Annotated in this window: 195 protein-coding genes, 5 tRNA genes, 1 other RNA gene, 4 pseudogenes and 1 riboswitch (2 of these 206 cut by a window edge); of the genes and pseudogenes, 75 read left to right on the top strand and 130 right to left on the bottom strand. The window is 65.4% G+C overall.

The window, feature by feature from the left end; all coding sequences use genetic code 11:
* The 3 genes from murA to leuC form a co-directional block, all read right to left on the bottom strand.
* Positions 1-1,037 carry the 5' portion of a UDP-N-acetylglucosamine 1-carboxyvinyltransferase gene (gene murA / locus QF031_RS07440; protein WP_307426072.1) on the bottom strand. Its footprint begins 289 nt before the window's first position, so 1,037 of the gene's 1,326 nt are visible here — the first part of the coding sequence; its start codon is at positions 1,035-1,037; the stop codon falls past the left edge of the window.
* A 148-nt stretch (positions 1,038-1,185) separates the two neighbouring features.
* Entirely contained in the window at positions 1,186-1,788 is a 603-nt protein-coding gene (gene leuD, locus QF031_RS07435) for a 3-isopropylmalate dehydratase small subunit (protein WP_307426070.1), read from the bottom strand.
* Positions 1,789-1,797: 9 nt separating this feature from the next.
* Positions 1,798-3,252, bottom strand: a complete 1,455-nt coding sequence (leuC, locus tag QF031_RS07430; protein WP_307426067.1) for a 3-isopropylmalate dehydratase large subunit — start codon at positions 3,250-3,252, stop codon at positions 1,798-1,800.
* Positions 3,253-3,365: 113 nt separating this feature from the next.
* Between leuC and QF031_RS07425 the strand changes: the two genes are divergently transcribed.
* Together QF031_RS07425 and QF031_RS07420 are read left to right on the top strand one after the other, a co-directional pair.
* Positions 3,366-4,085, top strand: coding sequence for an IclR family transcriptional regulator (locus tag QF031_RS07425; protein WP_013601431.1), 720 nt, complete (start codon positions 3,366-3,368; stop codon positions 4,083-4,085).
* A gap of 61 nt (positions 4,086-4,146) precedes the next feature.
* Positions 4,147-4,677, top strand: a pseudogene (locus QF031_RS07420) (DUF1697 domain-containing protein); the annotation flags it as partial.
* A 33-nt stretch (positions 4,678-4,710) separates the two neighbouring features.
* Here the strand turns inward: QF031_RS07420 and QF031_RS07415 are convergent.
* The 4 genes from QF031_RS07415 to QF031_RS07400 all read right to left on the bottom strand — a co-directional run bounded on the left by QF031_RS07415 (position 4,711) and on the right by QF031_RS07400 (position 8,556).
* Positions 4,711-6,327: a GTPase gene (locus QF031_RS07415; RefSeq protein ID WP_307426064.1), complete on the bottom strand. Its 1,617-nt coding sequence runs from the start codon at positions 6,325-6,327 to the stop codon at positions 4,711-4,713.
* Positions 6,324-8,090, bottom strand: coding sequence for a dynamin family protein (locus tag QF031_RS07410; RefSeq protein ID WP_307426062.1), 1,767 nt, complete (start codon positions 8,088-8,090; stop codon positions 6,324-6,326). Before QF031_RS07410 ends, QF031_RS07415 begins: the two co-directional genes overlap by 4 nt.
* 190 nt (positions 8,091-8,280) lie before the next feature.
* Positions 8,281-8,356 (bottom strand) — tRNA-Glu (locus tag QF031_RS07405).
* A 128-nt stretch (positions 8,357-8,484) separates the two neighbouring features.
* Positions 8,485-8,556: transfer RNA gene (locus tag QF031_RS07400), tRNA-Gln, on the bottom strand.
* A gap of 301 nt (positions 8,557-8,857) precedes the next feature.
* On the opposite strand from QF031_RS07400, the gene QF031_RS07395 reads away from it, so the two are divergent.
* On the top strand, positions 8,858-10,423 hold the full coding sequence (locus QF031_RS07395) for a hypothetical protein (RefSeq protein ID WP_307426060.1): 1,566 nt from the start codon (positions 8,858-8,860) through the stop codon (positions 10,421-10,423).
* Between the two features lie 60 nt (positions 10,424-10,483).
* On the opposite strand, the gene QF031_RS07390 is transcribed toward QF031_RS07395, so the two are convergent.
* The 4 genes from QF031_RS07390 to QF031_RS07375 are packed head-to-tail and all read right to left on the bottom strand — an operon-like array spanning position 10,484 to position 14,402.
* The gene (locus QF031_RS07390; RefSeq protein ID WP_307426058.1) at positions 10,484-11,221 is read right to left on the bottom strand and encodes an HAD family hydrolase; all 738 of its coding nucleotides are present in this window, start codon (positions 11,219-11,221) and stop codon (positions 10,484-10,486) included.
* Entirely contained in the window at positions 11,221-12,735 is a 1,515-nt protein-coding gene (gene gltX / locus QF031_RS07385) for a glutamate--tRNA ligase (protein WP_307426056.1), read from the bottom strand. Before gltX ends, QF031_RS07390 begins: the two co-directional genes overlap by 1 nt.
* 57 nt (positions 12,736-12,792) lie before the next feature.
* Positions 12,793-13,569, bottom strand: a complete 777-nt coding sequence (locus tag QF031_RS07380) for a fumarylacetoacetate hydrolase family protein (protein ID WP_142133497.1) — start codon at positions 13,567-13,569, stop codon at positions 12,793-12,795.
* A 5-nt stretch (positions 13,570-13,574) separates the two neighbouring features.
* Positions 13,575-14,402 carry an MBL fold metallo-hydrolase gene (locus QF031_RS07375; RefSeq protein ID WP_307426051.1) on the bottom strand — a complete coding sequence of 276 codons (828 nt, stop codon included), beginning with the start codon at positions 14,400-14,402 and terminating at the stop codon, positions 13,575-13,577.
* Between the two features lie 158 nt (positions 14,403-14,560).
* On the opposite strand from QF031_RS07375, the gene QF031_RS07370 reads away from it, so the two are divergent.
* On the top strand, positions 14,561-15,154 hold the full coding sequence (locus tag QF031_RS07370) for a hypothetical protein (protein ID WP_307426048.1): 594 nt from the start codon (positions 14,561-14,563) through the stop codon (positions 15,152-15,154).
* Positions 15,155-15,328: 174 nt separating this feature from the next.
* Here the strand turns inward: QF031_RS07370 and QF031_RS07365 are convergent, their stop codons facing one another.
* The 10 genes and pseudogenes from QF031_RS07365 to ilvD all read right to left on the bottom strand — a co-directional run bounded on the left by QF031_RS07365 (position 15,329) and on the right by ilvD (position 30,407).
* Positions 15,329-16,441, bottom strand: a complete 1,113-nt coding sequence (locus tag QF031_RS07365; RefSeq protein ID WP_307426045.1) for a branched-chain amino acid aminotransferase — start codon at positions 16,439-16,441, stop codon at positions 15,329-15,331.
* A 113-nt stretch (positions 16,442-16,554) separates the two neighbouring features.
* On the bottom strand, positions 16,555-17,607 hold the full coding sequence (locus QF031_RS07360) for a 3-isopropylmalate dehydrogenase (RefSeq protein ID WP_307426042.1): 1,053 nt from the start codon (positions 17,605-17,607) through the stop codon (positions 16,555-16,557).
* Positions 17,608-17,697: 90 nt separating this feature from the next.
* A complete protein-coding gene (metG, locus tag QF031_RS07355; RefSeq protein WP_307426040.1) occupies positions 17,698-19,254 on the bottom strand; it encodes a methionine--tRNA ligase in 1,557 nt (518 codons plus the stop codon).
* A gap of 35 nt (positions 19,255-19,289) precedes the next feature.
* On the bottom strand, positions 19,290-20,045 hold the full coding sequence (locus tag QF031_RS07350; protein ID WP_043453267.1) for an ABC transporter ATP-binding protein: 756 nt from the start codon (positions 20,043-20,045) through the stop codon (positions 19,290-19,292).
* Positions 20,042-22,841: pseudogene (locus QF031_RS07345) on the bottom strand (ABC transporter permease). Before QF031_RS07345 ends, QF031_RS07350 begins: the two are co-directional and overlap by 4 nt.
* Positions 22,842-23,058: 217 nt before the next feature.
* Entirely contained in the window at positions 23,059-24,648 is a 1,590-nt protein-coding gene (serA, locus tag QF031_RS07340) for a phosphoglycerate dehydrogenase (RefSeq protein ID WP_307426036.1), read from the bottom strand.
* Between the two features lie 123 nt (positions 24,649-24,771).
* Positions 24,772-25,797: a ketol-acid reductoisomerase gene (gene ilvC, locus QF031_RS07335; protein WP_307426032.1), complete on the bottom strand. Its 1,026-nt coding sequence runs from the start codon at positions 25,795-25,797 to the stop codon at positions 24,772-24,774.
* 87 nt (positions 25,798-25,884) lie between these two features.
* Positions 25,885-26,397, bottom strand: a complete 513-nt coding sequence (gene ilvN / locus QF031_RS07330; protein ID WP_018768340.1) for an acetolactate synthase small subunit — start codon at positions 26,395-26,397, stop codon at positions 25,885-25,887.
* 2 nt (positions 26,398-26,399) lie between these two features.
* Positions 26,400-28,307: an acetolactate synthase large subunit gene (locus QF031_RS07325; protein WP_307426028.1), complete on the bottom strand. Its 1,908-nt coding sequence runs from the start codon at positions 28,305-28,307 to the stop codon at positions 26,400-26,402.
* A 378-nt stretch (positions 28,308-28,685) separates the two neighbouring features.
* Positions 28,686-30,407 carry a dihydroxy-acid dehydratase gene (ilvD, locus tag QF031_RS07320; RefSeq protein ID WP_307426026.1) on the bottom strand — a complete coding sequence of 574 codons (1,722 nt, stop codon included), beginning with the start codon at positions 30,405-30,407 and terminating at the stop codon, positions 28,686-28,688.
* Between the two features lie 261 nt (positions 30,408-30,668).
* Between ilvD and QF031_RS07315 the strand changes: the two genes are divergently transcribed.
* The 3 genes and pseudogenes from QF031_RS07315 to QF031_RS07305 all read left to right on the top strand — a co-directional run bounded on the left by QF031_RS07315 (position 30,669) and on the right by QF031_RS07305 (position 33,235).
* Positions 30,669-31,880, top strand: coding sequence for a sunset domain-containing protein (locus tag QF031_RS07315; protein WP_307426025.1), 1,212 nt, complete (start codon positions 30,669-30,671; stop codon positions 31,878-31,880).
* Positions 31,792-33,046, top strand: a pseudogene (locus QF031_RS07310) (PQQ-dependent sugar dehydrogenase). The gene QF031_RS07315 and the pseudogene QF031_RS07310 overlap by 89 nt, the downstream one beginning before the upstream one ends.
* Positions 33,047-33,159: 113 nt before the next feature.
* Positions 33,160-33,235: transfer RNA gene (locus tag QF031_RS07305), tRNA-Lys, on the top strand.
* A 215-nt stretch (positions 33,236-33,450) separates the two neighbouring features.
* Here the strand turns inward: QF031_RS07305 and QF031_RS07300 are convergent.
* Complete coding sequence (locus QF031_RS07300; RefSeq protein WP_236802884.1) at positions 33,451-33,909, bottom strand: MarR family winged helix-turn-helix transcriptional regulator; 459 nt, start codon at positions 33,907-33,909, stop codon at positions 33,451-33,453.
* 96 nt (positions 33,910-34,005) lie between these two features.
* Between QF031_RS07300 and bcp the strand changes: the two genes are divergently transcribed.
* From bcp to QF031_RS07260, 8 genes are all read left to right on the top strand, one after another.
* Positions 34,006-34,479 (top strand): thioredoxin-dependent thiol peroxidase, encoded by a 474-nt coding sequence (gene bcp / locus QF031_RS07295; RefSeq protein ID WP_307426023.1) that lies wholly within the window; start codon positions 34,006-34,008, stop codon positions 34,477-34,479.
* Positions 34,480-34,568: 89 nt separating this feature from the next.
* Positions 34,569-34,650, top strand: a tRNA-Leu gene (locus QF031_RS07290).
* A 231-nt stretch (positions 34,651-34,881) separates the two neighbouring features.
* Positions 34,882-35,586 (top strand): fasciclin domain-containing protein, encoded by a 705-nt coding sequence (locus QF031_RS07285; RefSeq protein ID WP_307426020.1) that lies wholly within the window; start codon positions 34,882-34,884, stop codon positions 35,584-35,586.
* A 217-nt stretch (positions 35,587-35,803) separates the two neighbouring features.
* A complete protein-coding gene (locus QF031_RS07280; RefSeq protein WP_307433213.1) occupies positions 35,804-37,420 on the top strand; it encodes an ABC transporter substrate-binding protein in 1,617 nt (538 codons plus the stop codon).
* A gap of 79 nt (positions 37,421-37,499) precedes the next feature.
* On the top strand, positions 37,500-39,002 hold the full coding sequence (locus QF031_RS07275) for a malate:quinone oxidoreductase (RefSeq protein WP_307426018.1): 1,503 nt from the start codon (positions 37,500-37,502) through the stop codon (positions 39,000-39,002).
* Positions 39,003-39,070: 68 nt separating this feature from the next.
* A complete protein-coding gene (locus tag QF031_RS07270) occupies positions 39,071-42,310 on the top strand; it encodes an efflux RND transporter permease subunit (RefSeq protein ID WP_307426015.1) in 3,240 nt (1,079 codons plus the stop codon).
* Between the two features lie 192 nt (positions 42,311-42,502).
* Positions 42,503-43,636 carry an LLM class flavin-dependent oxidoreductase gene (locus QF031_RS07265; RefSeq protein ID WP_307426012.1) on the top strand — a complete coding sequence of 378 codons (1,134 nt, stop codon included), beginning with the start codon at positions 42,503-42,505 and terminating at the stop codon, positions 43,634-43,636.
* On the top strand, positions 43,636-44,097 hold the full coding sequence (locus QF031_RS07260) for a MarR family winged helix-turn-helix transcriptional regulator (RefSeq protein WP_307426008.1): 462 nt from the start codon (positions 43,636-43,638) through the stop codon (positions 44,095-44,097). Before QF031_RS07265 ends, QF031_RS07260 begins: the two co-directional genes overlap by 1 nt.
* On the opposite strand, the gene QF031_RS07255 is transcribed toward QF031_RS07260, so the two are convergent.
* On the bottom strand, positions 44,094-44,900 hold the full coding sequence (locus QF031_RS07255; protein ID WP_307426006.1) for a transglutaminase-like domain-containing protein: 807 nt from the start codon (positions 44,898-44,900) through the stop codon (positions 44,094-44,096). The two genes, QF031_RS07260 and QF031_RS07255, sit on opposite strands and share 4 nt — an antisense overlap.
* Positions 44,901-45,154: 254 nt before the next feature.
* Complete coding sequence (locus tag QF031_RS07250; protein ID WP_307426003.1) at positions 45,155-45,283, bottom strand: hypothetical protein; 129 nt, start codon at positions 45,281-45,283, stop codon at positions 45,155-45,157.
* 106 nt (positions 45,284-45,389) lie between these two features.
* On the opposite strand from QF031_RS07250, the gene QF031_RS07245 reads away from it, so the two are divergent.
* Together QF031_RS07245 and QF031_RS07240 are read left to right on the top strand one after the other, a co-directional pair.
* A complete protein-coding gene (locus tag QF031_RS07245) occupies positions 45,390-46,082 on the top strand; it encodes a DUF1684 domain-containing protein (protein ID WP_307426001.1) in 693 nt (230 codons plus the stop codon).
* A 25-nt stretch (positions 46,083-46,107) separates the two neighbouring features.
* A complete protein-coding gene (locus tag QF031_RS07240; protein ID WP_307425998.1) occupies positions 46,108-46,596 on the top strand; it encodes a GtrA family protein in 489 nt (162 codons plus the stop codon).
* A gap of 17 nt (positions 46,597-46,613) precedes the next feature.
* Here the strand turns inward: QF031_RS07240 and QF031_RS07235 are convergent, their stop codons facing one another.
* From QF031_RS07235 to QF031_RS07215, 5 genes are read right to left on the bottom strand one after another with little or no spacing between them, the layout of a single operon-like run.
* Positions 46,614-47,780, bottom strand: coding sequence for a cysteine desulfurase family protein (locus tag QF031_RS07235; protein ID WP_307425996.1), 1,167 nt, complete (start codon positions 47,778-47,780; stop codon positions 46,614-46,616).
* A 7-nt stretch (positions 47,781-47,787) separates the two neighbouring features.
* Positions 47,788-48,705: a carboxylating nicotinate-nucleotide diphosphorylase gene (gene nadC, locus QF031_RS07230; RefSeq protein ID WP_307425993.1), complete on the bottom strand. Its 918-nt coding sequence runs from the start codon at positions 48,703-48,705 to the stop codon at positions 47,788-47,790.
* A complete protein-coding gene (locus tag QF031_RS07225; RefSeq protein ID WP_307425991.1) occupies positions 48,698-50,503 on the bottom strand; it encodes an L-aspartate oxidase in 1,806 nt (601 codons plus the stop codon). Before QF031_RS07225 ends, nadC begins: the two co-directional genes overlap by 8 nt.
* On the bottom strand, positions 50,503-51,807 hold the full coding sequence (gene nadA / locus QF031_RS07220; protein ID WP_307425989.1) for a quinolinate synthase NadA: 1,305 nt from the start codon (positions 51,805-51,807) through the stop codon (positions 50,503-50,505). The genes QF031_RS07225 and nadA overlap by 1 nt, the downstream gene beginning before the upstream one ends.
* Positions 51,804-52,514, bottom strand: coding sequence for an NUDIX hydrolase (locus QF031_RS07215; RefSeq protein WP_307433210.1), 711 nt, complete (start codon positions 52,512-52,514; stop codon positions 51,804-51,806). Before QF031_RS07215 ends, nadA begins: the two co-directional genes overlap by 4 nt.
* Positions 52,515-52,860: 346 nt before the next feature.
* On the opposite strand from QF031_RS07215, the gene QF031_RS07210 reads away from it, so the two are divergent.
* The 3 genes from QF031_RS07210 to QF031_RS07200 all read left to right on the top strand — a co-directional run bounded on the left by QF031_RS07210 (position 52,861) and on the right by QF031_RS07200 (position 55,909).
* Entirely contained in the window at positions 52,861-54,255 is a 1,395-nt protein-coding gene (locus QF031_RS07210) for an amino acid permease (RefSeq protein ID WP_307425986.1), read from the top strand.
* An 80-nt stretch (positions 54,256-54,335) separates the two neighbouring features.
* On the top strand, positions 54,336-55,163 hold the full coding sequence (locus QF031_RS07205) for an alpha/beta fold hydrolase (protein WP_307425982.1): 828 nt from the start codon (positions 54,336-54,338) through the stop codon (positions 55,161-55,163).
* Positions 55,164-55,261: 98 nt separating this feature from the next.
* Positions 55,262-55,909 carry a phosphoribosyltransferase gene (locus tag QF031_RS07200; protein ID WP_307425978.1) on the top strand — a complete coding sequence of 216 codons (648 nt, stop codon included), beginning with the start codon at positions 55,262-55,264 and terminating at the stop codon, positions 55,907-55,909.
* A 55-nt stretch (positions 55,910-55,964) separates the two neighbouring features.
* Here the strand turns inward: QF031_RS07200 and QF031_RS07195 are convergent, their stop codons facing one another.
* Entirely contained in the window at positions 55,965-57,299 is a 1,335-nt protein-coding gene (locus tag QF031_RS07195; RefSeq protein ID WP_307425975.1) for an MFS transporter, read from the bottom strand.
* 254 nt (positions 57,300-57,553) lie between these two features.
* On the opposite strand from QF031_RS07195, the gene QF031_RS07190 reads away from it, so the two are divergent.
* Positions 57,554-58,288 carry an IclR family transcriptional regulator gene (locus QF031_RS07190; protein WP_307425973.1) on the top strand — a complete coding sequence of 245 codons (735 nt, stop codon included), beginning with the start codon at positions 57,554-57,556 and terminating at the stop codon, positions 58,286-58,288.
* 34 nt (positions 58,289-58,322) lie between these two features.
* Here the strand turns inward: QF031_RS07190 and QF031_RS07185 are convergent, their stop codons facing one another.
* The 4 genes and pseudogenes from QF031_RS07185 to QF031_RS07170 all read right to left on the bottom strand — a co-directional run bounded on the left by QF031_RS07185 (position 58,323) and on the right by QF031_RS07170 (position 65,089).
* Positions 58,323-59,642, bottom strand: coding sequence for an MFS transporter (locus QF031_RS07185; RefSeq protein ID WP_370874497.1), 1,320 nt, complete (start codon positions 59,640-59,642; stop codon positions 58,323-58,325).
* Positions 59,643-59,725: 83 nt separating this feature from the next.
* Positions 59,726-62,851, bottom strand: coding sequence for an AAA family ATPase (locus QF031_RS07180; protein WP_307425970.1), 3,126 nt, complete (start codon positions 62,849-62,851; stop codon positions 59,726-59,728).
* Positions 62,848-64,027: pseudogene (locus QF031_RS07175) on the bottom strand (exonuclease SbcCD subunit D). Before QF031_RS07175 ends, QF031_RS07180 begins: the two are co-directional and overlap by 4 nt.
* A 54-nt stretch (positions 64,028-64,081) precedes the next feature.
* Complete coding sequence (locus tag QF031_RS07170) at positions 64,082-65,089, bottom strand: aquaporin (RefSeq protein WP_307425968.1); 1,008 nt, start codon at positions 65,087-65,089, stop codon at positions 64,082-64,084.
* A 168-nt stretch (positions 65,090-65,257) separates the two neighbouring features.
* On the opposite strand from QF031_RS07170, the gene QF031_RS07165 reads away from it, so the two are divergent.
* Complete coding sequence (locus QF031_RS07165; protein WP_307425965.1) at positions 65,258-66,343, top strand: ADP-ribosylglycohydrolase family protein; 1,086 nt, start codon at positions 65,258-65,260, stop codon at positions 66,341-66,343.
* Here the strand turns inward: QF031_RS07165 and QF031_RS07160 are convergent.
* Both QF031_RS07160 and QF031_RS07155 read right to left on the bottom strand, forming a co-directional pair.
* Positions 66,324-66,803, bottom strand: a complete 480-nt coding sequence (locus tag QF031_RS07160) for a DUF4395 domain-containing protein (protein ID WP_307425962.1) — start codon at positions 66,801-66,803, stop codon at positions 66,324-66,326. The genes QF031_RS07165 and QF031_RS07160 overlap by 20 nt on opposite strands.
* A gap of 79 nt (positions 66,804-66,882) precedes the next feature.
* Positions 66,883-67,944 (bottom strand): exonuclease domain-containing protein, encoded by a 1,062-nt coding sequence (locus QF031_RS07155; RefSeq protein ID WP_307425961.1) that lies wholly within the window; start codon positions 67,942-67,944, stop codon positions 66,883-66,885.
* An 83-nt stretch (positions 67,945-68,027) separates the two neighbouring features.
* Between QF031_RS07155 and QF031_RS07150 the strand changes: the two genes are divergently transcribed.
* Complete coding sequence (locus QF031_RS07150) at positions 68,028-68,822, top strand: DedA family protein (RefSeq protein WP_307433204.1); 795 nt, start codon at positions 68,028-68,030, stop codon at positions 68,820-68,822.
* A gap of 72 nt (positions 68,823-68,894) precedes the next feature.
* Here QF031_RS07150 and rdgB read toward each other — a convergent pair whose 3' ends face one another.
* From rdgB to clpS, 6 genes are all read right to left on the bottom strand, one after another.
* Complete coding sequence (rdgB, locus tag QF031_RS07145) at positions 68,895-69,542, bottom strand: RdgB/HAM1 family non-canonical purine NTP pyrophosphatase (RefSeq protein WP_307425958.1); 648 nt, start codon at positions 69,540-69,542, stop codon at positions 68,895-68,897.
* Positions 69,539-70,297: a ribonuclease PH gene (rph, locus tag QF031_RS07140; RefSeq protein ID WP_307425955.1), complete on the bottom strand. Its 759-nt coding sequence runs from the start codon at positions 70,295-70,297 to the stop codon at positions 69,539-69,541. Before rph ends, rdgB begins: the two co-directional genes overlap by 4 nt.
* 67 nt (positions 70,298-70,364) lie before the next feature.
* Positions 70,365-71,162, bottom strand: a complete 798-nt coding sequence (locus QF031_RS07135; protein ID WP_307425952.1) for an MBL fold metallo-hydrolase — start codon at positions 71,160-71,162, stop codon at positions 70,365-70,367.
* Positions 71,159-72,190 carry a glutamate racemase gene (gene murI / locus QF031_RS07130; protein WP_370874496.1) on the bottom strand — a complete coding sequence of 344 codons (1,032 nt, stop codon included), beginning with the start codon at positions 72,188-72,190 and terminating at the stop codon, positions 71,159-71,161. The genes QF031_RS07135 and murI overlap by 4 nt, the downstream gene beginning before the upstream one ends.
* Before the next feature lie 105 nt (positions 72,191-72,295).
* The gene (locus tag QF031_RS07125; RefSeq protein WP_307425948.1) at positions 72,296-72,862 is read right to left on the bottom strand and encodes a DUF2017 domain-containing protein; all 567 of its coding nucleotides are present in this window, start codon (positions 72,860-72,862) and stop codon (positions 72,296-72,298) included.
* Complete coding sequence (gene clpS, locus QF031_RS07120) at positions 72,855-73,238, bottom strand: ATP-dependent Clp protease adapter ClpS (RefSeq protein ID WP_286397741.1); 384 nt, start codon at positions 73,236-73,238, stop codon at positions 72,855-72,857. Before clpS ends, QF031_RS07125 begins: the two co-directional genes overlap by 8 nt.
* 38 nt (positions 73,239-73,276) lie before the next feature.
* Between clpS and QF031_RS07115 the strand changes: the two genes are divergently transcribed.
* Together QF031_RS07115 and QF031_RS07110 are read left to right on the top strand one after the other, a co-directional pair.
* Positions 73,277-74,605, top strand: a complete 1,329-nt coding sequence (locus QF031_RS07115) for a nicotinate phosphoribosyltransferase (RefSeq protein WP_307425941.1) — start codon at positions 73,277-73,279, stop codon at positions 74,603-74,605.
* Between the two features lie 9 nt (positions 74,606-74,614).
* The gene (locus tag QF031_RS07110) at positions 74,615-75,244 is read left to right on the top strand and encodes an isochorismatase family protein (RefSeq protein ID WP_307425939.1); all 630 of its coding nucleotides are present in this window, start codon (positions 74,615-74,617) and stop codon (positions 75,242-75,244) included.
* Positions 75,245-75,248: 4 nt separating this feature from the next.
* On the opposite strand, the gene QF031_RS07105 is transcribed toward QF031_RS07110, so the two are convergent.
* From QF031_RS07105 to QF031_RS07085, 5 genes are all read right to left on the bottom strand, one after another.
* Positions 75,249-77,033, bottom strand: coding sequence for a DEAD/DEAH box helicase (locus QF031_RS07105; protein WP_307425938.1), 1,785 nt, complete (start codon positions 77,031-77,033; stop codon positions 75,249-75,251).
* Positions 77,033-77,371, bottom strand: a complete 339-nt coding sequence (locus QF031_RS07100; protein ID WP_159631664.1) for a DUF3039 domain-containing protein — start codon at positions 77,369-77,371, stop codon at positions 77,033-77,035. Before QF031_RS07100 ends, QF031_RS07105 begins: the two co-directional genes overlap by 1 nt.
* A gap of 109 nt (positions 77,372-77,480) precedes the next feature.
* Positions 77,481-78,260, bottom strand: coding sequence for a glucosamine-6-phosphate deaminase (gene nagB, locus QF031_RS07095; protein ID WP_307425931.1), 780 nt, complete (start codon positions 78,258-78,260; stop codon positions 77,481-77,483).
* Positions 78,261-78,281: 21 nt separating this feature from the next.
* The gene (locus QF031_RS07090) at positions 78,282-79,853 is read right to left on the bottom strand and encodes a transporter (RefSeq protein WP_307425929.1); all 1,572 of its coding nucleotides are present in this window, start codon (positions 79,851-79,853) and stop codon (positions 78,282-78,284) included.
* On the bottom strand, positions 79,835-80,629 hold the full coding sequence (locus QF031_RS07085; protein WP_307425926.1) for an ABC transporter ATP-binding protein: 795 nt from the start codon (positions 80,627-80,629) through the stop codon (positions 79,835-79,837). The genes QF031_RS07090 and QF031_RS07085 overlap by 19 nt, the downstream gene beginning before the upstream one ends.
* A 51-nt stretch (positions 80,630-80,680) precedes the next feature.
* Between QF031_RS07085 and QF031_RS07080 the strand changes: the two genes are divergently transcribed.
* Entirely contained in the window at positions 80,681-82,558 is a 1,878-nt protein-coding gene (locus QF031_RS07080; protein ID WP_307425923.1) for a Na+/H+ antiporter, read from the top strand.
* 11 nt (positions 82,559-82,569) lie between these two features.
* Here QF031_RS07080 and QF031_RS07075 read toward each other — a convergent pair whose 3' ends face one another.
* Genes QF031_RS07075 through QF031_RS07060 form a run of 4 tightly spaced genes read right to left on the bottom strand, consistent with a single transcriptional unit; the run spans position 82,570 to position 86,728 of the window.
* Positions 82,570-82,845: a DUF3253 domain-containing protein gene (locus QF031_RS07075; protein WP_307425920.1), complete on the bottom strand. Its 276-nt coding sequence runs from the start codon at positions 82,843-82,845 to the stop codon at positions 82,570-82,572.
* 29 nt (positions 82,846-82,874) lie between these two features.
* Positions 82,875-83,972 (bottom strand): NADH:flavin oxidoreductase/NADH oxidase, encoded by a 1,098-nt coding sequence (locus QF031_RS07070; RefSeq protein ID WP_307425918.1) that lies wholly within the window; start codon positions 83,970-83,972, stop codon positions 82,875-82,877.
* The gene (locus tag QF031_RS07065) at positions 83,972-84,973 is read right to left on the bottom strand and encodes a tetratricopeptide repeat protein (protein ID WP_307425915.1); all 1,002 of its coding nucleotides are present in this window, start codon (positions 84,971-84,973) and stop codon (positions 83,972-83,974) included. The genes QF031_RS07070 and QF031_RS07065 overlap by 1 nt, the downstream gene beginning before the upstream one ends.
* Before the next feature lie 51 nt (positions 84,974-85,024).
* Complete coding sequence (locus QF031_RS07060) at positions 85,025-86,728, bottom strand: hypothetical protein (RefSeq protein WP_307433202.1); 1,704 nt, start codon at positions 86,726-86,728, stop codon at positions 85,025-85,027.
* A gap of 234 nt (positions 86,729-86,962) precedes the next feature.
* Between QF031_RS07060 and QF031_RS07055 the strand changes: the two genes are divergently transcribed.
* Positions 86,963-88,282 (top strand): AI-2E family transporter, encoded by a 1,320-nt coding sequence (locus tag QF031_RS07055; RefSeq protein ID WP_307425913.1) that lies wholly within the window; start codon positions 86,963-86,965, stop codon positions 88,280-88,282.
* Between the two features lie 13 nt (positions 88,283-88,295).
* Here QF031_RS07055 and QF031_RS07050 read toward each other — a convergent pair whose 3' ends face one another.
* Entirely contained in the window at positions 88,296-89,093 is a 798-nt protein-coding gene (locus QF031_RS07050; protein ID WP_307425910.1) for an alpha/beta hydrolase, read from the bottom strand.
* Between the two features lie 66 nt (positions 89,094-89,159).
* On the bottom strand, positions 89,160-89,513 hold the full coding sequence (locus tag QF031_RS07045) for an ATP/GTP-binding protein (RefSeq protein WP_307425907.1): 354 nt from the start codon (positions 89,511-89,513) through the stop codon (positions 89,160-89,162).
* 116 nt (positions 89,514-89,629) lie between these two features.
* Between QF031_RS07045 and nucS the strand changes: the two genes are divergently transcribed.
* Both nucS and QF031_RS07035 read left to right on the top strand, forming a co-directional pair.
* Positions 89,630-90,325 (top strand): endonuclease NucS, encoded by a 696-nt coding sequence (gene nucS / locus QF031_RS07040; RefSeq protein WP_307425905.1) that lies wholly within the window; start codon positions 89,630-89,632, stop codon positions 90,323-90,325.
* Positions 90,326-90,634: 309 nt separating this feature from the next.
* Entirely contained in the window at positions 90,635-90,838 is a 204-nt protein-coding gene (locus tag QF031_RS07035) for a cold-shock protein (protein WP_003804766.1), read from the top strand.
* 154 nt (positions 90,839-90,992) lie between these two features.
* On the opposite strand, the gene QF031_RS07030 is transcribed toward QF031_RS07035, so the two are convergent.
* The 14 genes from QF031_RS07030 to QF031_RS06965 form a co-directional block, all read right to left on the bottom strand.
* The gene (locus QF031_RS07030) at positions 90,993-93,554 is read right to left on the bottom strand and encodes a bifunctional lysylphosphatidylglycerol flippase/synthetase MprF (protein WP_307433199.1); all 2,562 of its coding nucleotides are present in this window, start codon (positions 93,552-93,554) and stop codon (positions 90,993-90,995) included.
* A gap of 32 nt (positions 93,555-93,586) precedes the next feature.
* Complete coding sequence (locus QF031_RS07025; RefSeq protein WP_307425901.1) at positions 93,587-94,915, bottom strand: alpha/beta hydrolase; 1,329 nt, start codon at positions 94,913-94,915, stop codon at positions 93,587-93,589.
* Between the two features lie 5 nt (positions 94,916-94,920).
* Positions 94,921-95,352, bottom strand: coding sequence for a DUF2550 domain-containing protein (locus tag QF031_RS07020; protein WP_307425898.1), 432 nt, complete (start codon positions 95,350-95,352; stop codon positions 94,921-94,923).
* 10 nt (positions 95,353-95,362) lie between these two features.
* Positions 95,363-95,647: a F0F1 ATP synthase subunit epsilon gene (locus tag QF031_RS07015; RefSeq protein WP_018760117.1), complete on the bottom strand. Its 285-nt coding sequence runs from the start codon at positions 95,645-95,647 to the stop codon at positions 95,363-95,365.
* Position 95,648: 1 nt separating this feature from the next.
* Entirely contained in the window at positions 95,649-97,103 is a 1,455-nt protein-coding gene (gene atpD, locus QF031_RS07010; RefSeq protein WP_307425895.1) for a F0F1 ATP synthase subunit beta, read from the bottom strand.
* An 82-nt stretch (positions 97,104-97,185) separates the two neighbouring features.
* Positions 97,186-98,076, bottom strand: coding sequence for a F0F1 ATP synthase subunit gamma (locus QF031_RS07005; protein WP_307425892.1), 891 nt, complete (start codon positions 98,074-98,076; stop codon positions 97,186-97,188).
* 72 nt (positions 98,077-98,148) lie between these two features.
* Complete coding sequence (atpA, locus tag QF031_RS07000) at positions 98,149-99,786, bottom strand: F0F1 ATP synthase subunit alpha (RefSeq protein WP_307425889.1); 1,638 nt, start codon at positions 99,784-99,786, stop codon at positions 98,149-98,151.
* Between the two features lie 78 nt (positions 99,787-99,864).
* A complete protein-coding gene (locus tag QF031_RS06995) occupies positions 99,865-100,692 on the bottom strand; it encodes a F0F1 ATP synthase subunit delta (protein ID WP_307425886.1) in 828 nt (275 codons plus the stop codon).
* Positions 100,692-101,243 (bottom strand): F0F1 ATP synthase subunit B, encoded by a 552-nt coding sequence (locus tag QF031_RS06990; RefSeq protein ID WP_214943794.1) that lies wholly within the window; start codon positions 101,241-101,243, stop codon positions 100,692-100,694. Before QF031_RS06990 ends, QF031_RS06995 begins: the two co-directional genes overlap by 1 nt.
* Before the next feature lie 54 nt (positions 101,244-101,297).
* Complete coding sequence (gene atpE, locus QF031_RS06985) at positions 101,298-101,516, bottom strand: ATP synthase F0 subunit C (protein WP_003804776.1); 219 nt, start codon at positions 101,514-101,516, stop codon at positions 101,298-101,300.
* A 104-nt stretch (positions 101,517-101,620) separates the two neighbouring features.
* Complete coding sequence (gene atpB, locus QF031_RS06980; RefSeq protein ID WP_307425880.1) at positions 101,621-102,421, bottom strand: F0F1 ATP synthase subunit A; 801 nt, start codon at positions 102,419-102,421, stop codon at positions 101,621-101,623.
* 81 nt (positions 102,422-102,502) lie between these two features.
* The gene (locus tag QF031_RS06975; protein WP_307425876.1) at positions 102,503-102,841 is read right to left on the bottom strand and encodes an AtpZ/AtpI family protein; all 339 of its coding nucleotides are present in this window, start codon (positions 102,839-102,841) and stop codon (positions 102,503-102,505) included.
* Positions 102,834-103,316, bottom strand: a complete 483-nt coding sequence (locus tag QF031_RS06970) for a hypothetical protein (protein WP_307425873.1) — start codon at positions 103,314-103,316, stop codon at positions 102,834-102,836. Before QF031_RS06970 ends, QF031_RS06975 begins: the two co-directional genes overlap by 8 nt.
* A 111-nt stretch (positions 103,317-103,427) precedes the next feature.
* Complete coding sequence (locus tag QF031_RS06965) at positions 103,428-104,540, bottom strand: MraY family glycosyltransferase (RefSeq protein ID WP_307425871.1); 1,113 nt, start codon at positions 104,538-104,540, stop codon at positions 103,428-103,430.
* A 285-nt stretch (positions 104,541-104,825) separates the two neighbouring features.
* Here QF031_RS06965 and QF031_RS06960 point away from each other — a divergent pair, with 285 nt between their 5' ends.
* Positions 104,826-105,722, top strand: a complete 897-nt coding sequence (locus tag QF031_RS06960; protein ID WP_307425869.1) for a glycosyltransferase — start codon at positions 104,826-104,828, stop codon at positions 105,720-105,722.
* A gap of 54 nt (positions 105,723-105,776) precedes the next feature.
* Here the strand turns inward: QF031_RS06960 and QF031_RS06955 are convergent, their stop codons facing one another.
* From QF031_RS06955 to argS, 10 genes are all read right to left on the bottom strand, one after another.
* Positions 105,777-106,544 carry a WecB/TagA/CpsF family glycosyltransferase gene (locus QF031_RS06955; RefSeq protein WP_307425866.1) on the bottom strand — a complete coding sequence of 256 codons (768 nt, stop codon included), beginning with the start codon at positions 106,542-106,544 and terminating at the stop codon, positions 105,777-105,779.
* Entirely contained in the window at positions 106,544-107,356 is an 813-nt protein-coding gene (locus QF031_RS06950) for an L-threonylcarbamoyladenylate synthase (protein ID WP_307425863.1), read from the bottom strand. The genes QF031_RS06955 and QF031_RS06950 overlap by 1 nt, the downstream gene beginning before the upstream one ends.
* Positions 107,353-108,252: a peptide chain release factor N(5)-glutamine methyltransferase gene (gene prmC, locus QF031_RS06945; protein ID WP_307425861.1), complete on the bottom strand. Its 900-nt coding sequence runs from the start codon at positions 108,250-108,252 to the stop codon at positions 107,353-107,355. The genes QF031_RS06950 and prmC overlap by 4 nt, the downstream gene beginning before the upstream one ends.
* A 15-nt stretch (positions 108,253-108,267) precedes the next feature.
* Positions 108,268-109,341: a peptide chain release factor 1 gene (gene prfA / locus QF031_RS06940; RefSeq protein WP_307425858.1), complete on the bottom strand. Its 1,074-nt coding sequence runs from the start codon at positions 109,339-109,341 to the stop codon at positions 108,268-108,270.
* Between the two features lie 256 nt (positions 109,342-109,597).
* A complete protein-coding gene (rho, locus tag QF031_RS06935; RefSeq protein ID WP_307425855.1) occupies positions 109,598-111,751 on the bottom strand; it encodes a transcription termination factor Rho in 2,154 nt (717 codons plus the stop codon).
* A 295-nt stretch (positions 111,752-112,046) separates the two neighbouring features.
* Positions 112,047-113,021, bottom strand: a complete 975-nt coding sequence (thrB, locus tag QF031_RS06930) for a homoserine kinase (RefSeq protein WP_307425852.1) — start codon at positions 113,019-113,021, stop codon at positions 112,047-112,049.
* Between the two features lie 2 nt (positions 113,022-113,023).
* Positions 113,024-114,130, bottom strand: coding sequence for a threonine synthase (thrC, locus tag QF031_RS06925; protein ID WP_307425849.1), 1,107 nt, complete (start codon positions 114,128-114,130; stop codon positions 113,024-113,026).
* Positions 114,131-115,447 carry a homoserine dehydrogenase gene (locus QF031_RS06920; RefSeq protein WP_307425847.1) on the bottom strand — a complete coding sequence of 439 codons (1,317 nt, stop codon included), beginning with the start codon at positions 115,445-115,447 and terminating at the stop codon, positions 114,131-114,133. It lies immediately after the preceding gene.
* Positions 115,448-116,920: a diaminopimelate decarboxylase gene (gene lysA, locus QF031_RS06915; protein ID WP_307425843.1), complete on the bottom strand. Its 1,473-nt coding sequence runs from the start codon at positions 116,918-116,920 to the stop codon at positions 115,448-115,450. It lies immediately after the preceding gene.
* A 5-nt stretch (positions 116,921-116,925) separates the two neighbouring features.
* A complete protein-coding gene (gene argS / locus QF031_RS06910) occupies positions 116,926-118,590 on the bottom strand; it encodes an arginine--tRNA ligase (protein ID WP_307425840.1) in 1,665 nt (554 codons plus the stop codon).
* Between the two features lie 184 nt (positions 118,591-118,774).
* Between argS and QF031_RS06905 the strand changes: the two genes are divergently transcribed.
* The 4 genes from QF031_RS06905 to QF031_RS06890 all read left to right on the top strand — a co-directional run bounded on the left by QF031_RS06905 (position 118,775) and on the right by QF031_RS06890 (position 121,900).
* A complete protein-coding gene (locus tag QF031_RS06905) occupies positions 118,775-119,254 on the top strand; it encodes an FMN-binding protein (protein ID WP_307425836.1) in 480 nt (159 codons plus the stop codon).
* Between the two features lie 8 nt (positions 119,255-119,262).
* Entirely contained in the window at positions 119,263-120,129 is an 867-nt protein-coding gene (locus QF031_RS06900) for an FAD:protein FMN transferase (RefSeq protein ID WP_307425833.1), read from the top strand.
* Complete coding sequence (locus QF031_RS06895; protein ID WP_307425830.1) at positions 120,126-121,718, top strand: ferredoxin--NADP reductase; 1,593 nt, start codon at positions 120,126-120,128, stop codon at positions 121,716-121,718. Before QF031_RS06900 ends, QF031_RS06895 begins: the two co-directional genes overlap by 4 nt.
* 109 nt (positions 121,719-121,827) lie before the next feature.
* A tRNA-Arg gene (locus QF031_RS06890) sits at positions 121,828-121,900 on the top strand.
* 96 nt (positions 121,901-121,996) lie between these two features.
* On the opposite strand, the gene QF031_RS06885 is transcribed toward QF031_RS06890, so the two are convergent.
* Positions 121,997-122,947 (bottom strand): cation diffusion facilitator family transporter, encoded by a 951-nt coding sequence (locus QF031_RS06885; protein WP_307425827.1) that lies wholly within the window; start codon positions 122,945-122,947, stop codon positions 121,997-121,999.
* Between the two features lie 126 nt (positions 122,948-123,073).
* Between QF031_RS06885 and QF031_RS06880 the strand changes: the two genes are divergently transcribed.
* The 4 genes from QF031_RS06880 (at position 123,074) to QF031_RS06865 (ending at position 129,580) form a co-directional block, all read left to right on the top strand.
* Entirely contained in the window at positions 123,074-124,126 is a 1,053-nt protein-coding gene (locus tag QF031_RS06880) for a M4 family metallopeptidase (RefSeq protein ID WP_307425824.1), read from the top strand.
* 61 nt (positions 124,127-124,187) lie between these two features.
* Positions 124,188-124,496: a protealysin inhibitor emfourin gene (locus tag QF031_RS06875; RefSeq protein ID WP_307425823.1), complete on the top strand. Its 309-nt coding sequence runs from the start codon at positions 124,188-124,190 to the stop codon at positions 124,494-124,496.
* Positions 124,497-124,561: 65 nt separating this feature from the next.
* Entirely contained in the window at positions 124,562-128,542 is a 3,981-nt protein-coding gene (gene hrpA / locus QF031_RS06870; RefSeq protein WP_307425820.1) for an ATP-dependent RNA helicase HrpA, read from the top strand.
* A gap of 27 nt (positions 128,543-128,569) precedes the next feature.
* Positions 128,570-129,580: a beta-ketoacyl-ACP synthase III gene (locus QF031_RS06865; protein WP_307425818.1), complete on the top strand. Its 1,011-nt coding sequence runs from the start codon at positions 128,570-128,572 to the stop codon at positions 129,578-129,580.
* Here the strand turns inward: QF031_RS06865 and QF031_RS06860 are convergent.
* From QF031_RS06860 to QF031_RS06850, 3 genes are read right to left on the bottom strand one after another with little or no spacing between them, the layout of a single operon-like run.
* A complete protein-coding gene (locus QF031_RS06860) occupies positions 129,553-129,981 on the bottom strand; it encodes an HIT family protein (protein ID WP_307425815.1) in 429 nt (142 codons plus the stop codon). The genes QF031_RS06865 and QF031_RS06860 overlap by 28 nt on opposite strands.
* Complete coding sequence (locus tag QF031_RS06855) at positions 129,978-131,153, bottom strand: NAD(P)-dependent alcohol dehydrogenase (protein WP_307425812.1); 1,176 nt, start codon at positions 131,151-131,153, stop codon at positions 129,978-129,980. Before QF031_RS06855 ends, QF031_RS06860 begins: the two co-directional genes overlap by 4 nt.
* Positions 131,150-132,064 (bottom strand): sulfurtransferase, encoded by a 915-nt coding sequence (locus QF031_RS06850; protein WP_307425809.1) that lies wholly within the window; start codon positions 132,062-132,064, stop codon positions 131,150-131,152. Before QF031_RS06850 ends, QF031_RS06855 begins: the two co-directional genes overlap by 4 nt.
* 78 nt (positions 132,065-132,142) lie before the next feature.
* On the opposite strand from QF031_RS06850, the gene QF031_RS06845 reads away from it, so the two are divergent.
* Positions 132,143-133,255 carry a PLP-dependent cysteine synthase family protein gene (locus QF031_RS06845; RefSeq protein WP_307425806.1) on the top strand — a complete coding sequence of 371 codons (1,113 nt, stop codon included), beginning with the start codon at positions 132,143-132,145 and terminating at the stop codon, positions 133,253-133,255.
* On the opposite strand, the gene QF031_RS06840 is transcribed toward QF031_RS06845, so the two are convergent.
* Positions 133,252-133,908, bottom strand: coding sequence for an MBL fold metallo-hydrolase (locus QF031_RS06840; RefSeq protein WP_307425803.1), 657 nt, complete (start codon positions 133,906-133,908; stop codon positions 133,252-133,254). The genes QF031_RS06845 and QF031_RS06840 overlap by 4 nt on opposite strands.
* Positions 133,909-134,033: 125 nt before the next feature.
* On the opposite strand from QF031_RS06840, the gene QF031_RS06835 reads away from it, so the two are divergent.
* Entirely contained in the window at positions 134,034-134,504 is a 471-nt protein-coding gene (locus QF031_RS06835) for a Fur family transcriptional regulator (protein WP_307425800.1), read from the top strand.
* Here the strand turns inward: QF031_RS06835 and QF031_RS06830 are convergent.
* The 5 genes from QF031_RS06830 to QF031_RS06810 all read right to left on the bottom strand — a co-directional run bounded on the left by QF031_RS06830 (position 134,482) and on the right by QF031_RS06810 (position 139,704).
* The gene (locus QF031_RS06830) at positions 134,482-135,366 is read right to left on the bottom strand and encodes a metal ABC transporter permease (RefSeq protein WP_307425797.1); all 885 of its coding nucleotides are present in this window, start codon (positions 135,364-135,366) and stop codon (positions 134,482-134,484) included. The genes QF031_RS06835 and QF031_RS06830 overlap by 23 nt on opposite strands.
* A complete protein-coding gene (locus QF031_RS06825; protein ID WP_307425793.1) occupies positions 135,366-136,181 on the bottom strand; it encodes a metal ABC transporter ATP-binding protein in 816 nt (271 codons plus the stop codon). Before QF031_RS06825 ends, QF031_RS06830 begins: the two co-directional genes overlap by 1 nt.
* Complete coding sequence (locus QF031_RS06820) at positions 136,182-137,156, bottom strand: metal ABC transporter solute-binding protein, Zn/Mn family (protein ID WP_307425790.1); 975 nt, start codon at positions 137,154-137,156, stop codon at positions 136,182-136,184.
* A 146-nt stretch (positions 137,157-137,302) separates the two neighbouring features.
* Positions 137,303-138,373 carry a hemolysin family protein gene (locus QF031_RS06815; protein WP_307425786.1) on the bottom strand — a complete coding sequence of 357 codons (1,071 nt, stop codon included), beginning with the start codon at positions 138,371-138,373 and terminating at the stop codon, positions 137,303-137,305.
* Positions 138,370-139,704 carry a hemolysin family protein gene (locus QF031_RS06810; protein WP_307425783.1) on the bottom strand — a complete coding sequence of 445 codons (1,335 nt, stop codon included), beginning with the start codon at positions 139,702-139,704 and terminating at the stop codon, positions 138,370-138,372. The genes QF031_RS06815 and QF031_RS06810 overlap by 4 nt, the downstream gene beginning before the upstream one ends.
* A 557-nt stretch (positions 139,705-140,261) precedes the next feature.
* Here QF031_RS06810 and QF031_RS06805 point away from each other — a divergent pair.
* The 5 genes from QF031_RS06805 to QF031_RS21445 all read left to right on the top strand — a co-directional run bounded on the left by QF031_RS06805 (position 140,262) and on the right by QF031_RS21445 (position 146,406).
* Complete coding sequence (locus tag QF031_RS06805) at positions 140,262-144,083, top strand: multifunctional oxoglutarate decarboxylase/oxoglutarate dehydrogenase thiamine pyrophosphate-binding subunit/dihydrolipoyllysine-residue succinyltransferase subunit (protein WP_307425780.1); 3,822 nt, start codon at positions 140,262-140,264, stop codon at positions 144,081-144,083.
* 155 nt (positions 144,084-144,238) lie between these two features.
* Positions 144,239-144,838 (top strand): GDSL-type esterase/lipase family protein, encoded by a 600-nt coding sequence (locus QF031_RS06800; RefSeq protein WP_307425777.1) that lies wholly within the window; start codon positions 144,239-144,241, stop codon positions 144,836-144,838.
* A gap of 82 nt (positions 144,839-144,920) precedes the next feature.
* Positions 144,921-145,751 (top strand): DUF4097 family beta strand repeat-containing protein, encoded by an 831-nt coding sequence (locus tag QF031_RS06795; RefSeq protein WP_307425776.1) that lies wholly within the window; start codon positions 144,921-144,923, stop codon positions 145,749-145,751.
* On the top strand, positions 145,751-146,212 hold the full coding sequence (locus QF031_RS06790) for a PadR family transcriptional regulator (protein ID WP_307425773.1): 462 nt from the start codon (positions 145,751-145,753) through the stop codon (positions 146,210-146,212). Before QF031_RS06795 ends, QF031_RS06790 begins: the two co-directional genes overlap by 1 nt.
* A gap of 119 nt (positions 146,213-146,331) precedes the next feature.
* Entirely contained in the window at positions 146,332-146,406 is a 75-nt protein-coding gene (locus tag QF031_RS21445; RefSeq protein ID WP_369299106.1) for a 50S ribosomal protein bL37, read from the top strand.
* A gap of 103 nt (positions 146,407-146,509) precedes the next feature.
* On the opposite strand, the gene rsrA is transcribed toward QF031_RS21445, so the two are convergent.
* Positions 146,510-146,770 carry a mycothiol system anti-sigma-R factor gene (gene rsrA / locus QF031_RS06785; RefSeq protein ID WP_307425770.1) on the bottom strand — a complete coding sequence of 87 codons (261 nt, stop codon included), beginning with the start codon at positions 146,768-146,770 and terminating at the stop codon, positions 146,510-146,512.
* Positions 146,767-147,543, bottom strand: coding sequence for a sigma-70 family RNA polymerase sigma factor (locus tag QF031_RS06780; protein WP_307425768.1), 777 nt, complete (start codon positions 147,541-147,543; stop codon positions 146,767-146,769). The genes rsrA and QF031_RS06780 overlap by 4 nt, the downstream gene beginning before the upstream one ends.
* Positions 147,544-147,819: 276 nt before the next feature.
* On the opposite strand from QF031_RS06780, the gene QF031_RS06775 reads away from it, so the two are divergent.
* The 10 genes from QF031_RS06775 to QF031_RS06730 all read left to right on the top strand — a co-directional run bounded on the left by QF031_RS06775 (position 147,820) and on the right by QF031_RS06730 (position 156,281).
* Positions 147,820-148,365, top strand: coding sequence for a DoxX family protein (locus tag QF031_RS06775; RefSeq protein WP_307425765.1), 546 nt, complete (start codon positions 147,820-147,822; stop codon positions 148,363-148,365).
* Between the two features lie 6 nt (positions 148,366-148,371).
* Positions 148,372-149,760, top strand: a complete 1,389-nt coding sequence (gene aroA / locus QF031_RS06770; RefSeq protein ID WP_307425762.1) for a 3-phosphoshikimate 1-carboxyvinyltransferase — start codon at positions 148,372-148,374, stop codon at positions 149,758-149,760.
* Positions 149,744-150,859 carry a ribosome small subunit-dependent GTPase A gene (rsgA, locus tag QF031_RS06765; RefSeq protein ID WP_307425759.1) on the top strand — a complete coding sequence of 372 codons (1,116 nt, stop codon included), beginning with the start codon at positions 149,744-149,746 and terminating at the stop codon, positions 150,857-150,859. Before aroA ends, rsgA begins: the two co-directional genes overlap by 17 nt.
* A gap of 44 nt (positions 150,860-150,903) precedes the next feature.
* Positions 150,904-151,716, top strand: a complete 813-nt coding sequence (gene hisN, locus QF031_RS06760) for a histidinol-phosphatase (protein ID WP_307425755.1) — start codon at positions 150,904-150,906, stop codon at positions 151,714-151,716.
* Positions 151,717-151,868: 152 nt separating this feature from the next.
* A riboswitch (SAM riboswitch) is annotated at positions 151,869-151,982 on the top strand.
* Positions 151,983-152,019: 37 nt separating this feature from the next.
* Positions 152,020-153,429, top strand: coding sequence for an aminotransferase class V-fold PLP-dependent enzyme (locus QF031_RS06755; RefSeq protein WP_307425752.1), 1,410 nt, complete (start codon positions 152,020-152,022; stop codon positions 153,427-153,429).
* A gap of 91 nt (positions 153,430-153,520) precedes the next feature.
* A complete protein-coding gene (locus QF031_RS06750; protein WP_307425750.1) occupies positions 153,521-154,279 on the top strand; it encodes a class I SAM-dependent methyltransferase in 759 nt (252 codons plus the stop codon).
* Between the two features lie 46 nt (positions 154,280-154,325).
* Positions 154,326-155,039 (top strand): metal-dependent transcriptional regulator, encoded by a 714-nt coding sequence (locus QF031_RS06745; protein WP_307425748.1) that lies wholly within the window; start codon positions 154,326-154,328, stop codon positions 155,037-155,039.
* Positions 155,040-155,046: 7 nt separating this feature from the next.
* The gene (locus QF031_RS06740) at positions 155,047-155,451 is read left to right on the top strand and encodes a fluoride efflux transporter FluC (RefSeq protein ID WP_307433196.1); all 405 of its coding nucleotides are present in this window, start codon (positions 155,047-155,049) and stop codon (positions 155,449-155,451) included.
* On the top strand, positions 155,448-155,846 hold the full coding sequence (locus QF031_RS06735; RefSeq protein ID WP_307425746.1) for a fluoride efflux transporter FluC: 399 nt from the start codon (positions 155,448-155,450) through the stop codon (positions 155,844-155,846). The genes QF031_RS06740 and QF031_RS06735 overlap by 4 nt, the downstream gene beginning before the upstream one ends.
* Before the next feature lie 57 nt (positions 155,847-155,903).
* Entirely contained in the window at positions 155,904-156,281 is a 378-nt protein-coding gene (locus QF031_RS06730) for a hypothetical protein (RefSeq protein ID WP_307425744.1), read from the top strand.
* Between the two features lie 44 nt (positions 156,282-156,325).
* Here the strand turns inward: QF031_RS06730 and QF031_RS06725 are convergent, their stop codons facing one another.
* Entirely contained in the window at positions 156,326-157,309 is a 984-nt protein-coding gene (locus QF031_RS06725) for a S1C family serine protease (protein ID WP_307425741.1), read from the bottom strand.
* 200 nt (positions 157,310-157,509) lie between these two features.
* Between QF031_RS06725 and QF031_RS06720 the strand changes: the two genes are divergently transcribed.
* Entirely contained in the window at positions 157,510-158,619 is a 1,110-nt protein-coding gene (locus tag QF031_RS06720; RefSeq protein ID WP_307425738.1) for an acyltransferase family protein, read from the top strand.
* Between the two features lie 14 nt (positions 158,620-158,633).
* Positions 158,634-159,095, top strand: coding sequence for a pyridoxamine 5'-phosphate oxidase family protein (locus tag QF031_RS06715; RefSeq protein ID WP_307433193.1), 462 nt, complete (start codon positions 158,634-158,636; stop codon positions 159,093-159,095).
* Positions 159,096-159,133: 38 nt separating this feature from the next.
* On the opposite strand, the gene QF031_RS06710 is transcribed toward QF031_RS06715, so the two are convergent.
* Entirely contained in the window at positions 159,134-160,189 is a 1,056-nt protein-coding gene (locus QF031_RS06710) for a zinc-dependent alcohol dehydrogenase family protein (RefSeq protein ID WP_307425735.1), read from the bottom strand.
* A 184-nt stretch (positions 160,190-160,373) separates the two neighbouring features.
* Between QF031_RS06710 and QF031_RS06705 the strand changes: the two genes are divergently transcribed.
* Entirely contained in the window at positions 160,374-160,844 is a 471-nt protein-coding gene (locus tag QF031_RS06705; protein ID WP_307425733.1) for a pyridoxamine 5'-phosphate oxidase family protein, read from the top strand.
* 48 nt (positions 160,845-160,892) lie between these two features.
* Positions 160,893-161,912, top strand: coding sequence for a zinc-dependent alcohol dehydrogenase family protein (locus QF031_RS06700; RefSeq protein WP_307425730.1), 1,020 nt, complete (start codon positions 160,893-160,895; stop codon positions 161,910-161,912).
* Positions 161,913-161,980: 68 nt separating this feature from the next.
* Here the strand turns inward: QF031_RS06700 and QF031_RS06695 are convergent, their stop codons facing one another.
* From QF031_RS06695 to QF031_RS06685, 3 genes are read right to left on the bottom strand one after another with little or no spacing between them, the layout of a single operon-like run.
* Positions 161,981-163,006 (bottom strand): ATP-dependent 6-phosphofructokinase, encoded by a 1,026-nt coding sequence (locus QF031_RS06695; RefSeq protein WP_307425728.1) that lies wholly within the window; start codon positions 163,004-163,006, stop codon positions 161,981-161,983.
* On the bottom strand, positions 163,003-166,188 hold the full coding sequence (locus tag QF031_RS06690) for an HAD-IA family hydrolase (RefSeq protein ID WP_307425725.1): 3,186 nt from the start codon (positions 166,186-166,188) through the stop codon (positions 163,003-163,005). The genes QF031_RS06695 and QF031_RS06690 overlap by 4 nt, the downstream gene beginning before the upstream one ends.
* A 58-nt stretch (positions 166,189-166,246) precedes the next feature.
* Positions 166,247-166,711, bottom strand: a complete 465-nt coding sequence (locus QF031_RS06685) for a pyridoxamine 5'-phosphate oxidase family protein (protein ID WP_307425723.1) — start codon at positions 166,709-166,711, stop codon at positions 166,247-166,249.
* A 408-nt stretch (positions 166,712-167,119) separates the two neighbouring features.
* Here QF031_RS06685 and QF031_RS06680 point away from each other — a divergent pair, with 408 nt between their 5' ends.
* Positions 167,120-169,270, top strand: a complete 2,151-nt coding sequence (locus QF031_RS06680; RefSeq protein WP_307425719.1) for an acyltransferase family protein — start codon at positions 167,120-167,122, stop codon at positions 169,268-169,270.
* Positions 169,271-169,393: 123 nt separating this feature from the next.
* Here QF031_RS06680 and ssrA read toward each other — a convergent pair.
* From ssrA to ftsE, 5 genes are all read right to left on the bottom strand, one after another.
* Positions 169,394-169,762: a transfer-messenger RNA gene (ssrA, locus tag QF031_RS06675) on the bottom strand.
* A 73-nt stretch (positions 169,763-169,835) separates the two neighbouring features.
* On the bottom strand, positions 169,836-170,309 hold the full coding sequence (gene smpB, locus QF031_RS06670) for an SsrA-binding protein SmpB (protein ID WP_043453530.1): 474 nt from the start codon (positions 170,307-170,309) through the stop codon (positions 169,836-169,838).
* Positions 170,310-170,392: 83 nt separating this feature from the next.
* A complete protein-coding gene (locus QF031_RS06665) occupies positions 170,393-171,838 on the bottom strand; it encodes a M23 family metallopeptidase (protein ID WP_307425717.1) in 1,446 nt (481 codons plus the stop codon).
* 21 nt (positions 171,839-171,859) lie between these two features.
* On the bottom strand, positions 171,860-172,774 hold the full coding sequence (gene ftsX, locus QF031_RS06660) for a permease-like cell division protein FtsX (RefSeq protein WP_043453535.1): 915 nt from the start codon (positions 172,772-172,774) through the stop codon (positions 171,860-171,862).
* A complete protein-coding gene (ftsE, locus tag QF031_RS06655; protein WP_307425714.1) occupies positions 172,771-173,559 on the bottom strand; it encodes a cell division ATP-binding protein FtsE in 789 nt (262 codons plus the stop codon). The genes ftsX and ftsE overlap by 4 nt, the downstream gene beginning before the upstream one ends.
* 287 nt (positions 173,560-173,846) lie before the next feature.
* Here ftsE and QF031_RS06650 point away from each other — a divergent pair, with 287 nt between their 5' ends.
* The gene (locus tag QF031_RS06650; protein ID WP_307425711.1) at positions 173,847-174,590 is read left to right on the top strand and encodes a polyprenol monophosphomannose synthase; all 744 of its coding nucleotides are present in this window, start codon (positions 173,847-173,849) and stop codon (positions 174,588-174,590) included.
* Positions 174,591-174,700: 110 nt separating this feature from the next.
* On the opposite strand, the gene prfB is transcribed toward QF031_RS06650, so the two are convergent.
* From prfB to QF031_RS06610, 8 genes are all read right to left on the bottom strand, one after another.
* Complete coding sequence (gene prfB / locus QF031_RS06645) at positions 174,701-175,822, bottom strand: peptide chain release factor 2 (protein WP_307425707.1); 1,122 nt, start codon at positions 175,820-175,822, stop codon at positions 174,701-174,703.
* Between the two features lie 54 nt (positions 175,823-175,876).
* The gene (locus QF031_RS06640) at positions 175,877-176,287 is read right to left on the bottom strand and encodes a pilus assembly protein TadG-related protein (RefSeq protein WP_307425704.1); all 411 of its coding nucleotides are present in this window, start codon (positions 176,285-176,287) and stop codon (positions 175,877-175,879) included.
* 29 nt (positions 176,288-176,316) lie between these two features.
* Positions 176,317-176,742 carry a hypothetical protein gene (locus QF031_RS06635; protein WP_307425701.1) on the bottom strand — a complete coding sequence of 142 codons (426 nt, stop codon included), beginning with the start codon at positions 176,740-176,742 and terminating at the stop codon, positions 176,317-176,319.
* Between the two features lie 142 nt (positions 176,743-176,884).
* The gene (locus QF031_RS06630) at positions 176,885-177,301 is read right to left on the bottom strand and encodes a TadE family protein (RefSeq protein WP_307425698.1); all 417 of its coding nucleotides are present in this window, start codon (positions 177,299-177,301) and stop codon (positions 176,885-176,887) included.
* 3 nt (positions 177,302-177,304) lie between these two features.
* A complete protein-coding gene (locus tag QF031_RS06625) occupies positions 177,305-177,601 on the bottom strand; it encodes a hypothetical protein (RefSeq protein ID WP_307433582.1) in 297 nt (98 codons plus the stop codon).
* A gap of 70 nt (positions 177,602-177,671) precedes the next feature.
* The gene (locus QF031_RS06620) at positions 177,672-178,613 is read right to left on the bottom strand and encodes a type II secretion system F family protein (protein WP_307425695.1); all 942 of its coding nucleotides are present in this window, start codon (positions 178,611-178,613) and stop codon (positions 177,672-177,674) included.
* Positions 178,610-179,467 (bottom strand): type II secretion system F family protein, encoded by an 858-nt coding sequence (locus QF031_RS06615; protein ID WP_307425692.1) that lies wholly within the window; start codon positions 179,465-179,467, stop codon positions 178,610-178,612. Before QF031_RS06615 ends, QF031_RS06620 begins: the two co-directional genes overlap by 4 nt.
* Positions 179,464-180,687: a CpaF family protein gene (locus tag QF031_RS06610; RefSeq protein WP_307425688.1), complete on the bottom strand. Its 1,224-nt coding sequence runs from the start codon at positions 180,685-180,687 to the stop codon at positions 179,464-179,466. Before QF031_RS06610 ends, QF031_RS06615 begins: the two co-directional genes overlap by 4 nt.
* A 718-nt stretch (positions 180,688-181,405) precedes the next feature.
* On the opposite strand from QF031_RS06610, the gene QF031_RS06605 reads away from it, so the two are divergent.
* Positions 181,406-183,466, top strand: a complete 2,061-nt coding sequence (locus QF031_RS06605) for a lysozyme (RefSeq protein WP_307425685.1) — start codon at positions 181,406-181,408, stop codon at positions 183,464-183,466.
* A gap of 59 nt (positions 183,467-183,525) precedes the next feature.
* Here the strand turns inward: QF031_RS06605 and rfbA are convergent, their stop codons facing one another.
* The gene (gene rfbA / locus QF031_RS06600) at positions 183,526-184,392 is read right to left on the bottom strand and encodes a glucose-1-phosphate thymidylyltransferase RfbA (RefSeq protein ID WP_307425682.1); all 867 of its coding nucleotides are present in this window, start codon (positions 184,390-184,392) and stop codon (positions 183,526-183,528) included.
* Between the two features lie 56 nt (positions 184,393-184,448).
* Here rfbA and rfbB point away from each other — a divergent pair, with 56 nt between their 5' ends.
* The 4 genes from rfbB to QF031_RS06580 are packed head-to-tail and all read left to right on the top strand — an operon-like array spanning position 184,449 to position 188,010.
* On the top strand, positions 184,449-185,447 hold the full coding sequence (rfbB, locus tag QF031_RS06595) for a dTDP-glucose 4,6-dehydratase (RefSeq protein ID WP_307425679.1): 999 nt from the start codon (positions 184,449-184,451) through the stop codon (positions 185,445-185,447).
* A 3-nt stretch (positions 185,448-185,450) separates the two neighbouring features.
* On the top strand, positions 185,451-186,875 hold the full coding sequence (locus tag QF031_RS06590; RefSeq protein ID WP_307425675.1) for a bifunctional dTDP-4-dehydrorhamnose 3,5-epimerase family protein/NAD(P)-dependent oxidoreductase: 1,425 nt from the start codon (positions 185,451-185,453) through the stop codon (positions 186,873-186,875).
* A complete protein-coding gene (locus tag QF031_RS06585) occupies positions 186,872-187,603 on the top strand; it encodes a glycosyltransferase family 2 protein (protein WP_307425672.1) in 732 nt (243 codons plus the stop codon). Before QF031_RS06590 ends, QF031_RS06585 begins: the two co-directional genes overlap by 4 nt.
* Before the next feature lie 8 nt (positions 187,604-187,611).
* Positions 187,612-188,010, top strand: coding sequence for a DUF2304 domain-containing protein (locus tag QF031_RS06580; RefSeq protein ID WP_307425669.1), 399 nt, complete (start codon positions 187,612-187,614; stop codon positions 188,008-188,010).
* A gap of 65 nt (positions 188,011-188,075) precedes the next feature.
* Here the strand turns inward: QF031_RS06580 and QF031_RS06575 are convergent, their stop codons facing one another.
* Complete coding sequence (locus QF031_RS06575; RefSeq protein WP_307425666.1) at positions 188,076-188,957, bottom strand: glycosyltransferase family 2 protein; 882 nt, start codon at positions 188,955-188,957, stop codon at positions 188,076-188,078.
* A gap of 240 nt (positions 188,958-189,197) precedes the next feature.
* Here QF031_RS06575 and QF031_RS06570 point away from each other — a divergent pair, with 240 nt between their 5' ends.
* From QF031_RS06570 to QF031_RS06560, 3 genes are read left to right on the top strand one after another with little or no spacing between them, the layout of a single operon-like run.
* Complete coding sequence (locus QF031_RS06570) at positions 189,198-190,127, top strand: glycosyltransferase (RefSeq protein ID WP_307425663.1); 930 nt, start codon at positions 189,198-189,200, stop codon at positions 190,125-190,127.
* Between the two features lie 32 nt (positions 190,128-190,159).
* Positions 190,160-190,867: a glycosyltransferase gene (locus tag QF031_RS06565; protein WP_370874495.1), complete on the top strand. Its 708-nt coding sequence runs from the start codon at positions 190,160-190,162 to the stop codon at positions 190,865-190,867.
* Positions 190,864-191,901 (top strand): glycosyltransferase, encoded by a 1,038-nt coding sequence (locus tag QF031_RS06560; RefSeq protein WP_307425657.1) that lies wholly within the window; start codon positions 190,864-190,866, stop codon positions 191,899-191,901. The genes QF031_RS06565 and QF031_RS06560 overlap by 4 nt, the downstream gene beginning before the upstream one ends.
* Here the strand turns inward: QF031_RS06560 and QF031_RS06555 are convergent.
* Entirely contained in the window at positions 191,898-192,821 is a 924-nt protein-coding gene (locus QF031_RS06555; protein ID WP_307425654.1) for a glycosyltransferase family 2 protein, read from the bottom strand. The genes QF031_RS06560 and QF031_RS06555 overlap by 4 nt on opposite strands.
* Before the next feature lie 143 nt (positions 192,822-192,964).
* Between QF031_RS06555 and QF031_RS06550 the strand changes: the two genes are divergently transcribed.
* On the top strand, positions 192,965-194,188 hold the full coding sequence (locus QF031_RS06550; RefSeq protein WP_307425651.1) for a lipopolysaccharide biosynthesis protein: 1,224 nt from the start codon (positions 192,965-192,967) through the stop codon (positions 194,186-194,188).
* A gap of 451 nt (positions 194,189-194,639) precedes the next feature.
* Here the strand turns inward: QF031_RS06550 and QF031_RS06545 are convergent, their stop codons facing one another.
* The 7 genes from QF031_RS06545 to QF031_RS06515 form a co-directional block, all read right to left on the bottom strand.
* Positions 194,640-195,956, bottom strand: coding sequence for a hypothetical protein (locus tag QF031_RS06545; RefSeq protein ID WP_307425647.1), 1,317 nt, complete (start codon positions 195,954-195,956; stop codon positions 194,640-194,642).
* 216 nt (positions 195,957-196,172) lie between these two features.
* Complete coding sequence (locus QF031_RS06540) at positions 196,173-198,200, bottom strand: DUF6541 family protein (protein ID WP_370874494.1); 2,028 nt, start codon at positions 198,198-198,200, stop codon at positions 196,173-196,175.
* 112 nt (positions 198,201-198,312) lie between these two features.
* Complete coding sequence (locus tag QF031_RS06535) at positions 198,313-199,038, bottom strand: ABC transporter ATP-binding protein (protein ID WP_307425644.1); 726 nt, start codon at positions 199,036-199,038, stop codon at positions 198,313-198,315.
* Positions 199,039-199,920, bottom strand: a complete 882-nt coding sequence (locus QF031_RS06530; protein ID WP_307425642.1) for an ABC transporter permease — start codon at positions 199,918-199,920, stop codon at positions 199,039-199,041.
* Complete coding sequence (locus tag QF031_RS06525; protein ID WP_307425639.1) at positions 199,917-201,941, bottom strand: glycosyltransferase; 2,025 nt, start codon at positions 201,939-201,941, stop codon at positions 199,917-199,919. Before QF031_RS06525 ends, QF031_RS06530 begins: the two co-directional genes overlap by 4 nt.
* Positions 201,938-203,125 (bottom strand): UDP-galactopyranose mutase, encoded by a 1,188-nt coding sequence (gene glf, locus QF031_RS06520; protein WP_307425637.1) that lies wholly within the window; start codon positions 203,123-203,125, stop codon positions 201,938-201,940. Before glf ends, QF031_RS06525 begins: the two co-directional genes overlap by 4 nt.
* A gap of 124 nt (positions 203,126-203,249) precedes the next feature.
* Entirely contained in the window at positions 203,250-203,834 is a 585-nt protein-coding gene (locus QF031_RS06515; RefSeq protein WP_307425634.1) for an acyltransferase, read from the bottom strand.
* 180 nt (positions 203,835-204,014) lie between these two features.
* On the opposite strand from QF031_RS06515, the gene QF031_RS06510 reads away from it, so the two are divergent.
* Positions 204,015-208,115: an FtsK/SpoIIIE domain-containing protein gene (locus QF031_RS06510; protein ID WP_307425631.1), complete on the top strand. Its 4,101-nt coding sequence runs from the start codon at positions 204,015-204,017 to the stop codon at positions 208,113-208,115.
* A 49-nt stretch (positions 208,116-208,164) separates the two neighbouring features.
* Here the strand turns inward: QF031_RS06510 and QF031_RS06505 are convergent, their stop codons facing one another.
* Positions 208,165-208,638 (bottom strand): hypothetical protein, encoded by a 474-nt coding sequence (locus tag QF031_RS06505; protein ID WP_307425628.1) that lies wholly within the window; start codon positions 208,636-208,638, stop codon positions 208,165-208,167.
* Positions 208,639-208,867: 229 nt separating this feature from the next.
* Between QF031_RS06505 and QF031_RS06500 the strand changes: the two genes are divergently transcribed.
* Positions 208,868-209,116 (top strand): WhiB family transcriptional regulator, encoded by a 249-nt coding sequence (locus QF031_RS06500; RefSeq protein ID WP_003804966.1) that lies wholly within the window; start codon positions 208,868-208,870, stop codon positions 209,114-209,116.
* A 140-nt stretch (positions 209,117-209,256) separates the two neighbouring features.
* Here QF031_RS06500 and QF031_RS06495 read toward each other — a convergent pair whose 3' ends face one another.
* Genes QF031_RS06495 through QF031_RS06480 form a run of 4 tightly spaced genes read right to left on the bottom strand, consistent with a single transcriptional unit; the run spans position 209,257 to position 217,602 of the window.
* Positions 209,257-210,723 carry a sensor histidine kinase gene (locus QF031_RS06495; protein ID WP_307425625.1) on the bottom strand — a complete coding sequence of 489 codons (1,467 nt, stop codon included), beginning with the start codon at positions 210,721-210,723 and terminating at the stop codon, positions 209,257-209,259.
* 27 nt (positions 210,724-210,750) lie between these two features.
* On the bottom strand, positions 210,751-215,604 hold the full coding sequence (locus QF031_RS06490; protein WP_307425621.1) for an NAD-glutamate dehydrogenase: 4,854 nt from the start codon (positions 215,602-215,604) through the stop codon (positions 210,751-210,753).
* A gap of 55 nt (positions 215,605-215,659) precedes the next feature.
* Positions 215,660-216,964, bottom strand: a complete 1,305-nt coding sequence (locus QF031_RS06485; RefSeq protein ID WP_307425618.1) for an AAA family ATPase — start codon at positions 216,962-216,964, stop codon at positions 215,660-215,662.
* Positions 216,961-217,602: a hypothetical protein gene (locus QF031_RS06480; protein WP_307425615.1), complete on the bottom strand. Its 642-nt coding sequence runs from the start codon at positions 217,600-217,602 to the stop codon at positions 216,961-216,963. Before QF031_RS06480 ends, QF031_RS06485 begins: the two co-directional genes overlap by 4 nt.
* A gap of 152 nt (positions 217,603-217,754) precedes the next feature.
* Between QF031_RS06480 and QF031_RS06475 the strand changes: the two genes are divergently transcribed.
* On the top strand, positions 217,755-217,970 hold the full coding sequence (locus QF031_RS06475; protein ID WP_018768505.1) for a helix-turn-helix domain-containing protein: 216 nt from the start codon (positions 217,755-217,757) through the stop codon (positions 217,968-217,970).
* 41 nt (positions 217,971-218,011) lie between these two features.
* Here QF031_RS06475 and QF031_RS06470 read toward each other — a convergent pair whose 3' ends face one another.
* A complete protein-coding gene (locus QF031_RS06470) occupies positions 218,012-218,575 on the bottom strand; it encodes a hypothetical protein (RefSeq protein ID WP_307425609.1) in 564 nt (187 codons plus the stop codon).
* Positions 218,576-218,713: 138 nt separating this feature from the next.
* On the opposite strand from QF031_RS06470, the gene QF031_RS06465 reads away from it, so the two are divergent.
* Positions 218,714-219,586, top strand: coding sequence for a LysM peptidoglycan-binding domain-containing protein (locus tag QF031_RS06465; protein ID WP_307425606.1), 873 nt, complete (start codon positions 218,714-218,716; stop codon positions 219,584-219,586).
* A gap of 99 nt (positions 219,587-219,685) precedes the next feature.
* Positions 219,686-220,198 (top strand): Rv3235 family protein, encoded by a 513-nt coding sequence (locus QF031_RS06460; RefSeq protein ID WP_307425602.1) that lies wholly within the window; start codon positions 219,686-219,688, stop codon positions 220,196-220,198.
* Positions 220,199-220,304: 106 nt separating this feature from the next.
* On the opposite strand, the gene secA is transcribed toward QF031_RS06460, so the two are convergent.
* The 7 genes from secA to mtrA form a co-directional block, all read right to left on the bottom strand.
* Positions 220,305-223,046 carry a preprotein translocase subunit SecA gene (secA, locus tag QF031_RS06455; protein WP_307425599.1) on the bottom strand — a complete coding sequence of 914 codons (2,742 nt, stop codon included), beginning with the start codon at positions 223,044-223,046 and terminating at the stop codon, positions 220,305-220,307.
* Positions 223,047-223,145: 99 nt separating this feature from the next.
* Positions 223,146-224,357, bottom strand: a complete 1,212-nt coding sequence (locus tag QF031_RS06450) for a winged helix-turn-helix domain-containing protein (protein WP_307425597.1) — start codon at positions 224,355-224,357, stop codon at positions 223,146-223,148.
* A 32-nt stretch (positions 224,358-224,389) separates the two neighbouring features.
* Positions 224,390-225,115, bottom strand: coding sequence for a ribosome hibernation-promoting factor, HPF/YfiA family (gene hpf / locus QF031_RS06445; protein ID WP_307425595.1), 726 nt, complete (start codon positions 225,113-225,115; stop codon positions 224,390-224,392).
* Between the two features lie 144 nt (positions 225,116-225,259).
* A complete protein-coding gene (locus QF031_RS06440; protein WP_307425592.1) occupies positions 225,260-226,168 on the bottom strand; it encodes a ComF family protein in 909 nt (302 codons plus the stop codon).
* 187 nt (positions 226,169-226,355) lie between these two features.
* Positions 226,356-228,071, bottom strand: a complete 1,716-nt coding sequence (locus QF031_RS06435) for an LpqB family beta-propeller domain-containing protein (RefSeq protein WP_307425588.1) — start codon at positions 228,069-228,071, stop codon at positions 226,356-226,358.
* A complete protein-coding gene (gene mtrB, locus QF031_RS06430; RefSeq protein ID WP_307433189.1) occupies positions 228,068-229,861 on the bottom strand; it encodes an MtrAB system histidine kinase MtrB in 1,794 nt (597 codons plus the stop codon). The genes QF031_RS06435 and mtrB overlap by 4 nt, the downstream gene beginning before the upstream one ends.
* A gap of 169 nt (positions 229,862-230,030) precedes the next feature.
* Positions 230,031-230,686, bottom strand: partial view of an MtrAB system response regulator MtrA gene (mtrA, locus tag QF031_RS06425; RefSeq protein ID WP_307425586.1) — the 3' portion only. Its footprint extends 19 nt past the window's final position; the window shows 656 of its 675 coding nt (coding positions 20-675); its start codon lies beyond the right edge, outside the window — the gene reads right to left on this strand; the stop codon is at positions 230,031-230,033.

The following is a 230,686-nucleotide window of genomic DNA, read 5'->3' as shown; positions in this document are numbered from 1 at the left end:
CGGATCAGGGCGTCGGTGAAGCCAAAGCGGTTCTCGTACACCGTTTCGTGGACGATCGAGACACCCTCTGCCTGGGTGAGCGCCACCACCAGCGGCTGCTGCCAGTCGGTCATGAAGCCGGGGTGGACGTCGGTTTCGAGGACCAGCGGGTTCAGCTTTCCGCCCTTGTGGTAGAACCGGATGCCGTCCTCGCCGATGTCCATTCCGCCGCCCACTTTGCGGTAGGTGTTCAGGAAGGTCATCATGTCGCGCTGTGAGGCACCCTCGACGAAGATGTCGCCCCGGGTCACCAGCGCAGCCGACGCCCAGGAGGCCGATTCGTTGCGGTCCGAGAGGGCGCGGTGGTTGTAGCCGCCGAGGTCGCGGACGCCCTCGATGCGGATGGTGCGGTCCGTCTGGACGCTGATGATGGCGCCCATCTTCTGCAGCACGGCGATGAGGTCGATGATTTCCGGTTCCGTGGCGGCGCCGGAAAGCTCGGTGATGCCCTCGGCGCGGGTGGCGCTCAGCAGAACCTGCTCCGTGGCTCCGACGGACGGGTACGGCAGCGAGATCTTGGCGCCGTGCAGCCCCTTGGGCGCGGAGATGTGGATGCCGCCGGGGCGTTTCTCCACCACGGCACCGAACTGGCGCAGGACGTCCAGGTGGTAATCGATGGGGCGGTCGCCGATCTTGCAGCCGCCCAGGTCCGGGATGAAGGCCTCGCCGATCGCATGGATCAACGGCCCGCACAGCAGGATGGGAATGCGGGAGTCGCCCGCGTGGGCGTCGATGGCAGTGCTGGACGCCGTCTTTGCAGCCTTGGGGTCGAGGGTGAGGTCACCGTTAACCGGGTCTTTCTCCACGGTCACGCCATGCAGCTGAAGCAGGGAGGTAACGACCTCCACGTCCTTGATTTCCGGCACGTTCCGCAATACCGAGGGTTCGTTGCCCAGCAACGCCGCCACCATTGCCTTTGGAACAAGATTCTTTGCCCCACGGACGCTGACGCGGCCTGTAAGCGGGACACCGCCGCGGATTGTCAGAACACTACTCATATACCGGTTTCCTCACGATCACTAGCCCCCAAACCCTTGCAAAGGCTCCAACCAAGCATAGGAGGTCGCGTTACCGAACCGAAATAAGGGGGCACCGGCGGCGGGGCGTGGCGGGCACGCCGCGCCCCACCGGGATGGTGCGCAGCGGCTAGGAAAGCTTTGCCGGCAGGGTCTTGGGCTTGAACGCGGGGCGGGTCGCCTCGTAGGCCGTGATGTCGGCCTCGTGCTGGAGGGTCAGCCCGATGTCATCCAGGCCTTCCAGCAGGCGCCAGCGGGTGTAGTCGTCGATCTCGAAGGGGGCCACGATGTTGCCGCACACCACGGTCTTGGATTCGAGGTCCACGGTGACCTGGGTTCCCGGCGCGTTTTCGAGTTCCTTCCAGATGAGCTCGATATCGTCCTGTGCCACCTGCGCGGCCAGGAGCCCCTGCTTGCCGGAGTTGCCGCGGAAGATATCGGCGAACCGGGAGGACAGGACGGCCTTGAAGCCGTAGTCCTTCAGCGCCCAGACGGCGTGTTCGCGGGAGGATCCGGTACCAAAGTCGGGGCCGGCCACCAGCACCGAACCCGTGCTGTACGGCTCCTGGTTGAGGATGAAGGAGGGGTCCTTGCGCCAGGCGGAGAACAGGGCGTCCTCGAAGCCTGTCCGGGTGATGCGCTTGAGGTACACCGCAGGGATGATTTGATCGGTGTCGACGTTGCTCTGGCGCAGCGGGACGCCGATGCCGGTGTGCTTGGTGAACTTTTCCATGGTGTTGTCCTAGGCTGCGTCGATGCGGATGGCGGCGGGTTCGGGAGCCGGTTCGAGGTCCGACGGCGAGCTGAGCGTGCCGCGCACAGCCGTGGCTGCGGCCACCACCGGGGAAACCAGGTGGGTGCGGCCGCCCTTGCCCTGGCGTCCTTCGAAGTTGCGGTTGGACGTGGAGGCGCACCGCTCCCCCGGTTCAAGCTGGTCCGGGTTCATGCCCAGACACATGGAGCAGCCGGCGAACCGCCATTCCGCGCCGAAGTCCTTGAACACGCGGTCCAGTCCTTCGGCTTCGGCTTCGAGCCGGACGCGGGCCGAGCCGGGCACCACAAGCATCCGGACCTTCGGGTCCTTCTCGCGGCCTCGGATGATGTCCGCGGCGGCGCGCAGGTCCTCGATGCGGGAGTTGGTGCAGGAGCCCAGGAAGACCGTGTCCACACGGATGTCCTTCATCGGCGTGCCGGCCTCCAGGCCCATGTACTGCAGGGCACGTTCGGCGGCCGCCTTGGCGTTCTCGTCACCGAAGTCTGCCGGGTTCGGCACGGACTGGGACAGGGACACGCCCTGGCCGGGGTTGGTGCCCCAGGTGACGAACGGCTCCAGCGTGTCGGCATCCAGGTCCACCTCGACGTCGAAGACAGCGTCGTCGTCGGTCTTCAGCGTGTTCCAGTACTCGACGGCGGCGTCCCAGTCTGCGCCTTCAGGCGCATGCGGGCGGCCCAACATATAGGCGTACGTGGTTTCGTCCGGAGCCACCATGCCGGCGCGGGCACCGGCTTCAATGGACATGTTGCAGATGGTCATGCGGGCTTCCATGGACAGGGCCCGGATGGCGGAGCCGCGGTACTCCAGCACGTAGCCCTGCCCGCCGCCGGTGCCGATCTTGGCGATCACAGCGAGGATAATGTCCTTGGCGGTGACACCGGGGCGCAGCGTGCCCTCGACGTTGATGGCCATCGTCTTGAACGGCTTCAGCGACAGGGTCTGGGTGGCCATGACGTGCTCCACCTCGGAGGTGCCGATGCCCATGGCCAGGGCCCCGAAGGCGCCGTGGGTTGAAGTGTGCGAGTCGCCGCAGACCACCGTCATGCCGGGCTGGGTGAGGCCCAGCTGGGGACCCACCACGTGGACAATGCCCTGCTCGGCGTCGCCCAGGCTGTGCAGCCGGACGCCGAATTCGGCACAGTTGTTCCGCAGGGTCTGGATCTGGGTCCGGCTGGTGAGATCGGCAATGGGCTTGTCGATGTCCAGGGTGGGAGTGTTGTGGTCCTCGGTGGCAATGGTCAGGTCCGGGCGGCGCAGCTTGCGGCCGGCCAGCCGCAGGCCTTCAAACGCCTGCGGGGACGTGACTTCATGGACCAGGTGGAGGTCGATGAACAGAAGGTCGGGCTGGGCGTTGGCACCATCGCCGTCACCTTTGCGCACCACGTGTGCGTCCCAGACTTTCTCGGCCAATGTCTTTGCCATGGCCATCTCCCTTCACTGCTGTTTGGCTGATTAGTCCAACTGAATCAGGAGCGCTCAGTACTGCGCCACCCGAAAGATTTGCATCTCAGATAATGAGACGGCAATATCATTACATGGACAATTCTAGTGGCGTCGGCGTCATTGATAAAGCGGCCCAGGTGCTCGATGCCCTGGAGGCAGGACCCACCACCCTGGCGCAGCTGGTAGCCGCCACCGGCCTGGCGCGGCCCACCGTCCACCGCCTCGCTTTGGCGCTGGTCCACCACCGCCTGGTCAGCCGCGACATCCAGGGCCGCTTCGTCCTGGGCAGCCGGCTCGTCGAGCTCGCGTCGGCCGCCGGCGAGGACCGCCTCATCGCTTCCGCAGGGCCCGTGCTGATGCAGCTGCGCGACGCCACGGGCGAGAGCGCCCAGATCTTCCGGCGGCAGGGCGACTGGCGCGTCTGCGTTGCCTCCGCCGAGCGCCCCATCGGCCTGCGCGACACCATCCCGGTCGGCACCCAATTGTCCATGAAAGCCGGCTCCGCCGCCCAGGTCCTGCTCGCCTGGGAAGACCACGACCGGCTCCTCGAGGGCCTGCAGTCGGCCCGCTTCACCCCCACCGTGCTGGCAGGAGTACGACGGCGGGGCTGGGGACAGAGCCTCGGCGAGCGTGAGCCGGGGGTCGCCTCCGTCTCGGCACCGGTGCGGGGTCCCTCCGGCCGGGTGATCGCCGCCGTCTCCATTTCCGGCCCCATCGAACGGCTGACCCGCCAGCCCGGACGCCTGCACGCGGAAGTGGTATGCAACGCGGGACGGGTCCTGACCGAGGCACTGCGTAAGAACAACGACTGAGGCAGGAACAACGACCAGCAGCTTCCGCTCCCCCGGCCGCTCCCGCCGCTAGGCTGTGGCCATGGGCAGCTATGCAGTGTTCCTCCGCGGCATCAACGTGGGCGGAATCAACATCAAAATGGCGGATCTACGGGATGCTCTGAAGAACTGCGGGTTCCCGGACGCTACAACCCTGCTGGCCAGCGGCAACGTAGTGCTCTCCAGCACGCTGGACGCCGCCGCCGTCAAGCAGGAATGCGAACAGTGCCTGCGTGCGGCATTTGGCTACGAGGCGTGGGTGGTGGTCCTGGACGCCGGGAGGGTGGCCGAGCTGGTGGAAACCTGCCCCTATCCCGAGGATGACAAGACCACCCACACCTACATCACCATTTCATCGGACACCGGCGTCCTGGATGAGCTGGAAGCCGCCGGATCCGCCCTGGAGAACCATGACCAGCAGCGTCTGGGGCCGGAAGCCCTTGCCTGGTTTGCCCCCGTCGGCGGAACCCTGGACAGTCCCTTCAGCAAGGTCAGTGCCAAGCCGAAGTTCAAGGCCGCCACCACCACCCGCAACCTGCGCACCTTCATCAAGGTCCGTGACACTGCGGCCGCCGCCGGCCGGGGCGACAGGCCACGCGACAGATTCCTAGGCCTGCGCGGCTTTCTTCAGCGCCTTGTTGAAGGCCGCCAGCCGGGCAATCTCCCCCTCCACCGGTGCCACCACCAGCTCCTGCGCCGCACCTGCAACGGCACTGTTGAGCCGGCGTCGTGCCTTCGCAGCCCTGGCGCGGGCAGCACCTGCGGCAATAAAATGGCCGGTGATGGCCAGGAAGATCCCCAGCACCACCCCGAACGCGATCATCAGGGTGGGCACGGGCCACCCCTCCACCCGCGGCGCCTCCGGCACCGGCAACTGCAGGTAGCCCAGCCCTGCCAGCACCCCAAGCCAGCCCAGGCCGCCCAGGACAGTGAGCAGCGCCAGCCACTGGATGACGTTGAACACCCCCCACCACCAGGCTTTCCGGTTGGCTCCAAGGTCGGTTCCTGCGATGGCCTGGTCCAGGGCATCGGGCAGCCGGTCCCGTCCGGCCCTGGCGGTCCCCCGGATCGCGGCCCGCCAGGGCCCAGGGGCTCCCGCACCGGCGGAATCGGCGAATTCCCTGACCGCCGCGTCCGTCCTGGCCCGTTCCGGGGCGCCGGCGGCCGGCAGCGAGGTTCTGTTCACGGCGGCAGGAGCATCCCTTCGCAGGTTGAGCCGGCGCAACGGGTCCGGCCGGAAGCGGGAGAGCCAGCGTGTTGCGGGCCAACCCGTCCTGCGGACCGACTCCAGCCGGTACGATTGGCCCACTGCGCGCACCACGGCGGGGACGTTGGCTGCCACCGCCAACTCCTCGGCAAGCCGCGACTTTGCTGCAGAGCGCACCCCTGAAGCATCCCCCTCGCCGGAAGCGTGCCGCAGGACATCCGCGGCTTTTGTCACATCGGCCTCCAGCCGCCGGGACTGGGCCTGGCGCTGGACAGCCACTTTCCGGATCGCCGCACGCACTTCCGCGATTCCCGCTCCGGTCACTGCCGATGAGGCGAGTACGCGCACCTGTCCCAGCCCTTCCCCTGCAAGGATCGCGTGCAGCGAGTCGAGCACCGGCTGCACGTCATGCACCGGCAGCCGGTCCACCTGGTTCAGGACCACAAGTGTGACGGCCCCATGGGACGCCAGTGGCGCCAGGAATCCGTTGTGGACGGCGTCATCGGCATACTTCTGCGGGTCGAGCACCCAGACCAGGACGTCAACCATGCCCACCATGCGCTGCACGATCTCGCGGTTGGCCGCCCGGGTGGAGTCGAAATCAGGCAGATCCAGCAGGATCAGCCCGGTCTCTTCGCCGGCGAAGCCGTCCACCGGCGAGGCGTGGTGCCGGTTTCCCACCTCCAGCCAGTCAAGGAGCGCTTCGCTGCCCGCTGCTCCCCAGACCCCTGCCAGCGGTTCCGAGGTGGTTGGACGGCGGGCAGCCGCCGTCGCAATTTCCGCGCCGCTGACGGCGTTGAAAAGGGAGGATTTTCCGCTTCCTGTTGCACCGAAGAAGCCCACCACGGTGTGCCCGGCGGACAACGACCGGCGGGAACTCGCCCGTTCGAGGACGTCGAATGCTTCCTGCAGCACCTCGTCCGGGAGCACCCCCTCCCCCAGTTCCCGGGCGTCCTCAAGCGCCTGGAGCCTGCTGTCCAACCGTGAGGACGTGCGCCCCCCGCTGTGCCGGCTCACGGCCGCTCCGCCAAGCGGGACAGATTCGCAGCCTGCGCAGCAAGCCGCTGCGCGAGGTCCGGGTTTTCCTTCGGCAGGCGCTGCAGGAACTTCTGCGGTTCGTCCGCCAGCAGTTGCCGGCAGCGCACCGCAAGGTCTTCCCGGGCTTTGTCTGCCATGCGGCGCACCGCGTCCTCGCCGAACACCGCCTCCAGCAGGCGCTGGCCCACCACCGCGGTGCCCCCGGCCACGCCGATTTCCAGACCGGTTAGTCCGGCCGTCATCGAGAAAACCACGATCATCAGTGCGGCACCGAGCCCGTTAATGCCGAAGGACAACCACCGGGCCTGGGTGCGCTTGCCCTGCCCTTCCGTGCGGATCAGTTCCATCAATGCTTCCTGCCAGGCCCGGATCTCGGCCGCCGCCCGTTCGGGGAAGCCTGGCGAGGTGCCGGACAAATCGTCCCCGCCCAGCAGCTGACGGCCTGCGGGATCCGACCGCCACCGCTGGTCGGTGTCCTCCGCGGCATTGGCTGCTTCGTCCACGATCACGGCCTGAAGTCCGGTCTCAATGGCCGCCTCAACCCGGACCGCGGGGGCCGGTTCACCGCGGAAGAAGGCGCCCACGCGGTCCCTGAACCGGCCCACGTTCTGTTCGAGGGTCCGGAAGAACTCCCCGGTGCCCACAAAATCCTGCCAGCGTGCCAGCACCTCGCCCCGCAGGAGCGCTCCGTCCCTCGTTGCCTCGAGGATCCGGGTGGCCGCATCGCCATATGCCGCCACTGCGTCAGCTTCAAGGCGTGCAGCTGCCCGTTCCTGTTCACGGACAGCCTCAGCAATGCCCTCGATGCGCTGGGCCAGGGCCCGGACCGTCCCGTTCAGGGTCCGGCGAGCGACGTCGGCCCGGCCTGCAGCGTCAGCCGCCAGCGATGAGAGCCACTCCCGCAGCTCGTCCACGGTTCCCGCGGGCAGCATGCCGCCCGGATCCAGGACGGTTTCCGGGATGATGAAGAGGCGGCTTCCGGAGAGTCCTTCGCGGTCGAGGAGTCCGCGGAGGTCCTGGCTCACCTCGGCCTCAGCGCCCTCCGGCACCCGGTCCAGCACCACTGCCACGGTGATGTCCCGGGTGGCGGCGTCCAGGAGGAGCTTCCACGGGACCGCGTCGGCGTACCGGCTGGCCGTGGTGACAAACACCCAGAGGTCGGCGGCCGCGAGCAGCTGCCCGGCAAGCATGCGGTTCTGGTCCGAGATGGAGTCGACGTCGGGTGCGTCAAGGAGGGCGATACCTGCAGGCACCGCCGGGTCGGCGAGCAGTACCAGCGAGTCCACGGAGGCGCCGGGCGCGCCGGTTTGGTCCGTGCGCCCGGGCCCCGCCGCCAGGGTCCCGCGGATCCGGCCCAGCCCCGGCAGGACGCGCTGGCCTTCGAACCACGTTGCCTCGGCGGGGTTGTGCAACAGGATGGGCTGGCGGGTGGTGGGGCGGATGGCGCCTGCACGGGTGACAGGGTGTCCCACGAGGCCATTCACCAGGGTGGACTTTCCGGCACCCGTGGAACCGCCGACGACGGCAAGCAGCGGGGCGTCCAGGCTGCGGTACCGAGGAAGGATGTAGTCATCCAGCTGAGCCCGTGCCGCTGACGTTTCCCGCCGGGCCAGGTCCGCGCCCGGAAGGGCCAGTGGCAGCGGAAGGTCGTCCAGGCCGGCACGGATGTCCTCAAGCAGCGCGATCGCCGAAGTACTCTGCGGCGGCTGGGAGGCCTGGCCGTGCTCGTTGTGGGAGGTCACAGCAACATCATGCCAGTTGAGCTGCCCCGGAACGCTGGCGCGGCGCGTCGTCTCCAGCAGGACACTCCCCGGCTAAAGGACAACTCCCCGCGAAACGACGAGGGGTCTTGTCCACGTGGAGGGGAGATTCCTTTACGAGCTTCGGCAGAAACAAAAATGGCCCCGGACTGATGTCCGGGACCATTTCCAATGGTGACCCCAGCGGGATTCGAACCCGCGTTACCGCCGTGAGAGGGCGGCGTACTAGGCCGCTATACGATGGGGCCGTGTACTTCCGGCAGCGTTTCCGCTGCTCAAGCTCAGTGAGTATTTCACACACTTTGCTTCGGTTTCAAATCGGCGAACCGAGTGGAAACCTTCTGTTTAGCGGCTGAAATCAGCCCTCAAACCAGAGCTGGGATACCAGGACTCGAACCTAGAATGACGGTACCAGAAACCGTAGTGTTGCCAATTACACCATATCCCAATGGTACTTTCGGGCCGGTTTTCAGGGCGTTTTCCCTGCTCCGTGCGCCTCAGCACGAGAAATTACTTTACCTGAGACTTTCGGCTCGCACAAATCGACGCGTCATCGCGCAACCGGGAGCCAGCCAGGGCAATCGCGCCAAACCCTTGCCCACCTTCCCGGCGTGTGGTTACCCTCGAGTAAGTTACCCATCAGTAACAAGACTCCCGCCCCGTTTTTCGGGCACCCACAAGGAAACGGGAACGCCTTACCAACCACGGTCCACACCGCCGGGCAGCGTCGTCCGGCGGAGAGTTAGGAAGTGTCAGCGTTGACAACCCGCACAGCAAGCCTCGCCTCAGCCAAACCCAGACTTCGCTCCCAATCCGTAGCGATCATCGCCCTCTCCCTCCTGCTGGCCCTCTTCCTTGCCTTCTACACCTACCTCACAGGCCAGATCTCCAACGGCGCCGCGCAACTCATGGACGGCGCGGAGCAAGCTTCGGCGGGAGCCGCCCAGCTCAAGGAAGGGTCGGGGCAGCTTGCCACCGGCGCCGGCGCAGCGAACAAGGGAGCTGCGCAGGTGAAGGACGGCGCGGTCAAGGTCAAGGACGGCAGCACCGCATTGAACGCCGGCGCGGGGGAACTGCAGACAGGCGCCGGAAAGATCTACACCGGAGTCCGCGATCAGCTCGCGCCGGGGGTCGACAAGCTGCATGCCGGTACCACCAAGCTGCAGAATGACGTCCTGAACAAACTTGTCCCGGGTGTCTACCAGGTGGACGACGGCGCCAGGAAGCTCAAGGCCGGCGCTGTTGCCCTTTCCGCTGCGCTGACGCCCACGGCTGCCGGAAACGCACCGAACAACCTCGCCGACGGTGCGGGCCAACTGGCAGCAGGCACGGAGCAGCTCGCGGTGGGAGCCGGGCAACTGGATGCCGGGGCCACCAGCCTCAGCGCCGGTACCGCGGCGCTCAAAAACGGAACAGCCCAGCTGAAGGGTTACCCCGGTGCGGGGAACGATCCCACCAAGGGTGACGGGCTCGCTGCGCTCAGCCAGGGGCTGGACCAGCTAGAAGCCGCGGCAAACGGGCCCCAGGGCCTGGTTCCCCTGGCAGTGATCAAGGACCAGATCGCCAAACTGGCCGACGGCGGCCGGCGGGCTTATGCGGGGGCGGGACAGCTGGATGCGGGGGCAGCAAAGCTGAACGACGGCGCCGGCCAGCTGAAGTCCGGGACCGCCAGGCTGAGCACCGGAGCCACCCAGCTGAACGACGGCGCGGGGCGGCTGAAGGCAGGTTTCGCCACCTTGGGGGAAAAGCTCAACGCGACGGACCCACAGAATCCCGGCGTAGTGCTGGGCACGTCCATGCTGGCCGACGGCACGGCCAAAATCCGGGTGGGCATGGACGGTGTCCCCGGAAACCCGGACAGCCCGGGCCTGATTTACGCTGCCAACAACCTCCACGACGGCACCGCCAAACTCAGCGCGGGAATCAACGGCGACGGCGACCCGGCAAACCCCGGCCTGCTGGCCGGGACCCAGGCGCTCTCCGACGGCACCGCAACACTAAGCCAAGGAACAGGCCGGCTGCAGTCCGGCTCCGCCCAGCTCGCCGATGGTACGGGTCAACTGGCCGAGGGCAACGGCAAACTCGACGACGGGTCGGGCAAACTCGCCGAAGGTGCCGGCAAGCTGGCGGACGGTAACTCCCGCATTGCCGCTGGGACCCAGGAGCTGCATACGAAGGTGGCGGCTGTGTCGCCGTCGTCGTGGCTCAACAGCCCCGCGATCGCCCTGCTGCTCGTGGTCGTTCTGGTGGCTACCGCCGTCGCAGCCTATCTCGTCCTTCGCAGGCGTGCCCTGCGTTTCAAGGCAGCCGGCTGACGGCACGAGTCAGCCCCGTGGTGGCCGCGGTCCTTGGGAAAGGGCCGCGGCCGCTGCGCATCATCGGAGCAGCTGGTCCAGGGACGCGACCATGCCGCCGTCGAAGTCCTCCACGATCTCCCCCACGCGGTTGAGCCACACACCCACGAGCCCGGCCGCGGTGGAACCTTCCGCGTCCAGCAGCCGGTTATCGCCCACGTAGAGTGTCTCCGCGGGGGTGGTCCCCAGCAGCCTGACGCCTTCCAGGTACATCGCCGGGTGCGGCTTGGCGACGCCAAGGGTGTCGGTACCCACCAGGTGGGTGACCCGTTCCAGTCCGGCGCCGTCCAGCTTGGCCCGCTGGTAGTCGTGCACGTTGTTGCTCACGGCACCGTAGGGGATGCCGGCATCGTCCAGGACGTCCAGCAGGGGCAGCACATCGGGAAACGGCTTAACGTACGCGGGCTGCTTCTCCATGTAGGCGCTCAGCCACCGGTGCGATTCCACGCGGTCGGCCAGCTCCACGCCGAAGTGCCCCAAGGCGGCCCGTCCCCGGAGCAGGCGCTGTTCGTTGAACGTCAGCTCCCCGGCCAGGTAGCGGTCGTAGTAATGCGTGGTCTCGTGGGTGAAGATGCGCCCGAACCGCTCCCAGCCGGCCTGGTCCAGGCCGGGCAGGAGGTGTTCGCTGACCTCGCGCAGGGCGGTGGTCATGGAGTATTCGAGGTCCACCAGGGTGTCGTCAATATCGAACAGGACGCCCCGGACAGCGCCGAAGGGGGTCTTCAGGACGCCGGCGGGTGCCTGGCTGGGGGCTGTCATCAGCCGCGGAAGGCGCGGAGCCGGCGCAGGGAGGACTCCTTGCCCAGGATCACCATGGACTCGAACAGCGGCGGCGAGACGCGGCGGCCGGAAACCGCCGTGCGGACCGGGCCGAAGGCGAGCCGCGGCTTGATGCCCATGTCCTCCACGAGAGCCTGCTTGAGGGCGGCCTGGATGTTCTCCGCAGTCCAGTCGTCCACCGGTTCCAGGGCGGCGATGGCGGCGTCCAGCACCTCGGTCAGGTTGGCAGGAAGGCCCTTGCGCGCGTCATCGGCGACATCGACGGCGTCGTCCGCCTTGAACAGGAACGCCAGCATCTCGGGTGCTTCACCCAGCAGCGTGATGCGCTCCTGGACCAGGGGTGCGGCCTCGGTGAGGATCTCCTCCTCGCGGTCGGTCAGGATCTCCCCCACCAGCCCCGCCTCGCGCAGGTAGTGCGCCACGCGGTCGCGGAACACCTTGGGCTCGAGCATCCGTACGTGGGTGCCGTTGATGGCCTCCGCCTTTTTCAGGTCGAAGCGGGCGGGGTTGCCCAGGACGTCGTGGATGTCGAAGTGCTCCACGAGCTGCTCCACGGTGAAGATGTCCTCGTCGGCGCTGAGGGACCAGCCCAGGAGGGACAGGTAGTTCAGCAGCCCTTCCGGAATGAAGCCCCGCTCGCGGTGCAGGAAGAGGCTGGACTCGGGGTCGCGCTTGGAGAGCTTTTTGTTGCCCTGGCCCATGACGTAGGGCAGGTGGCCGAACTCGGGCATGTATTCGGCAACGCCGATGGCGTAGAGGGCCCGGTACAGGGCAACCTGGCGGGGCGTGGAGCTCAGCAGGTCCTCGCCGCGCAGCACGTGGGTGATGCCCATGAGGGCGTCATCCACCGGGTTGACCAGGGTGTACAGCGGAGCGCCGTTGGCGCGCACCACGGCGAAGTCGGGGACGGATCCTGCCTTGAAGGTGATCTCGCCCCGGACTAGGTCCGTAAACGTGATGTCCTCGTCCGGCATCCGCAGGCGAAGGACAGCCTGCCGGCCCTCCGCCCGGTACTGTGCCAGCTGCTCATCGGTCAGGTGGCGGTCAAAGCCGTCGTAGCCAAGCTTCGGGTCGCGGCCGGCAGCGCGGTGGCGGGCCTCGATCTCTTCCGGGGTGGAGAAGGACTCATAGATGAACCCGCCCTCGTGCAGCCGCTTGATGACGTCCTGGTAAATGTCGCCGCGCTGGGACTGCCGGTACGGCTCGTGGGGGCCGCCCACCTCCACGCCCTCGTCCCAGTCGATGCCCAGCCACTTGAGCGCGTCCAGCAGCTGGTGGTAGCTTTCCTCGCTGTCGCGTGCCGCATCCGTGTCCTCGATCCGGAAGACCAGGGTGCCCTTGGTGTGGCGCGCGTAGGCCCAGTTGAACAGGGCCGTCCGGATCAGGCCGACGTGCGGCGTGCCCGTGGGCGAGGGGCAGAAACGCACCCGGACGGGCGTTTCGGCGGTGACGGGCGGAATGGAGGCGGCAGGTGACGAAGAAGCGATACTCATAGTGGCTTCAACTTTACCCGTCTGGCCGGGCCCGGACTTCCGCCCGGACGGACAGTGCTAGCGGCGCACGATGGGGTTGGAGAGCCGGCCGATGCCCTCGATTTCCACCTCGAAGCGGTCGCCCTCCTTGACCAGCCCCACGCCGGCCGGCGTGCCCGTCATGATCACGTCACCGGGCAGCAGGGTGAATGCCTGCGACACCAGCGACACCAGTTCCCGCACGCCGCGGATCATTTGGCTGGTACTGCCGTCCTGGCGCACCTCGCCGTTGAGCCGGCCCTGGATTTGAAGGTCCTCGGTGTCCAGGTCGGTCTCGATCCAGGGTCCCAGCGGTGCCGAGGTGTCGAAGCCCTTGGCGCGGGTCCACTGGAGGTCGGTCTTTTGGACGTCGCGGGCCGTGAGGTCGTTGCCGCAGGTGTACCCGAAGATGACGTCATCCACGCGCTCTTCGGGCACGTCCTTGCAGATGCGGCCGATGACTACGCACAGTTCGGCTTCGAAGGAGACCTCTTCGGAGAATTCCGGCAGGACCACGGGGTCATTGGGGCCTACGACGGCGGTGTTTGGCTTCAGGAACAGCAGCGGCTGGGCGGGCACCTCGTTGCCCAGTTCCTTGGCGTGCTCCACGAAGTTCCGGCCCACGCCGATCACCTTGCTGCGGGGAATGATGGGCGCCAGCAGCCGGACGTCTTCCAGCTTGTGGCGCACGGACGTGCGCTCCACGCCGTTGAAGAACGGGTCGCCGTGGATGACAGTGATTTCCTCACTGCCCGGTTCACCTTCCACAACGCCGTACAGGGGATCGGAATCGACTACAAACCTGGCAATACGCATGGCTCCTACCCTACCGTTCCCGCCGTCGCCGCCTGTCCGTCCCCGCCATCACCGCGCAGGTAGGAAAGCTGCGCCGCGACCGACCGTTCGGCAGCGCGCCGGACGGAAGGGCCGACGTCGGCATAGACGGCGTCAGCCACCTCCCCGACGGTTGCGTCCCGGCCCAGCCGGCCGAGCACCGCGCGGATCTGCGCCAGCCGTTCCTCCCGGTGCGTTCGGTAGTCGCGGACGATGGCTTCCAGGGACGGCAGCACTGGGCCATGGGCCGGCAGGACGGTTGCAGCGCCCAGTGCCTCCAGACTGTCCAGGGATGCGAGGTAGTCGCCCAGGGCGCCGTCCGGGTAGTCCAGGACCGTGGTCCCCCGGCCAAGGACAGTGTCGCCCGTGAGCACCGACCCGTTTTGGCCGTCGGCCGGGAGGTGGAAGCAGGCGGAGTCCGAGGTGTGGCCCGGCGTGGCCAGCACGGTGATGTCCAGCCCTGCCGCCCGGATGGCTTCCCCGTGGGCCAGCGGCGCTCCCCCGCCGTGGCAGTGGGCGAAATCCATGGCGCGGACCGGCGCCCCGGTGAGCCCGTGCAGGCGGCCGGAACCGGCCGTGTGGTCCGCGTGCCGGTGGGTGACCAGAATCAGTTCGACGGCTCCTGCCGCGGCCAGTGCCGCCAGGTGCGTTTCGTCCTGGGGACCCGGGTCCACCACCACGACGGAGGAATGGCCCGGGGCACGCAGGAGATAGGAGTTGGTGCCGTCCAGGCTCATGGGCCCGGGGTTGGGGGCCAGGATGAACTGGGTAAGGCGGGAGCTGCGCTGCAGCGTGGGCCCGGAAGCAAAGGTCACCGCCCCATCCTTGCATCTGCAATGGCGCCTCTCCAGCCCGTCCCGGGCATGGACCTGCGGAAGGGAACAGGCGCCCCCGCGGAATAGAACACGCGCAGCCCAGGGTTGGCACCAGGTGACAGCACGACGATCTCCACCAGGAAGCCGGATACCCTCCCATGAGCACAGCAACACTCGCAGACCTTCTCGCACAGGCGGACGCGGACGGTCACGACCACGCGGCGACCGAGAAGGCCACCGGCCTCCTGCATGTCCACAACCACGCGACGGGCGGCATCGTGTGGTTTCCCACCTGGCAGAAGTTCCGTGAAACGGCTGACTGGACCGAAGCGGTGGCCGGCGTCACCGCCGAACTGGATGCCGCCCCTGCCCCGGCAGACCAGGCCGGCGCCGCGATCCTGGCCGCAGACCTGGAATCCCTGCTGGACCAGGCATCACGGTCCAGCGACGCCGGCGTCTTCGTGCAGGAAAACCTCACCCGCCACCTGACCCGGACCTGGGCGGTCGGTGACGCCGTGGCGAAGACAAACGGCACGGACCTGTTCACCGGCGGCCCCACCCCCTCCGTCTACGCCGGCTACCCCTACGATGTCCATGCCCAGGACGGGGGCGTGTTTGCCACCACGCTGTGGAACGACATCATCGACGCCCGCCGCAACCGGGCCCTGGCGGAGGAGGCTGCCCGCAAGGCACTCAAGCCGGTCTCCCGAAAGGCCATGAAGAACGCCGCCCGGAAGGCCGCGCGGCGCTGACCACCCGCCGTCGGCCACTTTCGGGCCAATCGGGCGGATCCTAAGCCTGTCCGCAGAACCCTGCCTTCAAGGCTCTGATCTGCGGACCAGGCCAGGGACTGGCACCCGGCTGGAACGCAGAACGGCGCCTGCCGGACCAAAGTCCGGCAGACGCCGTCGTACGTAAGCTTGGGCTTATGCCAGGCGGGTCAGCCAGCCGTGGGTGTCCGGCTCGGTGCCGGTCTGGATGCCCAGGAGCTTTTCGCGGATGGCCATGGTGACCTCGCCGGCCTTGGCGTCCTCGGAGCCGATGAACTCGGTGGCGTCCTTGAGGACCCCGATGGGGGTGATGACAGCGGCCGTGCCACAGGCGAACACCTCGGTGATGTCGCCCGAGGCTACGCCGTCGCGCCATTCGTCCAGGGTGATCTTGCGCTCGGAAACTTCGCGGCCCATGTCCTTGGCCACCTGGATCACGGACATCCTGGTGACGCCTTCCAGGATGGTGCCGGTGAGCGCGGGCGTGGCCAGTGAGCCGTCCTTCATGACGAAGAAGACGTTCATGCCGCCCAGTTCTTCCACGGCGTTGTCGTTGGCCTGGTCAAGGAACAGCACCTGCTTGCAGCCGTTGGCTTCCGCCTCCTGCTGGGCAATCAGCGAGGCTGCGTAGTTGCCGCCGCACTTCGCATCACCGGTGCCGCCGCGTCCGGCACGGGCATACTGGCGTGAGATCCAGATGGAGACGGGCTTGAGCTCGCCGCCGAAGTAGTTGCCGGCGGGCGAGGCGATGACCCGGAAGGAGACTTCACGGGCAGCCCGGACGCCGAGAAAGGCCTCGGTGGCGATCATGAAGGGCCGCAGGTACAGTGCTTCGCCGTCGCCGGAGGGCACCCATTCCTTGTCCACGGCCACCAGCTCGCGGATGGCGCTGAGGAAGTATTCGGCCGGCAGTTCGGGCAGGGCCAGCCGGCGGGCGGATTTGTTCAAGCGTGCCGCGTTGGCGTCGGGGCGGAAGGTCCAGACGGAGCCGTCCGCATGCCGGTAAGCCTTGAGGCCTTCGAAGATCTCCTGGCCGTAGTGGAAGACTGCGGCAGAGGGGTCCAGGACGATCGGACCGTAGGGTTCGATCCGGGCGTCGTGCCAGCCGCCGTTGCCGTCCGCGTCCACGCTGTAGTCGACGATGGCGGTGTGGTCGGTGAAGTAGTTGCCGAATCCCGGGTTCGCCAGGATGGCTGCACGCTCTTCGGCGGACTTCGGGTTCTCCGAGGGCTGCCGGGTGAATTCGACGCCATGGGCGGTCTGAGTCATGGTTCCTCCACGATCGGCCGCCCCTGGTTCAGCGCTGAACGGCGGGGCGGCATTTGGTGATTCGAGACAAGCTTACGCCCGCGGCCGGCGGCAACCCGCCGCGGCCAGTGCAGCTAGAGGCCGGCGGCGATGGCGTCGCCCACGGCGCTGGTGCTGCGTGCGGTCCCGTCGCGCTTTTCCACGTCGGCGGCCACTGCCGTTTCGATCCGGCGGGCGGCTTCGGTGTAGCCCAGGTGGTCCAGCAGGAGGGCGGCGGAGAGGATGGCCGCAGTGGGGTCCGCCTTGCCCTGGCCGGCGATGTCCGGCGCGGAACCGTGCACCGGCTCGAACATGGACGGCGCGGTGCGGTCCATGTTGATGTTGCCCGATGCGGCCAGGCCGATGCCGCCCGTGATGGCCGCGGCAAGGTCGGTGAGAATGTCGCCAAACAGGTTGTCGGTGACGATCACGTCGAAGCGGGACGGGTCGGTGACCATGAAGATGGTGGCGGCGTCCACGTGGAGGTAGTCGTGGGTGACCTCCGGGAATTCCTGGGCCACGGCTTCGACGGTGCGCTTCCACAGGTGGCCGGCGTAGACCAGGACGTTATGCTTGTGCACCAGGGTGACGTGCTTGCGCTCGCGCAGGCTGGCACGGCGGAAAGCGTCGCGGACCACGCGCTCAACTCCGTGCGCGGTGTTGAGCGAAACTTCGGTGGCAACCTCATGCGGCGTGCCCGCGCGCAGGGTGCCGCCGTTGCCGACGTAGGGCCCCTCGGTCCCTTCGCGGACCACGATGAAGTCGATGGTGCCGGGGTTGGCCAGGGGGCTGCCCACCGTTCCGTAGAGCCGCGAGGGCCGCAGGTTGACGTAGTGGTCCAGGCTGAAGCGCAGCTTGAGCAGCATCTCGCGCTCGATGATCCCTGACGGGATGCGGGTATCCCCGGGAGCAGCGCCCACGGCACCGAAGAGGATGGCGTCGCGCTTCTTCAGATCTTCCAGGACGTGGTCCGGGAGCGTCTCGCCCGTTGCAAGCCAGTGCTCTGCGCCGAGCTTGTAATGGGTCTGCTGGAGCTCCACACCCTCCGCGGCCACTGCCTTTTCGAGGACTTTGAGGGCCTCGGCGATGACCTCGGGGCCGATGCCGTCGCCGGGGATTACTGCAAGATCGATGGAGGATGCGCTCATGTTTTCAGCGTAGCCAAGACATCCATATGCTGGTCAAGCCGTCTCAGCACGTGGACAAGAGCGCCCCTCCCCCGACGATCTGCACGGTTCCTACTCCGCAGGTTCCTCAAACTTCGGGAACACGGGGGTGGGAGCGGGCAGTTCAGTGCCCGGAACGATCGGGGTGGCGATCGCCGTGAACTGCCGTGCCTCGCCTTGCGGCTGGCCGAGCGCATCCAGGAGCTTGGCCGAGGCGTTGGGCATCACCGGCTGGGCCAGGACGGCCACGATCCGCAGCACCTCCAGCGTCACGTACAGCACGGTGTTCATGCGTTCGACGTCGGTCTTCCGCAGGACCCAGGGCGCCTGTTCGGCGAAGTAGGCGTTGGTGTGGTGCAGTACGCCCCAGATGGCCTCGAGGGCGCGGCTGAACTCCTGCTTGTCGAAGGCGGCGCGGGAAGCCTCCAGCAGACCGTTGGCCTGGGCCAGGATGGCGTTGTCCTCAGCGGTAAAAGCGCCGGGCGTTGGCACTGCCGCGCCGCAGTTCTTGGCCACCATGGACAGGGAGCGCTGGGCAAGGTTGCCGAAGTTGTTGGCCAGGTCCGCGTTCATGCGGCCCACGATGGCCTCGTGGTTGTAGCTTCCGTCCGCACCGAACGGAACCTCGCGCAGGAAGAAGAACCGCACCTGGTCCAGGCCGTAGCGGGCCACGAAGTCCGCCGGGGCAACCACGTTGCCCAGGGACTTGGACATCTTGACCCCGTTGTTGTGCAGGAAGCCGTGGATCATGACCCGCTTGGGCAGCTCAAGCCCTGCGCTCATCAGGAAGGCAGGCCAGTAGATGGCGTGGAACCGGGAGATGTCCTTGCCGATGATGTGCACGTCGGCAGGCCAGAACTTCCGGAACTTCTCCGACTCGGTGTCGGGATAGCCCACGCCGGTGAGGTAGTTGGTGAGCGCGTCCACCCAGACGTACATGACGTGCTTGTCGTTGCCGGGGACCGGGACGCCCCAGTCGAAGGTCGTGCGGCTGATGGACAGGTCCTCCAGGCCGCGCTTGACGAAGCTGATGACCTCGTTGAACCGGTACTGCGGGGCGCCGAACTCCGGGTGGGACTCGTAGAGGGCCAGCAGTTTGTCCTGGTAGGCGGACAGCCGGAAGAAGTAGCTCTCCTCCGCCGTCCACGTCACCTCGGTGTCCGTCTCTTTCGAGTAGCGCACGCCGTCGTCCTTCACCACCGTCTCATCCTCGGCGTAGAAGGCCTCGTCACGGACGGAGTACCAGCCCTCGTACTTGTCGAGGTAAATGTCGCCGTTGGCTTCCATCTTCTTCCAGATGGCCTGCGACGCCGCGTAGTGGTCGGCGTCGGTGGTGCGGATGAAGCGGTCGTAGCTGATGCCCAGGGCGGCGTGCGCCGCCTGGTAGATCCCGGCGTTCCGGTCCACCAGCTCCTTGGGCGTGATGCCTTCCTTCTCCGCCGTCTGGGCAATCTTCATGCCGTGCTCGTCGGTGCCGGTCAGGAACATCACGTCATAGCCGTCCAGCCGCTTGAAGCGGGCCATGGCGTCGGTGGCAATGTACTCGTAGGCGTGTCCAATGTGCGGCACGCCGTTGGGGTAGGTGATGGCCGTGGTGATGTAGAACGGCGTTTTCTCTGGAGCAGTCACGGTGCGGACGTTTACCTTCGGTGCGGTGGAGTGGGCTAGATCAGTTCTGTCAGGGTATCGCTCAGCCGGACCAGTTCGTGGTCGTGCGAGGCCACCAGTACGGCGATGCCGTCGTTGGTGGTGTCCTTCAGGATGCTGATGATGCGGTTGGCGGAGGCACGGTCCAGGGAGGCAGTGGGCTCGTCCACCACCAGGACCCTGGTGCCCAGGATCAGTGCGCGGGCGATGGCCACGCGCTGCCGTTCACCGCCGGACAGCTGGGCGGGGCGGTGCCGCATGCGCCGGCCCAGGCCCACCAGGTCCAGCAGGTCCTTGGCCATGTCGCGCCGCTGGTCCACCTCGCCGTCGGGGACGGCGGGCAGGAGCACGTTCTCCAGGGCGCTCATGCCGTCAATCAGGGCACCGCCCTGGTCAACGTAGCCGATGAGCGCCCGACGGCGGTCGGCGATTTCGTCGTCACCCATGCTTTCGAGCGAATCGCCTTCCCAGAAGACGCGGCCCGACGTCGGCAGGGTCAGCCCCGCGCCGACGGTCAGGATGCTCGTTTTGCCGGAGCCGCTTCGCCCGGCAACGCAGTGCATCTCGCCGGCGTGCAGGGTCAGGTCGAAGCCTTCCACCACGCTCACGGCCTCGGCGCCGCCCTTGCCGCCGCCGTAACGGATGGTGATGTCACGCATTTCCAGGGGGGTGGCGTGGTCGGCCGACTTGACGATGGTGTTGGCCCGGGTCTGCAGGGGCACCTCGTTGGAGCCGCTCCTGCGGCTGCGCTGGACGTTCGTCGGGTTTGTCATTGGACCACTTTCGTTGCAATCGGTATCCAGCAAATTACAGCCACCAGCCCGGCCGCGGCAGCCCAGATGGCTGCATAGGGTGCCAGCAGCAGGCCGATGCCCAGGGCGCCCAGCACGCCCAGCGGCAGGGCCACAGTTCCCCACCAGCGCGTTTTCGAACAGCCGGACCTGGCGGAGCATGTCCGGGTTCCAGCCCATGGCCTGGAGGATGCCCAGGTACTGGCGCTTGGCGTTGAGTTCGAACCGGCCCGTGACCAGAGTCAGCACCAGTCCCACAGCCACGCCCGCAAGCGCCAGCAGGATGCTGGGCAGGGTAACGCTGGCGGCGGCGAGGCCGCTGAGGGCGCTGGCGCCGGCCGCCCGGGGGATGTCGATCAGCAAGGCGATCAGCCCGCCCACTGCCGCGCCGAACACGCCGACCGCGACAGCCAGGGACAGCGTGTTGAACTTGTTGGTGCTCAGCTGCCGGTTGGCGAAGGTCAGCGGCGAATCAACCTGGATGAGCCGTTCGTCGTGCTGCGGCTCCTGGTCAATTTCGTCCCGGTGGCGGAGCTGCTGCGCGGCGAAGAAGGCCGCGCCGCAGTACAGCACCAGGACTGCGGCACAGACCAGGGCGGTGGCGAGGCTCCAGCTCAGCAGGCTCAGCACAATACCGGCGGCGGCGAGCAGCACGGCCCCCACGCCGAATTCCTCCAGCACCCAGCTGCGGATCCGTCGTTGGGTCCAGCCCATGGCCCGCAGGGTGCCCGCTTCGCTGCGACGCTTGCGGATGTAGCTGACAGTCGATGCGCCCGTCAGGAGGGCTGCCCCGCACAGCGTCAGGAAGAGCAGGGTGATGTTGGTTCCGGAAAGGGCACCGGTCACGGCCTCGGCGGCGTTCTGCCGGACCCAAGACTGCTGGACGGTGCCCAGCGCCGATTCCTTGCCGGCTCCGTCTTTGGAGTAGCCGGGGACGAAGATGCTGGTGTCCTCCCGGGCCGAACCGGCAACCACGGTGGCGTCCAGGCCCATGTCCCGGATTTCGGCGGCGAGCTTCTCCACCTCGGGCTGTGCATCCTTCCAGCTGCCCGGAGCCTTGGCGCGGACACGGACGGCGTCGATGACGGCCGCATTCTGCTTGTAGCCCCGTGCAGCGGCGAGTCCGTAGTAGTCGGTGATGGCACCGGCAGACTGGCCGGCGAGCCCTGTGGCGCTGAGCGAAGGCTTCAGCTCTGCTTCGGGAACGTCCTTTCCGGCAGCGTCCTTGACCAGCGTGAAAGGTGTGGGGTCGTACCCGCCCAGCGGTAGCTTGTTGACATCGCCTGAGGCTGCCTCCACCGCGGCGGGGTCGAACGTGCCGTAGACCATCGGCAGCGGCTGCGCGGCTTGCTGCTGTCCGGTGGGAAGGTTGTCGCGGTAGGAACGCTCGTCCACCGGGTCGCGCTGGGTCTGGTCCACGGGTGCGCCGTTGGCCGCCTTGTCAGGCAGGCGGTTGACAGTGACCCACTCACCGGGCACGGCGGTCTTGTCGACAGCGCCGTTTGATGCGGTGCCGCCGTCCGTGTACTTGGGGGCGCCGGCGAAATTGGTGCTCCACTTCGCCGGTGTGTACAGGCCCGGGTTGAAGTTGCCGTTGCTGCCCAGCAGGGACGAGTGGTCAGTGGAACCCGGCCAGGACAACACGAAGGGTTCCTTGGAAACAAAAGGCAGGTAGTCCTTGCCCAGCGACTTCGAAACCGTTCCGACGTCCTTGACTACCTTGCCGGCGTCGTCAATTTCCTCGATCTTGACGTTGTACTTGAGGTCCAGCGACGTGCCGGAGCGCACGATCAGCGGAACCGCCTGGGAGCCGCTGGTCAACTGGCCGGTGCGCTTGGCCTGCTGGTACTGGGTCATCAGGGGCGCCCAGTACTTGAGTTTGACGCCGAGGAAGTCCGGGCCTTCCTTGAGCTGGTCCATGCTGATGCCGCTGGTGAAGAGTCCTTCCAGGTAGCGTCCTACGGCGCCCGCGCCGCGGGCGTCGGCGGGCGGCGCCTTCTCCAGCGGGGCCAGGAAATCGCCGGCCGAGCCGAGCAGGGCCCGTTCGGCGGCAGGGTCCACCGCCACCACGGACTCGGTGACCTCGGGCGCCAGCGGGAGTGCCACGGAAAGGTTGAAGAGGTTGTGCTCCGAGCCGCCGGCAGGGGCGGGGAACTTGACGCCGGTCTCCCCCGCCGCCGGGGCAATGCGGATGCTGGTGCCGCCCTGCGTCTTCTCTTCCACCAGCCGCGCCTTGCCGAGGGTACCCTCGGCGGTGGTCTTGAACAGCGTCTGCTCCGAGCTGCCGTCTGAGCTGACAGCGCTGGCAGTCAACCGGTACTTCTTGGCGGCATCGGTCAGGACGGACTCGGCTGCGGGCCACTTGTCCGGGGCGGTGGCGCCGGCTGCCTGGTCAGCCGTTGCAGTGCCGGCGAGTCCGGCGTTGTAGCCGAGGTAGTCCATGGCGTCGAGGCGGGGCGTTTCAAGGTTCTGGGTGACGCGCGAGACCAGGCTGATGGGAGCGGCCACGGACGTGCCTGACAGCTTCTTGATGGAGTCCAGCTGATCGAAGCCGATGCCCCCGGCTCCGTTGGCGATCTCCGGCTGGAGAAGGGCGCCCGAGGGAGCCTTGGCCTGGACCAGGATGTCGTAAAGCCCCCTGGAATTTTCATCAACCGTCCGGTTGAGTGCAGCCTGTGACTGGCTTTGTACGAGGACCGACAAGCACATGGCTGCGATCAAGATGGCCGCGGTCAACAGCAGCACCCTGCTTCTGATGAACCTTTGGACGGCGTTCATGGAACTCCCTGAGACCTGGATTGCGTGCGCACACCCGTGTCCGCCCGGCGCTGACGTGGACCCGGACGGGCGGATATGCAAAAGGTATTGGCCGGCCTGCCTGGCGGGTCCTGAGACGGGACCAAACCATTTAAGCAGACCGGCCAATCATACGTGGCTCCGCCTGGTCATGCCCTTGCGGAGGAGGGGTTTGCGGCGTTTCGGCCGGTGTGTCGCACTAGTCTTCCAGGTCCACTTCCCGGACCATCTCTGCGCCGATGCCGGCCTTGATGGCGTCCAGCACCTGCTGCGGAACGGAGCTGTCGATGGTGAGCAGCGCCAGGACGTGGCCGCCCTCGTTGGAACGGGCCACCTGCATGCCGGCGATGTTGATGTTGTTCATGCCCAGGATGTGGCCGATGGTTCCGATGACGCCGGGGCGGTCCGTGTAGGCAACCACCACCAGGTGCTCGCTGATGGGGATTTCAACCTCGAAGCCGTTGATGCCCACCAGTTTCTCGATCTGCTTGGGACCGGTCAGGGTACCGGAGACGGAGATCTGGGTGCCGTCGCTGAGGGCGCCGCGCAGGGTAAGGACGTTGCGGTAGGACTCGGTCTCCGGGGTGGTGATGAGGCGGACGTTGATGCCGCGCTGCTCCGCGATGACCGGGGCGTTGACATAGGACACCTGCTCGGTCACGACGTCGGCGAAGATGCCCTTCAGCGCTGCCAGTTCCAGCACCTTGACATCGAGGGAGGAGATTTCGCCGGCCACTTCCACGTCGAACTGGGTCAGGGATGCGTGGGTCAGCGCGGTGAAGATGCGGCCCAGCTTCTCGATCAGCGGGATGCCCGGGCGAACGTCGGGGGCAATGACGCCGCCGGCGACGTTGACGGCGTCCGGCACCAGCTCGCCGGCGAGGGCCAGGCGGACCGACTTGGCAACGGAGACGCCGGCTTTTTCCTGGGCCTCGTCGGTGGAGGCGCCCAGGTGCGGGGTGACCACCACGTTGTCGAGCTTGAAGAACGGCAGGTCGGTGCTGGGCTCCTTGGCGAAGACGTCCACGCCGGCGCCGGCGATTTCACCGTCCTGGAGGGCGGTGTAGAGGGCTTCCTCATCCACCAGGCCGCCGCGGGCGACGTTCACCACGTAGGCGGTGTTCTTCATCTTCCTGAAGGCGTCGGCGCCCAGCATGCCCACCGTCTCGGGCGTCTTGGGCATGTGGATGGTGATGAAGTCGGACTGGGCCAGGAGCTCGTCCAGGGTGACCAGCTGCACGCCGAGCTGCGCGGCACGGGCCGAGGTGATGTAGGGGTCGTAAGCCAGGATCTTGGTGTCGAACCCCTTGAGACGGGCCGCCACCAGGGCGCCGATGCGCCCCAGGCCGATGATGCCGATCTTTTTCTCAAACAGTTCAATGCCGGTGTACTTGGAGCGCTTCCATTCGCCGTCCTTCAGGGCGGCGCTGGCCTGCGGAATGTGGCGCGCCAGGCTGAGGATGTGCCCCACTGTGAGCTCGGCGGCGGAAACGATGTTGGACGTGGGCGCGTTGACCACCATGACGCCGGCCTGGGTGGCGGCCTTGATGTCCACGTTGTCCAGCCCCACGCCGGCACGGGCGATGACCTTCAGGTTCTTGGCCGCGGCGATCGCTTCGGCGTCCACCTGGGTGGCGGAGCGGACCAGGATGGCATCTACGTCGCTGATCGCCGAGAGCAGCTGGGAACGGTCGGCGCCGTCGGTCTGGCGGATTTCAAAATCCGGGCCGAGGGCCTCGACGGTGGCGGGGGAAAGTTCTTCGGCGAGCAGTACTACGGGTTTTGACACGGCTGATCCTCTGCGTTGCAGTCCTGGGGATGGAACAAGTCTAGGCCGACGGAAAGGCCGGGCTCACATTGTTAAGCGTGAGCCCGGCCTCACCGGTGCGGTCCATATGGCGGCGGTGCAGCTTTAGCGGGCTGCGGAGCCCTCCACGTAGTCGACGTCCTGCTGCTGCCAGGAGAACAGGGCACGCAGCTCGCGGCCGACAGCCTCGATGGGGTGCTGTTCTGCCTTGGCGCGCAGTTCCTTGAACTCAACACCGCCGTTGTCCTGGTCCTCGATGAAGCGCTTGGCGAAGGCACCGGACTGGATGTCGGCCAGGACGGCCTTCATGTTTTCCTTCACCTCGGGTGTGATGACGCGCGGGCCGGAGACGTAGTCGCCGTACTCGGCGGTGTCGGAGACGCTCCAGCGCTGCTTGGCGATGCCGCCTTCCCACATGAGGTCGACGATGAGCTTGAGCTCGTGCAGCACCTCGAAGTAGGCGATCTGCGGCTGGTAGCCGGCCTCGGTGAGGGTTTCGAAGCCATACTGGACCAGCTGGGACACACCGCCGCAGAGGACAGCCTGCTCGCCGAAGAGGTCGGTTTCGGTCTCTTCGGTGAAGGTGGTCTTGATGACGCCGGCGCGGGTGCCGCCGATGGCCTTGGCGTAGGACTTGGCCAGCTCCCAGGCGTTACCGGACGCGTCCTGCTCGACGGCGATGATGTCCGGGATGCCGCGGCCGGCTTCGAATTCGCGGCGCACGGTGTGGCCGGGTGCCTTCGGGGCAACCAGGATGACGTCAACGCCCTCCGGCGCCTGGATGTAGCCGAAGCGGATGTTGAAGCCGTGGGCGAAGGCAAGGGCCTTGCCCGGGGTCAGCTTGTCCTTGATGGACTCGGTGAAGATCGAGCGCTGGTGCTGGTCCGGCGCCAGGATCATGATGACGTCGGCCCATTCGGCGGCGTCGGCAACGTTCTTGACCGTGAAGCCGGCGTCCTCGGCCTTGGCGATCGACTTCGAGCCTTCCTTGAGCGCGATGACAACCTCGACGCCGGAATCGCGCAGGTTCTGCGCGTGGGCGTGGCCCTGCGAGCCGTAGCCAACGATGGCAACCTTGCGGCCCTGGATGATCGAGAGATCGGCGTCGTCGTCGTAGAACATTTCAGTCACTTGCGTAACTCCTCTTGAGTGGTTTTCTAGATAGTGGTCTTGCGGTGCTGCGGTTACGGGCGCGAGGTCCCGCCTGGACGTGCTTGCCTAGGCGGAGCGGAGCGCCCGGTCACTCATGGAGCGGGATCCCCGTCCAACGGCCAGGGTGCCGGACTGCACAATTTCGCGGATGCCGAAGGGCTCCAGCACTGAGAGCAGGGCTGTGAGCTTTTCCGGGTGGCCGGTGGCTTCAATGACGACGGAGTCGGTGGACACGTCGACCACTGAGGCGCGGAACAGGTCTGCGGCCTGGGTTACCTGCAGGCGTGTTGCGGCGTCCGCACGTACCTTGACCAGGATGTGGTCGCGCTGTACGGAAGATTCTGGGGTGAGCTCAACAATCTTGATGACATTGATCAACTTGTTGAGCTGCTTGGTGACCTGCTCGATGAGGTCGCCGTCGGCGTCGACCACCACCGTCATGCGGGAGACACCCGGCACTTCGGTGGGGCCAACAGCCAGGGAGTTGATGTTGAAGGCGCGACGGGCGAAGAGGCTGGCCACGCGGGTCAGGACGCCGGGCTTGTCCTCAACCAGGACGGAAAGTGTATGGCGGCTCATGCTCAGTCTTCCTCTTCCCATTCCGGGGTCATGTTGCGGGCAACCTGGATCTGGTCGTTGCTCACGCCGGCGGGCACCATCGGCCACACCATGGAGTTGGGGCTCACCACGAAGTCGATGACCACGGGACGGTCGTTGATCTCGAGTGCCTTTTGGATGGTGGCGTCGATGTCTTCCTCGCGTTCAACACGGAACGAAGCGCAGCCGTAGGCCTCCCCCAGCTTGACGAAGTCCGGGATGCGGACGGTGTCGTGGCCGGTGTTGAGGTCGGTGTTGGAGTAGCGGCCCTCGTAGAAAAGGGTCTGCCACTGCCGCACCATGCCCAGCGAGGAGTTGTTGATGACGGCAACCTTGATGGGGATGTTGTTGATGGCGCAGGTGGCCAGTTCCTGGTTGGTCATCTGGAAGCAGCCGTCACCGTCGATGGCCCAGACCACGCGGTCCGGCTCGCCGACCTTGGCTCCCATGGCCGCCGGGACGGCGTAGCCCATGGTGCCGGCGCCGCCGGAGTTCAGCCAGGCGTGCGGGCGCTCGTACTTGATGAACTGGGCGGCCCACATCTGGTGCTGGCCCACGCCTGCGACGTAAACGCCTTCGGGGCCGGTCAGTTCGCCGATCCGCTTGATGACCTTCTGCGGGGCGATGAGGCCGTCATCCGGCTCGGTCCAGCCCAGCGGGTAGGTTTCCTTGAGGTTGTTCAGGAACGCCCACCAGGTGGTGAGGTCCGGGGTGCCGGAAGCTTCGAACTGGCTCCGTACAGCCTCGGTCAGTTCCGGGATGATCTCCTTGACGGACCCGACAATCGGCACGTCCGCAGTACGGTTCTTGGAAATCTCGGCGGGGTCGATGTCCGCGTGGATCACCTTGGCGTTGGGCGCGAAGGTCTTCAACACGCCGGTGACGCGGTCATCGAAGCGGGCGCCGAGGGTGATCAGCAGGTCGGACTGCTGCAGGGCCGTAACGGCGGAGACGCTGCCGTGCATGCCGGGCATGCCTACGTGCTGCGGGTGCGAATCCGGGAACGCACCCTTGGCCATCAGGGTGGTCACCACCGGTGCGCCGGTGGCTTCCGCCAGGGCGAGCAGTTCGGCCGAGGCGTGCGCCTTGACCACGCCGCCGCCAACGTAGAGGACGGGCTTGGCGGAAGCGGCAATGAGCTTTGCGGCCTCCCGGACCTGCTTGTTGTGTCCGCGGGTGACCGGCCGGTAGCCGGGCAGGTCGATCTTCGGCGGCCAGGAGAAGGTCATCTGGCCCACCTGGGCGTCCTTGGCGACGTCCACGAGGACCGGGCCGGGACGGCCGGTGGAGGCGAGGTGGAAGGCTTCGGCCATCACGTGCGGGATGTCGTTGGGGTCCGTCACCAGGAAGGAGTGCTTGGTGACGGGCATCGTGATGCCAACAATGTCGGCTTCCTGGAAGGCGTCGGTGCCGATGACGCTGCTGGATACCTGGCCGGTAATGGCCACCAGGGGCACGGAGTCCATGTGGGCGTCCATGATGGCGGTAACGAGGTTGGTGGCGCCGGGTCCTGAGGTGGCGATGCAGACGCCCACCCGTCCGGTGACCATGGCGTAGCCTTGCGCGGCGTGGCCGGCTCCCTGTTCGTGACGGACCAGCACGTGGTTCATGGTGGAGGCCATCAAGGGGTCGTAGGTGGGCAGGATCGCGCCACCAGGCAAACCGAAAATGTCGTCGACGCCGAGTTCTTCGAGCGAGCGGACGATTGCTTGCGAGCCGGTCATCACCGTCGGGGGTACGACGTTGTTCGGCCCAAGGACAGGAGAGACTGCAGCAAGGTCGGCGGCGACGGCGGCATGGTCAGCCGTCCGGTCGGCGCGTTCCGGAGCCTTGGCGGCTCCAGCGGACTTGGTGGCCATCAGCGAGGGGCTGATGGGCGATCCTTTGCTCATCGGACTCTTCCTTGTGGATCTTCTCTGGTTCTGGAACTGGTTCAAACGGTGGGAATAAAAAAACCCCTCGGCCTGGCGGCTTTTGAGGGGTTTGCGCGTGACGGTTCGTTACCAGGGGGCTAAGGTGCCACGCGCTTGGTAAGGACGACGACGGTGCCGGCGGTAACGATTGTCATGCGTTCAGTTTTCCCTCTTGGCAAGATGAGTGTCAACGAGCAACAACCCTATCTCACCATGTGGACAACGCTGTCCACCCTTTGATCCTATCCCAGCTCACCAAGCCCCTAAGCCTGCGCTGCCTGCGCGGTAGGGCTTAATAAGTGGGATCCCGAGGGCCCCAACGGATGCGGCGGCCGCGCCGCATCCGTTGGGGAGGGATCACACGCCGGTGTAGGCGCCCTGGCTCGCGCTGTGGACCAGCTTGGCGTACTTGGCGAGCACGCCCTTGGTGTACCTTGCAGGCAGCGGCTCCCAGCCCACCTTGCGGGCATCGAGTTCCGCGTCGTCCACCAGCAGGTCGAAGGTGCGTGCGGCGATGTCCACCCGGATCCGGTCTCCGTCCTTCACGAAGGCGATAGGGCCGCCGTCGACCGCTTCCGGTGCAACGTGTCCAATGCATAGGCCGGTGGTGCCGCCGGAGAAGCGGCCGTCGGTGAGGAGCAGCACGTCCTTGCCCAGGCCCGCACCCTTGATGGCGCCGGTGATCGCGAGCATTTCGCGCATGCCCGGGCCGCCCTTGGGGCCCTCGTAGCGGATCACCACGACGTCGCCCGCGTTGATCCGGCCGTTGTCCAGCGCGTCCAGTGCGCCCTGCTCGCGCTCGAAGACACGGGCGGTGCCTTCGAAGACGTCGGCGTCGAAACCGGCGCTCTTGACCACGGCGCCTTCCGGAGCCATGGAGCCGTGCAGGATGGTGATGCCGCCGGTCTTGTGGATGGGGTTGTCCAGGGCGCGCAGGATCTTGCCGTCAACGTCCGGCGGGTTGATGGCTTCAAGGTTCTCCGCAACGGTCTTGCCCGTAACGGTGAGGCAGTCCCCATGGAGGAGGCCGGCGTCGAGCAGGGCCTTCATAATGACCGGGACGCCGCCGATCCTGTCGACGTCGGTCATCACGTAACGTCCGAAGGGCTTGAGGTCGCCCAGGTGCGGGATCCTGTCGCCGATCCGGTTGAAGTCGTCGAGGGTCAGTTCCACCTCGGCTTCGCGGGCGATGGCCAGCAGGTGCAGGACCGCGTTGGTGGAGCCGCCGAACGCCATGGTGACGGCGATGGCGTTCTCAAAGGCCTTCCTGGTCATGATGTCGCGGGCAGTGATCCCCAGGCGCAGGAGGTTGACCACCGCTTCGCCGGACTTGCGGGCGAATTCGTCACGACGGCGGTCTGCCGAGGGCGGTGCGGCGGAGCCGGGCAGGGACATCCCCAGCGCTTCACCGATGCACGCCATGGTGTTGGCCGTGTACATGCCGCCGCAGGCGCCTTCGCCCGGGCAGATGGCCTTTTCGATGCGGGTCAGGTCCTCCATGCTCATCTTGCCGGCCGCGCACGCGCCAACGGCTTCGAAGGCGTCGATAAGGGTGACTTCCTTTTCCGAGCCGTCCTCGAGCTTGACCCAGCCGGGCATGATGGAGCCGGCGTAAAGGAAGACGCTCGCGAGGTCCAGCCGGGCGGCAGCCATGAGCATGCCCGGGAGGGACTTGTCACAGCCTGCCAGCAGGACCGAACCATCAATCCGCTCGGCCTGCATCACGGTTTCCACGGAGTCGGCGATGACTTCGCGGGAAACCAGGGAGAAATGCATGCCTTCGTGGCCCATGGAAATGCCGTCGGAGACGGAAATGGTGCCGAACTGCATGGGGAAGCCGCCGCCGGCGTGGACGCCTTCCTTGGCGCCCTGGGCAAGCCGGTTAAGGGAAAGGTTGCAGGGGGTGATCTCATTCCAGGAGCTCGCCACGCCCACCTGGGGCTTGGCGAAGTCGTCATCGCCCATGCCGACGGCCCGGAACATGCCGCGTGCAGGGGCTGCGTGAATCCCGTCCGTTACGACGCGGCTGCGCGGCTTGATGTCAGGCTTGGTATCGGTTGCGATCCGGCTGTCACTCATAGGGGAAAGTCTAGGGCTCGGACGGCGGCGGAATCGACGGGTGGCAGGGGTTTTAGCGGAAACGCGGCAATTACCAGCCAAATACTGGACGCGCGTCTCATCTTTCGAGACGAGCGTGGTGTTGAGGCGCCGGCAGCGGTCCTTGTGCACCGAACGGCCGTCGTACGCCCCGCCGGGCCCGGAGTGTCTCTGGACAGCCGTGATCACCCGACGTAGCGTCGGGAGCAGGACACCCATCCGCTGTGGACCGAAGGGCTTGCCATGGACATCGTTTTCTGGATCATCCTCCTTGTCGTCATCGCCGTCATCATCTGGTGGCTGCTGAACCGCAACAAGTCAGCCAACCCGCCGGACGGGTCATCGGCCGGAACCGTGAAGGGAGGGACCCGGGCGGACGGGGCCCTGGAGGGCGGCAGCGCCGCGGCGTCCGCCCAAGCCGCGGGAACCACCGGCATCCCCACGGCAGCAGGATTCGGCCGGCCGGCTGAACCGGCAGCCCCTGCCACCGCCGAGGAACCGGCTGATTCGTCGGCCACGTCGACGCGCGAATCGCCGGCAGGAGGCGCCGGCCTCACCGACCAGGCAGCAGCCGGGCGGGACACCCCCGCCGGCAGCGCGGAACGTGACGATCGCCGGCGCCCGGGCCAGGCCGTTGACCAGGCCCCCGACAGGGCCGCCGATCAGGCCGCCGACCAGGCGGAATGGGAAACCCAGTGGTCCGAGGCCGGCGCTGCACGCCGGTCCGGTTCCTCCGCCACGAGCGGGGCGGGAACCCCACCGCTGACATCGCCGGGCACGGCCTCCCAGGAAACGTCCGCGCATCGAGGTGCCAAGGCGGAAGCTTCCGCGGCCCAGGCCTCCCCCTCCACGTCACGCGCCGTACACCATGACGAGTACACGGCGCCCCACGCCCCCACGCTTCCAGGGGCGGAAACAGCCGCAATGGAAAACGCGGACGACGGCGGCGCACCAGTTGCGGGGCAGGCCGGCGGGCAGGCGCCCCAGCACCGGGCAGACACTTTCCGATCAGGCGGCGCACAGGCCCCGGCCGCGGAGTCCGGTCCCGCCACCACCCAAGGCGGTGGCGATGCCGCCGAAACCCTTGAACGGGCACAGTCCTCCGCGTTGGTGGAGAACGGGGCCACCCATCACCAGCCGTCAGGCCGCAGCCCGGAATCCAACCAGGGACAGGGGTTCAGCCAGGGACAGGACGTGCCCCAAGGACAGGGCAGCGCTGTCCCCGAACCGGCCGGACACCTCGCAGCCCAAGAGCCCTACGGCGCCGGCTCGGCAGCGTCCGGTCCCGACGGCAGCGGACCGGAGGACTACACGGTGAAGGGGGACGCAGCCGCGATGGTGTACTACGAAGAAGGACATCCCGACTATGAGCAGACCAAGGCGGAAGTCTGGTTCGAATCTGCCGCGCACGCCGAGGCTGCGGGCTTCCGCGCTCCCCGGCGCAAACGGCTTTAGTAAGGGGAAGGCCCGTCGCTTTGCGGCGGGCCTTCCTTGCCTGGCCTTATGCCTGGTGGTGGCCGCCTGCACGGGGACTCCCGAACCACCGGCAACGTCCGAACCTCCCGCATCCGCCACAAGCCCTGCGGTCACCGGGACGCCTGCGGCAACCGCCACCGCTGTCCCCGTTCCGACTCCTGCGTCCGTTCCCGCTCCTGCAGTGCAGGAGCGCCTGGACTTGCAGCTCGATACTCCCTGGGCCGCGGTCTTCCTCCCGGACGGCACCGCCATCATCCGGCGCGGCTGGAATCTCCGAGCGCGGGACCGCACTGCTGAAGACCGTCCGCGACGGCAAAGCCAGCACCCTCGGAAAAGTACCCGGCGTGGCGCCTTCCGGCGAAGGCGGCCTGCTGGGCCTGGCACTCTCGCCGCGCTTTGGCTCGGACCGCTACCTCTACGCCTACCTGACCAGCCAGGAGGACAACCGGGTTGTCCGGATTGCCCTCGACAGCGCTCCCGATGGTTCCCTGACGCCCGGACAACCCCAAACCGTGTTTTCGGGAATACCCAAAGCCAGCACCCACAACGGCGGCAGGATCCGCTTTGGCCCGGACGGGTTCCTGTACGTGGGCACCGGCGACGCCCAGCGCCGCAACCAGCCGCAGGACCGGAGCGCCCTGGGCGGGAAAATCCTCCGGCTCACCCCTGATGGCAGCCCGGCACCAGGCAACCCGTTTGGCAACGCCGTTTACAGCCTGGGCCACCGGAACGTCCAGGGTCTGGCGTGGGACGCTGAGGGCAGGCTGTGGGCCAGCGAGTTCGGACCCGACGTGGACGACGAGCTGAACCTGATCCTGCCCGGCGCCAACTACGGCTGGCCGGACGTCACGGGAGCGCCGCACCGCGCCGGCTTCCAGGACGCAAAAGTCGTATGGCCCTCCACCCGGGAGTCCTCCCCCAGCGGGCTCGAAATCTTCGGTGGCGTTGCCTATCTGGGAGCACTACGGGGCGAGAGGTTGTGGGCGGTCCCGCTGTCCGGAACGGAGGCGGGCGATCCTGTGGCCTATTTCACAGGACGGTACGGGCGCATCCGCGATGTAATCCGCACCCCTCAAGGCGGCCTCTGTCTCCTGACGAACGGGGAAAACCCTGATTTTGCGCTGGTTTTGCGGGTTCCCCAGTGAACCCGAAGCGGCTGCCGGCGCCGATTTCACTTGCACCAAAAGTTCGTGTAGAGTTTCATGTCGTTGCGGAGATCAACGGGAAAGAAAAAGCCCGGGGATGGAAGCAAAAAGATGCACCTCTAGCTCAATTGGCAGAGCAATTGACTCTTAATCAATGGGTTCCGGGTTCAAGTCCCGGGGGGTGCACCACTGGGAAAACAGCCTCCGGTTTGTGGAAACACAAACCGGGGGCTGTTTTGTTTTACCGCCCATCTCATCGATTGCTCCCGGTCGGGGCCCGGCCTTCGGAAGCTCAGCCGGGACCCGACAGGCACGACGGCGGGTGGCCGGCGGGCACAAAAAAGCGCGGCCCCGGATCGTTCAAGACCCGGCCCGCGCCCCTCTGGAAAGTGACAGACCGGCGCCTACTTGGCCATGTTGTCCATGAGGGCTCCGGCATTGCTGGGAGTGGTGGAGAACTGGCTGGCGAGTTCCCGCACAACGGCCTTGAGCTCCTGGCGCAACAATTCGGGGTCGATGGACGCCGACGCCAGCACCGACCGCTCCATCTCCACAGCCTGGGCGACGGCTTCCTTGCCCTGCTCGGTCAGCGACACCACGTGGCTCCTGCGATCCGAGGTGCTGCGCACCCTGGCGATGTGGCCGTGGGACTCGAGCCTGCTGAGGGTCTTGCCCATGGTCTGCGCCTGGACACGAACATACTGGGCAAGCTGCGCCTGCGTCATGGGCCCTTGCGCGGCAAGGACCTCGATGGCGATGACACCGGCATGGGTGAGTCCAATGGCACCGAGTTTCTCGTTCCACGAGTGTTCAACGAGTCGCGCAGCAGTGGACAGGAGGCGCCCTGTGGGCCAGTGATCCATATCAGGCATAGCAGCAAGTATAGCCAAATACCGATTAGCACTGGCTCCACGGGCTTATTAGGCTGTTGTGTCCGGCCCGCAACAAGGAGAAAAACAATGGCTGAAAGACTCGTTACCGGCGACAAAGCACCCGCTTTCACGCTGCAGGATTCAACCGGCAAGGACGTCAGCCTGGCCCCCCGGCCGGGCCACTCCACCATCGTCTACTTCTACCCGGCCGCTTCAACCCCTGGCTGCACCAAGGAAGCCTGCGACTTCCGCGACAGCCTGGCTTCCCTGCAGGCCGCCGGCTACGACATCCTGGGAATCTCCCCCGACCCCGTCGAAAAACTGGCAAAGTTTGCCGACAAGGAGTCCCTGACATTCCCGCTGCTCTCTGACGCCGACCACACGGTGGCCGAGGCATACGGCGCCTGGGGCGAGAAAAAGAACTACGGCAAGACCTATGAGGGACTGATCCGGTCGACCATTGTGGTGGATCCGGACGGCAATGTGGCGCTGGCCCAGTACAACGTTCGCGCCACCGGCCACGTGGCCAAGCTGAGGCGGGACCTGAACCTGGACTCCTGACCCTGCTGCGGCTGCCCTGGCCACCGCCGGGGCGACGCTACAATGGAACCTGTCATCCGCCGTCGTACCTCTGGCGCACCGGATGCTGCGCGCGAGTGGTGAAATTGGCAGACACGCAGGATTTAGGTTCCTGTGCCTTCGGGCGTGGGGGTTCAAGTCCCCCCTTGCGCACACTGAATCCCCCGGCTCCGGCCGGGGGATTCCTGCGTTAAGCGCCGGCCGGGCCTGCCGGCGATTTCTGCCCCGAATAGAAAAACTCCGAAGATCCACCCATCCGCTTCCGCGCATCGGGCGAATAGCCATTGAGACACCAGCCAAGGGCAGGTGCTTACCGCAAGGCAGACCGCACACCGCCGGCACAACGTTCGGCGGCGGCAGGCAAATGATCCAAGGAGAACTCACATGCAGACCTTCAAACGCACCACTTTCACCGTCGCAGGCGTTGCAGCGGCCGCTCTGCTCAGCCTCACCGCATGCGGTGGTTCAGGCAGCACCTCCGGATCCTCGGCGTCATCGGCGCCGATGTCATCCTCCCCCAGCTCAAGCATGGCGTCCCCGTCCAGCTCCGCCATGGCGTCTCCGTCCGCAAGCTCGTCGGCCGGCACCATGGATCCGGCCGCCAACCTCGTAGGCCCCGGCTGCGCCGCCTATGCCCAGCAGGTTCCCACCGGCGCAGGCTCCGTAGAGGGGATGGCCCTGGACCCGGTTGCCGTGGCAGCGTCCAACAACCCCATCCTGACCACCCTGACCGCGGCCGTCTCCGGCAAGCTGAACCCCAAGGTCAACCTGGTGGACACCCTCAACGGCGGCGAATTCACCGTCTTCGCTCCGGTGGACGACGCCTTCAAGAAGATCGACCCCGCCACCATCGAGACCCTGAAGACGGACGACGCCCTCCTGAGCAAGATCCTGACGTACCACGTGGTCCCCGGCCAGATCACCCCGGACAAGATCGCCGGCACCCATGCCACCGTCCAGGGCGGTTCCGTGACCGTGAGCGGCAGCGGTGACAACCTCAAGGTGGACGACGCCAACGTCATCTGCGGCGGCGTCAAGACCAAGAATGCAACCGTGTACCTGATCGACTCGGTACTGATGCCCAAGTAAGCCCTCAGTACAGCGGCCATGCCCAGGGCCGGATCCGTTCTCCAACAGCGGATCCGGCCCCGGGCAACGCCGGATCCGGATCCGCGAACTGTGCCCGCTCCTGTCCCCTAGACTGGATCCCGGCCCGCAAGCGGCGGAACCGGCAGCATCCAGAGGTGATTAACCAGTGCCCAGCAGTACTTCGAGGCGTACGGTCATCAAGGCCGGTGCCGTCCTCATGGCGCTGGGCGTGACATCCTGCACAGGCACGCCTGCCCCCTCCCCCACCTCCGGTACGCCCAGCACCACGCCTGCAGAACCTGCTGCCACGTTCAACTTCGGCACTGCCGCCCAGCCCCTGGGATTGGACCCGGCATTGTCCAACGACGTGGAATCGCAGCGCATCACCCGGCAGATCCTCGAAGGCCTGGTGGGCGTGGACCAGACCACCGGCAAACCCACCCCGCTGTTGGCCACGGAATGGACCGAGTCCAACGAAGGCCGCACCTACACGTTCAAGCTCCGCACGGGAGTCACCTTCCAGGACGGCACCCCCTTCAACGCAGACGCGGTCTGCACCAACTTCAACCGCTGGTTTGCCTTTCCTGCCGCGCTGCGGAAACAGGCGCCGGGCAGTTCGTTCAAAAGCGTTGTCAAGGCGCACTCGGACGAGCCGGACCTGTCCATCTTCAAGAGCTGTACCGCAATCGCCGCCGACACGGTGCAGATCGACCTCACCCAGCGCTTCACGGCGTTCCTGCAGGCGTTGACCCTGCCCGCCTTTGCCATCGCGTCCCCGGCAGCCCTTGCCTCCGGAAAAGCCGACGTCCTGGACCAGAACCGGGGCGGCCAGGCGATGTCCGCCTTCGCGACAAACCCGGTGGGGACGGGCCCCTTCACGCTGGCCGCCTGGGGCAACGACAACGTGACCCTGTCCAGCAACAGGAACTACTGGGGCGACCGCGGGCAGATTGCCACCATCAACTTCCTGGCCTACAACCATCCGCAGACCCGTCTCCAGGCCCTGCTGGACGGAACCATCGACGGCTACGACGCCGTGACCGTGGGCAACTTTGACCAGCTGGTGAAGCGCGGCAAGCAGATCGTCCAGCGCGACCCGTTCTCCGTGATGTACGTTGGCATGAACCAGGACGTCCCGGTGCTCCAGAACCTGAAGATCCGGCAGGCGGTGGAGCTTGCCATCGACAAGGAAACCCTGATCCGGAAGTTCTTCATCGACAACACCGCCAAGGCCACCCAGTTTGTGCCGCCCAAGATCAGCGGCTTCAACAACGACGCACCAGCACTGGGACATGACCCGGCAAAGGCCAAGGATTACCTGAAGGAGGGTGGCTACGCGGGCGAGGAACTCAAGTTCTACTACCCCCTGAACGTCACCCGGCCTTACCTGCCCACGCCCGAGAAGGTCTACGCTGAGCTCAGCCGCCAGCTCACCGCCGTCGGCTTCAACATCCAGCCAGTCCCGGTGGACTGGTCGGATGGCTACCTCCAGAAGGTCCAGTCCCCCGGCGACCACGCATTCCACATCCTCGGCTGGAACGGCTCCTACTCGGACGCGGACAACTTCGTGGGCCCGCTCTTCGGGGAAAAGAACGGCGAGTTCGGGTACCAGGATCCTCAGGTCTTTTCGAAGATCAACCGGGCCCGCGGACTTCCTGAAGGCAAGGAGCGGGATGAGCTTTATCACACCATCAACGCCCAGATTGCCGCGACCGTCCCCGCGGTTCCCATCGCCTTCCCTATCTCAGCGCTTGCCCTGTCGGACCGGGTGCTGAGCTACCCCGCATCGCCGGTCTTAAACGAAGTTTTTACGAAGGTCCAGCTAAAGCCTTGACGGGCCGGGCCAATTTCAGTAAGCGGGCCGGGCGGGGATATTCTGTGACAGCCAGAGCCGCTGCAATCGGAGACTGATCGTGACCTTCATTTCCAAGACCCCACACGCCGACGTTGTCCTGATAGGCGGCGGCATCATGAGCGCCACGCTGGGGGCTTTCCTCAAGCAGTTGGAGCCGGACTGGACCATCTCCCTGTTCGAGCGGCTGGACCAGCCTGGCCTGGAAAGCTCGGACCCCTGGAACAACGCAGGAACGGGCCACGCCGCCCTCTGCGAACTGAACTACTCCCCCGCAGCCAAGGACGGCTCCGTCAGCCCGAACAAGGCACTGCTCATCAACGAACAGTTTCAGCTGTCCCGCCAGTTCTGGTCCCACCTGGTGGACAACAACCTCATTGGATCCCCCAAGGGCTTCATCAACACCGTGCCGCACATGAGCTTCGTGATCGGCGAGGATCACGCACGGTTCCTGAAGACCCGGTATGAGGCACTGAAGCCGCACACCCTGTTCCGCAGCATGGAGTACTCCGAAGACCACGCGCAGATCGCCAAGTGGGCGCCACTGATCGTCAAGGGACGCGACCCGCAGCAGCGCATTGCCGCCACCCGCGCCGCCGAGGGCACCGACGTCGACTTCGGCGCACTGACCCGCGAACTGACCACCTACCTGGGGAACAGCGGCGTCGAAATCAACTACGGTCACGACGTCACCGGGATCACCCGCGCGTCCGACGGCGGCTGGGACCTGGCGCTGAAACACCCCAAGTCCGGGGAACACGGCAAGATCCATGCCAAGTTCGTCTTCGTCGGCGCCGGCGGCGGCGCCCTGCACCTGCTCCAGGCATCGGGCATCCCGGAGAGCAAGGGCTACGGCGGGTTCCCCGTTTCCGGCCAGTTCTTCCGCTGCACCGATGAGACCATCGCCGCCCAGCACAGCGCCAAGGTGTACGGCCAGGCTTCCGTGGGCGCCCCGCCCATGTCCGTCCCGCACCTGGACACGCGGTACGTCAACGGAAAGCGCTCCCTCCTGTTCGGCCCGTACGCTGGCTTCTCCACCAACTTCCTGAAGAACGGCTCCTACCTGGACCTGCCGCTGTCCATCCGCCCGGGCAACATCATCCCGATGCTGGCCGTGGCCAAGGACAACATGGACCTCACCGCCTACCTGGTGAAGGAAGTGGTCAAGCGGCACGACCAGAAGGTGGAAGCGCTCCGGGAGTACTACCCGGAGGCCAAGGGCGGGGACTGGGAACTCATCACCGCCGGCCAGCGTGTACAGATCATCAAGAAAGACCCGCAAAAGGGCGGCATCCTTCAGTTCGGAACCGAAGTGATCGCCGGCCGTGACGGCTCCATCGGTGCGCTCCTGGGCGCTTCGCCCGGAGCCTCAACCGCTGTCCCCATCATGATCGAGCTGCTCCAGAAGACGTTCCCCCGGAACTTCAAGGGCTGGCAGTCCAAGCTCAAGGACATGATGCCCGGCTACGGGGTGAAGCTGGATGAGAATCCAGACCTTGCCGCGGAACTGGAACGGGCAACGGCCAAGTCCCTCCAGCTGGAGAGCGTTTCCGCCAGCCACTGACCCTGCGGGGCCAGCGGCTGGCACCCCCAGGGCATGTACCAGTCACTTAGACCCCCAGGAGACCACCCATGTTCCGGCTGGCGCACCTTTCCCTGGCGAACCGGGCCCTGATCGCGCTGATCACCGTCTTCGCCTCGGTCTTCGGCGTGATCACCATGTCCTCGCTGAAGCAGGAGCTCATTCCTTCCATTGAGTTCCCGCAGATCACGGTGCTCAGTTCCATGCCGGGCGCGTCGCCCGAAGTGGTGGACAAGCAGGTCAGCGGACCGCTTGAGAAGGCGCTGAACGGCGTGGAGGGGCTGGAATCCACCTCCTCCACGTCGCGCACCGGGGTCTCCCAGATCACCATGGTGTTCACCTACGGATCGAACCTGGACCGGGCCCGGAACCAGATCGACCGTGCCATCTCCAACGCCAAGCGGACCCTGCCCAGCGACGTCCAGCCGCAGGCCATCGCTGGAAGCATCAGCGACTTCCCCATCGTGTTCCTGGCCGTGTCCTCGGACAAGCCGCTCAGCGACCTCAACGCGGACCTGCAGCGCCTCAGCGTGCCCCGGTTGCAGAAGATCGACGGCGTCCGCAGCGCCGACGTCACCGGCGGCGCCACCCAGCACATCGAGATCCTTCCCCGGCCCGACGCCATGGCGGCGGCGGGGACAAGCCTCACCGCCATTCGCGACGCGCTGTCCAACAACGGCGCGCTGATCCCTGCCGGAACCCTCGAGGACCAGGGCAAAACGCTTTCGCTGCAGATCGGCAGCCCGGTCGACTCCCTGGATGCCATTAAGGGCCTGCCCCTTTCCGGTGCGAAGAACGCCGCAACCATCGGCTCGGTTGCCGATGTTTCCCTCAAGGATGACGAACGCACCTCCATCACCCGCACCAACGGCGCCGAGACGCTTGCCGTCTCCGTAACCAAGAAGCCCGAGGGCGACACCGTGGCCATCTCGCACGCGGTGCGGGACTCCCTGAACGGGTTGGAAGCGGAACTGGGTTCCAACGCCAAGTTCACCCCCGTCTTCGACCAGGCACCCTTCATCGAAAAGTCCATCAAGGACCTCACCACCGAAGGCCTGCTGGGACTGGGATTCGCCGTCGCCGTCATCCTGCTGTTCCTGATGTCCGCCCGTTCCACCCTGGTCACGGCGGTGTCCATTCCGCTGTCCCTGCTGATCACGTTCATTGGACTTTCGGGCACCGGCTACTCGCTGAACATCCTCACACTGGGCGCCCTCACCATCGCGATCGGCCGGGTGGTGGACGACTCGATCGTGGTCATCGAAAACATCAAGCGGCACCTTAGCTACGGCGAGGAAAAGTCGACGGCGATCCTCACCGCGATCAGGGAGGTGGCCGGTGCCATCACGGCCTCCACCCTGACCACGGTGGCTGTGTTCCTGCCTATCGCCTTCGTCGGCGAACTCGCCGGTGAACTGTTCCGGCCGTTCGCCCTGACGGTCACCATGGCACTGCTGGCATCACTGCTGGTGTCCCTGACCATCGTTCCGGTGCTCGCCTACTGGTTCCTCAGGAACCCCAGTGACGCGCCGGGCGCAGTGGCTGCGGGCTCCCCCGAAGCCAGGCGGATTGCCCAGGAGGCGAAGGCAAAAGCCCACGACGCCGAACAGCGCAGCCGCCTGCAGCGCGGCTACCTTCCCATCCTCCGGTCCACCCAGAAGCACCCGGTCATAACGCTGGTGGCGGCTGTCCTGGTGCTCGGCGCCACCGGTGCCATGACCCCGCTGCTGGCCACGAACCTCCTGGGCAATTCCGGGCAGAACAGCCTCACGGTCCGCCAGGTACTGCCGGCCGGAACCAGCCTCGCGGACACCAGCGCCGCGGCCATCCGCCTCGAGGAGGTCCTGCGCGGCATCGACGGCATCAAGGACGTCCAGGTAACCTCGGGCAACGCCCAGGCCGGCTTCGCCGCCCTCACCTCCACAGGCTCCTCCAACTCCACCTTCACCGTGGTCACGGACGAAAAGGCCGACCAGGAACGGCTCCAGGACACCGTTCGCACCGAGCTTGCCAAGGTGCCCGACTCCGGCAAGGTCTCGGTGGGCACCCAGCAGGGCGGCTTCGGTACTTCCTCGACCGTGGACATCACCCTCAAGGCAGCCACGAGCGCGGACCTGCAGGCAGCCAGCGACACCATGGTGGCGGCCATGACGGGCGTGCCCGGCACCAGCGAGGTGGCCAGCAACTTGGCCGCCAGCAATCCGGTGGTGCAGGTCAAGGTGGACAGGGCCAAGGCCGCGGCTGCCGGACTGAACGAGGAACAGGTGGCCGGGGTCCTGGCGTCCACCATCAGCCCCATTCCCGCCGGCACGGTCCGGATCGACACCAATGACTTCCCGGTCCGGATCGGCCAAGGTACCAAGTTCACCAGCATCGACGCTGTCCGGAACATCCCGCTGCCTGCCGGCGGCCGGCCGGTGACGCTGGGAAGCATCGCCGCCGTGGAAAAGGTGGACGTTCCCGTCTCCATCACCGCCAGCAACGGTGAGCGCACCGCAAAGGTCTCCATCTCGCCGTCGGGCTCCAACCTGGGCGCAGTGAACGCCGAAGTCCAAAAGCGCCTGGCCGAAGTCCAGCTGCCGCCGGGCGTGACGGCCACCATTGGCGGTGCCACCACCCAGCAGGCTGAATCGTTCCGGCAACTGGGCCTGGCGCTGCTGGCGGCCATCGCCATCGTTTACGTGATCATGGTGGCCACCTTCAAATCCCTCATCCAGCCGCTGATCCTGCTGGTCTCGGTTCCGTTCGCGGCCACCGGCGCGGTGGCCCTGCTGTTGCTCACCGGGGTGCCGCTGGGCCTGCCGTCGCTCATCGGCATGCTGATGCTGGTAGGCATTGTGGTCACCAACGCCATCGTGCTGATCGACCTGATCAACCAGTACCGGCAGCCGCGTGACGGCCGGCCGGGCATGAGCGTGGCGGACGCCATCACCAACGGTGCAAGGCAGCGCCTGCGGCCCATTCTGATGACGGCGCTTGCCACCGTGTTTGCCCTGACACCCATGGCCCTGGGCCTCACCGGGGGCGGCGGCTTCATCTCGCAGCCGCTGGCGGTGGTGGTGATCGGCGGGCTGGTGTCCTCCACCGCCCTGACCCTTATCCTGGTCCCCGTGCTCTACCGGCTGGTGGAAGGCCGCCGGGAGAAGAAGGCTCTGCTGAGGGACCTGCAGGCCCGCCCGGAGACCGGGCCGGCGGGTCCGGGGTCCGACATCGACGCCGAGTTCAGGGACTGGACCACCGGCCAGGTGCCCAAGGTCAGCGGCCGCCGCGCCGCCCCCGGCGCCGAATAAGGCACGTCCTGCCAGTGATGCCCGTACCGCCCAGCGGTGCGGGCATCACCCTTTTACGCACGTAGGCCGCGGGCTGGCCGGCAGGGAATAATCCCGGCGTAACAGCGTTATGGAAGGCAATAGATGCAAATGCATCTAGATTGGTCTACACTGGAGCCAAGCCCAGCAAGTCCAGGAACGGAAAGGCACGCCATGCAGATCGGTGTTTTCAGCGTCAGCGACATCACCACGGACCCCACCACGGGTCGGACCCCCACCGAGCACGAGCGCATCAAGGCGTCCGTGGCGATCGCCAAAAAGGTCGAGGAAATCGGCATGGATGTCTACGCCATCGGCGAGCACCACAACCGGCCCTTCTTCTCCTCCTCCCCCACCACCACACTGGCCTACATCGCCGCGCAGACCGAACGGATCATCCTCTCCACGGCCACCACGCTGATCACCACGAATGACCCGGTGAAGATCGCCGAGGATTTCGCCATGCTCCAGCACCTAGCGGACGGGCGCGTGGACCTGGTCCTGGGCCGCGGCAACACCGCACCCGTGTACCCCTGGTTCGGCAAAAACATCCAGGACGGCGTGGAACTGGCCATCGAAAACTACAGCCTCCTGCGCAAGCTCTGGGACGAGGACACAGTGAACTGGTCCGGCAAGTTCCGCACGCCGCTGCAGAACTTCACCTCCACGCCCCGGCCGCTGGACGGTGTGGCCCCCTTTGTGTGGCACGGCTCCATCCGCACCCCGCAGATCGCGGAAGTGGCGGCCTACTTTGGCGACGGGTTCTTCGCGAACAACATCTTCTGGCCAAAGGAGCACTACCAGCAGCTGATTGGCCTCTACCGGGAGCGCTACGAGCACTACGGCCACGGAAAAGCGGACCAGGCCATTGTGGGCCTCGGTGGCCAGTTCTTCATGCGGAAGAACTCCCAGGACGCGGTGAAGGAATTCCGCCCGTACTTCGACAACGCCCCCGTCTACGGGCACGGACCGTCCCTGGAGGACTTCACCTCGCAGACCCCGCTGACCGTCGGCAGCCCGCAGGAGGTCATCGAAAAGACCCTGACCTTCCGCGAGCACTTCGGTGACTACCAGCGCCAGCTCTTCCTGATCGACCACGCCGGCCTTCCGCTGAAGACCGTGCTGGAGCAGTTGGACCTGTTCGGCGAGGAAGTCCTGCCCGTCCTCCGGAAGGAATACGCGGCCCTCAAGCCGGCGCACGTTTCGGAACCGCCCACCCACGCCGGCCGCGTGGCGGCGCTGCTGGCCTCCCAGGAGGCGTCCCAGGAGGCGTCCCAGGGCGCCGCAGCGGCCGCGTCGGAGGCGTAATGGCTGCGCGGGAAACGGAATCACCGGTGCGGCTGGCGGCCGAGACGTGGGAATCGCTGTTCCGGACCCAGGTTGCCGTGATGCGGAAGCTGCAGTCCGGGCCGGCGTTCCGGAAGCTGGCGGTGAATGAGTACGACGTGCTGTTCACCCTGTCCCGCTGCCCGTCCGGCTGGCTGCGGCTCAACGAGCTCAACGACAACGTCCTGTTGAGCCAGTCAAGCCTCAGCAGGCTGGTGGAGCGGCTCGAAAAGCGGGGGCTGGTGGCAAGGATGCCGGCCCCTGAGGACGGCCGCGGCGTGCTGCTCAAGCTGACGGACGAGGGCCGGGAACTGCAGAAGGAGATCGGCCGCGAGCATGTGCGGGACATCTCGGCCCTGGTGGGACCCGCCCTGACGGCCGCTGAGCAGAAGGAACTCATGCGGCTTACCGACAAGCTGCGGAACTCGCTGGGGAAGCGCTAGCCCAGCTGTAGCAGCCGGGACGGGTCCTCGGCGGGGAGGTCCCCGTTGACCACGGCCGTCACGCGCAGCTGGTTCAGCACCAGGCTTCCACCCACGGTGGAAAGGAAGGCCGTGTCCGACGAGTCGCGGCCGGCGGTAATGCGCAGCATCGACTCCCGCGGGGCCAACCCCGTGGGGTCGATGACGTGCCAGGCGCCCTCCACGTAGGCTTCCGCCACGGCGTGGAAGTCCATGGGATTCAGGCCGGGGGCGTAGACGGCCGCGAGGCGGGCGGGGATGTCCTTGGAGCGAAGCAGGGCGATGGCCAGGTGCGCGAAGTCCCGGCAGACCCCGCGCCTGCTGAGCAGGGTTTCCACTGCACCGTCAGTGCCGCGGGAGGAGCCGCTGAGGTACCGCAGCTCGCCGTTGACCCAGTTCCGGACCGCATGCACCAGGTCCGCCCCCTGGATTCCCTCGAACTCGGCGTAGGCCGTGGGCAGCAGGCGGTCCGATTCGGCGTAACGGCTGGGGCGCACGTAGCGGATCCGGTCCGCCAGGCCCGCTTCCTCCGGGACCCCGCGTCCGGTCACGGTGGCGGAGTACTCCACGGTGACGTCGGTGGGCTCGGCGAACTCCATGTAGTGGAACCGGCCGCCGTGGTGGTCCGAGACGTCAGTGAGCGGAACGTCCGCGCCGCCTGCTGTGACGGACAGGGATTCCGCAAAGGACGAGTAGCCGCTGTTCCGCGCTACGGCGATGGCCATGGCCACCTTGGTGTTGGCGATGGTCCTGAAGGCCAGGCGTGCGGAAACAGAGCGTTCCATGTCTCTCCGGGGGTGTTGGGGGCGGACGGAAAGCCGCGCGCCCCGGCACCTGGTGGGTGCGGGCAGCGGGACTGGTTTTTGACCTTCAGCGACATTAGCATCCGCTGCACGTTGGCGAAGTCGGGGCTCCCGTTGACATACTCCGCGGCCTGGCCCAGGGTGTCGAAAGCCTTCGCCGGAGCGATCTTCTCATCCGGGGCGAAGGCTTTCAGCGCCAGCAGGTCGCCGAAGGAGGTGCTTGGCACTCTCCGCGCTCAGGACGACGCCGGGAGTCCCGTCCAGAGGGCGGCAACGAGGGTACCGTCGGGCTTCTTCACGTCAACCTTCTGTCCGCCGGGAAGGACTCCCTCCTCCGTGCTCCGGAACAGTCCCTGCCGCCGCATCACTGGTGCCTTCCACCAACAACCCAACCCGGCCAAAGCCCGGGCACCTGCCCGGCGTGTCGCCGTCGGACACTTACCACCCTGGCCTGGGACTAGGCTGGAGGCTATGGCGGAAGAGCAGCACGGCACGGCCGAAGACAATCCCGCGGATCCTTCCGCCCTGGACGTTTCCGCTGTGGACATTTCCGCAGTGGACATCGCCGACTGGCGCTTGCGGACCTTTGCGCTTTACGACGCCGTCCGCCGGCTCTCAGCCGAGAGCCCGTCCGAGGCACACTCGTATTGGCGGCACCAGCGCGACCTGATGTTCGCCACCCACCCCGCGTCCCCACTGACTCACGCGGACAAGGGGCGTTTCTCCGGCTTGAAGACTGCCTACTACGATCCCATCTACCGCTTCCACGTCCCGCTGACCAAAGAGGGCGCAGGCCGTGAAATGAGCGTGGACACCGGAACTGACGGCGTAGTCCATTTTGTCCGGCTGGGCACGTTCGACCTGCCGGAAATGGGCCAGCTGGGGGTGTGGAAGATCCACGGATACGGCGGCGGCATCTTTGTCCCGTTCCGGGACGCCACGGCCGGCCAGCCGGGCGGAAGCTACGGTGCGGGCCGCTACCTGCTGGACACCATCAAGGGCGCCTTCCACGGCGTGCAGGGGTCGGGACCGGATGCCACCTTCGTTTTGGACTTCAACTTTGCCTACAACCCGTCCTGCGCCTACAACGAGGCGTGGGCCTGCCCGCTGCCCGGCCCGTCCAACCGGCTGGCAGTGGACATCCCCGTGGGCGAGCTGTACTGATGACGGCCGTACCCGGTAACGCCGCGTGACGGACGGTACGTCCGCCCCCGCCATCCCCGAAACCTCCGCCCGGCGCTTTCCCGCCACCAGGCACTACCGCGGCGTCCTGCGCTTTCCGGTCCTCCGGCAGCTGCTCCGCTTCTCCGGCGTCGGCGTCATCTGCACGGCAGCGTCCCTGGGAATCTATGCGCTGCTGAGGCCCTGGCTTGGCGCACAGCCGGCCAACGCGGTGGCACTGGTCCTCACATCCTTGCTGAACACGGCCCTGAACCGCCGGCTGACGTTCAAAATCGCCGGCCAGCAGCGCCGCACGCGCGACCATCTGAACGGGCTGGTGGTGATCGCCTTGGCGCTGGTAATTACCGGCAGCAGCCTGGGGGTGCTGCACTGGTTCAACCCGGACGCCACCGTAGGGGACGAACTCCTTGCCACCACACTGTCCGGGTTCCTGGCCACGGCCGTTCGTTTCAGCATGCTCCGGCACTGGATCTTCAGACGGGCGCGGCACCGCTGATCCAGCGGCCGGGGAAATCAGCGGCTGTAGCCCGCGCCCAGGTTCTTGACGCTGCCGACGGCGGCCTGGACCGCAGCGGCGGCAGCGTCCAGGTCCTCCTGGGTCACCGAGGCATCGAAACTGAACCGGACCGCCGTCTGCGCCACCTCGGCGGACATCCCCATGGCGGTGAGCACAGGCGAGGGCGCATCGGAACCTGCTGCGCATGCCGAGCCGCTGGAGCAGACCACGCCGCGCCGTTCCAGCTCCAGGAGCACGGACTCGCCGCTGGTTCCGGGGAAGCAGAACGATGCCAGCGACGGGAGTCGGTCGGACGGGTGGCCGGTCAGGACGGCGTCCGGGACTGCGGCCAGCACCGCGCCGATGAACCGGTCCCGCAGGGCGGACACCCTGTCGTGTTGCCCCGCCTGGTGCTCCTGGGCAAGGGTGAGGGCAGTGGCCAGGCCCACCGCTCCCGCCACGTTTTCGGTTCCCGACCTCCGGCCCCGCTCTTGGCCGCCTCCGTGGATGACCGGTTCCACCCGCGTGCGGCTCCGGACGAACAGTGCCCCGCAGCCTTTCGGTGCGCCGAGCTTGTGCCCGGAAAGACTCATGGCGTCCACACCCAGGGACCTCGTGTCCAGCGGCAGCCAGCCGGCGGCCTGGACGGCGTCGGTATGGAACGGGATGCCGTAGGCGCGGGCAAGTTCAGCCAGCGCAGGGATGGGCTGGACAGTGCCCACCTCGTTGTTGGCGTACATGATGCTCACCAGTGCGGTTTCCGGATGCAGCACCGCTGCCAGGGCCTCCGGCGTGACCCGTCCGGCGCCGTCCACTGGCACCACGTCCACCGTGAAGCCGTGGAAACGTTCAAGGTAGCGTGCGGATTCCTCCACTGCCGGATGCTCGACGGCGCTGATCACTACCCGGTTCAGCTGCGGGTTTGCTGCCTGCCGGGCCAGGGCGATTCCTTTGACGGCGAGGTTGTCCGCCTCGGTTCCCCCGGAGGTAAAGACCAGTTCACCCTGCCGGCAGCCCAGGACGGCGGCCACTGTTGACCGGGCGTCTGCAAGCGCCGCCCGGGCTGACTCACCGAGCAAGTGGTGGCTTGACGGGTTCCCGAATCCGCCCGTGAGGTACGGCCACATTGCGTCCAGCACTTCGCGGCGGACGGGCGTTGTGGCGGCAGCGTCAAGGAAGATCATGGCAGGCTCACGCGGCGGTCAGTTCGACGTCGAGGCCAAGGTCCAGGGCGGCCACGGTGTGGGTGAGTGCGCCCACGGAGATGACATCCACGCCCGTGCCGGCAATCGCGGCTGCAGTGCCCAGGTTCACATTGCCGCTGGCTTCCACCCGGGCCCGCCCGGCCACCAGCGCCACGCCTGCCTTCAGCTCCGCCACCGTGAAGTTGTCCAGCATGATGGTGTCCACCCCGGCGGCCAGCACGGGTTCGATCTGGTCCATGCGGTCCACTTCCACTTCGAAGTGGGTGGTGTGGCCCAGCTGTGCCTTGGCGGCCAGCAGGAGCGAGGTGAGTTTTGCGGGGTCTCCGCCGGTCATCACGGCAAGGTGGTTGTCCTTGGCCAGCACGGCGTCGGAGAGGCTGTACCGGTGGTTCGCCCCGCCACCGCACCTCACCGCAAAGCGTTCCAGGACCCGCAGGCCGGGTGTTGTTTTGCGGGTGTCGGTGATGCGGGCACGGGTGCCCTCGGTGAGCCGCACGAACTCTGCCGTCTTCGTGGCAATGGCGGACATCCGCTGGACCAGGTTGAGCGCCACGCGTTCCGCCATCAGCACGGAGCGGGCGCTGCCGCTGACCCGCGCGAGGTGCGTGCCGGCGCCGAACGTTTCACCGTCTGCCAGGAGCAGCTCCACCTGGGTCGCGGGATCCACGAGCTGCATGGCGTCGCGGAACACGGTGGCCCCGCTGAGGACGCCGGGCACGCGGGCGTTGAGGACGGCGGTGGCGCGGGCGCCGGCCGGGATGAGCAGCTGCGAGGTGATGTCGCCGCTGGGCGCGTCCTCGGCGAAAGCCCGTTCCAGGATCTCCCGGACAGGAGCCGGCGGAAGGGTGAGGTCCAGCGCGGGCCGCAATGCGGCGGCCTGGTCGATCACGGCGGGTTCAGTCATGGAGCAGGCTCACTTTCGGGCGGAGGGAAGACGGGTTGCCGGGTTCCACAGGTTCGTCGCCGCGGTAATGGGCGCCCAGGGATTCCCGGCGGTTGAGGGCGGCAGCGACAAGCAGCTGCGCGGCCAGCAGCAAATTCCGGTCCTCATGAACCGCGGGGTCGGCAGAGGAGGCATCAGCAGAAGAAACAACAGCACCAGGAAGGACGACGGCGGCCCAACGGTCAAGCGTCCGCCCGGCCTCAACCAACAGCTCCCGAGAGCGCAGCACCCCGGCATGAGAGGTCATCAACCGCCGAAGAGCCTCGCGCGAAAAGGGCTCCCCGGCATTGGCTCCCCCACCGAAGCTGGACGGCAGACCCCCGAGCGGCGAACCTGGCCAACCCGTCTCGCCTTCGAAAGCAGCAGGGACGGTGACATGCGGTCGGTCGCCTAAAGGTGCCCCGGAAGCGTGCGTCAAGGGGAGGCCGCCAGCGGCCGAGACAGCACGCGGAGGGGTGCCTTCAGGCGACCCCCAAGCATCGCTGCCGCGGGACGCATCCCAGCCCGGGTCACCGGCAAGGAAAGATTCAACAGCGCGGCGGCCGAAGACGAGTCCCTCAAGGAGGGAGTTGCTGGCCAGCCGGTTAGCCCCTTGGACGCCGGTGCACGCAACTTCCCCGGCAGCGTAGAGCCCGGGAACGGTGGTGCGGGCGGAGAGGTCCGTGCGTACCCCGCCCATCCAGTAGTGGGCGGCGGGGGCGACGGGGACCAGTTCGCTGGTCCAGTCGATGCCGGCGTCGAGTGTTTTGCGGGTGAGGGTGGGGAACCTGTGGCGGAGGAAGCCTGCTCCCCTGTCCTGTTCGATGCCGCGGGCGTCGAGGTAGACGTGCCCGGTGGGGTCGCCGAGTTTGGCCAGGTGGAGGGCGATGCTGCGGGAGACGACGTCGCGCGGTGCCAGTTCGGCGTCGGGGTGGTAGGCCTGCATGAAGCGCCGGCCCCCGGCGTCGAGGAGGACAGCCCCCTCGCCGCGGACCGCTTCGGAGATGAGCAGCGGTCCGTCCAGCCGTTCGGGATGCGCGGTGGCGGCGCCGGCCAGGCAGGTGGGGTGGAACTGGAAGAACTCGAGGTCTGCCGTGGCGGCTCCGGCGCGGACGGCGAGCGCCAGCCCGTCAGCGGTGGCCACGCCGGGGTTGGTGGTTTGGGCGAACAGCTGGCCTGCTCCCCCGGTGGCGAGCAGGACGGCGCCGGTGTCCAGGCTCATGCTCCGGCCGCCCTGCAGATATTGCACTCCTGCTACCTTTCCGCGGCGGATGATGAGGGCAGTGGCGTGGGCCTGGGTGAGGAGGGTGAGCTTTCCTTCGTCCCGCCGGGACAGCACTGCCTGGATCAGGGCAGCGGCGACGCGCGCACCCGTGGCGTCGCCGCCTGCGTGCAGGATGCGCGGGGCACTGTGGGCCGCTTCGAGCCCAAGGGCCGGCCCGCCGTCGTGCGCTGCCCCGGCGCCTGCCGCATCAAAGGTGACCCCGTAGCGCTGGAGGCCCGCGATGTCCCGCCGCGCCTCCCTGCACATCTGCCGGACCGCGGCTTCGTTGCAGTGGCCCGCCCCGGCGCGGAGCGTGTCGGCGATGTGCGCGGCCACACTGTCTCCAGGGGCAGGCTCGGCGAGCACGGCGGAAATGCCGCCCTGGGCGTACCAGGTGTTGCTGTTTTCCAGCGCGCCTTTGGTGAGCAGCACCGCATCCGCACCGGCGTCGGCGGCGAGGAGGGCCGCGTAGAGGCCCGCGATCCCGCTGCCGACGACGACAAGCTGCCCGGTCATCAGGGCTTCGCCGCGAGCATGCGCTCGAGTGCCGTCCTGGCGTTGGCCTGCACCTTGTCATCCACGGTGATGCGGTTGGCCACGCGGCCGGCCACCAGTTCCTCCAGCACCCAGGCGAGGTAGCCGGGGTGGATGCGGTACATGGTGGAGCATGGGCAGATCACCGGGTCCAGGCAGAAGATGGTGTGCTGCGGGTACTCGGCGGCAAGCCGGTTCACCATGTTGATCTCGGTGCCGATGGCGAACGTGGTGGATTCCGTGGCGGCGGCGATCGCCTTCTTGATGAAGTCCGTGGAACCGGCCGAGTCCGCGGCGTCCACCACCTCCATGGGGCACTCGGGATGCACGATGACCTGCACGCCGGGGAAGTCTGCCCGGGCCTTCTCGATCTGCGCCACGCTGAAGCGCTTGTGCACGGAACAGAACCCGTGCCAGAGGATGACCCGGGAGTCCAGCAGCGCCTGCTCGTCATTGCCGCCCAGGTCCTTGCGCGGATTCCACATGGGCATCTGCTCCAGGGGAACGCCCAGGGCCTTTGCCGTGTTGCGTCCCAGGTGCTGGTCGGGGAAGAACAGCACGCGCTGCGCCCGTTCGAAGGCCCACTCCAGGACCGTCTTTGCATTCGAGGAGGTGCAGACGATGCCGCCGTGTTCACCGCAGAACGCCTTCAGGGCTGCAGAGGAGTTCATGTAGGTGACGGGGATGACGGGAACCCGGCCTTCGGCGTCGGGTTCGGTCCCGAAGAGATCCTCGAGCTGTTCCCAGCATTCCTCCACGGAGTCCGCGTCCGCCATGTCGGCCATGGAGCATCCGGCGGCCAGGTTGGGCAGGATGACCGCCTGCTCCGGGGTGGAGAGGATGTCGGCGGTTTCCGCCATGAAGTGGACGCCGCAGAAAACGATGGCCTCCGCCTCCGGACGGGTGAGCGCGGCATTGGCCAGCTGGAAGGAGTCACCCACGAAGTCCGCGTACTGGATGACTTCGTCACGCTGGTAGAAGTGGCCCAGGATCACCGCGCGGTCGCCCAGCGCGGCCTTGGCGGCTTTGATCCGCTCGCCCAGTTCGGCATCGCTGGCCAGCTTGTATTCCTCGGGCAGCTGGCCCTGGCGCGGAGTGGTGGCCGGAGCCGGATCGGCACTGGACGCGCCCGGGCCGTAGGCGGGGACGCCGGCGAGCGCCTCGGCGAGGTCGTAGTCCCACGGGCCCTTGGCCAGCGCCGGGCTGCAGGTGCTGCGTTCAGCTGCAGCACCCTTTTCCGCCTGTTCGCGCGTGATCAGCTGGATTGCCGTGTTAACGCTGCTCATGGTGTGCTCCTGTTGTCTGGGTCAAGGCCGGGCCGGCCGGTAAAGCGGTAGAGGCGGGGCGGGCGGTGCTTTCCGCCCTGGAGGTACTCCCCGGTTTCTTCGATTTCCGGGGTGGATTTGAGTTGGCGCCGGAAATTGGCCGGATCCAGTTGCCGGTCCAGGACGGCTTCATAGACTTCGCGCACCTGCGCCAGCGTGAAGTACTCCCCCAGCAGGTGGTAGGCCACCGAGCCGTAGGCCAGCTTGTTCCGCAGCCGCCCGAGCGCGTAGTCCACGATGGCGTTGTGGTCGAAGGCGAGCTCGCCCAGGCGGTCGGCCCGGAACCACCTCACGTTTTCGGATTCGTCGGCGAGCGCAGCCTCCGTGGGCTGCACCAGGGCCCAGTAGACGATGGAGACCACGCGCTGGGTGGGCGACCGGTGCAAGCCGCCGAACGCGTAGAGCTGCTCAAGGTAGCGGGGGGCAAGGCCTGTGGTCTCCTGCAGGTTCCTGGCGGCGGCATCCTGGAGGGACTCGTCGTGGCTGAGCGGACCGCCGGGCAGGGCCCAGAGCCCCTTGAAGGGTTCCCGGATGCGGCGCACCAGGGGAAGCCACAGCGTGGGGCGGCCTGACGTGGCACTGGGCCGGAGGGCGAAGATCACCGTGGAGATGGCCAGCGACGGCGGCGCAGCCTGCCGCTCGGAAACATTCGCCGAGTTGTAGTACATCCGTCCCACCGCCCTCCGTCATCCTCGACTGCCGGCCGGAGGCCGGTCGTCCTTAGTTATGGTCACATTGACCAAAACTAATTCTACGGCTGTCCGCCCAGGAAAAGAAATGTTTCCCGCCGGTCTTCCCGCGCAGCACCACACCGGGGTTGCGGCGTCAGGCCGGCGTCCCGGCCTCGGGCCCGCCGGGTTCAACCTCCTGCTGCATGGCGCTCATCCGGGAATGCCTGCTCCAACGCCCCGTTTCCGGGCCGCACCCCGGAAGCGGTAAATTCAATAGGTCCCAAAAGGACCCCCGGGCGCCCTGCACCCGGACCCAACCAGCCCCAGAAGGTGCACCTGCCCCATGACGATGAAGTCTGCCAACACCCCATCGACTACCTCACCAAAGGCCGCGGCCGGCCACAGCATGAAGCCGCGACAACTCACCATGATGGGGCTGGGCAGTGCCATCGGGGCCGGCCTGTTCCTGGGTTCGGGCGCGGGAGTCCAGGCGGCAGGGCCGGCAGTCCTCATCTCCTACCTCGTGGCCGGAACACTGATCATCCTGGTCATGTGGGCACTGGGCGAGATGGCCGCGGCAAACCCCACCAGCGGGGCGTTCTCCGTCTACGCACAGCGGGCACTGGGACGCACGGCAGGCGCCACTATCGGATGGCTGTGGTGGCTGCAGCTGGTGGTGGTGATTGCAGCCGAGGCACTCGGCGCGGCCGGACTGCTGTTCTCCGTCTGGCCGGTGATCCCGGTCTGGGCGCTGGCGCTGCTGTTCATGGTGGTGTTCACCGGCATCAACCTGGCAGGGGTACGGAACTTCGGTGAGTTCGAGTTTTGGTTCGCCATCCTCAAGGTGGCCGTCATTGTCCTGTTCCTCGCAGTCGGTGCAGCCTTGCTCCTGGGCCTGCTGCCCGGCGTCGCCTCCCCCGGAGCGGGAAACCTCACGGGCAACTTCGCGCCCCATGGCCTGCGTGGCGTTGCTGCTGCCCTGTTCGTAGTGATCTTCGCGTTCGGCGGGACGGAGATTGTCTCGGTGGCGGCAGCCGAAACCGAGGACCCGGAGCGCAGCGTCGGCAAGGCGATCCGCACCGTGGTGTGGCGGATCCTGGTGTTCTACATCGGCTCCGTCTTCGTTATCGCTGCCGTCCTCCCCGCCACCTCCGCGAGCCTTGCCTCCCCCTTCGCCGGAGTCCTGGAAGCCGCCCGTATCCCCGGGACGTCCACCGCGATCACCCTGGTGGCCGTCGTCGCCCTCCTCTCGGCCCTGAACGCGAACCTTTACGGGGCCTCCCGCATGGTGTACTCGCTGGCCCAGCGGGGCGAAGCGCCACGGTTCCTGACGCGCCTCAACCGTGCCGGTGCGCCGCTGCTCGCGGTCGCGGTATCCGTTGCCTTCGGCTTCGCGGCCACGGTCCTGGAGCTGTTGTTTCCCGGACGGATCCTGCCCGCGCTGTTCCAGCTGGTGGGATCGACGTGCCTGGTGGTCTGGGGCAGCGCCCTGGTGTCCCAGCTGGTCCTCCGGCGGCGGGCCGACCGGGACGGAATCGCGCTGCCCCTGCGGATGAAGGGCTTTCCCGGGCTGACTGTCCTGGGCCTGGTCCTGCTGGGACTCATCTTCGCCGTCGGCTTCAGCGCGGAGGCCAGCCGCGTCCAGCTTTTCAGCACCTTTGCACTGATCGGCGGGATCGCACTGGCGTGCGCCGTCGCAGCCCGCGCGACCGGCAGGAAGCGCCCTGCCAACGGGTAGAGTGGTGCCTACCTTTCCACGAAGACGCACCGATGCGCCGGGCCCGCCCAGGCGCCGTACCTGATTGGGGAACTGACACCATGACCGGCAGGCACAGCGGCCAGCAACAGTCGCACACCGTTGAAGGCACCGACCCGCAGCTGTTCGTGGCGGTCCATGAACCCGCCTCCGATGCCGGCCTCCGGCCGGTCCTGCTGTTGCACGGATTTTCCTCCTCATCCAAGCTCAACTGGGAGGACACGGGGTGGGTCTCGGCCCTGCTCGAGGCCGGACGACGGGTAGTCACGGTGGACCTGCCGGGCCACGGCCGCAGCGGCGCCCCCGAGGACCGCGACTCCTACTCCCCCAGCCGGATCAGGGCGGACCTGCTGCAGGCAGCGTTCGACGCCGGTGCGCGCCCTTTGCAGGACGGCGATCCTTCCAGCGGGCTGGACGTGGTGGGCTACTCCCTAGGCTCCCGGCTCGCCTGGGAATTCGCTGCTACGCAGCCCGAACTGGTGCACCGGGTGGTGCTCGGCGGTCCCAATGACTCGGATCCCCTGGCGGCCTTCGACCTTACCGCCGCCCAGGACTACCTCGCCGATGGCAGCCCGATCCACGACGAATCCACCGCCCAGCTGCTCAAGATGGCGCTGCTGCTGCCCAGCAACAACATCTTCGCGCTCCTTTCCCTGGTGGAGGCCATCAAGGCCGAGCCGTACGATCCTGCCGAGGCAGTACCCCATGTCCCGATGCTCCTGGTGGCCGGGGACAAGGACGAACGGGCCGCGACCCTGCCCAAGCTGGCCGACCTCGCCCGCGGCGCCGGTTCCACGGCTGAACAGTTGATCCTCCCGGGCAGGAACCACACCAACGCCATCACCAGCAGGGCCTTCAAGCAGGCCGCCATTTCGTTCCTGGCCGTTTAGGCACGTCCGGGGCTGCCGCCGCAAACCGGCAGCGGCCCCTGGGACGGTGCGCCGACGGCGGGCCGCAGCTGCGAGGGACAGAGCGCCGGGAGGGACATATGGGGACGCGTTTCGACGACCGGACGGAGGCCGGCCAGCGACTCGCCGCTGCCCTCGCCCGGTTTCGGGAACGCCCGGACACAGTGGTCCTGGGCCTGGCCCGCGGTGGCATTCCTGTCGCGGCGGCTGCAGCTACGGCACTGCAGCTGCCGCTGGGCACCGTCCTGGTGCGGAAGCTGGGGATACCCGGGCACGAAGAAACGGCGTACGGTGCACTGGCCCTTGCCCGCGGCCGGACTGTCCGGCTGATCAACAAGCCGCTGCTGGAGCGGGTGCTTGAACATGGTGTGCGCCGGGAATCACTGGCCATTGTGGAAGAACGCGAGCGGGCCGAGCTGCTCCGCCGGGCGGAACTCTACCCGGGAGCCAACGTGGACGTGACGGGCAAGACTGTTGTCCTGGTGGATGACGGCCTGGCCACTGGCGCAACGATGCGCGCCGCCGTGGAGGCCATGCGGGACAGTGGCGCGTCAGCGGTGGTGGCCGCAGCCCCCGTGGGCTCGGTCGACGCCCAGGCATCGCTGGAGCGGGTATGTGATGCGGTGCTCTGCCTGCAGCTGCCCGGCAAGTTCCGGGCCGTGGGGAGCTACTACCGGCACTTCGGGCAGTTGAGCGACGACGACGCGGTCAGTCTGCTGGAAGGTTGACCCTCCCGGACAAACTGCAGGCCCGGACCACGCGGTCCGGGCCTGCTCGGTGGGATCAGTGGTGGCTGCTGACTCCCAGCGGCCGGCCCTTGGTTTCCTTGGCCAGTACCACGCCGACGGCGGAGATGACACAGAGGATCATGATGTAGATGCCGATCGAGCCCGTCCATTTGGTGGACTGGAGGAGCGATTCGGCGATGGTGGCCGCGAAGGCCCCGCCCAGGATGGCCCCGAACGCGTACCCGATGGAAATGCCGGAGTAGCGGACGTTTGCGGGGAACATCTCCGCGTACATGGCGGACATGGGTCCGTAGGACAGGCCCAGGCCAATGGTCAGGACGAACAGGGCGACACCGTAGAGCATGATGTCCTTGGTGTCGATCAGGGCAAACATGGGGATCATCCAGGCGAAAACGATGGCGTAGCCGATCAGGAAGGTCTTGACGCGGCCAATGCGGTCGGACAGCCAGCCGCCCACCAGGGTGAAGATCAGCCAGCCGAAGGACGCCAGCGTGGTGGCCAGGAGGATCTGCGGGGTGGGCATCTTCAGGGTCTTGGTGGCGTAGGAGATGAAGAACGCGATCAGCAGGTAACCTGCTGCGTTGTTGCCGATGAAGATCAGGGTGGAGTACAGGACCGGCAGCTTGTGGTTCCGGATCAGTTCGCCGAGCGGTGCCTTGCTCTCCTTCTTCCGCTGGGCCATTTCCTGGAAGACCGGGCTCTCGGCCACGGCGCGGCGGATCAGGTAGCCCACCACGATCAGGACGATGGAGAGCAGGAACGGGACGCGCCAGCCCCAGGCTGCGAAGTCTTCCTTGGACATGCTGGTGTTGAGGAAGAACAGCAGGCCGGTGGCCAGGATCATGCCCACCGGAACGCCGATCTGCGGGTAGGCGCCGAACAGGCCGCGGCGGTTGACTGGCGCGTGCTCGACGGCCATGAGGGCTGCGCCGCCCCATTCGCCGCCGGCGGAGAAGCCCTGGATGACCCGCAGCAGGATCAGCAGCACGGGGGCCCAGGCACCGATCTGCGCGTAGGTGGGCAGCATGCCGATGAGGGCGGTTGCCGCGCCCATCATCACCAGCGTGAAGACCAGCATGGCCTTCCGGCCCAGGCGGTCGCCGAGGTGGCCGGCGACCACGGCGCCGAGCGGGCGGAACAGGAAGCTGATGCCGATGAGGGCGAAGGAGAGGATCTGCGCCAGCCCCGGGTTGGAGGCATTCAGCGGTGCGAGGAACAGCGGTGACAGCAGCGTTGCGGTCAGCTGGGCAAAGATAAAGAAGTCGTACCACTCGATAGTGGTGCCGACCAGGGTGCCGGCGAGGACCTTGCGTTCCTCCCGCCGGCTGCTGGGACCAGCGAGGGTATCCACCTTGGAAGGTGTGGTCATTGAAACTCCATTGTTTATTGGGCAGCAATGCCACCCGGACGCCTTCAGAATTACCGACAGAACGGTCAGTTAGTTAGTAGGGTACTACGAAACTGTGATCCGGAACACGAACTGTGGGGAGATTTTTGCGATGATCGACCGCGAAAGGAGAAGTTCTATATTTGAACGGTAAGTTCGTATACAGGACAGTACCGTTTACGCTGACATGAGACAAGGGTCACGGCAAGGCCTGACCGCAACTTAGGATGGACATCATGACTCCCCCAGCGGCCGCAGCACGGGCGGGAGCGGCGCCGCCGGCTTCGCCCTCCCAGACCCTGTCGCGTGGCATCCGTGCCCTCGAGATCCTTGCAGCCGCCCCCGGCCCGCTGACCATCGCCGAGCTGGCCGAGGCGATGGGCGTCCACCGTTCGGTGGCCTACCGGATCCTGCGCACCCTGGAAGACCACTCCCTCCTGGTGCGCGACGACGCGGGACGGGTCCAGCCGGGCCCGGGCCTGGCAGTCCTGGCCCGCGGCGTATCCCGCAGCCTCCAAAGCGCCGCCCTTCCAGAGCTCACGCAGCTGGCAAACTCACTGGATATGACCGCCTTTGTAGCGGTCTGGGACCACCACGACTGCATCACGCTCGTCACAGTCGAACCGAGGCACTCCGGTGCCACGGTGGCCCAGCGCCCCGGCACGCGCCACCCCATCAATGCCGGTGCCCCCGGCATCGCCATCCAGTCCGCCCTCACCGAAGCGGAGTGGGACCGGTTGGACACCGGGATCCCCTACCGCCACGAGGCGGAGGAAGCGCGGAGGAAGGGCTACTCGGCCAGCCACGACGAGGTCATCGCCGGAGTCTCCTCACTGGCGGCCCCGGTCAGGGTGCCTGGCGGGCGTCCGGCCGCACTCGCCGTCGTCTATATCCGTTCCGCCCACGAGCCGGAAGCGGTGGGGGCCGCCATCGCCCGAAGCGCTGCGCGGATCGAGAGCCAGCTCACCTAGCAGCAGGCAGAGGCCCAGCACCGAAGGTGTGCGGTCAGGCCTTTGGGCGAAGCACGACGGCGGCTCCCGCACCAAGCAGGGCCAGCGCCAGCGCGGCGCAAACCGGGACAAGAAACGCGGCCCCGTGCCCGTGCAGCTGCGCCAACTGTCCCCCAACGGAGGACCCGACAGCCGTTCCGGCAACAATTCCACTGGCGAGTGCCGTCATCACCGTGCCAAGCCTGCCTGCGGGAGCCAACTTCCCGCCCACGGCGAAGACGGTAACCATGACCGGGCCCACCGGCAGCCCAAGGACCAGCAGGACCGCCGCCATCATCGGCATCGAAGCCGGAACCAGCAGCAGCACGGACAGCCCTGCCATCACGACGGCGCAGAGCACCCAGCGCAGCGGGAGACCGGCGCGGCGGGGCCAGTAGGCGACCGAGAGCGCAGCGGCTGCAGAGCTGAGGCCCATCACGGCATACAGCAGGCCCGCGATTTCGGTCCTCGCCAGCCCGGCAGAGAAAGCGCTGAGGGCAGCCTGCGTGGAGCCGAAGAATGTGCCCATGCACACCATGGCAAAGACGGGCAGGGCCACCGTCCACGGCAGCTTTGCCGGGCCGCCTGCTCCGTGGCTCTTCCTGCCCTTGGAAGGGCGGGAGGCCGGCACCGACAGGTGGGTGGGATGGACAGCGAAGGCCGGGACAAGCGTGATGGTCATGGCTGCGGCCAGTGCCAGCGGAAGCCAGGGCGCAACGAGGCTGGCCAGGATTCCCACCAGGGCCGGCCCGAGGACGAAGGTCACCTCATCCGCGGTGCTCTCGTAGGAGAGGGCGGTATCGAGGTCGCGGGCGGGATCGGAGGGCGGAGCGGCACCTTGCCCGTTGGCTGTCAGGGACATCCACCTGACCCGGGCCAGGGGTCCAACCTGTGGGCTGGTGGCGCCTGCCGCGAGGGCAACTGCCAGGACAGCAAGCGGAAAGTCCCCTGATTCCGCAGTGGCGTTCGCAGCGAGGACCAGGGCGAGCACGGCCACGGTATTGAGTACCGCGGAGAGCAGCAGGACCGGCCGCTGTCCCCTCCTGTCCGCCAGGGACCCCAGCAGCGGCGCACCGAGCGCCGAGCCGATACCCACCGCGCCGGCGGCCGTCCCGCCGGCGGCAAACGAGCCGCTGACCGAGGTGACCAGGGTGAGTGTGCCCATGGTCAGCATGGCCAGGGGCAGCCGGGCGAAGAGACCCAGGGGAATGAAGCTCCGGCCTGCGAGCTGCGGGAGGCGCGAAAAACGGCCTGGCGCTGCCTCTTCCACCGGGTTCACGGCGGAGAGGGGGGCGGGGGCGTCGCTGGTTCTTGAAGGGGTGGTTTGGGGCGTCAATTCCGGGCTCGTTCAGTAGGTGCGCATCGTCCCTCCTCCCGATGCGCGCAACCCGGTAACGCAATACAGTATATCGGCGCCGGTCAGACGAGCGCGTCCAGGCTTTCGGAGATCTTCAGCGTGGAGCCGTTCCGGCTCTTGAGGACCTGCAGCTGGGTGCCGATCCGCTGTTTCATCTCGGCAACGTGGCTGACCAGTCCCACTACCCTGCCGCCGTCGCGAAGCCCTTCAAGGGCATCCATCACCTGTTCCAGCGACTGTTCGTCCAGGCTTCCGAAGCCCTCATCCACGAAAAGGGTTTCGATTTCAACTCCTCCGGCCTCCTGCTGGACGACGTCGGCAAGGCCCAGTGCCAGCGAGAGCGACGCCATGAAGGACTCGCCCCCGGACAAGGTGGAGGTGTCCCTGCGGTAGCCCGTCCACTGGTCCACCACTTCGAGCCCCAGCCCTGACTTGGCGCCCCGGGCCGCTTTGGCGTCCGTGTGCTGGAGCAGGTACCGTCCGTCACTCATGGCCACCAGCCGTTCGGATGCGGCGAGGGCTACCTGTTCCAGCCGTGCCGCCAGGACGTAGCTGTTGAGGCTCATCCGGTAGGTGTTCTCGCCCCGGCCGGACGCGGCATCCGCCAGTCCCGCGAGCATCCGGGCCCTTTCCGCAGGTTCCCGTGACGAACCGGCCAAGTCCTCGTATTCAGCGGCAATGGCCTTCAGCGAGGCCAGGCAGCGGGCGGCCAGGCCGGCAGCCAGGTCGGCCTCGCGCGCCTCGTTCTGTGCCGCCGCCGCAACGGCCCGCATTCCTGCCAGCCGTTCCTCGTCCATCTGGAAGCCCTCCGCGGCTTCAGCGACTGCGACCACAATGTCCTCGGACTCGAACAATCCGGACACGCGTGCGGCCTCGTCCTGCGCCCCACGGATCGCGACGTCCAGGGCGGCGGCTTCCGTGGCTCCAAGGAGCTGCTCCCTGGCGTCCTGGGCTGTGGTGAAGCCGGCTTCCGGCAGGGCCCGCTCCAGGTGTTCCTGCGCTTCGGCGGCCTGCAGCGCCGCAGCGTCCAGGCGTGCCTGCGCTTCCACTGCTTTGGCCAGCACCGCCACGGCCTCCTCGAGGGCCCGCAACCGGCGGTCCAGGCTGCGGTGGCCGCCCCGGAGGGCAGCCAGGTTCCTGTCCAATGAAGCAGCCTGTTCGGCCAACTCTGCAAGGGAGGCGGCGACGACGGACAGCTCTGCCTCCGCGTCGGCAAGGCCGGCCCGGGCCCGGCCGATGCCGGCCTCCAGCGCTTCGAGCCGTTGCCGCCTGTCCCGGAGCTCCGCCGCTGCCTGCTCGGCGTCGGTTGCGGCAGCAAGCGCAATGTCGGCCGCGGCACGCGCTTCCGCCTCCGAAATGTTCCCTCCCTGTCCGGCAAGGACGGCCACCGTCTGCTCGCCCTTGGCAAGTTCAGCGGCAACCAACGCGTGGGCTGCCTCCGCAGCCTCGTAGACGGCGTGGGCCTCTTCCTCCTCCTGGGCCAGGCCCGGGCCTCCGCTGCCTGCATCCGCGGGGGTGGGATGGTGCCCGCTGCCGCACACGGCGCAGGGCTCTCCGTCCACCAGCTTGGCGGCCAGCTCCGAGGCGGCGTTGGCCAGGCGTTCCTCCCGCACGTCAAGCCAGCGGCGCTTGGCCTCCAGCAGGCTTTCGCGCGAGTCTTCGTGGCGGAGCTTGACATGGTCCCTTGCCTGGACAGCGGCGGCGTGCTGCCGGACCACGTCCAGCAGTTCCGCGGCAGCGGCAGCTTCCTTGCGGCGCAGAGCCGCGTCAATGGATCGGGATTCCAGCTGGTCCATGCCGGCCACCAGCTGTTCGCGTTCCGCAAGCAGCTGCGACACGCTGTTTCCATGTGTCCCCACGGCCCGCCGCAGTTCCTCCTGCTTTTCGGACATCGAACTGTGCCGCTTTCGGAGGTCCCGGAGCATGTCCTCATCCGGCAGCCGTGCCTCGACGACCGCCAGCAGCGAGCGCAGGCGCCCCAGTTCCGCGGCAGCGCCAGGCAGGCCGCCGCGGGCAGCACCGCCATCCGCAGCGGCCTCGGTGGTTCCGGCGGAAGCCAGGGATTCCAACGGCGCGTCGGCAGCATCCGTTGCGGTTTCCACAGCAAACCCGGCCAGCTCCCCCTCATCACCGGCGGCCAGCCGGAGCAGGGTCATGGCAGATTCGGCGGCGGCTGCGGCGCTGCGCACCTTGGCTGATGCGGAGTCCATTGCCTGCAGCTGGCCCTGGAGGACTTCCGCCTGGCGGTGCCGGCTGAGCCGCGACAAGAGTTCCTCTTGCTTTGCAGCCCCTTTTTCCACCGCCTCTTGCCGATCGATGGCGGCCTGGAGTTTCCGGTGCCTTTCATGCCGCGCGGCCTCCCGTTCCACCTCGGCGCGCCGGTCCTGGCTGGAAACGTCGGCGGCAGCAGCGCGGTCCCTCAGTTCGGCAAGGTGACGCGCGGCGGAATCCTGCAGCCATTCAAGGCGGCGGGGAACGTCGTCGGCGGGCGGGGCGTCGTCCTCTGGAAGCTGCAGCGGGGCGGCCTCCGTTTCGGCCCGCGAAGCCAGGAGTGCGAGTTGCCCGGACAGGACCGCCACATCCTCCCGCGCCGCGGCGGCCTGCCGGGACAGTTCCTGTTCCACGGCTTCAAACCGCTGGGTGCCGAACAGTTTCTGCAGCAGGTCCAGGCGATCGGCGGCCTTGGAGCGGAGGAAGGCAGCGAAGTCGCCCTGGGGCAGCATCACCACCCGGGTGAACTGTTCGCGGTCCATGCCCAGCAAGGTCATGATTTCGGCGCCGGCTTCATCATTGCGCGCTGACTTTTCCACCCAGGCGCCGCCCACCCGTTCCCGGAGCAGGGTTTTGGCCTGTTGGACCGTAAAGCCGTTTTTACCCCTGGCACTGGGCTTCTCCCAGGCCGGGGAGCGACTGACCTCGAAGCGGCGGCCCTGGGCGGAAAACTCACATGTGACGGCAGGTTCCTGCCCGGGTTCCGCGTGGTCGCTGCGCAGCCGCTTTCCGTCCTGCCGCGCGCCGGGAACAGACCCGTAGAGGGCAAAGCAGATGGCGTCCAGCACGCTGGTCTTGCCCGCGCCTGTGGGTCCGTTCAGCAGGAAAAGGCCGTGGGCGCTGAGCCGGTCAAAGTCGATGTCCTCAGTGCCGGCGAAAGGACCGAACCCCGATATGCGCAGATGATGGATCCTCACCGTGAGGCCTCCGTCAACCTGACGTTTTCCAGGGCGGCGGAGAGCGCATCCTTTTCCGGGTGGTCGGCGCTCCGTCCCCGCACATGTTCCAGGAAACCGCAGCAGACGGCCAGGTCATCCGGTGAGCCCGCAAGCCTGCTGCTATAGCTGGCCTGTGCGGCGGCCGCCGCGCCCTGCGGATCGAAGGCCAGGACCAGCGTGTCCGGGAACCTGGTGCGGAGCCGTTCCATGGCGCGGGCGGGGCGCTGGGCATCCGTCAGGGTGATCTGGCAATAGGCGGTTTCAGCCCAGGTGTGGCCGGGTTCAGCCAGGAGCTCCTCCAGCCCGCCACGCAATACGGCCAGGCCACGCAGGGCTTCCCAACGGACCTCCGACACGGAGGTCACTCCCGCCGGGCCGATGTCAACGAGCCAGGCCCCTTTTTGGTGTGTGGACTCCGAAAAGGAATAGGCCAGCGGCGACCCCGAATACCTGACGGACTCGGACAATTGTTGCCGGCCGTGCAGGTGGCCCAGCGCTGTGTAGCTGAAGCCGTCGAACAGATCCAGCGGCACGGCACCGACCCCGCCGATGCTAAGGTCCCGCTCGCTGTCCGAACTGATGCCCCCGCTGGCGAATGTGTGGGCCAGGACCACCGAGTGGACGGTTGCAGACTGTGAGCGCCGGGCAATGTCCTCCCTGATCAGGCCGGTTGCTGCGCGGGTGACCTCGAAGTGGCTTGCCGTTTCCACCCCCAGCTGTTCAGCGACAAGCCGGGGTTCAAGCCACGGGATGCCGTAGAGCGCCAGCACTGCGTCATGGCCGGCGGCATCCGTTCCCAGGGGCAACAAAAGCGGGGTGGTCCAGGTCCTCCACCCTGGTGCGCAGGTGGACTCCCCCGCGCTCCAGCAGCCGGGAGGCGAATCCGAGCCGGATGGCGGAGTCGTGGTTGCCGCTGGTGAGGACAACTTTTGCCCCCGCGGCGGTCAGCCGGACCAGTGCGTCGTCAAGCAGGTGGACCACGTCCACGCCCGGGAGCGCACGGTCGTAGACATCGCCGGCAATCAGGACGACGTCGACATCGTCCCGCTGGACCGCCGCCACCAGCTGGTCGACAAAGGCACGCTGGGCGTCCAGCATGCCGACGCCGTGGAACGAACGGCCAAGATGCCAGTCCGAGGTATGGAGTAACCGCATATTCCTAAGCTATCGGCAGCCACTGACAGTTTCGAAAAACGCCGCGGGCAGTGGTCAGGACCGTTTTCCGTCGAAGAACTCCTGGGCCTCGCTGACGCCGCCGCGCTGCTCCTGCCGCTCAGCCGTCACGGGCGCACCGGAACCCGCGCCGTCAGCCGCCAGGCCGTCGTCGTCACGGTCCACGTCCGCATCCGCGAGGCCGGCGGCAGGCTGGTCCGCGGCTGCAGCGTCGGCGTCCGATGCCTCCGCTCCTGCCGGTGCCCCATTGTCCCTGGCTGCGCCGGAAGCCCGGGGCATAACGGGCTCGGGTTCAGCTGCCCCCGCGATCCGGAACACCAGGCCTGCGATGGCGCCGCCGGCCAGCGGGGCCACAAGGAAGACCCACAGCTGCTCCACGGCCCAGCCGGAACTGAAAACGGCGGACGCCACGGCACGGGCGGGGTTGAACGGAAGGTTCCCGACAGCCTGGCCCACCTGGAGCAGGGCCGCGAAGGACAGGCCCACGGCAACCGGCGCCGCCGTGCGGATGCCACCGTCGCGGCCGGCGGCGCCAAGGAAGACTGCCACGACGATCACCGCGCCCAGCAGTTCCAGGAGCACGACGGCGGCGAGCGGGGCCTGGATGATGGAGTGTTCGCCGAAACCCGCTGCCACGGTATCGAAGGCCGTGCGGCTGTCGGGAATGCTGGGCAGGGTCCGCAGGATGCCGAACAGGGCAAGCGCGCCCACCACGGCCCCAACGACCTGGGCGGCGGCGTAGGCTGCGGCGGCGCCGGCCCGGATGCGTCCGGCCAGGAGGTGCCCCAGGGTGACGGCAGGGTTGAAGTGGCCGCCGGAGACATGTCCAAAGGCGAGCATCGCGGCGGTGATGGCCAGGCCGGCTGCAAGAGCTGCGGGAACCGGGGTGGACTGCGGAATGCTGAACAGCGGCACGCCCAGCCCGGCCACCGCCAGGAAGAAACTACCGAAGGCCTCGGCCACCAGGCGGGGCAGCAAACCGCCGGGGACGGTGCCGGTGCCGCCGGGCTGCAGTGCGTCGCGGGCTGGGACTGGGGTGCTCATGGGGAAACCTTACGTGTGGAAGTCAGGGTGCCTGCCGATTTTCCGGCCAAGGCAACCAGGGCAGTATTCCAGCCGGGGCTGGGTGTTGGCTGGACAACAGCTGGTTGAGGCGCTGCCGGAGCCGCCGGCCTGACACAGGCCGGTGTGCGTGGACGGTAAATTTACTGCATGAGCTCTGACCCCGGCACTCCCGCGCCCACCTTGAAGTCCCGGATCCACGGCTGCCTGCTGGGCGGGGCGCTGGGGGATGCGCTGGGCTATGCAGTGGAGTTCGATTCCATCACGGACATCCGGCAGCGCTTCGGACCACAGGGCCTCACCGGACTTGGGGACCTGTCCGGCCCCCGCCACTTTTCCGATGACACGCAGCTGACCCTGTACACCGTCGACGGACTGGTGGAGGCACTGGAATGGGCCAACGCCGGTGTGGGGGCGGACGTGAACGCCTGCCTGTGGCTGGCCTACCTGCGCTGGCTGGTGACGCAGGGCGAAGACGCCGGGCCGTCCGCACCGGCACCCCAGCCCCGGTGGATCGACAGCAACGAGGTGCTGCGGCAGCGCCGGCACCCGGAGAAGAACTGCATCAGCGGGCTGGCGACCGGCGAAATGGGAACCACCGTGCGCCCCGTCAACCCCGGGGCAAAAGGCCCCGGAACCGTGATGCGGTCGGCGCCGTTCGGGTTGATTCCCCACATCGCCCCCGACGCCGTCTACAAACTGAGTGCCGACGCCGCCGCCCTGACGCACGGGCACCCTGCTGCCCGCCAAAGTGCCGGAGTCTTCAGCCTGCTGATCCACCGGCTGGTTTCCGGGGAGGGGCTGCGTGAGGCAGCCGCCGGAGTCACGGCACACGCCGCCGCCCTTCCGGAGGCCGCGCCCGAACTGCCGGAGCGCCTGGAGGCCGCCCTCCGCCTCGCGGAGAAGGTTCCCGTTGGCCCGGAGGAACTGGTCCAGGCACTGGGCAGCGGCTGGACGGCGGAGGAGGCCCTCGCCGTCGCGCTCTACTCCGTCCTTGCCACGCTTCCAACCGGTGCCGCGGACGCACAGCCGGACCGGCACTTCCGGGACGCCCTTGCGGTGGCCGTCAACCACAGCGGCGGCACCGACACCGCAGGCTCGCTGGCGGGGAACATCCTGGGGGCCCTGTATGGGGAGGACTGCCTGCCCGTGGAATGGCTTGAAGCCCTGGAAGCGCCGGAGGTCATCCGGGGCATGGCCGATCAGTTGGTGAAGGTTACGACCGGCGAAGGCTGATGTTGTTGCAGGCCTCGCAGACGTCTTCCGGGATCAGTCCGCGGCGCTGCAGGAACCCGAAAATGGTGCAGCCCAGGCAGAACCCGGCGAAAGCCTCCAGCGACGCCGCGACCACCAGGATCCCCAGGAGCACCCAGGCAGCCGGTGCCGCACACGCGGCGAACAGAAGCAGGGCGGCGGTGGACACGGCCGCGCCGATCCCCTGGGCGAAGCGCTTGGGCGGACCGGGAACCAGCCGCACCTTTCCCAGCCGGGGAGTGATCACCTTCACCGAGAGCAATGCCAGGGGTGAAATCCGCGGGCCGAAAAGCAGCCGGAGCCAGAATCCGATGGCAATGGCCAGCAGCCCCCACCCCGAACCTGCCACGGCGGTGACGACGGCGAGCAGCACCACGAGCGCCGCGGTGGCGCGCGCCGCGTACTCATTGACCGGATTGGGAAAAGCGAACAGGGAGGGCATGACGCAAGGTTAGGAGCCTGCTGCCGGGGCGGCCAAGCTTTGTTGCGCCGCATGACTGCGCCCCGCCTTGCCGGAAGGGTCAGGCGCTGACGGCGGGCGCGAAAGCGCCGGTCCAGCTCTCCGCGCCGGCGGCGGGCGCCCCCGCGGGGACATCCCCGCCCACCATCTGCAGGAACTCGCCTTCGGACAACACCTCAATGGCCTGTCCCCGCTCGTGGAGTTCCAGGACACGTCGTGCCTTGCCCGTGAGCCTGCCCGAGCGCAGATCCGAGGCAACGAACCCGTCCCCCACCACCAGGACGGTGGTCCGCGCGGTGACCCGGCTTTCCGTCCGGGCGCCGCACATGGCCGAGCGAATCTTCGCGTCCGGGCGTTCGATCGAAAGCTGCCCGGTAAACACCACCGTCTGCGCGTAGAGCGGGTGGCCGGGCTCGGCGTCGGCGTTGGGCTCAGGATTGGGCCCTTCCTCCGGCCATCCGGACCGGAACCGCTGGACCAGGGCGGCCCCGTTGCCGGAGTTGCCTGCCAGCGCCGTGAGGCTGGCCTTTGACAGCTCGCCCGTGGCAGGATCGAACGCCTGCTGGCGGGGCATGTCCAGCCCCAGGGAAAGGAAGAGCTCCGCGATGCTGTTGGCGCCATTGCGGCCGGCGATGTCAATCAGGATGCCGGCGCAGGCGCGGGCATCCTCCACAGCATCGTGGTGGTTGACCAGCGGTACGCCCGCTTCCTCGGCGGCAAACGGAAGCGAGTTCGAGACCAGGGAGTAGCAGCGGCGCGACAGCATGACGGTGCAGACATAGTCGTAGGCGGGCCCGGGCAGGCCGGAAACTTCCAGCGCCGAGCGGATCACACCCAGGTCGAACGCGGCGTTATGGGCTGCCAGCACGTCCCCGCCGATGAAGGCGCCGATCTCCGGGAACAGTTCGCCAAAGCGCGGCATGCCGGCAACGTCGGAAGGAGTGATCCCATGGATCCTGACGTTGTGATGGTCAAAGTGGTCGTAACCGGAGGGTGGACGCATCAGCCAGGAGGCCTCTGCAACGATCCTGCCGCCCCTTACCTTCGTCAGCCCGACGGAGCACGGGGAGCCGCGGAAGCCGTTGGCCGTTTCAAAGTCTATCGCCGTAAAGTCCAAACCCACGGCCCCTACCTTACCGCCGCGGACGTACCAGCCCCGGGAGGCACAGGCCGGTCAAGTACCCTTGAGGGGTGAACTTTCCTGTGATGAATGACCTCGCTGTGTCCATGCTGGGCGGTGCGGGACCGGTGCAGCCGAAAATGGCGTCGTTCCTTCCCGACTGGCTGAACCCCCAGGTCTTCCTGGCCGATCCCTCCCTCGCCCCCTGGGTGGTCCTGCTGGTCTGCGGAATCGTCTTCGCCGAGACCGGCCTGCTGGTGGGATTCTTCCTGCCGGGCGACTCCATGCTGTTCACCGCCGGCCTGCTGGTGGCAACAGACACCATCAAGTTCAACATCTGGCTCCTGGCCCTGCTGATCGCAGTCTCGGCCATTATCGGCAACCAGACCGGCTACCTCATCGGGTCCAAGGCGGGCCCAGCCATCTTCAACAAGCCCAACTCCCGGCTGTTCAAGCGTGAAAACGTGGAAAACGCCCACGCCTTCTTTGAAAAGCACGGCGGCAAAGCCCTGATCCTGGCCCGCTTCGTGCCGATCATCCGCACCTTTGTTCCGGTGATCGTCGGTGTTGCCCAGATGAGCAAGCGGAAGTTCTTCCTGTATAACGTCATCGGCGCCCTGCTCTGGGGCGGGGGCGTGACCCTGCTCGGCTACCTCCTTGGTGACAAGGTGCCGTGGGTCCGCGACAACCTGGACATTATCTTCATCGCCATCGTGCTGGTTTCGGTGATTCCCATCGGCATCGAAATCCTGCGCGGACTGTCCGCCAGGCGCCAGGCGCAGGCCTACGGCACCGACGCCGTGGATGAGTTCATCGAGGAACACGGTCCGGAAGAGGAGCAGAAGACTCCCCGCAACATCCACGGCGGCCGCCCGGAGTAGCAGCGCGCCGCCCTCCAAGGACGGCAAGAAGGTGCGCACCCAGCGGGGTGCGCACCTTCTTTGCGTGTTGCCCTAGCCCGCCGCTTCCAGGGCCGCCACGATCGATGGCAGCAGCGCCCGGAACGCCTTGCCGCGGTGGCTGATGGCGTTCTTCTCCTCGGCAGAGAGTTCGGCACAGCTGCGGTCCTCGCCGGCGGGCTGCAGCACGGGATCGTATCCGAAACCGCCGGCACCCCGCGGTTCGCGCAGGAGGATGCCCTCCAGCTGCCCGTACTCCACCACTTCGCGGCCCGGACCGTCTGCATCCGCAGGCATCGCCAGGGCCGCGGCACACACAAACGCGGCACCGCGGTGTTCGTCCGGAACGTCGGACAGCTGGTTCAGCAGGAGTTGCAGATTGGCGGCATCATCACCGTGCCGTCCAGCCCAGCGGGCTGAGAAGATGCCCGGGGCACCGCCCATCACGTCCACGGCCAGCCCCGAGTCGTCGGCGATGGCCACCAGGCCGGTGGCGCAGGCCACCGCCCGCGCCTTGAGCAGCGAGTTTTCGGCGAACGTCACGCCGGTCTCGACCACGTCCGGGGCACCAGCCGCAGCGGCGTCCACTACCTGGGTGTCGACGTCGAGCCCGGGCACCTGCCCGCGAAGCAGGTCACGGAGTTCGCGAAGCTTGCCTTTGTTGTGTGTGGCCAGCACCAGGCGGGGCGCCGCACTGCTCACAGGGTGTCCGCCAGGGTTTCGCGCTGGATCGCGGCCAGTTGGGTGGTGCCCAGCAGGGCCAGGTCAAGGAGCTGGTTCAGTTCGTCCCGGTCGAACGGGGCGCCCTCGGCGGTCCCCTGCACCTCCACGAACTTGCCTGAGCCGGTGACCACCACGTTCATGTCGGTTTCGGCGCGGACGTCCTCCACGTACGGCAGGTCCAGCATGGGAACGCCGTCGATGATGCCCACGGAAACGGCGGCGATGGTGTCCAGGAGGGGTTGGGCGTTCCTGGCGATGAGTTTGGTGTCACGGGCGAACCTGATGGCGTCGGCCAGGGCAACGTAGGCGCCGGTGATGGCCGCGGTGCGGGTGCCGCCGTCGGCCTGCAGGACGTCGCAGTCCAGCACGATGGTGTTCTCCCCCAGCGCCTTGGTGTCGATGATGGAACGCAGCGAGCGCCCGATCAGCCTGGAAATCTCGTGCGTGCGGCCGCCGATCTTTCCCTTGACGGACTCGCGGTCCGATCGGGTGTTGGTGGCGCGGGGCAGCATGGCGTACTCAGCCGTGACCCAGCCGCGGCCCTCGCCTTTGAGCCAGCGCGGAACACCGGCGGTCAGGGAAGCCGTGCACAGCACCCGGGTGTTACCGAACTCGATCAGCGCCGAGCCTTCGGCCTGGTTGGACCATCCGCGGGTGATGCTGATGGGCCGGAGCTGGTCGGGGGCGCGGCCGTCGGCGCGCACAATGGGCAGTGCAGTTGCTTCAGAAGTCATGCCTTTAGCTTATCGAGTGCCGGTGGGGCAGATGCAGCGCGTGCCCGCCGGGGTGGATCGCACGCTGCTAGATGGTGTAGTGCACGCCCGCTACCGCAACAGCCACGTCGCCCGGAAACACCGGCCGGGCTTCTGCCATGACGGTGGTCTGGGAGGTCCATACGGGGATGTGGGTCAGCAGGAGGCGGCGCGCGCCCGCAGCCGCTGCAGCCTCCCCGGCCCGCTTGCCCGTGAGGTGGACGTCGTTGATGCCGTTGTCCCGGCCCTCTTCGAATGCTGCCTCGCAGAGGAACAGGTCCGCATCCTTGGCTGCTTCCTCGAGCCCCGCGCAGGAATCGGTATCACCGGAGTAGGTCAGGACCCGGGACACCGGGGCGCCGTCCTTGCCCGGCTCAACCACCTCCACCCGGAGCGCGTAGGCCTCCTCGATGGGGTGGTTTACGGCGAAGGGGGTAACGGTGAAGGGTCCGACGGTTACCGGTTCGCGTTCGGTCCAGTTGGAGAAGTCGAACTCTTCGTGCATGCCGGGATCCAGGTCCAGCCCGTAGGCGGTGGCCATCCGGTCTGCCGTGGCAGCGGGGCCCCACACGGGGATCCGGCCGCGGCCCCAGCCTCCGGGCTTCCAGCGGATGGCAACGTGCAGCCCGCACAGATCCATGCAGTGGTCCGGGTGGAGGTGGGTGAGGAAGATTGCGTCGATGTCCTCCAGGTCCGTGTAACGCTGGATCGCCCCGAGCGCCCCGCTGCCGAGGTCCATCACCACCTTCCAGGTCCGCTCGCCGTCGGTGGCCGTCAGGAGGTAGCACGACGCCGGGGAGCCGGGTCCGGGAAACGAGCCCGTGCATCCCACGATGGTCAGCCTCACAGCGCGGGACCCCCGGTGCGGCCTGCGTCAGCCAACCGGCCGCCGACGAAGTTGGAGATCCGTGGGCGGTTCCGCGCGCCTTGAGCCGCCGCGATCATCTCCGGAGTGATGCGCGCCAGGCTGCCCGTGGGGTACTGGGCGGCCACGTGGTCAACGTGGCGGACGGACAGGACCTCCGGGCCGAGGAACCGCCGGGCGAGGGCCTCGAACTGGCCTGCGTCCCCGGTGGCCACGAAGTGGTGCTCGGGAGGGGTCTCCGAAGTCCGCTGCAGGTTGTGGGTGGCCAGGGCGCGGTAGACGTCCTTGGCGGTCTCCTCGGCGCTGGAGACCAGGGTGACGTCCGCGCCCATGACGAAGGAGATCACGCCCGTCAGCAGCGGGTAGTGGGTGCAGCCCAGCACCACGGTGTCCACGCCGGCCGCCTTCAGCGGCGCCAGGTATTCCTCTGCGACGGCCAGCAGCGCCGGTCCCGTGGTGATGCCTGCCTCCACGTAACTGACGAACTCGGGACACGCCACCGAGGTGATGTCCAGATCCGGAGCGGCAGCGAAGGTGTCCTCGTAGGCCCGTGACCCCACGGTTGCCGAGGTACCGATCACGCCCACCTTCCCGCTGCGGGTGGCGGCAACGGCCCGCCGCACGGCAGGCTGGATGACCTCAATGACCGGGATGCCGTACTTGGCCGTGTAGCGTTCACGCGCGTCCCGCAGGACAGCGGCCGACGCCGAGTTGCAGGCGATGGTGAGCAGCTTGACGCCGGAGTCCACGAGTTCGTCCATCACGCCCAGGGCGTTGGCCCGCACCTCCGCGATGGGCAGCGGCCCGTACGGGCCGTGGGCGGTATCCCCCACGTAAAGGATGGACTCGTTGGGAAGCTGGTCGATGATGGACCTGGCCACCGTGAGCCCGCCGACGCCGGAATCGAAGACGCCGATGGGACGGGCTTCCGGGGCTGCGGCCGGCAGGTCGCTTGCGGCAGGCACCGGCCGGCTGTCCGCCGGCTGTTCCGCGCTCGAGGCTGTTGTCATGGTTATTCGAGGATAGGTGGTCCCGGAAGCCTCAGCCATGATCTTGTGTCCGGGAACTCGTGTCTGCTGTATCACAGCGGACGGCCTCCCCTTGGCCGCCGGAGCTCACCGGCGGGATTCCAAGGACTGCAGCATGGCCTGGACCAGGGACTCCTGCAGCCAGGTGGTGAAGTTGTACACCAGCGCCAGGTAGCTCTCCACATCCTCGGCCTGGGACCAGTCCTGCATGCGGTGGACGTGCTCGGCGTCGGCCTCGTCCCTGATGTCCAGGCGCTCCGCAAGGACAAGGCGTACGTCGTTCAGGGCCATGGACCAGTGCCTTGCCCCCTCGGGCGTCAGCACGATCTCGTCCTTGTCCAGGTCCAGCGCCGCGGCACGCAGCGCGCCGATCTTTGTTTCCCGCAGCGACCGTTCGGTGAGCTGGCGGAATTCAAGGGACGCGGCGCCGTCGTCCTTCACCACGTTGGGAAGCAGCCGCTTGACGGCACGGTCCGTAGGTTCGGCCACGTCCATGTCCAGGCCGATGAGTGCGGCCAGCGGGTCCTGTCCCGCGCGGTCCTCGGGCTGGAGCATGGAGACGACGTCGTCGATGAGGCTGCGGAGCAGGTCCCGCTCGGCGGGTTCCAGGAAGCCGGTGATGCCCTTGAGCCCGTATTTGAATGCCTTAGCCACGCTTCCCCTTACCCTGGCCCGGACCCCCGGACTTGCCTGAATTGCCGCCGGGGCCGCCGCTGGCCTTTTCCACCGTGGCCCAGAGCCCGAACCCGTGCATGGCCACCGCGTGGCGCTCCACCTGCTCCTTGCTGCCCGAGGCGACGATGGAGCGGCCCTTCTTGTGGACCTCCATCATCAGCTTGTTCGCCTTGGTCTCCGAATAGCCGAAGTAGCTTTGGAACACGTAGCTGACGTAGCTCATGAGATTAACGGGATCGTTCCAGATCACCAGGTTCCAGGGGATGTCCGGCGCGGTCAGGGAGTCGGTGGACTCTGCTGTGCCGGTCCGGATGCCCTCCTGTGTATCAGGGCCGGGCGCAACGCTTATGGTCATCTGTCCATTCTATGGGGATGGCCACTAGAGTGATTTTCGTGAGCACCTCAGCCGGCTGGGACCAGCCCCGCACGTCCTTTTACACCGACCACTACGAGCTGACCATGCTGCAGGCTGCCCTCCATTCAGGGGCGGCGCACCGCAGGTCCGTGTTCGAGGCGTTCGCCCGGCGGCTGCCGGACGGCCGGCGCTACGGCATCGTTGCCGGCACCGGACGGCTCCTGGAGGGCATTGCGAACTTCCGCTTCGGCGAGGCAGAACTTGAGTTCCTGGAGCGCACGCAGGTGGTCAACCGGGAGACACTCGAATACCTGGCCACCTACAGGTTCTCCGGCGACATCTGGGGCTACGCCGAAGGCGACGCGTACTTCCCCAACTCCCCCATCCTGATCGTGGAGGCATCGTTTGCCGAAGCCTGCATGCTGGAGACCTACCTGCTGTCCGTGCTCAACCACGACACCGCCATCGCCTCCGCCGCTTCGCGGATGGTGAGCGCGGCAGGCGGCCGGCCCTGCATCGAAATGGGCTCGCGGCGCACGCATGAGGAAGCCGCCACCGCGTCGGCGCGGGCCGCGATCATTGCCGGCTTTGACAGCACCTCCAACCTTGAGGCCGGCATCCGCTACGGCGTGAAGACCGTGGGCACCGCCGCGCACTCGTTCACCCTGCTGCACGATACGGAGCGGGAGGCCTTCGAGGCACAGATTGCCTCGCTGGGCGAGGGCACGTCCCTCCTGGTGGACACGTACGACGTCGAAAAGGCCGTCCGCACGGCCGTCGACCTGGCAGGGCCCCACCTGGGCGCGGTCCGCCTGGACTCGGGCGACCTGGTGGCCCAGGCGCAGTGGGTGCGGCGGCTGCTGGACGACCTGGGCAATGAGCACACCAAGATCGTGGTCACTTCCGACCTGGACGAATACGCCATTGCGGCCCTGCAGTCAGCGCCCGTCGACTCCTATGGCGTGGGCACCTCCCTGGTGACCGGCTCCGGCGCACCCACCGCCAGCATGGTCTACAAGCTGGTCAGCCGCGCGGACAACGACGGCAATTTCGTGTCGGTAGCCAAGGCTGCGAAGAACAAGGCCAGCATTGGCGGGCGGAAGTACGCACTGCGGAAGCTGGACGAACGCGGCCGGGCCACCGCCGAGGTGGTGGGTGTTGGGCACCGGCCGGAGGACGACGGCAACGACCGTCCGCTGCTGCAGCAGTTCATGAAGAACGGCGAACTGGTGCCCGGTTGGACCGGGTACGAGGGCGTTCTCCGGGCACGGCAGCGCCACGCGGACTCCATGGCGGAACTGCCGCCGGTGGTCAACCGGCTGCAGCGCGGCGAGGCCGCCATCCCCACAGTCTATGAAGAAAACTGAGGAGCACTGATGGCGCGCGCTTTGATCATCGTGGACGTGCAGAACGATTTCTGCGAGGGCGGCTCGCTCGCCGTTCCGGGCGGGGCTGCCGTGGCCGGGGCCATCAGTGAGTACCTGGACGGCCACCACAGGGAATTCGACCATGTAGTGGCCACCCAGGACTGGCACATCGATCCCGGCAGCCACTTCTCCGAGACGCCGGATTACAAGGACAGCTGGCCGCGGCATTGCGTGGCAGGCACCCGCGGCGCCGACCTCCACCCGGACCTGGACACCGAGTACATCGACGCGTACTTCCGGAAAGGCCAGTTCGCCGCCGCCTATTCCGGCTTCGAGGGCCTGCTGGCGCCCGAGGACGCCGTCCCCACAGGGGAACGCCAGGCCGGCGGCCTGCCCAGCGGCGACACACTCGAAGCCGATGACGATGCCATCGGCCTCGATGACTGGCTGCAAAGCCACGACGTGGAGGATGTGGTGGTGGTCGGCATCGCCACCGACTACTGCGTGAAGGCCACGGCACTGGACGCCGTCCAAGCAGGTTACGGCGTCACGGTGGTGCGGTCGCTGACCGCGGGGATCGCCGAGGACCTGGAAGACACCGTTGCGGAGCTGGAACTCGGCGGGGCAGACGTCGCCTGAGCCGCTACTTGCGGCCCACGAACCAGTCCTGGAGCTTGCGCAGCCGGGACTTCAGCTGCTCCGCGTTGGCCTGCGCCACGGGAGGCCCGCCGCAGACGGTCCGCAGCTTGGTATGGACCACGCCGTGGGGCGTTCCGGTCCGGGCAGACCAGGCGGCCACGTTCTTGGCCAGCTCGTTGCGCAGGTCCATCAGCATCCGGTGGTCGGGAACTGCCGGAGCGGCACTTTCGGCGGCCGCGGCGGGAGCCTTCCGGTTCCGCCGGTTCAACTGCTCGTGCTGTCGCTGGCGCAGCAGCATGCCCACCTGTTCCGCGTCCAAAAGCCCGGGGATCCCCAGGAAGTCCATTTCGTCGTCGGACCCCACTTCGCCGCCGGTGCCGAACTCGCCGCCGTCGAACAGGACGCGGTCAAAGGAGGCCTGGGAGTCAAGCGCCTCGAACTTGCCCTTGGTGAGGCTGTCCGATGCCTTCTCTTCCCGGTTGGCCTCCTCCATCAGCGAGTCTTCCGGGTTGAAGAGGCCGTCGCCGTCTTCCTTTTCGGGCCGGTCCAGCGCATGGTCCCGCTCCATTTCCATGGAGTTGGCCAGGGCCATCAGCTGCGGCACGGAGGGCAGGAAGACCGACGCCGTCTCGCCCCGTTTGCGGGCACGCACGAAGCGCCCCACGGCCTGGGCGAAGAAGAGCGGGGTGGAGGTTGACGTGGCATAGACGCCGACGGAGAGCCGGGGCACGTCCACGCCTTCGGACACCATGCGGACGGCCACCATCCAGCGCTTGTCACCCGCCGAAAATTCCTCGATCTTGCTCGATGCCTTCGCATCATCGGAGAGGATGACGGTGGGTGATTCGCCCGTGATTCTCTTCAGCTGCCCGGCATAGGCGCGGGCGTCCTCGTGGTCGGTGGCGATGACCAGGCCGCCGGCGTCTGGCACGGTCCGCCGGACTTCACTGAGCCGCCTGTCCGCACCGGCCAGGACGGCGGGAATCCACTCCCCCGCCGGGTTCAGCGCGGTCCGCCAGGCGTGGGACGTGATGTCCTTGGTCACCGCGGCCTCACCCAGGGATGCCGCCATTTCCTCGCCGGCGCTGGTGCGCCAGCGCATCTGGCCGGAGTAGGCCATGAACATCACCGGGCGCACCACGTGGTCCCGGAGGGCGTTGCCGTAGCCATAGGTGTAGTCGGCCTTGGAGCGCCGGATGCCGTCCCGGTCCTCGGCATATTCCACGAACGGGATGGGCGAGGTGTCCGAACGGAACGGCGTACCGGTGAGGGACAGCCGGCGCACGGCAGGATCGAACGCTTCGCGCAGGCCGTCACCCCAGGACAGTGCTTCGCCGCCGTGGTGGATCTCGTCCAGGATCACCAGGGTGCGGGCGGCCTCTGTCTTGGCGCGGTGCAGCATCGGCTTGCTGGCCACCTGGGCATAGGTGACTGCGACGCCGATGAAGCCACGGCCGTGCTGGCCGTCGGAGTTCTTGAAGTTGGGGTCGATGGCGATGCCCACCTTTGCGGCGGCATCCGCCCACTGGCGCTTGAGGTGGTCCGTGGGCGCCACGATGGTCACGCGGTTCACGGCGCCGGAATCGATCAGCGTGGACGCGACCCGGAGCGCGAAGGTGGTTTTACCGGCGCCGGGGGTTGCCACCGCAAGGAAGTCGCGGGGACTGCTCTTCAGGTAGAGGTCAAGGGCTTCCTGCTGCCAGGCACGGAGTTTCGGGGCGGTTCCCCAGGCTGCACGTTCCGGGTAAGCCGGAGGCAGGGTGGGGCCGCCAAAGAGCGTCTCCGTCACTACTTGTTGTTGCCCGAGCCGCCCGGACCCTTCCCGCCGTCGTTGCCCGGACGGAGGCCGTCATAGACTTCCTTACACTCGGGGCAGACAGGGAATTTCTTCGGATCCCGGCCCGGGGTCCAGACCTTGCCGCACAGGGCAATGACGGGTTCCCCGGTCATGGCGGACTCCATGATCTTTTCCTTCCGCACATAGTGCGAGAAGCGCTCCCGGTCCCCCGGCTCCACTTCCTGGCGCAGTTCCTCGCGCTCAATGGTGGCCGTGGACGTTCCAGCCCCGGACAGCTCGCGCATCGGGTCGTTTTCGAGAGGGTCCGTCATGCTAGTCATGGCATCCATCTTAGCCGTTCCGCCAGCCGGACGTTCGACGGCGGCACGCCCGTGCCCGGGTCCGGCACCGGCCGCCGTCGTACTTTTTTGCTCCCTGCGGGCCCTCCCGCAAGGCTCGCTAGAGGCCCTGCCAAGCGGGCTTGTTCTCGTAGGTGTGGCGGTAGAAATCCGCCAGTTTCAAGGCCGAGGCTGCCGCCTCGTCCAGCAGCACGGTGGCGTGCGGATGGAACTGGAGCACAGAAGCAGGACAGATGGCAGCCACCGGCCCCTCCACGAAATCGCGGACTGCCTGCGCTTTCTGCGCGCCCGTGGCCAGGAGGATCACGTGGCGCGCCGCCATGATGGTGCCCAGCCCCTGGGTGATGACATGGTGCGGCACCTCGGCCAGGCTGTTGAAAAACCTGGCGTTGTCCCGGCGTGTCTGTTCGATCAGGCTCTTGATCCGTGTCCGCGACGCGAAGGAGGAGCCCGGTTCGTTGAACCCGATGTGCCCGTCGGTGCCCACGCCCAGCAGTTGCAGGTCCACGCCGCCGGCAGCGGTGATGGCCTGCTCGTACGCTTCGCAGGCGGCGGGAATGTCAGCGGCGGTTCCGTCAGGCCCGTGGACGTTCTCCGGTGCAATGTTCACCCGGTCGGTGAATTCCCTGCGTATCACCTCGCGGTAGGACTCGGGATGGCCGGCCGGCAGGCCCACGTACTCGTCCAGCGCAAAGCCGGAGGCCCTGCTGAAGTCCAAGCCCTGTTCATGCCGGACAGCAAGCTCGTCGTAGACGGGCAGCGGCGAGGATCCCGTGGCCAGGCCCAGGACGGCGCCGGGCTTGCGCCGGACCAGCTCTTCGATGGCGTCGGCCGCGAGTTTTCCGATCTGCCTGCTGCCGCCAAGAATCACGATCTCCATGGTGTTCCCTTCCGTGGGCTGTCAGCGGTTGACGGTAACCTGGGCCAGGAGCTCGGGTCCCCGCGCGTCGAGCCACTTGCCGCCCAGCCGGACACCGGCCAGGAAGAGGGCCAGGCCCAGGATGACCCCCACTCCCAGGGTGAGCCAGCCGAACAGGACGTCCCCTGTCACTGCGTTTGCCACCAGCAGTACGGCCTCGGGCAGGACCAGGACCATCAGCACCAGCATGCCAACGAACTGCACGGCAAGGGTCTGCCCCACGTTCCCGGGCGGCTTCTTGAAGGGGCTGTCGCCGGGCAGCGGAACGGTGACCGTGTACCGGGCCGACACCACCGAGGACAGGCCCAAGCCCGTAAAGAGGATCCCCAGGCTGAGCCCCAGCTGGCCGGGCAGGGCGCCCCAATTGCCGGTGAACCCTGCGTAGCCGACCGAAAACACCAGCACCACGGGCAGCGCGAACGACATGCACGCAAGGGCCCGGCCCAACCTGTCGGCCACGCCGCGGACCCCGGTGGCCAGGTGCAGCGCGAACGCCGTGTTGTCGTAGGAGACGTCGGCGGAGATGGACCAGGCCAGGATGAAGGCGGACAGCGGGGCCAGGAACGCCAGGCTGCCGTAGCTTCCGGTTTGCGTTCCCTGGAATGCCAGCACCACGGGAAGCAGCGGGATCACCACCAGGGAACCGGAGTAGCGCGGGTCCCGGAACCAATAGGTGAGCGACCGGGCCATGACAGCGCCGGCCGGAGTGGCTGGAAGCATGCCGAACAGCCCCAGCCTGCCGCCCCTGCGCCTCCCGGCGCCGGCGTACGGCGGCGTGACCAGCGCGCGCTGGAGCAGCAGCTTCCAGCACCAGGCAAGGGCAGCCAGGACAGCTGTGGACAGCAGCAGCTTTACCGCTGCCTCCCCGGGGCGGCCGGACGCGATATCACCGCCGAGCGCCCACGGGGCCCCCAGGGGCGTCCAGGACAGGGTCCGGGCGAACTCGGGCAGGAAACCGGTGGAGGCGGAAATGCCGCGGCCAACACCTGCCACGATGGGGCCCAGCAGGACCATGGGCACCATGAATGCGATGGCGCTGATGTCCTTGAAGCGCCGGGAAGCAGCGAGGCTCGCTGTGGCGGTGGTGACAACCTTGGCCGCCACGACGCAGGTCATGACGCCCAGGCATGCGCCGAGCAGGGCTGCGAGCGCGGGCAGGACTCCGCGGGACCAGGTCACCACGGTGGACAGTGCCACGAGGGCAGTGGCCAGGCCGGGGATGCCGATCAGCCCGCCAAGTGCCAGTCCGGCGAGCATCTGCTTCATGGGTATGGCGAAGGTGGTGAAGCGGGCCGGGTCCAGGGTCATGTCCGTAGCCGACGCCACCACCGGAACCACCGCCCAGCCAAGCACGGCGGCGGAACCGCCCAGAACCACCGCCGTGTGTGCGGTCACCGGCCCGGCCCCCCGCAGCAGGACGAGGGCGATGATCAGTGTGGCCACGACTCCGAGCGCGTAGAGCCCTGCGATGGCCATGCCCACCAGTTGCCAAGGGCTGCGGCGCAGCCCGTTGCGCAGCAGCGTGAGCTTGAGCCTCAGAAGGTGCGCAACCATTCCAGCCCTTCCGTGTGGCTGTGCCCGCCCACCAACTGCACGAACCGGTCCTCCAGGGACGCCCCCGCACGTACCTCGTCAACGGTTCCTGCCGCCAGGAGCCGGCCGCGGGCCACCACTGCGACGTGGTCGCACATGCGCTGCACCAGGTCCATGACGTGGCTGGAGACGATGACCGTGCCGCCGGAGGCCACGTACCGGTCAAGGATCGAGCGGATGTTCGCTGCCGACACCGGATCGACGGCCTCGAACGGCTCGTCCAGGACCAGGAGCCGCGGGGCGTGGATCAGGGCAGAGGCCAGGGCGATCTTCTTGGTCATGCCGGCGGAGTAGTCCACCACCAGCGTGCCCGCGTCCTGGGTAAGGTCCATCGCTGCCAGCAGCTCCCCCACCCGCGCAGCCACCACGGCCTTGTCCATGCCGCGCAGCAGCCCGGCATAGGTGATCAACTGCTCTCCGCTGAGCCGGTCGAACAGCCGGACGCCGTCGGGCAGGATGCCCATGAGCCGTTTGGCTTCCAGGGGGTGCTGCCAAACATCCACGCCGTGTACCACCGCCGTGCCGAAGTCCGGGCGCAGGAGGCCGGTGGCCATGGAGAGCGTGGTGGTCTTGCCCGCACCGTTGGGTCCCACGATGCCGAAAAACGAACCGGCGGGCACCTCCAGGCTGATGCCGTCCACAGCGATTTTGCCGCCGAAGCGCTTGGCCAATCCGCGGATGGAAAGGGCCGCCGCGGGTCCGGGATCCGGCGCCATGTCAGGTATCGGAGCAGTCATGGTGCCAGCCTAGTCGGCGGACCCGCTCCGCGGGGGTGCGAGACTAACGTCATGGACATCGCGTTGGGCCTGCTGGTGATCGTTGCCGTGGTGTGTGCCGGCAGCGCCTTGGGCCGCACACTCAATATCCCGGTTCCCCTGCTGCTGGTCCTCGCCGGGGTGGCGGGATCCTTCCTGCCGTTCATTCCGCCGGTCGAGCTGAACCCGGAGCTGGTGCTGGTCGGACTGCTGCCGCCGTTGCTCTACGCAGCCGCGTTCCGCACGTCCTTGTTCGACTTCAAGACCAATCGACGCTCCATCGGCTTGCTGTCCGTGGGTTACGTCATCTTCGGCACTTTGGGCGTGGGCATGGTGGTCTGGTGGCTGTTCCCGGAGATCCCGTTGGCCGCAGCCTTCGCCCTGGGCGCAGTAGTGGCACCCCCGGACGCCGTGGCCGCCACGGCCATTGCCCGGAAAGTGGGCATGCCACGCCGGATCGTCAACATCCTCGAAGGCGAGTCGCTGGTCAATGACGCCACGGCGCTGGTATGCCTGAGGGCAGCGGTGGCGGCTATCGCCGGCTCCGTGTCCGCGCTGGACGTGGCCGGCGGATTCGTGGTGGCAGCCGGCGGCGGCCTGGCGGTGGGCATCGCCGTGGCCTACCTCCTTACCGAAGTCCGGAAACGGATCAGCAACGTGGCCATCAACACCTCGACATCGCTGATGGCACCGTTCGTTGCGTTCCTGCCTGCGGAGGCCATCCACGCATCCGGCGTGCTGGCCGTCGTCGTCACCGGCCTGGTGATGGGCACCAAGGCGCCGTCCATGCCTAACGGCGCTGCGCGGCAAAGCGCCAGGAGCAACTGGGACACCATACAGTTCCTGCTGGAGAACTCCGTGTTCCTGCTCATCGGGCTGCAGGTGCGGACCATCATTGAAAGCGTCCAGGACGACTCGCTGGGCGCGGGCCGCATCTGGCTTGGCTGCGCCCTGATCCTGCTGGCCGTGCTGGTGCTGCGCCCCGTCTGGGTCTTCCCCACCACCTATCTGCCCCGCCTGATTCCTTCGGTGCGGCGCACGGACCCCGCACCGCCCTGGCAGTTCCCCGCCATCGTGTCCTGGGCCGGCATGCGCGGCGTGGTCACCCTGGCCGCCGTCCTGACGCTGCCCGATGACCTGGAGCACCGCAACGTGCTGGTCCTGGCGGCCATGGTGGTGGTGGGCGGAACCCTGGTGCTGCAGGGATTCACGCTGCCCGCTTTGGTCAGGGCGCTGGGCGTGCCGGGGCCGGACCGGCGCGAGGACGCCCTGAACCAGGCCTCCCTGATGCAGCGGGCTACTGCAGCAGGGATGGAGCGGCTGGAGCAGCTGCGGCGCGAGAGCGATCCGCCGGAGGTCATGGACATGCTCCGGCGGCGGACCCAGGAACGAGGGCTGGCAGCCTGGGAGCGCCTGGGCAGGCCAACAGCCGAGGCCGCCACCCCCAGCCAGCGCTACGCACAGCTGCGGATGGCCATGCTGGAGGCGGAGCGGGACAAGGTGCTGGAGCTCAGGCGCGGCGGGGACTTTGCCCATGAGGTCCTCAGCGAAGTCCTGGAACGGCTGGATGTCGAGGAGTCCATGCTTGACGCTTCCCTCAACGAGCTCGATTCCGCCGCTGATGGTGCCGGCGGCGAAGGGCTGTCCCAGCCGGGCGGCGTGTGCGACCACCTGACGGCAGCCATGCAGTCACCGCTCCCCGGGAATCCGGCCTGTGCCGGCTGCGAACGGGAGGGCACCAGCCCGGTGCACCTGCGCATGTGCCTGGCCTGCGGGAGCATCGGCTGCTGCGATTCCTCCGCGGGCCGCCACGCCAGCCGCCACTTCAAGGAAACCGGGCACCCTGTCATGCGCAGCGCCGAGCCCGGCGAAGACTGGCGCTGGTGCTACGTGGACGAGCTGCTGGGCTGACAGCGCCCGGCTCAGCGTGCCTTGCGGATCCGGATCGGGCCCTTGGCCGTGGCGGGATCGACGACGGATCCGCCTTGGGTGATGTGCACCTGGCCCGCTTCGACCAAGCGCCTGGCGGCCTGCCGTGCGGGCTCCATGAGGGGGCGCCAGTCGTCGCCGCCTACGGCCCTGGCGGCGTCGGACGGGCAGATGGTGGAGGTCGAAGCCCTGGCGGCCAGGAGTTCCAGGATCTTCGCTTCCAGCTGCCTTTCCACCGCGTTTTGGTCATTCCCGCCGCTGCCCGCCATGCCGGACTCCCAACGTCAAAGGATGCAGTTCAAAAGGTACGCCGCGGGACAGCGCGCTCGTACTGGGGCGGCCAGGCGAGGTCGTAGCCCAGTTCGAACGCGGCACGAAGCCACCAGTGGGGGTCGCGCAGGGCGGCCCGGGCAATGAAGACACCGTCTGCCTGTCCGGTAGCGATGGCATGCTCCGCCTGGCCGGGCGTGGTCACCAGGCCCACCGTTCCGGTGGCGATTCCTGCTTCTTCGCGGATGGCGGCCGAGAAACCGGTCTGGTAGCCCAGGCCCGGCTTTATCTGCTGGTGGGCCACTGCCCCGCCGCTGGAGACGTCCACCAGGTCCACCCCGTGGGCGGCCGCCTCCCGGGCCAGCCGGACTGACGCCGCCTGGTCCACGCCGCCCGGCGCCCAGTCGGTGGCCGAGATCCGGAGCAGCAGCGGCATGGAATCAGGAATCACTGCCCGGACTGCGTCAACCACCGCCCGCATCAGCCGGTTGCGGCCGGCCTCATCCCCGCCCCACTCATCGTCACGCTGGTTGATCAACGGACTCTGGAACTGGTGCAGGAGGTAACCGTGCGCCCCGTGGATTTCCATGGTGTCAAAACCGGTGTCCACCGCACGGACAGCGGCGGCGGCAAAGTCCTCGATGACGCCGTGGATTTGTTCCACGGTCATGGCGGCAGGCGCGGCGTAGCCCTCAAAGGAGGTAGTGGAGGGGCCCACCGTCTCCCATCCGCCCTCGGAGGCCGGAACACTGCCGTGCTTGCCGGAGAACGGCCAGTAAGTGGAGGCTTTTCGGCCGGCGTGGGCCAGCTGCACACCGATTTTGGTGCCGGCGGTGCCGTTCCGGTGGACAAAGGAAATGATCCGCTCCCACGCCGCCGCCTGCTCGTCGTTGTAGAGGCCGGCGTCGCGGGGGCTGATCCGGCCCTCGGCGTTAACTGCCGCGGCCTCGGTGAGGATCATGGCGGCGCCGCCCACGGCAAAGCCGCCCAGGTGGACCAGGTGCCAGTCGTGCGGGACGCCCGGGGCGTCGTCGGGATCGCAGCTGTACTGGCACATGGGCGAAACCCAGCCCCGGTGCTGCAGCTCCATGGACCGCAGTGTCAGCGGCTGGAAAAGTGCCGGCATTAGAACAGCACCCGCGCGAGCCCCTGGCGCGCCTTTGCCACGCGCTCGTCACCGGCGCCCACCACGTCGAAGAGTTCCAACAGCCGCACCCGTGCTGCCTCCCGTTCCGGGCCGAAATTCCTGCCGATGAAGGCAACCAGACGGTTCAATGCGTCCTCCACGTGCCCGCCGGCAACGTCCAGGTCCGCCACGCGGAGCTGCGCGTCCAGGTTGTCCGGCTCATTGGCAGCCAAGGCACGCAGGGCATCACTGTCCTGGGCGGAGACCGACTGCAGCCGGTCCATCAGCTCCACCTGCGCCAGCCCGGCCTTGGCTTCATGGTCCGACGGCATTTCCTTCAGCGCCTGCCGGTAGGCTTCGGCAGCGGCGGCGTAGTCACCGGCTTCGATGGCGTCGAACGCAGCCTGGTGCAGCGGCGGCAGCGGAGCAGGCCCCGGTTCACCGGCTCGGCCTGCATCAAGGCTCCCGGTAACCCCGTTGGCGGCGGCCACCTTGAGCAGCTCGTCGAAGAGACTGCGCACCTGCTGCTCGTCCGCCGCGCCCTGGAAGAGCGGCACCGGCTGCCCTTTGAGTACGGCAACGGCAGTGGGGACGGCCTGCACCTGGAAGGCCTGGGCAAGCTGCGGGAAGGCTTCGATGTCGGCGGCGCCAAGGACCAGGCGTCCGCCGTAGGAGGCCACGAGGCGGTCCAGGGTGTCAAGCATCCTGCCGGACTCCGGCGAGTACGGGGCCCACAGGGCAAACACCACGGGTACCTGCGCGGACAGCTCGACCAGCTGCTGGAAGTTCGCCTCGGTGACGTTGACCCTGAGTTCGGGTCCGCCGGTGGCTCCCTCTGGCTGCGCCCCCTGCGCTCCCGCTGCCGATGAAGGAGCGGAACCGGAGGGAGATTGGCCGGAAGGAGATGCGGGGCGCTTCAGCGAGGAAAGGTCGACGGCGCCGCGCAGGTTAAGCGGGTTGGCAGCGGCAGGAGGGACTGGGCGGGAAGCTGGCGAACTCATGATTCCCACTCTAGCCACTCCGGCCGCTGCCGGTGGTAATACAGTCAACCCCTACTTGAAGCTGGCACCAACCAGGCCGCGGGTGGCGGCAACGAGCTTCATCGGGTCGGTGGATCCTGCCGGCGGCACATAAACCGCCATGGATTCGGCGAAGCTCAGCACCATGCCCGTGGTGGTCTCCTTGCCGCCGGCCAGGGCTGCAGCGTCATCACCAATGCTGAGCTTGTCACCGGCCGCCTTCGGGGTGCCCTCGAAGCCGAAATTGATCCGGCCAAGGACCAGGGCCCCGCCGTCGGAGGTGCGGAACACCACGGTGCTGTCCGGAACCACCTTGTGGGTGAACGAGAAGTTGCCGTTCTCGCCGGACTTCACCACCTCCGCCTGGTAGGACAGGGTGTCGGCGATGTACGGGGAGGACTGGCCTTCGACGAGCTTGTCCTTGAAGGGCGAGTCCGCCGCGGTGAGGCGGTCGGCGAGTCCGGACATCGCTTCCTCACCGCTGTAGAGCAGGCCGGACTTGTCCGACGGGGCAAGGGTGTCCGTTCCTCCGCGGCTGATGGTGGGGAACGTGGTGCCCGGCTGGAGGGGGGTGGTTTCCATCAGCTTGTAGTTTTCGCGCGGCGACTGCTGGACCAGCGTCAGGATCTGCGGAACCACGTTGCCTTCGCCCTGGGTCACCGCCAGCACCGAACGCGGCCAGTCACGGTCGCTGGTGACCACGGTGGTCAGCAGTTTGGTGGAGCGGACGGGCATGCGCGGCGAATAGGAGCCCACCTGAGAGCGGATCTTGTAGTTCTGGGTCCGGATTTCCAGCTCCGGGCCACCGACGCGGCCGGCAAGCTTTGCCGCATCCTTGGCTGCATCCCCTGCATCGACCGCGCTGGAGACCTGCTCCAGGATCCGGCGGAACTGGGCATCGAGCAGCACCGGCAATCCGGCCGCTTCCTTCGCCGGCGATGAGGCACTGCCGGACGGCTGCGGGCTGGGGGTGGCTGCCTGGGCGGCGGTGGCCGAACCGGCCAGCAAGGCCGCTGCCACACCGGCTGCGACCATGGTCACCTTCGAGGAGGACGACGTCGGAGCCTGGGTTTGCGGCGCCGCGTTCTGCGGGCCGGCATCCACTGACTTGGCCTTGCGTGCACGGGCGCGGCCGGCATGGCTGCCGTCGCCGTCGCCTTCACCGTTCTTCCTGCGGGCTGCGAGCAGCGCCAGGACGATGCCGGCCACGATCAGCAGGCTGCCCAGGACCATCAGCGGCACAGCCCAGGGGGTGGACGTGTCGTTCGGGAACGTCATGGATACGGAGGCAGGCGCCGGCTTGGTGCCGTCGGAGGCGAGCAGGAGGGTCCACTCTCCATCGGCCGGCGGTGTCCAGGTGTAGTCAAGTTCGCCGCTGGCGTTCTCGTTGGACACCCACAGGTCCGAGCCGGCGGGGTTGGGGGCGGCAGGTTCGCCGTCGGCGTGGTCCACCTGAAGGGACTTCTCGTCCTCCGAAACCCCCGTGATGGTGTTGTGGGCCGTCTTGCCAACCCAGGCGTCGACGTCGTCAGGCCGGCCTGTTGCCAGCATGAAGTTTCCGTCGCCCTGGATGTTGATCTTGACGGGACCGTCGTGCAGGGTCCGCAGCTTCTGGTCGATGACCGTCAGCGGTGCGGCGGCGGCGTCGGCCGGCACGGAGGCAGTGAACGTCTCGGAGGGAGCCCAGATGGTTCTCTGGCCGATACCGGCCAAAAGTGTCAGGAGGCCGAGCAGCACAAGTGCGGCTGCAGTCTTTAAACGCAAGGGAAACACCTATCATCAGCGGGGGTTTGCCTTCAATAGTAACCTTTCCGTTACCACAGGCCCCTGCCGCGACCTTCCGCCCCGGCCCATGCAGGCGTCCGGGCGGCGGCTTCGGCTCCTGGTGGCAAGCCTGCTGATAGTGTTTGCGATGATCATCACACCGGCCCGCGAAGGCGGTGCCACGCACGGAACAGGCCCCTAGAACCAGTGACTGACAAGACGGATCCGTCCTCGGCGGCAGCCGCAAATTCCGGGGACGCCAGGGGCCCTGTCCCCGCTCCCGTACCGCCTCTCGGCCTCGCAGCAGCAGCACGCCGCGGGGGTTCGGCCGCTGCAGCCCTTGGCCACGTGGTCCGCCGGCTTCGCCAGCCCTTGCCCGGCGCGCAGCCCAGGCTTCGGTTCGAGATGCCGCCGGAATACACCGGACAGGTTCCGGAAATCGACCACGACGGTGACGAGGAGCCGCAGTTCGGCCATCCCGGACCACGGATGTCCCCGCAGCACCCGCTGTACATGGGCTTCATGGGCACGGTGGGCGTGGGACTGGCGCTGCTGGTCTATTGGATCGGTTCCCACACCACGCAGCTGCTGCTGTGGATCGTGGCGGCGCTGTTCATCGCCCTGGGTTTGGAGCCCGTGGTGGGCTGGCTGGAGAACCACAGGATTCCACGGCCGGCCGGCATCCTGGTCTCGGTGGCGGTCCTGATGGGCGCCGTCGTTGGATTCTTCGCCACCCTCATTCCCACCATTGTTGAACAGGTCTCCGAGATTGTGCGGCAGGCGCCGGACTGGGTGCGCAGTTTCATGGATTCTGACCTCTTCCGCAGCCTCGACGACCAGTTCGGCGTGCGCGACCGCATCACCGAGGAACTGAACAAGTTCGTCAACGACCCCGCCGCGATGGGCGGCATTTTCGGCGGCGTGGTGGGCTTTGGATCCACCGTGGCCAACAGCCTCTTCGGGGCCCTGATCGTCCTGGTGCTGAGCCTGTACTTCCTGGCAGCGCTGCCGGCCATGAAGAAGTGGGGCTACCGCCTGGCTCCGCGCTCCCGGCGGAAGCGGGTGGCTGCCCTTTCGGAGGAGATCACGCGCTCGGTGGGAAACTACGTGATCGGCCAGGCGTGCGTGGCCCTGCTCAATGCCACCTTCGCCTTCGTTGTGATGTCCATCGTGGGTATTCCGTTCGCCCTGCTCCTGGCTTTCGTGGTGGTCCTGCTGGCCTTCATCCCCCTGGTGGGCGGGATGATCGCAGGCATCGTGGTGACCCTGGTATCCCTCACCGAAGGCTGGCAGGTGGCGGCCATCTACGCCATCTGCTACTTCGCGTACCTGCAGTTCGAGGCGTACTTCATCTCCCCGCGCATCATGCAGAAGGCCGTTGCCGTGCCCGGTGCGGTGGCGGTGATCTCGGTCATCGCCGGCGGCAGCCTCCTGGGCGTCCTCGGGGCCCTGATCGCCATTCCCACCGCAGCCGCGGTCCTGCTGCTGCTCCGGGAGATCTACATCGTCCGGCAGGACCAGCACTGAGGGTGCCGGGACGCTAGGCTCCGGCAGCCGCCGTCGGCCCGTCCCATTCCTTTGGCAACTCCGCTCCGGCGTGATCGGGACTGACCTGGGCCACGATGTCGTTCAGGGCCCGCGCCGCGTACTTCTCCCCCACCCACAGGTGCTTGGCCCCCGCCACGCCCAACACCCGGGCCTGCGGGACCACGCTGAAGCGGGCGGCCGCCTCCGCAGGCTGCAGGAAGTCGTCGTGCTCCGGCACCAGGACGGTGAGCGGCTTGCCGGACTCCGCCCACAGCTGCAGGTGCTTGTCCGTGGCACGGTGCAGCGGGGGCGACAGCAGCACCGCGCCCTCGATCTGCGGGGCCACCGGCTCGACGGCACCGTACATCAGCGCCAGCTCGGTGCCAAAGGACCACCCCACGAGCCAGCGGTTGGGCAGGTCCCGTTCGACCGCGAAACGGACGGCTGCCTCCACGTCATACCGCTCGCCGATCCCCTCCTCGAAAGCGCCGCTGCTGGTGCCGCGGGGAGAGGAGGTACCGCGGGTGTTGAAGCGCAGCACCGCGATGCCGGCCAACGCCGGCAGCCGGTAGGAAGCCTTGCGGAAGACGTGGGAATCCATGAAGCCGCCGTGCGTCGGCAACGGGTGGAGCGTGATCAGCGTGGCCCTGACCGGACCCGACTCCGGCAGTGCGAGCTCGCCCACCAGCGTGTGGCCGTCCTCCGTCTGCAGCTCGACATTTTCGCGCCGCGCCGGCAGGACGGTGGAGGCACGGATGGGAGCGGGGCCATGGCCCTCGGAGAACTGGTACGACGCCGGATCAAAAGTCATGCCTGCCAGCTTAGCGACAGTGGGGGCATCCTTCGTTCCTCACCGGTACCCGCAACCGGCGCCCGGTCAGCGGTAGCGGTAGCTGCGCGTCTGCCAGCAGTTGGTGTGCCAGTGCCGGCGCTCGGCAAGGCCCACGGCGGCACCAAAGAGGTGGTCGTCCTGCCACACCACAAGGTGGGCAACTCCCGGCAGCACCGCGGTGGAGCACTCCGGGCAGATGTAGGTCTTTTCCGCGTTTTTGGCCGTCATGGTGCGGACCATCCATTCACCGTCAGGGGCGCTTTCCCGGCGGGCGATTCCGGCGCGGGCACGTTCCAGGTCCAGTTCGGGAACGTCCCCGCTCCTTTTCCGCCCGGCGCCATGGCCGGAGACGGCGCCCCTTCCGGAAGCGGGACGGCGGGGACGGTTGGAGCGCGGCATGTATCCATTCTGCCCCAGCTTGGCCACCGACCCGGCCCTCCCCTGATGCCCCGCAGCCCGGTGCCGTGCCGCCGTCGGACGCAGCCTGCCGGGGCCCACGCGATAGTCTGTACGGCGTGCGACTCGTCATAGCCCATTGCTCCGTTGATTACGTTGGCCGGCTCAAAGCCCATCTCCCCCTCGCCACCCGGCTGCTGCTGGTCAAGGCGGACGGCTCCGTACTGGTGCATTCCGACGGCGGTTCCTACAAGCCGCTGAACTGGATGAGCCCCCCGGCAACGCTGCGGGTTTCGTCGCCCGACGAGGTGGACCTGGAACTCGGGGTGATGGAGCAGTGGACCGTGCAGTCGGCCAAGACCGACGACCGGCTCATCATCAACATCCACGAGAAGATCAGCGAGTCCTCTCATGACCTGGGCGTGGACCCCGGCCTGATCAAGGACGGCGTGGAAGCCGACCTGCAGCGGCTGCTCGCCGAGCAGATTGAAACGCTGGGCCAGGGCTACTCACTGATCAGGCGCGAATACTTCACTGCGATTGGTCCCGTGGACATCCTGGCCCGGGACGCGGATGGCGCCACGGTGGCGATTGAACTCAAGCGACGGGGCGACATCGACGGCGTGGAACAGCTGACCAGGTATCTGGAACTGCTCAACCGCGACCCCCTGCTGGCACCGGTACGGGGCATTTTCGCCGCCCAGCAGATCAAGCCGCAGGCAAAGGTGCTGGCCAACGACCGCGGGATCGACTGCGTGACCCTCGACTACGACGCCATGCGCGGAGTGGACGACAGCGAATCGCGGCTCTTCTAGGTTTATCCTTTGTTGCTTAAGGCACCTAATTAGTGCGTTTCCAGGCTTCCCTTCTGCGTCACCTGGTTTTTACCTAATTTTTGTTCTTTTTGCTGTCCGGGCCGTTGACCTGCGGGAACTGGCATGAAATTCTTATCTCAGTCTTTGTGTAGGTGTTTTTTCATGCTCGCAAGACATGTTGCGAGCGTGAAGCTCCTGCAGCGCCGGACCCCTTACCGGGCAAGGCAATCCAGGATTCTTCTCGCGGAGTGACCAAGGGCGGCACGAGGTGTGCCGGTCTTAAAAAGTTCCACAAATGAGGAGAAATAAATGGCACAGGGAACCGTCAAGTGGTTCAACGCTGAAAAGGGCTTCGGCTTCATCACCCCGGACGACTCCGATGGCGATGTCTTCGTTCACTACTCCGAAATCCAGACCGGCGGTTTCAAGACCCTCGACGAGAACCAGCGCGTTCAGTTCGAAATCGGCCAGGGCGCCAAGGGCCCCCAGGCTACCGGCGTAACTGTCGTCTAAGTCAAAACCGCCCGGCTGCTTTTGGCAGCTGTCAGCGACAAATGGTCCCCGGCAATTTTGCCGGGGACCATTTGTTTTGGTCTGATTTCAGCAACGGAAATACCCTTTACTGTGCCGCGCTCCAGTTTGGGGTACGCGGCTGCTGTGGACCGGCTCAGGTCACCAATTTGCGGACCAGCCGCGCACCCTGGGCCAGGGATAGGCCGGGGAGGTAGGCGCGGGTGAGCGCCCGGCCGATAGCGGGCAGGTGCAGCGGGTCCTGGTAGTACAGGTAAAGCGCCCTGTACTCCGGCTTGAACCGGGACTTGAAGGCCGCCAGGGAGCGGAACCCGTAGACCGGCTCGAGCGCGTGGCCCACCAGGTCCAGGATCCTGACCAGGTTCTGCGCGCCCTCGTCCGCGGCCGCGGCCTCCTCTGGGCTTTCGTCCCCGGTTCCCGCATCCTCCGGAGCCGCTCCCCCCTCCGGCCCGACGTCGGGACGGCTTGCCAGCGGTGAGCCGGACAGGGAGATCACATCCACGGAATCACGCAGCTCCAGGACGGCGGAGGCGATCAGGAATTCCATCACCCCCGGGAAGCCTTCGCTGCCCCGGCGCATGACGTCCAGTGTCCGGCTGACCAGCCGCCCGCCGTCGTACACCGGCAGCCAGCTGGTCACGCCATGGACCACGCCGTTTCCGTCCACCGCCAGGCAGCAGAGGACTTCGTCGTCATCGAGCTCGTCCACACCGCCGAGCGTAAAGCCCATCTCAGGAACAGATTTGCCGGCAGCCCACTCCTCGGACACTTCATTCAGCCGCAACCGCAGCGCCGGCGGCAGCGAGTGGTAGGAACCCCAGACCGCATGGACCCCCAGCTTGGCGGCGCGGTTCAGGGCAGTCCGGACGTTTTGCCATTCCTTGCCCTTGAACTCAAGCTCATCCAGTGCCAGCCGGGTCTCCTGGGCCACGGCCACCCGGGAAAAGCCGCGCTCCCTCAGTACCGGCCACATGGTGTCGTCGCAGGAGTACAGCGCAGGTACCAGGGCCTGGCTGCGGCAATAGTCCAGGAACCCTTCCGTGACCCGCTGTTCGGCCCTGCGGTCGCCGATCGCTCCACCCAGGGTCAGCGCCACCGTCCCGTGCTGCTGAAAGGCCATGGCGCCGGCACCATCGGGGCTGAACCAGTACGTGTTGGGCTCCCAGAGCGCCATCCATGACAGCGGCCCCCCGCCCTGGTGCAGCAGGTACCGGGCACGGTCCCGGTCCTGCCGTCCGAAGTTGAGGCCGTGATGCCGGCCCACCAGGACCCACCACACGGCCACCAGTGCTACGAGCCAGAACACCGGACCCGAGTACGCGAACAACAGGGCTTCGGCGCTGTCCTGTTCCGGGAAGACCCGGCGGAAATGCTGCGGGATCGGCACCGGAACATACTGGCGGGCCAACTCGGCGAAAAGGCCCAGCAGACCGCCGTCGCGGGCCAGTCCGCCGGACCAGAACCAGGCCACGGTATAGGAGCTGGCCAGGGCAAGCCACGTTCCGCAGACCACGGCAGCGAGGGCGCGCCGGGCGCCGGGACGGGTTTGCACCCGGAACTGCCGCCGGTTCAGCCACAGGATTACCGCCAGCAGCAGCGGGACAACCACCAGGGGAAGCACATGAGCAAAGGCCGAGGACAGTGGCGTGGCATGCGTGCCCTGGAGGCGGGACGGGACAAGGGCGAACAGGGCAAGGTAGACCGCGGCCAGGGCAGTCACAGCCAACTGGATGGCCAGGGCGATGTTGAGGGCCAGCCGGCGGCCGCGGCGCATGCCGTCCGCGCAGATCAGCAGCAGGATGACCGGCACCACGGCCAGAGCCAGGCCGAACGGCCCGGCGAATCCTGCCCTGCCCGTTTCCAGGCAGGACGCATCGACCGTGGCACCGCAGTTGAACACCAGCTGGCTGAGGGTGGGCATCGGGCTGAGCACGACGTCGCGCAGCAGGGCCAGCGGGCCGGTCGGGGCCCGCGTAATGCCGGTCAGGATGGGACCCACGGCAAAGACTGCAACGGTGAGCGCCAGCAGGTTCCTGGTCTCGCGGCCCGTGGACCGGTGGCGATGGAGGCGCCCCTGGTCCCCCTGGATCCACCACCCTGCCAGGAGGCCAAGGAGCGCCCCGATGAGGCCGATGACAGTCTCTGCATGCCCTACGTAAAGAACCAGCAGGAGCGAGATCGTCAGCACCACGGTGCGGAGCCGGCGCTGCCAGAGCAGGGTGATACGGGCGCTGGCGGCCAGGCCTGCGGTCAACACCGGGGCATAGGGGCCAATGAGGTTGTCATCCATCATGGCGTCCAGCCAGCCGTCGCCCACGTAGCCTGCCAGCTGGGTCACCAGGAGGAACACGGTAACGGCCGCGAACTGGCCGCCGAAGAAAAGGCCGACGGCGGCACGCCGTCCCAGCCGGCGCTCGGCCAGTCCCAGCAGCATGACCATCATCAGCGACGCCGCGAGGTAGGCCAGCGGGTTCGTGGCGAAGAAGAGGCTGGTAAACATTGACCACCACTTCCCGTCCCGCAGGCCGGGACCGCTGACGGAGGCAAGGCCCAGGAGCCGCTCCGGCGGCCCGTCCAGGAAGCTTCCGGTCAGGGCGGCGGCGGCCAGGAAGACAACCACCACCCCCAGGGTGAAGGGCATGGACTTCAGGGTGTGCAGGGCTTGCTGGACTGCGGGGCGTCCGACGGCGGTCCACATCAGGGCGGCCGTGCGGTTCGGGTTTTTGGTGGTTACCACTTCAGCCCCCACTGGCTCCCGAGGAACTGGAGCGCATCGGAAAAGCGCTTGGACGAGGTATCCCAGGAGTGGCCGGTGTGTTCCACCACGTGTGCCTGCACGGTGAAGCCGGCGTTCTCTGCTGCGGCAGCAAGCGTGCGGAGGTTGGCCACGAACTCCGGATCGTTCTGGCCGGCGGTGAGGTACATGCCGTGGGAGTCGAACCGTTGGTTTTTCATGATCTCCAGGGGGGTCTGCCTGGTGAATTCCTCAGGGTTTCCAGGGAACGACGCGTCGATGGTTTTCTGCCGTTCCTTGGCTATGGCCGGTTCCGCCTCGCTGGAGAATGCCAGGACGTCTGCATAGATATCCGGATGCCTCGTCCCCATTTGGACCGCGCAGGTGCCGCCGAAGGAGAAGCCCCCGATGGCCCAGTGGCTGTGGTTGGCGTCCACCGCGAGGCTGGCACTGATCCACTGCGGCACATCCTGGGACAGGTAGGTGTCGGCTTTGGCGATGCGGCTGTCCATGCACATGGTGTTGGCCGACTGTGATCCATTGGGGTCCGGGATGACCACCACCGGGGACACTCCGCCGTGTGCAGCGGCAAATGAATCCATATGGCCGCGGATCGCGCCGCCGGTGAGCCAGTCGGCAGGACCGCCGGGCTGGCCCGCCACCAGGACGAGCACCGGCAGGGCGGGCCGGTTGGCTGCAAAGTAGGCCGGGGGAAGGTAGATGTAGGCTTCGCGGGTGTTCATCCCGGACGCTGGTCCGGGGATCGCTGACTTGCGCAGCTCGCCTCCGGGGGGCAACTCCCCCGCCGGTTTCCAGCCCTGGAGCGGTACGCCGTCGGATTCCCCGGCGTGGCGCATGAGGTCCTGCTCAAGCGACGGTATCCGGGCCATGGCCGTGCCCAGCAGGTCGCTGATGGTCCGGTTGAGGCCAAAGTAGGCGTTGATCTGGATGGCGGACAGCAGCACCACCAGCAGCGCGGCGAGGATCCCTCCCCCGCGCCCGCCCCAACTGGTCCTGGGCATCCGGAGCAGGCCCAGGAGTATGGCTGCCACTCCAGGCACCAGCCACAGCAGTACGGGGTCCGGCAGGTCCTCGGGAAAGACGGTGAAAATGTTGATAAGCGCCCAGTGGACTGTGCCCACCAGAGCAAAGGCGGCTGCAGCGGCTGCGAGGATACGGACTGCCCATGCCCGGGCCCGGTGGACCGGAACTGTGGCGGCGCGCCAAGGGGGCACCAGGAGGTAGGCTGCGCCGCCCATTCCCAGTACCAGCACGGTTCCATACAGTGGACCGTCGGTGAGCCGGATGTCTAAGAGCCAGTCCACGTTGGCTAGCGCCAGGTCCCCACGCCTATGACCGGGCCTGCTTCCAGCCAGGATGAAAGACCGGTGTAGGCGTCGAACTTCATGGCGAGGCGCAGGTCCTGCCCTTCGTAGCGGAGTTCGACGATCACCACGTCCGGCTGGACCTTCACCGCCTCAGCTTCCGTGGGCTTGCGGCGGCCCAGCAGTTCCAGCGAACTGCGTCTAAAGGTGTACTTGGGGCGGACACTCAAGGAGATGAGCCTGAACCATTCAAGGTCGTTGTCCTGATAACGACAAACCCCCATCTGCCAGCTGTTTCCAGCTACGCAAATGGAGGCGTCCACCGTGCCGAGGGCGCGCCGCAGGTTGAAGCGGCGCACCCCCGAAAGGCACAGTGCAAGAATCAGCAATCCGAAAGCGATTGCCAGTGCGATGAACGAAATACCCGGTGCGTCCATCAAGGTCGTGCTAGCGGATCCCAGCGGTAGCCGAGCCGCCCAACTGGGCGTTGTCAGCAACGATCACCACGCGGTTGTTGTCGACGGAGAAGAACCCGCCGTCGACGTCCACCGCGATACGGTCCCCGGACACCGGCTGGATGGCCAGTTCACCCTCGGCCAGGATCGCCAGCAGGGGCGAGTGGCCGGGCAGGATTCCGATTTCACCATCGCTGGTGCGGGCCTTGACCATCTTGGCCGCTCCGGACCACACGAAGTGGTCCGCTGCGACAATCTCAACCTCAAGCTCAGCCATATTACTTGGTCTGTTCCTGGATCTTGGCCCACTGGCGCTCAACGTCATCGAGGCCACCGACGTTGAAGAACGCCTGCTCCGCGATGTGGTCGAGTTCGCCGTCGCAGATGGCCGCGAAGCCTTCGACGGTGTCCTTGATGGAAACCGTGGAGCCCTCCACGCCGGTGAACTGCTTGGCGGTGTAGGTGTTCTGCGAGAGGAACTGCTGGATGCGGCGTGCACGCGACACGACGATCTTGTCTTCCTCGGAGAGCTCATCAACGCCAAGGATGGCGATGATGTCCTGGAGTTCCTTGTTCTTCTGCAGGATCTGCTTCACACGGACGGCAGTGTTGTAGTGGTCCCTGCCGATGTACTGCGGGTCCAGGATGCGGGAGGTGGACGTCAGCGGGTCAACGGCCGGGTACAGGCCACGGGAGGCAATTTCACGGGACAGTTCCGTGGTTGCATCCAGGTGCGCGAACGTGGTGGCCGGAGCCGGGTCGGTGTAGTCATCTGCGGGAACGTAGATGGCCTGCATCGAGGTGATCGAGTGGCCCTTGGTGGAGGTGATGCGCTCCTGCAGGAGGCCCATTTCGTCTGCCAGGTTGGGCTGGTAGCCCACTGCCGAAGGCATGCGGCCGAGGAGGGTGGAGACCTCGGAGCCTGCCTGCGTGAAGCGGAAGATGTTGTCGATGAAGAGCAACACGTCCTGGTTCTGCACATCGCGGAAGTACTCCGCCATGGTCAGCGCGGACAGGGCCACGCGAAGCCGCGTTCCCGGCGGCTCGTCCATCTGGCCGAAGACAAGGGCGGTGTCCTTGAGGACGCCTGCCTCTTCCATTTCCACCCAGAGGTCGTTGCCCTCACGGGTACGCTCGCCAACACCGGCGAAGACGGAAGTACCACCGAAGTTGCGGGCAACACGGGTGATCATTTCCTGGATCAGAACGGTCTTGCCCACGCCGGCGCCGCCGAACAGGCCGATCTTTCCACCCTTGATGTACGGGGTGAGGAGGTCGATGACCTTGATGCCGGTCTCGAGCATCTCGGTGGAGCCCTCGAGCGAGGCGAAGCTGGGGGCCTTGCGGTGGATCGGCCAGCGTTCGCTGATTTCCAGCTCGGACTCGGTCACGTCCAGGGGCTGGCCCAGGACGTTGAAGATGTGGCCCTTGACGCCGTCGCCAACGGGAACGGAGATCGGGGTACCGGTGTCGATGACGCCGGTGCCGCGGACCAGGCCGTCAGTTGCCTGCAGCGAGATGGCACGGATGAGGTTGTCGCCGAGGTGCAGCGCAACTTCGAAGGTGATGGTCTTGGTCTCACCGTTGAGAGTGATCTCGGTGGTAAGGGCGTTATAGATCGACGGGATTGCGTCAGCCGGGAATTCGACGTCGACAACCGGGCCGATTACGCGCGCAATACGGCCGGTTGCACCGGACGTTGCGGCTACGTGTTCGGTAGCAGTGGCAGTCATCTCTCTCACTTCATTCAGTAGATGGCGTGGGGTTAAGTCTATCTGTGGTGGTGCTGGTTCCGCGGAACCGAGGGGCCGGAGGCTACGACGCGAGGGCGTCGGCACCTGCAACAATCTCGGAGAGCTCCTGCGTAATTTCGGCCTGGCGGGCCGTGTTGCGCAGGCGCGTGTACTTCTTGATCAGGTCGGTTGCGTTGTCGCCTGCGGACTTCATCGCCCGCTGGCGGGCGGCAAGCTCGGACGCCGCCGCCTGCAGCATGGCTGCGAAGATACGGGATTCGATGTAGCGCGGCAGCAGGGCGTCAAGGACGCGCTCCGTTTCCGGCTCGAACTCGTACAGCGGCAGCAGGTCCGATTCGGACGCCGCCTGCTCTTCCACTACTTCAAGCGGGAGCAGGCGGATGACCGTCGGTTCCTGGGTGACCATGGACTTGAAGCGGGTGTAGACAACGTGGATTTCATCCACGCCGCCCTCTTCGAAGTCGGTTGCGAACTCTGCCAGCAGCGCTTCGCCGATTTCACGGGCGGTCGCGAACTCCGGAGCATCGGTTCCGCCGGTCCAGACCCGCGCGTACTCGCGGTTCCTGAATTCGAAGTAGGCCTGGGCCTTCCGGCCCACGAGGTAGGTCTTGACTTCCTTGCCTTCAGCGTGGAGCAGCTCGAAGAGACCTTCCGCCTGCTTAAGCACACCGGCGGAGTATGAACCTGCCAGGCCGCGGTCCGAGGTAATTACCAGGACGGCGGCACGGCGGATCTGTTCCGGCTCAGTGGTCAGCGGGTGGTCGATTTCGCTTTGGCTGGCGACAGCAGAAACGGCGCGCGTGATCGCGTTCGCGTAAGGCAGTGAAGCTGCTACGCGCGCACGGGCCTTCCCGATGCGCGAGGTAGCGATCAGTTCCATCGCCTTGAAGATCTTGCGCATCGACGTGGTCGAGCTGATCTTCTGGCGGTAGACCCGGATCTGGGCTCCCATACTTATCCTTTCCTAACATTCCGTAGCCGGGTGTGCCGGACCCTTAGGCCCGGCACACCCGGCGAAGCGGAACTAGCGCTTCTGCTTGACGATCTTTTCCTGGTCGACTTCGCCCTCGGAGATAGCGTCATGCTCCTCGTGGCCGGCGCCTACCAGGTGGTTGTCACCCTCGCCGAAGAAGCCCTTCTTGAAGTCCACGATCGAGGACTTCAAGGCGGCAACGGTGTCATCATCCAGCACGTTGGTCTGGGCCAGCGTGGTCAGGATCGAGGACTTGTGGCGCAGGTGCTCCAGGAACTCGGCCTCGAAGCGGCTGATGTCCTCCACGGGAACGTCATCCAGGTAACCGTTGGTGCCGGCCCAGATGGAGACGACCTGGTCTTCGACCGGGAACGGCGAGTACTGGCCCTGCTTGAGCAGTTCCATCAGGCGGGCACCACGCGTCAGCTGCTGGCGGGACGCAGCATCCAGGTCGGACGCGAACATCGCGAACGCCTGCATGTCGCGGTACTGGGCCAGGTCCAGCTTCAAGGTACCGGAGACCTTCTTCATGGACTTCACCTGGGCTGCACCGCCAACACGGGACACCGAGACACCCACGTCAACAGCGGGACGCTGGTTGGCGTTGAAGAGGTCGGACTGGAGGAAGATCTGGCCGTCGGTGATGGAGATGACGTTGGTCGGGATGTAGGCGGACACGTCGTTCGCCTTGGTCTCGATCAACGGCAGGCCCGTCATGGAACCGGCACCGAGTTCGTCGGAGAGCTTGGCGCAACGCTCCAGCAGGCGGGAGTGCAGGTAGAAGACGTCGCCCGGGTACGCTTCACGTCCCGGCGGGCGGCGAAGCAGCAGCGACACGGCGCGGTATGCCTCGGCCTGCTTGGACAGGTCATCGAACACGATCAGGACGTGCTTGCCGCCGTACATCCAGTGCTGGCCAATGGCCGATCCTGCGTACGGTGCAAGGTACTTGAAGCCAGCGGGGTCGGACGCGGGAGAGGCCACGATGGTGGTGTACTCCAGCGCGCCGTTGTCCTCAAGGGTCTGGCGGATAGCGGCGATGGTGGACGCCTTCTGGCCGATGGCGACGTAGATGCAGCGGACCTGCTTGGTCACATCGCCCGAAGCCCAGTTGGCCTTCTGGTTGATGATGGTGTCGATCGCGATGGCGGACTTGCCGGTCTGGCGGTCGCCGATGATCAGCTGGCGCTGGCCGCGGCCAATCGGGATCATCGCGTCGATGGCCTTCAGGCCGGTCTGCATCGGTTCGTGGACCGACTTGCGCTGGGTCACGCCAGGCGCCTGGAGTTCCAGGGCACGGGTGGTCTCGGCCTTGATCTCGCCCAGGTCGTCCATGGGCTGGCCCAGGGGGTCAACCACGCGGCCGAGGAAGGCGTCGCCAACCGGAACGGACAGAACCTGTCCGGTGCGGTGCACTTCCTGGCCTTCTTCGATGCCTTGGAAATCACCAAGGATAATGACGCCGATCTCGCGGACGTCAAGGTTCTGGGCCAGGCCCAGCGTGCCGTCTTCGAAGCGAAGAAGCTCGTTCGCCATGACCGAGGGAAGGCCCTCAACACGGGCGATGCCGTCACCTGCGGTCGTTACGCGGCCAACCTCTACGCGCTCTGCGTTTCCGGGTTCGTAGGACGCCGCGAACTCGTTCAACGCAATACGGACGTCGTCGGCGTTGATGGTCAATTCGGCCATCTGCAGTCCCTGCTCTCCTGTTTGTGATCACCGCAAACGGTGACCGGGGTTTCTATCAGTTTTGTTGTGCTTGTCCGGCTAGCCGGCCAGCTGGCGTTGCAGTTCGCCCAGCCGGGTGAGGACGGAAGCGTCGAGCACTTCGTCACCCACCTGGACGCGGATTCCGCCAATGAGCGACGGGTCAACGTTGACGTTGACCTTCAGTTCCCGCCCGTACAGGGCATTCAGTCCCGCCTGGAGGCGTGACTGCTGCGTCTGCGACAAGGGGCGGGTTACGCTGACCGTTGCAATCCAGCGCTGCTGCCGCTTGGCCGCCAATTCGGCGAACCGTTCCACAAGCCGGGTGGGCTTGATTCCGCGTGGCTGGCTGACTGCCTGCGTAATGAGGACTCTGGCTTCCTCACTGACGCCCGGCACCAGCTTCCCGGCAAGGGCAGACTTGGCTGCTGAGCTTGCCTGCGGTTCGGACAGAGCACGTTGTACCTCATGGTTGGAGGCAACAGCCTGGTTGAAGGAAAACAAATCGTTTTCCAGCTCTTCCAGGCCAGTGATTCCGGAGGCAGAAACGGCCGACTTGTTTTCAGCAACGGAAATGACCACCGTTGCGGCAAGAGTCTCGAGTGCATCGCCGATGTCCCGCGCCGATGCCCAGCGTGTGCTGGCCAGCCCGCCCGCGATCTCAGCAGCATCAGCGGAGACTTTTCCGCCAACCAGCTGCCTTACCAGCGCCGACTTTTCGTCACCGCTGCGGGAGGGGTCGGTCAGGGCCCGGCGCAAGCCAGCCGAGCTGTCCACCATTCCCAGAATTCCGAAGAGTTCCTTTGCCAGCTGCAGCGACGCCGTGGGAAGCTTTGCTTCCAAAGCGGCAAGGGCTGTTGCCAGCGATTCGCTCGATACGCCTGCCATTACTTAGCTGCACCTGCGTTCTGGGACTCCAGATCTGCCAGGAAGCGGTCCACTACCCGTGCTGCGCGTGCGTCGTCGTCGAGGGACTCGCCCACGATGCGGCCGGCAAGGGTGGTGGCCAGGGTGCCAACCTCGGAGCGCAGCGACACAACGGCCGCCTGGCGCTCGGATTCGATCTGCGCGTGGGCCTGTGCGGTGATGCGGGCAGACTCGGCTGCCGCCTTCTCCTTGAGATCCGCGAGGATCTGGGCACCTTCGGCACGGGCTTCCTCACGGATGCGGTTGGCTTCGGTGCGGGCGTCGGTCAGCTGCTGCTTGTACTCTTCGAGTGCAGCAGACGCCTCAGCCTGGGCCTTTTCAGCCTTGGCGATACCGCCTTCGATTGCCTCGGCACGCTCTGCAAAGGTCTTCTCGAACATCGGGACAACGTATTTGACCGCGATGAAGAAGAGGATGGCAAAGCCCACAAAGACAACCAGCATTTCCCAGCCATTGGGAACAAGGGGGTTGACGTCGCCTTCAGCGGCGGCTGAGATGATCAGCTGATGCATATTTCACCCGTCCTTATCTACTCGGTTCTGAATGTTCGCTGAGGTTCTAAAGGTTTACTTGAGAACGAAAGCGAAGACCAGGCCCAGGATGGCGAGTGCTTCGGTCAGCGCCAGGCCAAGGAATGCGATCGGCTGCAGGACGCGCTGGGCTTCCGGCTGGCGTGCAACGCCGTTGATGTAGGCAGCGAACACGAGACCCACACCGATACCACCGCCGATAGCCGAGAGGCCATAGCCGATGAGGTTGAGGGAGCCGTTGATGGAGCCTTCCATTTTTTTTCCTTTCAAGATGCCACTTGTGTGGCAGGTTGTTTGGGTTGCTTCATCCCCGCGAGGGGAAGACTGTGGTGTGCCGGGAGGAGCCCCCGGCGTGGTGCCTAGTGGCTGTCGGCGTGGAGCGCGCCTTCGATGTAGATCGCGGTCAGCAGCGTGAAGACGTAGGCCTGCAGGACCATGATCAGGGCTTCGAGCATGTACATGGCGATGGCACCGGCCAGGACCAGGAGCGAGGTGCCCTTCAGCAGGAGGTTCTCCTGCATGATGAGGTACTCGATGCCGGATCCGGCGATCATCACGATCAGGTGGCCGGCGAGCATGGTGGCGAACAGACGGAGGCTGTGCGTGACGGGCCGGACAACGAAGTTGGAGATGATCTCGATGGGAATGACGATCGGCAGGATGTACCACGGGACGCCCGACGGGACGGTGGCCAGCTTGAAGTAGCGCAGTCCGTTCTTTTTGACGCCGATGGCGATCCAGGTGATGTACACCAGGCCGGCCAGCACGTACGCTCCACCCACGTGCGAGAACGTGGGGAGCTGGAACACCGGAATGGCGCCGTAGATGTTGTTGACCAGGATGAAGAAGAACAGGCTGAAGAGCAGGGGGACGTACTTGATGAAGTCCCTGCCGCCAATGATGTCCTTGGCGATGCCGTTGCGGACGAAGCCGTAGGCTGCTTCGCCGGCGAACTGGAGCTTGCCGGGTACCAGCTGCTGCTTGCGTGCGGCCAGCACGAAGAAGACGGCGATAAAGACGACAGAGAGGAGGACCAGCAGCATCTGCTTGGAGAATCCTTCTGCGGCACCCCACGGCAGGATTGCCGGCAAATGCATTTCGTTAATACCAGGAGGAGTGAACTCTCCTGAATCTTGGGCCGGGAGCGCAAGCGCGATCAACGCGTTTCCTCTCTGCAGTGTCCATCATTGGGCGTTGGGCGGGGTCCGGCAGCCTGACAGCCTGCTGTTCCCCCTGTGAAATTATTTGGCATTATCTTTTCCGTCCTGGGACGGTGCGCTGGGAGCATGGCGCTCATCAGCATTTTTGCGGGAACTGGTGAGGCCGTGCATGTGGGAAAGGTAGAAACCTCCGACGGCTCCAAGCAGAGCGCCTGCGAGCACAATCCAGCGCGTTCCCCACAGATAATCCAGTCCCCACCCTATCAAACTCCAGACGATGATTCCGCCAATGATGTAGCTGAATACAGCCATTCCAGCGTTGTAGCCACCATCGGTCGGAGCGTCGGAAGCAGCAGGTGCGGAGCCATTGGATCCGCGTGTGCCGTGCGCGGCGCCGGCGGGCTTCTTCCGGTCACGCATCGGTTGCTCCCTTGTCTTCTGGATCGTTGTAGATCTGGAGGCGGGCCCGGCTGAAGCCGTGGATCTCCGCAGCCTGCCAGAGGATAACGGCAACCACCGCGCCGATGATGAACCATCGGCCGTGAAGCCATTCCGGTGCACCGATGGCGAACAGGACCACGGCAAAACCCACCACCTTGATGAAGTAGGTGGCGACGAACATGCCGATTGCCCCGGAGGGGTTGCTGCGCCCCACGAAGTGCCCCACCAACAGGCTGATGCCAAAGAACAGCATCACCAGCAGGCCGCCGAGGACACTCGATACGGCCCCGGTGGGTCCGTTAAGGAGTGCGGCGGGGATGGCACACAGCACAAGTCCCGCCGCCGCGGCAATCGAACTGCGCTTGAGCAGGTTCAGCCAGAGAGAAGGCGTGGGACCGGAGGCGCCAACTGGACCATTGCCGGAGGCAGGTCCGGACTCGGCGTTGGAGGTCATTCGATCCCAATCGTCGGCACCACGTGGCGGATCACCAGGAGGCAGGGGGTGGAGTGGCAGCTTGGGCTGCCCCTAAATTCTACACGAGATAGAAATAATTCAGAACCGGTGTTAGGCCGCCGTTTCCCCGTTGCCGCGGGACAAATACGGCCAGGCCGTGACCAGTCCCATGACCAGCGTCGCAAAGATGTCGACGGCGAGCACGATGTGCCAGGGGAAGATTGCGAACGCCAGGCCGCCGAAAGAGAGCACCGCAGTCCAGAGGTACATCAGGATCACCGCGGTGCGGTGAGAGTAGCCGATATCCAGCAGTTTGTGGTGCAGGTGGCCGCGGTCCGCGGACCAGGGGGAACGCCCGCGCGCCGTCCTGCGGACCACGGCAAGGCCCAGGTCCAGCAGCGGAAGGAAGAGGACGGCGAACGGAAGCAGGATGGGGATCACGGTGGAGATACCGTTGGCGCGGTCGTAGAGGCCCGAGCTGATCTGTCCCGTGGACACCACGCCGGCCGAAGCCATGAGCAGCCCGATCAGCATGGCGCCGGAATCACCCATGAAGATCTTGGAGGGAAACCAGTTGTGCGGCAGGAAGCCCAGGCACCCTCCCACCAGCACCGCCGTGATGAGGGTCGCCAGGTCCGAGTAGTCCAGCAGCACCGCGTTCCGGTGCACCCAGTAGGCGGTAAAGAAGAATGCCGTGCCGCCGATGATCGCCACCCCCGCGGCGAGGCCGTCCAGTCCGTCAATGAAATTGAAGGCATTCATGGTGGTCACGATCAGCCCGGCCGTCAGCACCACCCGAAGCGTTTCGTTCTGCAGGTAGATGGGCTCTGGAACCCAGGGGACGATGGTCATCTGGACCCCCCACATGGCCACCGTCAGTCCGGCCAGGCTTTGCCCAATCAGCTTGACCCACCACCGGATGTCCAGCAGGTCGTCCGCCACGCCCACCAGGACAATCACGGCCGCGCCGGCAAGGACGCCCCAGGGCGAGAAGTTGTTCCGGTAGATGTCCTTGACGAAGAACGACTGGCTGGCAATGACCAGCGCCACCATGACGCCCAGGAAGATCGCCACGCCACCCAGCCTGGAGACGGGGATGGAGTGCATGTCCCGGCTGCGGATGGGCAGGTGCAGCTCGAGCCTGTGGCCCACCACCCGGGCTCCCCACGTGGCAGCGTAGGACACCAGGGCAGCAGTCAGCCCCATGAGCAGGTACATGATCATGGGGCGGGCACCGTTTCAGGAGTGGTGTCGAAGCCGTTTTGCTGCACCGGCAGCCGGTCCTTGGTGGAAGGGCTCACTGGCCGGGAATCTGTTCTTCGATAAATGAAACTTCTCCGTCGCCGAGCGCGCAGCAGGCAGTGCGCCAGACTTACGCGCAGCGCCTTACAGGGCTGTATTACAGTGGACTCTAGTCAAAGATACTAGTGCCACCGGCACCATGGCTCCGCGCCACACGGGCGCACAACGGGTGGGGAACTCCCTGGCGGCCATGCTGAAAGGACCCCCATGACCCCCCGCATTGCGGTTGCCGCCGTGACGTTCGACCGGCCCAAGGAACTCTCCGTCCTGCTGGATTCGATCAATGCACAGAGCCGGCAGGTGGACACGATCTGCCTGGTGGACAGCGGCACCACACCGGCCGCGGAGGTGGCGGCGGCGCACCCCAACGTGGACTATGTCCGTTCCGAGGCCAACCTGGGAGGCGCCGGCGGATTTGCACTGGCTGCGCTTAAGGCGGTCGCCAGCGGTGCCCGCTGGATCTGGATGATGGACGACGACGCCGAGCCCGCCGATCCGGAATGCCTCGCCACGCTGCTTCGCGAGGCGGAGGCACGCGACCTGGAGGCGGTGGTCCCCTTGGTGACAGCGCCCGGACATCCTGACAGGCTGTCCTTTTTCTTCCGCCTCGAAGGCAAAGTCACGCACGACCGTGCGGAAGTCGAAAAACTTGGTTTCTTGCCCGATGACGGCCACTTTTTCAACGGTGCGTTGATCCGGTCCGACGTGTTCTTCAAAGTGGGCCTGCCGGACATGCGCCTGTTCATCCGCGGCGACGAGGTGGATTTCACCATCCGCCTCCGCAAGGCCGGAATCCGTTTCGGCACGGTGACCACCACCGCCATCACCCACCCGCATGCCTTTTCGGAAACGCAGCATGTCTACGGCGCCCGCTGGCACGTGATCGTCCCCGACTCCGCCTTCAAGCGCCATTACTACTACCGGAACCGTGGCTACCTCATCCGCAGGTACTTCCGGGTGCGCTCGTTCGTGGCCGACGTCGGCGGCTACCTGGGCTACTTCCTGCAGCGCCGCGACCTGCCGGGCTTTCTGGGCTGGGCGCGTTCGTTCAGCGCGGGCCTGCGGGGCAGGGGCTTTGGCCCACTGGAGGACCAGAAGTTCTAGGTCCGCGCCGGCTCTGACGCTCGTTCGGCCGCTAATCAGCCGCCGTTTTAGCTGCTACCTGCCGGTCCGCTGCTTCCTGAGCCGCCGTGCAGCCAGGAGCCACAGCAGGACCCACGGCTCCCCCAGGACACGGTAGGCAACGCGGCGGGGATGCAGGAGCAGCCGCCAGGCCCACTCCAGTCCCATCCTGCCCAGCCACCGGGGGGCAAGCTTCTGCACTCCCGCGAGCTGTTCGATGGCACCGCCCACGGCGCAGTAAACGGCAGGCGGCATGTCAGCGAGCCGGCGCTGCAGGACCTGCTCCTGGAGCGGCATGCCGAGGCCGAGCAGGACCAGCTGCGGCTGTTCTCGGTGCAGCCACTCAACGGCAGCTTCCTCAAGGTCCGGGCCCCAGCCCTCCCCGGGGAACCCGCACACATGCGCCCCTGGCACAATCGACTTCAACCTGCTGACCGCGCCTGCGTTCGCTTCCGGACCGGCCCCGACCACCGCGATGCGGTCGAGGCCGCGCACCTGGTCCAGGGCCGGCAGCCAGTCGGTGGTACCCAGCCGGTAGTCCATGACCGGGCCTTCGGCGTTGCCGGTCCTCCCCCACAGCCACAGCACGGGTGCGCCGTCCAGGAGCACCACGTCGCTTTCCTCATAGAGGCGGCGGAAGCCGTCGTCGGACAAGGTGAGCGTGACGCTGTGCAGGTTGTGGCCCAGGACAGTACGGGTCCCGCCGTCCGCGATGAACCCGTTGAGTTCCGCGACCAGTTCGGGAACGCGCAGGGGTGTCGCGTGGACGTCCAGGACGGGAATCTGCTGGCGGTCCAGCGCCATCAAGGCTGCTGGTTCCCGGCCGGTGTGGTGGGTTCGGCTGCAGCAGCCGTCACTGCGGAGGAGCCGGACGCGGCAGGTGCGGAGCCGGCGTCGTCCGTTGCATTTCCAGCGTCGGCCTGCGCCGGGACGGGCTCCTCTTCAGCCATGGGAATTTCGCCCAGCCCCAGGACACCCGGTACGTGTTCGCGGAGCCGGTCCAGGCTTACGGCCCCGTTGCGGACCACGCGCAGGACGGGCCCGGTGGCATCCACGATCGTGGAAGGCACACCGGCCTCACCTTCCAGCGGCCGCGCACCGCCTTCCAGGTACACCTCCACCGAGTCGGCAAGCTGCTCGCGCGCGGCTGCGGCGGTCTGGGCAGGGGCGTTGCCGGTGCGGTTGGCGGAGGAAACGGCGAGCGGCCCCGTGAGGGTCAGCAGTTCCAGGGCAACTTCGTCGGCGGGCATCCGCAGCGCCACGGTTCCCTTGGTTTCGCCAAGATCCCAGTCGAGGGACGGCTGCGCGTGCAGGATGAGGGTCAGGCCGCCGGGCCAGAAGGCTTCAGCAAGCTTCCGGGCGTCCGCCGAGACCTCCGTGGCCAGGCCGTCCAGTGCGTTGATGCGCGGAATCAGGACGGGGGGAGGCATGGTGCGGCTGCGCCCCTTTGATACCAGCAGCATGGTGACGGCCTGGGGCGAGAACGCATCCGCGCCGATCCCGTACACCGTGTCTGTGGGGAGCACGACGCACTTCTTTTCGCTGATGGCGCGCTGGGCGTGTTCCAGGCCCCGGGCGCGCTCGTCGTCGATGGTGCAGTCATAAGTTGTGGTCACTGGCCCATTCTTTCATTCCGTATGGTGTGGTCCGCGAGCACGGCGCTGGTGGCGCGCTCCTTGCCATTCAGGTCCAGGTGCGTGGTGATGGCTGTCCAGGTTCCGGTCCTGGCCAGCATGGCGGCAATCCAGCCCGCCTGGACTTCAGCGTGTTCCATGACGAAGTAGCCGCCGGGCCGCAGCAGCCGTGCAGCGGAGGCCGCGGCCGCCGTCGGAAGTTCCATGCCGTCCGCGCCCCCGCCATACAAGGCCTCGGGCGGATCGTGCAGGGCCACCTCGGGTTCGTTGGGGATGGCTTCGGCGGGGATGTACGGCGGGTTGGAAACCACGACGTCGACTGTTCCGTTGAGTTCCCCGAAAGCGTCGCGCAGGTCCCCCAGGATGAGGTTGACCCCCAGCGGCGTCAGGTTTTTCGCTGCCCAGGCGTGGGCGAACGGGCTGTACTCGACGGCATGGACTTCTGCGCCGGGAACCTCGTGCGCGATGGAGCCCGCGATGGCACCGGACCCCGTCCCGAGGTCCACGATCCGCGGGTGCGGCGTTCCCTTGACGTGGTCGATGGCGAGCTGGACCACGGACTCTGTCTCGGGGCGCGGAATGAACACTCCGGGCCCCACTGCCAGTTCGAGGTAGCGGAAATGCGCCACCCCGGTGATGTGTTGCAGCGGAATGCGGCGCGCGCGTTCGGCTACGAGTTCCACATATCCCGCCGGCGCTGGAGTGTCGCCCAGCATCAGGGAGCGCAGGCGCCCCAGCCCGACGTTGAGGAGGTGGTCCGCCAGGAGTTCGGCGTCGGCCCGCGGGCTCGGCACACCGGCTTCAGCCAGGAGTGCCGCAGCCTCACGGACGGCCGCTGCCAGGGTCTGGGCAGGCGCCGCGGAGGTGGGCTCGGTCATCGGTGCAGTTTCCGGTCAGTCGCCGATGGCGTCGAGCCGGGCCTGCTCATCCATCTCGATCGCGGACTGGATGACCGGTTCCAGGTCGCCGTTCATGACCTGGTCCAGATTGTAGGCCTTGTACCCGGTGCGGTGGTCCGCGATCCGGTTTTCCGGGTAGTTGTAGGTGCGGATGCGCTCGGAACGGTCCATGGTGCGGATCTGCGACTTGCGCTGGGCCGAGTTCTCGGCGTCGATCTGTTCCTGCTGGTGCGCCAGGATGCGTGCCCGCAGGACGCGCATGCCGGCTTCGCGGTTCTGCAGCTGGGATTTTTCGTTCTGCATGGCCACCACGATGCCCGTGGGAAGGTGTGTGATGCGGACGGCCGAGTCGGTGGTGTTCACGGACTGCCCGCCGGGACCCGAGGAGCGGTACACGTCGATTTTGAGGTCGTTCTGGTTGATCTCGAGTTCTTCGGGTTCATCCACTTCGGGCAGGACCAGCACTCCGGCGGCGGACGTGTGGATGCGGCCCTGGGATTCGGTGACCGGCACGCGCTGGACGCGGTGGACGCCGCCTTCGAATTTGAGCCGGGCGTAAACGCCCTCTGCGGGGTCGTTGGAATTGCCCTTGACGGCCATCTGGACGTCCTTGTATCCGCCGAGGTCCGACTCTGTCGCGGAAATGATCTCGGTCTTCCAGCCGCGGGACTCCGCGTAGCGGCTGTACATGCGCAGCAGGTCGCCGGCGAACAGGGCGGCCTCGTCGCCGCCTTCACCGCCCTTGACCTCGAGGATCACGTTGCGGGCATCGTCAGGATCGCGCGGAATGAGCAGGCGGCGAAGCTTGGCCGCGGCCGTCTCGAGGGAGGCTTCCAGTTCGGGCACCTCGGCAGCGAACTCAGGATCCTCGGCAGCCATCTCCTTGGCGGCAGCAAGATCGTCCCGGAGGCCTTCCCACTTGTGGTAGGCATCAACAATGCCATTGAGCTGAGCCGACCGCCGCCCAAGCTTCCGGGCAAGCCGCTGGTCAGCATAAACAGCAGGATCCCCAAGCTGCGCCTGGATGGCATCATGCTCATCAAGCAGACCCTGTACGGACTCAAACATCTATAAACCTCTTTCGACTTGTACAAGTCTAATGACTGCCATGCGGAGACTGACCGCACGTCCGGACGCGCGCCCGCATTTGGTGAGATAACTGCATGGCGTTCGGATTTTGCCGCCCCGGGAGTGGCATCGGGCCTGCCGGAGCTGGGCGGCGAACGATCGAAGATCGAAGCCGCCCAGCGAAGGGGCGGGGGCGGCAAAATCCGAACGACAAAGGCGGGGCCGGCAAAATGCGTCGGCCCCGCCCTCGGTGAAACTATTTGTCGTTATCCGACTTCGCACCAAGCGTCGTCTTCTGGACCTGCATGAGGAACTCGACGTTGCTCTGGGTCTCCCGGATCTTGTTGGTGAGCAGTTCAAGGCTCTGCTGGGTCTCGAGTCCGGAGAGGACGCGGCGCAGCTTCCACATGATCTTGACTTCTTCGGGCGAGAGCAGGTTCTCCTCGCGGCGAGTGCCGGAGGCGTTGACGTCCACGGCGGGGAAGATGCGCTTGTCGGCCAACTGGCGGGACAGGCGGAGCTCCATGTTGCCGGTGCCCTTGAACTCTTCGAAGATGACCTCGTCCATCTTGGAACCGGTCTCGACGAGCGCGGTGGCCAGGATGGTCAGCGAGCCGCCGTTTTCGATGTTGCGGGCGGCGCCGAAGAAGCGCTTGGGCGGGTAGAGGGCTGCCGAGTCGACGCCGCCGGACAGGATACGGCCGGAGGCCGGTGCTGCCAGGTTGTAGGCGCGGCCCAGGCGGGTCATGGAGTCCAGCAGGACCACCACGTCCATGCCCATTTCCACGAGGCGCTTGGCACGCTCGATGGAGAGTTCGGCCACGGTGGTGTGGTCGTCGGCGGGACGGTCGAAGGTGGAGGCAATGACCTCACCCTTGACGGTGCGCTGCATGTCCGTGACTTCTTCGGGCCGTTCGTCAACCAGCACCATCATGAGGTGGACCTCAGGGTTGTTGGTGGTGATGGCGTTGGCGATGGACTGCAGGATGAGCGTCTTGCCGGCCTTGGGCGGGGAGACGATCAGGCCGCGCTGGCCCTTGCCGATGGGGGCAACGAGGTCGATGACGCGGGGACCGATCTTCTTGGGGTCGGTCTCAAGGCGCAGGCGCTCGGACGGGTACAGCGGGACCAGCTTGGCGAACTCAACGCGGTCCTTGAGCTCTTCGGGGGTCTTGCCGTTGACCGAGGTCACGCGGACCAGGGCGTTGAACTTCTGGCGGTTGGACTGCTGGTTGCGGTCTTCGCCTTCACGGGGTGCACGGATTGCGCCGACGACGGCGTCGCCCTTGCGCAGGTTGTACTTCTTGACCTGGGCCAGGGAGACGTAGACGTCGTTGGGGCCGGGCAGGTAGCCGGAGGTGCGGATGAACGCGTAGTTCTCCAGGACGTCCAGGATGCCGGCAACCGGCAGCAGGACGTCATCTTCGGTAACCTCGACGTCGTCCACATCCGGGCCCTGGTTGCGTCCGCGGCGGCGGTCGTTCCGGTCCCGGAAGCGGTCGTTGCGCGAGTTGTCCCGGTCCTGGCCGCCGGAGCGGTCGTTCCGGTCGTTCCGGTCGCGGCGGTTACGGCGGTTGCGGCGGCTTCCACCGTCCGAATCGTCGCTGTCACGGTTGTCGCGGGCGCCTTCACGCTGACCGGCTTCGCGGCTGCCGGCGTTGTCGCGGCCGCCGTCGGATTCGCGGGCGTTGTCGCGGCCCCGGGTGCGTCCGCCTTCACGGCGTTCGGTGCGCTGGCCGGCGTCGCCCGCTTCAGCTGCGGGAGCTTCGGCGCGCTGTTCACCTGCACGCTGCTCGCCTGCACGCTGTTCCGCGGCCGGCTGCTCTGCCGGGGTTTCCACCGGGGCTTCCTGAACGGAGACGGCAGCGGCTTCGCTGCGGCGGCGGTTGCGGGTGCGCGGCTGGCGGCGCTCGGGGGCACCTTCTGTTGCCTCGGCGGTTTCCGAAGGAGCGGCCGACGGCGTTTCGACAGTTGCGGCGGCAGGCGCGGCAGTGGCGTCCACAACCGGAGTTTCGGTTGCCGTGGAAACGACGCCGTCGCTGACGGCGCGGCGGCTGCGGCCACGTCCGCGGGCACGGGTGCCTTCCGCGGCGGGTGCTTCTGCGGCGGGGGCCTCAGGAGCGGAAGCCGGTGCGGCTGCGGCCGGAGCCACGGTGCTTTCCGGAGCCTTTGCCGCTGACTTCGCGGGGGCCTTGGCGGTGAGGGTCCCGGCACGGTGGGCGGAGATGGCCGAGACCAGGTCCCCCTTGCGCATGCGGGAGCCGCCGGAGATGCCGAGCTGGCTGGCGAGGGCCTGCAGCTGGGCGAGCTTCAGGCCGGCGAGGCCGCTGCTCTTGGCGGGTGCTGCCGATGATTCGGCAGCAGAAGTTGTGTGTTCCACAGCTGGTGACAGCTCAGTGGTTTCGGTCACGAAGGATCCTTCCCCCTCGACGGCGTCCGGACTGGGAGCTGGACGCGATGATTTGATCTGGGCTGCAGTTCAGATCTGCAGCCGGGATTGTTCGGCCTTGCCGGTTGGATTTCGGCCAGCAGGGCCGGATACTGATTCACCTTGCGCTGCGCCCATGGCGCAACGCCGGGCTGACGGTTCAGGGGCAGTTGGATGCTGCAGATTCCTGCGACAGACCAAGCAGGCGGCACCGGAATACATTCACAGTGGTAGATCAAACAGCAACTGAATGCAGGAGCAGATCAGATAGGCGGAATTACCGCCGGTGCAAGTCCACCTTAGCACCTTCGACGTCCACTGCGAGCTTCAGAACGCGCCAGCCGATGTCCGGCGTGTTCTCTGCCGTGAAGGCCTGGATGAAAGCCAGTGCGTCAGTTGCCTGGACTTCACCGTTGGCAAGGACCAGGACGGTGGGGCCTGCCCCGGAAACCACTGCCGCGTAGCCTGCTTTGCGGAGCGCGCCGATCAGTGCCGCGCTGGGCCGCATGGCCTCCGCGCGGTAGCTCTGGTGCAGGTAGTCCTCGGTGCCCGGCAGCAGGAATTCAGGCTTCTGGGTCAGCGCATGGATTAGCAGCGCCGCCCGGCCGGAATTCATGGCCGCGGCGTGGTGTCCCACCGACGCCGGCAGCAGGGCGCGGGCCGCTTCGGTGGAGAGTTCGAAGTCCGGTACCGCCACAATGGGGATGACGGATCCAGCCACGGCGGCACTGGTGCTGCTGTACTGCTCACTGTCCTGCCATGACAGCGCCAGTCCGCCGAAAATGGCGGGTGCCACGTTGTCAGGATGGCCTTCCAGTTCGCTGGTGAGCTGGAGGATCCATTCCTTTCCGCGCCGGCCTTCCGCCGGCACCATGGCGTTGGCGGCCGAAACGGCGGCGACCACGGCGGAGGCGGAGGAACCCAGCCCCCTGCCGTGCGGATTCACGTTCTGGGCCGTCACCTTCAGCCCGCCGTGGCGGTAGCCGAGCCGCTCAAAGGCTGCGTCCATGGCGCGGACCACCAGGTGGCTGGCGTCGCGCGGCAACGTGTCGGCACCCTCGCCGCTGAGCTCGAACACGAGTTCGTCCGTGTCCAGGCTTTCCACGGTCAGGGTGTCATGCAGGGCCAGGGCGAGTCCCAGGCTGTCGTAGCCGGGGCCGAGGTTGGCCGTGGTGGCGGGAACGCGGACTGTGACCTGCTGGCCCGGCTCAATCAGTTGCAGTCCGACGGCGGCCTGCGAGGTGGTGTCCAAGGCTATTTTTCTTCCAGTCCCAGCTCAGCGGCAACGGTGACGACGTCGTTCGGGACCTTGACCGGCTGGACATCGCTGCCGTCTTCGGTGCGCAGGGCCCACTGGGGGTCCTTGAGGCCATGGCCGGTGACGGTGATGACGATGGTCTTGCCGCTGGGGACCTCGCCGGCGGCGTGCTTCTTGAGCAGGCCTGCCACGCCGGCGGCGGAACCGGGCTCCACGAAGACGCCTTCCCTGGCTGACAGCCAGCGGTGGGCGTTCAGGATTTCCTCGTCAGTGACAGCGTCAATGAGGCCGCCGGATTCGTCACGTGCCCCCACAGCGCCGTCCCAGGAGGCGGGGTTTCCGATGCGGATGGCGGTGGCGATGGTGTCCGGCTCAGTGATGGGGTGGCCCGCAACGAAGGGGGCAGCCCCGGCGGCCTGGAAGCCCCACATGGCGGGGGTCCTGGTGGACACCGCAGGAAGGGTGCCGGCAGTGTCGGACTCGAAGGGAGCGGAGTATTCCTTGTAGCCCTTCCAGTAGGCAGTGATGTTGCCGGCGTTGCCGACGGGCAGCACATGGATGTCCGGTGCATCGCCCAGGGCGTCGACCACTTCGAAGGCGCCGGTCTTCTGGCCCTGGATGCGGGCAGGGTTGACGGAGTTCACCAGGAAGACGGGGTAGGACTCCCCCAGCTTGCGGGCGATGTCCAGGCAGTTGTCAAAGTTGCCGTCCACCTGGAGGAGGGTGGCACCGTGGGCGATGGCCTGGCTGAGCTTGCCCATGGAGATCTTGCCTTCGGGCACCAGGACGGCGCATTTCAGGCCGGCGGCCGTGGCGTAGGCAGCAGCGGACGCAGAGGTGTTGCCGGTGGAAGCGCAGACCACTGCCTTGGCTCCTGACTCGACGGCGGCGGTCATGGCCATGGTCATGCCGCGGTCCTTGAAGGAGCCGGTGGGGTTCATGCCCTCCACCTTCAGGTAGACCTCGGAGCCGGTGAGTTCGGAGAGCTTCTGCGCGTACACCAGCGGGGTGCCGCCCTCGCCCAGGGTGATGACCCTGGTGGACTCCGTCACGGGCAGACGGTCAGCGTATTCGCGGATGACACCGCGCCATTGGTGAGCCACTTAGACTCCTTCTACCCGCAAAACGGATGTAACTGAATTGATGACGTCCAGGCCCTTCACGGCCTCGACGGTGGCTGCAAGGGCAGCCTCTGACGCGCGGTGGGTGACGATCCGCAGTTCGGCCGACTCCACGTTGGAAGCCGAATCACGGTGGATGGTCTGCCGCATAATTTCGATGGAGACGCCGTGCTCGGCGAACAACTGGGCGATCTTTGCCAGGACGCCGGGCTGGTCGGCGACATCCAGTCCGATGTAGTAGCTGGTGATGGCCGCGTCGATGGGCAGGGCGGGAACGTGGCCCGTGGTGGTTTCGGTGCGCCCGGGACCGCCCAGGACCAGGCGGCGCGCTGCCGACACAAGGTCGCCCAGGACGGCGGACGCGGTGGGGGTGCCGCCGGCGCCCTGGCCGTAGAACATCAGTTCGCCGGCGTTCTCAGCCTCGATGAACACCGCGTTGAAGGCGCCGCGGACGGCGGCGAGCGGGTGTTCACGGGGCAGGAGGGTGGGGTGCACGCGGACGGACACACCTTCGTTGCCGTCCGCATCAACGAGTTTTTCCGCGATGGCCAGCAGTTTGATGACGAAGCCGGCGTCCTTCGCGGCGGCGATGTCCGAGGCACTGACGGAGGTGATGCCTTCGCAGTGGACATCGTCCAGCGCAAAGCGGGTGTGGAAGGACAGCGACGCGAGGATGGCTGCCTTGGCGGCAGCGTCGTGGCCTTCGACGTCGGCAGTGGGGTCCGCTTCGGCGTAGCCAAGGCGCTGGGCTTCGGCGAGGGCATCGGCGAACTGGGCGCCGGTGGTGTCCATCTGGTCAAGGATGAAGTTGGTGGTGCCGTTGACGATGCCCAGCACCCGGGTGATCCGGTCGCCCGAGAGGCTGTCGCGGATGGGGCGCAGGATCGGGATGGCGCCGGCCACGGCGGCCTCGTAGGACAGCTGGACGCCCGCCTTGTCCGCCTCTTCGTAGAGGGTGGGTCCGTCCTGCGCCAGGAGTGCCTTGTTGCCGGTGACCACGCAGGCGCCGTTACGCAGCGCGGAGAGGATCAGCGTGCGTGCGGGCTCAATGCCGCCCATCAGCTCGATCACCAGGTCGGCGTCCTTGACGAGAGTTTCGGCGTCGGTGGTGAAAAGCTCCTGCGGCAGGTCCACGTCGCGGGGGGCGTTGACGTTGCGCACGGCGATGCCGCTGAGCTGTAGGCGGGCACCGGTGCGGGCAGCGAGGGCGTCGGCGTCCTCAATGAGGATCCGCGCAACCTGGGCTCCAACGTTGCCACAGCCCAGCAGGGCTACTTTCAGCGTTCGCATTTCCGTCATTCAGGCTCCCATATCGCGGTTCAGCAGATCTTCTTCGGTTTCCCCGCGGACAATCAGCCGGGAAGATCCGTCGCGCACCGCGACAACGCCCGGCCGGGCCAGATAGTTGTAGTTGCTCGAGAGGGCCCAGCAGTAGGCGCCGGTTCCCGGTACAGCAAGCAGATCACCGGCTGCCACGTCCTCGGGCAGATATACATCTCTAACAACTATGTCGCCGCTCTCGCAATGTTTGCCCACTACGCGGGACAGCTGCGGGGCGGCGCTGGAGGTGCGGGAGGCCAGGACGGCCGAATAATCCGCGTCGTACAGCACCGGGCGGGCGTTGTCGCTCATGCCGCCGTCCACCGAAACATAGCGGCGGGGATACGTAACGTTGTTGCCCGCGTCACCGTTGCCGGAAGCCCCGGGAGCGTCCACGCGGACGGTCTTCAGGGTGCCCACCTCATACAGGGTGAAGGTGGTGCTGCCAACGATGGCGCGTCCCGGCTCGATGGAGATGCGCGGCGCGTCGATGCCAAGCTCGGCGCAGGTGGAACGCACGACGGCGGCCATCGCGTTGGCGATCTCCGCTGCAGGGCGCGGGGTGTCCACCGGCGTGTAGGCGATCCCGTAGCCGCCGCCAAGGTCCAGTTCCGGCAGGGTGATGGAGTACTTTTCCTGCATGGCGGCCAGGAAGCGCAGCAGCTTCTCCGCGGCCAGCGCAAAGCCATCCGGCTCGAAAATTTGGGATCCGATGTGGCAGTGCAGGCCCAGCAGTTCGATGCCGGGATGCGCTGATGCAGCTGCCACCGCTTCCTCGGCAGCGGAGATGCCGGCTTCATCGGTGGTGTCGGCAGCCATGGAGAGGCCGAACTTCTGGTCCTCGTGGGCGGTGGCGATGAATTCGTGCGTGTGGGCATGCACGCCGGGGGTGAGCCGCAGCATGACCTTCGCCTGCTCCCCGCGCCCCTGCGCGATCGCGCCGACGCGCACGAGCTCATCCAGGCTGTCCACCACGATCCGCCCCAGGCCCATGTCAAGCGCCCTGTGGATCTCGCCGTCGGACTTGTTGTTGCCGTGCAGGGCGACGTCCGCCCCGGGAATTCCGGCCCGGTAGGCCACGGCGAGTTCCCCGCCCGAGGCCGTGTCCAGCCGCAGCCCTTCTTCCTCCACCCAGCGGACCACCGCCGTGCAGAGGAACGACTTGCCGGCGTAGTAGACATCCACTCCCCCGCAGATATCCGCGAAGGCGTCGTTGAACGCATCGCTGAATGCCCTGGCCCGGGCACGGAAGTCGTTCTCGCTCATCACGAAAAGCGGGGTCCCGTATTGCCGCTGCAACTCGCTGACGGGGATGCCGCCGATGACAAGTTCACCATCGGCGTTGCGCGCTGCGTCACCGGCCCACATCGGTTCGTGGAGGGCATTGAGGTCATCCGGAACGGCAAGCCACTCCGGGGCAAGCGGAGAGCCGTCTGCTGTTGTGTGCGTCATGGGTCCTACATCCGTTCCGGCGCGGAAACGCCCAGCAGGTCAAGGCCGTTCGCCAGCACCTGGCTGGTGGCGTCATTAAGCCAGAGCCGGGTGCGGTTGAGGTCCGTGACGGGTTCTTCACCCATGGGGGCAATACGGCACGCGTCGTACCAGCGGTGGTACGCCCCTGCGATGGCCTCCAGGTGTCGCGCCACGCGGTGCGGTTCGCGCAGTTCGGCAGCCTTGGCCACGATCGACGGGTAGCTGCCCAGGTAGGAGAGCAACTCGTTCTCCGTGGCGTGGTCCAGCAGTGAGGCGTCGAAGCTGTCCTGGCCGTCCACCCGCCGATCCACGCCGGCAGCCACCGCATTGCGGGCGGCGCCGCGGGACCGGGCGTGGGCGTACTGGACATAGAACACGGGGTTCTCGTTGCTGTGTTTCTTCAGCAGTTCCGGATCGAGCGTCAGCGGCGAATCGGCCGGGAACCGTGCCAGGGAGTAGCGCACGGCGTCCTTGCCCAGCCACTCGATCAGGTCCTTGAGCTCGATGATGTTGCCGGCACGCTTGGACAGCTTGGCGCCGTTGACGGATACCAGCTGGCCGATGAGCACCTCGATGTTCACTTCGGGATCGTCGCCCGCCGCGGCCGCGATGGCCTTTAGCCGGTTGATGTAGCCGTGGTGGTCGGCGCCCAGGAGGTAGATCTTTTCCGTGAAGCCTCGGTCCTTCTTGGACAGGTAGTACGCGGCGTCGGCGGCGAAGTAGGTGGGCTCGCCGTTGGCGCGGATCATCACGCGGTCCTTGTCGTCGCCAAAGTCCGTGGTCCGCAGCCACACCGCACCGCCGTCGTCGAACACGTGGCCCTGCTCGCGCAGGCGCGCCACGGCACTTTCGATGGCGCCGGCGTCGTGCAGTTCCTGCTCAGAGAAAAAGACATCAAACTCGACGCCGAACTCCGCCAGGGTGGCCTGGATGTCCTTCATCTGGGCCTCGTAGGCGGCGGCCCGGATGACCGGCAGGGCGGCGACTTCGGTGAGCTCACGGATGTCCGGGTGCGCCGAAAGTACCTCATGCCCAAGGTCGGCGATGTACTGGCCGGGGTAGCCGCCGTCGGGCACGGGAAGGCCATGCAGGCGGGAGTAGACCGAGGTGGCGAAGGTGTTCATCTGCGAGCCGGCGTCGTTGATGTAGTACTCGGCAGTCACATCAGCGCCGGAAGCGCGCAGCACGCGGGCGATGGAGTCGCCCAGCGCTGCCCAGCGGGTGTGGCCGATGTGCAGCGGACCGGTGGGGTTGGCGGAGACGAACTCCATGTTGACCGTGTGCCCTGCGAGCGCGGTGTTGGTGCCGTAGTCCTTGCCGGCCTCCACGATCGCTTTGGCGAGGGCACCGGCGGCAGCCGCGTCCACGGTGATGTTCAGGAAGCCCGGGCCTGCGATGTCAACGGCCGAAACACCATCGATGGCCTTGAGCCGGCTGCTGAGGACGGTGGCGAATTCACGGGGGTTGGTGCCCGCCTGCTTGGCGAGCTGCAGGGCAATGTTGGTGGCCCAGTCGCCGTGCTCCCGGTTCTTGGGCCGCTCCACGCGCACCTCGGCCGGAATGGCTGATGCGGCAAGGGCAATATCACCGGTGGCGACGGCGTCCTTGAGGCAGGCGGATATGGCGAGGGAAAGTTCTTCGGGAGTCACCCCTCTAGCCTACCGGGGGCCAGTGACAGCAAAGAATTTGGCCGCCTGGGTGTCAGGCTTCACGGCAAGGAGTGAGGCCTGCCATATGGTGAACCATTTGGCCGCATCCGGCGTTGACTAAACCGTAGCCACTGCTCCACACCCCGCGATCCGGTACAGCCCCAAAACTGAAACGAGAGCCTTCATGAGACCCTCCAGCCCTAAAAGCCTTCCTGTATCCAGGCACGCAGTCCGCAACGGTCTTTTTGCCGGCATCGCCGGCCTGTCCCTGGCAGGAACCGTGGCCGGCTGTGCACCCTCATCCGCGGACAGCACAGCCGGAAGCGCCGCCCCCTCCGCCGGGACTTCCGCCCTTGCCGGCAGCGGAGGCGGCTACAAAGACGGCACCTACACCGCCGACGGCAACTATGTCTCGCCCAACGGCACCGAAACCGTGGGCGTCCAGCTGACGCTTGCAGCGGGAAAAGTAGCGGACGTGGAGATCACCCAGCACCCGTCCAATCCGAACACCCGCAAATTCCAGGGCGAATTCGCCGGAGGCATCGCCGCCCAGGTGGTGGGAAAGAACATCGATGAACTGAACGTTTCCAAGGTTGCCGGTTCCTCACTGACCAGCGGAGGCTTCAACCAGGCAGTGGAGAAGATCAAGTCCGAGGCGCAGTAGGCGGGCCGGTGACGGACTGGGAGGACTTTTCGTTCCAGGGGATCGGCACTGAGTGGGCCGTCAGCACTCCCCTGCCGCTGCCGATGTCCCTGCGCACGCGCCTGCTGGACAGGGTTGAAAAGTTCGACGGCGACTGGTCACGTTTCCGCCCCGACTCGCTGGTTGCGGAACTCGCAAGAAAACGGGGGCGGTACGGGTTTCCGGACGAGGCCGCACCGCTGGGTGAGCTGTACAGATTGCTCTACCGGCTTACCGGCGGGGCCATGACTCCGCTGATTGGCGGCAGCCTGGAGCGCCTGGGCTACGACGCAGCGTATACGCTCCGGCCGGACGGCCCGCCCCTCCCGGCGCCCGAGTGGGAATCGGTCCTCACCTGGTCAGGAACAGTCCTGACTGCCGGCGCCCCCGTGGTCCTGGACATTGGTGCCGCCGGAAAAGGGCTGCTGGTGGACCTGCTGGCCGCCGAACTGGACGCCGCCGGGGTGTCCGAATTCGTCATCGATGCCAGCGGAGACCTGCTGGCCCGCGGCACAGAGCCCCTCAGCGTGGCGCTTGAACACCCTTACAACCCCGCGCTGGCAATCGGCGTCGTCGACCTGGACGGCCGCGCCCTGTGCGCTTCCGCTGCCAACCGCCGCACCTGGGGCGACGGACTGCACCACGTCCTGGACGGAACCACCGGGCAGCCGGTGCGCACCGCCGTCGCCACCTGGACCATGGCGGAGACCGCCATGGTGGCTGACGCGCTCGCCACGGCGCTGTTCTTCGTTCCCGGCGCCGCGCTTCAGGAAACGTTCGACTTCTCGTGGCTGACCGTCTTTTCGGACGGCAGTGCCGCCTACTCCGCCGAATTCGAAGGGATGTTGTTTTCGTGAACCCCGTGGAAGCACCCCAAGCCCGGCCGGCACGGTCCCTGACCGGCCGCGTGGACACTGCCGTCGGCCGGTTCACCATGTACCGGCTTGTCCTGTTGGTCCTGGCGGCCCTCGCCGCCTACAGCCTGCTGCTCGACGCGCTGGGCTGGCTGACCTTCGGCATCCCGGACATGCTGGCGCACCTGGTGCTCTGCCTGGCCCTGACCTACGCCTCCAACCGGGCGTTGGCAGCACTCTTCCGGGTCAGGCCCCACACGGAGTCGTCGCTCATCACCGGACTGCTGCTCTATTTCCTGTTCTGGCCGTCCCTCCAGCCCATGGACCTGGCCGGGGTGGCGCTGGCCTGTGTCCTGGCCTCCGCCTCCAAGTACGCGCTGGCATGGAGGGGGCGGCATATCTTCAACCCTGCTGCCGCCGGCGCCTTTGCCACCGGGCTTACCGGGCTGAACATCGCCACGTGGTGGGCAGCAACCCCTGCCATGCTGTGGCTGCTGGTCCCTGGCGTGCTGCTGGTGGTTTACCGGATGCGCAAGGCGCTGATGGCCTCGGTCTTCACGGTGGCGGCCACGGCCATCATCACGCTGGAGCTGCTTCGCGCAGGCATGACGGCCGGGATGGGCGTCTGGCAAGCCCTGGCCCAGCGCCCGGTGCTGTTCTTTGTGGGATTCATGCTCACCGAGCCCCTGACGCTGCCGCCCCGGCGTTGGCAGCAACTGGCGTTGGCCGCTCTGGTGGGGGTGCTCTTCGCCGTTCCCTGGAACCTGGGCCTCTTTGCCAACTCGCCTGAGGCGGCGCTGCTCACGGGCAACCTGCTGGCCTTCCTGCTGGGCCAGCGCGGCGCAGTGAAGCTGCGGTTCGCAGGTGCCCGGGCCCTTACTCCGACCACCACCGAGTTCTCCTTCGAACCTGCCCGGCCGGTCCGTTTCCTCCCGGGGCAGTACATGGAGCTGGACCTTCCGCAGTCCAGGCCGGATGGCAAAGGACGACGCCGGGTGTTCAGCCTGGCGGGCAGCCCCGGCGAGCGCCTGGTGAAGTTTGGCGTGCGGACGGACGGGCGGTTGTCTGCCGCAAAGGAGGCGCTGCTGGCACTGCGGCCGGGTGACGAAGTGGCAGCTACGGCCGTGGGCGGGGACTTTGTCCTCCCGCGCGACGCGGGCCGGCCTGTGCTGCTCATCGCGGCGGGCATCGGCATTACGCCCTTTATGTCGCAGCTGGCCTCCGGTTCCCTGCGGAAACGTGACGCGGTGCTTCTGGTCCTCGCCAGGAACGCTGACGAGGTGGCCTATGCGGAGGAACTGCGGAGTTCCGGCGCCCGGGTCCTGGTGCGGCTGGCGGACGGGTCCGTTCCGCCGTCGGGCCTTGCCCCTGCCGCCGCCGGAGTTTCCGGTGCGGGCGGCCGAACGGACGGGCGGCTGGACGGGCGGCTGGACGGGCGGCTGGACGGGCAGGCTCTTGCAGCCATCGTTCCCGATATTTCCCGGCGGGACGTTTACGTCTCAGGCTCCCCCGCAAGTGTCGCAGCCCTCCGCCGTGCAGCCAGGTGCGCCGGCGCCCGCCGGGTGCAGACGGATTCGTTTTCGGGATACTGAGGCAGCCTTCGTGGCCTTCCGGGCTGGTCCACGCGGCGGTTTTCCCTTGCGGGCCTCCTTCCTGCTAAGCTCTAGGACGTCCCGCCGGGAACGGCAGGACATCCGGATTGCCCTCGTAGCTCAGGGGATAGAGCGTCTGCCTCCGGAGCAGAAGGTCGTAGGTTCGAATCCTATCGAGGGCACAGAAGAAAACCCCGCCGCTTCACTGAAGCGGCGGGGTTTTTCCGTGCCGTCAAAGACTTTCCGTCAAAGACGATGCCGTCAGAAACCCACAGCGCTCAAAAACGCAGCGCTGCCTCGTCCATCGTGGCCAGGGTGAGCACGGCTTCCTCCACCGTTTCGTGGTCCTCAAGTTCGCGCTCAATCCGCCGCAGGACCACGGCAACCTCGTGCTCCGGGTGGTCCCCCTGGAGGTCAACGGCCGCAACCAGATACAGCTTCCGGGGGCCCACAAATTCCAGGTGCAGGTAGGTAAGCCGGGCAATGTCCTGGTGCTCCAGCACACGGCGGGCCATGGACCGTTCGATGTCGGGGGTGACACCCTGTCCCACCAGGAAGCGCCTGTTGCGGTCGATCAGGACCACCGCGACGACGGCGAGCAGCACGCCGACGGCAATGGAACCGATCGCATCCGGCAGCGGTGATCCGGTCACCTGGTGAAGGAACACGCCCACGAAAGCCACCACGAGGCCGATCAATGCTGCCGCATCTTCGGCGAAGACCGCGCGCAGGGTGGGATCGGAACTGATGAGGACCTGTTCAAGCGTGTGCCGGTCCATCTCATGGGCCGCTTTCCGCGTTTGCCGGAAGGCCTGGGCGAAGGAAATCCCCTCAAGAACGAAAGCCACGGCCAGGACCACGTAGGCCACCAGGAAGTCCGATGCCGGCTCCGGCTCAATGATCTGCTGGACACCGTGCATGATGGACACCACCGCACCCGCGGTGAACAGCCCGAAAGCGGCGAACATCGACCAGACATACGCTTCCCGGCCGTAACCCATTGGATGGCTCTTGTCCCGGGGACGGGCAGACCGGCGCTCGGCAAAGAACAGGAACACCTGGTTCCCGGTGTCCGCCCAGGAATGCGCAGCCTCCGCGGCCATCGAGGCCGAGCCGGTAAGGACAGCAGCCACCGATTTTGCCGCGGCCACTAACGTGTTGGCCGCGAAGGCGATGATGACGGTCAGCAGGGTGGAGCCGGACTTGCCGCGCTTTTCGGTTTCAGCCATGCGGATACCGTACCCACGGGAGCGGGCGGCAGCACCCGGGAGGCCAAATAAATTCCCCAAGGCGGCCTGCCACCGATTGTCAGTGGCCCCTCGTAGTCTGAAAACACCTAGCTGAGGGAGTACGCCATGCACGTTCAGTTCTGTTCCATCGTCCCGCCCTACCTGCTGCGGCGGCTCGCGCAGCAGGATGCGCCCGGATACTCTACGGCGGCTAGCGCCGCCAGGAAGGCCCTGGGCCACGTCGAATCCTTCCAGGCCGCCCGCGCACAGGCTGTTCCGGCCCACCCGCCCGGGCTGCGGGATGTGAAACCGGAGCCAGTTCAGCGCGCTGTCTACGATGCCGCCAGCGAGGAGACGCTGCCGGGCAGGCTGGTCCGGGACGAAGGCGGGCCTGCCACCGGCGATGCCGCCGCGGATGAAGCCTACGACGGGCTGGGGCATACGCACCGCCTTTACGCCGACGCCTTCGGACGGGATTCCGTCGACGGGCGCAGCTTGAAGCTGGACGCCACCGTGCACTTCGGCAAGCTGTACGACAACGCATTCTGGAACGGCAGCCAGATGGTGTTCGGCGACGGCGACGGGGATGTCTTCCAACGCTTCACCAAGTCGTTGAGCGTCATCGGCCATGAACTGGCGCACGGGGTTACCCAGTACTCGGCCGGGCTCGCCTACCGGAACCAGGCCGGTGCCCTCAATGAGTCGATGTCGGACGTCTTCGGCGCGCTCGTGGAGCAGTTTGTAAAAAACCAGTCCGCTGCGGAGGCAAGCTGGTTGATTGGGGAAGGCCTCTTCACCTCCAAGGTCCAGGGACTTGCCCTGCGGTCCATGAAAGCGCCCGGCACCGCCTACGACGACGACGTGTTGGGCAAAGACCCGCAGCCCGATTCCATGGATTCCTATGTCCGGACCAGCGCAGACAATGGCGGCGTCCATATCAACTCGGGCATCCCCAACCGGGCCTTTTACCTCGTGGCGGAGGCCTTGGGCGGCTACGCCTGGGAGGCACCCGGACGGATCTGGTACGAGACCCTGACCAGCGGCTCACTGCCGGCCGCGGCTACCTTCCCGGTTTTTGCCCGCGCAACAGTGCGCGCCGCCGCCGACCTCTTCGGCGCCCAATCCCGGGAGCATGACGCCGTAGGGGCAGCGTGGGAAACTGTAAAGGTCAAGGTTTAACCACTGCCCTGCTGCCCGTTAATTTGGCTGCGGGGCCGAATGGAAGCCCAGGGGCCAGACCATGAAGATCAAGGTGGAGCGCACCGGCGGGATAGCGGCGATGACAAGGGTATGGACGGTGGACGCCCAGACGGACAGCGACCTCAGCCAGTGGCAGCCGATTGTTGAGGCCTGCCCGTGGGATGCGGTTCCCAGCACCCCCCGGGCAGCCGCTGCAGCCTTTGAGGCGCCCCAGCCGGACCGCTTCATCTACTCCATCACCGCGGGGCAACGCAGGGCCGCTCTCCCCGAACAGGCCCTCACCGGCCCGTGGCGCATCCTGGTTGATACTGCGCGGGCCGCCGCTGAGGAATCCGGCGGGGCGGACTAAGGGCAAAGGTGCAGCCGGCAGGCGAATGAGGGGCTTTTGTCCGCGGCAGTAGACTGTCTGCAGCCATGACTTTTCATATCTCCTATCCCGCCGAGCTGCCGGTTTCCGAGCGCCGCGAGGACCTGATGGCGGCCATCGCCGCGAACCAGGTGACAATCATCGCCGGCGAGACCGGCTCCGGAAAGACCACCCAGATCCCCAAGATGTGCCTGGAACTGGGCCTGGGCGAAAAGGGCCTGATCGGACACACCCAGCCCCGCCGGCTGGCGGCCCGGACGGTGGCCGAGCGGATCGCGGAGGAACTCGGCGTAGAGATCGGCCAGGAGATCGGCTTCCAGGTCCGTTTCACGGGCGAGGTGAGCAAGGCGACCAAGGTCAAGCTGATGACCGACGGCATCCTGCTCGCCGAAATCCAGCGGGACAAGCTGCTGCGAAAGTACAGCACCATCATCATTGACGAGGCGCATGAACGCAGCCTCAACATCGACTTCATCCTGGGCTACCTCAGGCGGGTCCTTCCGCAGCGGCCCGACCTGAAGGTCATCATCACCTCGGCCACCATCGATCCCGAGCGGTTCGCCAACCACTTCGGCACCCCCGAAAATCCGGCACCCATCATCGAAGTGTCCGGCCGGACGTACCCCGTGGAGATCCGCTACCGCCCGCTCACGCAGCCGGTCACGGACGAGGAGGAAGCCTCCGATGATGAACTCGAAGAGGACCGCGACCCCCTCGATGCCGTCTGCGATGCCGTGGATGAGCTGGCGGCGGAAGCGCCCGGGGACATCCTGGTGTTCTTCTCGGGCGAACGCGAGATCCGCGACGCCGCGGAGGCCCTGCAGTCCCGCATCCAGTCCAACCGCAGGCTCGCCAACACCGAGATCCTCCCCCTGTTCGCCCGCCTGAGCCTGCAGGAGCAGCACAAGGTGTTCCACCCCGGCAGCAAACGCCGGATCGTGCTGGCCACCAACGTGGCGGAAACATCGCTGACCGTGCCTGGCATCAAGTACGTCATCGATACCGGCACGGCCCGCATTTCCCGGTATTCCCACCGCACCAAGGTCCAGCGCCTGCCCATCGAGCGCGTCTCCCAGGCATCCGCCAACCAGCGTTCCGGCCGCTGCGGGCGCGTATCCGACGGCATTGCCATCCGCCTGTATTCGGAAGAGGACTTCGAATCCAGGCCGCCGTTCACCGACCCGGAAATCCTGCGGACCAATCTCGCCGCTGTCATCCTCCAGATGACGGCAATGGGAGTGGCGAAGGGCCCCAAAGACGTTGAGGAGTTCCCCTTCGTCGAACCGCCGGAGACGCGGGCCATCAACGACGGCGTCACCCTCCTTCGCGAGCTCGGGGCACTGGCTCCCCCGCGCCCGCAGGGCAACGGGGGCAAAGCTGAAGCAGCCGATGGCCGGGGCGGGCCGAAGGGCGGCGGCCTCACCGCCGTCGGACAGAAACTCGCCCAGCTCCCGGTCGATCCGCGCCTGGGCCGGATGATCGTGGAAGCCGGAAAACGCGGCTGCGTCCGCGAAGTCATGGTCCTGGCAGCAGCGCTCACCATCCAGGACCCGCGCGAACGTCCCACCGACAAGCAGCAGCTGGCCGCGGAAAAGCACAGCCGCTTCCGCGACGAGAATTCGGACTTCACCGGCTACCTCAACCTGTGGAACTACCTGCAGGAGAAGCAGCAGGAACTGTCGTCGTCGGCCTTCCGCAGGCTCTGCCGCGCCGAGTTCATCAACTACCTGCGCGTGCGGGAATGGCAGGACCTCTTCACCCAGCTGCGCCAGCTGGCCCGCCCGCTGGGCATCACCCTGGACAACAAGCGCCTCGCGGACCCGGTCGGCAACCATGACGGAATCCACATCAGCCTGCTCTCCGGGCTCCTGAGCCACATCGGCATCCTGGACGAGCGCAGGCGCGAATATGCCGGCGCCCGGGGCAGCCGGTTCGCCATCTTCCCCGGTTCCGCACTCTTCAAGAAGTCCCCCACGTTCGTCATGGCAGCGGAACTGGTCGAAACCAGCAGGCTGTGGGCCCGGGTGGCCGCGAAATTCGATCCCGTATGGGCCGAACAAGTGGCTCCGGACCTGGTGAAGCGCAGTTACAGCGAACCGCACTGGTCCACCAAGCAGGGCGCTGTAATGGCCTACGAGAAAGTCACCCTCTACGGCGTCCCGATTATCGCGCAGCGTCGGATCAATTACGGCCGGGTGGATCCGGTGGTGGCCCGGGAGCTGTTCATCAGGCACGCCCTGGTGGAAGGCGACTGGCGCACCCATCACAAGTTCTTCCACCGCAACCGTGCCCTCCTGAACGAGGTGGAGGAGCTTGAGGCCCGCATGCGCCGCCGGGACCTGCTGGTGGACGACGAGACGCTGTTCGAGTTCTATGACGCCAGGATCGGACCCGACGTGGTCTCCGAGCGGCACTTCGACAAGTGGTGGAAGGACGCCCGCAGGGAAAACCCGGACCTCCTGGACTACGACAAGTCGCTGCTCCTAAGCGACGACGCCGAGGACCTGGACGAAGCCGCGTACCCGAAGACCTGGCTGCACAAGGGCTTTGAGCTCCCCTTGACGTATGAATTCCATCCCGTGGCTCCCGGTTCTGCTCCCGACCCGTCGGACGGTGTCACGGCCGAAGTGCCGGTTTTGTTCCTGAACCAGCTCGATGACGCGCCGTTCCGCTGGCTGATTCCGGGCCAGCGCGTGGAGCTGGTGACCGCGCTCATCAAGTCGCTGCCCAAGCAGGTCCGGAAGAATTTCGTTCCCGCGCCCGACGTTGCCCGGCAGGCCGTTGCCGTCCTCGAATCGGACTTCGATCCCGCCAGGGACGAACTGGAGCCGTCGCTGGAGCTTGCGCTGCGCCGGATCCGCGGCGCCATCATTCCTCCCGGCTCCTGGAACTGGGATGCCGTTCCCCCGCACCTGCGCGTGAGCTTCAAGGTGGTGGACAGCAAGGGCAAGGTCCTGGGCGAAGGCAAGGACCTTGCCGAGCTGCAGGAGCGGCTTGCCCCTGCCACCCGGCGCGCCATTGCGGAATCGCTCGGCGCCACTCCCGGCTCCACCGCGCCCGGCATGTCAAAGCGCCGTCAAGGCAAGGCGTCCGACGCCGGGCCGCAGGCACAGCAGCAGGCCGACGGGGTGCCGCAAGCCCAGGCCCGGCCCGGGTTCGTGGAGCAGGAAGGCCTCACGGAGTGGAGCGCGGGCACCATCGAGCGCCAGGTGAGCAGCATGGTCAAGGGCCACACGGTCACCGGCTATCCGGCGCTGGTGGACCAAGGCACCTCCGTGTCCCTGCGCGTCTTCCAGACCGCGGAAGAGCAGCTTGAGGCGATGCGCGGCGGGGTCATCCGGCTGCTGGCCCTCCGCGTTCCGGCGCCGGACCGGTACGTCCTGGAGCACCTGAGCAACACGGAGAAGCTCACCTTCAGCCAGAACCCGCATGGGTCGGTCTCTGCGCTCATCGCCGACTGCGCGCTGGCGGCCATTGACAAGCTGACGCCCGCGGAAATTCCCTGGGATCGGAAGGCGTTCGACCAGCTCTATGAAGTGGTGCGCGCCGAACTGATTGACACGGTCTTCTCGGTCACGGCCATCGTCGAGCGCATCCTGTCCAGCACCCGGCGGATCGAAAAGCAGCTCAAGGGCACCACCAGCCTGGCCCTGATCAGCGCGTTGAACGACATTAAGAGCCAGCTGGAGCAACTGGTGTACCCGGGTTTTGTGGCACGCACGGGCTACGTCCAGCTCAGCCAGCTGCCACGGTACCTTGCCGCCATCGAGAAGCGGCTTGAGCGCCTGCCCGGAAACGTGCAGCGCGATGCTCTGGGCATGGCCGTGGTGCAACGGCTTGAGGACGACTACGACGACGCCGTCTCGGCGCTGCTGCCGGGACGGCGTGCCGGCAGGGAGTTAACCCAGGTGCGCTGGATGATCGAGGAGCTCCGGGTGAGCCTGTTCGCCGTCGAACTGGGAACGGCCTACTCCGTGTCAGAGAAACGAATCCGCGCCGTACTCAACAAGGCACTGGCACCCGCCTAGCCGCGGTCCCCCTACGAGAGGAATTCCATGAAGCTTACGCTTGCCCAAGGCCCGGCAGGGACCGAGATTGCCGGGCTGGGCCATGCCCAGCCGGCCCGCATCATGGACAACCATGAGCTCGAAGGCATGATGGACACCAGCGATGAATGGATCCGCCAGCGGACCGGGATCGTCACCAGGCACATCGCCGGTGCCGGCGAAACGGTGGTGGACCTGGCAATTCCCGCGGCCCGCATGGCGTTGGCGGATTCGGCAGTTGCGGCCCGGGACGTCGACCTTGTGGTGGTGGCCACGACCACGGCCGCCGAGCGGTCCCCGAACACCGCGGGCAGGGTAGCCCAAGCGCTTGGCCTGGGCGTGGACGGCCGGGGGCCGGCCATCATGGACGTCAACACTGCGTGCTCGGGCTTTGAGTACGCCTTGGGCGTGGCCGACCAGGCGATCCGCAGCGGAAGCGCCTCCCACGCGATCGTGGTCGGCGCCGAAACCCTCTCGGCGGTCACCGACTGGACGGACCGCGCGACGGCGGTGCTCACCGCCGACGGTGCCGGCGCCGCCGTCGTGCGTCCGTCTGAAACGCCCCGCATCGGCCCCGTGGTGTGGGGCTCTGAGGGCGGCATGGCGGACGCGGTGACCATCTCGCCTCCGTCCGGCAGGTTCTTCCAGAACGGCCGGGAAGTGTTGCGGTGGGCCCTCACCAAGGCACCGGAACGCGCCCGCGAGATTGTGGCGCGCGCCGGGCTGGGACTGGACGACATCCAGGTCCTCGCCGCGCACCAGGCCAACCTGCGGATCATCGAACCGCTCGCGGAGGCCCTGGGCCTGACGGACCGCATCGTCATCACCGACGTCACCGAGTCGGGGAACACGTCAGCGGCCAGCGTCCCGCTCGGGCTGAGCAAGTGGTGGCACACTGGCAAAATCCCGGCGGACGTCCCCGCGCTGCTGTTTGGATTCGGCGGCGGCTTCACCTATGCGGGCATGGTGGCCATGACGCCGCGCGGCACCGGTCACGACGCCGGAACAAACTCCCCATAGCCCGCTGCGCGCAGGCCGTCGCGCAGCTTCTCCGCATTGGCGTCGAGGACCGCAGGGTCCGGGTTCTGGTCCGCGGAGCCAAAGTCGAAGTCAGCCATGCTTCGCGACGGCCACACGTGGACGTGCAGATGGTCCACCTCGTAGCCTGCCACGATCAGCCCGGCGCGCCGGGCCCCGAAAACGTCCACCTGGACTGCCCCGATGCGCCGTGCCACTTCCATGACTTTGGCAAGGGTTTCCGGCGACGCGTCCGTCCAGCGGTCCACTTCCTCGGTGGGAACAACCAGCGTATGGCCGTCGGCGAGTGGACCGGTGGTCAGGAACGCCGAAACGTCGTCCTCGCGCCATACGAACCGGCCTGGGATCTCACCCTTCAGGATCTTCGTGAAAAGCGTGCTCATGCGTCTGCCTCCTCGGCGGCTGCCTGCAGCGTGCTGGCGTCCAGCACGAACCGGTACTTTACGTCTCCAGCGACCATCCGGTCGTAGGCCTCATTGAGCTGGGCGGCGGACACCATCTCGATATCGGCCACCACGCCATGCCCAGCACAGAAATCGAGCATTTCCTGGGTTTCGGCGATTCCGCCGATCAGCGATCCGGCGTAGGCGATCCTGCGCCGGATCAGGGCACCCGGATTGACCGGCGGCATGGCTTCCGACGGCAGGCCCAGCTGGAACAGGGCGCCCTCCACCCGCAGGGTGCGGAAGAACGGATTGAGGTCGTGCGGGGCGGCAACGGTGTCGATGATGAGGTCGATGGTCCGGTCCGCTGCGGCCATGGCGGCCTCATCGCGGGAGAGGACAACCTCATCGGCCCCCAGTTCCAGGGCGGCCGCGACCTTCGACTCCGAGGTGGTGAAAACCACCACCTTCGCGCCCATGGCCTTGGCCAGTTTGACGGCCATGTGCCCCAGCCCCCCAAGCCCGACCACGCCCACCACGTCGCCTTCTTCGACGTCGAAGTGCCGCAGCGGCGAGAAGGTGGTGACGCCGGCGCACAGCAAGGGCGCGACGGCGGCCGGGTCCAGTGAGTCCGGAACGCGCAGGACATAGCGGCGGTCCACGACAATCGAAGAGGAGTAGCCGCCCTGGGTGATGGCGCCCCCGTTGCGGCGGTCCTTTGCACCGTAGGTGCCGGTCATTCCGTTTTCGCAGTACTGTTCAAGGCCGTCCAGGCAGCTGTCACACTCACGGCAGGAGTCCACCATGCAGCCCACGCCCACCCGGTCGCCCACAGCGAATTCGGTGACGTTGGACCCGGTCCTGCTGATTCTTCCAACAATTTCGTGGCCGGGGACCAGCGGGTAAGTCTGTCCGCCCCACTCGCCACGGGTGGCGTGCACGTCGGAGTGGCACAGCCCGCAGAAATCGATGGCGATTTCGACGTCGTCCGGTTTCGGGGCGCGCCGGGCCACGGTCAGCGGTACCAACCCGCTGTCCCCGGACACAGCGCCGTAAGCTGCGGCGAGTACGCCGGCTTCTGCTGCGGGTGTTTCATCAGCAGCGGGGACTGCATCAGCGGCAGGGACAATGGGTTTGGCAAGGGGCGGTGGTACGGGGCGTCCTGGTGTCATAGTGCGACGCTACCTCCGGCCCCCGCGGAGTTTCCAGCCCGCGTCCCGCCCCTGCCGGAATCAGGAATGCCGCCCGCGGGCTCCGGGCCGGTGGCAACCGGCAGTTCCGGGCGGTTGGACCACTCCGAAAACGAGCCGGGATACAGCGCCGCCCGAAAGCCGGCAAGCTCCAGCGCCGCAACCTCGTGGGCAGCGGTGACACCGGACCCGCAGTAGACCGCTACCGGCGTTCCGACCCGGATGCCAAGGTGCTCAAACCTCCGCTTCAGCTCCGCCGGCGGAAGGAACCGCCCTGCTGCGTCCACGTTGCCCGCGGTGGGGGCGCTCACCGCCCCGGGAATATGGCCGGCGCGTGGATCCACGGGCTCAACCTCGCCCCGGTACCTCTCCCCAGCCCTTGCGTCGAGCAACAGGCCGCTGCCCGCCCATCGTGCGGCAGCACCGGCGTCGGCCACCGGCATGTGCCCGCTGCCCAGCTCCACGTCACCGAACGTGGGCTGGACGGGACCCGACTCAAGCGGAAGTCCTGCCGCCCGCCAGGCGGCCAGGCCGCCGTCGAGCAGGTAGACCTCTGCGAGGCCGGCGTCGCGCAGCATCCACCACAGCCTGGCCGCGGCCATGTTGGCGCTGTCATCGTAGGCGACCACCAGGTCGCCGTTACGGATGCCCCAGCGCCGCGCGGACTCCTGGAACTGTTCCGGAGACGGCAAAGGGTGCCGCCCCCGGTCCGGAACTGCCGGATCGGAGAGTTCAGTGGCCAGGTCAACGAATGCCGCACCCGGCAGGTGTTCCGAAAGATAATGTTCGTGGCCGTGCGGATCACCCAGCACCCAGCGCACATCCAGCAGCACCGTCCGTTGCCCGGCGGCAAGCCTGGCCTCAAGTTCCGGGACGTCGATCAACGGCTTCATTGCACTCCTCGCAGGTTCCTACAGCCAACGGCACCTACTCTAGACGGCGGGTCCTGTTGCCGCGGGTAGGCTGGATCGGTGACGATCGAGGGCAGCGCCGGCAAGAGCAGCAGCGGAACGGACCGGGACTGGGCCGACCAGGCCATCCGCACCATCAAAGCGGAAAACAACCGCTCGGCGGATACGCACCTTTATGCAGTACCGCTGCCGGAGCACTGGGGCATCCAGCTGTACCTCAAGGACGAGTCCACGCACCGTTCCGGGAGCCTGAAGCACCGGCTGGCGAGGTCGCTCTTCCTGTTCGGGCTGGTCAATGGCTGGATCCGGCGGGACACCACCATCGTGGAGGCTTCCAGCGGCAGTACGGCGGTATCGGAGGCGTACTTTGCCCAGCTGCTGGGGCTCCCGTTCATTGCCGTCATGGCGCGCACCACCAGCCGGGAAAAGATCGCCCTGATTGAGCAGTTCGGCGGCTCCTGCCTCCTCGTGGAGAACGCATCGGACGTGTATGCCGCGGCAGAGGACGTAGCCGCCACCTGCAACGGGCATTACATGGACCAGTTCACCTACGCGGAGCGGGCCACGGACTGGCGCGGGAACAACAACATTGCCGAATCGATCTTCGGCCAGCTCAGCCTGGAACCGCACCCCGTGCCCGAGTGGGTGGTGGTGGGCGCGGGAACAGGCGGAACCAGCGCCACGATCGGCCGGTACCTGCGTTACCACTCTCATGCCACCAAGCTGCTGGTGGTGGACCCGGAAAACTCCGCATTCTACCCCGGCTGGCTGGGCGGGGCGGACGGACAACCCACCGGGCTGCCGTCGCGGATCGAAGGCATCGGCCGGGCCCGGATGGAACCGAGCTTCATTCCCACGGTCATTGACCGGATGGTCCAGGTGCCGGACGCTGCCTCGGTTGCCGCTATGCGGCATCTGGACTCCTACGCGGGCCTGCATGCCGGCCCGTCAACAGGCACCAACCTGTGGGGAGTCTGGGAAACAGTCGCGCAGCTCCTGTCCGAAGGCAGGCGGGGCAGCGTGGTTTCCCTGATGTGCGACGGCGGTGACCGCTATGCGGGCACGTACTGGAACCAGGAGTGGGTGGCATCCCAGGGGCTGGATCCGGCGCCCTACGAAGCGGCAATTTCGCGCTTCCTGGACACCGGTAAATGGACCGGAACGCCGGCCTAAACCTCCACCGACTCGCGCGGAGCCAGGTGACGGTATTCCGTGCCGTACTTGGCGCCGATCCGCTTGACGTGTCCTTCCACGGTGCCCAGTCCGTTGTCGTTGAGCAGCCCGTCGTGGATCTGGAACGCCCGTGGAGCGCGCACCCCAATCACGAAGTCCACCACCTCCGCGGACTTGCTCCAGGGTGCGTGCAACGGGACCAGGAGGGTTTGGACGGTGATGCCGTCGGGGATGATGAACGAGTCCCCCGGGTGGTAGACGTTGCCGTCCACCAGGAAGCCGATGTTGGCTACCAGGGGAATCTGGGGGTGGATCAGGGCGTGCTGCCCGCCAAAGCTGCGGATATCGAAGCCGGCAGCCTCGAAGGACGATCCCGGTTCCACCGTATGGATGCGGTCGGCTGCGCCCGGAGCCTCCCCGCGCAGCTGGCCCGCCACCCCCTCCGGGGCATACAGCGCCAGATCCTTGTTTTTTTCGAGGGCTTCCACCACCGCCTGGGTGTCAAGGTGGTCTGCGTGTTCGTGGGTCACCAGGACGGCCTGGGCCCCCGACAGCGCCTCGGCGGATTCGGAAAAGGTGCCGGGATCGAGGACCAGTACCGCCCCTTCCTTCTCGAGCCGGACACAGGCATGGGTGTATTTGGTCAGCTTCATAGCGCCAGCCTAGGGTCCGCGCCGGAAGCGTGTCCACGCACCCTCCCGCCTGGCCCGTCCACGCGCCCTGCCGCAACTCCGGCTGGTAATCTTGATGTCTGCCCCCCACGGAAGCGAGTTCGTCCATGCCGATCGGCGTCAAGGCTGATTCCGCCGCCCCATCCCCGGCATCACCGGCAGGAGGCGGCAAGGAACAGCGCGTTACCAAGCAGCGGAAAGCCGTCAGTGCCGCTTTGGACGACCTTGACGACTTTGTCAGCACGCAGGAGCTTTACCGGATCCTGCAGAACCAGGGCGTTTCCGTTTCGCTTGCTACTGCCTACCGGATCCTGCAGTCACTTGCCGACGAGGGCCTGGTGGACGTGCTGCGCAACGGCGACGGCGAGGCAGTGTACCGGCGCTGCGCCGTGACCGGCCATCATCACCACCTGCTGTGCAGGAACTGCGGAAGAGCAGTGGAGGTGGAGGCGCCGGCCGTGGAAACGTGGGCGGTGCGCACGGCAGCGGAGCACGGGTTCACCGAGGTGGACCACACGGTGGAGATCTTCGGCCTGTGCCAGGACTGCACTGCCCTTAAGGCTGCCGGGAAGCTGTAAGGACCCGGCCGTTGATTCCCCGGGAGTCGCGCACGGAACCGATGGTGCGGCACACCACATAAATCAGGAACGACAACGTGGTGACGTAGGGACTGATGGGGATCCTGCCACCCAGGGCCAGCAGAATGCCGCCCACGGTCGCCGTCACGGCGAAGACCACACTGAGGACAACCGCTGCCACCGGCGAGGACGTTACCCGCAGCGCTGCCGCCGCGGGCGTAATCAGCAGGGCAAGCACCAGCAGGGCCCCCACCACCTGGATGGACAGGGCGACGCTGACGCCAAGCACAATCATGAACACGATCCCCAGGGTGCGGACGGGGACTCCGCGCGCTTCGGCGAGTTCAGGGTCGACACTGGCAAAGTTCAGCGGGCGCCAGACGGCCAGCAGGACAAGCACGACCACGACGGCGGTCCCGGCCAACACCTGGAGCTGTACGGTGTCCACGGAGACGATTTGACCGGTGAGCAGCCCAAACTTGTTTGCGGCACGGCCTTGGTACAGGGACAGGAACAGGATTCCAAGCCCCAGGCCAAAGGGCATGATGACCCCGATGGTCGAGTTCTTGTCCCTGGCCCGGACGCCCATCAGGCCCAGCAGCAGGGCAGCGGCCACCGATCCTACGAGCGAACCAAACACCACGTCCGCCCCGACCAACAGGGCAAACGCGGCCCCTGCAAAGGAAAGTTCGGAGATGCCGTGGACCGCAAAGGCAAGGTCCCGCTTCATGACGAACGTCCCCACCAGCCCGCCGAGGAGGCCCAGGATGGCGCCGGCCCAGATGGAGTTCTGGACCAGGACCAGCAGTTCCCCGTAGTTGTCGAAGTTGAAGATGGCGCCAAGGATGCTGTCCGCGTCCATCAGGCCACCTCCCCTGCCAGCGAATCCGCCTCGTGGTGGTGATGGGTTGTGGCGTCCGGCAGGCCGACCACGACGAGCCTGCCGTTGGCACGGATCACTTCCACGTGGCTTCCATAAAGCTCTGAAAGCACCTCCGTGGTCATGACCTCCTCCGGCGCCCCCACCCGGAAACGACCCCCAGCCAGGTAAAGGACCCTGTCCACGTAGTGGATGATCGGGTTGATTTCGTGGGTCACGAAAACAACGGCACTGTTGTGCTCGCGGCTTTGTTGGTGGATCAGGGCGCTCACCGCCTGCTGGTGGTGCAGGTCAAGGGACAGCAGTGGTTCGTCGCAGAGCAGGACCTGCGGCTCCGTGGCCAGTGCCTGCGCCACGCGAAGCCGCTGCTGCTCTCCACCGGAAAGCTGGCCAACCGGGACTTTGGCGTAGTCGGAGGCTCCCACCAATTCCAGCAACTGGTCCACCCTGCGGTTGGTTTTGCGGGCCGAAAGCCGGATCCCCCACTTGTCGCCGTCCACGCCCAGGGCCACCAGGTCGCGGGCACGCATGGGGGTATCCGGAGCGAAGGACTTCTGCTGGGGGATGTAGCCGATCAGGCTGCTGCCGCGTTCCACCGGACGGCCGCCCAGTGTTGCCTGCCCGGACTGCAGCTTTTGGAGGCCCAGCAGGACTTTGAGGAAACTGGTCTTGCCGCTGCCGTTGGGACCCAGCACGGCGAAAAACTCTCCGGGCTGGATATTCAGGTCCAGGTCCTCCCAAAGGGTGCGCTGGCCGAATGTAAGGCACGCCCCTTTGAGGCTGACGACGGGTTTCACCTAGTTGTTCTCCAGAACCTTGCTGATGTTGTTCACATTGTCCGTCATCCACTGCAGGAAGGTCTTGCCTTCCGGCAGGGTTTCGGTGAAGTCAACCACCGGGACACCGGCGGATTCGGCCGCCTTCTTCAGTGCTTCCGTCTGCGGGCCCTCCGTTTGGTCGTTGTAGGCCAGAAGGCGTACGGAGCCGGACCCGACCAGGTCGGTGGCCTCCTTGAGAACGGCGGGCGGAACGTCACTGCCCTCTTCGATGGCGGCGGTGTATTGCTCAGGGGTGGCGTTCACCAGCCCCGCATCCTCCAGCAGGTAGAGCGGCACGGGCTCCGTCACCGCAACCCGCCCTCCCGGAGCAGCCGCCTTCAGGGCGTCCACCTTGGACTGCAGCTGTGAAAGGGAGGACTTGAAGGAATCAGCGTTGGCCGTGAAGGAGGAGGCCGAGCCGGGATCCAGCGCCGCGAGCTTGCCGGCGATGGCGTCGGCCACGCGTTCCATGGCCGGCAGGCTGTACCAGACGTGTTCGTTGAGTCCGCCGTGGTCGTGTCCGTCGGCGCCGCCCCCGGCCGCTTCGGACGCGCCGGCCGTGGCGTCATCCGGGTGGGCAAGGCCGGAAAGTTCGACGGCGGTCAGTACGCCTGCGCTGTCGATCTTGCTGCCTTCCACCAGAGTATGGATGAAGGCGTCGTAGCCGCCCCCGTTTTCGATGACCAGCTGCGCCTTGGACACAGCCAGCCGGTCCTGTGCGGTCGCCTCATACGAGTGCGGATCCTGTGCGGGGCTGTTGATGATCGCGGTGACCTTGACCTTGTCACCGCCGATCGTCCGGGCGATGTCACCATAGACGTTCGTTGAGGTCACCACGTTGATTCCCTGCGCAGCGTCCGAGGTCTGCGACGGCTGCGGGCCGCAGGCGCTGAGCAGGAGGCCAACGCCTGCGAGGGCGGCAATGAAGGAGCTGGCAGCGGCGGTACGGCGCACGAAAAACCTCGGTTCACACATAGGGAGGGCAACACACCCAGCGTATACCTAAATGCGAATGATTCCTATTTAGGGCCTGGCACCACATCCTCAGCGTGAAGCCCACCGTGGCCGCGCCCCTGCCTGGCACAGGGGCGCCACCAGGGTCAGGCTCCGTTCGGCTGGCCCAGGCGGCGGATGCCCGTGGCCTGGGTGGCGTCCCGGATTTCACCGACGAGCTGTTCGATGACGTCCTCGAGGAAGAGGATGCCCCTGGTGTTGCCGTCAGGACCGATGACCCGGGCAAGGTGCGAGCCGGTGCGCTGCATGACCGACATGGCCTTTTCAATCTCGTCCCCCAGGGACAGGTTGGCCAGCGACCGGACCCTGCTCTCTGCAATCGGCAGCTCGTACCCGGATTCCGGGATGGACAGTACGTCCTTGACATGGAGGTAGCCGTACAACATGTCCTCGTCATCCAGCATGGGGAACCTGGAAAAGCCCGTACGGCTGACAGCTTTCTCGAATTCCACGGGAGTGGTGGAAGCCGGAAGCATGACCAGCTTTTCGAGCGGCACCATGATGTCCTCCGCCGTATGGTCCGAGAACTCAAGGGCGCCGGTGATGAGCCCGGCGTCGTCGTCCACCAGCCCATGGCGGGTGGACTCCTGCACGATCGACTGAACCTCCTCCAGGGTGAAGGAGGACGTCACCTCGTCCTTGGGCTCGATCCGCATCAGTTTCAGGATGTGGTTCGCGGACCAGTTGAGGGCCGAAATCACTGGGTGGACCAGCCTGGAGATGAACAGCAGTGGCGGGGCCAGGAACAGGGCTGCCTTGTCCGCAACGGACACGGAGATGTTCTTGGGCACCATCTCGCCGAACGTCACGTGCAGGAACGTCACCATCATCAGGGCCACCGCGAAGGCAGCGACGTCAGCCACCTCCGAGGGCAGGCCCACCGTCTCCATGGGGACAGCGAGCAGATGATGGATCGCCGGCTCCGCGACGAGCAGGATCAGCAGTGAACAGACCGTGATTCCCAGCTGCGCGCACGCGAGCATCAGGGAGACGTTTTCCATGGCACGCAGGGTGGTCTGGGCCCGCTTGGACCCGGTGTCGGCCAGCGGCTCGATCTGGCTGCGGCGCGCTGACATGATGGCGAACTCAGCGGCCACAAAAAAGGCGTTGCCCAGCAGGAGGAAGCCCAACCAGAGTATTCCGGCCCAGTCGCTCATTGCCTGCTCCCATCAGTGGCGTCCTGCGCGGCCGCTTCAGCCACGGGATGGAAGCAGATGCGGTCTATCCGGCGTCCGTCCATCCTGGTGACGCTGAGCGTTCCTCCATTGACCGGGACGGTGTCGCCCACGGCAGCTATCCTGCCCAGCTTGCTCATGACATAGCCGCCCACGGTTTCATAGGCCGCCTCGTCCGGAACGCTCAACCCGGGGATCTGCTCCGACAGCTCGTCCGGCCGGAGGAGCCCCGGGAAGTACCAGTCACCGGAGGCACTTTGCAGCAATCCAGGGCGGACCTTGTCGTGCTCGTCCGCCACCTCGCCCACGATCTCCTCCACCAGGTCCTCCAGCGTTGCGATGCCGGCTGTTCCGCCGTACTCATCCAGCACCACGGCCAGCTGCAGGTTTCCCTCGCGCAGTTCGGCCAGCAGCGCGTCCAGGTGGATGGTTTCCGGCACGCGCAGTACCTCGGTCATGATGGCGCCCGCTTCGAGGTTCTGCCGGCGTTCCCATGGAACGGCAACGGCCTTCTTGACGTGCACCAGCCCGCGGATGTCATCAGCCGAGTCACCAATGACGGGGAACCGGGAGTACCCGGTCCTGCGCGCGGCATCCACCACGTCGGACACCGGCTGGTCGGCGTCGATCGTTTCCAGCCGGATGCGCGGGCTCATGACGTCGGCTGCCGTCCGGGAGGAGAAATTCAAGGTGCGGGCAATGAAGTTGGCGGTCCCGGCGTCGAGGGTTCCCATCGCCGCCGACCTGCGGACCAGCGAGGCCAGCTCCGCGGGCGTCCGTGCGCCGGAAATTTCCTCTTTCGCTTCCAGTCCGAAGATATGGAGGACTTTGTTGGAGAAGCCGTTGAGGACCACGATGGCCGGCTTGAAGATCATGGTGAAAACCAGCTGCGGACCGGCCAGGGCACGGCCCACGGGGAACGCCAGCGCGATCGCCATGTTCTTGGGCACCAGTTCACCGAGGAGCATGGACAACAGCGTTGCCACCACCATGGCCAGGATCAGCGCAGCGGACTGCACCACCACATCAGGAAGTCCGACGGCGGTCAGCGGACCTTCGAGAAGGCGGCCCACCGATGGCTCCATGACGTAACCGGTGAGCAGGGTCGTCAGGGTAATCCCGAGTTGACAGCTGGACAGCTGGGTGGACAGGGACTTGAGGCAGGTGAGCAAGGGCACTGCCCCTGCGTCGCCGTCGTCGATAGCGCGCTGCACGGTGGGCTGGTCCAGGGCAATAAGGGAGAACTCAACGGCAACAAAGAATCCGGTGCCGGCGATCAGCAGCAAGCCGGCTGCAAGGAGGAGCCACTCCATATCAGCACCCCGCCTGACGTGCGGAAGTTGCGCTGAGCGTGGTCAATTGTGGTGCAGGGAAGCTGTTTCGTCCCGGCGGAGGATGGTCGGCGGATACCGATGCCTGGTCCGTGCGGGTTGCGGCAAGCTGGGCCGTTGGCTGGTGATGGGCGCGTTGTCGGGGTTTGCCGGCTCTGGGGGCGGACTGCGCGGCGCTTCTCTTCATGCTCCGCTGACAGCGCCCAGGCCGGCACCTAGATTTACTGTCCATAAGAACTTCAGTCTACAGGAGCACCCCTTGCCGCAGGCGCGGCAGCGGGTGCGGCAAGCACCCTGTTTCGGGCCCGGGAGGCCGCTTTGTTGACTGCCCGCAGCCGGCTGCCGAAGCCCGGACGGCTGCCATAATTCGGCCCGCGTTCGTCACTTCATGATTTGAGTCACCCTTATTGGCAGTTAACACAGAATGCTCACTAGACTTGCAAAGGTCCGGGTTCAGAGGACAGAGACTGGTTCGAACGTAGTGCTGAAGCACCGGGGGGCCAAAGAGAAATCAAACTCATGGAAGAGGCGTATTTCAAGTGCCAGAGCAGCCAAGCCACCGTCTACCAGAGGAATTTGGCGGAAACGAGTGGCTCGTGGACGAACTGTACGAGCAGTACCAGCAGGACAAGAACGCGGTGGATGCCAAGTGGTGGCCCCTGTTTGAATCCTTCGACTCGGGCAACGGTTCTTCTTCCAACGGAACTTCAGCGCGCACTGCCAACCCTCCCACCCGGGAACTCCCCGTCGTAAACCCGGCTCCCGCCGCCCCGGCACCGTCGCCGGCAGCTGCACCTGCCGCTCCCCAGGCGGCGCCGGCCGCCGCACCCGGTCCGGCCGCCCCCGCGTCAGCACCCGCGCCGGTTAAGAAGGCCCCCGCAACCGAAGCACGCGACGGCGGCAAGAAAACCGAGGCCGGCACCGGCTCGCAGCCCATCCCGGCGCAGCTGCCCAAGAACGTCAAGGCCCCCACGGCCCCCGAGGAAGACGTCGTCTCCGTCCTGCGCGGCCCGGCCAAGGCCATCGCCACCAACATGGTCACCAGCCTCGAGGTGCCCACCGCCACCAGCGTCCGCGCCATTCCCGCCAAGCTGCTCATCGACAACCGCGTGGTCATCAACTCCAACCTGGCCCGCGCCCGGGGCGGCAAGGTGTCCTTCACCCACCTCATCGGCTACGCCGTGATCCGCGCGCTGTCCCAGTTCCCGTCAATGAACGTGTACTACGACGAGGTGGACGGCAAGCCCGTCGCGGTCCAGCCGGCCCACGTCAACTTCGGCATCGCCATCGACATGCCCAAGCCCGACGGCACCCGCCTGCTCATGGTCCCGAACATCAAGAAGGCCGAGACCCTCAACTTCGCCGAGTTCTGGCACACCTACGAGGACCTGATCAAGCGGGCCCGCAACGGCAAGCTCACCGCCGATGACCACCAGGGCACCACCGTGTCCCTGACCAACCCCGGCGGCATCGGCACTGTGCACTCGGTGCCCCGCCTTTCCAAGGGCCAGGCAGCCATCATCGGTGTCGGCGCCCTTGACTACCCTGCTGAATTCCAGGGCGCCAGCGAAAAGATCCTGGCGCACAACGCCATCAGCAAGGTCCTGACGCTGACCTCCACGTACGACCACCGCGTCATCCAGGGCGCCGGCAGCGGCGAGTTCCTCAAGCTGGTCCACCAGCTCCTGCTCGGCGCGCAGAACTTCTATGATGAGATCTTCGAGTCGCTGCGCATCCCGTACGAGCCCGTCCGCTGGAGCCCCGACCTGCAGGTCGACCCGGCGGACGAGATCAACAAGGTCGCCCGGATCCAGCAGCTCATCCACTCCTTCCGGGTCCGCGGCCACCTCATGGCGGACACCGATCCGCTCGAGTACGTCCAGCGCAAGCACCCCGACCTCGACGTCCTCACCTACGGCCTGACCCTGTGGGACCTGGACCGCGAGTGGCCCACCGGCGGCTTCGGCGGCAAGCCGATGCTGAAGTTCCGTGACATCCTCGGGGTGCTGCGGGACGCGTACTGCCGCACCACGGGCATCGAGTACATGCACATCCAGGATCCTGCAGAACGTAAGTGGTTCCAGGACCAGCTGGAGCACCCCTACTCCAAGCCCAGCCGGGAAGAGCAGTTGCGGATCGTCTCCAAGCTGAACGCTGCCGAGGCCTTCGAGACGTTCCTGCAGACCAAGTTCGTAGGCCAGAAGCGCTTCTCCCTTGAGGGCGGCGAGTCACTGATCCCGCTGCTGGACGCAATCATGTCCGACGCTGCCGACGACGGCCTGGACGAGGTTGCCATCGGCATGGCCCACCGCGGCCGCCTCAACGTCCTGACGAACATCGCAGGCAAGACCTACGCCCAGGTATTCCGGGAGTTCGAAGGCACGCAGGATCCCCGCTCCGTGCAGGGCTCCGGTGACGTCAAGTACCACCTGGGCACCGAAGGCACCTTCACCTCGGACAACGGCAAGGAAACCAAGGTCTACCTCGCCGCCAACCCGTCGCACCTGGAAGCCGTGGACTCCGTCCTCGAAGGCATCGTCCGGGCCAAGCAGGACCGCCTGGACCAGGGCGAATCGTTCCCCGTCCTGCCCATCATGGTGCACGGTGACGCAGCCTTCGCCGGACAGGGAGTTGTGGCCGAAACCCTCAACCTGTCCCAGCTCCGCGGCTACCGCACCGGCGGCACCATCCACATCGTGGTCAACAACCAGGTGGGCTTCACCACGGCCCCATCGTCGTCGCGTTCGTCCACGTACTCCACGGACGTTGCCAAGATGATCCAGGCCCCGGTGTTCCACGTGAACGGCGACGATCCCGAGGCCGTTGTCCGCATCGGCCAGCTCGCCTACGAATTCCGGCAGCGCTTCCACAAGGACGTTGTCATCGACATGGTGTGCTACCGCCGCCGGGGCCACAACGAGGGTGACGACCCCTCGATGACCCAGCCGCTGATGTACAACCTGATCGAGGCCAAGCGCTCGGTCCGCAAGCTGTACACCGAGTCGCTCATCGGGCGCGGGGACATCACCGAGGAAGAAGCCGAGCAGCTGCTCCGCGACTACCAGGAACGGCTGGAACGGGTCTTCGCAGAGACCCACGCCGCCCAGACTTCACCGATTCCGATCGTGACGGCGGATTCCGCGGCTGTGTCCGACATCGAACGGCCCAGGGCCCAGCAATCGGATTCCAGTGTCAGCGCGCCGGCCTCCACGGCCATCAGCGCCGAAACCCTGGCCAAAATCGGCAAGGCGCACGTTGAAATCCCCGAAGGCTTCACTGTCCACCCCAAGCTGAAGCAGCTGCTCGAAAAGCGCGAGCAGATGTCCCGCCAGGGCGGCATCGACTGGGGCTTTGGCGAGATCGCGGCCTTCGGATCGCTGATCATAGAAGGCGTCCCCGTGCGCCTCGCCGGCCAGGACTCGCGCCGCGGCACGTTCGTCCAGCGCCACGCCGTCTTCCACGACCGCGCCAACGGCAAGGAATGGCTGCCCCTGGGCAACCTCTCCGACAACCAGGCCAAGCTGTGGATCTACGACTCCCTGCTGTCCGAATACGCCGCCATGGGCTTCGAGTACGGCTACTCCGTGGAACGACCGGACGCCCTGGTCCTCTGGGAGGCCCAGTTCGGTGACTTCGTCAACGGTGCGCAGACCATCATCGATGAGTTCATTTCTTCTGCCGAGCAGAAGTGGGGCCAGCGCTCCTCCCTGGTCCTGATGCTGCCGCATGGCTACGAAGGACAGGGCCCGGACCACTCCTCGGCGAGGATCGAGCGCTTCCTGCAGCTGTGCGCGGAGGACAACATGATCGTGGCCAACCCCACCACGGCTGCATCGCACTTCCACCTGCTGCGACGCCAGGCGTACAGCCGCCCGCGGAAGCCGCTGATCATCTTCACACCCAAGCAGCTGCTTCGCCTGAAGGCCGCCGCGTCATCCGTGGAGGACTTCACCAACGGCACGTTCCGCCCGGTTATCGGCGAGCATGAGCAGCTGCCGGCCACCGCCGTCGAACGCGTGCTGCTGGTCTCCGGGCGCCTGTACTACGATCTCCTGTCCACCCGGCAGAAGACCGGCGACAAGACCACGGCCATTGTCCGCGTGGAGCAGCTCTACCCGCTGCCGCACGCCGAGATCGAAGCGGAGCTCGCCAAATACCCCAACGCCGAAGTGGTGTGGGCACAGGACGAGCCTGCGAACCAGGGACCGTGGCCGTTCATCGGCCTGAACCTGCCGGAGATCCTTGACCGCCGCGTCCGCCTGGTGTCCCGGCCGGCATCCGCCTCCACGGCCGCCGGTTCCATGAAGCGGCACGCTGCCGAACAGGATGTCCTGCTGAAGCAGGCATTTGCACGGAAGTAAGCAGTAAGGCTGCCCGGCCGGAGTCGAAATACCAGACTCCGGCCGGGCAGTTCTGTTTAATGGATGAACAGCGCCGCCTTCAACCTCCGCAGCCGCGGCGGCGAAGGCGGCAGCGGCCGTACGAAGCAGACCCGTACCGAAGTAAAGAGGAACGCGTGGAAGACAGGAAGCTGCGGATCGCAGCTGTAGGAGATGAACTGCTGGCCGGACTGGGTGATCCCCGCGCGCTTGGCTGGCTGGGCCGGGTGCTGGCCCGCACTCCCCAGGACGGCATGCTGCTGGAGAGCTATGCCCTCCCCTGTCCGCAGGAAGGCACGGAGGGCCTGGCGGCGCGCTGGCTGGAAGAAGCGGGACGGCGCTTCAGCGCCCAGTCGGAGAACCGGCTGGTCATCGGCCTGTCCGGACGTGACATCGAGTTCGGCCTGTCCACCGCGCGGAGCCGGCTGAACCTTGCCAACATCCTGGACTCGGCTTCCCAGAACCGGATAGAGGTTTTCGTGGTGGGGCCGCCCCCTACGCTCGATCCGGCCCAAAACCGGCGGCTGGATGAGTTGAACACTGCCTTCGCTGATGTCACCACCCGCCGCAAGCACCTCTACGTCGACACGTTCTCACCCCTCCTGAACCACGAACAGTGGCGCCAGGACCTCGCTGCCAACGGCGGCACGCCCGGGCAGGCAGGTTACGGGCTGATGGCCTGGCTGGTGCTGCACCGCGGGTGGTTCCAGTGGCTGCGCCTGGAAGCACCGCAGTAGGCCCCTCAAGCCATATCTTGACCACGTCCCGCGGCGGCGATACGTTGTAGGGCATCGCGATATATCGTCTTTGGAGGGGACCGTGCCCGAGCAAACCTGGACCGTTGAAAGCCCGGAGACCATCGTCGTCGAGGACGTGACATCCCTCAAGCTGGGCATGGTCCGCGGCAGTTTCCATGTCCTAACGCACTCCGAACCGGCGGTCCGGCTCGAGGTGTCCGAGGTGCATGGTGACCCCGTGGCCGTCTCCTTCACCGGTGGCAGGCTGGAGGTCCGGCACCAGCTGCACGGCGCCCAGGGCTGGTTCAAAAACCTCATGGAGACGGTCAACCACAACAGCGGGAATTCCGCTGTCATCACCGTCGCCCTTCCCAGCAGCGTCGAGGTGGAAGCGGGAACTGTCAGCGGTGACGGCCTTGTCTCGGGCAGCGCCTCCCACGTGCGTCTCAACACCGTCTCCGGTTCCATCGCAGCAGAGGGCACGTCCGGCGAACTGCAGGTCAACACCGTCAGCGGAAGCGTGGCCGTAAGGGACCACCGCGGCGTGCTCACCGCCAAAAGCATTTCCGGGGAGATTACGGCGTCCGGCCACTTCAGCAATGTGCGTACCAACACCGTCAGCGGACACCTCAGCTTCGACCTGCTCGGCTTCACCCAGGACTTCGGCTCCAACTCCGTGTCGGGGGACCTCACCATCCGGCTGCCCCATGATGTCGGCGTGGACATTGTGGCCAAGTCGGCCGGCGGTGCGGTGGTTCTTGACGGCCAGCAGTGCCTCCTTGCCAACGGCAAGGTGGAGACCATTGCCGGGCCTGACGGCCAGCTGATGCTGGTGCGGACCAACTCGGTGTCCGGCAAGACAGCCATCTTCCATGCCCCTCGACGCGTTGACGGCGGCGAAGCGGAACACTGATGCCGCCCGTCTTCGCACATGGTGCGTTGCGCCTTTACCTCCTGGCCCTCCTCGAAAGCGGTCCCAAGCACGGCTACGAGCTCATGAAGGCGCTCAAGGACCGTTTTGGCGGGACCTACGCGCCCAGCGCCGGAACCATCTACCCGAGGCTGGGCAAGCTTGAGGAGGACGGCTTGGTGTCCACCGAGCCAGCGGGACGGCGCACCAACTACCACATCACCGCCGCTGGCCTCACAGAACTGGACCGGCGCCGCGATGACCTGGCCGGCGTCGAGAAGGGCATCGCCGTTTCCGTGCAGCGGCGTGACGTGGAACTGATGCTGCAGCGGTTCGGTGACGATGTCCGCGCAGACTTGCGGCAGTACGCCCAGGGCGGGCCCATTGGTCCCGCGACGCTGGAAACGGTCCGTACCGTGCTGGCCGAGGCGCAGGCAGCCATCCGCGGCAACCTGCGGATCTGAAACCAGTGTCCGGGGATTACTGCCGCAGGTCATGCGCCATTTCCCGGTTCGCGGGCCGCCACATCATGTGGGAGACTGGAGGGCAGCTCTTTTGAGTACCAACAGTAAGGAGGCCAGCTATGAGCAAGCGTGCACGCAAGCGTCGTGACCGTAAGCGTGGCGGCGCGAACCACGGGAAGCGCCCCAACACCTAGGCAAATGCCAGGACGGTTCAAGCAAAGGACCCCGCAAGCCATTCGGCTTACGGGGTCCTTTGCTGTCTACGGACTCGAACCGCGCACTGGGGCTAATGCCCGCCTATGCCTCCACGGGACGAATCGCGTGGATCCTGTCCAGGATGGCGTTCTTCAGGTTGTCCGGAGCGGACTCGGTGCAGGAGCGCTTGACCATATTACGGATGACGCACTCGAGGTCATACTGCTGGGTGCACTCAGGGCACTCATCCAGGTGGTTCTTGATCTCGGTCAGGTCCTCGCGGGTCAGCGCCCCGTCAAGGTATTCGTAGATGCGTTGCATCCGGGTGTCGTCGCAGTCGCCCAATCCCTGGCAGTCGCTCATTTCCTGTTCTCCTGTGCTTTGCTTGCTGCCGCATCCGACGTATCCGCGGCCGTTTTGAATCCCCGCTCGGCGGCGTATTCCGCGAGCATGTCCCGCAACATTCGCCGGCCGCGGTGAAGCCGGGACATCACGGTGCCGATGGGCGTGTTCATGATGTCTGAAATTTCCTTGTAGGCGAAGCCCTCCACGTCGGCGAAATAGACCGCCAGGCGGAACTCCTCAGGGATATCCTGGAGGGCCCGCTTCACGTCCGAATCCGGAAGGTGGTCCAACGCCTCGGCCTCCGCGGAGCGCAGTCCGCTTGAGGTATGCGACTCCGCCCGTGCCAGCTGCCAGTCCTCAATGCTGTCCGAATTGGACTGCAACGGCTCGCGCTGCCGCTTGCGGTACAGGTTGATGTAGGTGTTGGTCAGGATCCTGTACAGCCAGGCCTTGAGGTTGGTGCCCGGCTTGTACTGGTGGAACGCCGAGAAGGCCTTGGTGTAGGCCTCCTGGACCAGGTCCTCCGCGTCCGACGGGTTCCTTGCCATGCGCATCGCAGCCGAGTACAGCTGGTCCACGTACTGCATGGCGTCCCGTTCGAAGCGAAGACGGCGCTGCTCCATGGTCTCCGTGGAGACGTCCAGGGTGGTGCTGTCAGTTGTGCCGGCTTCGGCGGCCGGCGAAGCAGGACCGGCCTGGCCGGAAGGCAGGGGCGCGGCTCCGGCCCTTCCGTTCACTTCGGCGGGGGTAGCCTCATACATGGCCGCAACGGCCGGATCCAAGGTGCTCATTGCCTTCAAGTCTACTGTCCGGCTCCCCGCCCGGGGCGTGCCGTACTCCAGCGGCCCGGCGGCGAGCATGTCCACTGCCACCGGCCCCGCCGGTCTGGTTCCGTCCAACACCTTCCCCAAGGCCCAACTCCGCTCTGTATCGGGTGAATGATCGCCTGGGTCCCTGTCACGGACCCGACATCGATAACCGCCCTCCGCAGGCAAATATTCCCCAAAGGTGCAAGACTAGGACCGACTCCGCCGCTCGCCGCGGCTCGTCCATCCAGGAGGAAATCCATGCCTTTTATCCGCACGCTCGCCCGGCCCATGCTTGCCTCCAGTTTCGTTCTTGCCGGACTGGATAAGCTCAAGAACTCCGACGACACCGCCCAGCAGCTCTCGCCGCTCCTGCGCAAGGCGGCTTCCTCGCTTCCCTTCCAGGCGAGCGAGAAGACCCTCGCCCGCGTGATCGGTGGAACCCAGGTGGGAGCCGGCGTCCTGTTCGGCCTTGGCAAGTTCTCCCGGCTCTCCGCCGGTCTTCTGACTGCAATTTCCCTGTTGAACACGTTTGTTGAATGGCGCAGTGCGGACATCAGCAGCAAGGAAGGGCGCGAAAACCGCCGGAACCAGCTGCTCAAGAACCTCTCGTTGGGCGGCGGTGCCCTGCTGGCCTCCGTGGACACCGCGGGCAAGCCGGGCCTCGCATGGCGCGCCGAGCACCTGGCAGCCGATGCCCGCAGGAATGCCTCGGACCTGGCCGCGGACGCCCGCAGGACCACCACCACGAAGCTCAACAAGGCGGACAAAGCGGTACGCCGTGCCGTACACGCCACGGGAGCATAAGTACGAATGACCGCAACAGCTGCCACCCGGGACGGATCCGGAGCCCCTGTCCAGCATTGGGCCGCACCTTTTGCTTCCCGGCCCGTCAATGCCACGGTGACGGTGCCCGGATCAAAATCCCTGACCAACAGGTATCTGGTCCTTGCCGCCCTGGCGGACGGGCCGTCCCGGTTGCGCGCGCCCTTGCATTCCAGGGACTCCGCACTGATGATCGAAGCGCTCCGGCAGCTGGGGGCCACGATCACCGAGGTACCTGGGGACGGCGCCTTTGGCCCTGACCTTGAAGTAGTTCCGCTGCCGGCGGCCCACCAGGAACCCGTGACCAGGATCGACTGCGGGCTGGCCGGCACGGTCATGCGGTTCGTACCGCCGTTGGCGGCGCTCCGCAATGGGGCCAGCATTTTCGACGGCGATCCGCACGCCCGGAAGCGCCCCATGGGGACCATCATCGAGGCGCTCAAGGCCCTCGGGGTCGCGGTTACGTCGGAAGACGGCTCCGCGCCGTCGTCGCTCCCGTTCGTAGTGGAAGGCAAGGGAACGGTGCGGGGCGGGCACCTGGTGATCGACGCCAGCGCCTCCTCCCAGTTCGTCTCCGCCCTTCTCCTGGTGGGGGCCAGGTTCGACGATGGCCTGCACCTTGAGCACGTAGGGAAGCCGGTGCCCAGCCTGGACCACATCAACATGACGGTGGCTGTGCTGCGTGGCGCCGGGGTGTCAGTTGACGACTCGGTCCCCAACCACTGGGTGGTGGCGCCGGGTCCCATCGGCGCCTTCGACCAACGGATTGAACAGGACCTTTCCAATGCCGGACCGTTCCTGGCGGCTGCGCTGGCCTCGAAAGGCACAGTGCGGATCCCCGGCTGGCCGGCGGAAACCCAGCAGGTGGGAGATCTTTGGCGCGGCATCCTCGCCAGGATGGGCGCACACGTCACCCTGGCTGACGGCATCCTGACCGTCACCGGAGGCCAGGAGATCAAGGGCGGCGACTTTGCCGACACCAGCGAACTTGCACCCACCGTTGCCGCCTTGTGCGCACTGGCCACAAGCCCTTCCCGGCTTTCTGGAATCGCCCACCTGCGCGGACACGAGACAGACCGCCTCGCGGCCCTCGTCGCGGAAATCACACGGCTCGGCGGCGACGCCGAAGAAACCAGTGACGGCTTGGTGATCCGGCCGGCCCGGCTGCACGCCGGCGTCGTCCACAGCTACGCAGACCACCGCATGGCCACTGCCGGGGCAATCCTGGGCCTTGCAGTGGACGGCGTCCAGGTCGAGGACATCGCCACCACCGCCAAGACCATGCCCGATTTTCCGCAGCTTTGGGAAAACATGCTGGCCCAGGACGCCGCGGTGGCACCCGGGCCGGAAGGGCGCGGCAGTGGCGCGGAGCACTGATTCCTGGGACGAATCAGACGTCCGGATCCGCCCCAGCAAGAAAGGATCCCGGCCCCGCACCAAGGACCGGCCCAGCCATGACGATGCCGTGACCGGACGGATCATCACGGTGGACCGCGGCCGGTATACAGCCGTCGTGGATGAGGACTCGGACAACGAACGCGTTATCATCGCAGCGCGCGCCCGCGAACTTCGCCGTTCGCCAGTGGTTGCCGGCGACTTCGTATCGCTCGTCGGGGACGTGTCCGGTGCACCGGACACGCTTGCCCGCCTGGTCAAGATCCAGGACCGCAAAACCCTCCTGCGCCGGAGTGCCGACGATACGGACCCCATCGAGCGGGCCGTGGTGGCCAACGCCGACCAACTGGTGATCGTGGTGGCGGCCGCCAACCCGGAGCCCCGCACCGGGTTCATCGACCGCACCCTGGTGGCAGCCTACGACGCCGGGATCGAGCCGATACTCCTCGTTACCAAGGCCGACGTCAAAGACCCTTCGGAACTGCTGTCCAACTACACCCACCTGGACTTCCCGATGATCATCAGCCGGACCGCGGATGCACAGGCCTCCGGCATCGACGCACGGTCCGACGACGGCCTCTCGGCGCGGCTGGACAGCGCGGCGGTAGCCGCCCTCCGCGCCCACCTCGACGGGAATGTCACCGTAATGCTGGGCCATTCCGGCGTGGGCAAATCCACCATGGTGAACGCGCTGACGGGGGCTGAGCGCGCCACCGGCGGAGTGAATGCCGTCACCGGACGTGGCCGCCATACGTCATCGTCGGCCCTGGCCCTGCGCCTGGCGGACGCACCGCCGGGCAGCTGGATCATTGACACTCCCGGCATCCGTTCATTTGGGCTGGCGCATGTGGACCCGGACCGGATCCTGCGGTCCTTCCCGGACCTCTCCCCCGGCATCGAAAACTGTGAGCGGGGCTGCAAGCACACGGCCACGGCAGTGGATTGCGGCCTCGATGACTGGGTGGCAGGCGGTCACGCAGGTCCCACCGGCCCTGCGCGGCTGTCCTCCCTGCGGCGCCTGCTGGGCGCGGACCCCCGCATGGAAGCACAGGAAACCAAGGAGCTCGGCAGCGTCAACTGACGCGTTCTCCCGGCAGAACCGTCCACAGACGGTAGTTTGGAACCATGATCCAACCCGCTTCGAGCTACAACGATGACCTGCGCCTGGCCCATGTCCTGGCCGACTCCGTGGATGACCAGACAATGAGCCGCTTCAAGGCCCTGGACCTCCAGGTTGAGACCAAGCCGGACCTTACGCCGGTCACCGATGCGGACAAGGCCGCCGAGGAAGCCATCCGCGGCCAGCTCTCCCGTTCCCGGCCCCGGGACGCGGTCCTGGGCGAGGAATTCGGCAGCACGGGCCACGGTTCGCGCCGCTGGATCATCGATCCGATTGACGGGACCAAGAACTTTGTCCGCGGCGTTCCGGTCTGGGCCACGCTGATCGCCCTGGTGGACGAAGGCGAGCCCGTGGTGGGTGTGGTCAGCGCCCCGGCGCTCGGCAAGCGCTGGTGGGCGGCAAAGGGCATGGGCGCGTATATGGGCAGGTCCCTGGCCGCTGCCACCCGGCTGCGTGTCTCCAACGTGTCAAAACTTTCCGATGCCTCCCTTTCCTACTCCAGCCTGTCCGGCTGGAAGGAGCGGGGAAACCTTGACGAGTTCCTTGGCCTCACCGAGGAGGTGTGGCGGACCCGGGCCTACGGGGATTTTTGGTCGTACTGTATGGTGGCCGAGGGCTCGGTGGACATCGCCTGCGAACCTGAGCTGAACCTTTACGACATGGCCGCACTGGTGCCGATCGTAATGGAAGCCGGAGGCCGCTTCACGTCCCTCGAAGGCGAGGACGGGCCGTTCGGCGGGAACGCCCTGGCCACCAACTCCATCCTGCACTCAGAGGTCCTGCACCGCCTCAACCCCTACCTGGACGACCTGCTGTAGGGAACGCCATTTCGAACGGAAACCGAATAATGCACCGGCGGGCGCCTTCGAAAGGAGGCGCCCGCCGTTGTTTCTTCGGCAGCACGTAACAAAGCCCTTAACAATCGGCGCGGCTTCAATCCAAGCCGCCCCATGTCCTACGCTTTTATCCAGGTCACGAGTGCCAGCGCAAAACCCCGGTTTGCTGGCCGGCAACCCTCCATTCGCGGCGGGGTGCCCCGGGTGACGACCAGGCCGGTCCGGAGCGGATGCGGCAAGCGCGGATTCCCCTATGCCGGAGTCCTGTATTCAAGTGAGGTCTCTGTGACAACTGCCACCGTCTCCCCCAAGCCCGCCATTGCCGAAGCTGCTGAACCCCGTGGCATCGCCGGCCGGCCCCTCGCCGCCGTCACTGGCGCCGAGATCCAGGCGCCGCTGATCACGGGCGGCCACGTGCGGTACGCGAACCTGGACTATGGTGCCTCCGCCCCGGCGCTCTCCGTGGTGTCCGCCTACCTGAACGAAGTCCTGCCCTACTACGCCAGCGTCCACCGCGGCGCCGGGTACGCCTCCCAGATCAGCACCTCTGTGTACGAGAATGCCCGCACCATCGTCCGGGATTTCGTGGGCGGCCGCCCGGATGATTCGGTGATTTTCACCCGCAACACCACCGATTCCCTGAACCTGCTGGCGGGCTGCCTGCCGCTCACCGACGGCCGGCACGACGGCGACGTCCTCTACCTGGACATCGAACACCACGCCAACCTGCTGCCATGGCAGGGCGTTCCGCACCGCAGCATCGTTGCCGCCGACACCATTACCGGCACCCTGGACGCCGTCCGCGCCGAACTGGAACACGGCGGAGTCAGCCTGCTGGCGGTAACCGGCGCTTCCAACGTCACCGGCGAAGTCCTGCCCATCCGCGCCCTGGCTGCCCTGGCCCACCGGCACGGCGCCCGGATCGTCGTGGACGCAGCCCAGCTGGCGCCGCACCGCCGCGTGGACATCAGCGCGGACGGCATCGACTACCTCGCCTTTTCCGGCCACAAGCTTTACGCGCCCTTCGGCGCAGGTGTGCTGGTGGGACGGCCCGACTGGCTGGACGCGGGAACCCCGCACCTCGCCGGCGGCGGCGCCGTGAAGGAAGCAAGGCTCGACGGCGTCAGCTGGGCCACCGGGCCGGCCCGCCATGAGGGGGGCTCCCCGAACGTCCTCGGCGCCGCCACCCTGGCCCGCGCCACCCAGGTCATCGCCGGGCTGGACCAGGACCGGTGGCACGCACACGAATCCGCCATCCGCTCATTCCTGGTGGAGGGCCTGCAGGGCATCAACGGCGTCACGGTCCACCAGATCTTCAAGGACACGGACCCCGAAACGGACACCATCGGCGTGGTCAACTTCTCCGTTGAGGGCTACGACGCAGGGCTGGTGGCCGCCTACCTGTCGGCTGAGCACGGGGTGGGCCTGCGCGACGGACGCTTCTGCGCCCACCCCCTGCTGAAGCGCCTGGGCCTGCCGTCCGGCTCCCTTCGGGCAAGCTTCGGCGTCGGCTCGCGGCTGGAGGACGCCGAACGCCTCCTCGCGGGGATTCGAGCGCTGCGCAGCGAGGGGCTGGGCTGGGACTACGTGGTGGATGCGGGCCGCTGGATACCCGCCAACGACTCCCGCACCTACCCCCACTGGGCACCCAACACACCGGGGACGGCCGGGGCAGCACCCTGCCTCGACGACTGAGCAGGGGGTCGCCTTTTCCGCCAACCTGCTGATGCCCTCCGTGCGGTAGATTCAAAAGACATCCACATCGGCAGCATCAGAAGGAGGCCACGTGGTCTGGGGCGGCCCAAAGCTCGATCCCGGGCGGCGCCGGGAGCTCGGGCAGAGTTTCCAGGACGGCGGAAGGCATTACCAGCGGGTCCGGCCCGGATACCCGGAGGAGTCGGCCCGGTGGCTGGTGCCCGCCGGCGCCCATGATGCCCTGGACATCGGGGCGGGCACGGGAAAGTTCACCGCGCTGCTGCTGGACATGGGACTGGACGTTACCGCCGTCGACCCCTCTGCGGACATGCTCACCCAGCTGAAAGCCCACTACCCTGCCGCCACGGCTGTGCTGGGCACGGCCGAGGTGACCGGACTTCCCGCCGCGCGATTCGACGTCGTAACCGTTGCCCAGGCATGGCACTGGTGCGACCCCCTGGCTGCAAGCACCGAACTCGCCCGGGTCCTGCGCCCGAACGGAACCCTGGGCCTGGTGTGGAACCAGCTGGACACCTCGGTGCCCTGGGTGCACCGGCTCTCGCGGATCATGCACGCCGGTGACGTATACCGGCCGGGCCACAAACCCGTGGTGGGACCCGAATTCCACGGGCTCGAAGGGCACGTGACGCACTGGCAGGACACGGTGACCACCGCAGACCTGATGGAGCTCACCAAGTCGCGCAGTTACTACCTCCGCGCCGGTGAGGCCACGCGGGCCAAGGTCCTGGCGAACCTGGACTGGTACCTGCACGAACACCTCGCCTACGGCCCTGGGCAGGAACTCGACCTTCCATACCTCACGCTCGCCTGGCGCGCCGTCAAGGCATGAACGCAGCAGACGCTGCGGCCGGGGAGCACCCGGTAGGCTTGAACCCGTGAAGACCAGCGCGCCCTCCTCCTCGATCGAGGACTACGTCAAGGTCATCTACTCATTCACCGAATGGCAGGACAAGCCCATCACGTCCTCGCAGCTGGCACAGCGGCTGGGCGTTGCCAATTCTTCGGTTTCCGAAATGGTCCGCAAACTGAAGGACCAGGGCCTGGTGGACCACAAGCCCTACAGCGCCGTCACCCTGACCGAGGCTGGACTGCGGCTGGCCCTTGCCATGGTCCGCCGCCACCGGCTGATCGAGACGTACCTGGTCCAGCGGCTTGGCTACAGCTGGGATGAAGTGCACGATGAGGCTGAACAGCTGGAGCACGCGGTCTCGGACACGTTCATCAAACGTGTCGCGGCCAAGCTCGGGGACCCGAAACGGGACCCGCACGGCGACCCCATTCCCACGGCCGATGGCCAGGTGCTGATGCCGCACGCCCACCTGCTCGCCGAACTGGACGAGGGCCACAGTGGCCGGATTACCCGGATCAGCGATGACAACCCTGAGCTGCTGCGGTACCTCGCCTCACAGGACATCGACCTCGACGAGGAAGTGGAGGTGGTGGGCCGGCGTCCGTTCGGCGGTGCCCTGGTCGTGCGGATCGGCGGCTCCGGCGCACCCCGCGACTATGACCTTGCCGATGAAATCGCCTCCGCGCTGTGGGTCTCCAGCGACACCCCCCACCCGGGCTGCGTCCTGGGCGGACGCTGACGTGTCGATGCCCGGCAGCTCCGCCTGGCTGGCCGTGGCCGTTGGGGCGTTGATCGGCAGCGAATTGCGCTACGGGCTGGGGCTGGCATTCCCGGACGCGCCCGGCTCCGTTCCCTGGGCCACCCTGGCCATCAACATCAGCGGCAGTTTCGTCCTGGCGGCACTGACCACTCTCTGGATGGCCCGCCCGCAGACGGCGTTCTGGCTTCGCGCGGCCCTGGGGCCCGGCCTGCTGGGCTCCTTCACCACCTTTTCCGCGGTCATCTACGCCTCCGACCAGTTGGTGCGGGCCTCCGCCCACCCGGTCTGGATCACGTACCTGGCGCTGTCACTGGTCCTTGGCCTGGCGGCCGCCGGCGCGGGGTGGCGGACCGGCAGGTTCCTCTCGCGCAGCCGGGACGGCCGGACATGATCGCAGCGGCCCTGGTGGGAGTCTTCGGCGTGGCCGGCGCACTCCTGCGGTTCGGGGTGGACAGCTGGTTTGCCCACCACAGCAGCATCCGAAGCGTCCGCACTGACGGCCGCGGAGCACTGCACTGGCCCTGGGCCACCCTGCTGGTCAATGTGGCCGGGTGCTTCATCATCGGACTCTCCCACGGCGTGACTGCCAGGTTGGGGCTGGGCACCGAATGGCAGCTGGGCCTGGCCACCGGCCTGGCCGGCGGACTCACCACTTTCAGTTCCTGGACCACAGCCACCATCCGGCTGCTCAGCGAGGCCCGCTTCGGCTCGGCCGTGCTGAACATCGCCGTAAACCTTGTCCTGGGCTTTATCGCCGCGGCCGCGGGCATCGCGCTGGCCGGCTGATTTCCGGTTACCGGCTCCGGCCCGGCGATTTGGCCGGCTCCCGTATGGTTGAAGGTGATGATCAGCAGACGTGACGCGGCAATAACCCTTGATGTTCCCCTTGAAATGGCACAGCGGCACGGGCTGCCCAAGTGGATGACGGAAGCCGAACTCCGCGCCATCCTGGACAATCCCCCTTCCTGGCTTGTGCAGTCGCGCGCCAACCGGACGGGAAAGCGGCCCGTCTGGGTGCACCTGGAATGCGCCGTCTGCGGTTACGAGGAAGCGGCGCGGCCCAAAAAGTGGTGGCCGGACTTTACCTATGTGGTCTGCGGGCACCATGCCCCTGCGGAAATCCCGCCCCTCCGTCCCGGCTGCGTCCGCAGCGAGTACGACGGCGTGGGCACGCGTTTCGTGGGCATCGTGGACGTGGAAGCGCCCCAGGTTCGCCCGTAGCTTTCCGCACGGGCCCGCGTGGGGTGCCGGACCGCCGTCGGACCTCACCCCGTGCCGTTGGCGGTCATTTCCTCCGGAACAGCAGTGAGGCGCGGCTCGGTGCCGTCGCGCAGGACTTCCACATCGAGCGGCTGGCCGATGGCGTCGGAAAACAGGAGCCGCTGCAGACTCTCGGCATTGCTGACGGGGCGGCCTCCGGCCGTCACGATGATGTCCCCTGCGCGCAGGCCTGCCTTGCCTGCCGGGGAACCAGCCAGCACCTCCACGACGCGGAGCCCTTCGCGCAACCCGGAACGGATCACGGCACTGGGCGTGAGCTGGATCGGAGTGCTGACCAGGCCCAGGTACGCACGGCGCACCCTCCCGTCCGCCAACAGCGCCGAGATGATCCTGCGGGTGGTGGCGTTGATCGGGATGGCCAGCCCCAGGCCGGCACCCGCCACCGCGGTGTTAATACCCACGATCCTGGAATGGGTGTCCGCGAGCGCACCGCCGGAGTTTCCGGGGTTCAGGGCCGCGTCCGTCTGGATCACATCCTCGATGACCCGCCTGTTACCGCCTGACCAGACAGGTATGGCCCGGCCCAGGCCGCTGACCACCCCTGCCGTGACCGAACCCGCCAGTCCCAGCGGGTTTCCCACCGCAACCACCAGTTGGCCTACCCGAAGGGACTCCGCCGCGCCAAACTCCACCGGCTGGACCCTGGGCCGGGAACCGTGCACCACCGCGAGGTCGGACAGTGGGTCTGCACCCACCAGTTCGAGTTCCATCCTGCTGCCGTCGCCAAAGACTGCAAATCCCTGCCGCGTGCCGGCCACGACGTGCGAATTCGTGAGCAGGTAGCCGTCCTCCGTGAAGAGCACCGCCGAGCCCGCTCCCACCCTCACCCGTCCGTTGCGGCGCGTTGCAGTCATCTCAATCGCTGCGACATGCGGGGTCACCGCAGCCGCCACCCGCATCACGGTTTGCGAGTACGAGTCCAGGACGTCGCTGTCCTCCGGTTGTAGGGGTTCCTGCGCCTGTTGCACGGCGCACCTCCTGCCTGTGTCCCACCCCGGGCAGTATTTGCCTACCCGCGGCCTTATGGAGAACAACGATGCCCCGGACGCTTCCAGTCCCGGCTCCGCTACGCCTTGGGTGAACGAGCTCACGTGCGGGGCGTGGTCTTCTACCCTCAAAATTCCATCAAGTCAGGGGATTGCATTTGCGGCGCTGCTAGCTTGATGCAATGACACGGGGAAGTCACGATCCAGCGCCGATCCAGCCGCCAGCGAAGGTTCGCATCGAATGGATTGACGCAGCACGGGGACTTTGCGTCGTGGCGGTGGTCCTGTTCCACGTTGGCCTGTGGCATTTCCTCAGGTTTGAACACGAAAGCAGTGTGGCGTTCACCTTCTGGGACGCGGCGGCAACGGCACTGGGCTCGGTGCGGATGCCGCTCCTTCTCGCGGTTTCCGGAATCCTTGCCGCTTCGAAGGTCCGCAACGGGTTCGGCAACGGAAAGGCCTGGAACTCCAGCCTGAGCAACTACTACCTCTATGCCGTATGGCTGCTCATCTATGCACTGCTCAGCATTGTCGTGGCGAATTCGCCGCGGCCCCAGCGGGTTGTCTCGATCGGTGATTTCTTCCTGCAGCTCATCGCGCCGGACACTCCCCTGTGGTTTGTTTTCGCCCTGGCCGTCTATGTACCCCTGCTGGCTTTCTGCCGGAAACTTCCGCCGTTGGTGGTGCTCGCGGCCCTGGCGGCCCTGAGCATCCTCACTGCGCTATTTGTCGACAGCACTGCCGGACAGTGGGGCAAAGTGCCGGAACTGGCCGTCTTCTTCGCGGCAGGAGTGTACGGAAAGGACCTCTTCCTGCAGATCGCCGGCACCCGCAGGATGCTGTATTTCGCTTCGGCGGTCCCCGTCTTCCTCGCCCTGATGGCGCTGCCGGACACCCACCCGGGCATCGACCAGGCTGTCTACATTGTGCAGGGACTGGCGGCTGCCACTGCGCTTGTGGCCTTTATCAGTGCCGTAACCCGCTACCGGCCAATTGCGGCGGCAGGGTCCTGGGTTGGCCGCCGTACCCTCGGCATCTACCTCCTGCATACGCCGATCATGGATTTACTCATCCTGGCTTTTCATGGTCCCTTGTCACCGCTTGTGCCGGCCATTTCGAAGTCCGCGCCCATTGCCCTCCTGTATCCCTTGGTACTGACGGGGGCCGTCGTCGCAGCCTGCGTGGGGGTGGAATACCTGCTGAAGAAGTGCGGGCTCACGTTCCTCTTCCAGCGTCCCGGTTCGGTCCCGCGTCCGGCCGGCTCCCGTGCGCACCTGCTCTCCAGGCTCTAGGATCGGTACCATGACTGATTCCCCTGCAGGGTCTCAAACTGAAATTCTGCACGCCGACGAGTGCTGGCGGGTACCTTCGGTCCTCCTACATCGGCCGGCTGGCGGTCATCAACGGCGACATTCCGGAGATCTTTCCCGTGAATTTTTCTGTTGCGGGGGAAACCTTGGTGTTCCGGACCGCTCCGGGCACCAAGCTTCGCGCGCTGCTGAGCGGTGCAGTTGCCGCCTTCGAGGTGGACGGGCTCAATCCCTATGCCACGGAAGTCTGGAGCGTGGTGGCGAAGGGCAGGCCGGAACCCTTTGACGAAACCCGGATGTCCCTGCCGGACGACGACGCCGACCGGGAGCCATGGCAGCCCGGCATCAAGGACCACCTGGTGGCCCTGGCACCCACGGACCTCACCGGGCGCAGGTTCGCCGTCAGGTCACGCACGCGGTGGTGGCCGCCGGTGGATTTTTCCGCTGACTGGCTTTAGGTACCCGCTGTACGCGCGGATACATCAGGACCGGCGCTTCAGGATTGCAGGACCACCTTGAGCGCCTTGGTCTCCGCAGCCCGCGAAAAGGTGTCATAGGCCTCGAGGAACTGGTCGAAGCCAAAGTGGTGGGTAGCGAACCTTTCAGCCTGGATTTTTCCCTGCGCCACGAGCTTGAGCAGCATGGGCGTGGTATTGGTATTAACCAGTCCCATGCTGATGTTGATGTTCTGGATCCACAGGTTCTCCAGGTGCAGTTCCACCGGTTTTCCGTGCACCCCCACGTTGGCTACGGATCCGCCCGGCCGGACAATGTCGGTGCACATGGCGAACGTTGCGGGCACGCCCACCGCTTCGATGGCCACGTCGACGCCGTACCCGCCTGTCAGCGACAGGACCTGTTCCTTCCAATGAGCGCTGCCCGAGAGAACCGTGTCCGTGGCCCCGAACTCCCTTGCTTTCTGGAGGCGGTTGGCGTCAAGGTCGATGGCCACCACGGTGGCGGCACCATACAGTCCTGCGGTGGCCATCGCCGCCAGGCCCACCGGCCCTGCACCGACTACCGCCACGCTGTCGCCGGGCTTGACCCTGCCGTACTGGACACCGATTTCGAATCCGGTGGGAAGGATGTCCGAGAGCATGACGGCCTGTTCGTCACTGACGCCCGCAGGCAACAGGTGCAGCGAGTTGTCGGCGTAGGGCACGCGGACATACTCGGCCTGGGTACCGTCGATCAGGTGGCCGAAGATCCAGCCCGTGCCTTCCTGCCCCTCGTCTCCCAGGCAGTGTGAGTACAGGCCCGTTTTGCAGTTGGCACAGTGGCCGCAGGACTTGATGCAGGAGATGATCACGCGGTCGTTCACCTTCAGGCCGGTTACGGAAGGGCCAGTTTCTACGATGGTCCCCACGCCCTCGTGGCCAAGGATCCGGCCCTTTTCGACGGCGGGTACGTCACCTTTGAGGATGTGCAGATCGGTACCGCAGATGGTGGTCGTATCGACTTTGACGATGGCGTCGCCGGGTTGCTGGATCCGGGGGTCGGGGACCTCGGTCCAGGACTTGTCGCCGGGTCCGCCGTAGACGAGGGCTTTCATTGTTTCTCCTTGGGTGAAGGCCTGCTTTGCAGCTTGCCGGGCGGCCGCGTGCAATGTGCGACCCAGTCAGGCATCCCACAGCGTCCCATCGCGTGGGCCGTGCCCCAAGTGCCATAGGTCCTCCCTCCATCCCCGGCCCTTTATGCCCTTTCCGGAAGCAGGAGAGTTGCCTACGCTGTGGCCTATGACTGACAACACGAACGTACCTGCGCCGGAAATCCTTGACCCGGAGGAGTGTTGGACGCTCCTTTCCCAAACCGGGGTGGGGCGGCTGGCTGTCATCGCCGACGGGCATCCCGATGTCTTTCCTGTCAATTACAAGGTGGACGGTCAAACGCTGGTTTTCCGCACCGGCAGCGGCACCAAACAACAGGCAATCCAGTCGGATGCAGCTGTGGCACTGGAAGCCGATGCTGTCAGTTCGCAGTTCGGCCTCGCGTGGAGCGTTGTCATCAAGGGCAAGGCGCAGGAGACGACACCCACTGGCGCCGACCTTGATGACATCCGTCGTGCCCTTTTTCCGTGGCAGGGCGTAGGGCAGGAGCACTTCATCCGCATTACTCCGGAGTCCGTTACGGGGAGGCGCTTTACCGTGACTGCACCGCTGCTGTGGCAAACCCCGCTGGATGACGCAACACGCGCTGGCTTCGAATAGGCCGCGGCCGGTCAGGACGCAGCGGCCGGGGAACGGTCAGGAGGAACTGTGCGCGCGTGGTGGGTGAACCAGCCGGGCCCCATTTCCACCCGTCCGTTGCTGCAGGGACGCCGTGATACTCCCACGCCGGCCGCCCGCGAACTCCTCGTGGAAGTGACCGTCTGCGGTGTCTGCCGCACGGACCTCCATCTCGCTGAAGGCGACCTCGCTCCGCGGCGTCCGCACGTTGTACCGGGCCACGAAGCAGTGGGCGTGGTCATCGAAAGGGGTGCGGACTGCTCCCGGTTCAGGACAGGTGACAGGGTTGGTGTGGCCTGGCTTGGCAGCACCTGCGGCAAGTGCTCCTACTGCCGCCGCGGTGACGAAAACCTTTGCCTGTCGCCGGTCTTTACGGGCTGGGACCGGGATGGCGGGTATGCGGAGCACATGACAGTTGCGGAGGACTTCGCCTACCCGGTGCCTGCCGCATTCTCCGACGAACAGGCCGCGCCGTTGCTGTGCTCAGGGATCATCGGGTACCGGGCCCTGAAACGCGCCGCGCTGCCGGTGGGCGGGCGCCTGGGCATCTACGGTTTCGGCAGTTCAGCCCACATCACTGCCCAGTTGGCGCTCAAACAGGGCGCGTCGGTGTTCGTCATGACCCGCTCTGCAGGTGCACGTTCGCTGGCCCTTGGGTTGGGAGCGGATTACGCGGGCGACGCATATGATGCTCCCCCGGTACCGCTCGATTCCGCCATCCTGTTTGCACCGGTAGGTGACCTTGTTCCGGTTGCACTGCGTGCCCTCGACCGTGGCGGGACCCTGGCCATAGCCGGGATCCACCTCAGCGACATCCCGGTCCTGAATTACGGCAGGGAGCTCTTCTTCGAGCGGCAAGTGCGCAGCGTGACAGCCAACACCAGGGCCGACGGGCATGAGTTCCTGGCCCTCGCATCCCGGCTTTCCCTGTCCCTCACCACCACCGTGTACCCGTTCGACGCTGCCGACAAGGCCCTGGAGGACCTCGCAGCGGACAGGATTACCGGATCGGCTGTCCTGCGGGTCAGGCCGGACCACGCTGCGCTGTAGTTTTGGGCTGTAGTTTTGACACGACGGGTTCGGTGGACCCCGGGATCCCGGGCGACGGCGCCGGTGGGTCAGCCGAACAGGACGGCGGCCTCCTGGTAGCGCGCCTCGGGAACCACTTTCAGTTCTCCCAGCGCCTCCTCCAGGCCCACATTCACGATGTCCGTGCCATGCAGCGACACCATGGTGCCCCACCTTCCGGCCGCTGCTGATTCGACGGCGGCCAGGCCCAGCCGGGTGGCAAGGACCCGGTCGAAGGCGGTGGGTTCGCCGCCGCGCTGGATGTGCCCCAGGACCGTGGCCCGGGTTTCGATGCCGGTCCTCATCTGCAGCTCCCCTTCGAGCAGCAATCCGATCCCTCCCAGGCGCGGCCTGCCGAAAGTATCCAGCCCACGTGGTGCGTAGGGCGCCGGGTGGCCCTCGGGTGCGAAAGCTTCGGCCACCACCACAAGGGGCGCCCTGCCGCGGTCCCGGGCGGACACCACCCATGAGCACACCTGGTCCATGGACACGGGGTGTTCGGGTATCAGGATGGCGTGCGCTCCGGAGGCCATCCCCGCATGCAGCGCTATCCACCCCGCGTTGCGGCCCATCACTTCCGCCACCATGCAGCGGTGATGGGATTCGCCTGTGGTGCGCAGGCGGTCGATGGCTTCCGTGGCAGTCTGGACCGCGGTGTCGAAGCCAAAGGTGTAGTCCGTGGCGCCTAGGTCGTTGTCGATGGTCTTGGGCACCCCCACCACGTTGATGCCTTGCGCACACAGTTCCCGGGCGGCCGCCAGGGTCCCCTCTCCCCCGATGGCGATCAGGCCCTCCAGTCCGTTGCGCCGGAAACTGGCGCGGACGCCGTCGATTCCTTTTCCCACCAATGGGTTGGTCCGCGACGTGCCGAGGATTGTTCCACCGAGACGAGAGATCCCCCGAACGCTCGTCCGGGGCAAAGGAACGGCGTCCTGTTCCAGGACGCCCCGCCACCCGTCCCTGAACCCCAGGAATTCGAAGCCGTGCGCGACGTCCCCACCCAGCACGGCTCCCCGGATGACAGCGTTGACCCCCGGGCAGTCACCGCCGCTGGTGAGGATCCCCAGGCGCTTCATGACGCCGCCAAACCCGGGGTTCTGGCTGGCAACGGGAAGTGCCGGGTCCGGCCGGGAGGCAGGACGATGTCGGTTCCGTCCACGTGCACCTTGATGGGACCGGCGTCGCCGGGGGCAGAGGCGATGCTCATCCGCCCGTCCTTGAGATGCACCCGGAGACGGTGCCCGCGGTACAGGACCTCGAAGGCGACGGCGCGGAGACCTGTGGGCAGGTTGGGAGCGAACAGGATGGTTTCCCCGCTGAACCGCAGCCCGGCAAAGCTGCGCTGCACCACGTCAATGGTGCCGCCCATCGCGCCCAAATGGATACCCGCGCGTGTGGTGCCGTGCTGGGTGTCGTCCAGATCGGCGTCGAGCGCTTCCCGGAAGCTGTCCCACGCCCTGTCGGCGTCCAGCCCTGCCAGGACGGACGCGTGCGCAACCCTGCTCAGGGTGGACCCGTGGGCCGTCCTGGCAAGGTAGTACTCGATGGTCCGGTTGAGTTGCTCCTGCGTGAATCCGTAATGCAACCGCTGGAGGATGGTGAACAGTCCCTCGTGGCCCAGGAGGTACGGCAGCATCAGGACATCCGCCTGTTTTGCCAGCTTGTAGCAGTTGGTTGCATCGTTTTCGGCTTCCAGGATCAGGTCCAGCCGTTCAATGTCACCGTACCTGTCCCGGTAATGGTCCCAGTCGAGCTCCTGCAACCCGCCATAGCCCTCGAACTGGCTGATGACGCCGTCGCTGTGAAAGGGGACGTACATGGCGGTCCCCATGCGCGCCCACCCGGATGTTTCCTCATCGGTGACGGCAAGGCGTTCCATCAGCCCGGCGCGCTCGCTGCCATGCAGGAAGGAGATGATGCCGGCGGCCTGGGAGCAAACCCATGCCGCCATGACGTTGGTGTAGGCATTGTCGTCCAGCCCTGGTTTGTCACGGCCGGGGTAACCCGTGTGGTATTCATCCGGTCCCACCACGCCGCGCAGGTGGTAACGGCCGCCCTGCTGGTCGTAGTCGGCCAGGGAGCGGAAGAACCTGGCAACCTCGATTACCAGTTCAGCGCCCTTTTGAAGGAGCCAGATCTTGTTCCCGGTGGCCTGGAAGTACTGCCAAGCGTTGAAGGCGACAGCCAGGCCCGAGTGGACCTGGAGGTGCGAGTGGTCCTTGACCCACCTGCCGGACCTGTCGTTGTAGAGCCATTTCGGCGTTTCCTCGGTCCCGTCGCTGCCGCTTTGCCAGGGGAACTTGGCCCCCGCCCGCCCCTCCACAGCTGCTGCGTACCGGGCAGCGGGAAGCCGCCGCCACCTGTATTCGATGACGGAGCGCGCGATGTCCGGCGTCCTTGAGGTGAGCACGGGCAGGACGAACAGCTCATCCCAAAAGACGTGTCCGCGGTAGCCTTCACCGTGCAGGCCGCGTGCGGTGACGCCGGCATCCAGTTCCGTCGTGTGGTGCGTCAATGTCTGCAGCAGGTGGAAGATGTGCAGGTTGAGGACCAGCCTCACCTGGACCGGAGCGTCGATGTCCACCAGGAACGGCCGGAGCTCGCGCCGCCACGCCTCCTCGTGCGCTGCCAGCAGCGAAGCGAAGTCTCCACCCGTGCGCTCCAGCACGGCCCTGGCACCCGCTTCCGGAGAGGCTATGGCACGGTCGCGGGACGTCACCACTGCCACCGTCTTGGTGATCCGTACCGCTTCGCCGGCCTTGAGGGAAAGCCGAAGGGTATGGAAGTGGAAGGAACCTTCCCTGCCCTCATCGATTCCTGCCGGCTCCTGGGATGCGTTCGTCCGGTAGGCTGCGGCGATCCGGATGAGGCTTTGGGTTGTTTCCACTTCGACGACGGAGGTTGGGTCCCGGGGCCGCTCGCGGCGGGAGCCAACCGCGGCAGTCCTGTCGGCGAGGTGGACGTCGGAACCCTGGGCGCGTTCAGGCAGGTTGGCGTTGCGCACCCCGGCATTTATGCCGGTGCGGACCTCCACTTCTCCATTCCAGCCGAGCGCCGTGACCACCGTTTCAAGGACCAGCAGGTGGGGTTCGGCCATGGACGCGAAGCGGGTCTGCACCACTTCCAGGCGGCGATGGTCCTCGCCCTCCAACAGCAGCCTCCGCTCCAGCACCGCCCTTCGCAGGTCCAGGACGCGGCGCTCACGAACCACGGTCATCCCACCTGACGACCACCAGGGCTGGCCGGGCAGGCGCAGGTCAAGCGGGAGGCAGTCGGGTGCGTTGACCATGTGTTCCTCCAGCAGCGCCTCTCCGGCGGCCGTTACCACGACCCGGTTGTACACGCCCCCAAGATACATACCGGCATAGCTGAACGGGCCGCCCTCCGGCGCGGCTCCCCTCACGCCCATGTAGCCGTTGCCCAGGGTGGTCAAGGCTTCCCGGTGTCCCTCGTGCGCGGCGTCGAAACCTTCGTAGACCAGGTGCCACGCGTTGCCGATGACCTGTCCCAGGTCCAGCTCCCCCACGTCGTTGAGGACTATGCCGGCGCCGGCCGCTTCGAGCTGCCGGCGGTTGCCGGTGCGGTCGATTCCCACGACGAGGCCGAAGCCGCCCCGCCGGCCGGCCTCCACCCCTGCCGCCGAATCCTCCACTACCACGGCATGTGCCGGAGACACCCCCAGTCGCGTTACGGCCGCAAGAAAGACGTCCGGGGCTGGCTTTCCGCGCAAACCCAACCCTGCCGCCGTCGTTCCGTCAATCACTATCTGGAACAGATCGTGGATCCCCGCGGCCTGCAGGACCACTGCGGCGTTGCGGCTTGAGGTGACCACTGCGGTTGGCACTTCCGCGCCTGCAAGCCGCTGCAGCAGGTCGAGCGTCCCGGGGTAGCTTTGGACGCCGTCGTCCCGAAGATGCTGGAGGAAGTATTCGTTCTTCCAGGCGCCCAGGCCGAATCCCGTCCAGGCTCCGGCGTCGTCGCTCTCTTTACCCTTGTCAACCGGCACACCGCGGGTGGCCAGGAAGCGCACCACCCCTTCCTCACGCGGCATCCCGTCAATGAAGGTGAGGTAGTCAGTCCGGCTGAGCGGGGCACGGTTGGCGCCCGCCGGTACCCTGGGGTCGTGCAGGATCCGCTGGAACGCATCCTTCCAGGCAGCCTGGTGGACCAGCGCCGTATTGGTGACCACCCCGTCCAGGTCGAAGATGACGGCGTCGAATGGTGGCTTGGCGGCAGCGGCAGTGGGCGACACAGTCATAGGTCAGTGGTACCAGCCGGCACCGGTTCCGGAAAGGGCCGATGGGCCCCACCGCGGGCTACGCAGTATCCCTGCCATGTGGGTGGCCCACATGGTTCCACCACGTCAGCGGCGACGTGATGGTGAAGCGCCTTCCGCTGACGGAGGAGGGGACGATCCGGACGAAGTGGTCCTTGTCTCCGGCCTGCCAGGGAAACAACGTGAGGCCGGCTCCGGCCAGGAGTTCCTCCGAAGGCCCCAGGATGACGGCCCTGCCTTTGACCAGTACGCTCCATGCCTTGGCATCGTCATGGCCGTCGGCTTCAAGGGCGACGGCGAGCGGTCCGCCGGCTGCGCGCAGTTTGGTTCCTTCGCCGGTGCGGAATACGACTGACTGCTGGTCCACCTTGTAGTTAACGGGGAAGACTTCCGGATACCCGTCCACCAACACAGCGAGATGGCCGACAGAAACGCCTCGAAGCAGGTCCCAGCACGTTCCGGCGTCCAGGACTTCGGTGGGCGTTTGCGGCGGGTCGTTGTGCATGTAGTCGAAGGTAGCGTCCCGCCGGCGGCCCCACTAGGGCAATTGGGCCCGGCGATACCGGCCGTCGCCCAACGGCAAGGATTTACACGGAAGCAACCGCCGCTAACCAGTCCGTGCCCGGGGCGGTGCTAGAGTACCCCCGGGGGTTGCAGCAGCGGCGCAAACGCAGAGCCCGCTTGTTGCATAGCCTCGCCGATTCCATCGCCGCCTGTGCGGCGGGTGTCTTCGTTCAGCTAATTCCGCGTAAAGGGTGCTGCCGGCCAGCGCCGCAGGGCCCTTGGATGCTGTTGCCTCCCGGTGTTTCGTCCAGGCATGCAGGCAGGGTGTTCACAGCAGAAGCACACCATTTGTGACCTCTCAGGAGCGGCAGGCGCGCTGCGTTCAAACGAAGATTAACAAGGAGTACCCGTGACCGGACACGTCGTGATGCGAAGCCGTGCGGAGCTGCGGCGGACAGAGGCCGTCAACGCAACCCGCAAGGACATCCAGGCGCTGCGTGCCCTTGCAGTCGGGCTCGTGGTCCTCAACCATCTGTGGCCGGCAAGGCTGTCCGGTGGCTACGTTGGTGTCGATGTCTTCTTCGTGATCTCAGGCTATTTGATCTCCAAGCACCTGTTGGGCGAGCTGGAGCGGTCAAACCGCATCAATCTGGCACAGTTCTACGCACGGAGGATCAAGCGGTTGCTTCCCGCCGCAACCCTCGTTGCGTCGGTTTCCCTGCTTGCGGCATGGGCGATGCTGCCGTTCTCGCGCTGGCTGGCCATCGCCCAGGACACCATCGGGGCCGTCCTTTACGTGGAGAACTGGGTACTGGCAGCGAAATCGGTGGATTATTCGGCCCACAGCGAGGCCGCCTCAACTGTCCAGCACTATTGGTCCCTCTCGGTGGAGGAGCAATTCTACCTGGTATGGCCGCTCCTGATCCTGGGGCTTTCGGTGGCAGCGATCCGGCTGCGACTCCGCCGTCGGGCCTTGCTGGCGCTGGGAGTCACCCTCGTCAGCGCCGCTGCGCTGGCATTTTGCATCTGGGTCACCTACACCAACAGGAGCCCCGCCTACTTTGTGACCCCGGCACGCGCCTGGGAGTTCGGCGCCGGTGCCTTAATTGCCATCGGTGGCCCGCATGCGATGGCAGCCCTGCGGGTTCGGCTGCCCAGCCATCATGTGGCGTTGTCAGGCTCGGCGCAGTGGCTCGGATACGGTCTGATCGCCTATTCCGCCTTTTGCTTCAACGAGCAGACCTTCTTTCCAGGCTTCGTCGCGGTGGTGCCCGTGGCCGGGACCGTCCTGGTGATCGCATCCGGTCCGACCGGACCGCTGTGGTCACCAAACCGAATCGTGGCTGCCCGGCCCGTCCAGTTTCTGGGCGATGTGTCCTATTCCCTCTACCTGTGGCACTGGCCCTTAATCGTCCTGGCACCGGCGCTTGTGGGCCACTCGCTGTTGACGCAGGACAAGCTGGCCATCTTGGTGGGTGCGATAGCGCTTTCCTATGTCTCCAAGAAACTCGTCGAAGACCCCGGCCGCACCAGGCTCCTCCGGGAGGCCAACCCGGTCCGCGTCTTTGCGGCCATGGCGGTCACGGCGGGACTGGTCTGTGCTCTGTCCGGTGGCCTGCTTCTAAGCTTCGGCAAAGCCCAGGCCGCCGAAGCGGCGAAGCTGGAAAGCCTCATCGGCGAACCTTGCCACGGGGCGCGCAGCCTTGACCAGCGCAATGGCTGCAGCGATCCCTTCGGTCCCGCCAAGGTCGCCAATGTGGGGCCGAACGAAGCACCATGGTTCAGCGCGCCCGAATGCCACCCGTCCGCGGATCCGGTGGTCTACGAGGACCTTCAGGTCCTGGTCGAGTGCGACTTCACTGGAGGGGCACAGCCGGAGGCGAATGTCTGGCTGATAGGCGACTCGCATGCCGAACAGTGGAAGGCCGGGCTGTACGAGCTCGCACGGCTGCACAAGTGGAAGCTGAAGGAATCACTGCTGGGCGGTTGTCCGTTCGTTGACGTGAAGCGGGTGGCCGTGGCGGGCGCGCCTGCCACCGACCCGCATGGACAGCAGCGATGCCTCGGGTGGAGCGCCCAGGTCTCCGATCGGATCGTCAAGGAAAAGCCCGACATGGTCTTCGCGTCCTCGTTCGGGGCAGGTGAAACAATCCACGACGGGACCGGCCGGCCGCAAATCGATCAGTACAAGGATGCCGTGACGAAGAGGTTCGGTGACTGGACAGCGGCAGGCAGCCGGATCTTCGTCTTCCGGGATCCGCCACTGACCCTTCACCACACCAGCCCCGACTGCGTGGCGCTGAACCCGCAGCAACCCGTCAATTGCGCCAACGCACGCGAGGAGGCGCTGGTTCAGGACCCGGTTGCCGAAGCCGCCAAGGGCATGGGCAAGCCCAACGTCAAGGTCCTCGACCTCTCGGACCAGTTCTGCGATGGCCAGCGCTGCTACGCGGTCATTGGCGGTCTGCAGGTCTACTTCGACAATGACCATGCCGCCCGCAGCTATATACGGTCCCTCGTCCCCGTCCTGTCCCAACGGTTCAACGAGGCCCGGCAATAATTCCGGCATCCCGGGGGCGATGCTGCCGGCTCCCTCGCCGAACAAACGAAAGCACCCCGGTCCTGGGACCGGGGCGCTAAAGGAAAGGCCGGGACATCCGTTGGGACGTCCCGGCCTATTCCAGGGTGGAGATGGGGGGAATTGAACCCCCGTCCGATGTCGTGTTGTCAGGGCTTCTCCGGGCGCAGTTTGCGTCGGATTTTCTCGGCCCCAGCCATGCTGCAAACAGCTGGCTGATCCGGGCCCAGTCATCTAAAAGTCCCGTTTACTCCGATGACGGGAGCAAACAGCAGTGGCTATCTAAATGACGCCAGGATCCGGGGCGATAGCAACCCCGGGCTGACGGACTGTCTTACTGCTTAGGCAGCAAGAGCGAAGTCAGTGCGCTTAGATTCGGCACTTATTGGTTTGCAGAAAGCGTTTACGAGATAATTCTGCATCCTCGGCCCGCTTCACCTGTCGCGACTAACACCGTCGAAACCGATCATCCCCGTATTTTGTTACCAAACCGGCTGGCAAGCCTGCCGGACTATCCATACTAACGCATGCTCCGACAAAATAATTCCTACCGGCGACGGTTGCGTTCGCGCATCTCACGCTGGGCTTCGCGGTTGTCCTGCTGCTCCCGCAGTGTCTGCCGCTTGTCGTACTCGCGTTTACCGCGGGCAACTGCAATTTCCACCTTGGCGCGGCCGTCCACGAAGTAAAGCTGGAGCGGCACTATGGTGTACCCGGCCTCCTGGACCTTGCGGGAGATCTTGATGAGCTCCTCGCGGTGCAGCAGCAGCTTACGCCGGCGGCGTGCGGCGTGGTTGGTCCAGCTTCCCTGGTTGTACTCGGGAATATGGATGGCTTCCATCCACAGTTCGTCGTTGTAGAACGTGCAGAATCCGTCCACCATGGAGGCATGGCCTTCGCGCAGGGATTTCACCTCGGTGCCCATCAGCGCGATGCCGGCCTCGTAAGTGTCCAGCACGTGGTAGTCGTGCCGGGCCTTGCGGTTGGTGGCCACTACCTTACGGCCACTTTCTTTAGGCACGGGAGAACTCCTCAGGTTCAGGTTGGACACTCCCCGCCCGGCGGGCGTGGAGCTATACCAGTCTACGGCAGCGGTGTTCGCCCCTAGAGCAGCCCCATCGGGTCCACCGCAGCGCCGTTGAGCCAGGTTTCGAAGTGCGCGTGGCAGCCTGTGGAGTTGCCGGTGCTGCCGGAGTAGGCAATGAGCTGGCCCTGTGAAACCCGTTGCCCGTTCGAGACCACGATGTTGGAGTTGTGGTAATAGATGGTGGTCAGGGTGTTGCCTTGGATTAGGCCATGGTCAATCTTGACCCGCCAACCGCCGCCGTCAGCGGAGTTCCAGCCCGAGCTGAAGACCTCTCCGGCAGCGGCAGCGTACACAGGAGTACCGCAGGCGGCCCCAAAGTCGATGCCGGTGTGCATGTATCCGCCCGTGCCGTAGAAGTCGATGGTGCCCGGCGGAGTGGAACGGTAGCCGAATCCGGAGGTGATGGGGATGCTTCCGTCGAAGGGGTGCCGGAGGCCAAAGGCCGACGGCGACCCGACGGCGGGCGGTACGTACGGTTGGACAGGCGGGGCAGGGCGGTTCGCTGCCGCGGCTGCAGCTGCGGCAGCGGCGGCAGCCGCCCGGGCAGCTTCCGCCTGCCGGCGCTGCTCCGCTTCCCACGCCTCACGGGCCTTGCGGTCGCGTTCGGCGATCTCGTTTGCCACCTGGTTCTGGTTGGCCTGGACTCCGGCGAGTTGCGCCTGGATCCCGGGCTTGGCCGCCTGGAGCTCAGCGTCGAGGCGGGTGGTGTCCGCAATCAGCTGGTCAACCTGGGCCTTCTTGGCCGCGGCTTCGTCGCGTGCGGCCTTTTCCCGCTCCAGCGCGGCGTCGGCCTTGGCCTTCAGGTCCTTGATCTCCGCTTCCACAGCCTGAAGGCGTGCTTCGGAGTTGACGTTGGTGGCATTCTGCTGGCTGAGCTTGTCCATGGCCGCGTTCTGGCTGCGCATGGCCTGGTCCGCGAGATCCATCGTTTCAGTCAGGCTGCTGCCGCTGTTGGAACCAAAGAAGAGCGACAGGTTGGATGGTACGCCCCCTGACTTGTAGGCCTGGGTGGCAATCTGGCCGATGAGCTTCTTGGTGTCCGCGATCTTCTGCTTGTCAGTTTCCATCTGCTGGGTGATCTTGGCCTTGTTTTGCTGGGCCATATCAACACGTGCCGACAATGCTTCGACTTCCTTGACAGCGCCGGCCACCCGCCCCTGTGCCTCCAGCAGCGCCTGCTGGGCGCCCGGCAGTTGGCCCTGGTAAATCACCAGGTCGCCGGCGGCCTTCGCGATGCGGGAATCGACAAACTCAAGGGAGGCCTGGACACGGGCAGCCTCAGCCTCGAGCGCGGCTTTGCGGTCCTCGAGGTCGTCTGCGAACGCGGCGGGCGTGGCAATGGCCATGCCGGCGGAGAGGACGAGGGTGAGCACACCGCTGACAATGCCCAGACGGCGGGCAGCGGTCCGCACACGGCTGGGCCGGGGGCGGGGCAAGGCTTGATCAGTTGGGTTCACGGGCATTCCTTGGTCGGTGTGCACAGCCTAAACGCGCAAATATCTACGTAAGGTCAAGAGAGACGAAATTCCTGCCAAGGATCCGCCAAGGATCAGCAGCGCCGGAGCGAGGATCAGGGTCTGCCCGGACGAGATGAACGCAGTATCGGGGTACTGGCGGGACATGTAGTCGCCCAGGAAAAATTGCGCCACAGCCCACAGGGTGCCCGAAGCCAGGGCTGCACCGATGACTGCCGCTATGACGCCCTCGAGGATAAACGGCAACTGGATGACGGTCTTGGATGCACCGACAAGCCGCATGATTCCGGTCTCCCTGCGCCTGCTGAATGCAGAGAGCCTGATGGTGGTGGCGATCAGCAGGATCGCGCAGACGATCATCACACCTGCAATGCCCACTGCCACCAGGGAAGCACCGTTCATCACAGAGAAGAGGCGTTCGAGCAGCTGGCGCTGGTCGATCACCGTTTCCACTCCTGGCTGGGAGGAGAAGGTCTCGCTGATGATCTGGTACTTTTCCGGGTCCTTCATGTTGATCCGGAACGATGCCGGCAGCTGGTCCGGCGTCACGGAGTCAACGATGGGCGAGTTGGAGAATTGGTCCTTGAAGTGCTTGTAGGCCTCATCCTTGGACTCGAACTGGAAGTCGTTGATGTACTGCGCCACGGCCGGGGACTCCAGGAGCGCGTTGAGGCCCTGTTGCTGCTCAGGGGTGACGGGCCCGGACGCGCAACCGGGCGCCGTCGAACCTTCACTGCACAGGAAGATGGCAACCTGCACCTTGTCGTACCAGTAGCCCTTCATCTGGTTGATCTGCATCTGCAGCATCCCCGCCGCGCCCACGAAGGTGAGGGACACAAACGTCACCAGGATGACCGAGACAACCATGGAAAGGTTGCGGCGCAGGCCGCTGCCGATCTCGGAAAGGATGAACGCGAGCCTCATCGCTGGGCCTCGCCTTCGGCACCCTTGCCCGGCAGTCCGCCGTCGGGCGTGTCCCTGCCGCTGGCGTCCTTCAGCCGCCGGGACTGGCCGACGACGGGAATCATCGAGGTGTAGAGAGCCTTTGCTTCGTCGCGGATCACGACACCGTTCTTGAGCTCGACCACCCGCTTGCGCATCTCGTTGACGATGTCGTCATCGTGCGTGGCCATCACCACCGTGGTTCCGTTCTGGTTGATCTTGTCCAGCACGCCCATGATGCCCATGGACGTGGTGGGATCCAGGTTTCCGGTGGGTTCGTCGGCGAGGAGGATCCCGGGGCGGTTGACCACCGCGCGGGCGATGGCGACGCGCTGCTGCTCACCGCCGGACAGTTCGTGCGGCATGCGGTGTTCTTTGCCTTCAAGCCCGACCGTCTTGAGGACCTCGGGAACCGTGTCGCGGATGACGCTGCGGCTCTTGCCGATGACCTGCATGGCGAACGCCACGTTGGCGAAGACATTTTTCTGCGGCAGGAGGCGGAAGTCCTGGAAGACGACGCCGATGCCGCGGCGGAGGCGCGGAACCCGCCAGCTGGAAATCTTGGCGACGTTCTGGCCGGCAACGTAGACGGCGCCGGAGGTGGCGCGGTCTTCCTTCAAAACAAGCCGGAGGAAGGTGGATTTGCCGGAACCGGAGGCGCCGACAAGGAAGGCGAATTCGCCGCGGTCAATCTCAAGGGTGACGGAGTCCAGCGCCGGGCGGGCTTTCTGGTCGTAGACCTTGGTGACATTTTCGAATCGGATCATGGCCCTAATTACCCTGCAGGGCATGGCTGATTCTTACTGATGCAGCCCAGTTCTGCAGCCGGTGCACGGGTTTTCGTTTGGGGAAAGTAGGGCCCCGGCCCCTTGACTATACGCAAAAATGTCCGGTGGTTGGCCGGGCTTTTGGGGCGTGTCGCCGGATCGGCACCTTTGTGTGGAGGACCGCTCGCCAGACCGGCCCCGTTGGTTTTCTTTATAATGGGTGGCTGTGCCCTGGAGCAGCCAAGCTGCTCCAAGCGCATCCACCATTCCCTCCAGGAAGGCCTCTTGTGCGCGTCCTTACGATCATTCCCACCTACAACGAACTGGAATCACTGCCCAAGACGCTGCAGCGCCTTCGGAAGGCCGTTCCGGCGTCGGACGTGCTGGTGGTCGATGACAACAGCCCCGACGGCACCGGCCAGCTTGCCGACGGCTTCGCCGCTGAGGACTCCCAGGTGCACGTCCTGCACCGCAAGGGCAAGGAAGGCCTGGGCGCGGCCTACATCGCCGGTTTCAAATGGGGCCTGGACGCCGGCTACGACGTCCTGGTCGAGATGGACGCAGACGGTTCCCACCAGCCCGAACAGCTTCCCCAGCTCCTTGAAGCGGTGGACCAGGGCGCAGACCTGGCCATGGGCTCACGCTGGGTTCCCGGCGGCAGCGTGGTCAACTGGCCCCTCTACCGCCAGGCCATCTCACGCGTGGGCAGCACCTACGCCCGGCTGATGCTGGCCCTGCCCATCAAGGACGTCACCGGCGGCTACCGCGCGTTCCGCAGGACCACCCTCGAAAAACTCAACCTGGACCAGGTCGACTCGGTGGGCTACGGCTTCCAGGTGGACCTTGCCTGGCGCGTGGCCAAACTGGGCCTCCGCATTGAAGAACGCCCCATCACCTTCGTCGAACGCGAACTCGGCGCCTCGAAGATGAGCGGCAACATCGTGATCGAAGCCATGATCAACGTCACCAAATGGGGTCTGGCCGCCCGCTGGAACACGCTGCGGCGCCGTGGCTCCGCGGACAGGAAATAGGGTCCAGCGACTGCAATTCTCGAGTGACTGAAAAGAACTGCCCCGGCATCTCCATGCCGGGGCAGTTCTTTTTAGGTTCGGGTGCTTTGTTTTTGTGTGCGCGACTGCAATCAGCTGTTGTTGTCCGCGTTCCGGTTGTCAGTACGCCAGCGGATGCCGGCGTCGATGAAGTCGTCAATCTCGCCATCGAACACCGCGGAGGTGTTTCCCACCTCGTGCTCGGTGCGCAGGTCCTTCACCATTTGATACGGGTTCAGCACGTAGGAACGCATCTGGTCACCCCAGGACGCCTTGACATCCCCGGCCAGCGCCTTCTTCTCCGCATCCTCCTGCTCCTTCTTCAAGAGCAGGAGGCGGGACTGCAGCACGCGCATGGCAGCCGCGCGGTTCTGCAGCTGGGATTTTTCGTTCTGCATTGAGACCACGGTGCCGGTGGGGATGTGCGTGAGGCGGACCGCGGAGTCCGTGGTGTTGACCGACTGGCCGCCCGGGCCGGATGAACGGAATACGTCCACCCGGATTTCGTTGTCCGGGATCTCGATCGAGTCTGTCTGCTCGATCAGCGGGATGACTTCAACGGCCGCGAACGACGTCTGGCGGCGGCCCTGGTTGTCGAACGGACTGATCCTGACAAGGCGGTGGGTGCCGGCTTCCACACTGAGGGTGCCGAATGCATAGGGTGCCTTCACCTCGAAAGTGGCTGACTTCAGTCCGGCTTCCTCCGCGTACGAGGTGTCCATGACAGTGGTGGGGTACCCGTGCCGCTCAGCCCAGCGGAGGTACATGCGCATCAGCATTTCTGCGAAGTCCGCGGCATCAACGCCGCCGGCACCTGCCCTGATGGAAACCACAGCTTCGCGTTCGTCGTATTCACCGGACAGCAGGGTGACCACTTCCAGGTCTTTGAGGGCCTTCTTGATGGACTCGAGTTCGGCAGCGGCCTCCCCCATCGAGTCTGCGTCGTCCTCGTCCTGCCCGAGTTCCACCAGGACCTCAAGGTCGTCAATCCGGGCCTCCAGGCTGGTCAGGCGCTCCAGTTCGGACTGGCGGTGCGAGAGCCGGGAGGTGATTTTCTGCGCGGCCGCGGGGTCGTCCCAAAGGTTCGGCTCGCCCGCCCGCTCGCTGAGTTCGGCGATGTCTTCCTTGAGCGCCTCGACGTCGGTAACGCGTTCGATGGACTCGTAGGTGGCGCGAAGCGCGCGGATCTCAGCGGAAAAATCAATATTGGCCATGGTGGTTTAAGCCTACGCTATCGGGGAATACCGGCCAGCTCGGCGCTCAGCGCCTTACCGAATCAACCGCGAGCGCGCGGTGGACGTCGCCTCAATGGGGATTCCGTCGGGAATAAGGAAATTCACCACAGGCGGGTGGACGGCCGCTGTGAGGACCACGACGGCGGTGGAACCGTCCGGCGAACCCGTTGCCCCCGTCACGGCAAGGCCGGAGAAACGTTGCGAGGCAGGGCTCCTTGCAACGAAGTCGGCTGCCACGTTCCGGACGCGGGCGGGGTTGAGGACTGCCGAAGGGCTTCCGCCCTGTGTTGAGACTTCCCCCAGCGTGTAGCTGTCGGCAGCGGCAAGCGATGCCCCGTCCGCCAGGGACAGAAGGCGCTTGTGCTCCAGATAGACGGCGGATGTCCCGATGACCACCGTCGCCACCAGAAGGGCCAGGAGCACGTAGCCGAGGATCATCACCATCAGCTGACCGCTTTCGTCAGCTCGGCCTTTCACCGGTACCGCCCCACGAGCTGGGTCGAAGAAGCTTCTACTTCCGTTGCGGACAACCCTTCGGCAAACGGCACGAACGGCAGCGGCACCGTCAGTCTCACGGTCACCGTTACGGCCGTGCCCGCCGCCTGGCAGTCAGCAGGATTACACGTGGTGCTCATGTTTGCGCGGTCCGGCTGGTGCCCGAAGTCGGAAAGGGCAAGGGCCACCGCCCGCTCCGCGGCCGCCTGCGCCGTAGAGGCATCGGCCTGGGCGACAAAGACCTTCGCAGCCTGGTCGGCGGCGCCCACTACGGCAAAGGAACCGCCCTGGATCTGACCAACCGTAATAACGAAGTACACAATCGGGACCATCAACAGGAGTGCAAGGAAGGTGAACTCGACGACGGCGCTTCCCTTTTCATTCGGGTGGCTCTGCCGTGGCATCCCCTGCGCTCGGCGGCAGGTTCCCGGGGATGCACAACCCAGCTCGTAGTCCCCTGCTTTCTCTCGGCACAGTGCCACTGCGAGGCGCGCCCGAAAGCGCCGACGGACATTGGACCTGTGCACTGACAAGGGATGGAACGCATCAGGGCTGAATGGCTGCATGCCCTTTCACCTCCAGCATGTCCCGCGGTCCGATAAGACCGATGACCGGCATGGGAGACCGGACAGTCACTTCCAGGGTGCGCATCCCTTGCAGGTTCACTTCCTGGGTACTGACCTGTTCAGCAAAGCTTTGGTTCAATGCCACCTTGATGAGGCTTCGGGTTCGTTCTTGCGCGTCAGAGGCGGTGCGGTCAGCGAGGGTTCCATACCGCGCCCCGGACGCAGCAGCATCGATGAGCGTATTCCGGACGTGCAGAACCAGGGTCAGTTGGATAATTGCCAAAAAGAACATCGTCAGCAGCCCGCCGACCAGGACAAAGTCCACGACGGCTGAACCCCGCTCACCCGGCCGGGATAACTCCGGCTGCACCGCCGGCCCGGGAGCGGACATCCCCATGGTTCAGTTCCCTACCTTGTCCATGGCCTGGTTGAACATAGCCTCCAGTGCCGGGCCTGCGAGCGCCAGCAGGGCCGCAACCAGGACCGCGGACATCAGTGTGATCATCACCCACCCCGGAACGTCACCGCGTTCAGGATGATCGTTGGCGTGCACGGCAACCAGTTCGCCGTTATCCTGCCAGAGGCCACTCTGTGCGCCCCGAAGACGGTGCGGCCGGATCGTCCGGAGCACCTGAAAGTGCAGCGACGCCGCAAGGCCAAGAAGCAGCGCCACGAAGCGGGTTCCCATGATGTTCATTTGGTCCTATTCCTGTTCCTAGAAGGGACATGCAGTTGTTGCTGAAGTTTGGGCCTCGGGGGTTTGGCCATCAGAAGCCCAGGTTGATGGCGGCCAAGCCGGGAAATACCGCAAACACGACGGTCAGGGGAAGCACTCCGAAAACCAGGGGCACCATCATCGCGATTTCCTTCTTTCCAGCCGCCTCCATAAGGTCGCGCTTCGCTGAATCGCGTACGTCCTGCGCCTGTGCGCGGAGCACGTCCGCCAAAGGAGTTCCTCTTTCCACCGCTACGATGATCCCGTCGACGAACCTGACCAGTGGCGAAAGGTCGGTGCGTGCAGAAAACTCCTGCAGGGCCACGACCAAGGGTTTGCCGGCCCTTGTTTCCGCCAGAATCTTCGAGAACTCCTTGGACAGTTCACCGTTCGCACTCCTGCAGACGCGATCCAAAGCGCCTGTTGCGCTCTCCCCCGCACCAACGGCCAGGGCCATCAATTCGGCAAGGCTTGGAAACTCGGCCATCATCCGTGTTTCCCGCCGACGCACTTGGACGCCCAGCCAGTAGTCCCGCAGCACGAAGCCTGCTGCGGCACTGCCGATGATCGCCGCTGCCGCAAAAACCGGGCTGAATTTGCCTGCTGCTGCTCCAGCGAGGACGACGATTAGTGAGACGACAAAACCGCCCGCTGCCCAGAGCAACTGCTCTGCACGGAAGTCAAGGGGTGATTTGCTGATCCCCGCTTGGGCGAGTCGCCGGCCGGTCGCCCCGGGCGAGGGGTTAAGCCTTCCCAACGCTGAAAGCCATTCCCGGAGGACGGGCCGGAGTATCCGTTCAAGCGGGCCGAACGGCGTGAGGGTCTGCTCCCCAATGCGCAGGAGCCGCGACTCCAGGTTCTGCGACTTCAGCTGGGGCTCAATCCGCTCAGCGAAGGTTATGGCACGCATGGGAGGAGACCGGAAGATAACGAGCCATAGTCCGCAGCCAAGGATGATCCCGAGGATCACGGCGACGGCCGAAACAGTCATCAACGAAGCACCCTTTCGTCCTGCGGCAGGGCCCCGATCTTCAACATGACCGTGTAGCAAACCAGTGAGACCACCAGCCCGCCGAGCAGCACTCCGGCCCCGACAGGGGTGTTATAGGCCTGGATCGCTTCTGGCCTGGTCGCAAGCAGAATCAGCACAATCCAGGGCGCAGCAACGGCGAGGCGGGCGGCATTGATGGTCCAGGACTGGCGCGCTTCAAGCTCACTGCGGGTCCGGGAACTCTCCCGCAGGAATTCCGCCAAGGTCCCCAGGAGCTTTCCCAGGTCTGAGCCACCCACTTCCCGCGTCAGTCGAAGTGCCTCGACGATGCGGTCCGCCACCGGGTCGGCCAGGCGCTGTTTCAATTTGTTCAAGGACCCATCAAATTGGCCGCCGGCCCGGTAGTCGGCCCCGAACTCGCGGAAGATGGGCCGCAGTTCCTCGGGGCCTTTATCTCCAAGCTGGATAAGGGCCTCAGGCAACGGCAGGCCGGCCCGGATTGCGGATCGAAGGTGATCAACTACGTCAGGCCATAGTTGGCGCAGCATGGCCGTCCGCTTTTTAGCCCGCCATCGGAGCAAGGTGATTGGGAGCCAGCCGCCGAAAAGGCCGAAGCAACCGGCGATAGGCCACGAACGGCTGAGGCCGTAGAAAATCAGCGCCACGAAGATCCCCAGCCCAAGGCAAGTCCCAACCAGACCTCGGGCTGAGACTTTGTCTACTCCGGCGGCGGCGAGCAGGTCCGCCAGGCGGCCGGGCTTGTGCTCCCGGAGCACGGGGGCTGGCGTTTCCCAACAGGACCACCAAATGAGGAAGAAGCCAACCCCCGCCGCCGTTCCCACCAATGCTGCGATCATCGCGGATCCAGCAGTGCGGCGACGTCGTACCCTGCCTTCGAAAACTTCTCCGCCGCGGGCATGGCGTTTGCCCGGGGATGCAGGACTCCGTTTTCCAGGGCAAACACGAGCGAGGACTCGATTATGCCGTTTTCCACGCGCCGCCCCAGTGACAGGACTTGGGTCACTTGCCGCCGTCCGTCGGCGTGCCGGCTGCAGTGCACCACAAGGTCTATGCAGGACGCGACAGTAGGAACCACGAAGGCGCTCGATATGTTCTCGCCGGCGAGCAATGGCAGTGTACATATCTTGGTTACTGCATCGTGGGCCGAGTTGGCGTGGACGGTGCACATCCCAGGAAGACCGCTGTTAAGGGCGATGAGCATATCAAGGCTCTCGGCCTCCCGCACCTCGCCCACCACCAATCGGTCCGGACGCATGCGCAGTGCTTCCTTCACCAGGCGACGAAGTGGAATTTCGCCCTCACCTTCGAGGTTTGGTTGCCTGCACTGCAGACCCACCACGTCCCGCAGCGGGAACTGCAGCTCGAAGATCTCCTCGACCGTGATGACGCGTTCCCGGCTTCCGATGCTGGCAGCCAGGCAGTTCAGCATCGTTGTCTTGCCTGCCTGGGTTGCCCCGGAAACGAGGATATTGAGGCCGCTGGAAACTGCTGCGCCGAGAAACCGTGCCGCCTGTGGTGTCAGTGTCCCCAACTCCACCAGATGCTCAAGACGGCTGGCTTTCACGACGAACTTGCGAATGTTCACAGCCCAGTGGCGCCGGGTCACGTCCGGAATGACGACGTGCAGCCTGGAACCGTCGGGCAGTGCGGCATCGACAAATGGCGACGACATGTCCAGCCTCCTGCCGGAGCTTTTGAGCATGCGCTCCACCAGGTCACGCACCTGCTGCTCGGAAAGGCTGAGTGAGGTCAGCTCAGACTCACCGTTGCGCGCCACGTAGATCTCATTGGGGGCGTTGAGCCAAATCTCCTCAATCGAGGGATCATCCAGGAGGGGTTGAAGTACCCCGAACCCGGCGACGGCGTCGAAGAGGAACCGGCGGGCCGCGTCAAGGGGTCCTAAAGGCGGAAGTGGTCCCAACAAAGCACGTTCGTCATAGTCGGTGACCGCCGCTTCCACCAAACGCCGGACCTCGCCGGCTTGCCTGAGCGGATCGAGACCACGGCGGCGGATGAGCTCACGGACCTCGTCCTCCACAATGTCCAGCGCGTCCATATGATCCCCCATACAACTGCCGCCCCCGGCGGAGGCAGTGCGACTGAGGAACAGCCTATGGACCCTATCCCGTGGCAACAAGTCATCAACGCGTCCTTTGTGGATAAGTGCCGATCCTCAAGATTTACTCCGAATCTCAAGATCCCACTGGTAAGACCGCAAGATTCACACCAGTAACAAGAGAATCACTGGTTCCGCCAGTAACACGGATGCTAAGGTGAGCGCGTTATTTATCGAAATAGCACTATCAGGTGCCTTCCTGGGGAAGTCACCTGAGCAGTATCCAAAGAGGTGCTTCAGGGAGCATCTCATTGTCTCCGGAGCACACATGAAGCGGAACCTGTCTCAGTCCCGTAACCCAACTGTCAAGACTATCGGGGTGGCCCTGTTGGCCGTCTCAATGCTTGCCGGGCCTGGTATGGCCGGTGTCGCCACGGCCGCGGAAGTTAGTCCGGCGCCAGCCCCTTCGGCAACATTCGCTCCAACTTCTTCAGTTGCTGCCACGTCGACTCCGACTCCAACATCCACCTCAGTCCCGACCTCTGACCCGCTGCAAACCACAGCCGCCATTCCCACTCCTTCGTCACAAACAATGGCAGAAGCCATTGGACGAGGCGGAGCTGAGATGGGCCAACGGTCGGCTCGCGTCACTGCCTCAGCCTCCCCTGACGCCGCCAAAAAGCTCAGCGTCGAGTCCTTGGCTGCGCAGGGAACTTGGATGCCGACCTTCGGAATTCAGGGGCTGGATGTCAGCGCCCACCAGTCATCGGTGGACTGGCAGCAACAATGGAACATGGGAGCGAGATTCGCTTATGTAAAGGCCTCTGAAGGCAACTACTACACTAACGAGCTCTTCAGTTCCCAGTATCAAGGGTCACGAGCGGTTGGCATGATTCGCGGCGCCTATCACTTCGCCATCCCCAACTGGTCGTCAGGCGCGGATCAGGCCCGCTACTTCGTTCAAAACGGGGGCGGCTGGTCTGCAGACGGTTACACGATGCCCCCGGTCCTGGACTTCGAATTCAATCCCTACGAAGGCCGTACTATTAACGGCTTTTACTTCGGGAACACCTGCTACAACATGTCGCCAAGCCAGTTGACTTCCTGGGTCCAGGACTTCGGCAACACCATGCGGTCTTTGACAGGTAGATTGCCGGCGATCTATACAAACACGAGCTGGTGGAATCAGTGCCTGGGTAACCCGGCCGGGTTTGGGGACTATCCGCTTTGGGTCGCGGCCTACCCGTCCTCTCCAACCAATAATGCGGGACCTGTCCCGACGGCAAGTTGGAGCGCCTACAGCATTTGGCAGTACAGCAGCACGGGGCCCTTTGCTGGCGACTCGAATGTCTGGAATGGTGACTATTCTTCACTCCAGCGCTTCGCGGGAGCGGCACTCCCGACGGGCAGCTTCGATGAACTGACAATCAGTGGCAGTGGGACACAATTCGCCCTCCGCGCCCGGGGGTGGGCCGTCGATCTCGCCAATACGAACCTTTCTAATCCACTGCACATCTACGTAAAGGCGCCTGACGGAACGACAACCGGATATCCCTGGACCGCCAACGTCTCCAGGCCGGATGTTGATCAAGCACTCGGTTACGGACCGAACCATGGTTTCGAGGGCTCTATACCGATCACCCGGTCAGGAACATATTCTGCATGTGCCTACTCAATTGGCACCTATGGCAACACTCCCCTGGGCTGCAAGACCGTAACCGCCACTGGCATTGGTGTGCCCATTGGCAACTTCGACAATTTGGGACAGATCCGGACTGCGGACAAGGTCAGCCTTCAGTTGAAAGGGTGGGCTGTAGACCAGGCTAACCCCAGTGTGTCTTCTTACGCCGACACCTATGTCACCTCTCCGGACGGAAAGACCACCGGTTATCGCATGACTGCTGATGCCCCACGAGCAGATGTTCAAAGTGCTACAGGACTGGGGGAAAATCACGGTTTCGACTACCAAGTTCCTGTTACTACTGCGGGCACTTATAAGGCATGTACCTACGCCATCGGCCAGAACACAAACTTGCCATTGGGTTGCCAAACGGTGGCCGTTGCTGCCAGTCCATCGCCCTCAGGCAGCTATGATTCTCTGTCTCTCGCTTCGGCGGCAAATTCCGCGAATCTTGTCGTTGGTGGCTGGGCCTTGGACCCCTCACAGCCCGCTACCAGCATTCCGGTCGGCGTCTACATTTCCGCCAAAGACGGATCCGCGGTGACGAACCCGGCTCCAGTCAACGTCACGGCGAACCTGAAAAGGCCAGACGTGAACGCGGCTTTGGGCACGGTGGGCGACCATGGTTTTCAAGCAGCGATCCCCATATCGTCGACTGGCAATTACACAGTCTGCGCCAAAGCGATTGGTGTCGCGCCTGTGTCGAACGGACCGACATTGCTTGGGTGTAAGAACATCGCGGTGACCGCCACTCCACCTACGACGGGTGCTCTCGACGGTGCCAGCATCCAGGTCTCAAGTGGCCAAGCTACTGTACTTACACAAGGTTGGACACTTGATCCGGCGCTGCCGGCCGTCTCTAACCCCGTCCACGTATACATAACCTTCCCGGACGGCAGCACGAAGGGCTACCCCTTCACAGCGAATCTTAAGCGTTCGGATGTAAACACTGTTCTGCAGACTGCAGGCGACCATGGCTATTCGACATCGGTTCCGGTCACGGCCCGAGGACAGTACCGCGTCTGCACTTACGGGGTAGCGGTCTCCGTATTTGCCTCGTACAACTCCCAGTTGGGATGCCGAACGTTGACCTACTAGGCACGAATAAGGGGGTGAAGCCAGTGGCTTCACCCCCTTATTCGTGCCCGGCCCCAAAACTACTTCTCAGCGAGGAGCTCCAGCAGGTATGCCCCGTAGCCGCTCTTGACCAACGGCTCGGCACGCTCGCGAAGCTCCTCGTCGGTGAGGAACCCGAGGCGCCATGAAATCTCCTCAGGGGCACCGATTTTCAGTCCTTGCCGATTTTCGACGGTGCGAATGAAGTTCGAGGCGTCGTTGAGGTCATTGAATGTGCCGGTATCAAGCCAGGCGGTTCCGCGGGGCAGAATTTCGACCTGGAGCTTACCGGCTTCCAGATAGATCCGGTTTACGTCGGTAATTTCCAGTTCCCCGCGTGCAGAGGGCTTTAGGTTCTTGGCGATGTCAACAACATTGTTGTCATAGAAGTAGAGGCCGGGAACCGCATAGTGGCTCTTTGGAGCAGCCGGTTTCTCTTCCAGTGACAGAGCTTTGCCGTTGTCGTCGAACTCCACCACGCCGTAGGCGGACGGATCTTTGACCCAGTATCCGAAGACGGCTCCCCCGTCGATGGTCTTGAAGCGGCGCAGTTGGGTGCCCATGCCCTGGCCATAGAAAATGTTGTCGCCCAGCACCAGCGCAACACTGTCGTCTCCGATGTGGTCAGCGCCGAGGACAAAGGCCTGGGCCAACCCATCCGGCGATGGCTGCTGCTTGTACGTGATGGAAACACCGAATCGGGAACCGTCCCCGAGCAGGCGCTCAAACTGCTCCGCGTCGTGGGGAGTCGTGATGATCAGGATGTCCCGGATACCTGCAAGGATCAGGGTCGACAGCGGGTAGTAAATCATCGGCTTGTCGTAGACCGGTACCAACTGCTTGCTGACACCCAGGGTGATGGGGTGAAGCCTGGAGCCGGTTCCGCCGGCAAGTATTATTCCTCGCATGTCCCCCATCTTTCCCTTCGCTTAGGGCAGCAGCAAATCCGGTAGTCTAGGGAATTATGCAGCGACTTCTAGTGACCGGCGGAGCCGGCTTTATTGGCTCAAACTTTGTCCACTACGTTCTCGAAAACACCGAAGACCATGTCACTGTTCTGGACAAGCTGACGTACGCGGGCAACCTCGAGTCGCTGCAGGGCCTCCCCCAGGAACGCTTCACCTTCGTTCAGGGCGACATTGCAGATGCCGGGCTTGTGGATGGTCTTGTAGCCGATACCGACGTCGTTGTTCACTATGCTGCTGAGTCCCACAATGACAACTCCCTCCACGACCCGCGCCCGTTCCTGGACACTAACATCATTGGCACCTACACGCTGATTGAAGCAGCGCGTAAGCACAACAAGCGCTTCCACCACATTTCAACCGATGAGGTCTACGGAGACCTTGAACTGAATGACCCGGAGCGCTTCACGGAGCAAACGCCCTACAACCCATCCAGCCCGTACTCCTCCACCAAGGCCGGATCCGACCTCCTGGTAAGGGCATGGGTACGGTCCTTCGGACTGCAGGCGACCATCAGCAACTGCTCCAACAACTACGGTCCGTACCAGCACGTGGAAAAGTTCATTCCCCGGCAGATCACCAACGTGATCGACGGGATCCGCCCAAAGCTTTACGGGAAGGGCGAGAACGTCAGGGACTGGATCCATGCCAACGACCACTCCTCCGCAGTGCTTGCCATCATCGCCAAGGGCACCATCGGTGAAACGTACCTGATCGGGGCCGACGGGGAAAAGAACAACAAAGAAGTTGTGGAGCTGATCCTCAAGCACATGGGCCATTCCCCTGATGCCTACGATCACGTTGTTGACCGGCCCGGCCACGACCTGCGGTACGCCATCGACTCGACAAAGCTCCGCAATGAGCTGGGATGGGAACCCAGGTTCTCCAATTTCGACGAAGGGATTGAAAACACCATCGCGTGGTACCGGGAAAACGAAGACTGGTGGCGCCCCCAAAAGGCCATCACCGAAGCCAAGTACAAGGAACAGGGCCAGTAACAAATGTCCCTGACATTCTCAAAAAATCTTGCCGCTCACGAAACACCCATTCCCGGCGTCGTCCTCTATGACCTTCCGGTGCACGGCGACAACCGGGGCTGGTTCAAGGAGAACTGGCAGCGGGAGAAAATGGTAGCCCTTGGACTGCCCGATTTTCAGCCGGTCCAGAACAACATTTCCTATAACGAAAAAGCTGGGACCACCCGCGGGATCCACGCCGAGCCTTGGGACAAGTTCATCTCGGTTGCGACCGGACGTATCTTCGGGGCATGGGTCGACCTGCGGGAAGGCCCGTCATTTGGCGCCGTCTTTACAGCCGAGCTTGATCCGAGCCAGGCCATCTTCATACCCCGGGGTGTTGGCAACGCCTTCCAGACACTCGAGGACAACACGGCCTACACCTACCTGGTGAATGACCACTGGTCCGCAGATGCGCAGGGTCAGTACACCTTCCTGAATCTGGCAGATGAGACAGCGGCGATCGAGTGGCCGATTCCACTTGCCCAGGCTGAACTCTCGGCCAAGGACAAGGCGCACCCCCGGATGGCTGACGTCGCACCAATGCCTGGGAAGAAAACTCTCGTGGTGGGTGCCGATGGGCAACTGGGCAGGGCGCTGCGCGCAACGTACGACGGCGACACAACAGTTGAGTTCGCAGGCCGGGCGGAGTTTGACCTCAGCAGTGAGGACAGTTTCTCCAGCAGGAACTGGAAGAACTACTCCACCATCATCAACGCGGCGGCCTACACAGCCGTCGACGCTGCCGAAACTGCAGAGGGTCGGGCCGCCTCCTGGGCCATCAACGTTGCGGCCGTGGCGCAACTGGCGCGTGCCGCCGTCGAGCATAACCTTGCTTTGGTTCACGTCTCGTCGGACTATGTCTTTGACGGAACCCGGGACAGTCACGACGAGGAAGAGCCCTTCACCCCGCTGGGGGTCTACGGGCAAACCAAGGCGGCTGGGGACGCTGTTGTCAGTGTTGTTCCGCGCCATTACATCGTCAGGACGAGCTGGGTCATCGGGGAAGGCAACAATTTTGTCCGCACCATGGCCAGCCTTGCGCGCAAAGGCGTCAAACCCTCAGTCGTAAACGATCAAAAGGGCAGGCTGACTTTCACCGACGACATTGCAGCCTTCATTCGGCACCTGCTCGATCGGGACGCGGCCTACGGAACGTACAACTTCAGCAATGACGGCCAGGTGAAAAGCTGGGCGGATATCGCCGGAGACGTCTACGAGCAATCCGGAGCATCCCGGGCTGATGTCACAGGCATCACCACAGCTGAGTACTTCAAGGACAAAGCGGCGGCTCCAAGACCACTCAACAGCGGCCTGAATCTGATCAAGGCACAGTCCACAGGTTTTGACATAGCCGACGCCGGAGCCAGGCTTGCCGCCTACTTGAAGGCGGAAACCGATAACGCATGACTCCTGCAGAGCAAGCCCACCGTACCCTGGTGATCATGCCGGCATGGAACGAATCCGAAGCTATCGGCAACACCATCCGGGAAGTGTTCGAGTTCGGGCCCGACTGCAACGTCCTCGTTGTTGACGATGGATCCCGGGACAACACCGCACAGGTTGCACGCGACGCCGGCGCACTGGTGGTGCAGCTCCCTTTCAATATGGGCGTGGGCGGCGCTATGCGAACTGGCTTCAAGTACGCCAAGATGCATGGGTACACGCGGGTCATTCAGGTGGACTCGGATGGCCAGCACGATCCCCGTGACATCAAGGCTGTCCTGGACGGACTCCAGGAAGCGGACATCGTCATCGGCGCCCGTTTCGCGGATAAAGGGAATTACACGGTGCGCGGGCCCCGCAAGTGGGCCATGAACGTTCTTGCCTGGACCATTTCGCGGATTGCCGGGACTCGCCTGACGGATGTGACGTCAGGATTCCGCGCAGCCAATGCCAAGGCCATTAGGCAGTATGTGGACCATTACCCCGCAGAGTATCTCGGTGACACCATCGATTCGCTCGTCGTCGCCATCAGGTCTGGGTGCACTGTGCGCCAGGTGGGCGTTTCGATGCGTGAACGGCAGGGGGGAACTCCCAGCCATGACCCGGTCAAAGCGGCCATCTACCTGGGCCGGTCAGCATTTGCCCTCCTTTTTGCGTTGACGCGCAAGAAAATCGAACCGTCGTCCAACTAGGAGTTTCCATGGCCACCCTCGTTGGCTTCATCTTTGTGCTGGTCATTTTGGTCATCATCTTCGAAATGCTCCGGCGCCGCCACCTGCGTGAAAAGTACGCCGTTATCTGGATCATCATCGGCATCGGGGTGCTGGTCCTGGCTGCGTTCCCGCAACTGCTCTTCTGGTTGAGCGGCGTGCTCGGCGTGAAGGTGCCCTCAAACCTGTTATTCGCAGTAGCGCTGGTGCTGCTGGTTTCAGTTTGCCTGCACCTGTCCTTCGAGCAGTCGCAGGCGGAGGATGAGATCCGTGTCCTGGCTGAGGAGGTTGGCATCCTTCGCCTCAAGATGCAGGAGCTCGAATCCGGAACGTCCGGAGGCGGCGCTGCGGGCAGCGGGCCACGCCCGGACGCACTGCCTCCCGCATAATTAGGCAAAAAAACAGGTGGCTGTCCCGGCACTCCGGGGCAGCCACCTGTCGTTTAAGGCTAGGTTCAGGAGACCACGTGCTTCAGCAGCCTCGGCAGTGAATCGGTCTTTCCAATCATCAGTGAACGGGCGACGAGGGTGGCCGCGTTCAAGCGTGACGTTGTGTGGAAGGATGCAGCCCGGGCCGTCCCACTCCAGCCGAGCTGGCGGAAACGCCGTGCCTGTCCTTCAAAGAATGCCCGCTCTTCGTCGAACCGGCGTCCATCGAGGGCCTTAACCGACGAATCCGATGCGGAATGCCGGCGGTAGAGGAATGACAGCGTCGGATCCACCACCATGGAGCCGCCCTCGGCGGCGATGTCCAACAGCAGCGCAAGGTCCTGGACCACATGCAGGCCCTCTGTGAAGCCGATGCGCCGAATGACGTCTGTCCGCCACGCAAGGGACGGGAAATATGCCCAGTCAGCACGAACCAGGCTGGTGGCCATCTTCTCCCCCTGGAGGAGAACGGTGGATTTGGTCGACGGGGCATAAATCCTTTTCACGACGTCAACCAGCGGCGAACACGCACGGCCCTTTTCGTCGATGACCTGCACACCGGGCTGCACGACGCTGGCTTCCGGGTACGCGTCAAACGCCTTAGCGACAACATCCAGGTAGTTCGGCAGCATGATGTCGTCCGCCCCCATAACGACCACAATAGGCGCCTCGGCCAGCTCCAGCGCCTTGCGGTAATTGCCGTTGGCACCAAGGTTCGTTTCGTTTTTTTGGTAGGTCACCCGGGGATCCGACATGGACTCGAACCAGCGCTGGGGTTCCGGGCTCGGGTACCCGTCGTCGACCACTATGAGGCGCCAATCCTCGAACTGCTGGCTCATGACGCTTTGGGCCGCAAGTTTCATCAGGTCGACGTCCCCATAGTAGGGGAGCAATACATCAATGGCCATGTGCCAGGTAGGTCCTTTTCTTGAAGATTCACAGGGTTTGGATCTGTCTGCCCGGAGATGAGCACCCCGACAATGCTACCGCGTGGCCTCCCCACCGGACTCTCCCTGAAAGGCGGGCGCGGGGCCACGGGCAGCCGAATGGAGGGGCCCACGGCCAACGGTAGACTGAAGCCTGCTGTCTGGCAGTTCCCTGACGCACAGGAACGGTCTATTTCGGTAAGCGAGAAGGAACCATAAGACGTGACGCACCAGAGTGAGCCGCGGGTGGTGGCCGTAGTTTCGGCCTTCCACCCTCCCCAGGATCTGCCGGAGAGGGTCAAGCAACTCAACCAGCAAGTCATCCATACAGTAGTGGTCGACGACGGCTCGGATTTCCAGCAGACCAGCGGCGTGCTGCGGGAGTTGGAAGACCTGGGGTGCACGGTCGTGCGCATGCCCGACAACGTCGGGATCGCCGCAGCACTGAATGCGGGCATCGAGACAGCACTGAAGAGCTGGTCGCCGGACTTCGTGGTCACCCTCGACCAGGACTCCGCCCTCGACGATGGCTACATTGCCGCCGCACTCGAAACCTTCGCGGCGGCCCGTACCAGCGGCGTCAACGTCGGCCTGGTCAGTGCCCAGTCGCACAACGGACTCAACGTTCCGCTTCTCACCCGGGGTGCCCGTTTCCCTGAGGCCTTCGATCCCCTCCAGTCTGGTGCCGTCATCCCGGTTTCTACACTCAACACCGTTGGCATGCTCGACGAGCGCCTCTTTATCGACTTCGTCGATTCCGAATACAACCTCCGCGTCAGGTCTCACGGTCTAGCAACCCTGGTCGGCAGGGGCTGCAACATGACTCATGCTCTGGGTCAGGCACAACCATTGATGCTCTTCGGGTGGCATGTCTCGTTCCTGGGCCGAAAACGCCATGTGCATTCGCATGCTCCTTGGCGGGTGTACTACATGGCCCGCAACCAGATCCACCTCTGGCGGCAGTACGGTGCCAGGTTTCCGGTCTGGCTACTCCGCAGGCTCCGTTTCCAAATCGTCAGCGATCTCTTCAGGATCATGTACGGAGCAAACCGCAAGGGACAATACCGGGCCTTCGTCCGAGGGTGCCTGGACGGCTGGTTCGGGCGGCTCGGGAAGATCGATCCGGATTTTCAGCAGAGGATTAGCAGATGAGCGGAAACGATAGGGTGCGGGTGTCCGTCTGCATGGCCACCTACAACGGGCAGGACTACATCACAGAACAGGTTGATTCCATCCTCGCGCAGTTGTCTTCCGAGGACGAACTCATCATTGTGGACGACGCTTCGAAGGACTCAACGCTGGAGGTCGTCCGCCGGCTTGAAGACCCGCGCATCATTCTCCTGTGTAACAAGGAAAACATTGGTTACGTTGCCAGCTTCGAGAAGGCGATATCGGCAAGCAAAGGTGAGTACATCATGCTGTCCGACCAGGACGACGTGTGGCTGGCCGGACGTGTTGACACCCTGGTCGCCGCCCTACAGGCCAAGGACTTTGCCGCGAGCAATTTCACTGTGTTTGGTGGCCCGGCGAACAAATATCACAAGGTCCAGCTCAAAGAATCGGACAGCAGACGCTGGATGGCGAACCTGATTACGACGTGGATCGGCATTCGTCCCTACTACGGGTGCACCATGGCATTCACGGCCCGGGCAAAGAAGCTCATACTTCCATTCCCTGGATTCCTCAAAGAAACCCACGACCAATGGATCGCCATTGTGGCCAACCGCAACCGGGACATGGTCCATGTGGCGGCACCGACAGTGGCCCGGCGCCTGCACGACGACAACACGACCCCCAAGACGCGCCGACCCGTCGCGGTCATCCTCCGTGCCAGAATCATGCTCTTGCGTGCCTTCTTTGTGGCACTGGGCAGGAAGGCTGACGCCCGATGATTCCGCAGCCACACACAGCCCCGGAGCAACCCGGCGCAGCCGGTTTTGTTTCCTCTTTCGGTGCCGTGGCGCTCGCCGCCTACCAGCCGGACGAGCCCCTCTTCGCCCGGCAGCTTCGGTCTATCCAGGCCCAAACCCACAGCGACTTTATCTGCCTCATCTCCGTGGACGGAGATTACCGACGGGTTGCGGACATGGTTCGGCGCGCCTGCGGTGATGACGACCGGTTCCACGTGCTCGGGTACGAGGACCGCCTTGGATTCCACCACAACTTTGAACGCGCACTCAAAGCCGTCCCGGAGAGAGCCCGCTGGGTCGCCCTGAGTGACCAGGACGACTATTGGTATCCCGGGAAGCTCGAAGAATTGCTTCCCGGGCTGGAAAGAGCAGCTCTGGTGACCGGCCAGGCACGGGTCGTAACACCGGACGTATCTGCCGCAGGCCAAGACCCGGCCTTGGGCACGGTCACGAACAGGAGAAACGTCCGAGCTGCCGATCTCATTGCCAGTAACCAGGTGACAGGATCACTTTGCGTGTTTCGCCGCGAAGTCCTTGATTTGGCACTGCCGTTCCCGTCGCTGGCCGCTCCATCCCAGTACCACGATCACTGGATCGGGCTTTGCGCCTTGGCATCTGGCGGAGTCAGCATTGAGAACTTGGTGCTGCAGGACTACATCCAGCACGGCGCCAATGTTGTAGGAGAATCACGGCAGCGCCTATCGACATCAATTCGTAACACTGTTCGGTTCGTCAAAAGGTACGAGGCAAGCTTGTCCCCGCGGAGTATCTGCCGCATTATCTACAAAACGGGGCTCGGATGGCGCACCCTTATGGCAGAAACCCTGCTTGAACGGACGGCAACAGGACACTTCACCACGGATGGTGACTTGAGGGACAGCCTGCAAGCATATGCATCCCCGAACTTCGCACGGCTCTTCCGCTTACTGGCGGCTGGGGTCCTGCGCAACAACGTTTCTGCCATCAGAGCCGTAGAGATCCTGCTCGGCGCACCCCTGAAGAAGGTGGCCCGCTAGAGTCGGCTGGCGATGCTACTCCGGCGTTCCGGACCCAAGCTGTTCCAAAGTTCACCAGGTTCCAGCGGCCTGGGCAACGTAAACATGCCCGCATACAACCCACGCAATGTGCCGGAAAGCCAGGTCTTCTTACTTTTTGCGACTGGGAACTGTCTTGCGGCCAGTATGGCCAGCCCAACAAACCTGACAACCGGTTGGTAGGCCATGACCTTGGTAGGGCGGCCGAGTCGTGTCAACCATAGGCTGTTGCGCAGGAAATAATAGAGGCGCCAGCCCATATCCACAACTGCAACGTTGTTAGGGTGCTGCACTTCGGAGGACATAAGCAGGACACCGAAGGAGGACCGCGCCAGTCGCTGCGTGTACTCGACGTCATCAAACCAGATAAAGAAGTCGGCATAAGGCAACGTCGTGGCGGCCGCAAGCTTGAGGTCAATCAAAGCTCCAACAAACGTTGTGTGACTAATGGCGGTACCACCCAGTCGTTGCGCCCTGAGCTGGGATTCCGCATTCGTGGATATTGGGGGCAGGTTACCCGGCACGACTGCCCCATTCTGGTCTCGAACGAGCGGTGCTGCAAATGCAGGTGGCGAATCACTTTCCATGACGTCAAGGAGGGGCGCCAATGCTCCAGGCCGAGGCTCTGCGTCATCATCCATCAGCCACGCAAAACTGTGACCTTTCTGTATGGCCAACTCAACGCCCCAGGCGAAACCTCCAGCACCACCCAAGTTTGCCCCAGTCTCGAACAGCGTGATTCCTGGATGGTTTTGCGTTACATATTCAGCACTGCCGTCAGTGGATCCGTTTTCGATCACGATGATTTCATCGAGCGGACGTGTCTGCGCTTCCAAAGCTCTGAGGCACTTCTTCAGGTAGTCCAGTCTGTTGAAGGACACGACTACGGCTGCTACGGACATGAAGGATCCTGACTTTGCGGTGCGAGTTACCAATCCAGCTTAGTGGAACCGGGAAGCCCTGCGGAGCCGCGGCAGTATTCCTGCTCTAAGCTTGAGGCTTTGGCGCTCAACGTGCGCCGGGACGAAAGGTTGGTCTAAGCGTCGTGAAGGCAATCATGGCTGCCCTGTTTCGCGTAGGTACATTTGCCCTCACGGTTGGAGCAGGAACTGTCGTTGGGCTCCTCGCGATACCGGTCACCACAAGAGTGGTCGGCGCTGACGCGTGGGCCGTCCAGGTTCTTGTGCAGACTCTCGCAACGCTCTTCGGTGTGATTGTCGCCTTCGGCTGGGGAACCATCGGTCCGGGCTTGGTAGCTTCCCTGGGCCGCAAGGATCGGCCGCAGCTCTTCCTGGACTCGCTGATCACGCGGGCCTACCTGTTCTTACTGACAGCTCCGGCCATGATGATTGTTTTGGCTGTCCTCAGGCCGCGTGAAGTGCTGTTTGTTTGTGTCGCTTCGGCTGCCTACCTCATGCCGTTCGTCGGGGCTTCCTGGTACTTTGTCGGCGAGGGCAGGCCAATGAGGTTATTCCTTTTTGATGCGCTCCCGCAGTTGCTCGGTACTGTGTTGGGCGTGGGGATCTTGGTCATGACCCACGATCTGACCTCATTGGTTGCCACGCAACTCGTCTTCAACCTCTGCGCGGTAGTCATCAGTGCAATGGTCATATTTCGCGGGGGCGCCGGCCATCTTGTCGCTATCTTCTCCTTGCGGAATTCGGTCCGCCAGTTGGCTCAGCAACGACATGGTGTCATAACAGCCGCCACGGGTAGTTTTTACGTCAACTTGCCAATGCTGGTCGTCAATATGCTGATTCCCGCACAGTTGGCGAGCTACGCAATAACCGATCGTCTCTTCCGCTTCGCAGTCACAGCGTTCTCCCCTGTTCTTCAATTCGTGCAGGGTTGGATTCCGGACGGAGGTCCTGAAGCCGTAGGCCATAGAATCAGGCGGGCTTCACAGCTTGCCCCGATGATGGGGCTTTTGGGCGGCGCTCTTCTCGCTGCGGCGGGCCCCTGGGCCGCCCAGCTTCTTGTTCCGGGACAAAACAACTTTGGCTTTAACCTAAGCACCCCTGTGGGTGTTAGTTTTGCCGCCGTCGCCGTTTCACAAGTCATCGGACTCGCCTGTTTGGTCCCCATTGGCAAGGCCAGGGAGCTCGCGAGCTCCACAATAGTTGGAGCTCTTTTTGGCGTCCCGTTGATACTCCTTGGCGCTGTCAACTTTGGTGTGACAGGTGTCGTTTGGGGCATGGCTTTATCAGAAGTGGCGGTGGCCGCATTCCAAATACGCGTGCTAAGGCGTCACCTGAGATCCACCGGCTAGGCACCTCTGTCTGCGGCAGATGAGTCCCGACGGGACCGCCTGGGTCCCGCTACGGCATCGGCAGGTGCTCGTGACCGGCGATGTCACCCGGAAAGCTGCGGGGCAGCTCGCTGGCCAGACAGCGACTTTGCACGCTGCCCGCCAACGGGTCTCTCGCGACGACTGCGACCCTTTCCATCACCTGCAGATATTGCGCCAGAACCGGTTGGTTTCCGGCTGAGCGGTCTTCTTGACCACGGTCTAAAGCCGGTCTTTCGCAGCAGCGGTGTGCGGTCACCAGCGCACGCAACTACAAGAACGCGCATCCTGTTGCACAGTACGGCCAGACCGGCGGCACGAGCATCATCAAAGCAGGCCATTTACAACGGACCGCCAAAGCCCTTCCATGGCTTCTGTGAAAATTTCAGCAACCGCACGAACATCCATGCGCCCTCACCGCACAGATTTGCGCCTACCGCTCCAAAAGTCTGTTGCAGCTTATGTTTACCTTGTCCGCAAACCATCCCCGCGGTGCAATCTGGATGCCGGAGGCGACTAACCCCGGATCTTTTAGGCAGGCTTCCTGTCCAGCCCTGACTCCCTCGCTCCAGACCGGACCCTCAGACCGTGAGACGACAGTTGGGAAGAAAAAGACAAGCTGTAACACTAAAAAACATCCGAGCACGGCCGACCACGCCGCGCGCGAGAAGGATAGGAGAACTGCGGCGGCCAAGGGCAATAGGGCCAGGAGGAACATCGAAGGAACAGTGCTGTAGCGGGACAGGAAAAACCCACCCCACTCAGCGTCAGTAAATGACGCGTAGTCAAAAAATGGCTGAGGGTTCACAACTTGAGTAGCAGCCCAGGTACCTATTGATGCCGCGACCATAATAGTTGCCAGAATACGATGTGATGATTTTCCCTTCCACATGATGAAAGTGAAAACAAGGAAAAAAGGCACGGCAGCAAAGACTACAGGCAAGGGTCCATATGAGCGAACCAAGTTCGAAATGTTGAAGGAACTGCCATACAGCAACGCGCTACTGCTATTCAGAAACCACCCTTCAATGACTGACTGCACGTTAACCGGATAGCCTGAGGACGGAGATCGCGGGAAAGCAATTGTGGTAGCAACCTGACAAACTATGCCGGTAATCAAGCCTCCTCTCGCAAACCACTTCGATTTGTCACGAAGGCCATAAAAAAATAGCGGTAAGAACATGACAGACAGTATCTCCGTAAGGGAGACAAGAAGAGATACCACGAAGAGCAGTATTCCTTCCGTTCTACTCCTTGCAGCCTTCAGCAGCAGCCACGGCGTAAGCCATAGAAGATACCAGTGGACATTAGCAAAGTTTGCCAGCGTCTCCAACGGCCCTGGTGCAACCAGGATCGTCAGGGAAGCCCAACAGAGTCTGACTAGCAAACTGTCCGAAAACGGCTTCGACAAGTAAAAAACCAGCAAAGCTACTAAAGATACAACGAGGCAACTGGCGAAGTTCATGGCCAGTCCGAAATTACCAACGGCGAAAAGGCTAACAACCAGGTTAGCGCCAAGGCGAGGAATAACGTGAAGATATCCTTCATAGGGCGAGAAAATTCCGGCCCACCCAGTGCCATTTAGGGCGTCATTTAGGAAAATCCCACCATCTTCAGCCCAAATGGTTCGTTGCGCGTCCCAAGGCAGTCTGGCAAATGCAACCGATGCACCCAGAAGGACAATACCCCCATTCAACATCCATCGCGCGAATCCGCGCCAGCGATGGGAAGTTCCCGGGTCACCTTCCATCTCGCCTGTCTGTCCACGCAGTGAAGTTTCTACCAATTTCTGCGGCCCCCTCTCTCAATTCAAAATTAGAACACCATTCGCGTGTGTCCCGGTTGGAACCGCGGTACGTAAGCCCGGTCTGCTGCCGGCAGGAGAATGCGTTGAGCATGCGACGACGTGAAGGGTTGTCGCAGAGAGACCTGTTAATGACCACTCAGTCACGTGCAAGTCGACGCCCTATTCAGATGATGCCGGGCACAGGTCAAGCTTGTAGAGCTTCGCTTGGCCCTGCGAGTCTTCCAGTGTTGCCCTTCCCGCAGATATCAGCGCGTCCAAACCTTTGTAGCCGTTGTCCCTTCCGTGTACCTCACGGTGTCCGAAGTCCAGAATGTACTCGATGTTCAGCTTTTTCACTGTTGGGCAGACTGAAGGGTCGTCTTTCGCAGGAACAGGTCCGTTTAGAAGCGCGGCGGTCCCATCGGGTACCGCGCTGAGGATGTGGAGCTGGATCAGTTTCCGGTCTGCCAAGGCATATGCCAAGGAACTCCCGTTGTACGGGTTCCCCATCATGACGGCGTCTGCCGGTACCTCACCGGGAAGACGGTCGATCAGCTCTAACTCGGACTTGGAAACCAGGGGTGAGTCGTCGGACAGCCGGTAGGAGCCCGCCATGGAATCCTGGGCCTGGCGAACATTTTGGCGCTGCGTGACAAAACCAAGCGCCACCAGGGCAACCAAGCCGGAGGCGACCAGATAGGTTACCGGCTTTACCAGGCCTGCTCCTGCAGCGGAGCCACCACCTGCTGATCTCCTGTGGCTCAAGAAGGCTTGACCCGTCCTCCCAGCCTTGAGGATGAGTTCCCAAATGACAACCGCGCCGCGACATGCGAAGGGAAGCGTCACCATAGGCAACAGCGCGGCAAGCCTTGGCGGATCGTTGTACCAGATGCCTGTCCAAAAGCTTCGGAATTCATCAGCGGGGAAGGAGCTGACCACGATGAACAGAAACGCCACCACCGCATACGTGCCCAACAGCCACACGTGCCGGACAGACCTGACCGTCACGTAGAGTCCTACTACGGTCAACAGCAGCACCGCCCAGGCGACGGGCCTGCCGATCGCCGAGCTGGCGATGACTTCGCCGATTGCCTGGCCCGTGCTTTCCACCGGTGGCCAAAAGGCAGCCTCGGCCGGCGGCCGGACAGCATTCCACAGAATGCGGACTATGACGACGGCGGCCGCGGCTGCCGCCGTAAAAGCGACGATAGCCAGCACTCGCCTCCGCCCTAGGGTGGACGAGAGGGTTCGCACCGCAAGGCAGGCGTAGACGTAGGCGACGGGAGGCGCCACCATGGCAATCCATGCCATGGCTGCGCTCGGGTGGGCCAGGGCGAGGCCCGGAAGCACGGCAAGCAAAACCAGCGCCGCGATGATCCTGGAGTTTGCTGGTACCTGGGACAGGCCGAGCATTTCCAGCGTGATGGCCACGACGAGTGGCAGGAGCGCAACGGCGAGGAAATTCGGGTACAAAACCCCGAAGTCAAGCAAGCTAATGGGGAAGGCGCCGAAAGCCGCCGACAGAACACCCGCCGACAGGAGCACCGCAGGGCGGCTTCCCCAGATCGTTTGAGCAAGGAAGAGGCAGCCGAGGGGCCAGACGAGGGCTGCCACGACAATGTTTATGACGTTTACGGATTCCGGAATCCCACCTCCCCCTGCGGTTACCACGAGCGAAACAAGATCGTGCCAAGCGGCGGGATAAGATGTAGCCCCAGTCATTGCATTCAGCGTCAACGACGACCCGGAACCGGTATCGAGAATGTAGCGGATGGCGTTTAAATGGAAGACGTTGTCGAAGGTTTGGGAAAACGCCTCCGGCTGGCCTATGGCCTGAATGAGCCGTCGGGAAATCAACACCGCAGCCAGGACCACTGCCAAGAGAGAAGCACCCACGCTCCCCCACGCCCACGCGCTCCGCGACCTGTTGGGCGGCAGTGGTGCGCGCTTCCTCGAAACCACAATTGCGGCAGCAAAGGCGAGTCCGGTTACCACTACCGCTGTAACCAAGACGGGCAGTAGCGACCATCGAACTCCCACAAACGGAGCGGCGATCGCGGAAACAGCCACTATCGAAACGCTGATCCCCGGGGCAACAGCAAATACTCGAAGCCCGCGAAGCCGCGCTGCGAACGCCACAGCCAGGCCTGGAATGAAGAGCAGGGCCACCGCGAGGACAAATTGTGGTACTGCATCAAACCAAGACAAAAGTCCTCCATACGGCTATCGGAGCGCAGACGCGGTGGGCGGGCCCGCGGCTGCCTCCTGAAAACATCTCGGACGTCTCAGGCAGACATCCGCGAAAGGAAAGTTTTTATGGCTAGTTACGCAACAAGCCGACGGCGTCGTGGATCGGGCCGTCGAAAATCAGTTCACCATGCTTGAGGAGAACACCGCGCTTGCAGATCCTTGAGACAAGGTCCAAGTCGTGGCTCACCACCACCAGCGTTTTGCCGTCCCGCGCCAGATCCTGGATTTTGTCGATGCATTTACGCTGGAAAGGCTCATCACCGACAGCGAGGATCTCGTCGATCAAGAAGACCTCGGGGTCTGTATGCACAGCCACCGAAAAGGCCAGCCTTAGATACATCCCCGAGGAGTAGAACTTGACCTCGGTGTCTATGAACTGGCCGATCTCGGAAAACTCGACGATGTCGTCAAATCTGTCCTTGATCTGTTGCTCAGTCATTCCCAGGATGGCGCCATTGAGGAAGACATTGTCCCGGCCGGAAAGGTCGGGGTGGAAACCGGCGCCGACTTCGATGAGTCCGGCGACCCGGCCCCTCGTCTTTACCGATCCAGTGTCGGGGAGCATGACTCCCGAAATGTGCTTGAGCAGGGTGGACTTGCCGGAACCGTTCAAGCCCAGGAGCGCCACGGTTTCCCCGGCCTCAATGTCCACGGAGACGTTTTTCAGGGCGTGGAACTTTTCGGACAGATCTCCCTTGCGCCCCTTTATAAGCCAGACGACTGCTTCTTTGATGGACCTTGTGTGGCGCAGGACAAACTGCTTGCTGATATCGGAAACTTCAATTGCCTTGACCACTTAGAGCTCCTGCGCGAAACGGCCCTCAAGGCGCCGGAAGGTGAACTGGCCCAGGAGGAGGATGGCCAGGGCCACACCCAGCCCAACAAAGAGCCAAAGACTGAAGAGGTTCGGGGGCATGACCGCGGATCCGTCCGTGGTGGGGAACCAGAACGCATAGTGGAAAAGTTCCACCCCGATCGTGATCGGGTTCGCTTGGTAAACGGCGAACCAACCTGCGCCGAGCTTTTCCTGGACCATCGACCATGCATACATGACCGGGGAAGCCCAAGTGGCGATCATCAGGAGCATGTCCACCAGGTTCTCAGAGTCACGGAAGTAGACGTTGGCAGCCCCGAACAGGAGACCCAGCCCGGTAGCCAGCAGAGCCACGATGACGAAACCCGCAACGGCAGCCAGCAGCTGAATGAGGTTGGGATGCCAGCCAGCCAGGGCACACCCAATGACCAGCACCACCAACTGCGGGAAGAAGTGCACTGCCGATACCCAGACGGAGGCAACGGGAAAGAGCTCGCGAGGAAGATAGATCTTCTTGATGAGGTTTCCGTTATTCACGATGGACCTTGCCGCGTTGCCCAGCGCCTCGGTAAAGAAATTGATCAGGACGATGCCCGAAAACAGGTAGACCGCATAGTTGGCCAGCCCTTCGGGGTTCCGCGCGCTTCGCTCGAGGCCGAGGAAAACGCCCAAGGCCACATAAAAGACGATGAACTGCACTCCTGGCTTCACATACGACCAGAGAAGGCCCAGCACGGAGCCCCGGTAACGCACCTTGAGCTCTTTCCGGACCAGCAGCTTAAGTAGGAAGCCAGACTGCTTAATGTCGCGCAGTCCACCTCCAAGTCCGGGAGTGGTTAGCTCACCGGAGGCGATTGCGCTCACTTGATCTCGTTCTGGGTGTGTTGCTCGAACGTCTTCCTCCAGGATTCCATGGAAGTCAGATCCGAAACGGCGGCCTTGTACTTCTTGCTAAGAGCGGGCCAATCCTTGAGCAGGGCCGAGTGGAGCTTGGCGCTTTCGGCCAGCATCGTCCTCAGCCGCTTGGGATCACGCCGGTACCAGGAGGCTCCTGTGCCTTCAGCGTTGGAGACCACAGCACTGTCGTACTGCGCCATCCTCCACCACCGGTTGTCCTGGTGTGCAACCGTCGTCTGCGGCCGTTCTGCGCTGGTGCCCTTGACCGGACTCGCCAACTGCCTGACAACAGTCTTGGCCGCCCAAGGCAGCAGCGTCAGCTTCCGCGGTTGCGAGGGCCCGTGGCCGCGGCGTGGGGGCTTATCCATCTTAGCCGCCGGGAAGTCATCAGGGTCGGGCCGGAAAACGGCGTCAGAGTGGGCGGACATCATTTCGCGGATCTCCGGCAACTTGGCTGACAGCAGCCCTGGCAGGGCGTCCGGTCCCCTCAACACATCTTCCAATGCCCACTGCCGGCCCTGCGCCGTAGCGTACTGCATCGAGACCAGATGCTTGACGTCGGCGTATTGCGACTCCTTGATGACCCTGCCACCGAACTCGTAAGGGCTGTGCAGAAGCGCTGCCACTACCCTGTTCCGGGCGTGGAAGTAGGCCTGCCAGCCAACAAGGTCGTCCTTGTCGATCCAGGAAACATGCCAGACAGCTGACCCGGGAAGCGACACCGTCGGATAGCCGGCCGCCTTGGCCCGCAACCCGTACTCGGAATCGTCCCACTTGATGAATAACGGGAGCGAGAGCCCGATTTCGCGAATTACCTGGGTGGGGATGAGGCACATCCACCAGCCGTTGTAATCAACGTCGCAACGGCGGTGCAGCCAGGGGGTCTGGCGCAGGTTGGACGAAAGGAAGTCATGGCCCAGGATCATGTCCTCGCTGGGGAGCGAGGGCTGGAACCTGTAGGGATTAACCACCTCGCCGAAGGTATGCAGGACGGTGCGGTTGTAAAGGTCGAACATGTGCCCGCCCACCAGGGTCGGAGTCTTGCACCGGTCCGCAAAGGTCAGCAGGCGGACAATGCTCTCGGGTTCAACAACCACGTCGTCGTCCATCAACAGGGCATAATCGCTGCCGTTCTCAACGGCCTCAAACATGCCCCGGGCGAATCCGCCCGAACCACCCAGGTTGGACTGGTTGATGATACGGAGCTTGCCCTTCAGGGACCGCTTGACGTCTTCGAAGCCCTCAGCATCGGAAAGTTTCTGTGTACCCTGATCGACAATCAGGATCTCCTGCACATGGGCAAGGGCATCTTCACTGTCGGCAAGGAGCCGGAGGTTGTTCAGGCAGAAGTCCGTTTTGTTCAGGGTGGTGATCTGAAGGGTGACGGACCCAGGCGCGTTGTCAACCGCGGGCCCCTGCCACTCGGCATCGACCATGACCAGCGGCTCTGTACCGGCGAGCAGGTCAAACCAGTACCAACCGCCATCACCAAAGGGCGCGAGGGAAAGATCAAACGTGCTTTCCGTGGTGCCCTCAACCCTCCGGGTGTCCACCCGCTGCAGGGACCCGCGCGCGTTCGACTTGTACACGATGACGGAGCCGGTCCCTTGGGTCCGCACTTGCAGCCGGACTTTGTCCACTGTGGTCCACCGCCGCCAGTAACTGGCCGGAAAAGCGTTGAAGTAGGTACCGAAGGACACCCGTTCGCCCGAGCGGACAGAGGTTGAATGCCGTGAAAGAAAGTCCTCCACGTGCGCTTCCTTGGTGGGGCTGCTGATGGTCCGGGCCCTGGTCGCCTTACCATCCCGGTCCCCCGCAGTGGGCAGTTGGATACCCGTAGCGGTCCCCATGTCCATATACAGGGGAACCGTGTCCATCTGGCTGGCGCTGGGCAGGATCACGCGCTGAAGCGTCTGCCACGCCCGCCGCTTCTCGCGAGCATCAGTTTTCACGGAGTTCTTCGTCCTGTTGTCGGTTGGGACGCTCATGCGTCGACTCCCCCGCTTTCAAGCTGGGCGCCGCTTTCAAAGTGCGGCCGGATCTTGTTGTCGAACATGCTGAGCGCCGCACCGATAGCCATGTGCATGTCCAGGTACTTGTACGTGCCCAGCCGGCCACCGAACAAAACGTCTTTTTCGGCCGCTGCCAGGTCCCGGTACTTCAGGAGGCGCTCCCGGTCAGCGGAAGTGTTGACCGGGTAGTAGGGCTCGTCACCCTTCTCCGCGAAACGTGAGAACTCGCGCATGATGACCGTCCTCTCGGTCTGGTAGTCGCGCTCAGGGTGGAAGTGGCGGGGTTCGATAATGCGGGTGTAAGGAACGTCGGCGTCGTTATAATTCACAACGGAGGTGCCCTGGAAGTCACCCATCTCCAGGACTTCTTCCTCGAAGTCAATGGTGCGCCAGGACAGGTCACCCTCGGCGTAGTCGAAGTAGCGGTCAACCGGGCCGGTGTAGATGACGGGGATGTTTCCCACGACCTTGTTCTTGCTGTACTCGTGGGACTCGTCGAAGAAGTCGGTGTTGAGCCGAACCTCAATGTTGGGGTGCTCGGCCATCTTTTCGATCCACGCCGTGTAGCCGTTGGTCGGCAGGCCCTCGTACTTGTCGTTGAAGTACCGGTTGTCGTAGTTGTAGCGCACCGGCAGACGGGAAATGATGCCCGCCGGCAGGTCCTTGGGATCCGTCTGCCACTGCTTGCCCGTGTAGTGCTTGATGAACGCTTCGTACAACGGACGGCCAATGAGCTGGATGCCCTTGTCGTTCAGGTTTTGCGGGTCCGTCCCCGCCAGTTCGCCGGCCTGCTCCTGGATAAGGTCCCTGGCCTCACCGGGGCTGAGGTTGGCCCGGAAGAACTGGTTGATGGTAGCCAGGTTGATCGGCAGCGAGTAAACCTCGCCCTTGTGGACCCCATAGACCTTGTGCACGTAGTCCGTGAAGGTAGTGAACCGGTTGACGTACTCCCACACCCGCTCGTTTGAAGTGTGGAAAAGGTGGGCGCCGTACCGGTGGATTTCAATCCCCGTCTGCTCTTCCTTTTCGCTGTACGCGTTTCCGCCGATGTGATGGCGGCGGTCGATGACAACGACCTTCAGGCCGAGCTCAGTGGCGGCCTGTTCTGCGATTGTCAGGCCAAAAAAGCCGGACCCTACGATGACGAGGTCAGCGGTCACAAAATCTCCTGGTTCGAATGCGGGCAGCGCAATGATGCGCATTGTCTGCTGCTCTAGCCTACCCGAGGGACTGCAGGGCCCGTCGAATCAGCCCGCCCGCTGTGAGCCGGCGCACAGGATGGCGTCAGGCGGGGCGCAGCTCCCCTTTGTCCTCGACGTAGGCCTCGCCTGTACCGGGGCAAATCCACTGCCCGCCCTCCTGCCGGAGCGGCTCGCCTGCCTTACCGACCCAGCCGATACGCCGCGCGGGCACCCCGGCAACAAGCGCAAAGTCCGGCACGTCCTTGGTGACGACGGCGCCTGCCGCCACCGTGGCCCACGCACCGATAATCACGGGTGCTATGCAGACGGCCCGCGCCCCGATGGCAGCCCCTTGCCGGATGGTGACACCCACTTTGTCCCAGTCATCCTCCGTCTTGAGGACGCCCTGCGGAGTGACAGCCCGGGGAAAGACATCGTTGGTCAGCACCACCGCGGGGCCAATGAAGACGCCTGCCTCAAGGACTGCAGGCTCGTATACCAGCGCGTAATTCTGGACCTTGCAGTTCTCCCCCAGGATCACTCCAGGCCCTATATAGGCACCCCGGCCGATGACGCAGTTCTCCCCCAAGCGTGCTTCCTCCCTGATCTGCGCTAGTTGCCACACCTTGCTGCCTGCCCCGATGCGGGCTCCGGCATCAACGTCCGCGCTGTCAGCGATCGTGGTCAAGACGGCTCCTTCGCAACTGTCGGACCGACTTGGCCAAGTCCGGGGTGTAGCGATCCTAACCGCGCTGCCCCCTTCCACGAAGCCCAGAAACCGCACTTTTATCCACATAGCTCCTGAACCGCCTGACCCGTGGTGCATGCCATGGCTAGCGTGTATGCATCTACACGAAGGATCCCAACCATGACACTTAACTGCACACTGGTTGGCGGCCCAGGGTCACCGAAGGTCCAGCCACCTGTGGAACTGTCCATCGATGCCCCTCCTGGCACTTCCGGTTCGGTGATTCACCACCAACTGGTACAGAACTTCGGTGCGGGCGAGGTCACCGTGGACGGAGTGGATCTGCGCTCCCTGGTCCTCGGCGTTCCGCCGCTGGTGGAGGCGGCAATCTTTGTCGACGGCGGCGCCACGCCCCTTAGGCGAAGGCCTAAGCTCCAGCACGGCGACTGTTCTGCCGTTCCGCTGGCCCTCGCCGTCGACAGCGGAGCGGCAGCGGGCACAGTCGTGCCGCTACGGCGTGGCAGCTACAGCATTGGCCGCAGCGGAACACGCATCGTCATTCAGGATCCCGAACTCTCCCGCGAACACGCCCGTGTAGTCGTCACTGACACGGACATCATGCTGGTTGACCTGGACAGTGCCAACGGTACGTACGTTAACGGGGAGCGAATCCGAAGCACCGTCATCTCCACGGACTCCAGCATCAGGTGCGGGCAGTCGGACTTGTCGCTGGTTTTTGCAGAACTGCCCCCGGGGATCCTCGCAGATGCCGGAAGGTCGGTGGTGGAACCCCTCGTGGTCTCCGGCCGGGTCGAGGCCGGAAACCGCGTTGCGCTTCTGGTGACCGCGGTTCTCCCACTCGCCATCGGGGTGCTGCTGGCACTTCTGACGGGGATGTGGATGTTCCTTGCCTTTTCCCTGGTTTCCGCGTTCTCAATCCTGATCCCCGCACTCACTGGAAGGCGGCAGAGGCGGGAACTCTTCGCCGCTGTGCAGGCCGCCGTCGAGGAAGACAGGAAGCGCCGACGGCGGGCCGCACCTCCCCTGCCGCTCGTGGCGTTGGCAGCAGCACGGGAAAGAGAGGCGCCGAGTGATGGTTCTGCTCTCGATGGCATTTGGCTGCGGCTGGGGCAGGCAGAACAGGCACCGAATATTCGTATTGAACCAACGGGCGCCGAACAGGCAATTCCAGCCCTCGGAGTGGTCCCCCTCCTGCTTGACCCCCAGCACCGGCTCACCACAGTACGGGGCCCGCGGTTTTCAGCAGACGGTGTCATCCGGTCCCTTCTCATGCAACTGGCGGGCTATCCCAGCGCGGCTGCCGCCCACGTCGTCGTCCATGGCAGCCCAGGAAACCTTCCGCTGCCCGCACGGTACCTTCCCGGCGTCACCCTCACGGCAACAATCAATGCCACTTTGAGGGTCGTGAACAGCGCTCATCCCCCAGGCTGCAATTTCGGTGTTTTGTTGATTCGGGGGGAGCCCGAGGCCGTTGAGGCTGAACATCGGGTGTCTGAAGCAGCACTTCAGCGGGGATGGCAGGTTCTTCATTTCTTTCCGGACGAAGAGGAAGGGCCTGTACGCGATGTCCTTCTGTCCGAACGCAACTCAGTCCTGCTGCTGGACGGCCGCAAGACTGCCTTCGTCCCGGACCTGGTGCCGGAAGAAGTGTTTACCAGTTTCTGCAGGCGCCTGGCGACCGAACACTTCGAGGGCGGGGCTCAGGACAAGGCTGTTCCGTCTGACTGCAGCCTCGACCAGGTCCTGGACCTTACGCCAGCGGCAATCGCTCAGCGGTGGAACTCCAGCGGGCAGTGTGACGGACTCGCCGCGCCACTGGGCCTTGGCGCATCGGGAATCAAACTCATCGATCTTCACAGCGACGGACCCCACCTCCTGGTGGCAGGCACCACAGGATCAGGAAAGTCCGAACTGCTCCGAAGCCTCACGCTTGCCCTCGCCCTGAGCCACCCGCCGGAGCGGGTCAACTTCTTTTTCATCGATTTCAAGGGCGGTTCAGGACTTGGCCCGCTAAGCAGCCTCGTGCATTGCGTCGGCCTGCAGACAGACCTTTCGCCTGCCGAAATGGATCGAACACTGGCGTCACTCCGCGCCGAAGTCCGGCTCCGTGAGAACTGCCTTTCGGCGGCCCGCGTCCCTGACATCTCCGCCTATGCCTCTGCACCTGCCGCCCGGGACTTAGTCCTCCCCCACCTCGTCATCGTCATTGACGAGTTTAGGATGCTGGTTGACGACGCCCCGGAAGTACTCCGCGAGCTGCTGCGGATAGCGTCTATCGGGCGATCGCTGGGCATCCACTTGGTGATGGCAACGCAAAGGCCGCAGGGCGCACTAACAGCAGATATCCGCGCAAACGTCACCTCCAACATTGCCCTTCGCGTGCAGTCAGACATGGAGTCGGTAGATATCGTCAACTCCAAAGACGCCGCGGCCATCAGTATCGGCACGCCTGGCCGCGCCTTCCTGGCCCGTGGAGCGGAGGCAGCCGAGGAGTTCCAGGGAGCCTCCTTGGCGGTAACTTCCGAGATCGTACATCCCGCTGCCGTTGAAGTCCGCCGGACCATTGACTACCTCGCCTCCCCGGAGACCGACTCCGGCAGCAGCAAATCGTCCACGCCAACCCCCGCACAGGCAGTGGAACCATTGGCAGCCATGGTGCGGGACTTGTGCGCTGCGCAGTGGAAACCGCCACCGAGAAGGCCTGTTGCTCCTCCCTTGCCGGAGCAACTGGAAGACCCCGCTCCCGGAGACACGGCATCGGATCCGGAAACCGCTGAACGCGCCGGCATCCAACCCTTGAGCCCGAACGGCGAGATTGGGCTGGGCTTGATGGATGTCCCTGAAAAACAAGAGGTAGAAGCCCTGGTTTGGAGCCCCTCCCATGGCCACGCAGCCTTTATTGGCAGTCCTGCCTCCGGCGCCGGGGAAGGCCTGGAACTAGCCGTCCGCAAACTGATTTCCGGGCCGGCCGAAACCCACTTCTATCTGCTGGATGCCCCCGGAACTTTCATGTCCCTGGCGGGAGCAGCCAGGACGGGGGCACATGCAGGGCTGCATGACCTGCGGCGGGGAGTACGAATCCTGGAGCGGCTTGTCGGGGAACTTGGGCAGCGGTCGAGCAATGGAGCCGCGGGCCAGGTACGACTTGTCCTCGTCATCGCGGGTTGGGGATCCTGGGTTTCGGCGTTCCGGTCGGGACCCTTAGCTTGGGCGGAGGACCTGGTTCACGACCTCGTCCGTGACGGAGACAGGGCAGGAATCACGCTGCTGCTGTCCGGCGAGCGCGAGCTGGTGACGGCGAGGTTCTTTGGCTCCCTTCCCAACCGCTTCTACTTTCCGGCAGGTTCCACCGAGGAAAGCCGGGCCATGTGGCCGAGGCTGCCTTCCATTCCTGCCGTCCGCGGCCGGGCGGCAGCCTTCGGCCCTGTCTCTGGCGGCGGCCCCACGGTATGCCAGTTTTACCGAGCCCCTGTCCCTGCCCGGGCTGGCAGCTGCAGCCCCAATTACCGGCCTGCCAGCTCACCGCCCTTCCGCGTGGAACCCCTTCCGTCGACAGTCACGGTCAGGCAGGTGGCAGCGATGGCGGGGCCTGCGGAAGTTGCTCCCCCATCGGAGCAGCCGTTGCCAGGCCGGGAACTGCGTGACGGCGGGCACCAGTCCGGGAGACGGGCGACGATCCAGCCGGCAGGACTGTGCGGGCGGCAGCGCGACATTTTCCTGGGAGTGGCCGGGGACGAACCTGCTCCGATGTCCTTTCAGCTACCCGCAGCCTCCGTGATGGCGATACTTGGCAGCCACGGAAGCGGCAAGACCAACACCCTGCACGCACTGGAGGCGCTCAACCCAGGGCAGTCCTGGTACCCGTGCCCTGGATCGCCGGAAGATGCAGAGGGTTTTTGGGCTGAGCTGCTGGTGCAGACCACGGCAGGGAAAGTGCCCCGGGGGACAATTTTCCTCGTTGACGACGTGGACCTGCTCCCCCCGCCTGCGGTAAGGGACCTGGCCCAAGTAAACGCCCTGGGCTTTCCTGCCGCGGTTACCGCCGCTTTCAGTCCACTGCTTCTCCAGCGCGTTCCGTTGATGATGAATGCCAGGGCATCGGGCGTCGGACTTCTACTCTGCCCGCGTTCAGCAGCCGACGGCGACCTGTTCGGGAGCCGGTTCGAGCTGGAGTCCAATCCCCCACCCGGCCGCGGCATCCTGGTCCGGGATGGCCGCTCCTTCCCCATTCAGGTGGCCTTGGCGGAAGCAGGAGGGTGAGTTTCACTGCACCCCTTGAGGCGAAGCGCAGAAAGGCCCCGGCAGCGGGTCAGAGGGCGGGGGGCGCACTGCCTGTGCGGGAGGCATGGCTTATCACCTTGCTGGAGAAGAGGAGAACGATTGCGATGACCGCCGGGACCACCATTGCGAGCCCTGCCAGGACCAGGCCGCTGGTCACGGCAGGTACCCCGACGGTCAGTACAAAGAGTTGGGCCACCAGGGCAGCCGCCCTGGTCCACCGGTATCCGCGGTAGAGAAAGACGGCCACGGCAAACAGCCAGGCGGAAAAGGCCAGCAGGAGTCCCAACGTGAAGACGGCGCCCCAGAACGACAGGACAGGGCTCCCGGCCAGGAGCTCGTAGGCGTACCACCCGGCCGCCGCCAGGAGGGCGCACGCTTCGGCCGCTGCCACAAGCGCCACCACCTTTGCCGCCGCAGGCACGGCAGCCGGGCGGTCGGCACCTCCGCCTGCGTCACCGGGAGAAGACGGGGTACCTGCTGGGTTCACCGGGGGTCTTGACACACTGGCACCCTACCGGACATAGTCGGACACTGGTGAGGGCGCAAGCTGCCACTGTGACGCATCGCTCAGGTTTCGGGGGATTTCGGGCGTTGGAACCCCTTGTTTACACAGCGTTAACATGACAGGCTTGATGCAGATGACCAAGGGGGCCCAAAGGGCCCTTTTCCTTTGTAGCCACTAGTGAATAATTTCACAAAGGCATTTCCCAGAAATGGAGCAATTGATCAGCATGGATTGGCGTAATCGCGCAGCGTGCCTCGACAAGGACCCGGAACTGTTCTTCCCCGTCGGGAATACAGGACCGGCTCTCCTCCAGATCGAGGAAGCCAAGAGCGTCTGCCGGCGGTGCCCCGTCGTGGACACATGCCTGCAGTGGGCCCTTGAGTCCGGCCAGGACGCCGGTGTATGGGGCGGGATGAGCGAAGACGAGCGCCGCGCACTGAAACGGCGCGCTGCACGCGCACGCCGCGCCTCGTAGCGCACCGGGCAAGGCACGACCCACTCGAGCTGTAAACAGAGAGAAGCCCCGGGACAATCCAGTCTGGATTAGCCGGGGCTTCTCTCTGTTTCCTCTGTAACTGCCGGCTCCTCGCCCACACGTGCTGGGCGGGAACGCTGCTACCTGCCTGCGAGGCTCAGCCGGATTTTAACTTCGGTGCCGCCGCCCTCGCGGCGTTGCCAGGTGATGGTGCCGCCCAGTTCACTGGTGACCAAAGTCCGCACGATCTGCAGTCCCAGCCCTTCAACGTGCGGGGTTTCGGGAAGTCCCACGCCGTCGTCGGCGATGGTAACCGTCAGCTCTTCGCCGTCTTCCCCTTCGGACCGGTCGGCAATAAGCCACACTGTTCCCGCCCTGCCCTCGAGGCCGTGCTCGACGGCGTTGGTCACCAGTTCGTTGATGACAAGGGCAAGCGGGGTGGCGAGATCGCTGGGAAGCTCGCCGAATGTGCCTGCCCGCTCGGTTCTGACCTGCTGTGAGGGGGACGCCACCTCAGCGGACAGCCGGAACTGGCGCCCGATCAGCTCGTCAAAATCAACACTCTGGGTAAGGCCCTGCGACAGAGTCTCATGGACCAGCGCGATGGTGGCAACACGGCGCATCGCCTGCTCCAGGCCCTGCTTTGCCTCGTCGCTGACCATGCGGCGGGACTGCATCCGCAGGAGCGCAGCCACCGTCTGGAGATTGTTCTTAACCCGGTGGTGGATTTCCCGGATGGTGGCGTCCTTGGTCACCAGCTCCAGCTCACGCCGGCGCAATTCCGAGACGTCGCGGCAGAGTACCAGCGCGCCGAACCTCTGCTGCTCGTCCCGGAGCGGGATGGCACGCAGGGAGAGGCTTACGCCCCGGGACTCGATTTCGCTGCGCCAGGGCATGCGTCCGGTGACCACCAGCGGCAGGGTTTCGTCGACCATCCGGCGGTCTTTCAGCAACCCCGCGGTCACCTCTGCCAGTGAACGGCCCTCCAGGGATTCGCCGTCACCCAGGCGCCGGAAGGCCGACACGCCGTTGGGGCTGGCGTACTGCACCACGCCGTCGGCATCCAGCCGGATCAGTCCGTCCCCCACGCGTGGAGCCCCCCGCCGGGAGCCGGTGGGCGAGGCAAAGTCCGGCCACAGTCCCAAGGTGCCCATCCGCAGGAGGTCGTAGGCGCACTGACGGTAGGTCAGTTCCAGCCGCGACGGCATCCGGGAGCTGGACAAATCCATGTGGGTAGTCACCACCGCAAGGGTCCTCCCGTTGCGGACCATGGGAACGGCCTCCACCCGCAGGGCCATCTCGCTGTTCCAGTTCGTCTCGCTGGAACGCTCGATGGTCCTGCTGTTCCAGGCCTTGTCAACCAGTGGCTGCAGATCGGACCGGATCCCCTCGCCCACAAAGTCGCTGTGGAACGCCGTGTGGGTGGTGGAGGGCCGCACATGTGCCAGGGCAATGTAGCCAAGCTCCGGGTGGGGGAACCACAGCGCCAGGTCGGCGAACGCCAGGTCCGCAACCATCTGCCAGTCCCCCACCAGGAGGTGCAGCCATTCGGCATCCCCCGGCCCGAAATCAGCGTGTTCCCTGATGGGGTCCGTAAAGATTGCCACTGCACCTCCATTTGCGACGCCGGCTTGCTAGCGTCGGACGATTGACCTCAAGAGCCTCAATGCTACCGACAGTGAGGCCATGTCGTCGGCCTCCAGGGCGTTCACCTCATCGAACATGCTCTTTGCCCGGCCCAGCTGCTCGGCATTCTGGGACTCCCAGTCCTTGAGCCGCGCGTCGGGTGACTCAGCGGAGGACGTGGCGTCCAGCACCGCCGTCGTCATATCCGACACCGTGGAATACAGATCATCGCGCAGGGCGGCACGCGCAAGAGCCTGCCACCGGTCCTGCCGGGGCAGGCTGCTGATCCGTTCCAGCAACGAATCGGCGTGGAAGCGGTTGAACACGGTGTAGTAAACGGCCGCGATCTCCTCGACGGGGTCTTTCCGTGAGCGCCCGATCTTGGCGATGTCCAGCAGCACGAAGCTCTCGAACAGCTCCGCCCAGCGCAGGGCGAGGTCTTCGGGAAGCTGCCACTCGCGGCCCTTCGCCAGCCACCCCGCCACCCGCTCGCGGTCATCGCCGCGCAGGTAGTCCAGCAGCCGGGCGCGCATCGGATCCATCAGCGGCTTGAACTCGGCCACCACGTCCGCAATGGGCCGCGAAACACTTTCCTGGCTGAGCAGCCAGCGGACTGCCCGGTCAAGGAGCCGCCGGATGTCCAGGTGGACAGCGCTCCAGTTCTCGGTGGGGAACGACGCGGGCAGGCTGTTCAGTTCCGCCACCATCGCATCGAGTTCGTACACCTCACGCAGCGCTACGAAAGCCTTGGCAACCGCCACTTCACTGGCCGAGGTTTCCTCCATGACCCGGAACGCGAAGGTGATGCCGCCGAGATTGATCATGTCGTTCGCCACCACGGTGGCGATGATCTCGCGGCGCAGCGGATGGGTGTCCAGCTCGGCGTCAAAGCGTTCGCGCAACTGGTGGGGGAAGTAGGCACGCAGCGTCCCGCGGAACCACGGGTCGTCCGCGAGGTCGCTGTCCCGCAGGGCCGTGGCCAGTTCGATCTTGGCGTAGGCGGCCAGGACCGACAGTTCCGGGGAAGTCAGCCCCTGCCCCTGCTGCAGCCGTTCCCGGAGGGTTTCGGTGCTGGGCAGCGCTTCGAGGTCCCTGTTCAGGTCGGCGCTCTTCTCCAGCCAGTCCATGAGCCGTTCGTAGCTGGGGCTCCACTCCGCGACCCGGGTGCGGTCATTGAGGAGCAGGATGTTCTGGTCGATGTTGTCTTCCAGGACCAGGCGGCCCACCTCATCGGTCATCGACGCGAGGAAGTCGGCGCGCTCGTTCGCGGGCAGCTTGCCGGCCGCGACCATCCGGTCCACGAAGATCTTGATGTTGACCTCGTGGTCGGAGCAGTCCACGCCCGCCGAGTTGTCAATGGCGTCCGTGTTGAGGATGACACCCTGCAGGGCTGCCTCGATGCGGCCGCGCTGGGTCATGCCGAGGTTTCCGCCTTCGCCCACCACCTTGACCCGCAGGTCCCGGCCGTTGACACGGATGGCGTCGTTGGCTTTGTCACCAACAGAGGCGTTGGACTCCGAACTGGCCTTGACATAGGTTCCAATTCCGCCGTTGTACAGCAGGTCGGCGGGTGCCAGCAGGATGGCACGCAGCAGTTCGGGCGGACTGACTTCCGTGGTGTCCGCGGGCAGGCCCAGCGCGGCCCGGACCTGCGCGGATACGGGAATGGACTTGGCCTGACGGGCGAAGACCCCGCCGCCTTCACTGATCAGGGATTTGTCGTAGTCGTCCCACGAGGATCTGGGCAGCTCGAACAGCCGCTTCCGCTCTGCAAACGAGGATTCCTCATCCGGGTTGGGATCCAGGAAAATGTGCCGGTGGTCGAAGGCGGCCAGCAGGCGGATGTGGCGGGACAGGAGCATTCCGTTGCCGAACACGTCGCCGGACATGTCCCCGACGCCCACCACGGTGAACGGCTCGGTCTGTGTATCCAGGTCGAGCTCGCTGAAGTGCCGCTTCACCGATTCCCAGGCGCCCCGTGCCGTGATGCCCATGGCCTTGTGGTCGTAGCCCACGGAACCGCCGGAGGCGAAGGCGTCGCCCAGCCAGAAACCGTACTCCGCGGACAGGCCGTTGGCGATGTCGGAGAAAGTAGCCGTGCCCTTGTCCGCCGCGACCACAAGGTAGGAGTCGTCGTCGTCATGCCTGACAACGTTCGACGGCGGCACAAGCCGCTCGCCGTCGCCCTCGGTCAGGAGGTTGTCAGTAAGGTCCAGCAGCCCCCGGATGAAGGTCTTGTAGCTTTCGACGCCTTCCGCCATCCAGGCCGCGCGGTCCGTCGAGGGATCCGGAAGCTGCTTGGCGAAGAAGCCGCCTTTTGCCCCCGTGGGGACGATCACGGCGTTCTTGACTGTCTGTGCCTTTACCAGGCCCAGGACTTCGGTCCGGAAATCCTCCCGGCGGTCGGACCAGCGGAGGCCGCCACGGGCCACCTTGCCGAACCGAAGGTGCACGCCTTCCACCCGGGGAGAATAAACCCAGATTTCGAACATGGGGCGCGGGAACGGCAGCCCTTCGATCTGCGCCGGATCCAGCTTGAAGCTGAGGTGGGGCCTGTCCTGGTAGAAGTTGGTGCGTAGGGTCGCCTCCATCAGGTTGACGAAAGTGCGCAGCACCCGGTCGGCGTCGAGCGTTGCCACCTTCTCGATGGAAGCTGCCAGTTCGTCCCGAACGGACGCCTGGGCCTCAGCACGGCTCTCATCGTCCAGAGCCGGATCAAAGCGGGCCGCGAAGAGTGCAGTCAGGCCCCTGGTCACGTCCGGATTGGTAAGGAGCGTGTCCGCCATGAAGCCGAAGGAACTGCTGTTGCCCATCTGGCGCATGTAGCGCGCATAGGCCCGCAAGACCGTGATCTGCCGCCAGTGCAGGCCTTCCCGCAGCACCAGCCGGTCAAAGCTGTCCGATTCCGCAGCACCGGTGACGGCCGCGCCAAAGGACTCTGCCAGCAGCCCGCCTGTTGACATGGGGTCCACTCCCGCCGGGTACTTCAGCCCGAGGTCGTACAGGAAGAAGTCCCGGTGGTCCGCTGTTTCAATTTCGAACGGGCGCTCGTCCAGGACCTCGAGTCCCAGGTTGTGGAAGTACGGCAGGATCTGGCTCAGGCTCTTGGGCTCCAGCATGTAAAGCTTGACCCGGGCATCCTCTTCAAGGGTGGCACCGGCCCCCTCGGGAAGGTATACGTGCACGCCGGGCCGGTCCTGCCGCGCGCCGGCGCTGCGTTCGGCCGCAGCCCCGTACTTCTCGAAGCGCGCAATGTCTTCAAGAGCGTCCTCTACTTCGTAGTCCACACGGTAGCTGGCAGGAAACGCCTCGGCCCAGATAGCGGCAAGTTCCTTGGCTTCTGCCGCGTCGCGGCCCTCGCGCAGAACTTCAGCGATGCCTTCACTCCATGACCGTGCCGCCCGGACCAGCCGCTTTTCCAGCTCGTCAGTGTTGACGTTGCTGACGTCGGCGTCCTTGGGCAGCCGGATGCGGAAGAACAACCGTGCGAGCGCTGATTCGGTCATCCGCGCTTCGTAGTCGATCGAGACTGCCTGGAACGTTTCCCGCAGTTCCTGTTCGATGCGGAGCCGGACGTTGGTGGTGTAGCGGTCACGGGGCAGGTACACAACGGCGGACATGAAGCGTCCGTAGATGTCCGGCCTCAGGAACAGCCGGGTGCGTCGCCGTTCCTGCAGCTTCTGGATTCCGAGCGCGGTGGCGGCAAGATCCGGGACTTCAATCTGGAACAGCTCGTCGCGGGGGTAGGTTTCCAGGATTCCGAGCAGGTCCTTGCCGGAGTGTGAGTCAGGCGGGAAGCCTGCGTTCTGCAGCACGGCGTCCACCTTCTCCCGGACGATGGGAATGTCGCGGACGGAACCGGCGTAGGCGCTGGTGGCGAAGAGTCCAATGAAGCGCCGTTCGCCGTTGACGTTGCCGGCGGCGTCGAAGCTTTTGATGCCGATGTAATCCAGGTAGGCAGAGCGGTGCACGGTGGAACGAGAGTTGGCCTTGGTGATGACGAGCGCGCGCTTTTCCCGTGCCTTTTTGCGGCCGGTGTCGGTGAGGTGCTGGATGTGCGGGGAGTCTGCGGCGGCGCGCAGCAGCCCCAGGCCGCTGTCTTCGCGCAATTCAAGGACGTCTTCACCGTCCACGTTGAGCAGGTCGTATTCACGGTAGCCAAGGAACGTGAAGTTCCCGTCGTCCAGCCACCGCAGCAGGTCTTTTGCCTGCCGCAGTTCGGCAATCTGCGCGGAGTTTGCCACGCGGTCCAGGCTTTCGGCGATCTCCAGGGCTTTCTGGCGCATCCTGGGCCAGTCCTCGACGGCGGCGCGGACGTCCTTCAGCACGCGCGTCAGGCCCTCGAGCAGGGACGTCTTCGTTTCATCCGAAACGCGCTGGATTTCGACCGCTATCCAGGACTCCATGTGCGAAGCGTTCTCACCCTGCGCGATCAGGTGGGAAAGGTTGGGCATCGCGGCAGTGTCCCCGCTGGAGATACCCAGGTGTGCCGGCACCCTATTGACCTTGACAAGCTCACCGCTTTCCCGGTTGCGGGTGGCCACGAAAAGAGGGTGGACCACAAGCTTGATGGCCGCGTGCTGCCGGACAAGTTCGGAGTTTACTGAGTCGACAAGGAACGGCATGTCATCGGTGACGATGAAAATAACGCTGCTGTCTTCTTCGTCGACAATCGAGATCCTGGCTTGTCCCGGTTGCCTGGCGGAAGCTGCACGGCGGTGCTCTTCGGCCCGGGCCTCCAGCACATCGCGGGGGTAGCTCCGCGCATCCTCCTCAGCCAGGTGCTGGTAGTAGTCCCCCATGAAACCCTCAAGGCCTTCAATGGAAAGGGGCTGGTCCTCCACACTGGATCCAGACGACATCGACAACGCCTCCATCAGAGATATTCGCCGCACCTTTGCAGCTCTTATGGCGAGCCTAGTCCTTCGCCCTCCGCCGTGGAGTGGAAGAAAATACAGATGATTTCCGCTTTTGCTGGGCGGGTGCACAAACCAGTTGGCGGACCGACCGCCGCAATGCCGACTCAGGCGCAGCCTCCAGCAGGAGGGCTCCAGACAGGAGCGCAGAATCGGCCGCTCCAGGATCGTGGGGCAGGAACGCCTTGAGTTCCCACGCCGGGCCATACCGTTCCCATGCCTCGCGCAGCTGGCGCTCGGGGTCCCTCCCCACCGACGAGGACCGGACTTTGTTCATCACGACAGTAGGTGATGCCTGGGGAACCGCACCCCCGAGCTCTGCGAGCGCACGCACCATCCGGGGCACGCCCACGGGATCGGCAGCCCCGATGGCATAGACGGTGTCCGCCAATTCCAGGGGACGCAGTGTGGCAGCGTTCCGTCGCGGCGCGATGGTGTCGAAGCTGATTTCCTCATCGGCTTCCAGGCAAAAGCCGGTGTCGACCACAACGACGTCGGCCATTTGCCGGGCCCGCTCAAGGACCAGCGCCAGGGCGGTGGCACGGAGTTCTGTCCATCGGTCGGCCCGGGTAATGCCCGTCAGCACCCGGAATTGTCCGGATGCTGTAGAGACGGTGGCTGCTACTTTCCGCAGTGCATCCACATCCAGCTGCCCCTGGTCCGCGAGCCGGCACGCCTGCGCAAGCCCCGCCGACTCATCGAGGAGACCCAGCACCGCCGCCACGCTCGCGCCGTACGTGTCGGCGTCGACCAGGAGGACATCCAGACCGTCGGCCGCCATCTCCCCGGCGATGTTCACCGCCACCGTGGTCCTTCCGGGTGACCCCGCTGGACCCCAGACGGCGATGAGCCTCCCAGCCCCATGCCCTTCCGCCTCCGGCTCCGGCTCGGCTGGATCTGTGGCGAGCGCAGCTCCGGTATCAGCTGCCGCGCTGAGGCTGGGCGGACGCACCGCGCCGGTAAGCTGGGCGACAGCGTCGGCAATTCTGTCGGAAAGCTCCGCAGAGGCAACGCCGGTCAACGCAGAGGCAACGCCGATTTTGCGGAGCCTCGCTGCCTCCTCTGCATTGTCGGTCAGTGCGATGATCGCAACCCCCACCGCTCCGAGGCGGTCCACCAGGGAAGCCGTCAACCCCTCACAGCCATCGGCCACCACTGCGGCCCGTGCAAGCCCGCTCTGACAGGCCGCCAGCAGTTCGGGAAGTTCAGCGCACCGCCGCACCACGGTGACCGGACCGTGCAGTCTTTCGAGACCGCCCACCAGGTCTTCACGGCTTTGGCCGACAGTGACGACGGGGATGTTCATCGGGCCCCGCCCGGATTCCACACCACGGAGATCTTCGCCTCGTTTGCCTGTGCGCCAAGCAAGGCAGGCATTTGCTTGTCCTCGACCAGGACCATCAGGACTGTGGTTTTCGATGATCCGAGGGCCGTGGACCCTGTGGTGACCTCTGCGATTTCAGCTCCGGGCAGGATGAGCTTCGGCTCGCTGTATCCATTCTTCGCGTCCGGCTGGGCCACCCAGACGTCCACGCGGGCGCCGGCGACTGCCTGCGACGGCAGAGTCTGCCCGATGCTGAGGGCAACGGGCTTCCGGTTCAACTGGTCCACCGCACCAAGGCTTGCCCTGGGAACAAGCTGGTCCTTGGCAATTCTCTGCATGGCGACCACATCCTGGGGCAAACCGGCCTCTACCGTGATGTAGTGCTGTTCCGTTTCGCCCAGCCGGACCTTTGCACGGACCACGTTCTCCGGCGTCAGCCGCTCACCGACAGCAATGCCGTCCCGTGCTGCATAGACCTCGGTGGTGCGGTCGGCACTGCCAACAAGGAAGATGACGCCCGCAACGGACACCAGGACCAGGAGAACGCCCACCAATAGCCGCGGGTCCTTCCACGAGGGGCGCTTCAGCCGCGCTGCTGTGGCACTTGACTCAGGAACCATACCGTTCTCCCCCTAGGTACACCGGACCTGCCCGCTCTGGCCGGACTCCTCATTGTTACTGCAAGGCCACGGGAACAAAAGTCAATTATGTAAATGCCGCCAAACTGTGGATAACAGCCACACTAGGCGCCACTTGATGGCAAAATGGTTGCATGCCACGGTTCCTCACGCTTGCGGATGTCGCAGAGCAGCTCCAGATTAACTCCCCTGCCGCGTACGCTTTGGTCCGCAGCGGCGAGCTGAAGGCCATCCAGGTGGGCGGCCGCGGGCAATGGCGGGTGGAAGAGAAGATGCTGGAGCAGTACATCGAGGAACGCTACGCCGAGGCCAGCCGCATGATCCAGGAGTCCCGCTCCAAGTCTGTGTGAGGCACTCTCCCGGGTATGCCGCCACGAGGCCGAAGACTGAATCAGCCGGGCTTATGCGACCTGATCATCGCCAGGGCAGTGAAAGGGATGGCCGAGACCTGGCTGACGCTTTGGCTACGCCTCGCCTCTCCGGGGCTGACCGAGGCCAGGTCTATGTAGTCCCTGCCGACACGGTCGATGACGCCGGACAGCCGCACTGCAGCCGCTCCTCCGCCGAGAGTCACCGATAGCTCCGTGCGGTCGCGGGCGAGGCCACGCAGGGAATGGGCAAGTCCAATTGACCGGCGGACCGGTGAGTTCTCCGGCAGCGCATGCCTGCCCAGGCCGACATAACGCGCCGCGGCCGCATAGGGGATGAGCACCTGGTGCTGGTCTTCATCGAGGACCAGCGCGTCAGCTCCTGCATGCCTGAGTTCCCCATGCGCTGATTCTCCGCACAACAGGTGGACACCGATCCGGTAGCCGACCGCCGCACGCAGCCGGTGCTCGAGCGGGAGGCCGACCAACTCGGCCCGCGTCCGCTCATTGATCTCGCTGTCAAGCGCCAGCCGGTCGGCCTCGGCGAACTGGCTTTCCATGTCATTGAAAAGAGCATCCCAGCGCATCCCGCCAGCGTAGGGTGCGTCGGCGGGCCCGTCAACGTCCCATCTTTTTCTTTCCAACATATGGACAAACATGCTGTACCGCCACCAGACTTGATCAAGTGACAACAAACAGCATCAAACAACATTAAAGGAGAAGTAATGGCACGCTCCGAAGAGGCAGGGTGGTCCGACACCTTCATGGTGCTGGCGCTTCTGGTGTCTGGCGTATTGCTCTGCTTCCTCGGTGTTGGCCTGCTAGGGCAATGGCAGGACTCGGCAGCCCGTCACCAGGACGCACCCGTGGGTGTGCTCCTGGGTGCGGCCGCAGCGGCGACCGGCATGGGCCTTCTGCTGTGGTGGGTCTTTTCGATCCTCACCGCGGGTGCGTCGGTTCTCCTGGACCGTCTGGGACGACGCCGGGCTGCAGCCGCCGCCCGCAGGCTGTCTCCCCGATTCATGCAGCGGGCGGTGGTGGCGGCATTCTCGCTGCAGCTGGTGGCCGGCGCCGCTGCAAACGCTGCGCCTGCCACGCCCGGACCTGAATGGACACCAACACCGGCATATTCGTCGTCGGCACCATCGGACCCTGCGGCCAGCAACAGTGTCGCCGGGACCAGCGAGGGCGTGGGCGCTTCGGGCGCGTGGGTCCCGACGCCATCGGGCACGGGCGACGATGCGTCAGCCAACCAGGAGGGCCCCGTCATGGCGCAAAACTCACGCAGCCAGCTCTCCGAGGCCACGTTAAACCCGGGATGGCAGCCCGCTCCCCCAGTGGTGGAACCCGGCTTGCTGGCCGGACCGGAGACGAGAAGCAGCTCCGCCGCGGCCACGGGTGGGGACGCAACTGCAGTGACTGTGCTGGCCGGCGACACCTTATGGGACATCGTGGCAACCCACCTGGGACCCGAGGCATCGGACGTAGACATAGCCCTTGAATGGCCGCGTTGGTACGCGGCGAACCGCCGACTAATCGGCGAAAGCCCCGACGTCCTGCTTCCCGGACAAATCCTGCAGGCGCCTGCGGCGTCGTAGGCACGCCCCCTGCAGGGCAACAACGAATTCCAACCGGCCAGCTCGAATGGCCCGGCCGATCACGCAACCCACCAGACGATCTAAAGCTAGGGGAACACCATGACTGCAGCGACACCCGTCCGGGCCGTCCAGGGGCTGGCCACCGGCACGGCAAACGGCGGTAGGGGCATTGCAGGGACCCGTCCTGCACCGGTGCCAGGTCCATTACCGGCGCCGCCGCTCCGGCCGCCCGGGGCGAAGCCATCCCTTCAGGCCGTCAGTGAGGCGGCGGAAGTCAGGGCGATCACGCGGGGTACGATTCAGGCGTCCATGGAGGTCCTGGCCGGAGTCCGCCCCGTCCACCAGCTGGCCCGTCGCCTTGATCCGCAGTGCCTTGCATCGCTGCAGCACCGCGCAGCACTGATTAGGCGCGAACTAACCAGGACCGGCAATCCGGCGCTGGCCCGGCTCCACCGGAATTCGATTGTCCGCTCGGTACGCTTGTGCGAGGTGGCCGACGGGATCTATGAGGCCAGTGCTGTGGTGGTGGATGACGTGCGCGCCCGTGCTGTTGCTGTCCGGATCGAACGGAGCAAACAGGTATGGCGGATCGTCGAACTGGTCATCGGCTGACGTCCGGAAGAACGGGTGTGGCGGAGATACAACAAGGCGGCAGCAACCAGGGCAGGGATTTGCATCCCTGCCCTGGTTGCTGCCGCCAATACCTCTGGCGGTGTTGCTATCGCTTTTTCTTCTTCCCGGGCCGTTTGGCGGCATCCTGGGCTGCAGCCTTGGCCGGGTTTCCGGAGCGTCCTCCCCCGGTCCGGGTTTCCACCCGGGTCTGGGTTCCGCCGCCCTCGCTGGGAGCGGTGTACTGCAGCTGCGCAGGCTTCTCGGGAGCTTCCAGGCCGGCGGCGCGAACCTGTGGGTCCACGTGTTCCGTGTGCCCGCCGGCAGCGTCCTGCACAACGATGTCCTGGGCAGGTGTTACTTCCACCTCGAGGTTGAAGAGGAACCCGACACTTTCCTCCCGGATGGCTTCCATCATGCTTTGGAACATGGCGAAACCTTCGCGCTGGTACTCCACCAGCGGATCGCGCTGCGCCATGGCCCGCAGGCCGATGCCCTCCTTGAGGTAGTCCATCTCGTAGAGGTGTTCCTGCCACTTGCGGCCAATGACGGAAAGCACCACCCGGCGCTCAAGCTCGCGCATGCTTTCGGAACCTATTGCCTCCTCGCGGGCCTGGTACACCAGGCGGGCGTCGGAGAGGATTTCCTCCTTCAGCATTTCCACGGTGAGCCTGGACTTGCCGCCGGCCTCTTCGATGATGTCTTCAGCAGTAACGCTGACCGGGTAGAGCGTCTTGAGGTTCGTCCACAGCTGGTGGAAGTCCCAGTCGTCGCCGTTGCCTTCTGCCGTTGCTGCATCGATCAGTGCCGTGATGGTGTCCTCCACGAAGAACTGCACCTTCTCGTGCAGGTCGTCGCCTTCAAGGATGCGCCGGCGGTCACTGTAGATGGCCTCACGCTGGCGGTTAAGAACGTCATCGTACTTAAGCACATTCTTGCGCTGCTCGGCGTTGCGGCCTTCCACCTGTCCCTGGGCCGAAGCGATGGCCCGCGAAACGAGCTTCGATTCCAGCGCCACGTCGTCCGGGACGGAACTGTTCATCAGCCGTTCTGCGGCTCCGGAGTTGAAGAGCCGCATCAGGTCATCGGTCAGCGACAGGTAGAACCGTGATTCACCGGGGTCGCCCTGGCGGCCGGAGCGGCCGCGGAGCTGGTTGTCGATGCGGCGCGACTCGTGGCGTTCGGTGCCCAGGACGTAGAGCCCTCCGAGGTCCAGGACCTCCTCGTGTTCATCCTTCACGGACTGCTTGGCTGCTTCGAGGGCAGCAGGCCACGCGGCCTCGTACTCTTCGGAATTCTCCTCCGGATCCAGCCCGCGTTTGGCGAGCTCCGCGACGGCAGTGAATTCGGCGTTGCCGCCCAGCATGATGTCAGTGCCGCGGCCGGCCATGTTGGTGGCCACGGTGACGGCACCCTTCCGGCCCGCCTGGGCAATGATGGCAGCTTCGCGGGCATGGTTCTTGGCGTTCAGGACCTCATGGCGGACGCCTTCCTTGGCGAGCAGCTTCGACAGGTACTCGCTCTTCTCCACGCTGGTGGTGCCAACGAGGACGGGCTGGCCTTTTTCATGCCGTTCGGCGATGTCGCGAACGACGGCGTCGAACTTCACTACTTCATTCTTGAACACGAGGTCAGACTGGTCGATCCGCTGCATGTCCCGGTTGGTGGGGATGGCCACAACGCCCAGCTTGTAGGTGCTCATGAACTCTGCCGCCTCAGTTTCGGCGGTACCCGTCATGCCGGAAAGCTTGCCGTACATGCGGAAGTAGTTCTGCAGCGTCACGGTGGCCAGGGTCTGATTTTCCGCTTTGATCTCGACGCCTTCCTTGGCCTCGATCGCCTGGTGCATGCCTTCGTTGTAGCGGCGTCCGGCGAGGATGCGGCCGGTGTGCTCGTCGACAATCAGCACTTCGCCATCCAGGATGACGTAGTCCTTGTCCCGCTTGAACAGTTCCTTGGCCTTGATGGCGTTGTTCAGGAAGCCGATGAGAGGGGTGTTTGCGGATTCGTAGAGGTTGGTGATGCCGAGGTAGTCCTCTACCTTTTCAATGCCGCTCTCCAGGACGCCCACGGTGCGTTTCTTTTCATCGACTTCGTAGTCCTTCTCGGGCTGGAGCCGGAGCACGACTTTGGCGAATTCGCTGTACCAGCGGTTGGTATCCCCCTGGGCGGGGCCGGAGATGATCAGCGGCGTGCGGGCCTCGTCGATAAGGATGGAGTCAACTTCGTCAACGATGGCGAAGTTATGGCCGCGCTGGACCAGTTCGTTCCGGTCCCAGGCCATGTTGTCGCGCAGGTAGTCGAACCCGAACTCGTTATTGGTTCCGTAGGTGATGTCTGCGGCGTACTGCTGCCGGCGTACGGCCGGGTCCTGGTTGGCGAGGATGACACCGCTGGTGAGCCCGAGGAAACGGTAAACGCGGCCCATGAGCTCGGACTGGTATTCGGCGAGGTAGTCGTTAACGGTGACCACGTGCACGCCCTTGCCGGTGAGGGCGTTCAGGTAGGCGGGAGCGGTCGCCACCAGGGTCTTGCCTTCACCGGTCTTCATTTCAGCGATGTTGCCCAGGTGCAGGGCAGCGCCGCCCATCAGCTGGACATCGAAGTGGCGCATCCCCAGGGTGCGGGAGGACGCTTCCCGCACCGCGGCAAAGGCCTCCGGAAGCAGGTCGTCGAGTTTTTCACCGTCCTGGTGGCGTTCGCGGAGACGGTCAGTCTCCTCACGCAGCTCGGCGTCGGTGAAGGTCTTGAATGAGTCTTCGAGGGCGTTGATGGAGTCGGCATAGTTCCGCAGCTGCCGGAGTGTTCTTTTGTCACCCGTGCGGAGAATTTTTTCGATAAGTGATGCCACGTGAAGATGCTCCCAGTCTGATGCCGCCGAATTCTGGCGTGTTCAGTCTACGGGAGACACACGCGCCCGGTGCCCCTTTTCCCTCAGAGCGGATACTCCTTACGCACGCGCCAGCTCCTGCGCAAGCCCGGGGGCCAGGTCCCCTGCCTGCGCCACCTCCACGTCAGGCAGGCCAAGCCATTGGGCCATGAGCTTCAGCTCGGCAGCGAGTTCGACGGCGGTGTCCACCGGCGCGTCAGGCTCGGCAAATGCGGACCTCACCAGCAGGCGGCCGCCCATCCGGTCCGCTTTCAGGTCCACCCGTGCCACGATCCGGTCGCGCAGCAGGAAAGGCAGGACGTAGTAGCCGAATCGCCGCTTTGGCTCGGGGGTGTAGATCTCGATCCGGTAATGGAAGCCGAACAGTTCCCAAAGGCGCCGGCGCTCGAAGACCAGGGAATCAAAAGGGCTCAGCAGGGCCCGCCCGGTTGCACGCCGTGGCAGTGCCGCTTCCACGTGCCGGAAGACGTCCCGGCCCCAGCCGGCGACCGTGACGGGTTCCAGCCTGCCTTGCTGCACCAGGTGCTCGACGGCCAGGGCCGTGGCCTTGACCGGCGTCCTGAAGTAGTCGGCGAAGCAGCGGATGCTGCCGATGCCGTGTGCCCGTGCCGCCGCCTCGGTGAGCCGGTCGAGTGCAGCAGTTGGATCCACCTCGCCTACTGCAGCGGCCTGGTACGGCAGGACCTTCGCAGTGAGCGTGTACCTGCGCTCGAATTGCCCGGTCCTGGACGCCGCCGATATCACGCCTTCTTCGAAGAGGTCTTCCAGCACCCGTTTTACGGCGTTCCAGTTCCATCCCCAGTTGGCGGACTGTTTCTCCTCCACGTGGCCCAGCCGTGCCGTCAGTTCTGAGGCAGTCAGGGGCCGCGACCGGGCGAGGACTGCCAGGATCCGGGCCGCGACGTCATCACGGATCACCGGGTCCAGCCGGGAGGCGCCCACCCAGGACCGCTTTTGCCAGGGAAGCAGATCCTGGTAATGCTCCGGCCGGATATAGCTCGCCTCGTGCGCCCAGTACTCGAGCATCCGGCGCGGATGGCTGGCTGACATGCGTTGGAGGATGTCGCGGTCGTAATTGCCAAGGCGGGAATAAAAGGGCAGGAAATGGCTACGCACCAGGACGTTCACGGAATCGATCTGGACGAGCTGCAGTCGGGCAAAAGTACGGCCCACCGCCCGTGCTGTCACGGGGCCGGTGGGCCGTACTTTATGGAGTCCCTGCGCTGCCAATGCGATCCGCCGTGCCTGGTCAAGGCTCAGCGTTGCTGACAATTCGGTCCTCTCTGGCGGTGGTTTGTTCCACCTTAAGCGTTGGCGGCGGCGTCATCGGAACGGTAGGCCAGCACCTTTTCCTCCACCGCGGTGTCCCCCGGCTCGCATTCATGATCGAGCGTGATGACTCCGTAGGTCCAGCCGCGGCGGCGGTACACGACGGAGGGGGTGTTGGTCGCTTTGTCAACGAAGAGGTAGAAGTCGTGGCCGACGAGTTCCATATTGTCTACGGCGTCATCGAGCGTCATGGAGGCAGCAGGAAACACTTTCCGCCGGATGAGTACCGGCGAATTTCCGGCCGGGATGTCGTTCTCGACATCGTAAGGGGATTTCTCTTCCGGCGCCTGGGCGGTTTCGGTCCTGCGGTTGGCCTCAAGGTACAGCGGTTCGTGGGGGCTGGCTGGCTCAAGGGAGGCGGTTGCTTCACGGACAGCCTTGGGCGTGTGGCGGCCATGGTGGACCTTTTTGCGGTCCTTCGCCCGCCGGAGCCGTTCAAGCAGTTTGTTGTAGGCGAGGTCAAAGGCGGCAAATTTGTCTGCGGCGCTCGCTTCGGCACGGATTACGGGGCCCCGGCCCAGGACTGTCACCTCGACGGTCAACTGGTCGCCGGTTTGCCGGGTATTGGTCTCCTTGGAGACCTTCGTATCAACCCGCTGGATTTTGTCGCCCAGCGATTCGATCTTTGCGATCTTTTCCCCGGCGTATTCGCGGAACCGGTCTGAAACTGTCAGATTTCGTCCGCTGATCATAAACTCCATGGTGCCCTCCAAATGACTTCGGTGACACGACGGCGGCACTTCCTTGGGCCGGGCTGCCTGACAGTCGAGCCCCTCTCCGAGCCGCCATCGAAAGGTACATTCTGTTCTTGGTACCCACCTCAGACGTTAGTTCATAGCCACCCGTTATTCATCCTTTCCCGGTTTATTTTTTTCTAAGTCGTGGTGGCTCCGTGGCAGCGCCGCGGGTGCCGCGTCCGTCTCTGGGGCGGCGGGCGGGCGTGTCGCCGCCAGCACGACGGCGCCCCTCACCTGGGCGCCGGCGAGGTGCAATGCCCGGGCTGCTTCGGCAAGGGTGGCGCCCGTGGTCAGGACGTCGTCGATGATGATGCAGGGGCGCCCGGACACCTTTGCCCGGGTGCTGGGCCTGACCCGCATGGATCCCCGGACCCGCTGTGAGCGGGCTCCCCTTCCGAGCCCTTTTTGGCCACCCACAGCTTTCCGGCTGACGGGCCCAGCGCACCAATCTGGAAGCAGGCGGCCGGATGCCGGGGCCTTGCGCAGAACGTCCGCAACGTCGAAACCTGGCAGCTGCTGTGCCGCCTGCCGAAGCAGAAGGTGGACGGGACTAAACCCGCGGCTGACGTAGGCGGACGTGCTGGTGGGCACCGGAATCAGCAGGAACCCGTTACCGCCATGGGCTGCCGCCCTGACTGCTGAGGCCAGCGCGCGGCCAAGGCTTTTGCCAAGCTGGTATTGTCCGTGCCGTTTGAACGACAGCAGCCCCTGGGCCAGCTCGTCGCGGTACACACCTGCTGCCACCACTGGCAGCATGACCGTCCCGCTGACGTCCATCAGGGCCGGTGCTGCGCTTTCCGCCCGGAAGGGCCTCCTGGTCAGCCGGCGGATCCGGCTGGCGCAGGATGGGCAAAGACTGTGGTCCTCCGATCCGCAGCAGACGCAGTCCACCGGAACGGCCAAAGCGAGGAGTTCTTCCGCGGCGCCGGCCACCCAGTCGAGAAGGCGCAAATGGGTGGACTGGTGTTCAGCCCGGTGCAGTGCCGATGGTAGGGGCGGGACCAGGTCCGGATCCATTGCATGGGTTCCGTGACGGCCGCCATTCCCGGGGCCGTCTCTTGGGGGTACGCCGATCACAGTCCCACTGTGGTCCAGATCCCGGCCGAGCGGGCGGTCAGCTTGCCGCTATGTGGAAAAGGCGCGGAACTCCAGGTCGGTGAGGATTGCGGTGGCCACAGCCCGCCGTTGCCGGGGCAGTCGTGGGTCAGCCCGGAAATGCAGGATCGATGGGCCCCTTGATCTGAGGCGACCAGCCATTGCCGAGGCGCTGGAAAATCCCCTCCCCGGATTGCACATAAATGTCGTCGGCGCCGTTTCCGGCGCTGATGGCAACCAGGCCCGGCCAGGGGGCCAGCTGCTGCGGCTGCCCGGAAGTGAGGGACAGCAGTTCCGGCGTGACGTTCGAACCGGCAGACCCCTTCATGACCGCAACGGTGGTGCCGTTCACCCAGACCCCTTGGTCGGGATCGCTGGAAGTCACAAGGGTGATGGGCGCGGTGAGCTCCCGGGGTGTGCCGTCCCCAGCCCGGATCAGGCCCGTTACCTGCACCCTGGACTTGCCGTTTTGTTCGGAGATGACCAGGGCGCGCACGCCGTCACGCGAGATGCGCAGTTCCTTCACCGTACGCCCGGCAAGCCATGAGGGTGCCAGGGTGACGGACGGGACTGTTGCACCTTCCGCCACCCCGGCTGGGTGGAAGGCCACCACCTCGGTGGCACCCGTGGCGCCGGGCCCGGATGTCCATACCCAGTCGTTGAGGCTGATGGACGGCGGGCTGAGGGTGCTCCGGGTGGTGAGGGCGCGGGCCGGCTGCCCCGGGCTAATGCTGTAGAGGGTGGTCCGGCCCTCATTGAGGAAAGCAGCAGCCTGCGATACCGGCGACTCGGCAGGAAACCGTGGGTTGAGGGCGGAAACCGGCTGCATGTCGGGCAGCGGGGACACCCGGTTGTTCTCGTAGCGCACCAGCTCGTTGCCGCTGATGGCGATCTGCCGCGAGGGCACGGTCTTGTCCAGCACGGGCGGAAGAACGGACCCGTTGTCCTCCACCCGCACCAGGTCCTGGTTGGCCCGCAGCTCAACGTTGACCACGTCCGGTTGGCTTCTGAATGTCAGGGTCAGCTGCATCTGCATGCGCAGCCGGTCCTCAGCCGATGTTTCCGTCAGCTCCTTGGCCGTCAGGTCCACCTGGGCGGCACCGGACACCACAGGCACGGATTCACGTGCCAGCTTTATCCCGGAGGGGAAGGCGCTGACGACGGCGCCGCGAAGGTAAGGAGCGGGCCCGGCCAGGAGTGCGCTGGTCATGGCCTTGACGGTCTTGTTTTTCAGGAACCAGCGGACGTCGGGGATGGCGTAGGTGAAGGTGGGGTCGTAAAAGTAGATGGGGTAGGCCCCGTAGATCACCTTGAACGTCTCCTCGGCAATGGCGGTGCCATCCGGAATCGCGGAGATCCGCCACTCCCCCTCCACCTGTGTCACTGTGACGGGAATGCGTTCCACTGTTCCCGGCGGCGATTGCGTGGCGATGCCGTCCGCGTCCACGGTGTATGAGACGTCCAATTCGTAGTTGAAGACGTTTTCGGCGCCCGTGGGGACAACGCGTGCCTCCCGGTACACCAGCGCACGCTTGTCCGGCTTCCAGGACACAGCCGAGGCCTGGGTCAGGTATTGGCGGGCCACCGCGTAGTCGTCCTCGTAGCCGCTGCCCGCCCGGTAGAAGTAGTCGATGATGGTCTCAGGTGATGCGCCCTGCTGCGGCGCTGCCGGGAGGAACACTGGTGCGCTGACGTTTCCCGCGCTGCTTTCGCTGCTCTTACCCACCGGGCCGGACGTGGGAATCCGCGCGCAGCCCGACAGCAGGACGATCAACAACGCCAACAGTGCGGCCGGGTACTTCGCGTAACGCGCAGCCGGGCTCATGGTGTCTCCTCAGGTGCCCGGCCCGGAGCAGGCCTGGGGGTTCCCGTCTGCAGCACCAGCATGTTCTTGTAGTCCTGTTCCGCCGGGATGCTTCCCGGTGCCCCGGGAATGGTCGCGTCCTTGGGCTCCAGTTGCACGGGCGACTCGGAGATCACCACATCCTGGCGCAAAGGAAGGGTCAGACGGAAGTTGGCGCCGTCGCCCTTCCTTCCCCAGGCCTGCAGCCATCCGTGGTGCAGCTTTGTGTCCTCCATGGCGATGGACAACCCGAGGCCGCTGCCGCCCGTTGTGCGGGCACGGGCAGGATCGGCACGCCAGAACCTGTCGAAAACCCGGGCAGCCTGGGACTGGTCCATGCCGATTCCGTGGTCCCGCACGGCGACGCCCACGGCAGTTTCATTGGCTGCGACCGTGACAGTGACCGGCTTGCCCTCGCCGTGCTCCACAGCGTTCAGGATCAGGTTCCGCAAAATCCTGTCAATCCGCCGGGCGTCCATCTCCACAACCAGGGCGCCATCGGGGGCCGCGAAAATGATCTCTGAACCGTACTCCGCAGCCACCGGCGCGGCTCCTTCGATGACGTGTGCGATCACCTGGACCAGGTCCTCCGGTTCGGCATCCAGCATTGCCACCCCCGCGTCGAAGCGGCTGATTTCGAGGAGATCGGAGAGGAGGGACTGGAACCGCTCCACCTGGTTGTAGAGCAGCTCCGCGGACCGCTTGTTGATGGGGTCGAAATCGTCACGCGCGTCGTAGAGGACTTCTGCTGCCATGCGGACAGTGGTCAACGGCGTCCGCAGTTCGTGCGAGACGTCGGAGACAAAGCGCTGCTGCATCTGCGAGAGCGTCGCCAGCTGGGTGATCTGTTCCTGCAGGCTGGCCGCCATGTGGTTGAAGGACGCGCCGAGGCGGGCCACCTCGTCCTCGCCCCTGACCACCATGCGCTCCTGCAGCTGCCCGGCTGCCAGCTTCTCCGACACCATGGCGGCGTGGCTGACCGGGCTGACCACGTTGCGCGTGACGTACCAGGCCACGGCACCAATCAGGAGGACCAACACAGCACCGCCGGCCCACAGGACGCTTTGGATTTCGTTGAGGGTCTGCTGCGCTGTGTTCAGGTCATAGATCAGGTAAAGCTCGTAGACGGTGCCGTTGAAGGTCACTTTGTTCCCGACGGCGATTCCCGGCCGGTCCTCCGTGCCCACCGGGATGACGGTGGACGCCCAGTACTGGTCCTTCCCCGATTCCTGGACGGCCTTGCGAAGCTCCGGTGGAATGACACTGACAGTCAGTTGGTCGGATGCACGTGATTCCACCCAGCGGTTGCGGGGTTTGGTCTGATTGGGCATGGCCTCAAACACGTAGCGTCTTTGAATCACCGAACCCCGGCCTTCCACTGCGCTGAGCGTGTCCGAGACCAAGGTAATGACGCTGGACTGGTCGGTGACCTGGGCGCCGTCGAACGTGTCCTGCACCTGCTTGACGTTGTAGCGGGTCTCCGACTCCGCCTGGGTCAGCCGCTCCTGGAACAGGTTGTTGGCAATCTGGCTGGACAGGTAAGCGCCCACGACGGCGAACGACGTCACGGCCAGCAGGAGGGTGGTGAGGACCGTGCGGAACTGCAGGGACCGGCGCCAGCGCTGGTGCAGGGCGCGGCCAAGGTACCTCAAGCCGGGAAGGAACCTGCGGACACCGGTCCGGACCAGCCTCGCCACGCGCAGCGCCACGATCAGGGCCCGCCGCTGCCAAATCCTGGTCCGGAAGGCCACATGCCTGAGGACGGGGGTGATGCCGTCACCGGCGCCGGACGTTCCTTGGTCGGCGCCGTCGTGGGCGCTGTGCTCCCCGGCTGACCCCTCGCGGGTCGCAACGTCCTTCCCCGCGGTGTTCCGGCTCAGGCCGGTGCCCGTAGAGTGCGGGGTGGTGCGCTGGTCCGGTTCGCCGTCCTCCGCGTTGGGGTCAGACCCCTGCTTTGTAGCCGACACCACGAACCGTCAATACAACTTCCGGAGCTTCCGGGTCCTGCTCGATCTTGGACCGCAGTCTCTGGACATGGACATTGACCAGTCTGGTGTCGGCAGCATGGCGGTAGCCCCACACCTGCTCCAGCAGCAGTTCCCGGGTAAAGACCTGCCAGGGTTTGCGGGCCAGTGCCACCAGGAGATCGAATTCCAGCGGGGTCAGGGAGATCCGCTCACTGCCCCGGCTGACGGTGTGGCCGGCGACGTCAATGGTGATGTCTGCGATCCGAAGCGTTTCCGGCGCCTTCTGGTCCCCGGGGCGAAGGCGGGCGCGTACGCGCGCCACCAGTTCGGCGGGCTTGAAGGGCTTCGGCACGTAGTCATCGGCACCGGATTCCAGCCCACGGACGACGTCGGAGGTATCCGACTTGGCAGTCAGCATCACGATCGGCACGTCCGACTCAGCGCGGATCTGGCGGCAAACCTCGATGCCGTCCATGCCGGGAAGCATGAGGTCGAGCAGGACCAGGTCCGGCCGCGACGACCGGAAGACGTCCAGCGCCTGGGCGCCGTCGGCGCAAAAAACCGGCTCGAAGCCGTCATTGCGGAGGACAATTCCAATCATCTCGGCCAGCGCCTCGTCATCATCTACCA

The sequence above is a fragment of the Pseudarthrobacter defluvii genome, assembly GCF_030816725.1.
Taxonomy (GTDB): Bacteria; Actinomycetota; Actinomycetes; order Actinomycetales; family Micrococcaceae; genus Arthrobacter; species Arthrobacter defluvii_A.
The sequence above is the reverse complement of the archived record's forward strand: the minus strand, read 5'-3'. Positions and strand labels throughout refer to the sequence as shown.

What these genes read in the sequence shown, in the direction of transcription:
- nagB (WP_307425931.1), bottom strand. Translation starts at nt 78,260, where the DNA reads ATGGAGATCGTGATTCTTGGCGGCAGCAGGCAGATCGGAAAACTCGCG.
- lysA (WP_307425843.1), bottom strand. Translation starts at nt 116,920, where the DNA reads ATGACGCACACAACAGCAGACGGCTCTCCGCTTGCCCCGGAGTGGCTT.
- QF031_RS06480 (WP_307425615.1), bottom strand. Translation starts at nt 217,602, where the DNA reads ATGGTTCCTGAGTCAAGTGCCACAGCAGCGCGGCTGAAGCGCCCCTCG.
- rsrA (WP_307425770.1), bottom strand. Translation starts at nt 146,770, where the DNA reads ATGAGCGACTGCCAGGGATTGGGCGACTGCGACGACACCCGGATGCAA.
- QF031_RS06685 (WP_307425723.1), bottom strand. Translation starts at nt 166,711, where the DNA reads ATGCACAACGACCCGCCGCAAACGCCCACCGAAGTCCTGGACGCCGGA.
- QF031_RS06905 (WP_307425836.1), top strand. Translation starts at nt 118,775, where the DNA reads ATGAGACCCTCCAGCCCTAAAAGCCTTCCTGTATCCAGGCACGCAGTC.
- QF031_RS07280 (WP_307433213.1), top strand. Translation starts at nt 35,804, where the DNA reads ATGGCGCTGGGCGTGACATCCTGCACAGGCACGCCTGCCCCCTCCCCC.
- QF031_RS06810 (WP_307425783.1), bottom strand. Translation starts at nt 139,704, where the DNA reads ATGGAGTGGCTCCTCCTTGCAGCCGGCTTGCTGCTGATCGCCGGCACC.
- QF031_RS07020 (WP_307425898.1), bottom strand. Translation starts at nt 95,352, where the DNA reads ATGGACGCACCGGGTATTTCGTTCATCGCACTGGCAATCGCTTTCGGA.
- aroA (WP_307425762.1), top strand. Translation starts at nt 148,372, where the DNA reads ATGACCGCAACAGCTGCCACCCGGGACGGATCCGGAGCCCCTGTCCAG.
- QF031_RS07210 (WP_307425986.1), top strand. Translation starts at nt 52,861, where the DNA reads ATGACGATGAAGTCTGCCAACACCCCATCGACTACCTCACCAAAGGCC.
- leuC (WP_307426067.1), bottom strand. Translation starts at nt 3,252, where the DNA reads ATGGCAAAGACATTGGCCGAGAAAGTCTGGGACGCACACGTGGTGCGC.
- QF031_RS07070 (WP_307425918.1), bottom strand. Translation starts at nt 83,972, where the DNA reads ATGCCGGCACTTTTCCAGCCGCTGACACTGCGGTCCATGGAGCTGCAG.
- ftsX (WP_043453535.1), bottom strand. Translation starts at nt 172,774, where the DNA reads ATGAGGCTCGCGTTCATCCTTTCCGAGATCGGCAGCGGCCTGCGCCGC.
- QF031_RS07150 (WP_307433204.1), top strand. Translation starts at nt 68,028, where the DNA reads ATGAATGACCTCGCTGTGTCCATGCTGGGCGGTGCGGGACCGGTGCAG.
- QF031_RS06790 (WP_307425773.1), top strand. Translation starts at nt 145,751, where the DNA reads ATGCCGCCCGTCTTCGCACATGGTGCGTTGCGCCTTTACCTCCTGGCC.
- QF031_RS06500 (WP_003804966.1), top strand. Translation starts at nt 208,868, where the DNA reads ATGGATTGGCGTAATCGCGCAGCGTGCCTCGACAAGGACCCGGAACTG.
- QF031_RS07200 (WP_307425978.1), top strand. Translation starts at nt 55,262, where the DNA reads ATGGGGACGCGTTTCGACGACCGGACGGAGGCCGGCCAGCGACTCGCC.
- QF031_RS06775 (WP_307425765.1), top strand. Translation starts at nt 147,820, where the DNA reads ATGCCTTTTATCCGCACGCTCGCCCGGCCCATGCTTGCCTCCAGTTTC.
- QF031_RS06955 (WP_307425866.1), bottom strand. Translation starts at nt 106,544, where the DNA reads ATGGCGCTGGACCGCCAGCAGATTCCCGTCCTGGACGTCCACGCGACA.
- QF031_RS07170 (WP_307425968.1), bottom strand. Translation starts at nt 65,089, where the DNA reads ATGAGCACCCCAGTCCCAGCCCGCGACGCACTGCAGCCCGGCGGCACC.
- prmC (WP_307425861.1), bottom strand. Translation starts at nt 108,252, where the DNA reads ATGACCGAGCCCACCTCCGCGGCGCCTGCCCAGACCCTGGCAGCGGCC.
- QF031_RS06965 (WP_307425871.1), bottom strand. Translation starts at nt 104,540, where the DNA reads ATGATCATGTACCTGCTCATGGGGCTGACTGCTGCCCTGGTGTCCTAC.
- QF031_RS07160 (WP_307425962.1), bottom strand. Translation starts at nt 66,803, where the DNA reads ATGCCCTCCCTGTTCGCTTTTCCCAATCCGGTCAATGAGTACGCGGCG.
- QF031_RS06575 (WP_307425666.1), bottom strand. Translation starts at nt 188,957, where the DNA reads ATGGCCATTGATGTATTGCTCCCCTACTATGGGGACGTCGACCTGATG.
- QF031_RS07225 (WP_307425991.1), bottom strand. Translation starts at nt 50,503, where the DNA reads ATGACCGGGCAGCTTGTCGTCGTCGGCAGCGGGATCGCGGGCCTCTAC.
- QF031_RS06885 (WP_307425827.1), bottom strand. Translation starts at nt 122,947, where the DNA reads ATGGCTGAAACCGAAAAGCGCGGCAAGTCCGGCTCCACCCTGCTGACC.
- QF031_RS07235 (WP_307425996.1), bottom strand. Translation starts at nt 47,780, where the DNA reads ATGATCTTCCTTGACGCTGCCGCCACAACGCCCGTCCGCCGCGAAGTG.
- QF031_RS07370 (WP_307426048.1), top strand. Translation starts at nt 14,561, where the DNA reads ATGAGCACAGCAACACTCGCAGACCTTCTCGCACAGGCGGACGCGGAC.
- QF031_RS07325 (WP_307426028.1), bottom strand. Translation starts at nt 28,307, where the DNA reads ATGAGCAAAGGATCGCCCATCAGCCCCTCGCTGATGGCCACCAAGTCC.
- QF031_RS07030 (WP_307433199.1), bottom strand. Translation starts at nt 93,554, where the DNA reads ATGTGGACCGCCGTCGGACGCCCCGCAGTCCAGCAAGCCCTGCACACC.
- QF031_RS06860 (WP_307425815.1), bottom strand. Translation starts at nt 129,981, where the DNA reads ATGAGCACGCTTTTCACGAAGATCCTGAAGGGTGAGATCCCAGGCCGG.
- QF031_RS07035 (WP_003804766.1), top strand. Translation starts at nt 90,635, where the DNA reads ATGGCACAGGGAACCGTCAAGTGGTTCAACGCTGAAAAGGGCTTCGGC.
- QF031_RS06990 (WP_214943794.1), bottom strand. Translation starts at nt 101,243, where the DNA reads ATGCATCAGCTGATCATCTCAGCCGCCGCTGAAGGCGACGTCAACCCC.
- QF031_RS06780 (WP_307425768.1), bottom strand. Translation starts at nt 147,543, where the DNA reads ATGAGCACCTTGGATCCGGCCGTTGCGGCCATGTATGAGGCTACCCCC.
- QF031_RS06960 (WP_307425869.1), top strand. Translation starts at nt 104,826, where the DNA reads ATGACCCCCCGCATTGCGGTTGCCGCCGTGACGTTCGACCGGCCCAAG.
- QF031_RS07300 (WP_236802884.1), bottom strand. Translation starts at nt 33,909, where the DNA reads ATGGATCACTGGCCCACAGGGCGCCTCCTGTCCACTGCTGCGCGACTC.
- QF031_RS07080 (WP_307425923.1), top strand. Translation starts at nt 80,681, where the DNA reads ATGGACATCGCGTTGGGCCTGCTGGTGATCGTTGCCGTGGTGTGTGCC.
- QF031_RS07215 (WP_307433210.1), bottom strand. Translation starts at nt 52,514, where the DNA reads ATGTACTACAACTCGGCGAATGTTTCCGAGCGGCAGGCTGCGCCGCCG.
- QF031_RS06865 (WP_307425818.1), top strand. Translation starts at nt 128,570, where the DNA reads ATGAAGCTTACGCTTGCCCAAGGCCCGGCAGGGACCGAGATTGCCGGG.
- nadA (WP_307425989.1), bottom strand. Translation starts at nt 51,807, where the DNA reads ATGAGCAGCGTTAACACGGCAATCCAGCTGATCACGCGCGAACAGGCG.
- ilvN (WP_018768340.1), bottom strand. Translation starts at nt 26,397, where the DNA reads ATGAGCCGCCATACACTTTCCGTCCTGGTTGAGGACAAGCCCGGCGTC.
- QF031_RS06525 (WP_307425639.1), bottom strand. Translation starts at nt 201,941, where the DNA reads ATGAGCGTCCCAACCGACAACAGGACGAAGAACTCCGTGAAAACTGAT.
- QF031_RS06585 (WP_307425672.1), top strand. Translation starts at nt 186,872, where the DNA reads ATGACTCCTGCAGAGCAAGCCCACCGTACCCTGGTGATCATGCCGGCA.
- atpD (WP_307425895.1), bottom strand. Translation starts at nt 97,103, where the DNA reads ATGACTGCCACTGCTACCGAACACGTAGCCGCAACGTCCGGTGCAACC.
- QF031_RS06630 (WP_307425698.1), bottom strand. Translation starts at nt 177,301, where the DNA reads ATGGGGATGTCCGCTCCCGGGCCGGCGGTGCAGCCGGAGTTATCCCGG.
- QF031_RS07380 (WP_142133497.1), bottom strand. Translation starts at nt 13,569, where the DNA reads ATGCGTATTGCCAGGTTTGTAGTCGATTCCGATCCCCTGTACGGCGTT.
- QF031_RS06740 (WP_307433196.1), top strand. Translation starts at nt 155,047, where the DNA reads ATGCCCGGCAGCTCCGCCTGGCTGGCCGTGGCCGTTGGGGCGTTGATC.
- QF031_RS06560 (WP_307425657.1), top strand. Translation starts at nt 190,864, where the DNA reads ATGATTCCGCAGCCACACACAGCCCCGGAGCAACCCGGCGCAGCCGGT.
- QF031_RS06565 (WP_370874495.1), top strand. Translation starts at nt 190,160, where the DNA reads ATGGCCACCTACAACGGGCAGGACTACATCACAGAACAGGTTGATTCC.
- QF031_RS07015 (WP_018760117.1), bottom strand. Translation starts at nt 95,647, where the DNA reads ATGGCTGAGCTTGAGGTTGAGATTGTCGCAGCGGACCACTTCGTGTGG.
- QF031_RS06580 (WP_307425669.1), top strand. Translation starts at nt 187,612, where the DNA reads ATGGCCACCCTCGTTGGCTTCATCTTTGTGCTGGTCATTTTGGTCATC.
- QF031_RS07100 (WP_159631664.1), bottom strand. Translation starts at nt 77,371, where the DNA reads ATGGATGCCATGACTAGCATGACGGACCCTCTCGAAAACGACCCGATG.
- QF031_RS07085 (WP_307425926.1), bottom strand. Translation starts at nt 80,629, where the DNA reads ATGACTGCTCCGATACCTGACATGGCGCCGGATCCCGGACCCGCGGCG.
- hisN (WP_307425755.1), top strand. Translation starts at nt 150,904, where the DNA reads ATGATCCAACCCGCTTCGAGCTACAACGATGACCTGCGCCTGGCCCAT.
- QF031_RS07065 (WP_307425915.1), bottom strand. Translation starts at nt 84,973, where the DNA reads ATGAGTTCGCCAGCTTCCCGCCCAGTCCCTCCTGCCGCTGCCAACCCG.
- QF031_RS07090 (WP_307425929.1), bottom strand. Translation starts at nt 79,853, where the DNA reads ATGGTTGCGCACCTTCTGAGGCTCAAGCTCACGCTGCTGCGCAACGGG.
- QF031_RS06435 (WP_307425588.1), bottom strand. Translation starts at nt 228,071, where the DNA reads ATGAGCCCGGCTGCGCGTTACGCGAAGTACCCGGCCGCACTGTTGGCG.
- QF031_RS06635 (WP_307425701.1), bottom strand. Translation starts at nt 176,742, where the DNA reads ATGCCACGGCAGAGCCACCCGAATGAAAAGGGAAGCGCCGTCGTCGAG.
- atpA (WP_307425889.1), bottom strand. Translation starts at nt 99,786, where the DNA reads ATGGCCGAATTGACCATCAACGCCGACGACGTCCGTATTGCGTTGAAC.
- QF031_RS06920 (WP_307425847.1), bottom strand. Translation starts at nt 115,447, where the DNA reads ATGACGGAAATGCGAACGCTGAAAGTAGCCCTGCTGGGCTGTGGCAAC.
- QF031_RS07260 (WP_307426008.1), top strand. Translation starts at nt 43,636, where the DNA reads ATGGCTGCGCGGGAAACGGAATCACCGGTGCGGCTGGCGGCCGAGACG.
- QF031_RS06815 (WP_307425786.1), bottom strand. Translation starts at nt 138,373, where the DNA reads ATGAGCGACTGGGCCGGAATACTCTGGTTGGGCTTCCTCCTGCTGGGC.
- QF031_RS06490 (WP_307425621.1), bottom strand. Translation starts at nt 215,604, where the DNA reads ATGTCGTCTGGATCCAGTGTGGAGGACCAGCCCCTTTCCATTGAAGGC.
- QF031_RS06665 (WP_307425717.1), bottom strand. Translation starts at nt 171,838, where the DNA reads ATGCCCGTGAACCCAACTGATCAAGCCTTGCCCCGCCCCCGGCCCAGC.
- QF031_RS06830 (WP_307425797.1), bottom strand. Translation starts at nt 135,366, where the DNA reads ATGGACGCGGACAGCATCCTTGGCGCCATCTTCAACTTCGACAACTAC.
- leuD (WP_307426070.1), bottom strand. Translation starts at nt 1,788, where the DNA reads ATGGAAAAGTTCACCAAGCACACCGGCATCGGCGTCCCGCTGCGCCAG.
- QF031_RS07005 (WP_307425892.1), bottom strand. Translation starts at nt 98,076, where the DNA reads ATGGGAGCCCAGATCCGGGTCTACCGCCAGAAGATCAGCTCGACCACG.
- QF031_RS07365 (WP_307426045.1), bottom strand. Translation starts at nt 16,441, where the DNA reads ATGACTCAGACCGCCCATGGCGTCGAATTCACCCGGCAGCCCTCGGAG.
- hrpA (WP_307425820.1), top strand. Translation starts at nt 124,562, where the DNA reads ATGACTTTTCATATCTCCTATCCCGCCGAGCTGCCGGTTTCCGAGCGC.
- QF031_RS07250 (WP_307426003.1), bottom strand. Translation starts at nt 45,283, where the DNA reads ATGCGGCGGCAGGGACTGTTCCGGAGCACGGAGGAGGGAGTCCTTCCC.
- QF031_RS07165 (WP_307425965.1), top strand. Translation starts at nt 65,258, where the DNA reads ATGAGCTCTGACCCCGGCACTCCCGCGCCCACCTTGAAGTCCCGGATC.
- QF031_RS06735 (WP_307425746.1), top strand. Translation starts at nt 155,448, where the DNA reads ATGATCGCAGCGGCCCTGGTGGGAGTCTTCGGCGTGGCCGGCGCACTC.
- QF031_RS07195 (WP_307425975.1), bottom strand. Translation starts at nt 57,299, where the DNA reads ATGACCACACCTTCCAAGGTGGATACCCTCGCTGGTCCCAGCAGCCGG.
- ilvD (WP_307426026.1), bottom strand. Translation starts at nt 30,407, where the DNA reads ATGAGTGACAGCCGGATCGCAACCGATACCAAGCCTGACATCAAGCCG.
- ftsE (WP_307425714.1), bottom strand. Translation starts at nt 173,559, where the DNA reads ATGATCCGATTCGAAAATGTCACCAAGGTCTACGACCAGAAAGCCCGC.
- QF031_RS06855 (WP_307425812.1), bottom strand. Translation starts at nt 131,153, where the DNA reads ATGACACCAGGACGCCCCGTACCACCGCCCCTTGCCAAACCCATTGTC.
- QF031_RS06880 (WP_307425824.1), top strand. Translation starts at nt 123,074, where the DNA reads ATGCACGTTCAGTTCTGTTCCATCGTCCCGCCCTACCTGCTGCGGCGG.
- QF031_RS07050 (WP_307425910.1), bottom strand. Translation starts at nt 89,093, where the DNA reads ATGACTTTTGATCCGGCGTCGTACCAGTTCTCCGAGGGCCATGGCCCC.
- QF031_RS07360 (WP_307426042.1), bottom strand. Translation starts at nt 17,607, where the DNA reads ATGAGCGCATCCTCCATCGATCTTGCAGTAATCCCCGGCGACGGCATC.
- QF031_RS07265 (WP_307426012.1), top strand. Translation starts at nt 42,503, where the DNA reads ATGCAGATCGGTGTTTTCAGCGTCAGCGACATCACCACGGACCCCACC.
- QF031_RS06695 (WP_307425728.1), bottom strand. Translation starts at nt 163,006, where the DNA reads ATGAAGCGCCTGGGGATCCTCACCAGCGGCGGTGACTGCCCGGGGGTC.
- hpf (WP_307425595.1), bottom strand. Translation starts at nt 225,115, where the DNA reads ATGGAGTTTATGATCAGCGGACGAAATCTGACAGTTTCAGACCGGTTC.
- nadC (WP_307425993.1), bottom strand. Translation starts at nt 48,705, where the DNA reads ATGACTGAACCCGCCGTGATCGACCAGGCCGCCGCATTGCGGCCCGCG.
- QF031_RS06730 (WP_307425744.1), top strand. Translation starts at nt 155,904, where the DNA reads ATGATCAGCAGACGTGACGCGGCAATAACCCTTGATGTTCCCCTTGAA.
- QF031_RS07190 (WP_307425973.1), top strand. Translation starts at nt 57,554, where the DNA reads ATGACTCCCCCAGCGGCCGCAGCACGGGCGGGAGCGGCGCCGCCGGCT.
- QF031_RS06545 (WP_307425647.1), bottom strand. Translation starts at nt 195,956, where the DNA reads ATGGAAGGTGACCCGGGAACTTCCCATCGCTGGCGCGGATTCGCGCGA.
- QF031_RS06590 (WP_307425675.1), top strand. Translation starts at nt 185,451, where the DNA reads ATGTCCCTGACATTCTCAAAAAATCTTGCCGCTCACGAAACACCCATT.
- QF031_RS07075 (WP_307425920.1), bottom strand. Translation starts at nt 82,845, where the DNA reads ATGGCGGGCAGCGGCGGGAATGACCAAAACGCGGTGGAAAGGCAGCTG.
- rfbA (WP_307425682.1), bottom strand. Translation starts at nt 184,392, where the DNA reads ATGCGAGGAATAATACTTGCCGGCGGAACCGGCTCCAGGCTTCACCCC.
- prfB (WP_307425707.1), bottom strand. Translation starts at nt 175,822, where the DNA reads ATGGCCAATATTGATTTTTCCGCTGAGATCCGCGCGCTTCGCGCCACC.
- QF031_RS06605 (WP_307425685.1), top strand. Translation starts at nt 181,406, where the DNA reads ATGCCGACCTTCGGAATTCAGGGGCTGGATGTCAGCGCCCACCAGTCA.
- QF031_RS06720 (WP_307425738.1), top strand. Translation starts at nt 157,510, where the DNA reads ATGACACGGGGAAGTCACGATCCAGCGCCGATCCAGCCGCCAGCGAAG.
- QF031_RS06705 (WP_307425733.1), top strand. Translation starts at nt 160,374, where the DNA reads ATGACTGACAACACGAACGTACCTGCGCCGGAAATCCTTGACCCGGAG.
- QF031_RS06470 (WP_307425609.1), bottom strand. Translation starts at nt 218,575, where the DNA reads ATGCGCTGGGATGCTCTTTTCAATGACATGGAAAGCCAGTTCGCCGAG.
- bcp (WP_307426023.1), top strand. Translation starts at nt 34,006, where the DNA reads ATGGCTGAAAGACTCGTTACCGGCGACAAAGCACCCGCTTTCACGCTG.
- QF031_RS06485 (WP_307425618.1), bottom strand. Translation starts at nt 216,964, where the DNA reads ATGAACATCCCCGTCGTCACTGTCGGCCAAAGCCGTGAAGACCTGGTG.
- QF031_RS07270 (WP_307426015.1), top strand. Translation starts at nt 39,071, where the DNA reads ATGTTCCGGCTGGCGCACCTTTCCCTGGCGAACCGGGCCCTGATCGCG.
- QF031_RS06640 (WP_307425704.1), bottom strand. Translation starts at nt 176,287, where the DNA reads ATGGTGATGATCCTCGGCTACGTGCTCCTGGCCCTTCTGGTGGCGACG.
- QF031_RS07205 (WP_307425982.1), top strand. Translation starts at nt 54,336, where the DNA reads ATGACCGGCAGGCACAGCGGCCAGCAACAGTCGCACACCGTTGAAGGC.
- clpS (WP_286397741.1), bottom strand. Translation starts at nt 73,238, where the DNA reads ATGACCATAAGCGTTGCGCCCGGCCCTGATACACAGGAGGGCATCCGG.
- QF031_RS06440 (WP_307425592.1), bottom strand. Translation starts at nt 226,168, where the DNA reads ATGGATCCGGACCTGGTCCCGCCCCTACCATCGGCACTGCACCGGGCT.
- QF031_RS06625 (WP_307433582.1), bottom strand. Translation starts at nt 177,601, where the DNA reads ATGAACATCATGGGAACCCGCTTCGTGGCGCTGCTTCTTGGCCTTGCG.
- prfA (WP_307425858.1), bottom strand. Translation starts at nt 109,341, where the DNA reads ATGTTTGAGTCCGTACAGGGTCTGCTTGATGAGCATGATGCCATCCAG.
- QF031_RS06995 (WP_307425886.1), bottom strand. Translation starts at nt 100,692, where the DNA reads ATGGCAGGCGTATCGAGCGAATCGCTGGCAACAGCCCTTGCCGCTTTG.
- QF031_RS06840 (WP_307425803.1), bottom strand. Translation starts at nt 133,908, where the DNA reads ATGAAGCTGACCAAATACACCCATGCCTGTGTCCGGCTCGAGAAGGAA.
- QF031_RS06710 (WP_307425735.1), bottom strand. Translation starts at nt 160,189, where the DNA reads ATGAAAGCCCTCGTCTACGGCGGACCCGGCGACAAGTCCTGGACCGAG.
- gltX (WP_307426056.1), bottom strand. Translation starts at nt 12,735, where the DNA reads ATGAGTATCGCTTCTTCGTCACCTGCCGCCTCCATTCCGCCCGTCACC.
- QF031_RS07425 (WP_013601431.1), top strand. Translation starts at nt 3,366, where the DNA reads ATGGACAATTCTAGTGGCGTCGGCGTCATTGATAAAGCGGCCCAGGTG.
- QF031_RS06690 (WP_307425725.1), bottom strand. Translation starts at nt 166,188, where the DNA reads ATGACTGTGTCGCCCACTGCCGCTGCCGCCAAGCCACCATTCGACGCC.
- QF031_RS07390 (WP_307426058.1), bottom strand. Translation starts at nt 11,221, where the DNA reads ATGACAGCCCCCAGCCAGGCACCCGCCGGCGTCCTGAAGACCCCCTTC.
- QF031_RS07245 (WP_307426001.1), top strand. Translation starts at nt 45,390, where the DNA reads ATGGCGGAAGAGCAGCACGGCACGGCCGAAGACAATCCCGCGGATCCT.
- QF031_RS06875 (WP_307425823.1), top strand. Translation starts at nt 124,188, where the DNA reads ATGAAGATCAAGGTGGAGCGCACCGGCGGGATAGCGGCGATGACAAGG.
- QF031_RS06555 (WP_307425654.1), bottom strand. Translation starts at nt 192,821, where the DNA reads ATGTCCGTAGCAGCCGTAGTCGTGTCCTTCAACAGACTGGACTACCTG.
- QF031_RS06835 (WP_307425800.1), top strand. Translation starts at nt 134,034, where the DNA reads ATGCCGATCGGCGTCAAGGCTGATTCCGCCGCCCCATCCCCGGCATCA.
- QF031_RS06475 (WP_018768505.1), top strand. Translation starts at nt 217,755, where the DNA reads ATGCCACGGTTCCTCACGCTTGCGGATGTCGCAGAGCAGCTCCAGATT.
- QF031_RS07255 (WP_307426006.1), bottom strand. Translation starts at nt 44,900, where the DNA reads ATGGAACGCTCTGTTTCCGCACGCCTGGCCTTCAGGACCATCGCCAAC.
- QF031_RS06460 (WP_307425602.1), top strand. Translation starts at nt 219,686, where the DNA reads ATGACTGCAGCGACACCCGTCCGGGCCGTCCAGGGGCTGGCCACCGGC.
- QF031_RS06510 (WP_307425631.1), top strand. Translation starts at nt 204,015, where the DNA reads ATGACACTTAACTGCACACTGGTTGGCGGCCCAGGGTCACCGAAGGTC.
- QF031_RS06465 (WP_307425606.1), top strand. Translation starts at nt 218,714, where the DNA reads ATGGCACGCTCCGAAGAGGCAGGGTGGTCCGACACCTTCATGGTGCTG.
- QF031_RS06850 (WP_307425809.1), bottom strand. Translation starts at nt 132,064, where the DNA reads ATGAAGCCGTTGATCGACGTCCCGGAACTTGAGGCCAGGCTTGCCGCC.
- QF031_RS07350 (WP_043453267.1), bottom strand. Translation starts at nt 20,045, where the DNA reads ATGACAAACCCGACGAACGTCCAGCGCAGCCGCAGGAGCGGCTCCAAC.
- rph (WP_307425955.1), bottom strand. Translation starts at nt 70,297, where the DNA reads ATGACTTCTGAAGCAACTGCACTGCCCATTGTGCGCGCCGACGGCCGC.
- atpE (WP_003804776.1), bottom strand. Translation starts at nt 101,516, where the DNA reads ATGGAAGGCTCCATCAACGGCTCCCTCAACCTCATCGGCTATGGCCTC.
- QF031_RS07045 (WP_307425907.1), bottom strand. Translation starts at nt 89,513, where the DNA reads ATGCCGCGCTCCAACCGTCCCCGCCGTCCCGCTTCCGGAAGGGGCGCC.
- QF031_RS06975 (WP_307425876.1), bottom strand. Translation starts at nt 102,841, where the DNA reads ATGCGTGACCGGAAGAAGCCCGCCGGCGCCGCGCACGGCACACGCGGA.
- QF031_RS06970 (WP_307425873.1), bottom strand. Translation starts at nt 103,316, where the DNA reads ATGACCTCCAACGCCGAGTCCGGACCTGCCTCCGGCAATGGTCCAGTT.
- QF031_RS07315 (WP_307426025.1), top strand. Translation starts at nt 30,669, where the DNA reads ATGGACATCGTTTTCTGGATCATCCTCCTTGTCGTCATCGCCGTCATC.
- QF031_RS07110 (WP_307425939.1), top strand. Translation starts at nt 74,615, where the DNA reads ATGGCGCGCGCTTTGATCATCGTGGACGTGCAGAACGATTTCTGCGAG.
- QF031_RS07285 (WP_307426020.1), top strand. Translation starts at nt 34,882, where the DNA reads ATGCAGACCTTCAAACGCACCACTTTCACCGTCGCAGGCGTTGCAGCG.
- rfbB (WP_307425679.1), top strand. Translation starts at nt 184,449, where the DNA reads ATGCAGCGACTTCTAGTGACCGGCGGAGCCGGCTTTATTGGCTCAAAC.
- QF031_RS06615 (WP_307425692.1), bottom strand. Translation starts at nt 179,467, where the DNA reads ATGATCGCAGCATTGGTGGGAACGGCGGCGGGGGTTGGCTTCTTCCTC.
- QF031_RS06610 (WP_307425688.1), bottom strand. Translation starts at nt 180,687, where the DNA reads ATGGACGCGCTGGACATTGTGGAGGACGAGGTCCGTGAGCTCATCCGC.
- murI (WP_370874496.1), bottom strand. Translation starts at nt 72,190, where the DNA reads ATGACAACAGCCTCGAGCGCGGAACAGCCGGCGGACAGCCGGCCGGTG.